Source organism: Nocardiopsis sp. MT53 (assembly GCF_019598965.1).
Taxonomy (GTDB): domain Bacteria; phylum Actinomycetota; class Actinomycetes; order Streptosporangiales; family Streptosporangiaceae; genus Nocardiopsis; species Nocardiopsis changdeensis.
In genome coordinates, this window is the sequence record NZ_CP080599.1 from 4,395,506 (window position 1) to 4,626,191 (window position 230,686).

Here is a 230,686-nt window from a genome sequence, read left to right on the forward strand (position 1 = left end):
TTGTTAACTGCGAGAACTCGCCGATAACTTCGGCAAATGGTATAGACCTCTTCGCTTTGCGGTGCCAGGATGGTCGCGAATCCACGAGCCGTTCGGAGCGCGGTCGGCATGGGTCGGTAACCGACCCCCGCACGTCCTCCGCTAGGCTCTTTGTGAACACCCGATGCGGCGTAACACCTGTTCACAGCCGTCCGTGCGGAGTACACCGCGGTCCGGACGCGAGCCGGTCGGCAATGCGCGGGTGTAAATGAAGTGCGATATATGAGGGGATTGGTTCCGTGACCATCCGTGTAGGCGTCAACGGCTTCGGCCGGATCGGCCGCAATTTCTGGCGTGCGGTCGCAGCGGGCGGCGGCGACATCGAAATCGTCGCGGTCAACGACCTCACCGACACCAAGACGCTCGCGCACCTGCTCAAGTACGACACCGTGCTCGGCACCCTCGCGGGCGACGTCGAGGTGGGCGAGGACTTCATCCGCGTCGGCGACAAGAACATCAAGGTCCTGGCCGAGCGCGACCCGGCCCTGCTGCCCTGGGGCGAGCTGAACGTCGACGTCGTCATCGAGTCGACCGGCCGCTTCACCAAGGCCGAGGACGCCAAGAAGCACCTGGCCGCCGGCGCCAAGAAGGTCATCATCTCCGCCCCGGCCAAGGGCGAGGACCTCACCGTCGTCATGGGCGTCAACGACGACAAGTACGACCCGGCCGCCCACCACGTCATCTCCAACGCCTCCTGCACCACCAACTGCGTGGCGCCGATGGCGAAGGTGCTGCTCGACGCCTTCGGCATCGAGCAGGGCCTGATGACCACGGTGCACGCGTACACCAACGACCAGGTCATCCTGGACTTCCCGCACTCGGACCTGCGCCGCGCCCGCGCCGCCGCGCAGAACATCATCCCGACCACGACCGGTGCCGCCAAGGCCACCGCCCTGGTCATCCCCGAGCTCAAGGGCAAGCTGGACGGCATGGCCATGCGCGTCCCGGTGCCGGACGGCTCGGTCACCGACCTCGTCGTCACCCTGACCCGCGAGGTCACCAAGGAAGAGGTCAACGCCGCGTTCAAGGCCGCCGCCGAGGGGCCGCTCAAGGACGTGCTGGTCTACACCGAGGACGCGATCGTCTCCTCCGACATCGTCGGCACCTCGCCCTCCTGCACCTTCGACTCCAGCCTGACCATGGCCTTCGGCAAGCAGGTCAAGATCGTCGGCTGGTACGACAACGAGTGGGGCTACTCCAACCGCCTGGTCGACCTGGCCAAGCTGGTCGGCTCCGGTCTGTAGGACGCCCCGGCCCCCGCGGCCTCCGGCGCGTGACACGGCACCCCTCCGCCCGCACTGCGCGCGGAGGGGTGCCGTCGTGAGCGCGCCCCTTTCCGGCCCCTGCGACCAGGGGCGGCAAGACCCGATATTCGTCACGAGGAGACCAGCATGCGGACGATCGACGACCTCGACGTCTCCGGCAAGCGCGTGTTCGTCCGGGCCGACCTGAACGTGCCCCTGGACGGCGAGCGGATCACCGACGACGGGCGCATCCGTGCGGCCCTGCCGACCATCGAAGCGCTCCGCGAGCGCGGCGCCCGCGTCATCGTCGCCGCCCACCTGGGCCGCCCCAAGGGCGCCCCGGACCCCCGCTACTCCCTGCGCCCGGTGGCGGCCCGCCTGGGCGAGCTGCTCGGCACCGAGGTGGCCTTCGCCGCCGACACCGCCGGCGAGTCCGCCCGCGCCGTCTGCGACGGGCTGGCCGACGGCGGGGTGGCGCTGCTGGAGAACGTGCGCTTCGAGCCCGGCGAGACCAGCAAGGACGACGCCGAGCGCGGAGAGCTGGCCGACCGGTTCGCGCAGCTCGCCGACCTGTACGTGGGCGACGCGTTCGGCGCGGTGCACCGCAGGCACGCCAGCGTGTACGACCTGCCCGGCAGGCTCCCGCACGCCGTCGGCGGCCTGGTCCTGACCGAGGTCGAGGTCCTCAAGAAGCTCACCACCGACCCGCAGCGCCCCTACGCCGTGGTCCTGGGCGGCTCCAAGGTCTCCGACAAGCTCGGCGTCATCGACAACCTGCTCGGCACCGCCGACCGCATCCTCATCGGCGGCGGCATGGTGTTCACCTTCCTGCGGGCCCAGGGCCACGAGGTCGGCACCAGCCTGCTGGAGGCCGACCAGCTCGACACCGTCCGGGGCTACCTGGAGCGGGCCGAGCGCGAGGGCGTGGAGATCGTCCTGCCGGTGGACGTGGTGGCCGCCGAGAAGTTCGCCGCCGACGCCGCGCACGCCGACGTGGACGTGGACGCCATCCCGGCCGACCGGATGGGCCTGGACATCGGCCCCCGCAGCCGCGCCCTGTTCGCGGAGAAGCTCGCCGACGCCAGGACCGTGTTCTGGAACGGCCCCATGGGCGTGTTCGAGATGGAGCCCTACGCCGGGGGCACCCGCGCCCTGGCCCAGGCCCTCATCGACTCCGACGCCTTCACCGTGGTCGGCGGCGGCGACTCGGCCGCGGCCGTGCGCGCCCTCGGCTTCGACGAGGCGGCCTTCGGCCACATCTCCACCGGCGGCGGTGCCAGCCTGGAGTACCTGGAGGGCAAGGACCTGCCCGGCATCGACGCCCTGCGCTGACGCGAACCCCCGAGACTTTCCGAGGAAGTGATCCGTATGACCCAGCGACTGCCGCTCATCGCGGGCAACTGGAAGATGAACAACAACCACCTGGAGGCCATCGCGCTCGTCCAGAAGCTGGCCTTCTCCCTGGAGGACAAGGACTACGAGGCCGCCGAGGTCGTCGTCCTGCCGCCGTTCACCGACATCCGCAGCGTGCAGACGCTGGTGGACGGCGACCGGCTGCGCATCGGGTACGGGGCCCAGGACATCTCCGCCCACGACAAGGGCGCCTACACCGGCGAGATCTCCGGCGCCATGCTGGCCAAGCTGGACTGCGCCTACGTCCTGGTGGGCCACTCCGAGCGCCGCGAGTACCACAACGAGGACGACGCGCTGGTCAACGCCAAGATCAAGGCCGCGTTCAAGAACGACATCGTGCCGCTGCTGTGCGTGGGCGAGGGCCTGGACGTGCGCAAGGCCGGCGGCCAGGTCGAGCACGTGCTGTCCCAGGTCGACGGCGCCCTCAAGGAGATCCCGGCCGAGCAGGCCGAGCGCCTCGTGATCGCCTATGAGCCGGTGTGGGCCATCGGCACCGGCGAGGTCGCCACCCCGGCCGACGCCCAGGAGGTGTGCTCGGCGATCCGCGGCCGCCTGGCCGAGCTGTACTCGGCCGACCTGGCCGACAAGGTGCGCGTGCTCTACGGCGGCTCGGTCAAGGGCGACAACGCCCCCGGCATCATGGCCGAGAAGGACGTGGACGGCGCCCTGGTGGGCGGCGCCTGCCTGAAGGCCGAGGAGTTCGTCAAGATCATCCGCTTCGCGGAGAACGGCTGACCCCTCCCGCCCCGTCCGCCATCGTCGCACTCCGTTGCGCAACGGTGACGGGCGGGGCGCCCGACGGGTCTCCAGGTCGGGCTACACTTCGCTGTGGGGTTCCTGCGTCCCTTGCCGTTTCCCCACCCGTGTCACTCAGGGCACGGTAAAATCCGAAATCGTCCCCGATCTCCTCCTCCCCCTGAACCGGGCCGGTGCCGCGACGGCACCGACGGGACGGGAGGGAAGCGGGGGATCGAGGTGTCCATCCCCCCGCTGCGGGGTCGAGCTACGGGTGAGCGTGTGATCCTCGGTCTGTCCATCTTCGTGATGCTTCTCAGCGTGCTGCTGGTCCTCCTCGTGCTGCTGCACAAGGGCAAGGGCGGCGGCCTCTCCGACATGTTCGGCGGCGGTGTCACCTCCTCGCTCGGTGGATCGTCGGTGGTCGAGCGCAACCTCGACCGGATGACCATCATCGTCGCCGTCCTCTGGATCATCGCCGGTGTCGTCCTCGGCCTGCTGATCAACCGGGGGATGTGACCCGCGACCCAGCGGGTGCTCACCCTCCACAGTCAAGCTCGCCAGAGTCGCCGGTGAGCGTGTTCGCCGAAGGAGTTTTTCGTGGGTAGTGGCAGTGCCATCCGTGGCAGCCGGGTCGGAGCCGGTCCCATGGGCGAGGCGGAGCGCGGCGAGGCCGCCCCGCGCATCCGGGTCCCGTTCTACTGTGCGAACCTGCACGAGGTCGTGCCCAGTTTCGCCAGTGAGGCGCTCGTCCCCGACGAGTGGGACTGCCCCCGCTGCGGGTTCCCCGCGGGCAAGGACAAGGCGAACCCCCCGTCGCCGCCGCGCACCGAGCCCTACAAGACCCACCTGGCGTACGTGAAGGAGCGGCGCAGCGCGGAGGAGGGCAAGCTCATCCTCGACGAGGCCCTGGCCAAGCTGCGCGCCGACCGCGCCGCGGTCGAGGCCCACATGCGCGCCGCCCGCAACTGACGCACACCCCCTTCGCTTCGAACCTGCCCGGGGCCCGTCGCCTGCGCGACGGGCCCCGTCGGCGTTCGCGCACGTCGTGGCAAAGGTGAGCGAAGCGTGGAATTTCCTCATTCTCGGGACTGGTGTGGTGCGTGGGACGTACAGTGAGCAGCGCAGACCCCTCGCAGCCCCCTCCCAAGGAGTTGGTGTCCATGTCCGCATGCCCTACCGGCGGGGACCACGACTGGATTCTCGGCGACGACCGCAAGTTCCAGTGCGCCAAGTGCGGTGCTCAGAGCGCCCGCAGGTTCTGAGCGGCGGGGCCCGGCTGGACGGTGCCGCGTCCGGCGAGCTCCCCCTTGCGGTCCGTGGCCCGCCAGGTCACCGGCTCGCCCAGCGCCTCGGCCACCCCCTTGGCCCAGCGCTCCAGGGGCTCGAACATCTCCGGGCCCTCCACCAGGACGGTGCGCCCCTGGTAGACCATCCCGTCCAGGGAGACGACCCGGCCACCGGCCCTCAGTTCGGTGTCGTACTCGCTCGCGCCCGGTCTCGTGTTGGGATTCATGGGTCGGACTCTAACGGCCCGCTCCCCTCCCCACCCGGGATTTCACCGTATCGTTCCGGACCGTTCGGTGCCGAACCGCCTATATAGCGGCAGAAGCGGGCATGTCGGACGCACCGAGTACGGCGGGGGAGGGGGACAATGGACCCATGGCTTCCCCCGACCCCTCGGACGTCCCTGTGACACGGGGCGTCCCCTCGGACCTGACCCATCCGCCCACCGGAGTCTCCCACCTGCGCAGATACGTCAGCCTGCGCGGACCCAACGCCCGCATGTGGATCGCCGTGGCCTACTTCTCGGCCACCCTGACCCTCGGCTTCCTCGTGGTCCTGGGCTCCACGTTCTGGCACGTGCTCAACGACGAGACGACGGTCGGGTCGGTGGCCCTGTGGGTCTCGGCGTCGCTGACGATGATGTTCATCGGCCCGGTGAGCAACGTGTTCGTGCTGCGCGGCCTGCCCCAGCGCATCACCCGGCAGGGGATCAGCGCCGACAGCGACGGCGTCACGGTGCTCCAGGAGCGCAAGTGGTGGTTCCCGGGCGAGGGCACCTTCATCGCCTGGCCCGAGATCCGGCGCATCCGCGAGGAGACCGTGGTGGCCCACCGGACCACCTACTTCATCGAGTTCTCGCTGGACACCCACCGCACCGACGCCGAACTGCCCTCCTGGGCCGAGAGCGCCGGCGCCCTGGGGCTGGAGGAGGACCCCGAGGCGGCCACCCAGTTCTACGTCCAGGTGCCCAAGGACCTGGAGGAGAAGATCCTGCGCATGATCGAGAACACGGCGCCCTTCCCCGGGATCGTCCAGCGCGTCCGCCCCAAGGCGGCCTAGGGGGTGCGGCCGCCGAGCCTGCGCGTCAGCTCGGCGGCCGCGTCGCGCACCCGGCCGGCCAGCGCCTGGGGGGTGACCGGGCGGGCGCTGGGCACGGTCAGGCTGATCGCCGCCGCGGGGCGCCCGTTGTGGTCCAGCGCCGCGGCGGCCACCGACACGAACCCCTCCGTCACCTGGCCGTCCTCGATGGACCAGCCCTGCCGCGCCTCCTCGGCCAGCACCCGGCGCAGCTCGGCGGGGTCGCCCGGGCCGCGCCCGGTGCGGTCGGTGAACGCCGCCGCCCCGGGGTACAGGGCGCGCACCTGGGCACGCGGCAGCAGCGCCAGCATGGCGCGCCCGGACGCGGTCAGGTGCGCGGGCAGGCGCACTCCCACCCCGGTGATCAGCGACGGCGCGTGCGGCGGCTGCTCCTTGAGCAGGTAGAGCGTGTCGGCGCCGTGCAGCACCCCCAGGTGCGAGGTGGCGCCGGTGGCCTCGGTGAGGCGCGCCAGCAGCGGCCGGGCCAGCCGTTCCATGCCGTCGTGGCGCAGGTAGGCCGAGCCGATCTCGAAGGCGGCCACGCCCAGCCCCCACCTCCGCTCCTCCGGCAGGTGGGTCACGAACCCCTCCTCGGCCATCGCCTCCAGCAGCTGGTAGACGCTGGAACGCGGGATGCCCAGCTCCGCGGCGGCCGCCGCCGCCGACACCGGCCCCGGGCGCGTCGCCAGGAACCGCAGGAGCCGCAGGGCGCGGGTCGCCGCCGGGACGATGCTCATGCCCCGAGTCTGCCACGGAATCCTGCATACGCATTGGCGCCATAGTGGCGCTGAAATAACTTCAATTTAGCTAAATTGAGGTTATGATGACTCCATGAGCGCTATCCAGATCAAAGACGTCCCCGATGAGGTCAGAGAGGCCTTGGCCGCGGAGGCCAAGAGGTCGGGCAAATCGCTCCAGGCGTACTTGCTCGCCCTCTTGGAGAAAGAGGCCCGCTTCGCACGCAACCGTGCGATCGTCGAGCAGACTCCGTTGCCCGGAGCCAAGCTGACCGTGGAGGAGATCGTCGCCGCGGTGCGCGAGGCCCGAGGAGACGGCACCCCCGAGTCCGGAAGTGAAGTGGCGTGATCGTTGTCGACACCTCGGCCCTCGTCGACCTCTACCTCGGAGTGTCCGGACACGGTTCCGGAGTCGCCCAAAGAGTCCTCGGCAGCGACCCGGAGTGGTACGCGCCGAGCCATCAGCCGGTGGAACTCCTGAGCTCGATGCGGGGGCTCGTGCTGGGACACAAGATCCCCCTGCCCGACGCGGAGGCCGCGCTCAAGCTCTACGGGATGCAGACCATCGGCTACGTCGAAGTGGTCGGGGCGATCGCCGAGCGCGTCTGGGAGCTGCGCAACAACGTCAGCGCCTATGACGCCGCCTACGCGGCGGTCGCCGAAGCGCTGGACTGCGCCCTGGTCACCGCGGACGCCCGACTCGCCGCGGCTCCGGGGCTGCGCTGTGAGGTGAGGGTGATCCGTTAGCCGGAGGCCGCCTGTCCGGTATCTCAGACACAATGGCCGTGTCGGGCCTGCGGCGGTGGTGGCGCGGGGTGTCGAATGGGGGCATGTCCACAGCAGTTGCTCCCGTCACCGTCGGCGGCGCCCCGCTCACCCCGGCCCAAGTCCTGGCCGTCGCCCGCCACGGCGCCCACGTCACCCTCACCGAGGAGGCCCGCAAGGCCGTCCGGCACGGCCGCGAGCGGGTCGAGGCCCTGGCCCGCGGCGAGGTCCCCGCGTACGGCGTCAGTACCGGGTTCGGCGCCCTGGCCACCCGCCACATCGCCCCCGACCTGCGGGCGCGGCTGCAGCGCTCGCTCATCCGCTCGCACGCCGCGGGCGCCGGCCCTGAGGTGGAGCGCGAGGTGGTGCGCGCGCTGATGCTGTTGCGCCTGCGCACGCTGGCCTCGGGCAACACCGGGGTCGAGGTGGCCACCGTCGAGACCCTGGCCGCCCTGCTCAACGCTGGGATCACCCCCGTCGTGCACGAGTACGGCAGCCTGGGCTGCTCCGGAGACCTGGCCCCGCTGTCGCACGTCGCGCTGGCCCTGATGGGGGAGGGCGACGTGCGCGACTCCGCCGGGGAGCTCAAGCCCGCCTTCACCGCCCTGCACGAGGCCGGGATCACGCCGGTGGAGCTGGGCGCCAAGGAGGGCCTGGCGCTCATCAACGGCACCGACGGCATGCTCGGCATGCTCGCTCTGGCCTGCACGGACCTGGAGCGGCTGCTCAAGGTCGCCGACATCACCGCCGCCATGAGCGTGGAGGCGCTGCTGGGCACCGACCGGGTGTTCGCCGACGACCTCCAGCGGATGCGCCCCCACCCCGGGCAGGCCGCCTCCGCCGCCAACCTGCGCGCCCTGCTCGCCGGCTCCCCGATCGTCGCCTCCCACCGCGGCCCCGACTGCAGCCGGGTCCAGGACGCCTACTCGCTGCGCTGCGCCCCCCAGGTGGCCGGCGCCGCCCGCGACACCCTGGCCCACGCGCTCACCGTCGCCGGCCGGGAGCTGGACAGCGTCATCGACAACCCGGTGGTGCTCGACGACGGCCGGGTGGAGTCCAACGGCAACTTCCACGGCGCGCCGGTGGCCTACGTGCTCGACTTCCTGGCCATCGCGGTCGCCGACGTGGCGTCCATCGCCGAGCGCCGCACCGACCGCATGCTCGACGTGTCCCGCTCGCACGGGCTGCCCGCCTTCCTGGCCGACGACCCCGGCGTCGACTCCGGCCACATGATCGCCCAGTACACCCAGGCCGCCATCGTCTCCGAGCTCAAGCGCCTGGCGGTGCCCGCCAGCGTCGACTCCATCCCGAGCTCGGCGATGCAGGAGGACCACGTGTCCATGGGCTGGTCGGCCGCCCGCAAGCTGCGCCGCGCCGTCGACGGCCTGACCGGCGTGCTGGCCGTCGAGCTGCTGACCGCCGCCCGCGCTCTGGACCTGCGCTCGCCACTGGAGCCGGGCCCGGCCACCGGCGCCGTCGTGCGCGCCCTGCGCGAGCACGTCCAGGGCCCCGGCCCCGACCGCTACCTGGCCCCCGAGATCGCCCGGGTCGGCGAACTCATCACCGACGGCTCGGTTCTCGCGGCCGCCGAATCCGTCACCCCGCTGCAGTGAGACCCCCAGGAGGACACGGCACCATGAGCACCCCGCGCACCGTCCGCGCCGCCCGCGGCACCACCCTGTCGGCCAAGGGCTGGCAGCAGGAGGCCGCCCTGCGCATGTTCCACAACAACCTCGACCCCGAGGTCGCCGAGCACCCCGAGGAGCTGGTGGTCTACGGCGGCACCGGCAAGGCCGCCCGCGACTGGCGCAGCTTCGACCGCATCACCGCGTCCCTGCGCGACCTGGAGGGCGACGAGACCCTGCTGGTGCAGTCCGGCCGCCCGGTCGGCATCATGCGCACCCACGAGTGGGCGCCCCGCGTCCTCATCGCCAACTCCAACCTGGTGGGCGACTGGGCGAACTGGCCCGAGTTCCGCCGCCTGGAGGCGCAGGGGCTGACCATGTACGGGCAGATGACCGCCGGTTCGTGGATCTACATCGGCACCCAGGGCATCCTCCAGGGCACCTACGAGACGTTCGCGGCGGTCGCCGCCAAGCGCTTCAACGGGACGCTGGCCGGCACCATCACCCTGACCGCCGGCCTGGGCGGCATGGGCGGCGCCCAGCCCCTCGCGGTGACCATGAACGACGGCGTGGCGATCGTGGTGGAGTGCGACTCCAGCCGCATCGACCGCCGCATCGAGCACCGCTACCTGGACGTGCGCGCCGACGGCCTGGACCACGCCCTGGAGCTGGCGACCGCCGCCCGCGACCAGCGCCGCCCGCTGTCCATCGGCGTCCTGGGCAACGCCGCCGAGGTGTTCCCGGAACTGCTCTCGCGCGGGGCGCCCATCGACATCGTCACCGACCAGACCTCCGCCCACGACCCGCTGGCCTACCTGCCCGCCGGGGTGGCGTTCGAGGACTGGAAGGGCCTGGCCGCCGCCAAGCCCGAGGAGTTCACGGTGCGGGCCCGCGAGTCGATGGCCGCGCACGTGGAGGCGATGGTCGGGTTCCTGGACGCGGGGGCGGAGGTGTTCGACTACGGCAACTCCATCCGCGACGAGGCCCGCCAGGGCGGGTTCACCCGGGCCTTCGACTTCCCCGGGTTCGTGCCCGCCTACATCCGGCCGCTGTTCTGCGAGGGCAAGGGGCCGTTCCGGTGGGCGGCGCTGTCGGGCGACCCCGCCGACATCGCCCGCACCGACCGCGCGATCCTGGACCTGTTCCCCGAGAACGAGCACCTGGGCCGGTGGATCCGCATGGCCGGCGAGCGGGTGGCGTTCCAGGGGCTCCCGGCCCGCATCTGCTGGCTGGGACAGGGCGAGCGGGCCGCCGCCGGACAGCGGTTCAACGAGCTCGTGGCGGCCGGGGAGATCACCGCCCCGCTGGCGATCGGCCGCGACCACCTGGACACCGGCTCGGTGGCCTCCCCCTACCGGGAGACCGAGGGCATGAAGGACGGCTCCGACGCCATCGCCGACTGGCCACTGCTGAACGCCCTGGTCAACACCTCCTCGGGCGCCTCCTGGGTGTCCATCCACCACGGCGGCGGCGTGGGCATGGGCCGCTCCCTGCACGCCGGCCAGGTCAGCGTCGCCGACGGCACCGAACTGGCCGCCGCCAAACTGGAGCGGGTGCTCACCAACGACCCGGCCATGGGCGTCATCCGCCACGTGGACGCCGGGTACGAGCAGGCCGAGCAGGTCGCCCGGGCCCACGGCATCCGCGTTCCGATGCGCGAGGGGGAGTAGGGTCCCGGTGGCGCAGCACGGCACCACCCCCGACGCGGGGGCGTTCGATCGGATGTGGGCGGACCTGGCCCCGGTGGGCCGGGACCCGGACGGCGGCTACCGCAGGTTCAGCTGGGAGGGCGCCGACACCGACGCCCGGGCCTGGTTCGTCCAGGAGGCGAAGGCCCGCGGACTGGACGTGCGGACCGACCGCAACGGCAACCTGTGGGCCTGGTGGGGCGCGCCGGGTCCGGGCGCCGTGGCCACCGGTTCGCACCTGGACTCGGTGCCCTCGGGCGGGGCCTTCGACGGCCCGCTGGGGGTGGTGAGCGCACTGGCGGCGGTGGACGAGCTGCGCCGGCGCGGGGTGCGCCCGGCGCGGCCGCTGGCCCTGGCGGTGTTCGTCGAGGAGGAGGGCGGCCGGTTCGGCGTCCCCTGCCTGGGCAGCCGGCTGAGCACCGGGGAGATCTCCCCGGAGCGGGCCCTGGGCCTGACCGACGCCGACGGGACGACCTGGGCGGCGGCGATGGAGCGGGCCGGGCTGGACCCGGCGGCCGCCGGCGCCGACCCCGCGACCCTGGGGCTGCTCGACGTGTTCGTGGAGCTGCACGTGGAGCAGGGCCGAGCACTGGAGGACACCCCGCACCCGGTGGGCGTGGGCTCCTCCATCTGGCCGCACGGCCGGTGGCGGCTGGACTTCACCGGCCGCGCCGACCACGCGGGGACCACCCGCCTGGAGGACCGCAGCGATCCCATGCTGCCGTTCGCGCACACCATTCTGGCCGCCCGCGAGATGGCGGCCGCACACGGCGCCCGCGCCACCGTCGCCAAGGCCCGGGTCGCCCCCAACGGCACCAACGCGATCCCGTCGCTGGTCAACGCCTGGCTGGACGCGCGGGCCGCCGACGAGGCCGCCCTGGAGGCGGTCGTGGCCGGGGTGCGCGGGGCCGCCGAGCGCGCCGCCCTGGAGCACGGGGTGGGGGTGGCGGTGACCGCCGAGTCCCGCACCCCGCTGGTGGCCTTCACCGAGGGCCTGCGCGACCGGCTCGGCGCGGTGCTCGCCGGGGACGGCCCGGCGGTGCCGGTGCTGCCCACCGGCGCCGGGCACGACGCCGGGGTGCTGGCCGCGCACGTCCCCACCGCGATGCTGTACGTGCGCAACCCCACCGGGGTGTCGCACTCCCCGCACGAGTGGGCGCGCCCGGACGACTGCCACGCCGGGGTGGCGGCCCTGGCCGACGTCCTGGCCGACCTGCTCACCGGAGAGGCGGTCCGATGAGCGCGCCGACCCGCCTGTGGTGCGAATGGGCCTGGACCGGCTCCGCCGACGGCGCCCCCGAACCGGGGGTGCTGCTGGAGGTCGCCGGCGGCCGGTTCACCGCGGTCACGGCCCGCACCGCGGCCCCCGCCGACGCCGAGGTGCTGCCCGGGGTGACCCTTCCGGGCCTGGCCGACGCGCACTCGCACGCCTTCCACCGGGCGCTGCGCGGGCGCACCCACGCCGACGGCGGCTCGTTCTGGACCTGGCGCGAGGTGATGTACCGGGTGGCCGACCGGCTCGACCCGGACACCTACCTGCGCCTGGCCCGCGCGGTCTACGCGGAGATGGCCCTGGCCGGGGTGACGTGCGTCGGCGAGTTCCACTACCTGCACCACGCCCCGGGCGGGGTCCGCTACACCGACCCCAACGAGATGGGGCGGGCGCTGGTGGCGGCCGCCGCCGACGCCGGGGTGCGGCTGACCCTGCTCGACGTCTGCTACCTGGCGGGCGGGCTGGAGCCGGACGGGACGTACCGGCCGCTGTCCGGGCCCCAGACGCGGTTCGGCGACGGCGACGCCGCCGGGTGGGCCGAGCGGGTCCGCTCGTTCGGGCCGCTGCCCGGCCACGCCCTGCTGGGCACGGCCGCCCACTCGGTGCGCGCGGTCCCGGCGCGGGAGCTGCCCGAGGTGGCGGCTGCCGCCGCGGGGATCGGCGGCCCGCTGCACGTCCACCTGTCGGAGCAGCCCGCCGAGAACGCGGCCTGCCTGGCCGCCCACGGCCGCACCCCCACCGCCGTGCTCGGCGACGCCGGGCTGCTGGGGGAGGGCACCAGCCTGGTGCACGCCACCCACCTCACCGACGGCGACGTCGCGGCGATCCGCGGGTCGCGCTCGGTGGTGTGCCTGTGCCCCACCACCGAACGGGACCTGGCCGACGGCCTGCCCCGCACCGGCGACCTGGACGCCCGCAGGCTGAGCCTGGGCAGCGACCAGCACGCCCGGATCGACATGTTCGAGGAGGCGCGCGCCGTGGAGCTGCACGAGCGGCTGCGCACCCACCGGCGGGGCACCCTGGGCGCGGGCGACCTGCTGCGCGCGGCCACCGCCCACGCCACCCTGGGCTGGGACGACGCGGGCGCGCTGGCCGCGGGGGCCCGCGCCGACCTGGTCAACGTGCCCCTGGAGGGGGTGCGGCTGGCCGGCGCGGACCCGGCGCGCGGGGTGGACGCGGTGGTGTTCGCCGCCGACGCCTCCGACGTGCGCAACGTGATGGCCGACGGGCGCTGGACCGTCCGCGACGGCGTCCACACCCGGATGCCCGACCTCGCCCGCGACCTCGACACGGTGATCAAGGAGATCCTCAAGTGACCGACGTGCCCGAGAGCATCCTCATCGACGACATCGCCACCCTGGTCACCAACGACCCCGGGCTGGGGGAGGGGGCGGTCGGCGTCATCGAGGACGCCGCCCTGGTCATCGAGGGCGGGACGGTGGCGTGGGCCGGTCCGCGCGGCCGGGCCCCGGCCGCCGACGCGCGGGTGGACGCCGCCGGGAGGTGCGTCCTCCCCGGCTTCGTGGACTCCCACTCCCACATCGTGTTCGCGGGCGACCGCAGCCGCGAGTTCGCCGCCCGGATGAGCGGGACCCCCTATTCCGCCGGGGGCATCCGCACCACCGTGGCGGCCACCCGGGCGGCCTCGGACGCCGAGCTGCTGGGGCGGGCGCGCGGCTTTGCCGCCGAGGCGCGCGCCCAGGGCACGACCACCCTGGAGGTCAAGTCCGGGTACGGGCTGACCGTCGCCGACGAGGCGCGGTCCCTGCGGGTGGCGGGGCGGGTGACCGACGAGGTCACCTTCCTGGGGGCGCACGTGGTGGCGCCCGAGTACGCCGACGACCCGCAGGGGTACGTGGACCTGGTCACCGGCCCGATGCTGGACGCGTGCGCCCCCCACGCGCGGTGGATCGACGTGTTCTGCGAGCGCGGCGCCTTCGACGAGGAGGCCTCGCGCCGGGTGCTGGCCGCCGGGATGGAGCGGGGGCTGCTGCCCCGTGTGCACGGCAACCAGCTGGGCGAGGGCCCCGGGGTCCGCCTGGCGGTGGAGGTGGGCGCGGCGTCGGTGGACCACTGCACCTACCTGTCCGCCGAGGACGTGGACGCGCTGGCGCAGGCGGGCGGGCGGCCCGAGCCGACCGTGGCGACCCTGCTGCCGGGGGTGGACTTCTCCACCCGGCAGAGCTACCCGGACGCGCGGGCGCTCATCGACGCGGGCGCGGTCGTGGCCCTGGCCAGCGACTGCAACCCGGGGTCGTGCTTCACCTCCAGCCTGGCGTTCTGCATCGCCGTCGCGGTCCGCGACATGGGGATGACCCCCGACGAGGCCGTGTGGGCGGCCACGGCGGGCGGGGCGCTGGCGCTGCGCCGCACCGACGTGGGCCGGCTGGCCCCGGGCGCCCGCGCCGACCTGGTGCTCCTGGACGCGCCCAACCACCTCTACCTGGCCTACCGGCCGGGCGTCCCCCTGGTCGCCGCGGTGTGGAAGGACGGCGTCCTGGCCCACGGCCGCCCCTGAGCCCCGTGCGGAGCGGCGGGGCGCAGAACTCAACGGGCGCCTAACGTCCCGGAAACCTGCGTCCCCCAACCTGGGATCACGTCGGTGCGCGTCCCGCCGCCGCGGGGACAGCGTCGTCCCCGCGGCGGCGGGAACATCTTCTCCAGGGGGCGCTGTGGGTCTGTGGCGCATCAGGACCGCGGTCGAGGACCGGCCCGGCGGTCTGGCCGGACTCGTCGGAGCCCTCGCGGAATGCGGCGGCGACATCGTGGGACTGTCCATCCACACCGACGTCTCGGGCGTGGTGGACGAGTTCGTGGCGGAGATCCCGGGCGACCCCGGGGCGGCGCTGCGCGCGCTCCAGGAGCACTGCCCGACCGGGACGGTGACGGCGGTTCCCGCCCACCGGCGCGAGGTCGGCGACGACGTGACCCGGGCCCTGCTGCTCACCGCGCGGCTGCGCGCCCACCCCAACCGGCTGCCCGAAGCACTGGCCGAGCTGCTGACGGCCGACGGGGCCGGCTGGACCAACCTGACCCGGGCCGAGGGCCCGGGCGGACCGGAGCCGGGCACCTCCCTGCTGGTGCCGGTCGGCCCGCTGCGCGGGGTGCTGGTGCGCCGCGCCTCCCGCCCCTTCACCTGGACCGAGTCCAGCCGCGCCGACGCCCTGGTGCGCTCGGTGATGCCCTCCGCCGGCCCGGTGCCCACCGACCGGATCGTCCGTACCGGAGAGGGCGTCCCGCTGTCGTTGCGCCAGGTGCGCGAGGCGGACGCGCCCGCCGTGGTGGACCTGCACCGCCGCTGCACCCCCGAGACGGTGCGCGGGCGCTACCTGGCGGGGCTGGCCGAGCCGACCCCGCAGATGCTCCGCGTGTTCTGCGACCCCGAACGCGGGCTGACGTTGGCGGTGCGGCCGCAGGGGGAGGAGGAGCCGGTGGCCCTGGGCCACCTCATGTACACCCTGGACCCGGGCGTCGGGGAGATCGCGTTCCTGGTGGAGGACGCCTGGCAGGGCCGCGGTGTGGGCACCGCGCTGGCCCGGGCGCTGACCGTCGTCGCCGCGGACTGGGGGCTGGCGGAGGTGCGGGCGGAGACCACCCTGTCCAACACCGCGATGCTGCGGATCATGAGCCGCTCCGGTGCCTCGGTGCGGGTGCAGGAGGGCTCCTACGTGCACGCGCGGCTCCCGGTCGCCGAAGCCCTGCAGTCCGGCCCCTCCGGGGAGCGGGAGGGCCGCCTGGCCCGCCTCATGGGCCGCGGCTGACCGTCCGCACGGGAACGGGGGCCGACGGCACCGGGGGTGTCGCCGACCCCCGTTCGTGCTCGACGCGTCGAGGCCGTCTCCTGGGGCACGGGAGCGCTCGTCCGTGGAGGAGTGCTCGGGTGCGCGGGCGGTCGCGGTCGGTGCCGGACCGGGCGCGGGTGTTACTCGCCGCTCTCGTCGGCCTCGGTGCCCGCGGTCTCGGCGGACTTCTTGGTGGCGCGGCGCTTCTTGACCGGGCGCGAGTAGTCGACCAGCGGCTCGAAGCGGGCCTCGTGCTCCTTGAAGCAGTCGGCGCAGGCGTCGACCTCGCGGACGGTGCCGTCCCAGGCGAACTGGATGACCTCAGTCGCCTCGACCTTCTCCTCGCGGACGGCGTGGGGATCGCAGTACTTGCGCGTGAAGACCTCGGTGACCACGGCGGGGATTTCCCTTCGGTATCGCGTTGAACAGTGCAGGACCCCCTGATCATACACCTGTACGAACGAAACGGCCGGATGTTCACCGGGTTCGCCGTGCAAGGGTTCGGGGTCGCCCCGAAGCCTAGCGAAGACCGGGGACCGTTGCGGCCCGACGGCTCCGGCGTGCCCGTGTTGAACAGGGCCTTCCCCGCTTCCGCGCACGTGTGATCCGGGTCGCGTGATGTGCGGCGATTTGGTGCCGACTGTAGTCGCGACTTCTTCTTCGTCCGTTCCTGAAACGGTGTCCGGTGATTTCCTCCAGTCGATTTGCGCATTTGATGAACACGGCGTGGAAACCGTGGCTAGGGTGTTGCCCGTACCGCTCGGAAATAGGGGGGCGCCCGCGGCGGGTGCGGGGGTTCGCACACGCCCGCCGCGGACGGCGCGCCGAGCGGTGGCGGGGCCGCGGGGGAGCGGTGCCCGGAAGAAGGTGAATTCAGGGGGAGGGCCGTGGTCGATTACATGGAGGGCGTCTACAGAAGGCGCGTGCCGGATCCCGGAGGGGAACTCCACGCGCCCCCGGGCAGGTCGGCGGCGGCGCGGCGGCGCGCACAGGCCGATATCGCCCACGCCTGCGAACGCATGTCCGTCGATCCGGGCTTCGTTCGGCTGCGAAGGAGATTCGCGATTCAGGCGGGCCTGCTGGTCGCCGCCTTCCTCGGCAGTTACATGTCCTATCTGCTGCTGTCGGCCTACGCGCGCGATTTCATGAGCATCCGGATCGCCGAATCCGTCAATGTCGCCCTGGTCATGGGAATAGGGCAGTTCCTGCTCACCTTCGTGCTCGCCTGGGCGTTCGGCCGTTTCTCGGAACGCGCGATCGACCCCCTGGCCGCACAGGTCCGGGACCGCGCCGCCGGCGGCGCCCGGCCGCACCCGGCCGCGCGGGACGGGGCGGACGGCGCGGCGGTGCGCCCATGACCGCGGCCGGCGCGTCCGGGATGATCGGTGCCGTCACGGGGGACGGCACCGCCCACCTCCTCGCCGCGCCCACCGCGCTGGACGGCCGGTTCGGCGCCGCGCACGCCTGGACCATCGGGCTGTGCGCCCTGTTCGTCCTGGTCACCCTGGCCATCACCATTCGGGCCCGGCGCACCACCAGGGGCGCCGTCGACTACTACGCGGGCGGGCGCGGCTTCTCCAGCACCCAGAACGGCCTGGCGCTCACCGGCGACTACCTGTCGGCCGCCTCGTTCCTGGGCATCGCCGGGATGATCTCCCTCCAGGGGTACGACGGGTTCCTGTACTCCATCGGCTTCCTGGTGGCCTGGCTGCTGGTACTGCCCATGGCCCAGCTGATGCGCAACACCGGCCGGTTCACCATGGCCGACCTGCCCGCGTTCCGGATGCGCCGGATGCGGGTGCGGCTGGCCTGCACGGTCTCCACCGTCATCGTGTGCGTGTTCTACCTGGTCGCCCAGATGGTCGGCGCCGGCGCGCTGGTGTCGGTCCTGCTCGGGCTGCACGACGGCGGCACCTTCCTGGGCGTGGACGCCGCTCAGGCCCGCACCGGCGCGATCGTGCTGGTCGGGGTGCTGATGATCGTCTACGTCATGTACGGCGGCATGAAGGCCGCCACCTGGCTCCAGATCATCAAGGCGGTCGTGCTGCTGGGCGCGACCGGGCTGCTCACCGTCCTGGTCCTGGCCATGTTCTCGTTCGACCCGCGCGCCCTGCTGGGCGCCGCCGCCGACGCCAGCGGCCACGGGCCGGCGTTCCTGGAGCCGGGGCTGGGCTTCGGCGTGGAGGTGCCGGGGGAGCCGGCGACCACCATGTTCAACAAGCTCGACCTGATCAGCCTGGGGCTGGCACTGGTGCTGGGCACGGTCGCCCTGCCGCACATCCTCATCCGCTTCTACACCGTGCCCGACGGGCGCTCGGCGCGCTCGTCGGTCAACCGCGCCATCCTCATGGTCGGGGCCTTCTACCTGATGACCCTCGCCCTGGGGTTCGGGGCGGCCGCCCTGGTGGGCTCCGAGCGCATCCTCGCCCTGGACCCCTCCGGCAACAGCGCGGTGCCGATGCTCGCCGAGGAGCTGGGGCGGCTCACCGCAGGGCCGGTCGGCGCCGCGGTGCTGCTCGCGCTGATCTCCGCGGTGGCGCTGGCCACCATCCTGGCGGTCATCGCCAGCCTCACCCTGGCCTCGTCCTCCTCCATCGCCCACGACCTGTTCGGGCACATCCTCATGTGGGGGCGCCCGCGCGAGTCGCAGGAGGTGGCGGTGGCCCGGTTCTCCGCGTGCCTGATCGGCGCGGTGGCCATCGCGCTGGCCGTGCAGGCCCAGGAGCAGAACGTGGCGTTCCTGGTGGGCCTGGCCTTCGCCATCGCGGCCGCGGCGAACCTCCCGGTCATCGTGCTCACCATGTTCTGGCGCCGGTTCAACACCAAGGGCGTGGAGTGGGGCATCTACGGCGGCCTGGCGTCCACCCTGCTGCTCATGCTGTTCTCGCCGGTGATGTCGGGCAAGACCGACCCGGCCACGGGGGAGAACCTGTCGGTGCTGCCGTCCTGGATCGACATCGGCTTCTTCCCCCTGGAGAACCCGGCGCTGATCGCGGTGCCCGTCGGGTTCGCCTGCGCGGTGGTGGGCAGCCTGCTCTCGCCCGAGCGCAACAGTGCCCGGTTCACCGAGCTGCGGGTGCGCTCCCTCACCGGCTGGGGCGCCGACCAGGAGTGACCGCGGGGGCGCCCGGGGCCGGGCCTGGGGAGGGGGTCAGGGGCGGCGCGCCCGCTCCAGGGCCCGGGCCAGGTCGGCCAGCAGGCCGGGGATCTCCGGTGCGGAGCGCGCCGCGGCGTCCCAGGCCCGGGTCGCCTGCTCCAGCCGGTCGGCCACGGTCGGCTCGTCGGCCCCCTCCCGGCGGATCCGGGCGTCCCGCCTGCGGAAGGAGGTGCGCGTCGCCCACAGGGCCGCCGCCACGAACGGCCTGTACAGGCCCCGGCCGCGCACGTCCAGGACGACCTTCACCGACCAGCGCCCCTCCGGGGTCGCCGCCGCTTCGATCCAGCCCTCCACCCGGGCCATGGCGTGTGTGGCGGTCAGGTGCGCCGGCGGCACCGGGCCGTCCTCCAGGGCGGCGTACCAGGCGTCCAGGTCCAGGTGCAGGGAGGCCGAGGCCGAGCGCAGCCGGGGGCCGCGCCCGGGCAGCCGGACGTCCAGGGTCCAGTCCACGGTGCCGGCCGCCCCGTCGTGGGACACCGAGCCCCAGGTCACCGGGGCGTCGCCGGTGCCGGCGGTGTCGGGCATGGCGTACTCGACGGAGGCGCGGCCCCAGGGGTCCCAGGAGGTGACGGTGACGCCGGTGCTGCTCCACCCCTTGTCCTCGTCGTCGCCGGGCTCGACGGGGACCCCGTCGGGGGAGAGCTCGGCGACCAGGTAGTGGGCGCGCTCCTGGAGGTGGCGGCCGGTCTGGAGCTGGAGCCCCGACCGGGCCGCCAGGGCCTCCAGCGCCTTCCGGCGCTCGGGGTCGGGCGAGCCGTCGCGCAGCTCCGCGACGGCGGCCTCCCGCCGGGCCAGCCGCCCGGCGCGCTCGCGCACGTCGACGAGCCCGAGTTCCCCGGCGCGCTCGACCAGCGGGGCGAGGTCCTCCTCGGCGGGCGGCAGCAGCCAGCCGCGGCCGTCGAACCGGCAGGCCGCGGCCACCTCGTACAGGCCCGCGACGATCCGGTCCACCGTTCCCCGGTCGGCGGGGGCGAGGTCGAACGTATGGCTCAGGCGGGTCACGGCGTCTCCGGGATTCGGTGCAACAGCGCGGCGTTCCCCAGGGTACGGGCCGGGGCGTCGGTACCGGTCGGCACAATGGCCCCATGGGTGTCTACGTGGTGTTGTTGCGCGGGGTCAATGTCGGTAAGCACAACCGGATCGCCATGGCCGACCTGCGGGGCCTGCTCGGCGACCTGGGCTACCGGGACGTCACCACCCACCTGCAGAGCGGGAACGCCGTGGTCGCCTCGGGGGACGAGGGGCCGGAGGCGGTGGCCGCGGCGGTGGGCGCGGGGCTGCGCGAGCGGTTCGGGCTGGAGGTGCCGGTGGTGGTGCGCACCGCGGAGGCGCTCGGCGCCGCGGTGGAGGCCAATCCGCTGGAGGTGGCCGACCCCTCCCGCTTCCTCGTCCTGTTCTGCTCGGGGACGCTGGACACCGCGGCGCTGTCCGCGCTGGACCCGGCGGAGTACCCGCGCGAGCGCCTCGCGGCGACCGCGACCGAGGCGTACACCGTCCACGAGGAGGGCCTGCGCTTCGCGCGGCTGCCCGACGTGGTGGCCCGGCACGCCGACGGGTTCGTCACCGGGCGCAACTGGCGGACGGTGCTCAGGCTCGCGGAGATGGCGCGCTCCTGACCCCTGCCGAAATACTTGTCCGAGAGAAAACATCTGTCCGAGAGAAGACCACGGCGCGTTCCCCGAATGGACGGTGGTACCGGTGCCGAGACGATGGACCGTGATCCTGCGCGACCGGGCCGACACGGCGCGCCCGATCCGTCCCGAGGACTGCCACGGCCTGCTCAACCGCTGGTGGCCCCACCCGCCGGAGGAACACGCGCTGGCCAAGCGGTGGGCGATGAACGGGTGGCCCGCCCCGCTGGGCGACCGGCTGTACCACTGGACGCTGACCTGGCTGGACGACGAGGTGCCGCCGCCCTCGGACCCCGAGGAGGCGGTGGGCCGGGTCCAGCGGATCGGCGACCACCTGCTCGAACCCCTGTCGGTGACCCGCACCTTCGACCGGCGCTACGGGGAGCTGCTGGCCGGTCCGCGGGGACCGCTGCCGGTCCGCTCGGCCGAGCTGCGCAGCCGCACCCCCGTGGTCACCGCCACCCGGGACTCCTCCGGTGAGCGGATCCCGCACGTGTGGCCGGGGCCGCGCCGGATCTTCGGGGCGGTCCACCGCTCCGGCGGAGGGATCGTCGGCGGCAGCGGGGCGATGGGCGCGGTCGCCCGGTTCGCGCCGCCCGCGCTGGCGGGGACCTGGCTGGAGTCGGCGTTCGAGGGGCTGGACCTGGTGCGCCGCCTCCCCGTGCCCGGTGAGGAGATCCGGCTGGCCGAGCACCATCAGGCCGAGGGCCGGACCGTCCTGGGCTGGCAGGGCGGGCTGCGCCTGGAGCTGACCGGCGGCGACCGGCGGCACGCCGAGGCCTTCACCGCCCTGCTGGAACTGGTGGAGCTGACCGGCGTGGGCAAGTACACGGCGCAGGGCTTCGGCTCGGTGCTGGTGGACACCGTGACCCCGGGCGCCCCGTCCTCCGCGGTGGTGGCCCAGAGGGCCCGCCGCGCCCCCCAGCGGCCGCCCTCCCGGCCCGGGCCGGGGCCGCTGGAGACACGTGCGGCGGTGGCCGGGCTGGAGGAGTTCGGAGGACTGCTCTTCGACTGAGGGGCTCGCGGCCGGGGGCGGTGGCGGGCGGCGTCCGCGGTGGACGGGCGCGCCGGAGGCGTTGTCGTGCACGCGCGGGGGGCGGGGCGCGGGAGGAGAGGGATGACCGGACCGGCGGGGCCGCCTGCGCGCGGGGTCGAAGGGCGCGGGGGCGGTGGATCTCGTCGCCGTGCGGCTCCCGGCGGGGTGGGGCCGGGGAACCGGTCCGGAACGGCTCCGGTCGGGGCGTTCCGGGGAGGGGGGACCGTGGGGTCCGCTGCCCGTCCGGGTCAGGAGGGGCGCCGGTCGGCGGCCCGCTCGCGCAGGGACCGGGCCAGGTCGCGCAGGTGCGGGACCAGCTCCTGCGGGGTGAGCGGGGCGGGCTCCGGAGGGGCGGTCGGAGCGGGCTCGTGCTGGGTGATCGTCTCTGATGTGTGCGGCGACACCGGGGAACCTCCGTACCGTGGGTGGTTCGTGCATGGAAACCCTCTCGGACAGACACGGGCGGGGGCCGCCCGGCCCCCTCGCCGGGTGGCCGGTTCGGGCCAATCCCCTTCCCGGGGATGCCTCGCCGCCCTTGGGCTGGTAAGGGTTGTGGGCCGTCGATGGGACCGGACCGTCCGAGAGTGGTGGACGGGTCCCGCCCGGCCCACGCCCTGCCCCCGCCCGGCCACGCGACGAGGAGTCTCGACACGGTGACCTCCGCCTCCGAGCAGCACCGGTCCGCCGCCGGCGTGCCCGCGCCCCCGGCACGGGGCGTGGTGGTCGGCGTGGACCTGCGCGGTATCCAGGCCTACGTGTACAGCGGGCGGCGCATCCTGGACGCGGTGGGACGGGCCGCCCTGGTCGCCGAACTCACCGACACCTCCGACCCGGTGCGGGGGATCGCCGGCCTGGTCCCCGACGACTGCACGGTGCTGCGCGACGCGGGCGGGGCGCTCACCGTGGTCCTGCCCGACGCGGCGGCGGCCCGGCGCTTCACCGCCCGCTACACCCGTGTGCTGCGCGAGCGCGCCGGCGACCTCACCCCCGTGGTGGCGCACGTCCCCTACGGCCCCTCCGCCCCCGGTGAGGGGTCGGCCCCGGCGCACGATGTGGACGAGGCCCTGGCCCTGCTGCCGGACCGGCTGCGGCGGGCCCGCGGGTACATGTCCACCCTGCACGACCCCGCGCACGGGTACGGGATCACCGCGGTGTGCGCGGTGGGCGGCGGCCCGGCCGAGGTGCTCGACCCCAGCCGCGCCCAGGACGACCGCCCCGGGGTCCCCGAACGGGTGAGCGCCGACGTGGCGCGCGCCCGGGGGATCGGCCGCCGCTGGCACCGCGCGCACAGCGCCGCCTGGGCCGCCGGGGCGGCCACCGCCACCGGGGCGCCGCGGCTGGCGCTGCCGATGGAGGTGGACCGGCTGGGCCGGGAGCCGGGCGGGGTCAGCCGGATCGCGGTGGTGCACCTGGACGTCAACGGGCTCGGCGCGATCCTGGGCGAGTACCGCGAGCGGGCGGGCGACCGGGACGTGCCCGGTTCCGGGGCCCTGGCGCAGCGGCGGCTGTCGCAGCGCATCGCGGACCTCACCGGGGCGCTGGCGCGGGTGCTGGTCCGCGCGGTGGCGGCGACGGTGCGCGCGGACCCGGGCCGGGAGCCGGTCATTCCGGGCGGGGCGCGTTCGATCGCCCTGGACCACGAGCCGTCGGGCCCGGTCCGGCTGCCGGTGCGGCCGATCGTGGTGGCCGGGGACGACCTGACCGTCCTGTGCGACGCGCGGCTGGCCCTGCCCCTGGTGCGGTACGCCCTGGAGTGGCTGGACGCGGACCCGGAGGGGATCGGCGACCCGGCCGACCCCCGCACCGCCCTGCACCGCACGCTGGTCGCCGCGCACGGCGACCGGCCCGGCGGCGGGCGCACCGCGGCCGGGTACGGCGGGCACCGCCACACCACGTTCGTGCCCACGGTGGGGGTGGGCGTCGCGGTGCAGCCGGTGGGCGCGCCCCTGTCCCTGGGGCACGACCTGTGCGAGGCGATGTGCGCCACCGCGAAGCGGCACCGGGTGGCGGCGATGGAGGACGGCGCCCCCGACGAGCACGTGGTGGCGTGGACGACCCGGGTGGACGGGGTGGACCGGGTGCTCGCCCGGTGGGAGGCGGCCCGGCGGGGCCCGGTGCGGCGCACCGGCCTGCCGCTGACCGGTACCGGGTTCACCGGTTTCCTGGACCGGTACCTGGACCCGGACGCCCCGGGGAGCCTGACCGCGGAGGGCGACTCCCGGCGGCGGGGCTGGCTGATCTCGTCGCTGGTGCCCCTGCTGGAGTCGGGCACCGACCCGGCCCCGGAGATCGCCCGGCGCGCCCGGGTGACCGGCGGGCCGGTGGACCTGCCCCGGGACTGGGAGCCCGCGGGCCTGCTCGACGCCGTGGAGATGATGGACCTGTACCTGGACCCGGGGCTGTCCCGGGCCCTGGACCCCCGCCTGTCGGCGGCCCGCGGCGGACCCGGGGGCGGTCCCCGGTGAGCGCCCCCGGGCGCGTCGTCGTGCGGCTGGCCTCGCCCGCGCTGTTCGTGGGGGCCAGCGCCGACGGCACCGGCGCCGACACCGACGTGGTCACCGACGACCACGGGCTGCCCTACCTGCCCCGCCACCGGCTGGCCGCGCGGCTGCGCGCGGGCGCCCGGCGCGCCCTGGCGGTGTCCCCGGGCCTGGAGGACGCGGTGGGCGAGGTGTTCGGCCGGGAGCGCTCACACGGCCGCGACCGCATGCTGCGGTTGGGGCACGCCGTCGCGGGGGACGCGGTGCGCACCGCGGTCGCCCGCGCGCTGGCGGGCCGGTCGGAGTCGGCGCGCGCGGTGCTGCGCCGCGCGGTGACCGACGCCCACACCGTGCTGGAGACCGGGATCGAGGTCGGCCCGCACGGTGCCGCCGAGCCGGGGCGGCTGCGCACCCACCGGGTGCTGCTGCCCGGCCTGGTCCTGACCTCGGAGCTGACCTGGGCCCGGGAGCCGGGGCCGGACCACTGGCGGCTGCTGGCCCGCGCCTGCCTGGCCACCACCGGGATCGGCCTCAAGGGCACCCGGGGGCGGGGCCGGGTCGACGTGCGCCTGGCCGGGGATCCGGACGAGGACCCGGACGCCCTCACCCTGCGGCTGGCCGCCCCGCCCGTGCGGGAGCCGCGGTGAGCGGGGTGAGCGGCTACCTGCCGCTGCGTTACGTCCTGGCGGACACCCTGGTGGTGCGCACCTCCTTCGACCCGCTGCGGATCGACTCCGAGCACGTCATCGGCGGGCGCGCCCAGCGCGGGATGCTCGCCGCGGCGCTGCGCAGGGCCGGGCTCGGGGAGGAGGAGCGGGCATGGGTCGCCGACGGCGGCGCCGTCCGGTTCGCCGCCGCCCACCCGCGGCTGGAGCCGGGGGCCGACCCGGACCTGCCGGGCCCGGGCCCGGCCCGGGCCGCCTACCCGCCGCCCGCCTACCTGTACACCCTGGGCAAGAACAGCGACACCATGGCGGACGTGTTCGCCGACGCCGACCCGGCCGTGCCCTACCGGGCGGTGCGCGACCCCATCACCCTGGACCGGTCGCTGCGGGCGCGGGTGCGCACCACCACCGAGCGCTACCTGGGGCGGGCGCGCACCGGCGACCCCGACCGGGGGGTGCCGTTCTTCACCACGGCCCTGGACTCGGGCCAGGTCTTCGAGGCGCGCTGGCAGCTGCTGGCAGACGACCCCGCCGGCCTGGAGGCGCTCGCCGAGCGCGTCATCGGGGTGCTGGACGCCGCGCGGGGCTCGCTCACCCTGGGGTCTGGCGGCACCCGCGCCCACGGCGGGGTGCGCGTGTCCCCGGTCGACCCGGACGCCCCGCTCTCCCCGGACCGGACCGCGCCGGCGGGGCGGCGCTCCTGGGCGGCGGGGGAGCCGGTCGACCTGCTGCTGCTGTCCCCGGCGCTGGTGGTGGGCGACCACGGCCAGTACGCCCCCGGCGCCCTGGTCGCGGAGGTCCGGGCGCTTCTGGCCCGGCACCTGCCGGGGGCCGGTGTGCGGGTGGTCGCCTCCCACGTGGAGTCGACCGTGGTCGGCGCCTACCACCGCGGCTACCGCGGGCCGATGGCCCAGAGGCGTGCGGCCGCCCCCGGCGCGGTGGTGCGGCTGGTGCTGGACCGCGCCCTGCCCGCCGCCCTGGTCCGGGCGATCGAGGCCGACCCGCTGGGCGACCGCGTGATCGACGGCCACGGCCAGTTCGTACTGCTGGACCCGCCCCCGCGGGGCCCGCTGCCGCCCGCTCCCGAGGCCGTGCCCCTGGCGGGGCGCCCCGCCGGGACCGTCGCCCTGCCCGACGGCGGCGCCGTCGCCGCCCACGGCCCCCTGGAGTGGGACGACCCGGGGCTGGCCGCCCTGTACGACGACCTGCTGTGGAACGCCGCGGCCGAACCGGTCCGCGACCACGCCCGGATGCTGGCCCGCCGGTCCGCCCGCCGGCTGGAACCGCTCACCCCCAGCCTGGTCGGGCGGCTGCGGGAGGCGGTCACCCACCCGCACCACGGCGCGGACGCCGCCCTGGACGCGCTGGCCGGGGTCCTGGCCGGGGAGCGTTCCGCGGGCGGGTCCCCCAAGACCCTGCACGACCGGGCCGTCCGGGCGCTGGCCCGGGCCCGGGTGGTGCCGCCCGGCAGCCCGCCGATCCCGGTGCGGGTGTGGCTGTCCGGGGTCGGCGGGGGAGGGGCCGCGGCCGATTGGTGGGAGGCCAACCGCCCCCGGCCCGCGCACAGCCCCGCCTACGCGGCCGCCATCGCCGCGGTGGACCTGTCCCTGGCCGACGGGCTGCCGCCGCGCGACGACCCCGCCGGGCTCTCTCCGCGCGCCCGCGCCTGGGAGCGCCGGAACGCCGCCCGGCTGTGCCTGGCGCTGGTGTCCTCCTGGCTGGCCGAGACCGCCCGGGTGCTGCGCACCCGCGACCCGGCCCACACCCAGGGGGGCCGCCGGTGAACACACCCGGACCCGGGGTGCTGTGGGAGGTCGCCGGACGCTGGTGCCTGCTCTCCGACACCCACATCGGCGCCGCCCAGGCGGTGCCCCGGCACGCCGCCCAGAGCGACGTGGACCTGTACCTGGACCGGGACCCGCGCACCGGCGCGCCCCGGCTGCGCGCCACCACCCTGGCCGGGCTGCTGCGCCACTCCCTGGCCGCCCGCACGGGCGGTCCGGGCCGGGCCGGCGAGCTGTTCGGGACCGCCGAGGACGACGGGACCGCTCCCCGGGCCAGCGCGCTGGAGGTCGACGACGCGTTCGCGCGCCTGCCGGAGGGGACGGGGGTGGCGGTGCGCACCGGGACCCGGGTGGACCCCGCCTCCGGGACGGTCCTGCCCGGCCTGCTGTGGCAGTGGGAGGTGCTCCCGGCGGGCACGGTGTTCGTCGTCCACCTGCGGCTGCGGGTTCCCGCGCCCGCGGACGAGGCCCGGCTGCTGACACTGCTGGCACTGGCCGCGGAGGGGGTCGGCGGCGCCGGCGCCCGGCTGGGCGGGCGCACCGGCCGCGGGCACGGGGCGGTGCGGGCCACCCACTGGGCGGCCCGCCGCCTGGACCTCGGGGACGAACACGACTGGTTCGCCCACCACGGCGTCTCCTGGCGGGAGCGGTGGCAGGCCGGCGAGGACGCCCTGGCCGACGCCCCCGCCGACCTGGCCGACACCCTGGGCCGGGAGCTGCGCGCCGCGGGCCGGACCGGGACGGCCGCCCACGTGGCGGCGCGGGTCGCCGCCCCCGACCGGCGCCGCCGGGCCGAGCTGCGGCTGACCCTGGCGGTGGGCGAGCGCGAGGACCCGCTGGCGCCGCCGCCGGACGCTCTGCGTCCGGGGCTGCTGTCGGTCGGGGACGTCCCCGCCGGAGACCGGCTCGGCGAGACGGACCGGGCCCACCGGTGGCGCCCGGTGGTCGAGGACCCCGACAAGGGCGAGGTGCGCATGGCCCCGGTGCTCGGCGACACTGCCTTGTTCGCGCTGGTCAAGCGGATCGCGGCGCGGACGGTGCGCGACGCCGCCCAGGCCTTGGGCGGAGCCGGTCCGCAGGACTGGTTCGGCCACTGGTGGGGCGCCGACACCCCGGGGCGGGACGCCGCCCCCCGCCCCTCCCGGGTGCGGCTGCGGGAGGTCCCGGTGATCACCGGCGGGGCGCCGGTGACGGCCACCCGGATGGCCGTGGACCCCCTGTTCGGGGACTCCGTGGACGGCCGCCTGTTCACCCACGACCTCCAGTGCGGGGGGACCGCCGAGGCGGTGTTCGACGTCGAGGACCCCGACGACGCGGTTCTGGGCCTGTGCGCGCTCGTCGTCCGCGACTTGGCCACGGTGCCCTTCGACACGCTGGGGGCGGGCTCGGGCGTGGGCCACGGCCGGGTGAGCGCGGTCGGCGCGGAGCTGGTGTCCTACGGTGAAGGGCCGCGGCGGCGCGTCGACCTGGTCGCGGCGGTGTTCGCCCCCGACGGCCCGGACGCGGAGGCCGTCCGGGAGTGGGTGGCCGCCCTGCGCCTCCTGGTCTCCGGTGACACCGGGCCCGAAGCGCCACGACGGGAAGGAGGACGGCCGTGACCGACGCCCCTGCGGGAGTGACCGTGCGCCGGCTGGGCACCGCGGAGATCGACGCGGTCTTCGACGACGTCTTCGTGCGGGGCGTCCGCTGCGGCCTGCTCGACACCGGTCCGCCCGGTCCCCCCGGCGACCCGGACGCGCCGCAGTGGCTGCTGGCCGAGCTGGGCGACGGCCGGATCACCGGGGTCTGCCCGCGGGACCGCTGGCACCGGTCGGACGGCCCCGGCACCGCCGACCTGTCGGCGGCGGCGCCGGCCGCGCCCGCCGACCGGGTCCGCGTTCTGGAGGTGCTGGTGTTCGCCGCCCACGCCCAGATCCGGATCGGGGAGGGCGGCCGGTCCGGGTGGATCTGCGCCGACGCGCCCGGAGAGGTCCCCCCGTGGCTGCGCCCGCGCGACCGCTCCTTCCTGCTCCAGGGCTGGACCGGGCCCGAACACGGCCGCTCCCCGGGCGAGGGGGTGCCGCTGACCGTGACCGCCGAGCCCTCCGGAGCGCGCGCGGTCCTGCCGGTCGTGTGGAGCGACTTCTCCGCGCGGGTGCGCCGTGTGCGCGGGGGGCGGGCCGTCGCCGAGGGGACCGGCAGCTGGCTGACCGTGCGCGAGTACTGGGCGCAGGACCCCGGGACCGGCACCGTGGGGGTGGCCTTCCACCGGTTGACCGGCCTGTCCACCGGGCCCAAGCCGACCGGCCCGGTGTTCGACCCGGGCACCGGCGACGAGCCTGTCGGGGAGGCGCCGTGGTGAACCCCCGCGACGTGGCCTCCCGCCTGGGCGGAGCCGAGCGTCCCCGCCCCGCCGAGCGGCCCCGACCCGCCGGGCGGGACGCCCCGGCGCGCGCCACCGCGCCCTACGGAGCGGTCCGCATGGCCGCCGAGCCCGTGCCCGCCGCCGACCTGCACGGCGGCTACGACACCGGGGACCTGCTGCGCAGCCACGACCGCACGGTGCGCGGCACCCACTCGGGGTGGATCGACCTGTCCCTGACGACCCTCACGCCCACCTTCGTGGGCCGCACCCCGGACCGGGGCGGGGTGAGCCGCTCCCTGCGGCTGCCGCACGGCGAGACCCCGCTGCCCGTGCTGCCGGGCTCGGGGCTGCGCGGCCTGGTCCGCAACACCCTGCGCATGCTCACCAGCGGGGAGACCGGGCCGGTCAACACGCCGATGCTGTTCTTCCGGGCGCCGGTGCGCATCGACCCGGCCTCGGCCGACAGCACGCTGTCGCCCCGCACCCGCTCGGTGATGGCGCTGCGCCACTCCCAGTACCGCAGGCGGCGGGCGGGCCTGCGCACCCGGCAGGGCTTCCTGTTCCACGAGCGCTCCCGCGACCGCTGGTACATCGTGGAGGTCCCGGCGGCCAGGCCCGGCGGGGAGCGCGGCCAGGCGCTGAAGGTGCCGTTCACGGTGCTGCGGGAGAGCCTCAAGCGGTGGGACTTCGGGGTGGACGACCTGCCGGACAACCCCCGGGGCGCCCCGTACGTGCCCACCGCCCACGAGCAGCACGGCCGGCTCCAGTACCGCTGGGTGTACGCCGTCCACCTGCCCGGCGAGCGGCGCGTCTCCGCGGTCGCCCCGACGGAGCAGGAGGCCCGCGCCCACCTGGCGGAGCACCGGATCGACGTCCGCGACCTGGGCCGGGGCGGGGTGGTCCCGGCCCTGGTGGTGCTCACCGGCGCGGCCGGGGGCGAGCGCCGCAACGCCTACCTGTTCCCCCGGCCCCCGGACCTGCGCACCGGCCGGCTGCGCGTCCCCGACGCCCTGGTGGAGATGTTCGAGTCGGCCGAGCAGATCACCGGGTACCAGCGGGCCGCGTTCCCCGACGGGCTCGGTACGGAGGAGGGCGACCCCGAGCGCGAGCGGGTCGGCGGCTCCGGCGGCGGCGGGCTGCCCCGCCGCGGTATGGAGCCGGTCTGGTTCGATGTGGACCCGCGGGGGTCGGTGGTGTCCTTCGGCCGTTCGGGCGGCTACCGGATCGCGGTCAGCGACGACGACCCGATCCGCCGGGCGGTGCCGGAGGCGCTGCTCAGCCCCCAGCACGGGGACGCCGACCGGGCCGACCGCGCGGGGCGGCCGGTGGACGTGGGCCGGGCCCTGTTCGGGGACGTGGACACGTTCGCGGGCGAGGCGTCCGCCTCCAAGGGGCGGGTGTTCTTCGGCAACGCCGTGTGCACCGACCCCGACCCGGACTACCCAGACGGGGCGGCCCTGCGGGTGCGGCTGCTCTCCCCCCAGCGCGGCTGCTTCGCCAACTACCTGCTCCAGGGGCCGGACGCGGCCGGGGGCAGGGCCGACGTCATCACGTGGGCGCACGAGGGGCAGGTGCGGCTCAACGGCTACAAGGCCTACCTGCACCGGCACCGCGAGGGCCTGGGCTCGCCGGTGCGCTACGACGAGGCCGCCCGCGAGGACCCGGGCCTGGAGGTGCTGCCGCCCGGGGGCGGCCACGGCCCGCCGCGGGACACCCAGCGCGACGTCGTCCCCCTCCGCGACGGCCTGGTGTTCCGGTCGCGGATCACCTTCACCAACCTCACCGACGGGGAGCTGGGCGCCCTGCTGCGGGCCCTGCTGCTGGACAACCCGGTGGACGGCGGCGACCCGGCCGATCCGGAGTACGCGCACAAGATCGGCATGGGCAAGTCGCTGGGGATGGGCAGCGTCCACCTGCGGCCGCGGCTGTACCTGGTGGACCGGCGGGCCCGGGCGCTGTCCCCGGACCCGGACGCCGGGGTGGAGCGCGCCGGCGCCGCCCGGGTGCGGGCGTTCCTGGACGCCTTCGACGGCGCGCTGGCGGCACGCCGGATCTCCGGGAGCGGCGACCCGTCCCGGTGGCGGGAGGTGGACCAGGCCGTGGACGTGCTGCTGGCCGCGCGCTGGCGGCACCGGCTGCCCTGGGAGGACACGGCGGTGATGCCGCTGCGCGCGTTCGCCGAGTACCCGGTCCTGCCCCCGTTGGTCGACCGTTACGCGGCGGCCGGCCTGCTCACCCCGTGATGACCTCGGTCAGCGCGTCGATGAGGTCGGCGCGCCGGTCGGGGTCGTCCTGGGCGTCCGCCCAGCGGGCGGGCACGCCCCGCCCCTCCTCCAGGATCGCGCACAGCAGGGTGTCCAGGGTGCCCTGGGGGTCGGCCTCCAGGGCGGCCCGCCGCTCCTGCGCGCGGGCGGACAGCTCCAGGGCGGTCCGCTCCAGCCACATCTTCTCCTCCTCGCTGAGCACCTCGCGGCGCTCGGGGTCGGCCCCGGCCGGGACGGCCGGGGCGTCCGGCACGGGTGCGTAGGGGGCGCTGCGGGCCCGGCCCCGGGCCTGCTGCACCAGGGCGAAGTGGGTGGGCATGTCAACCGCCATGCGCCCCAGGACCCCGGTGAGCCTGCGGGCCACGTCCTCGCCGCTCAGGGCCGGCAGGAGGCGGCGCAGCAGGAGGCGGCGCCGCTGGTCGGGGGTGCGCCCGGGGTCGGCGTCGCGGCCGGCGGCCAGTTCGGCGAGCTTGCGCAGGAGGTAGTCGCCGGTGGCGGTGGAGACCATCGGGGCCTCCTTGGGGCCGCCCAGCCCGCGGCCGTGCAGGTCGGCGACGGGCACGGCGCTGCCGTCCTCGGTGAAGGAGACGGTCTCGCCGGGGGAGATGTCCTCGGGCAGGTCGGCGGCGGGGTTGCCCCAGCCCGCGGTGAGCACGAGCATGGCCAGCGCCTCCTGGTCGACCACGTCGGCGGCCACGCGGGCCACGTCGCGGCGCTGGGCCCAGCGCCGGGGCCGCTCGGAGAACGCGCAGCGCACCCGCCCGTCGGCGGCGGGCTGGGGGTAGACGTGGCGCAGGTTCTTGTACGACCGGTCCCGGCGCACGTCGTCCAGGGCGTCGCGCAGCCGGTGCGCGGCGGTCCGGTCGACCGCCCCTCCGACGGGCGCCGCGCGCCGCATGCGCACGGCGATGACGCCGTCGGGGTCGCCGCCGTGGTCCGGGCACGGGCAGTGCTCGGCGCACAGGTCGACGTAGTCGCAGAACTGTTCGGCGTGGCCCGAGCAGCCCTGCGCGGTTCCGTCCGCGGAGCAGGGCCCGCACCCCAGGACGCGCGTGAAGACGCGCAGGAAGGCGGCGGAGCCGAACAGCTCCCAGGCGGAGCAGTGGTGCGTGCTCACGAACTCTTCTCCCCGGGTGTTCCGGGGCCGGGTCGCTTCCCCAGCCCTCCGGAGAAGCGTGTGCGAGTACGTGAGACCTCAGGTGGCACTCCCGAGTCAACGGGAGACCAACTAACAAACTAGGACTGAGGCGACCAACTGTCAATTATCGGCCCTGGTCCCTAAGGCATATAAAACAATAGAGAAGCCCATTAAACGGACACCAGAAACACAGGTCACTGGAGTCCCAGAGGCGGTCGGCGGTATGTCACTCCCGGCCCCCATCGTCCCTGTCCGAGAGACTGCGGTGAGCCCTCCGGAAGGGGCGGGCGCGGCCGCGGGGGACGCGCTGTGAGAGAGGAACGGAGGTCGCCGGATGCCGGTGCTCAACCTGACGCCGCATGTGGTGACAGTCGTGGACGACGAGGCGAAGGTCATCGGCACCTGGCCGGGCACGGACGACCCCGCCAGGGTCGAGGCCGAGCGGGTGCCCGTGGGCCACCTGGACGACTCCACCTGCCCGGGCCCGGTGCCGCTGATCGCCGAACGGCGCACCAGGGCCAATCTGCCCGAGCCGAAACCGGGCGTGTGGCTCATCGTCTCGTCCGTGGTCGGCTTCGCCCACCCCGAGCGCGACGACCTGTTGATCCCCTCCGACCTGGTCAGGGACAATAAGGGCGTGGTCACCGCCTGTCGTTCGTTCGTGGTCAGCGGACGGCGGCCGCGGAAACCGACCGTTTCGGCCACAAGAAAAGGGGTCGGCCGAATCGACGCAACGACAAAACGGACGTAACGGGTTCGAGTATCGCCTTCACCTACGGGATAGCGTTGACCCCCACGAAACGAACAACGCCCCCGTGTGGAGAAGGACGCCGTGGACACTCCCCGCGTCGCCGTCGTGCTGGTCGGCCGGAACCCCACCCCGGCACTGCTGTCCTCGCTCACCCTGCCGGCCGACCGGATCGTCCTGCTGAGCAGCGACGGCACCCGCGCCCTGGCCGAACGCACGGCCGCCGCCCTGGCCCGGCTCGCCCCCGACCGCACCGTGCGGGTGGAGGGGGTGGGCCCCGACCCGCACGACCCGGCCGGGGTCGCCGCCGCCCTGGAGCGGATCCACCGCGAACACGGCACCGCCCCCCGCCACCTCGACTACACCGGCGGCACCAAGGTCATGAGCGTGGCCGCCGCCCTGTACCGGGACGGCGGCGCGGCCGACCCGGAGGCCGCGGCGCCCCGCTGCCACTACCTCGACCCCGCCTCCGACCTGCTGCGCCCCGTCGACCCCGGCGACCCGCCGCTGCCGGTCTCCGACGACGGCATCGACCTGGGCGTCCTCGCCGGCGTCCACGGCGCGCGCTGGCTCTCCGACCGCGACCCCGCGACCGTGGGCACCGCCCTGCGCGGCGGCGCCCGCGCCCTGCGCGAGGCCTTCCCCGGCCTGCACCCCACGGAGGTGCGCGGGGTCGTCGGCGAGGCCGACGTGCTGCGCCACCTGCGGCGCATCACCAGGGGCAGGGAGGGGGTGGAGGTGCTGGGGCCGCGCCGGGTCGCCGACCCGCGCCATCCCGCCGACTCCATCGCCGACTTCGACGCCCTGGTCCGTTTCCGGCACCGGGTGCTGTGCGTGGAGGTCAAGAGCGGGGCGGAGGAAGTGGTCGCCCGCGCGGGGTGGACCGTCGCCAAGGCCCGGCGCGTGTTCGGCAACGTGGCCAAGGTGCTGTTCGTGCACACCGGGCCCGCCGTGCCCGGGCTGCGCGACCGCATCGCCGGGCACGGCCCCGCGCTGAGCTCCTCCCAGGTGCAGGTGTGGAGCCTGGACGACCTGCGCGCCCGCCTGACCGACGCGGAGACGCTGCGCAGGGTGTTCTTCCCCGGACAGGCGGCCGCGGCCCCGGCCGCCGCGGCACCGGCAGTCCCGGTGCGGGGCACGGAGCCCCCGGCACGGCCGGCGGTGCCCCCGGCGCCGCCCGCACCGGTGTGCGCGGTGACCGCCGCCTCCGCGGCCCCCATCCTGGTCACCGCGCTGGGCAGCAGCCGTCTGGGCCTGCTGTCGGCCGTGCACGTCCACCGGCCCGAACGGGCGCTGCTGCTCTCCTCCCGCCAGGGGGTGCGCGCGGGCGTGCGCGAGGCGGCGGCGCGCGCCCTGTACGCCGCCGAGCACCCCGGAGAGCCCGTCCCGGACGCGGACGGGCTGCGCGCCTCGGGCCACCGCGACCGCATCCGGTTCGCCGCCGACCCCGTGGACGGCTCCAGCGCCGGGGCCGTCGCCGACGCCGCGCACGCCTGGATCGCGGGGATGCGCGCCGAGGACCCCGGCCGGCCTGTGGTCGTGGACGTCACCACCGGCACCAAGGCGATGAGCCTGGGCCTGGCCCTGGCCGCCCGCCGCTCGGGGGCGTGCGTCGCCTGCCAGGTGGTGCGCGACCGCAAGGTCGTGTGCCTGACCCACGGCGGGGCCGCCGTACAGGGCCGGGCGGTGGTGGACTGGTCCCTGGTCCTGGACGGGTACGCCCCGCTGGCCGGGCCCCTGGCCGACGCGGTGTGCCCGCGGGGCGCCGCGCAGGTGGACGTCCCCCTGGTGGCGGCCGCCGCCGAGCACCTGGTCCGCGCGGCGAGCGGCCCGGTGGGGCTGTGGGTCGACCGCTCCCTGGCGGACCCGGAGACCGCCGACACGGCCCGGGAGCGCCCGGCACTGGTGCTCACCTTCGACGACCGGGCCCTGGGCCTGGCCGCCCCGGCCTGGAGCCGCCCCGTCCGGTCGGGCGCGGTCCGCAGGGTGAGCCGGGGCGCCTGGGCGCAGAGCGTCTCCGCGGCCACCGGCCACCTCAACCTGCGCTGCGACGTGGCCGGCAAGGTGATGGCGCTGACCCGGCCGGGCGGAGACGTGGGCCGGGCCGCCGAGCTGGTCGCCTGGATCACCCAGGAGGAGCCCGAGGAGGCCGGGGAGCACGGCGGGGGCGGCTGGGGTTTCGGAGATCCGCAGCGGCCGGTGCTGGTGGTCGCCGACCCCGCGGCGCCGCCCCGGCTGTGGGACACCGACGCCAGCACCATGTGAGGGGCGGCCGCCCGGGGCCGGACGTGGAGGAGACCCCGCCGTACGGCCGCTCCGCGCGACGGGGTCCCCCGGTCAGGGGCTCTCAGGGAAGGGGGCGGCGCGGGGAGGGCACCGCCGGGCGCCGGACGGGACCCGGCCCCGGGAGGGCCGGGCGCGTTTCGGAGGGCTCCCACAGGACCCCGGCGAAGAACACCGGCAGCCAGGTCCACAGCACCAGTGCCGCGAGCCAGGCCGCGGCGGTGGCGGCCGCGGGCGCGGAGACCGCGACGACCCCGCAGACCACCGGGACCAGGGCGCACGACCACGAGTACAGGACGGCACCACCCCGGCCGGTGGACCGCAGCCACCCCGAGCCGCCCAGCACCCCGCGGGTCAGGGCGATCGGCGCCGCCCACCCCAGGGCGACGCGCGCCGGCTCCTTCAGCGCCGGGAACGCCGCCTCGGTCGCCCCCGGCGACGGCGCCGCCATCGGGTCCACCGTCCACACCCCGCTCAGCAGCACGCACGCCCCGTACACCGCGACCGAGACCGAGGTGGAGCGCTGCGACGCCCGGCCGCGCAGCGCCCGGGCCAGCCCCACCGCGCCGCCGACGGCCAGGGCCCCGCAGACCAGCACGGCCAGTGCCTGCGTCCAGCTCCCGCCCGAGGAGACGAACGGGTTCGCGGGCGGTGCCGCGGCGCCCGGGCCGCCCCAGGACACCTGGGCCAGCGAGAAGAGCAGCTGCGCGGGCCCCGCGGCCATACCGCAGAGCAGCAGGGAACGGATGGTGTCCGGCTCCGGCCGGTCGTCGGCGCGCTCCGGCCGGACCGGGGTCCGTTGCGGATTCCGCGTGTTCGCGCCCATGACGGTGTCGCCCCCATCGGGAGAACGGTGTGGGAGTCGCCGGGGAGAGCCCCCGGCCTCGTCGACTGTGACCCCAGTCTCACACCCGCCACCGACAATCCGGGGACCGTCCACCGGGGATCCGAGCGGCGGAACACAGAAAATCCTGTGTACGGGGGCGCTAATGTCCCAGAAGGACACGCGTCCTCGCCGACCACACCCCTGCACACCCCCGGAGCGTCGATGACCACGCCCTCCACCGGCTTCCTCCCCCTCCTGGACGGAGACCCCGACCGCCTGGGCCCCTACCGCCTGGTGGGACGGCTCGGAGCGGGCGGCATGGGCACCGTCTACGCGGCCCTGACCCCCGACGGCACGCGGATCGCGGTCAAGACCCTGCACCGCCACTACACCGCCGACCCCGAGTTCCGCGACCGGTTCGCCCGGGAGGTGGACCTGCTCACCCGGGTCCGCTCCGCCTGCGCCGTCCGCGTCCTGGCCGCCGACACCACCGGGGCCCGGCCCTGGCTGGCCACCGAGTACGCGCCCGGCCCCACGCTGCGCGCGCACGTGGCCGCCCGCGGGCCGCTCGGCGGCGACACCCTGCTGGCGCTGGCAGCCGGGACCGCGGAGGCGCTGCACTCCATCCACTCCGCCGGGATCGTGCACCGCGACCTCAAGCCCGACAACGTGGTGCTGTCCCCCGAGGGGCCGCGCGTGCTGGACTTCGGCATCGCCCGCGCCCTGGACGAGACGGCGCTCACCCGCACCGGCGGCGTGGTGGGCACCCCCGGCTGGCTGGCCCCCGAGCAGTACGACGGGGCGGTGCCCGCGCCCGCCGCAGACATGTTCTCCTGGGGCGCGCTGATCGCCTACGCCGCCACCGGCCGCGAGCCCTTCGGCACCGGGCCCCTCGACACCCTGGTGCACCGCACCCGGCAGGAGGAGCCCGACCTGGCGGGGGTGCCGCCGCAGCTGCTGCCGCTGGTCCGCGGCGCCCTCGACCGCAGCCCGGGGGGCCGCCCCACCGCGGCCCAGGTGATGACCGCCCTGCTGCGCGGTCCGGGAGCGGGCGGTACGGGCGGGTTCGGCGGTACGGGCGGACCCGGCGGCCCCGGTCCGGGCGGGCCGGGGGACGGGGCCGGGGTGTTCGCTCCGGGGCCGGCCGGCCCCGGGCACGAGCAGGAGACCCTGGCGCGGCTGCTGGCCACCGGCTGGCGGATCGACACGCCCGTCGACCACACCCCGTGGGTCCCGCCCCGGCGCGGACGGCGCGTCTGGCCGCTGGCGGCCGCGGCCGCGGCGGTGCTGGTGCTCGTCGCCGGGCTGCTCACCGCGATCGTCCCCCCGCTGCGCCAGGCCACCTGGGGCGCCCTGGCCGCCGCGACCCCGCCGCGGACCGGGACGGGGGAGGGGACCGGGGAGGGGGCCGCCGCGGAACCGGTCCCGTGCGAGCCGGACGGAGAACGGCTGGCGGCCCAGGAGGCCGTGGCCACCTGGCGGCCGTTCTCCCCCGACACCATCACGGACGAGGAGTACGAGATGATGCTGGAGGCGGCCGACTCCCCGGACTCCCTCACCGCCACCGACTCCTCCGTCGAGGTGTGGCCGTTCGTCGCGCCCCTGGACCACGACACCGCCGACTTCGGCCTGGGCAACGGCGCCATCGACGGGTTCCCGGTGGCCACCGTGTGCTGGGTGTCGGCCGAGGCCGCCGCCGACGGGGTCGAGATCACCGCGAGGTTCACCTACCACCCGCACGTGGGCTCCTACACCGTCCACGCGGAGGACTTCATGGCCGTGGCGTCGCTGGATCCGGCCACCGACCCCGAGGGCCGCGACAAGGTCATCGTGCACGGCGGGGTCAACGAGGACTGGAGCGGTCCGGTCACCCCGGTCGCCACCCTGAGCCCCGACGAGCCCGTCCAGGAGGCCACCGTGCTCCTGCCCGGCGCCCCCGAGCGGGGCGGCATCGCCTACCGGCCCTCGGCGCTGTTCGGGGCGATGGTGCACGACGTCAGCGGCCACTGCTACGACGTCGAGGGCACCACCGGCTGGCGCGACGACGTCCACCAGGGCAACGAGGGCTTCGCGCTGTCCGACTACCGGCCCGAGCAGAGCATGCTCACCGACTGCCCCACCTGACCCGGCCCCCGCGGCGCCCCGCCGTCCGGGCGCCCCGGTCCTTCACCGGCCCGGGCATCCGGACGCGCCCGGCACCCGGGTACCTTCGTCGTCCGTAGCCGTCCCCCCGAGACCCCCGAGAATCCATGACACGACTCTTCACCCACGGGCCGGTCCCGCCGGACCTGGGCCCGCTCACCCCCGAGGACCCGCGGCGGCTCGGCCCCTACCGGGTCGCGGGCCTGCTGGGCGCGGGCGGCATGGGCGCCGTCTACGCCGCCGCCGACGAGGTCGGCCGCTGCGTCGCGGTCAAGGTGATCCACGCCCACTTCGCCACCGACCCCGTCTTCCGGGCCCGGTTCGCCCGCGAGGCCGACCTGATGCGCCGGGTCGGCGGGCTGTGCACGGTGGCGGTGCGCGACGCCGACACCGGCGCCGAGAGCCCGTGGATCGCCACCGACTACGTGCCCGGGCCCACGCTGGCCGCCCGGATCCGCGACCGCGGCCCCCTGGACGAGGGCGATCTGGCCGCCTTCGCCGCGGGGACGGCGGAGGCGCTGCACGCGATCCACGGGGCCCGGGTCGTGCACCGCGACCTCAAGCCCGGCAACGTGGTGCTGTCCCCCGACGGGCCGAGGGTGCTGGACTTCGGGATCGCCCGGGCGGTGGACGGCACCGCGGTCACCCGGACCGGGATGCTCATGGGCACCCCCGGGTGGACGGCGCCGGAGCTGCTGGAGGGGGCCGACCCGAGCCCCGCCTCGGACGTGTTCGCCTGGGGCGGCATGGTCGCCTACGCGGCCACCGGCCGCCCGCCGTTCGGCCGCGGCGACACCGCGGCCGTGCTGGAGCGCACCCGGAAGGAGCCGCCCGACCTGGCCGGGTTGCCCGGCTGGCTGCACGGGGTGGTGTCGGCCGCCCTGGCCAAGGACCCCGCCGCCCGGCCGAGCGCGCTGGCGGCGCTGCACGCGGTGGGCCGGGGCCGGTACGGGACCGACCCGACCCTGGTGGCGGCCGAGCCCACCGCCCTGGTCACCCGGCTGGTCGAGGGGGAGTGGTCGCCCGGGCGCGAACGGGCGACCGGACCCGGGCGCGGGCCCGGCCGCGGGCGTACCGGCCGCCGTTCGTGGTCGCCCTGGCCCACGCTCGCGGTCGCGGCCGCGGTGCTGCTGGCGGTCCCCGTGGCGGGGACGGCGGGGTACCGGCTGGGCGGCGCGCCCCCGGCGGCGGACGCCGCGCGGGCCGACCCGTCCGCCGCGGGTGCCGGGGAGGCGGGAGCCGCCCCGGACCCCTCCGGCGCCGCGGGCGGACAGGATCCCGACGCGGCCACCGCGCCGGTGCCCGACCCCGAGCCGTTCACCCAGGTCACCGCCGAGGACACGGCGGGGCTGGCGGCGGCGGTCGTCGGCGACTCCGCGTTCGTCTCCGAGGCCCTGGTGGTGACCCTGCGGGAGGCCGTCGCCGAGGACGGCGGGGTCCGCATCACGGGCCTGCGCACCCCCCGTTTCGCGGAGGGGCCGGTGGGGCCGATGAGCTCCACCCAGGTGGATCTGACCGCCGGGGCCCGGGGGAGCGAGATCGAGGGCGCCCTCTCCGGGCCGGGGGCCGACGACCTGGCCCCGGCCTCCGTCCCGGCCGTCTTCACGGCGTCGTTCCCCGGGGCCCCGGCGCGCGGCACGGTGGTCTTCCACCAGCGCTACACGTTCGCGCCGGGGGACTCCTACGCCGACCTGCGCCTGTGCTACGACACCGGGGCCGCGGACGGGACCGCGTTCACCGCCCCGGCCGAGGGAGAGGAGTGCCCCGCATGAGCCGGGTCCTGACCAGGTTCGCGTACCGGCTGTGGGCCCGTTCCACGGTCCTGCTGGTCGCCTCCGCGCTCGTCCTGGTGCTGGCCGCGGCGGGCGGGTACGCGGTGGCGGCGGTCGGCGCGGTGTTCACCGACCCGTCCGGCCCGCCGGACGCCGCGCCCTCCGGGGAGCCGGAGGAGGCGGTGCCGCCGCGGGTGGAGCCGGCCGACCCGGCCCTGGACGGGCTGAACGCGCTGGTGGTGCACGGAGACGACCGGATCGTCCTGCACGTCGGCGGCACGGGGGTGTTCGGGCTGGTCGTCACCGGTGCCGAGGCGGACGCCGACGGGGTCCGGGTCACCGGCACCGCCCGCTACCACCTCGGCGAGGGCGGCTACGGGCTGCGCCCGCACCAGTTCACCCTGGGCGGGACGGCGGCCGACGGGGAGGCCTCGGAACTGCCCGCGCTCACCGCGGACGCGCCCGCGGCGCCGTTCTCCCTGGTCTTCCCGGGAGCCGGACTGCCCGAGACGCTGGCGGTGTCGGCTCCGGAGGTCGCCACCGGCGGGATCGACGAGGCCATGCTCTGCCTGGCCGCCGACGGCGCCCCCCGGGCCGACGTGTTCGACTGCTGACCCTCACCCCGCCGACGGGGCGGCGGCGGGCGGGGCCGGGAGCGGCGTCCCGGCGCGGTAGCGGCCCGGGGACAGGCCGAACTCGCGCTTGAAGGCGTTGGCGAAGGCGAACTGCGAGGAGTAGCCCACCCGCGCGGCGATGGCGGAGATCGGATCGTCGTTCTCCTGGAGCATCCTCCCCGCCGTGGTCAGCCGCCACCAGGTGACGTACGCCAGCGGGGACAGACCCGCCAGCGCGGTGAACCGCTTGGCGAACGCCGCCCGCGACAGGCCCGCCCGCTCGCCCAGTCCGGCCACCGTCCACGGGTGGGCCGGGTCGCTGTGCACGGCCTGCACCGCCGCGTACACGGCGGGGTCGCGCATGACCCCCAGCCAGCCCCGGGCGGCCGCGCTCCGGTTCTCCTCGATGTAGGTGCGCAGGATGTACACCAGCAGCATCTCCAGCAGGGAGGGCACGATCGCGTCCCCGCCGGGTCGGGGGCGGTCCAGCTCCGCGCCCAGCAGCTCCACCGCCGCGCCCAGCTCCGTACGGGCCCCCACCCGCGCGGGCAGGTGGACCAGCCGGGGCAGTTCCGACAGCATCGGATGCGGCCGCGCCCCGCAGGTGTGGTACGAGCCGCCCAGGGTGACGCACGAGGGCCTCCCGCGCCCGTCCTCCCCGACCGCGGCCGACCCGAACCGCGGCCCGGCCCCCTGCGGTCCGCACACCAGCTCGGTCACGGGGGCGCCCGGGTCCGCGTCCCGGCCGTGGGGGAGGAGGTCGCACAGGTCCCGCACGGGCGAGGCGGACTCCTCCGCCAGCACGTGCCCCTGGCCGTTGGGCAGGAACACGATGTCGCCCACCCCCAGGTGGAGCGGCTCCCCGCCCTCCACGGACAGCACGCAGGAGCCCTGGAGGACCACCTGGAAGCCGACGCCGGAGACCTCCGGGAAGCGCATGCCCCAGGGCGAGTGCCATTCGACGCGGGCCGCGTTGGGGCGCCCGGTCCGTACGGTGCCGATCACGTCGCTGAGCACGTCCATGCCGCCATCGTATCCCCGGAGGATCCGGATGTGGACGATGGAGTATAGGAACAAGCTTTTCAGGCATGGGAAGTCTCGCCCGTGCTTCCTAGTGTTGGGTCCGAACCCCGAACACGAAGGAGTTTGGCCATGACCGCCGCACCCGTCACCGCCCCGACCCGTTCCTCCTGGCCGCCCCGCCTGGCGGCCGTCGCCGCCGTGGCCGTCGCCAACGCCCTGCTGGCCCTGGTCGCGCCCCTGCTGGGCGCGGACCTGGTGGTCGCCCCGCCGGGCCAGGACCCCGCGGCGGTCTCCGCCGGCGCCTTCGCGGTGTTCAGCGCGGGCTTCGGGCTCCTGGGCTGGGGCGTGCTGGCCCTGGGCGAGCGCCTCCTGGGGCGCCGGGGGCTGGTGGCCTGGACGGTGGCGGCGGTCCTGATCACGCTGCTGATGGTGGTGCCGCCGCTGTCCGCGGGGGGCACGGTCGCCACCACCGTCGTGCTGGAGCTGTCCCACCTGGTGGTCGCGGCCGGGGTGATCCCGGTCTTCTGGAAGTCCTCCCCGACCTCCTGAGCGGCCGTCACCCGACGCCCGGCAGGGGCCGGCGACCCCCGGTCGCCGGCCCCGCCCGTGCAGCGACGGTGCTGCACAGAGCCCCGACGCGGACGTCCGGCGGAGCACCCGCTCCCGGCGGGCCGGTGGTCGGCCTCGCGCGTGCCGCGCTCCACGGCGGTGCGGGCCGACCCCGGCGCGGACGTCCGGCGGAGCCCCCCGGCGTGGACGTCCGGTGGTGGTTCAGTCGGGGTCGGGGGACTCGCGGCGGGCCCGGCGCTCGGCCAGGTCGGCGCGGGCGGCCGCCCGGCGCAGGTGGCGGAGCACCGCGAGGGTGCTCAGGGTGAACACCACGGCGCCCAGCAGGAGGGGCAGGCGCAGGTCCAGCCGGGCCAGGAGGCCGCCGAGCAGGGCGCCCACGGGCACCATTCCCAGGCCGAGCATGCGGCGCACGCTCATCACCCGCCCCAACAGGCCCGACGGGACGATCTGCTGGACGATCCCGCCGGACAGCACCCCCGCCACGGCGCTCGCCCCGGCGAGCACCGCCCAGGCGGCGGCCCCGATCCACGGCGACCCGGTGGCGGCCGCGACCACCACGGCGCACACCGCCTGGAGCAGGTAGCCGCCCGTGACGGCGGCGAACCGGCCGACGCGGGCGGCGAGCCCGGCGGCCAACAGGGCCCCGGTCAGCGCCCCCACCGCGCCGACCGCCAGGAACACCCCGAACAGCGGCGCCGGCACCCCGAGGTGGTCGCGGACCACCAGCACGAGCACCGCCGCCTGGGCCCCCGCGGCCAGGTTCACCGCCGTGGAGAACACGACGAGCGCCCGCAGCGCCCGGTCGCCGTACACGAACCGCAGACCCTCGCCGATGTCGGCGCGCAGCGACCCGCGCCCGGCGGCCTCGCGCGCCTGCGCGGCGGGCCGCCGGGCGGCGGAGGGCAGCCCCATCAGGATCAGCGCTCCGAGCAGGTACGCGCCGGAGTTCACCGCCAGGGGCAGTGCCGCCGCCACCGCGAACAGGAACCCGGCCAGCGGAGCGCCCACGAAGTCCTGCGCGGTCTCCTGGGAGGCCGTCAGCCTCCCGTTGGCCCGGTCCACCGCCCCCGGCGCCAGGGCCGGGAGCATCGCGCGCCCCGACAGGTCGTAGACGATCTCGCAGCACATCACCGTGAACATCACGGCGTAGAGCCAGCCGACACCGGCCTGGTCCAGGGCGACGAGCGCGGCCAGGGCGGCCACGGCCCCCGCCCGGAGCAGGTTGGCGGCGACCATCGCCCGGCCGCGGTCGACCCGGTCCACCAGGGCGCCGCCCACCAGCCCGAACAGCAGCCAGGGCAGGTACCGGGCCGCCGTCAGCCCCGCCACGGCGAGGGGGTCGTCGGTCAGGGCCACGGCCAGCAGAGGGAGGGCGGTCAGCATGACCCCGTCGGCCAGGTTGCTCGCCAGGGAGCCGGCCCAGAAGCGGTGGAAGGCGGCACTCAGGCGGGGTGGGGCCTGGTCGGCGGGCACGGGGGCTCCTCGGCGGGTCTGCGGCGGGAGCCGGTGCGGGCGTCGGCCGGGCACCGGCCCCCGGGGGCGTGTGCTCAGCGGAGCATAGCCCGCCGACGGCCCCGGCGCCCCCCGCGGCCGGTTCCGGACACGACGGAGGGGGCCGGCCGCGCCGGCCCCCTCCGGGTACCCCTACAGACGGGCGGCGGCCGCCTCGTCGATCCAGAACACGGTCCTGTCGGTGCCGCGGGCCGCGGCGACCGGCGCCTCGTTCGGGTCGGCGCCGGAGAGGCCCAGGCGCACCGCCTCGGCCTTGGACTCGCCGGAGGCCAGGAGCCAGACCTGCCGCGAGCTGTTGATCGACGGCAGGGTCAGGGTGATCCGGGTCGGCGGCGGCTTGGGCGAGTCGTGCACCGGGGCCGTCGCCGCCTCGTCCTCGCCGATCTGCGGCAGGCCGGGGAACAGCGAGGCGATGTGCGCGTCCGGCCCCACGCCCAGCAGGCACACGTCGAAGGCCGGCACCGGGCCCTGGCCGCGGGCCGCCACCGCCAGCTCCCGGGAGTAGCGGGTCGCCGCGTGCGCCGCGTGGTCGCCGTCCATACCGTCGGCGGCGGGCATCGGGTGGACCTGCGTGGCCGGGATGTCGATCGCGTCGATCAGGGCCGCGCAGGCCTGCGTCTCGTTGCGGTCCGGGTGCCCGGCGGGCAGGAACCGCTCGTCGCCCCACCAGAGGTGCACGTGCGACCAGTCGATTCCGGACTCGGCCGCGTGGTCGCGGACGGCTTCGAGGGCGGCGATGCCGATCCCGCCCCCGGTCAGGACGAGGTGGAACGCGCGCCCGTCGGCCTCCGCGCGCACGATCTCGTCGACCAGCCGCAGCGCGACGTCCTCGGCGAGGGCCTTGGCGTCGGCGTGCCGGACGATCTGCGGTGTGCTCATACTGCGCTCCCCGTGGGCAGCGACCCCAGGTGGCGGGCCGCGGCCTCGTAGATCTCGTCGGCGTCCAGGCGGCGCAGCTCCTCGGCCAGGGCCTGGGCCGCGCCGCGCCGGGCCAGAGCCACCGTCTGGTCCGGCTGGCCGAAGCGCGACAGGGTGGCGGTGCGGCCGTCGGCCCGGGAGATCGCGATGTCCCCCTGGTCGGTGATCAACCGCACCTCGGTCAGCCCGGGCCCGTGCGAGGTCTCGCGCTCCACGGGCACCTCCAGCCGCTCCGAGAGCCACGCCGCCAGCAGTTCGGCGCTCGGGTAGTGCGACTCGGCCGTCACCTTGGCCGAGGTGACCCACCCGCACGGCTGGTCCATGGCGCTGGCCAGCAGCGAGCGCCACGGGGTCAGCCGGGTCCAGGTCAGGTCGGTGTCACCCGGACTGTAGTGGGACACCCGCTCCACGAGGTCCCGCAACGGGTCCGGGGCGCGCAAAGCGTCGGTGATCCTTCGTTGGGCCAGGCGGCCGACCGGGTCCTGCGACGGGTCGGCGGGGCCGGCGCCCGGCCACCACACGACCACGGGGGCGTCCGGCACCAGGAGCGGGGTGACCACCGAGTCGGGGTGCTCGCCCAGCGGACCGTAGAGCCGCAGCAGCAGCGCCTCACCGGGCCCGGCGGTGCCCGGGCGGCGGATCTCGGCGTCGATGGCGGGCTCGGCCTCCGGGTCGCGGCGGATCAGCGCGATCACCCGGGAGGGGTGTTCGAGCCCGGCCTCGGTGGCGGCCCGCACCGCGTCGTAGTGGTCGGCCTCGTCGGTGACGATGATCAGGGTGAGCACCATGTTCATCGCGCCGCCGCCGACGCTGAGCCGCTCGGACATGAGCGCCTCGGCGATCTGGGCGGTGGTGGTGCGCGGCAGGTAGAGGGTCATCGGTTCCTCCCGACGTGGTCGTTGCCGGTCACGGACGCCGCCACTGGCGGCCGTCGCGGGCGAGGAGGAGCTCGGCCGACTCCGGGCCCCAGGTGCCCGACCCGTACTGCTCGGGGCGGCCCTCCTTGGCCCAGAACTCCTCGACGGGGTCGAGGATCCGCCAGGACAGCTCCACCTCCTCCTGGCGCGGGAACAGCGGCGGGTCGCCGATGAGCACGTCCAGGATGAGCCGCTCGTACGCCTCCGGGCTGGCCTCGGTGAACGACTGGCCGTACGCGAAGTCCATGCTGACGTCGCGCACCTCCATGCTGGCGCCGGGCACCTTGGACCCGAAGCGCAGCGTCACGCCCTCGTCGGGCTGGATGCGCAGCACCAGGGCGTTCTGCCCCAGCTCGCTGATGTCGCTGCGCGGGAACAGCTGCTGGGGCGCGGCCTGGAACACCAGGGCCACCTCCGTGACCCGGCGCCCGAGCCGCTTGCCGGTGCGCAGGTAGAACGGCACCCCCGCCCAGCGGCGGGTGTTGACGGCCAGCTTCAGCGCCGCGTAGGTCTCGGTGACGGAGTCGGCGGGGATGCCGTCCTCCTCCAGGTAGCCGCGCACCGCCGCGCCGCCCTGCCAGCCGGTCGCGTACTGGCCGCGCGCGGTCCCGGTCTCCAGGTCCTCGGGCAGCGACACCGCCGCCAGCACCTTCTCCTTCTCGTTGCGGATGGCGTCGGCGTCGTAGGAGATGGGCTCCTCCATCGCCACCAGCGCCAGCAGCTGGAGCAGGTGGTTCTGGATGACGTCGCGCGCCGCGCCGATGCCGTCGTAGTAGCCCGCGCGGCCGCCCACGCCGATGTCCTCGGCCATGGTGATCTGCACGTGGTCGACGTACCCGCGGTTCCACAGGGGCTCGAACAGGGTGTTGGCGAACCGCAGCGCCAGGATGTTCTGGACGGTCTCCTTGCCCAGGTAGTGGTCGATGCGGAACACCGACGACGGCGGGAACACGTCGTCCACCACCGCGTTGAGCTCCTGGGCGCTGTGCAGGTCGTGGCCGAACGGCTTCTCGATGACCACCCGGCGCCAGGGGCGCACCCCCTCCGGGCCGGCCTCGGGGGGCTCGGCCAGCCCCGACCGCTTGAGCTGCTTGACCACGGTCGGGAACAGCTTGGGCGGCAGGGACAGGTAGAACGCGTAGTTGCCGCCGGTGCCGCGGGCGGCGTCCAGCTCGCGGACGGTGTCGGCGAGCCGGTCGAAGGCGTCGTCGTCGTCCAGTTCGCCCTGGACGAACCGGACGCCCTCGCTCAGCTGGCGCCATACGTCCTCGCGGAACGGGGTGCGCGCGTGCTCGCGCACCGCCTCGTAGGCCTGCACGGCGAAGTCCTGGTGCTCCCAGTCGCGGCGGGCGAAGCCGACCAGGCCGAAGCCCGGCGGCAGCATCCCGCGGTTGGCGAGGTCGTAGATGGCGGGAAGGAGTTTCTTGCGGGCCAGGTCGCCCGTGACGCCGAACAGCACCAGGACGCTGGGCCCGGCGATGCGCGGCAGTCTTCGGTCGAGGACGCTGCGGAGCGGGTTGGGCACCGCTCCCGGCATCACCGGTTCTTTCACGGTTCTCGCTCTTCCTGTCGAGAGTGGCCGGCGGGTTGTGACGCGTACCGCCCGCGCCCCGGCTCGGGGCGCGGGCGGGATGCCGTGGCCGTACGGGTCAGGCGGCCGACTCCAGCTTGGCGGAGAGCCCCTCCAGAAGGCTCTTCCAGGAGTCGATGAACTTGGTCACGCCCTCCTCCTCCAGGAGGCCGAACACCTCGGTGAGGTTCACACCGGCGTCCTCCAGGGCGGCGAAGTCGGCGCGGGCGCGGTCGTAGGTGCCCAGCACCGTGTTGCCGGTGACGTCGGCGTGGTCGGCGGTCGCGTCCAGGGTCGCCTGCGGCATCGTGTTGACGGTGCCGCGCGCCACCAGTTCGGTGACGTAGGCGGTGTCCGGGTAGGCGGGGTCCTTGACGCCGGTGGACGCCCACAGCGGTCGCTGCGGAGTGGCGCCCAGCGCCTCCAGGGCCTTCCACTCGGCGCTGGAGAAGACCTCCTCGTAGGCCTGGTAGGCCAGCCGGGCGTTGGCGATCGCGGCCCTGCCCAGCAGCGCCTCGGCCTCGTCGGTGCCGATGGCCTTGAGGCGCTTGTCGACCTCGCTGTCCACCCGGCTGACGAAGAAGGAGGCCACCGACTGGATACGGGTCAGGTCGTGGCCGTTGTCCCTGGCCAGCTCCAGGCCCTCCAGGAAGGCGTCCATCACCTGGCGGTAGCGGGCCAGGGAGAAGATCAGCGTGACGTTGACGCTGATGCCCAGCCCCAGCACGCGGGTGATGGCGGGCAGGCCCTCGGCGGTCGCCGGGATCTTGATCATCAGGTTGGGCCGGTCCACCAGCCACCACAGGGCCTTGGCCTCGGCGACCGTGCGCTCGGTGTCGCGGGCCAGGCGCGGGTCGACCTCCAGGGAGACCCGGCCGTCGACGCGGTCGGTGGCGTCGTAGACGGGGCGCAGGGTGTCGGCGGCCCAGCGGATGTCGTAGGCGGTCAGGAGGCGGACGGCCTCGTCCACGGCCACGCCGCGGCGGGCCAGTTCGGCCACCTGCTCGTCGTAGGCGTCGCCCTCGGCGAGGGCCTTGTCGAAGATGGTCGGGTTGGAGGTGACCCCGGTCACGTTGTGCGTGGACATCAGGGAGGCCAGGTTCCCGGTGCGCAGGCGTTCGCGGCTGATGTCGTCCAGCCACACGGAAACGCCCGCGTCGGCCAGGGCCTCAAGCGGCTTGCTCATGGTGTGTGCGCCTTTCCTCTCGCGGGGAGTGCGGGCCCCGCCGGACGGTTCCGGCGGGGCCCGCGACGTCAGCGTCCGGCCTTGGCGGCGCTGGTACGGACAGCGGCGACGACGGCCTCGGCGGTGATGCCGAACTTCTCGTACAGAGTCTGGTAAGGCGCGGAGGCCCCGAAGTGTTCCAGGGACACCGACTCGCCCGCGTCGCCGACGTAGGCGCGCCAGCCCAGGGCGATCCCGGCCTCCACGGACACGCGGGTGCGCACCGAGGACGGCAGGACCTCCTCGCGGTACTCCTCGCTCTGCTCCTCGAACCACTCCACGCACGGCATCGACACCACGCGGGTGGGGGTGCCGTCGGCCTCCAGCTCGGTGCGGGCGGCCAGGGCCAGCTGCACCTCGCTGCCGGTGGCGATGATGATCGCAGCGGGGGTGCCGCCGGTGGCCTCGGCGAGGATGTAGCCGCCCTTGGCGGCGCCCTCGGCCGGGGCGTACTCGGAGCGGTCCAGCACCGGCACGTTCTGGCGGGTCAGTGCCAGGCCCGCCGGGCGGTCGGAGGTCTCCAGGATGCGGCGCCAGACCACGGCGGTCTCGTTGGCGTCGGCCGGGCGGACCACGTCCAGGCCCGGGATGGCGCGCAGCGACCACAGGTGCTCGACCGGCTGGTGGGTGGGGCCGTCCTCGCCCAGGCCGATGGAGTCGTGCGTCCACACGTAGGTGACCGGCAGCTTCATGAGCGCGGCCAGGCGCACCGACGGGCGCATGTAGTCGCTGAACACCAGGAAGGTGCCGCCGTAGGGGCGGGTCGGGCCGTGCAGGGCGATGCCGTTGAGGATCGAGCCCATGCCGTGCTCGCGGACGCCGAAGTGCAGCACCCGGCCGTACGGGTTGCCCGGGAACATGCTGCTGGACCGGTCGAAGGGCAGGAACGAGGGCTCGCCCTTGGGCGTGGTGTTGTTGGACCCGGCCAGGTCGGCGGAGCCGCCCCACAGCTCGGGCAGCACCGGGGCGACCGCGCTCAGGACCGCGCCGCTGGCGCTGCGGGTGGCCACGCCCTTCTCGCTGGGCTCCCAGGTCGGCAGGGACTCCTCCCAGCCCTCCGGCAGCTTGCCGGACTGGAGCCGGTCGAAGAGCTCGCCGCGCTCGCCCGCGCCGCGCCGCCAGGCCTGGAAGTGGCCCTCCCACTCGGTGCGGGCGGTGCGGCCCCGGTCCAGAGCCTTGCGGGTGTGCTCGATGACGGCCTCGTCGACGTGGAACGGCTCGTCGGTCAGGCCGAGGATCTCCTTGGTGGCACTGATCTCGTCGGAGCCCATGGCCGCGCCGTGGATCGCGCCGGTGTTCTGCTTGTTGGGCGCGGGCCAGCCGATGACGGTCCGCAGGCGGATGAAGGTCGGGCGCTCGGTTTCGGCGTTGCCCCGCCGGATCGCCTCGAACAGGGCCGGCACGTCCTCGACGTACTCCCCGGTGGCGGTCCAGTCGACCTCCTCGACGTGCCAGCCGTAGGCGCGGTAGCGCTCGGCCACGTCCTCGGTGTGGGCGACGCGGGTGTCGTCCTCGATGGAGATCCGGTTGTCGTCCCAGATCAGGGTGAGGTTGCCCAGCTTCTGGGTGCCGGCCAGGGCGCTGGCCTCGTGGCTCACGCCCTCCTGCACGTCGCCGTCGGAGCAGATGGCGTAGACGTGGTGGTCGAAGGGGCTGGTGCCGGGACCGGCCTCGGGGTTGAACAGGCCGCGCTCGCGGCGGGTCGCCATGGCCATGCCGACGGCGTTGCCGACGCCCTGGCCGAGGGGGCCGGTGGTGGTCTCCACGCCGGGGGTGTGGCCGAACTCGGGGTGCCCCGGCGTGAGGCTGTCCCACTGGCGCAGCGACCGGAGGTCGTCCAGGCCCAGGCCGTAGCCGGCCAGGTAGAGCTGGATGTACAGGGTCAGGCTGGAGTGGCCGGCGGAGAGCACGAAGCGGTCGCGGCCCACCCACTCGGGGGCGGCCGGGTCGTGCCGCATGACCTTCTGGAACAGCAGGTAGGCGGCCGGGGCCAGGCTCATCGCGGTGCCGGGGTGTCCGTTACCCGACTTCTCTACGGCGTCCATCGCCAGGGCGCGGACCGTGTCGACGGCGCGGCGGTCGAGGTCCGACCACTCCAGGGCCTGCGGGGTGTGGGCGTTCACGGACTCTCGTTTCTCCTTCTCGGGCACGTCCCTCGGGCGCGGGCGTGCGGTCGGTGTCGCATCGGTCGCCGGCACCGTCGCCGGGCATTCCCGACGGCCCCCGCCGGAGCGGGGCGTCAGGGGGAGCGCGGGGGTGACGTGCGATTGTGCGCGGCCGCCGGACGGCGGATCCGGGGTCCCGGCGGGATGCGCCGGGGCGTGCGGGGCCGCTGACCGGTTCGGCCGACTTCGAGCCTATCGCCCGTAACCGGGGATGTCGTTGCCCGACACCGCACATCGCGGCCGGTGGGACGGCGGGGGAGGGGCGCGTGGCGAGTGGCGGGGCGCGGGGGCGTGTGCGACCCTGCTGTCACCCGGCGCCGCCGCGGAGCGCAGTGAGGGGCCGAAGGACCTGGGACTTTCGCATCCGAGGGGGCTGGTCATCGGGCTCTGCGAACAAGTACTACAGTATGTCGTTGACGGGGTTTCCGCCGATCCTGACGCTTTCGTCGGTCCGCCCGACCCCGCGTGGCGAGCAGTGTCGAAGACCCTAAGAGTTGTCGAGGTATCCGCGTGTCTGAAACCGAGCCGGTGCCCCCCGTGGGAACGCGAGCGAGCCGTCCGGCCGTGAGGACGCGGTGACCCATGGCCCTCGCTGACCCCGCGCCCCGCACCACGTCCGACGCCGCACCGGAGGCCCCCCGCAAGGCCTCCTTCGGCGAGTACGTGCGCGCCTACGTGGCGCTCTCCAAACCCCGCGTCATCGAGCTCCTGCTCATCACGACGATCCCGGTGATGTTCGTCGCCGCCGGCGGCGTCCCCCCGCTGTGGACCGCCGTGTACACGCTGCTGTTCGGCACCATGTCGGCGGCCAGCGCCAACGCGATGAACTGCTACATCGACCGCGACATCGACCGTGAGATGCGTCGCACCCGCCAGCGCCCCGGGGCGATGGCCGTGGTGACCCCGCGCGGCGCCCTCGTGTACGGCCTGGTCCTGGCGGTCGGCTCCACCGCGGGCTTCGCCCTGCTGGTGAACCTGCTGTCGGCGGCCCTGTCGGTCTTCGCGATCCTGTTCTACATCTTCGTGTACACCCTGCTGCTCAAGCGCCGCACCGCGCAGAACGTGGTGTGGGGCGGCATCGCCGGGTGCATGCCGGTCCTGATCGGCTGGTCGGCCGTCACCAACAGCCTGGACTGGGCGCCGTTCGTGCTCTTCCTGGTGGTGTTCTTCTGGACGCCGCCGCACACCTGGACGCTGGCCATGCGCTACCGGGAGGACTACGCGCAGGCCAAGGTCCCGATGCTGCCGGTGGTCGCGGGCGACCGCCGGGTGCTGCTGGAGTGCGTCCTGTACAGCTGGGCCACCGTGATCGTGTCGCTGGTCTTCTGGCCGGTGGCCGGGACCACCTGGTTCTACGGGGCCGTGGCGACCGTGCTCGGCCTGCTGCTGGTCTTCCAGGCCCACCGCCTGCTCCAGCGCTCCCGCGCCGGGGTGAGCGGGGCCAAGCTCAAGACCATGGGCTTCTTCCACCTCTCCAACGCCTACCTGGCGCTGCTGTTCGCGGCCGTGACGGTGGACCCGCTGATCGCCGGGCTGCTGGCCTGACCGGCCGGTGAGCACCTCCGCGGCGGCGGCGCCCTCCCGGGGCGCCGCCGCCGTCGCCTTTCCGGCGGCCTCCGGGGCTCCCCGGGAGGCGGGGGCCTCAGCGGAGCGGGCGCGCCTCGGCGAGGAAGCAGCCGAACACCACCGCGCGCACGTGGACCAGGGCCACCCCGGGGTCGGCGAACACCTCCGCCAGCAGCCCGTCGACCTCCCCGGCCCGCTCGACGGGCAGTTCCACCGTGACGCCCCCGCGGATGCGCCCCCGGGCGTCGTAGGCGCGCAGCACCCGGGGGGACCCGTGCAGCCCCACCGGGTAGCCGCCGCCTTCCGGCCCGCCGCACGGGTCCCCGTGGACGAAGACCGGCCCGACCTCGTCATAGGCGCCGGGGTCCACGCCCCGCTCCAGGGCCCAGGCCCGCAGCGGCGCGTAGGAGACGAGCATGATGCGCTCCCCGGCCCGGCTGCGGCGCAGGCAGCAGCGCAACGGGGCGCCGCCCTCGGGGTCGGCGAAGATCTCCCGGACACGGCCGGCGTCGTCGCCGACGCGCAGCCGCTCCAGGACGCCGGGCGCGATCGCCCGGATCTCGAATGACGGGGTCGTCCGGGTGGTCCGGGCCTTCGGCGGCGCGGCCACCGGGACGGTCGGGACAGTCGCGTTCATCGTGGTCATGGGTGGAGCATCCCCCGTCCGCGGCCCGGGCACCGGCGGTCATCGGACATCTCATTCGGGCGGGCCGCCATCCGCGAGGGTTCCCCCGGAGGCCGTACTCCTGTCACAGGAGCCCGCTATAACCTCAGGCATGTCCACGACTTCCCCACACGTCACGGAGCCGATCTGGACCGAGGGTCCCGACGGTTACTCCCTGGCCATCGAGGGCACGGCCCTCGCCTGCCGCAACGCCAAGGGCACACGGCTCAAGACGGTCCCCAAGAAGGTGCGCGAGTCCGAGCAGGCCCAGCGCCTGTCCGACGTGCTGCTGTGGCTGGAGCGCCACGAGCGCGACTGCGCGGCCCGCGTCGAGTCCTGGCTGCTGGGCTCCCTCCCCGTCCCGGCCGCCGTGCTGTCACGGGTATGGGCCGACCCCTCCTGGCAGGGCCTGCTCTCCGACCTGTTCGTCGCCCCCGAGGGCGGCGGCGAGGGCGGGTTCCTGCGCGGCGTCGACGACCGGGGGCGCATCGGCGTGCTCGACCTGGACGCTGAGAGCACCTGGCTGGACGCCGACCGGGTCGTCCCGCTGCACCCCGTCCTCATCGAGGACCTGGACGACGTGCGCGAGTTCGCCCTGGAACTGGGCATCACCCAGCGGCTGCCCCAGCTCACCCGCCAGATCCACCGCCTCCCCGACACCCTCGACGCCGACGCGACCCGGGTGGACGACTACGCGGGCGGGCGGTTCGAGCAGCTCCGCCACGCCGCCGGCCTGGCCCAGCGCCACGGCTTCCCCGTCCGCGGCGGCTACACCACCTGCCGCGTCGTCGAGGGCGGGCGGCCGGTGCAGGCCCGGTACTGGATCGGCTCCGACGCCCCCGACTGGGAGACCGAGACCGGCCCCCTGGTGTGGGTGGACGACGACGAGCGCGTCCTGAAGCTCACCGAGATCGGCCCCGTCGCCTGGTCCGAGGGCGTGCGGATGGCCGAGCTCGTCCACGCCGGCCGCAAGAACACCGAGGAGGAGAAGAAGTGACCACCCCCAGTGAAGCCCTCCTCGACGCCGCCCTGGCCCCCCTGGACGCCGCCGTCGACGGACACACCGACACCGTCTCCGCCCGGGTGTACACCCACACCGCCCTGGGCGACCGCGCGGTCGTGCGCCTGGTGCCCGACGCCCTGGCCCCCGCCGAGGACTCCGCCATGGACTTCCTCGGGTTCGCCGACGGCGGGCACTCCGAGCCCCTGGCCCTGACCCGCCCGCGCGGCCTGGGCTACCCCGAGTGGGCGCTCATCCACGACCCCGACCGGCGGGCGCAGGCGCTGGCCCTGGTCCGCCCGATGGAGAAGGCCGCCCGGCTGGCCGGGACCCGGCCCGGCCCCGCCGCCGACGAGTTCGCGCGCATCGCCGCCGAGGTGCCCATCCCGCACCTGCCCGCCTACTGGGAGCAGGCCGGGAGGGCTTTCCTGGCCGCGGGGAACGCCCGCACCGCCGCCGTCATGTTCGGCCGGGCCCGTGAGGCCGAGCAGGTGTACAGCCTGCCCGTGGACGAGGCCACCCGGCGCGAGTCGTTCCTGGAGTTCGCGTTCGCCGGGGCCCTCACCGTCAAGGCCCTGACCGCCCACGCCGCCGAGCTGTCCGGCCGGTACACCGCCGACCGGGCCTACACCGAGTTCCGCGAGCTGGCCGTGCGCCGCACCCTGGGCGGGCTGCCGCCGTGGACCGGCCTGCTCAAGCAGATGCGCTCCCTGGCCAAGGCCGCCGGGATCGACCAGGTGGAGCAGGAGCGGGAGCTGCTGCGGGAGCTGCTGGCCGTGCCCGCCACCTCCTCCGCCCCCGAGGGGTTCTGGAAGTCCGCCCGCGCCACCCTGGCGGCCCTGGGCCGGGATGACGCCGAGGTGGCCCGCGCCCTACTGGGCATGTTCGTCGACTCCAGCGGCTACGACGACACCGGCTTCCACGCCTGGTGGCTGGAGCTGCTGTCCGACGCCGGCTCCGTGGACCTGCTCGCCGACCCGGCCCAGGCCGTGCCCGGCGGTGCCGCCGGATGGCTGAGCCGCATGATCTCCCACACCCGCGGCTGGCGCTGGTCGCTGCCCGCCGGGTTCCTGGACCTGACCGCCCGCATCGCCGACCGGCTGCGCGCCGACGGGACCCCCGTCGACCTCACCCGCACCGCCGGGTACTACGCGGGGAACATCCCCGCCGACCTGCTCGACCTGTGCCTGGAGCTGGGCGTCCCGGTCACCGCGGACACCGACCAGCGCGGCCTGGACCTGGAGACCTGGGTCGACCACCCGCGCGGCGGCCCCCGCCGCGACCTGCGCTTCCTGCGGGCGGACCCCGCCTGGGAGCCGCTGGTGGGCCGGGCCGTCGCCGCCTACAGCGGCGGGTACGCCCGGGGGCACGGCGGCCGCCGGGTGCTGGAGGACCTCCTGCCCTACGAGTACCTGCACCCCTACATCGGGAAGCGGCTGGACGTCCTCACCGGAGCGCTGGGCGGCGGGCTCCTCCAGGTGGAGGAGGGCCTCCAGAGCCTGCGCAACGAGTGCGAGGGCGGGGTGTTCCGGGCCTTCCCCGAACACCTGGACCGGCTCGCCTCCCTCGACGTCGCCGACCTGCTGGCCGACACCCTCAACGCGGGGATCATCGACGAGTACGCCTGGCCCGCACTGGAGGAGGCCGCCCTCGAACTGGGCGCCCAGGCGGGCGGGGGCGCCCGGCTGGCGGGGACCGCCAGCTGGCCGTACTACACGCTCACCTCGCAGGAGCGGACCATCGCGGTGGGACCACAGGGCCGTGTCGCCGAGCACGTCCTGGACCTGCCCAAGGGCGCGCACGAGCCCATCGCGTTCTACGTCCAGGACCGGTTCCTGGTCGCGTACTCGCAGAACCACGACCGGTACGGCTACTGGTCCGACGCCCCCGGTGAACGGCTCTCCTTCGACTACTCGTCGGTGGTCAACAGCCACACCTCGGTGTCCCGCGGCAACGGGTGGCGCTACACCCTGCCCAGCGCCGCCCAGCTGACCGCGGACGGCGCCCGCATGAACGGCGAGCGCGCGCTGCGCGCCGGGGACCCCGACGGCCCCCGGGACCGGCACGTGCTCTCCGACGGCCGGACCTACTGGGCCGAGCGGGAGCTCGGGGACGGGCTGGTCGAGGTCGACCCCGCCACCGGGGCCCGGGGGCGCGTCAGCCTGCCGTCCTTCCTGGAGGACCTGCGGCTCGGGGCCGGCGAGTGGTTGCAGACGGGGCTGTCCAGCCTGGCGCCGCTGCCCGGGCCCGTCTCCGGCGGGCCGCTGGGAGAGGCCGCGGGAGCGGCCGGGTTCGCGGTGGTGCGGGGCGACGGCTCCTACCGCGTCGTCTCCACCGGCGGCGGCGAGCTCACGGTCCGGTCCGCCGGGGAGGGCCGGGGTCGGCCCCCGGCGGCGATCGGCCTGTTCACCGCGCCCGGCGGCGACACCCGCATGCTGGCCTCCGACAACGGCATCGCCCTCCTGGACTCCACGGGCGGCCAGATGTGGAACTGCCACACCGGCGGGGCCTGCGAGTGCACCGCCAAGTGGGGCACGCCGCACCTGCCGCCCCTGCAGTACTGGTACTTCATGGGTCCGCGCGACGCCGGGGCCTCGGCCCGCCTGCGCGCCGTGCGCGGCGCCGACCTCAAGGACCTGGTCGCCGCCGCCACCGCCGAGCACAGTGCCACCGCCGCGGCCCCGGTCCGCAACCGGCGGGTCGTCGGGGCGAACCCCTACCCGGCGCCGACGACCGTGTTCACCGTGGAGCAGAAGATGCCCCGCAGCCGGGAGGCGGCCCTGTCCGTCCTCTCCGGCGGCGACCGGAACCCCGACACGGGCGTGGCCGACGGGGTCGTGGGCCTGACCGTCGCCGCCGTCCGGCTCCGCCGCGACCTGGACGGGTACCTCGAGGCGATCCGGAAGGTCCGGGAGGTCGTCCCCTCCGGTCCCGAGCCCGAAGCGCTCGTCGGCGGGCTCTGCCGGTTCCTGCCGAACCTGCGGCATGTGGGCGGCGACGTGCGCGGCCACATCGAGGCCACCTCCCGCTTCCTGCGGGGGGAGACCGGCCCCGAGGCGCTGGCCGCGCGGCCGCCCGCCGGCATCGACTGGTCCGGGCTGCCCGGGGCGATCGGGCTGCTGGCCTGGTCCGCGGCCTCACCGCTGACCGGCGAGGAGGAGCGCGCCGCCCTGGTGGACTTCCTCGCCCGGTGGGCGGGCACCGTGTTCGCCGACCCCGCCGTCGAGCTCGACCTGGGGACCGCGGTCTCCGCGGACGAACGCGACCCCGTCGCGGTGGGCGCCGACGGCGGCCGCAGGGTCGGCCTCGCCCTGGTCCCCGACCTCTCCGGCCGACCCCGCGGCATGGAGGAGAAGCACGCCCAGTGGTTCGCCGAGGTCCGGACCGGGGACCCCCTCCCCCTGCCGGAGGGCCTGCGCGAGGTGGACCGCACCCGGACCGCCCCCGGCTGGGGCACCGCCGCGGCGATCACGGCGTTCCTGGCGGCCCTGGCCGAACACGGCCCGCTGACCTGGGACGAGGAGGCGGTCGAGGTGCTGGCCGAGCGCACCGGGCTGCCGCGGGAGGCCGCGACCCTGCTGCTGCACCAGCGCTTCAACGAGCTCGGGCTGCCCGCCGACCAGCGCAAGGCCATGGGGCTGACCGAGGCCCAGCTCTCGATCGGCGCCGAGGAACTCGCGGCGGGCAACGACCGCGACCTGTGGTGCGCGCTCTACCACGAAGCCCTGCCCGCCCCCGAGGAGACCGCCGGCCTGTGGTCCCCGGCGGGGGCGCGCGCCGCCGCCGAGCGGCTCGCGGACGCCTGGAACCGCCTCAGGGGCGCGCGCACGTCCCTGCCGCGGACCGTGCTGGACGCCCTCAACGCCCCCTGGCGCCCCGTCGGCACCACCACGGTGCGACTGCTGGCGGACCCCACCGGGCACCCCGCCCTGACCGAGGACGCGAGCAGTCACCTGGAGGTCGGGGAGAGGTACGGGCGCGTCGACGTCGCGCTCCGCCAGGAGCCCGAGCAGGCGGCGCGGCTGCACGACCTGCTCCGGGAGTTCGCCCTGCTGATCCCCTGGGCGTACGCCGAACTGCCCGCGGGCGACCCCGTCCGGGAGTCCGTCCCCGCGCTGCTCGAGGCGGTGCGCGCCCGCCTGGACGCCCCCGAACTGCTGCTGAGCGCGTTCACCACCTGGGGGGAGGACCACGACGGGCTGCTCGAACGGATCGGCGGCGAGGAGTGCCCGGTGCCCGGGAAGGCCGGGGCCTCGGCCCAGGCCCGCGACAACGGAACGGTGCTCGCCGTCCAGTCGCACTACTCGCTGCACCTGTTCTTCCGCCCGGCCCGGTTCGACGACGGGGTGGACGCCCGCACCCTGCGGGCCCTGATCGGCGGCGGCGAGTACACCGTGTACGGCCACAACCAGACCAGGATCGTGGACCTGCTGCGCAGCCCCGGGTACACGGCGATCGCCGAGCGCATCGCCGCCGGCTCCCTGCCCGCGGGCGCACGCGAGTACGACCCGGCGGCCTGTGCGCCGGAGCTGCTGACCGAGGCGGCCGCGACGCTCGGGCTGTCCGACGACGCGGCCCGGCTGTACCTCCAGCTGCTCGCGGTCCTGGAACCCACCGACAAGAAGGTCCGCGCCTTCAACGGGTGGACCCCCGCCCGGCACAAGAAGGCCCAGGCCGAGCTGCTCGAACACGGCCTGGTCATGACCGCCAAGCGCGCCCGCGCCGGCCGCACGGTCTTCCTGCCCGGAGCGTGGACCGACATCAAGTCGGGGGCCGACCTGCCCTTCGAGACCTGGAAGGCGCCGCTGTACGGTCTCGTCCGGGGCGAGCACGGTGTGTCGGGGCCGGTCCCCGGCCGCCACCTGCCCCCGCGCCCGGTCCCGGAGATCTTCGCCGAGGCGTGGCGGCGCACCCGTGAGGGCGACGCGCCGGCCCTGTGAGCCGCGCCCCGGCCCCGGCGCGACCCGCCGGGGCCGGGGCGCCCTCCGCCCCTCCCCTTCGACCCCCGAACCGCAGACCTTTGAGGAGCCCGTGGTGCCCGAGCCCGCCACCGATGTGCAGATCGAACCCGCCGAGCGCAGCCACGCCGGCGAACTGGCCTTCCTGGCCGCCCACGACACCGGGCCGCGCCCGCCCGGGTGGGCGCTCACGCCCCGTTCCGTGGTGACCTTCATCGCCGGCAGCGGCGGCGAGCGGCTGCGGCTGCCCGGACCCGTGGAGGGGCTGCCCGACGCGCTGGAGATCCCCGCCAAGTTCGTCGGCGACCGCTCCCTGGTCGAACGCTGCGTCGTCACCCTGGCCGGGGAGCGCGGGCTGCTCCTGGTCGGTGAACCCGGCACCGCCAAGTCCATGCTGTCGGAACTGCTGGCCGCCGCGGTCTGCGGCACCGGCGCGCTCACCGTGCAGGGCACCGCGGGCACCAGCGAGGAGCACCTGCGCTACGGCTGGAACTACGCGCTGCTGCTCGCCAAGGGCCCCGTCCCCGAGGCGCTGGCCCCCTCCCCGGTGCTCACCGCGATGCGCACCGGCCGCGTCGCCCGGGTCGAGGAGGTCACCCGCTGCCTGCCCGAGGTGCAGGACGCCCTGGTGTCGATCCTGTCCGACCGGCGCATGGCGGTCCCCGAACTGGGCGACGAGGGCACCTTCCACGCCCGGCCCGGGTTCAACGTCATCGCCACCGCCAACCTGCGCGACCGCGGGGTGTCGGAGATGAGCGCCGCCCTCAAGCGCCGGTTCAACTTCGAGGTGGTGCCGCCCATCGCGGACCCCGCCGCCGAGGTGGCGCTGGTGCGCGACCGGGCCGGGGCCGCCCTGGCCCACCACGGGCACTCGCTGCCCGTGGACGACGCCGTGCTGGAGGCGCTGGTCACCGCGTTCCGCGACCTGCGCTCGGGCACCTCGGCGGAGGGCTGGCCCGTGGAGCGGCCCACCACCGTGATGAGCACGGCGGAGGCGGTCGGCGTCACCACCTCCCTCGGGCTGCAGAGCGCCTACCTGGGCGTGACCGACCCGCTGTCGCTGCTGCCCGGCTACCTGCTGGGCGCCGTCCGCAAGGACGACCCGGAGGACCAGGGGCGGCTGCTCGCCTACTGGGACTCCACCATCCGCCACCGCGCGGAGAACGGCGCCCGCATGTGGCGCCGCCTGTACGAACTGCGCCACGTGCTGGGGGAGTGAGTTGACCACCTCCGCCGAGGCGCCCGGGGCCGTGCTGGAGGCACTGGCCGGGTGCGCCGACCCCTTCCTGGTGGGAGTGCGCCACCACTCGCCGGTGCTGGCCGCGGCGGTGCCCGCGCTGCTGGACGCCGCCGACCCCGACGCGCTGTTCGTCGAGCTGCCCTGGGAGGCCGGGCCGTGGCTGGAGTGGCTCGCCCACCCGGACACCGAGGCGCCCGTCGCCCTGGTGTTCGGCGCCGCCGACGGGGGCGGGCACGCCTTCTACCCGTTCGCGGACTTCTCCCCGGAGCTGGCCGCCCTGCGCTGGGCCCGTGACCGCGGCGTCCCGGTCCACGCCGTCGACCTGCCGGTCGCGGTGCCCGTCCCCGGGGAGGGGCCGGGCGCCGACACCGGGCTCTCGGGGGCGCTGCTGCGCGCCGCCGGGGTCGACGACGGCGAGGAACTGTGGGACCGCCTGGTGGAGTCCCGCTCCTACGGCGCCGACCCCGAGCGGGTCCGCAGGGCCGCGCTGGCCCTGGGCTGGGCCCACCGGGCCGCCGACCCCGGCGGCCCGGGCCCGCGCGACCGCGCCCGCGAGGCGTGGATGCGCCGCCGCATCGCGGAGGTGGGCGCCGCCCGCCCGGCCGCCGTCGTGGGCTCCTACCACGCCGCGGCCCTCCTGCCCGACCCCGCCCGGGACGCCCTGCGCCGCCTCCTCGCCGCCGGCTCCGCGGACCCCGGCGCCCCCTCCCCGTCCCCGGCGGCCGTGACGTCGGCCTCGCTGGAGGTGCCGGAGAGCCCCGTCGGGCTGCCCGACCCCGGAGAGGTGCCCCTCCCCGCGCCAGGGGAGCAGACCGCCGGTGTCGTCAGCGCCCTCATCCCCTACACCTTCGCCCTCCTGGACTCCAGGTCCGGCTACCCCGCCGGCATCCGCGACCCCGAGTGGCAGCAGGACGTGTACGCGGCGGGCGGTGCGCCCCGGCGGGTGGAGGAGGCCGCGATCCGCCGCCTGGCGGGGATCGGCGCCCGGCTGCGCGCCGCCGGCCACGTGTGCGGCGTCCCCGACACCACGGCCGCCTACCGCCTGGCGCGCGACCTCGCTGCTCTGCGCGGCCTGCCCGCGCCGGGCCGCCGGGAGCTGATCGAGGCGCTCACCACCGCGCTGGCCCAGGGCGAGCCGCTGGGGCGCGCCCGGGCCCTGGCCCGCGCCGCCCGCGGCGAGCTCATCGGCCTCCGCCGCGGCCGAGCGGCCCCGGACGCCCCCGCCTCCGGGCTCGGCGTGCACGTCGCAGCCCTGGTCGCCCGGCTGCGCCTGCCCGGCCCCGCCGACGACCGGCGCGAGCTGCGCCTGGACCCCGAGCGCTCCCCGCTGGACCGCGAGCGGCACATCGCCCTACAGCGCGCGTCCGCCGCGGGCGTCGCCTACGCCGACCCGGTGCGGGGCGCCGGCCCCACCACCGACGGCGAGACCCTGGGCCGCACCTGGGAGGCCCGCTGGACCCCCTCCACCGAGGCCACGCTGGAACTGGCCGCCTGCTACGGCACCACCCTGGAGCAGGCCGCCCGCGGCCGCATCGCCGCCCGGCTGCGCGAACACGAGGGCGACCTCACCCCCGGACTCGCCGGGGACCTGCTCACCCGGGCCGCCGAGTGCGCCCTGCCCGACCTGGTCACCGAACTGGGCGCCAGGATCCTCGACGAGGTGCTGCCCCGGGCCGGCCTGACCGACGCCGTCGCCCTGCACGACCGCGTCCAGCGGATCGCCGCCGGACGCGTCCCAGGCCTGCCCGAGGCCCCCGAGTCCCTGGTGCGGCTGGGCTCGCGGCTGGCCGAGGCCGCCATCGCCTCCGTGCCGGGGATGGCGGGGGCCACCGGCAGGGACGACGCCGTGTCCCTGCTGCGGGTGGTGCGGATGGTCCAGGACCAGGCCGCCCTGCCCGGCGCGGTCGGCCCCCACCGGCTGCTGTGGCAGCTGCGGGCGCTGCTCGCCGAGGGCGGTCCGCTGGCCCAGGGCGCGGCCTCGGCCGCCCTGCTCCTGCTCGAGGCCGCCGGGCCCGGCGAGACCGCCGCCCGCCTGGCCGGGTGGGCCGACGACGCCTCCGACGGCACGGCCCTGGCCCGCCGGCTCACCGGAGCCCTGGTGGTGGCCGCCCCGGTGCTGGAGGCCGACCCCGCGCTGCTGGACACCCTCACCGAACGCGTGGAGGGCTGGGACGACGCGGGCTTCCTCGCCCGCCTGCCCGCGCTGCGCGAGGGGTTCGACGCCCTGTCCACCGCGGCCCGCGGCCGTTTCCTGGACGCGGTCACCGAACGCCTGGGCGAGGTGGACACCGACCTTTCCGTGCCCGCGGCCCTGGCCGCCGCCCTGACCGACGCGGACGGTGTCGCCCGCGCCGCCGTGGGCGCCCTCCTCCCGGCCCTCCTCCCCGGCCTCGCCGCCGCGGAGCCCCCCGCCGCCGTGGCCCCGGACACCCTCCCGCGGGCGGGGACCGGTTCCGGATCGGGCGCCCCGGCCGCGGGGGCGGACGGCGCCCCCGGGGCCGGGACGGCCCCCGGGCCCCGCGCCATCGGCGCCGCCGACCGCTGGCGGCTCGTGCTCGGCCGCGAACCGCACGGCGGGGGCGCCCCCGCGCGGCGGGCGGGCCGCGCCCTGGACGAGCTCTACGGCCACGGCCACGGCGAGGGGTCCCAGGACCCCACCGGCGGCCGCGGCCGCTCCGTGCCCGCCGCCCGGGAGTGGTCCGACGAACTGGAGGCCCTCTTCGGGGCCACCGTGCGCGAGGAGGTCCTGGGCCGGGCGGCCGAACGCGGCCGCACCGACGTCCTCGACCACCTGGACCCCGACACCGTCACCCCCTCGGTCGACCTCCTCGAACAGGTCCTCTCCCTGGCCGGGGCCCTGCCCGAGGCGCGCCTGGCCCGGCTGCGGCCCCTGGTCAAGCGCATCACCGACCGGCTCACCGCCGAGCTCGCCCGCCGCCTGCGCCCCGCCCTGACCGGCCTGTCCGTGCCCCGGCCCACCCGCCGCCGGGGCGGCCGCCTGGACCTGGGCCGCACCGTCCGCGCCAATCTGCACACCGTCCGCCCCGGACCGGACGGGCCGCTGCTGCTCCCCGAACGGCCGGTGTTCGCCACCCGGGCCCGGCGCAGCGCCGACTGGCACGTGCACATCGTCGTGGACGTCTCCGGGTCCATGGAGCGCTCGACGATCCACGCCGCCCTGGTCGCCGCGATCCTGCACGGCCTGCCCGCGCTGAGCGTCTCCCTGACCGCGTTCTCCACCGAGGTCATCGACTTCACCGACCGGGTCCACGACCCCCTGGCCCTGCTGCTGGAGGTCTCGGTGGGCGGCGGTACCGACATCGGCGCGGCCCTGGCGCACACCCGCTCCGCGGTGCGCGTTCCCGGCCGCACCATCGTCGCCCTCATCACCGACTTCGAGGAGGGCGGGAGCCTCGGCCGCACCCTGGGCGAGGTCCGGGCCCTGGCCTCCAGCGGGGTCCACCTGCTGGGCCTGGCCGCCCTCGACCACGGCGGCGCGCCCGTGTACAACCGCGCGATCGCCTCCTCCTTCGCCGACGCCGGGATGCCGGTGGCGGCGCTGGGCCCGGAGGAGCTGGCGGCGTGGATCGGTGAGAAGGTGCGCGGTTGACCACCCTGGAAGGACCCACGATGACCGACCGGCCCCGGATCGCCCCCGAGCTGCTCGCCGCCCTGGTGGAGGCGGCGCCCGCACGGGTGCGCCGCAAGCTCGACGCCGCGCCCCGCGCCGCAGGGGAGTGGACCTGGACCCGCGGGGACGGGACGTGGACCGTCGCCGCGGGCGGCGAGACCGTCACCCTCACCGGCGCCGACCTCACCGACCCCGGCCAGGCCGTGTGCACCTGCCTGCTCTCCCCGCGCTGCCTGCACCTGCTGTCGGCGGTGTCCCTGCTCGACACCACGGCCGACGACGGACCCGCCGACCCCCCGGACGCCTCCGACGGGGAGCCCTCCGGGCCGCCCGCCGGCCACGACCCCCTGGCCGAACCCGTCGAGCCGGACGCCGCGGCCCGCGCCGCCGCCCGCGCGGCCTGGGACGCCGCGGCCCGCGCCCTGGCCCGCGGGGTGCGCGCCGCCGGGGCCTCCGGCCGCGCCGAACTGCTGCGCGCCTCCGCCCTGGCGCGCGCCGCCCGCCTGCCCCGCCTGTCCGCCGCCTGCGTCGCCGTGGCGGCCGGACCGCGCGACCACCCCACCCCCGACTTCGACCTGTCCGCCTACACCGCCTCCCTCGCCGCACTGCTCGACCTGGCCTGGCGGCTGGGCGGGGGACCCGAGGGGGAGCGTCCGACCCCCACCCGGGCCGACGTCGGGGTCGGCCGGCGCGCCTACACGGAGATCGGGTCGCTGCGCCTGTACGGCCTGGGCTGCGAGCGCGTCGTCACGGCCTCGGGGTACGCGGGCGTGGTCACCCACCTGGTGTCGGTCTCCGACGGAGCGCCCCGGACGTGGAGCGTCTCCGACATCGCGCCCGGAGGCCCCGAGCGGGCGGCCGCCGCGCACGGTGCCCGGGTCTCCTTCGGCGGGACCGCGCTGAGCCACCGGGACCTGGGGCGGGCCGCCCTCGTCGCGCAGCGCGTGGGCGCCAGCGCCGACGGCCGGCTCAGCGGGATGTCGGCCACCACGGCCGCCACCGCCGACGCCCCGCCCTGGGACGAGGGACCCCTCGCGGCGCTGTGGGAGCGCCCGGCGGCCGAGCAGATCGCGGACGCGCTGGCGGCCCTGGCCGCGCCTACCCGCCGCAGCGGCGCCGACCTGGTCTTCACCGAGTTCACCGTGGTCGGGCCGCACCCGGAGGGCGCCGAGGCGACCGCGGGCGGCCGCTCCCTCGTCCTGGCCGCCGACGGGGCCCGGGACCCGCTGCGCGCCCGCAACCTGGCCAGGCTCGCCCGGCAGCCGGGAACGGTGCTGCGGGTCATGGCCCGCCCGGTCCTGGAACGCCCGGGCCGCCTGGTGCCGATCACCGCCGACGGCCTGCCGGACCTGCCGCGGGCCCGCCGCGGCCGTGCCGACCTGTCGCTGGACACCCTGCGCTGGGCGGACCCGGAGCCGGCCCCGGACACGGTCCCGGCCGCGCCGGCGCCCCCGCCGCCCACCGCCTCCGACCCCGGGACGGCGGTGCTGGACCGCGTGCTGAGCCGCCTGGCCGAGGCCGGCCGGGAGGCCGTCCCCGCCGACCCCGGGACACGGTTGCGCGAGCGCCACCTGCGGACCGGCGCCGACCTGCTCACCGCGCTGGCGGCGGCCGCGCGCGAACGGGTGCGCACGGCGACGGGGGAGTCGGCGGCCCCGCCCCCGGACCGGCTCGCGCTGGCCTGGCTGGCCGCCTCGACCTACCTCACCGCGGTCCGCCACCGCCTGCACACCCTCGCCTGGGACCTGTGACCGGTGCCCGGCCCGGCGGCGCCGCCGGGCCGGGCCGGGGTCAGGGGCGGCGCCAGGCCAGCGCGGCGGCCCAGACGGCGGTGCCGGTCAGGACCAGCGCCAGGGGCACGTGCGCCTGGAGCGGGCCGTAGGTGCCCAGCGCCGCCTGGGGGAAGCCCAACAGCAGCGCCAGCCCGCTGACCAGCGCCAGCGTCCGGGGGACCCCGCCGCCCCGGCCCGCCGAGTTCCAGTACCAGAGCGCCGCCGCCAGCTGGAGCACCGCCATCGTGTGCACCCCGAACGCCCCGTAGTAGTGCAGCGGCAGGGCGGCCGCGTTGAACGTCACCAGCTGGCCCGCCGTCGCCCCCTCCCACAGGATCGCGGCCAGGTGGGCCAGGGCGGCGACGCGCACCGCCCACAGCGGTGCCGGTGTAGCGGTGGTCGTGGTGGTCCTGTCCATGGCGGGCCTCTTCGTCTGTGCTCGGTACGGCCGACCCGCCCATTGTCCCCCCGCGGGGCCCCGCGTCCCCGCCCGGAGACGACACGGACGCCACACGTCCCCGGCCGGGTCCGGCCGCTTCCCGGGCCGCGAATCCCGCTACGATCGGTGCCCATGTCCCGTCTCGACAGCAAGGCCGTGCTCCAGGGCCGCCGCTCCCGCCATTCGATCACCCTGATCCTGGGGATCACCGTCAGCCTCGTCTGCATGGCGGGCATGCTCGTCTACCTGTGGCTCCTGGCCCTGGCGGGCGGCGCGGCCGCGGGCATCGACGGCGCCACCGGGTTCGTCGTCGCGCTCGTCGCCGCGGTCATCCCGGCCGGGATCCTGGTCCCGCTCATCCTCATGCTCGACCGCCTGGAGCCCGAGCCCGGCTGGGTGCTCTTCTTCGCGTTCGTCTGGGGCGCGGGCGTGGCCGTGGTGGCGGCCCTGCTGCTCAACACCTGGGGGTTCGCGGCGATCACCGTCCCGCTGTTCGGGCAGGAGGTGGGTGACTTCCTGGGCACCTCGGCGGTGGCGCCCCTGGTCGAGGAGAGCGCCAAGGGCGTGGTGCTGCTGATCCTGCTGTGGCGGCGCCGCAACGAGATCGACACGTTCACCGACGGCGTCGTCTACGCGGGCATGGTGGCGACCGGGTTCGCCTTCACCGAGAACATCCTGTACTTCCTCAGCGCCTTCTTCGACGGGACCCTGGTCGCCACGTTCGCGATCCGCGGCATCGTCGCCCCGTTCGGGCACCCGCTCTACACCGCGATGATCGGCATCGGCGTCGCCTACGCGGCCATGCGGCCGGGCTTCCTGCGCCTGCTCGCGCCGGTCGCGGGCTGGGTGCTCGCGGTCCTGCTGCACGGCATGTGGAACGCCTCCACCTACTTCGGCTGGACCGGGCTGGGCCTGGCCTACCTCGTGCTGTTCGCCGTGCTGGTGGGGGTCCTGGCGCTGGCCGCCCACGACCGCCGCGGCCAGGTCCAGGCGATCGCCCACTACCTGCCGCCCTACATCCCCACCGGGCTGGTCACCCCGGCCGACATCTCCATGCTCAGCACCCTCAAGGGGCGCCGTCAGGCCCGCGAGTGGGCGGCGCGCAACGCGGGGTCCAAGGGCCGCGAGGCGATGCGCGAGTACCAGCTCGCGGCGACCGAGCTGGCGCTGCTGCACAAGAAGCTGGACGCGGGGCTGCGACGGGAGGACTGGAAGGTGCGCCGGGACGCGTTCCTGGCCCTCATGCACGTGTCCCGGGACGCGTTCCTGGGCCGCCTCCCCCAGCCGGTGGCGCCGGGCTGGGCGGAGCGGCCCACGGACTCGGGCTTCCTACGCCGCGCGGACTTCGCCCACGTCATCGCCCAGGCGCGGGCTCAGCAGGAGTACTCTCCCCGGCACGGTCGGTGAGGACGGCCGCCCCGTCCGCCGGGGTCAGGCGGGTGGTGGCGAAGTACAGCCGGGAGATCGCGATCCAGGTCAGCGCCGAGCCCAGCACGTGCAGGACGACCAGGCCCTCGGGCAGGGCCAGCGCGTACTGGACGTAGCCCACGACCCCCTGGCCGAGCACCACGGCGATCAGCAGCAGGGAGGCGGTCCTCGCGGGGCGGCCCGCCCCGGTGCGGAACGCCAGCACGGCGGCCAGGACGGCGCAGGCCAGGGTGAGCCAGGCCAGCGCCGAGTGGAGCTTGGTGACGGCCTCCAGCGCGAAGCCCCAGCGCGGCGCGGCGGCGTCGCCGCCGTGCGGGCCGGTGCCGGTGACCACGGTCCCGGCGATCAGCAGCAGGAAGCCGATGACGACCAGGCCGATGCTCAGGGTGTGCAGTATCGGGTTCACACAGACCCGCGGCGTGCCCTCGGGCTCGCGGGAGCGCACGTACAGCGCCACTGTGATGAAGACCATCACCATGGACAGCAGGAAGTGCGCGCCCACGGACGCGGGGTGCAGGTCGGTCCACACGGTGATGCCGCCGACCACGCCCTGGCCCAGGACGCCGAAGGGGACGATCGCGGCCAGGCGCACCAGGTCGCGGCGGCGCTGCGGGGCCCGCAGGAACGCCACGAACGTGATGACGGCCACCGCCAGCACGACGAAGGTCAGCGTCCGGTTGCCGAACTCGATGGCGGCGTTGAGCGCGGCGTGCCCGGTGTCGATCGGCACGAAGCTGTCGGGCGTGCACTTGGGCCACTCCGAGCAGCCCAGACCCGAGGAGGTCACGCGCACGGTCGCGCCGGTGACGGCGATGCCCGCGTTGGCGGCGATGTTGCCCAGCGACCACAGGCGCAGGGACTTCGCGGTGGGCTCCCAGATACTGCGGGCCAGCAGGACCAGGGCCAGCACGCCGGCGGCCGCGACGGCGATCTGCCATGCCCACAGGGGGACGCCGAGCAGGGCGATGTCCTCCGCCGCGAGCGGGGCGGGGGTGATCGCGGCGGACGCCGCGGAAGCCGGGGAATCAGACATACGACAGAGCGTAGTACACGGCTCCGGGAGTCGTGACGCGCCCCCGCCGACGTGTGCGACCTGCGCCTACGGCGACTGCTCGGCGGTTCCGGAGGAGGCGGAGGTGCGGGTGGAGCCCGCGCTGGCGAGGATGACGCAGCCCACCGCCAGCCACTGCCAGACGGTGAGCATCTCGCCCAGCAGGACCAGGCCGACCAGGGCGGCGGCGGCCGGCTGCAGGCTCATCAGCACGCCGAACACCCGCGGCGGCATCCGGCGCAGGGCGTTGAGCTCCAGGGTGTAGGGGACCACCGACGAGAGCACGCCCACCGCCAGGCCGAACAGCAGCACCCGCCAGTCCAGCAGCGCGGCCCCGCCCTGGGCGATGCCCGCCGGGGCCATCAGCAGCGCGCCCACCACGCCGGCGATCGCCAGCCCCGACGCCCCGTCGAACCGCCGGCCGGTGGCGGCGCTGAGCAGGATGTACCCGGCCCACGACACCGCGGCCAGCGCCGCGAACAGGATGCCGAGCGGGTCGAGGGAGCCCGACTCCAGGCCCAGGGCCGCCACGCCCAGCCCGGCCAGGCCCGCCCACAGCAGGTCGACGCGGCGGCGCGAGCCCAGAACCGCGATCGCCAGCGGGCCCAGGTACTCGATGGTCACCGCGATGCCCAGGGGGATGCGCGCGAACGCCTGGTAGATGAAGAAGTTCATCGTGGCCAGCGCCACGCCGTAGCCGATCACCACCAGCCAGTCGCCGCGCGTGTACGCCTTCCAGGCGGGGCGCACCACCAGGCCGAGCAGCACGGCGGCGGTCAGCAGCCGCAGCCAGACCACGGCGGCGGGCGGCAGCACCTCGAACAGGTTCTTGGCCACCCCGGCGCCGGTCTGCACCGAGACGATGCCGATGAGCACCAGCCAGACGGGCGGCACCGCGTCCGCCGCGGTGCGCAGGGAGAACGGTGCCTTCGGTGTGGTCGGGGTGCCCATGGTCATTCATCCTATGTTTTGTGACTCGTGCTCCGGGCGCCCGCCCTCCCGCGCGGCCGCCGCGCCGTCCGGGGCGCGGGCCGGGAAGACCGCCGCCCACAGCAGCAGCCCCCAGGCCACCAGGGACACCGACGGCTGGAGCAGCGTCATCACCAGCCCGTACACCGTCCGCTCCGCCTGGTCGGTGACGGCCTGCACCCCGATCCACAGGAACGGCAGCGCAGCCGCCAGCAGGTTCACCGCCAGCGCCGCCCAGACCGCCTTCGAGCGGCCCGGCCGCCGCCACAGCAGCAGGGCCCCGCCGACCACGAGCAGGAGCAGGGGCGGCCCGAGCAGGCGCACGGACATGAACCACGGGACTCCGAGGGCTTCCATGCGGGGACCCTACCGAGAACGCCCCGTGTTCCCCGATTCCAGGGGGAACACGAACGAAGGGAGCGAAACGGTATGACATGCTTCCTGGTGGACCGTACCCCGCCCACTGGAGCCCTGTTCCCCATGTCCCGATCCCGCCGCAGCGACGCCCCCCGAGCCGCAACGGAACGGTACATACCCCACTGGCCGGTGCTGGCCGGCGCCACCGCCCTGGTCCTCATCGCCGCCATCCTCGGCTACGTGGGCGGGCTGTTCGCCTCCGACAGCGCGCGCGCCGAGGAGGGGGTGATCGCCGTCTCGGGCGTCCTGGTCCAGCCCGCGGAGCCGGAGGAGTCCCCCGAGCCCTCTCCGGAGCCCTCCGAGGAGCCCACCCACCCCGCGGGCATCGACCCCGAGACCGTCTACGTCCTCCAGAACGTGCACGGCGGCCGCGTCCTGGACGTCGCCCAAGCCGCCACCGGCAACGGCGCCGCGGTCCACCTGTGGGACCGGCACGACCAGGCCAACCAGCAGTGGCGGTTCGCGCCGGTCGAGGGCGGGTTCTACGAGATCACGGGCGTGGGCAGCGGGAAGGTCCTGGAGGTCCCCGCCGACGCGGCCGCCCAGGCCGCGGCCACCCTGCTCACCAGCACCGGGGCGACCAACCAGCACTGGACCGTCGTCGACGCGGGCGGCGGCGTCGTCCGCCTGGTGAACCGGGCCACCGGCCAGGCCCTGGAGGGCCAGGGCGGCGCCCCGGACAACGGGACCCCCGTGGTCCAGGCCCCCGACGGCGGGCACGCCTTCCAGCAGTGGCGGCTCGTCCCCCTGGGCTGAGCACGGCCCCCCTCGCCGGTCAGGGCAGCAGCAGCTCGCGCACCGTCTTCCAGCAGGTCTCGTCGGCGGCGTTCAGCAGCCCCAGCACGTCCGGGCCCTGGTCGGGCCGGTAGGGCGTCCCGTCCGGCCGCCGCGACACCCCGCCCGCCTCGGCCAGCAGCAGCGCGCCGGGGGCGTGGTCCCAGGGCAGGGTCCGGTGGAACAGCAGGAAGTCCCGGGAGCCCTCGCACAGCAGCGGGTAGTCGACGGCGGAGCAGTGCGCGCCGCCGTCCACCCCGGCGAACCGCGGCACCGACGCCTCCACGTGCCGCCTGGCCTCCGGGGCCAGGAAGCGCGTGAGCACCGAACCGCGCAGCCGCCCGGGGTCGGTCGGCGCCGGATCGCGGCGCAGCCGCGTCCCGTCGCGCCAGGCGCCCGCCCCGCGTTCGGCGGCGTAGGCGCGGTCCCACTCGGGCTGCACGATCCACGCAGCGACGGTCTCCCCGCCGTGCACCAGGGCCGCCATCACCCCGTACTCGCGGCGGCCCTCGACGAAGTTGCGGGTCCCGTCCAGCGGGTCCACCAGCCACACCACCGGCTCGGTGCGCAGCGCCTCCACCAGCGAGGGGTCGGCGGCCACCGCCTCCTCGCCCACCACCGGGGCGTCCACCAGCCCCCGCAGCCGGGCCGTGATGACCCGCTCCGCCTCCTGATCGACGACGGTGACCAGCTCGCCGGGGCCCTTCTCCATGACCTCGCCCTCGGACAGCGAGCGGGCCCGGGGCAGGATCACCTCGCGGGCCGCATCGCGCAGGATTCCGGTCACCGCGTCCATGTCGATCATGCCCGCCATCCTAGGACCGGGCCCCGACACGCCTGGTAGCCTGGCCCCGTGTTCCACCCCCGTGCGTAGACCGACACCGGACCGCCGCGCCCTCCGCGCCCGCGGTCCCTCCGGTGTCCACGCACGTCCGCGGCGCCCGCGCGCCGCCGCCCCCTGAGGGAACACACCCATGTCCTCGCCCCACGGGGCCGACTCCTACCGTGCCGTCCTGCGCACGCCCGGAGCGGTCCGCTTCTTCGCGCCCGCCATGCTCGGGCGCCTGTCCTTCGGCCTGCTGGGCCTGGCCCTGGTCCTGTCCGTCACCGCCGCGGCCGACTCCTACGCGGTGGTCGGCGCGGCCACCGCCGCCTACGGCGCCTCCGCCACGGCCCTGGCGCCGGCCCGGGCCCGTCTCATCGACCGCCACGGCATGCCGCGCGCCCTGGTCCCGATGGCGTTCCTGGCCGCCGCCGGCCTGCTCGCCCTGGCGTTCCTGACCTGGCGGCCGGGCGCCCCCGCCTGGTCCCTGATCGCCCTGCCCGCGCTCATCGGAGTGGTGATCCCGCCGCTGGGGCCGGTCACCCGCACCCTGTGGAGCCGTCTCTTCCACGACCGCGACGGCCTGCGCCAGCGGGCCTACAGCCTGGACTCGGTCGTGGAGGAGGCGGTCTTCCTCGCCGGTCCGCTGCTGCTGGGCGCGCTGCTGCCGTTCGCGCCGCCCGCGGCCGGCCTGGCCGGGGCCGCGCTCCTGCTGGTGGCCGGGGCCGTCCCGCTGGCGGGCGCGCCCCTGGCACGGCGGCGGCCGCGGGAGGAGGGGGACCCGGCCCCGGACGGCGGCCCGCCGCCCTGGCGGGCCCTGCTGCCCGTGATGGCGACGGCGGCGGCGCTGGGCCTGACCCTGGGCGCGGCCGGGCTGGTGCACGTCGCCTTCGCCGAGCGCCACGGCGGCGCCGCGCTGCTGGTGTGGTTCGAGGCGGCCCAGACCGCGGGCGGGGTCGTCGGCGGCCTGGCCTACGGGGCCGTGCTGTGGCGGCGGGGGCCGCAGGCCCGTCTCGCCGGACTCGGACTGGGCGCCGGGGCGGCGACGCTCCTGGCCGCGACCGCGTCCGGGCCGCTCACGCTGTGCGCCGTGCTCTTCGCCGCGAGCGTCCTGGCCACCCCGGCGATCACCACCGCCTACCTGGCGGCCGACGCGGCGGCGGGGCCGGGGCGGGCGGTCCGGGCGGGCACGTGGGTCAACACCGCCTACAACGCCGGGGCGTCCGCGGGCGGCGCGGCGGCGGGAGTGCTCGTCTCCCTGGTCGCACCCGCCCAGGGCTACCTGGTCGCGGCCCTGCCCCTGGTGGCCGTGCCCCTGCTCGCGGCCGGGGCCGCGGTGCTCACTCCCAGCGGAAGAGGCGGGCGGCCAGCGCCCCGCCGACGACGGCCCACACCAGGAGGACCGCGAACGAGCCCGCCGAGGGAAGGGAGCCGTCCGCCAGCACCGCCCGCAGCCCCTCGCTCAGAGCGGTGATCGGCAGCGCCGAGGACACCGCCTCCAGCGGGCCGGGGAACGCGCTGACGGGGAAGAGCACCCCGCCCAGCCCCAGCAGCAGGATGTAGACCAGGTTGGCCCCGGCCAGCGTGGCCTCGGCCCGCAGCGTCCCGGCCATCAGCAGCGCCAGCGAGCTGAACGCGGCGGTCGCCAGCAGCACCAGGGCGGCCGCCGCGGCCGCGCCGCCGAACGACACCGCCGGGGCCCAGCCCAGCGCCAGCGCCACGGCGCACAGCACCGCGACCTGGATGACCTGCACGCCCAGCACGGCCAGCGTCTTGGCGGCCAGCAGCCCGAACCGGGACAGCGGGGTGGCGCCCAGCCGCTTGAGCACCCCGTACCGGCGCTCGAACCCGGTGCCGATGGCCAGCCCGGTGAACGACGTCGACATGATCGCCAGCGCCAGGACGCCCGGGGTGAGCGCGTCCACCCGGGGGCCCTCGCCGACGTCCAGGACGGAGGTGAGGCTGAAGCCGACCAGCAGCAGCACGGGGATGACCATGGTCAGCAGGAACTGCTCGCCGTGGCGCAGCATCACCCGCAGTTCCATCCCGGCCTGCGCGGCGACCATCCGCCACATCGGCGCGGCGCCGGGGGCGGGGGCGAACGGGGACGCGGCCCCGTCCGCCGGGCGCGCGGCGCCCGGCGCGGGCGCGGCGGTGCTGGAGATGTGCTCGCTCATGATTCGCGCAGTTCCCTGCCGGTGAGTTCGAGGAAGACGTCTTCGAGGGTACGCCGTCGCACGCGCAGGTCCTCGGCCAGGACGCCGGCGGACGCGCACCAGGCGGTCACCGTGGCGAGGAACTCCGGGCCCAGCGCCCCGGGGTCGTCGGTGCCGATCACGTACTCGCTCCGGCCGCCCGCGCCGCGCGCGGAGGAGATCCGGGTCCCGGCGGGCAGTGCCTCCCGCAGGGCGTCGGCGTCGACGGGGGTGTCGGTGGAGAAGCACACCTCGCGGCGGCCCCCGGCCAGTTCGGCGGGGGTGCCCTCGGCCACGACGGCACCGCGGTCGATGATGACCACGTGGTCGGCGAGGCGCTCGGCCTCCTCCATGTGGTGCGTGGTGAGGATGACGGCCACGCCCGCCTCGCGCAGTTCGGCGACCAGGTCCCAGGTGGCCATCCGCGCCTGGGGGTCCAGGCCCGCGGTGGGCTCGTCGAGGAAGACCAGTTCGGGGCGGCCGACCACGGCGCAGGCCAGCGACAGGCGCTGCTGCTGCCCGCCCGACAGGCGGCGGAACGGGGTGCGCGACACCGAGGTCAGGCCCAGCCGCTCCAGCAGCAGGTCCGGGGACACGGGGGAGGCGTGGAAGGAGGCCATCAGGCGCAGCCACTCGGCCGCGCGGGCCCCGGTGGGCACGCCGCCGGACTGGGGCATGACCCCGACGCGGGGCTTGAGCGCGTCGGCGTCGGAGACCGGGTCCAGGCCCAGCACCCGCACGCTTCCGCCGTCGGCGCGGCGGAAGCCCTCGCAGATCTCGATGGTGCTGGTCTTGCCCGCACCGTTGGGTCCGAGCAGGGCGGTCACCGCGCCCCGGCGCGTCCGGAAGGTGAGGCCGGAGACGGCGGTGGTGGCGCCGTAGCGCTTGACCAGGTCGACGACCTCGACGGCGGCTGTGTCCATGGGCCCAGAGTCTACGTGCGCCCGCGCGAGGCCCTTCACCGCCCCGCGCGCACGGGGGCGGCGCGGGGAGCGGCGGGGCGGCGGCGCGCCCCGGGGGAGGGGCGGACGGGGTGTCCGCATGGCGGGATGGCGGTCTCATTCGGCGAGACGATCGGTCGGAGGTGGGATGACCTGCGCTTTTCCCGGGGCGGCCCCGTTGTGGCGAACTCCCAGTTAGGCAAGCCTGACCTTGGTGACGAAGGGCATGAAAGCGGGTTTGCCACGACGGACTGATTTACGCCACACTGATGTTGTCAAAACCAGGAGCAGTCGTCGAGGGGAGGGATCGTCGTGCCCGACGCCGCCAACGTACCCCGCCCCCTGACCGGGCCCGAACGCGGGGCCGAGACCGGCACCCGCGCGCGCGTGGCCCGGCTCATCCTGGAGCAGGGGCCGATCACCGCCTCCGCCCTGGGCGAGCGGCTCGGCCTGACCCCGGCGGCCATCCGCCGCCACCTCGACAACCTGACCGGCGAGGGCATGGTCGAGGCACGCGACGCCCGGCCCCCGGGCGGCCGACGCGGCAGGGGGCGCCCCGCGCGCGTCTTCGCCATCACCGAGGCCGGTCGCGACGCCTTCGTCCACGCCTACGACGACCTCGCCACCAGCGCGCTCCGCTTCCTCGCGGAGACCGCCGGCCCCGAGGCCGTCGGGGAGTTCGCCCGCAGTCAGGTCGCCGACCTGGAGAGGCGCTACGAGCCGCTGCTCGACGCCGTTCCACCCGAACAGCGCGTCCGGCTGTTGGCCGAGGCCCTGTCCAACGACGGCTACGCCGCCACCGCCGGCCGGGCGCCGGCCCCCGGAGGCGGCGACCAGCTGTGCCAGCACCACTGCCCTGTCGCCCACGTCGCAGCCGAGTTCCCGCAACTCTGCGAGGCCGAGATCGAGGCCTTCGCGCGGCTTCTGGGCACCCCGGTGCGCAGGTTGGCCACCATCGCCCACGGCGACGGTGTGTGCACCACGCACGTCACCCCCAGGGGTGACGACGGGGCGGGCGGGGACGACCACGCCCCCGCGCCCACCAGCGCCCGCCGCACGGCGGGCGGAGGATTGCAACACCACTAGGACGTCTGAGTCCAGGAGGAGTCCGCGCATGACGTCTATCGCGCATCCCGAACTCGAAGGGATCGGTAACTATGAGTACGGCTGGGCCGACTCCGACCAGGCCGGTGCCTCGGCCCGCCGCGGTCTGAACGAAGAGGTCGTCCGCGACATCTCCGCCAAGAAGGACGAGCCGGAGTGGATGACCAGGCTCCGCCTCAAGTCGCTGAAGCTCTTCGACAAGAAGCCCATGCCCAACTGGGGCGCGGACCTGTCCAAGATCGACTTCGACAACATCAAGTACTTCGTGCGGTCCACGGAGAAGCAGGCCACCTCCTGGGAGGAGCTGCCCGAGGACATCAAGAACACCTACGACAAGCTGGGCATCCCCGAGGCGGAGAAGCAGCGCCTGGTCGCCGGTGTGGCCGCGCAGTACGAGTCCGAGGTCGTCTACCACCAGATCCGCGAGGACCTGGAGGAGCAGGGCGTCATCTTCCTGGACACCGACACCGCTCTGAAGGAGCACCCGGAGCTGTTCCAGGAGTACTTCGGCACGGTGATCCCGGCCGGCGACAACAAGTTCGCCGCGCTCAACACCGCCGTGTGGAGCGGCGGCTCCTTCATCTACGTGCCCAAGAACGTGCACGTGGAGATCCCGCTCCAGGCCTACTTCCGGATCAACACCGAGAACATGGGCCAGTTCGAGCGGACGCTGATCATCGTCGACGAGGGCGCCTACGTCCACTACGTCGAGGGCTGCACCGCGCCGATCTACAAGTCGGACTCGCTGCACTCCGCGGTCGTCGAGATCATCGTCAAGAAGAACGCCCGCTGCCGGTACACGACCATCCAGAACTGGTCGAACAACGTCTTCAACCTGGTCACCAAGCGCGCCATCGCCGAAGAGGGCGCGACCATGGAGTGGATCGACGGCAACATCGGCTCCCAGGTGACCATGAAGTACCCGGCCGTCTACCTGATGGGCGAGCACGCCAAGGGCGAGACCCTGTCCATCGCCTTCGCGGGCGAGGGCCAGCACCAGGACACCGGTTCCAAGATGGTGCACTGCGCGCCCAACACCTCCTCCACCATCATCTCCAAGTCGGTGGCCCGCGGCGGGGGCCGCGCCTCCTACCGGGGCCTGGTGCAGGTGCAGGAGGGCGCCCACAACGCCAAGTCCTCCGTCAAGTGCGACGCGCTGCTGATCGACACCATCAGCCGCTCGGACACCTACCCCTACAACGACCTGCGCGAGGACGACGCCGAGCTCGCGCACGAGGCGACCGTCTCCAAGGTCAGCGAGGACCAGCTCTTCTACCTGATGAGCCGGGGCATGGACGAGGACGAGGCCATGGCCATGATCGTGCGCGGGTTCGTCGAGCCCATCGCGCGCGAGCTGCCCATGGAGTACGCGCTGGAACTGAACCGGCTGATCGAGCTTCAGATGGAAGGAGCGGTTGGTTAAGTTGACCGGCCCGAGCATCGAACCCAAGGCCCACAGCCACGGCCTCGGGGACATCCCGTTCTCCAAGCTCGCGACCCACGGGTCCTTCGACGTGAACGACTTCCCCGTCCCCAACGGCCGCGAGGAGGAGTGGCGGTTCACCCCGCTGCGCCGCCTCAAGGGCCTGCACGACGGCAGCGCCGTCGCCGACGGCACCGACAAGGTCGACATCGACGCCCCCGAGGGCGTCACCGTCGAGACCGTCGGCCGTGACGACGCCCGTCTGGGCACCGCCGGCATGCCGGCCGACCGCGTCATCGCCCAGGCCTACTCGTCCTTCGAGCAGGCCACGGTGGTGACCGTCGCCCGCGGCGCCGCGCCGGACCGCCCGGTCACGATCAGGCGCGAGGCCCAGGGGGGCACCCGCTACGACCAGTTCGTCATCGACGTCCAGCCGCTGGCCGAGGCGATCGTCGTCCTGGAGCAGACCGGCACCGGCGTGCGCGCCGGCAGCGTGGACGTCCACGTCGGCGAGGGCGCCCGGCTGACCCTGGTCAGCCTCCAGGACTGGGACCGCGACGCCGTCGACGTCACCCAGCACAACGCCCAGGTCGAGAAGGACGCCACGTTCAAGTCGATCGTCGTCACGCTCGGCGGCGACCTGGTCCGGCTCTCCCCGAAGGTGGCCTACAAGGGGCGCGGCGGCAACGCCGAGCTGCACGGCCTGTACTTCACCGGCGACGACCAGCACCACGAGCACCGCTCGCTCATCGACCACAACATCTCCAACACGCGCTCGCGGGTGGAGTACAAGGGTGCGCTGAGCGGCAAGGGCGCCCACGGTGTGTGGATCGGCGACGTCATCATCGGCGAGGGCACCACCGGCACGGACTCCTACGAGCACAACCGCAACCTCCAGCTCACCGACGACACCCGCGTGGACTCGGTGCCGAACCTGGAGATCTTCACCGGTGAGGTGGAGGGCGCCGGCCACGCCGCCGCCAGCGGTCGCCTCGACGACATCCACCTGTTCTACCTGCGTTCGCGCGGCATCCCGGAGGACGAGGCGCGCCGCCTGGTCATCCGCGGCTACTTCCTGGAGCTCATCAACCGCATCCCGGTCGAGGAGCTCGCCGAGGAGATCATGGCCAAGGTCGAGCGGAAGCTGGCCGCGCATGAGTGACGCCGGTCGCTGGGTGAAGGTCGCCGAGCTCGCCGAGATCCCCGAGGAGGGGGTCCTCGGGGTCGAGACCGACGACGAGACGCCCATCGCACTGGTCCGGTCCGAGGGCGAGGTGTTCGCGCTGCGGGACGTGTGCTCGCACGCGGAGGTCCGCCTGTCCGAGGGCGAGGTCGAGGACGGCACCATCGAGTGCTGGCTGCACGGCTCCTGCTTCGACCTGCGCTCGGGGGCGCCGATCAACCCGCCCGCCACCCGGCCGGTCCCCACCTACGACGTGAAGATCGACGGCGACGACGTGCTCGTGTCGTTGGACGAGAAGAATTCCTGAGGCTGAAATGACGAAGTTCGAAATCCGCGGTCTGCGCGCCGACGTCCTGATCGGCGAGGACGAGCGCCGAGAGATCCTCAAGGGCGTCGACCTCACCATCAACTCCGGTGAGACCCACGCCATCATGGGCCCCAACGGCTCGGGCAAGTCCACTCTGGCCTACGCCATCGCCGGGCACCCGCGCTACGAGATCACCGACGGCGAGGTCCTCCTCGACGGCGAGAACATCCTCGACATGAGCGTGGACGAGCGCGCCCGCGCCGGCGTCTTCCTGGCCATGCAGTACCCGGTCGAGGTCCCGGGCGTGTCCATGTCCAACTTCCTGCGCAGCTCCGTCACCGCGGTGCGCGGCGAGGCCCCCAAGCTCCGCCAGTTCTCCAAGGAGCTGCAGGGCGCGATGAAGGACCTGTCCATCGACCCGGCGTTCGCCGCCCGCGGCGTCAACGAGGGCTTCTCCGGCGGCGAGAAGAAGCGCCACGAGATCCTCCAGCTGGAGCTGCTCAAGCCGAAGGTCGCGATCCTGGACGAGACCGACTCCGGCCTGGACGTCGACGCGCTCAAGGTCGTCTCCGAGGGCGTCAACCGCGCCAAGGAGAACAACGACCTGGGCGTCATGCTCATCACGCACTACACCCGGATCCTCAACTACGTGAAGCCGGACCACGTCCACGTCTTCGCCAACGGCCGCATCGCCGAGTCCGGCGGCTCCGAGCTGGCCGACACCCTGGAGGCCGAGGGCTACGAGCGTTTCGTGAAGGCGGGCGCATAACCCATGACCACGGTCCGCGAGTTCGGTGGGGCCCCAGGCCCGCTCGACGTCGCGGCGATCCGGAAGGATTTCCCGATCCTGTCCCGGACCGTCCGCGACGGGCGTCCGCTGGTGTACCTGGATTCCGGGGCGACCTCGCAGAAGCCCCGCCAGGTGCTGGACGCCGAGCGTGAGTTCTACGAACGCCACAACGCGGCGGTGCACCGCGGTGCGCACCAGCTCGCGGAGGAGGCGACCGACGCCTACGAGGCGGCGCGGGAGACCATCGCCCGCTTCATCGGCGCCGACGCCGGAGAGGTGGTGTTCACCAAGAACGCCACCGAGGCGGTCAACCTCGTCGCGTACGCGATGGGCAACGCCGCCACGGCGGACGAGGGCCTGCGCCGCTTCCAGGTGGGGCCCGGCGACGAGATCGTCGTGACCGAGATGGAGCACCACGCCAACCTGGTGCCCTGGCAGGAGCTGTGCCGTCGCACCGGGGCCACCCTCCGGTGGTTCCCGGTGACGGACCAGGGCCGGCTGGACCTCTCGGACCTCGACACCCTCGTCGGCGAGCGCACCAGGGTGGTCGCCTTCACGCACCAGTCCAACGTGCTGGGCACCGTCAACCCGGTGGCCGACATCGTCGCCCGGGCCCGCGAGGTGGGGGCCCTGACGGTGCTGGACGCCTGCCAGTCGGTGCCGCACATGCCGGTGGACGTGGCGGAGCTGGGTGTGGACTTCCTGGCCTTCTCCGGGCACAAGATGCTCGGGCCCAACGGCATCGGCGTCCTGTGGGGGCGCCGGGAGCTGCTGGAGGCCATGCCGCCGTTCATCACCGGCGGGTCCATGATCGGTGTGGTCCACATGGAGTACTCCACCTGGGCCGAGCCGCCGCAGCGGTTCGAGGCCGGGGTGCCGATGGCGCCGCAGGCGGTGGCCCTGGCCGCGGCCTGCGACTACCTGTCGGCCGTGGGCATGGACCGCATCGCCGCCCACGAGCACACGCTGGTGGAGTACGCGCTCAAGGCGCTCTCCGACGTCGAGGGGCTGCGCCTCATCGGCCCCGCGGACGCCGTGGACCGCGGCGGCGCGGTGTCCTTCGAGGTGGAGGGCATCCACCCGCACGACCTCGGGCAGGTGCTCGACGACCGCGGGGTGGAGGTCCGGGTGGGACACCACTGCGCCTGGCCGCTGCACCGCGCCCTGGGCGTGCACTCCACCACGCGCGCGTCGTTCTACCTCTACAACACCACGGAGGACGTGGACGCTCTCGTGGCGGCCGTCAGGGCCGCGCAGGAGTTCTTCGGAACCCGGGGCTAGGGCCCGCGTCCCGCGGACGGGTCCGGGCCCCGCAGACCCCGGACCCGCCCGCGGCGGAACGCAGGGCGGAAGAACGACGAGGAAGACCCGCACATGCAGCTGGACGCGATGTACCAGGAGATCATCCTGGACCACTACCGGAACCCGCACCACAAGGGGCTGCGGGATCCGCACAACGCCGAGGCGCACCACATCAACCCCACCTGCGGGGACGAGGTGACGCTCCGGGTGGCGCTGACCCCGGCGCAGGGGGACGGAACGCTGGACGACCGGGCACTGGTCAGCGACGTCTCCTACGAGGGCATGGGCTGTTCGATCAGCCAGGCCAGCACGTCGGTGCTGACCGACCTGCTGATCGGGCGCACGGTGGCCGAGGGGATGCGGACCCTGGAGGCCTTCAACGAGCTCATGCACTCCAAGGGCAAGGGCGAACCCGACGAGGAGGTCCTGGAGGACGCGGTCGCGTTCGCCGGGGTGTCCAAGTACCCGGCCCGGATCAAGTGCGCCCTCCTCGGATGGATGGCGTGGAAGGACGCGGTAGCGCAGTCCCTGGAGAAGGAAGGCGTCTGATGTCAGCGAGCGAGAACGAGACCACGACGACCGAGGCCGCACCGGCCGAGGTCCCGCTGTCCCCCGAGGCCGAGGCGCTCGTCGAGGAGATCGGTGAGGCCCTCAAGGACGTCATCGACCCCGAGCTCGGCGTCAACGTCGTCGACCTGGGGCTGCTGTACGGGGTGAACGCCGACGACTCGGTGATCACCCTGGACATGACCCTCACCAGCGCCGCCTGCCCGCTCACGGACGTGATCGAGGACCAGGCCACCAGCGCGCTGGAGGAGTTCGAGCGCGAGGTCAAGATCAACTGGGTCTGGATGCCGCCGTGGGGTCCGGACAAGATCACGGACGACGGGCGCGACCAGCTGCGCATGCTGGGCTTCAACGTCTGATCCGTCCGACGGCCGAACGGGCCGGGCACCCTCGCGGGGTGTCCGGCCCGTCGCCGTGTCAGCGGGCCTTCTGGGTGACGGCCACACAGGCCAGGACCACGAGGACGGTCGGCAGGGCGCCGGCGCCGGGCCGCTCGCCCAGGAGCAGCACCGCCCAGGTCAGGGTGAGCAGGGGCTGGACCAGCTGGATCTGCCCGGCCCGCGCGACGCCGATCAGGCCCATGCCCCGGTACCACGGGACGAACCCGCCGAACTGGCTGACCAGCGAGAGGTAGACCAGCCCGGCCACCGCCGAGGGGGTCGGCGCGGCCGGCTCCAGGACCAGGGCGGCGGCGGTGGCGGGCAGGCTGAGGGGCAGGGTGAGCACCAGGCCCCAGGCGATCACCCGCCAGCCGGGCATCGAGGCCGCCAGGCGGCCGCCTTCGGCGTACCCGTAGGCGCAGGCGAGCAGGGCGCCCGCCAGGAACAGGTCCCCGAGCCCGGGGGAGCCCCCGGTGCGGGCGAGGGTGAACCCGGCCACGGCCGCGGCGCCGACCCCGGCGGCGATCCAGAACGCGGGGGAGTGGCGGGTGCCGCCCAGGAGGGTGGCCAGGACGGCGGTGGTCACCGGGAGCAGGCCGACGACCACGGCGGCGTCGCCCGCGCCCGTGTTCCCCAGCGCCAGGGAGGTCAGCAGTGGGAAGCCCACCACACAGCCCGCGCCGACCGCCGCCAGCGCGGGCAGCTGCGCGCGGGTGGGCAGCGGCGCGCGGACGGCGGCCAGGCATCCGGCCGCGATCAGCCCGGCGACCGAGGCCCGCAGCACGGCGGTGGTCCACGGGCCGAAGCCCTCCAGGGCCAGGGCGGTGGAGGGGAGGGTGAAGGAGAAGGCGACCACTCCGAGGAGGGCCAGGACGGCGCCGTGCGGAACCGCTACCGAAGAACTGGTGGTAGCGCTATCGTGTGCTTTCATGAACAAGGGTAGCAATGGCCGGGATCTGACCGAGACCCTGCGTCGGGAGTTCGAGCGCTACGCTCCCGGGGAGCGGCTGCCCGCCAGCCGGACCCTGGTGGAGCGGCACGGGGTGGGGCCCGTGACCCTCTCCCGGGCGATGGCCCGCCTGGTCGCCGAGGGACTCGTGGTCACCCGCCCCGGCGCGGGCTCCTTCCGGGCCGGCGAGCCCGTGCGCCGGCCCGTGCGGGACACCTCCTGGCAGGAGGTCGCCCTGGACGCGGTGCCCGAGGCGGGCGGGGTCCCGCGCGGCCCGGACGACTCCGGGTTCCTCGCCACCCTCGCCCCCGCCCCGGCCGGCGTCGTCCCGCTGAACGGCGGCTACCCGCACGCCTCACTGCGGCCGGACCGGGAGCTGGCCGCCGCCGCGGCCCGGGCCGCCCGCCGCCCCGGCGTGTGGGGGAGCCCGCCGCTGGAGGGGGTGGCGGAGCTGCGCGACTGGTTCGCCCGGGAGATCGACGGGACCTCGCTGGACGCCTCGCACGTGCTGGTCACGGCGGGCGGGCAGAGCGCCCTGTCCACCGCGCTGCGGGCGCTGGCCCGGCCCGGGGCGCCGGTCCTGGTGGAGTCGCCGACCTACCCGGGCCTGCTGGCCATCGCCCGGTCCCTGGGCATGCGCCCGGTGCCGGTCCCGGTGGACCGGGACGGGGTGCGGGTGGAACTGCTGGTCGAGGCGTTCGCCGCCACCGGTGCCCGGGTGCTGGTGTGCCAGCCCCTGTTCCACAACCCGACGGGGGCGGTGCTGGCGCCCGAGCGCCGCGCCGGGGTGCTGCGCGCCGCCCGGGAGGCGGGCGCGTTCGTGGTGGAGGACGACTACGCCCGGCGGCTGGCGCACACCGACGCCCCGCCCCTGCCGCCGCCCCTGATCGCCGACGACCGGCACGGGACGGTGGTGCACGTCCACTCGCTGACCAAGGCGTCCTCGCCCGGGCTGCGGGTGGGCGCCCTGGCGGCGCGCGGGCCGGTGCTGCGCCGGCTGCGCGCCGTCCAGGTGGTGGAGTCCCTCTTCGTCCCCCGGGTCCTCCAGGAGACGGCCCTGGAGCTGGTGGGCTCCCCGGCCTGGGGGCGGCACCTGCGGGCGCTGGCCGAGGGGCTGACCCGGCGGCGCACGGCGGTGGCGGCCGCCCTGCTGGAGCGGGCGCCGGCGGTGGAGCAGGTGTTCCGGCCGGGCGGCTACCAGGTGTGGGCGCGCCTGCCCGACGGCACCGACGAGGACGCCGTCGCGGAGGCCGCGCAGCGGGCCGGTGTGAAGGCGGCGTCCGGCAGGCCGTTCTTCCCCGGGGAGCCGCCCGCGCCGTACCTGCGCCTGGCCTACGCCGGCACCTCGGGGCCGGAGGAGGCCGCCGAGGGGGCGGTCCGGCTGGCGGCGGCCCTGGACGCCGCCCGGGACCCGGCCTAGAAGGGGCGGCGGGCGCCGGCCGGGTCCGCCAGGGCGTGCACCTCGGCGGCGACCTCCTCGGGGCCCTCGACGGCGCGGCCGAAGGGCAGCCGGACGTCGTGGTCGCCGTCGGGGCCCTCGAAGCGCAGGGTCAGGCCGTAGCGGTCCACGCCCAGGGGGCGGGGCGGGACCGGGGGGACGTCCCCGGGGCAGGCCTCGGCCAGCGCGGCGAGCAGGTCCGGGTGGTCCTCCTCCAGGTGGCGCAGCCAGGGGCCCTCCCAGCGGCCCAGCGGGTCCGGCCGGGCCCGGAGGAACTCGTCGTTGCCGAGAAGGTGGCAGCCCTCGGCGTCGGAGTGCACCACCAGGTAGGGGTCCATGGCGACCATGGTGCGGCCGTGGCCGATGTCGAGCAGGCGCTCGTCGGGGTCGTCGCGGATCAGCCGCAGGGCCCGCATGCGCGCCGTCGCCTCGTCCAGCGCGGTGAGGGTGCCGCTGATCCACAGCAGCGAGCGCGTGGGGTCGCGCAGCGCCACCGCGCTGGTGTCCGTGAACTCGACGGTGGCCGCGGTGCGCCCGCGGGACATCTCGTCCAGCAGGTGGTGGCGGTCGGGGAGCAGCAGGCTCACCGTGCCGCCGGGGTGTACGTGGCAGGCCGGGTCGACGAGGTGGAGGGTGCCGCTCTGGGTCGTGACGGTGGCCGGGTTGGGCCGGGCCAGGACCGCTCTGGCGCGTTCGGCCGGGGAGGGGGCCAGGTGCCGGGAAGTATGCAGGGGAACCACCTCAACTATGCTTAGGTAAGGCTAACCTACAAGAATGGTGAGGCGGGGGGAAAGTCCCGGAGGGTAAAAAACCAGGCCCCCGGTCGGGGGACCGGGGGCCTGGGCGGTGGGGTTCTAGTGGGCGGCGAACAGGCCGGCGCGCAGCTCGCCCGCGATGTCGTTGTCGCCCCGTCGGGTGAGCAGCTCCACCAGGGACTGCGGATCGGTCGGGGCCCGCTCGTCGCTGTCGGTGATCCGGCGGGAGAGGATCTTGAGCGCCTCCTCGGTGGAGGACGGCGCCGTGTAGCCGCTCAGGTGCAGTGCCCGCGCGGTCGGCGAGTAGTTGCTCAGGTCGGTCGCCGGCAGCTTGCGCGCGTCCAGCCGGTCGCCCGACACGGTGATGAAGACGCGGTCGCCGGGCTGGGCGGCCTGGCGGCGCAGCAGCGGCCGCAGCGAGTCGAACGCGGGCTGGTCGCGCCAGACCAGGACCAGCAGGTCCGCGCCGGGCGCGGTCAGGCACAGGAGCCGTCCCGGCTGCAGGCCCAGGTGGGTGGCGTACCCGGCGGGCACCGCCACCGGGGCGCCGTTGAGGTGGTCGGCGGTGATGTCGATGCGGTGCCACCACCGGCCGTCGGGCGCCCGGAAGCAGCGGGCCGCCATGGCCGGGTCGCCCGGGACCGGCCGCGCCGGGGCGGCGGGCGGTGCCATCGGGGCCGGGGCGGGCGGCGGCTGCTCCGGCGGTGCGGGCATCCGCATGCCCGCGGGGGCCGCGAACGGCGCGGGCGCGGGGCGTACGGGCTCCGGCGCCGGGCCCGGGCCGTCGGGGCGGCGGCGGATCGGCAGCCCGTTCTCCGTGGTGGCCCCCGAGTCGTCCGCGGTGTGCCCGGGCTGGCCGCCGGGCGCCTCCATCGGGACCGACGGGTCCACGAGCACGCGCCCGTCCTGCAGGCTCACCCCGGGGGTGCTGAGCAGCCAGGCGCGCAGCTCCTGCTGGCGGATGCCGATCCGGCCCAGCCGGATGCCCGCCTCGGTCAGGCCCGGCCCGTCGGCCAGCAGCTCGCGGGTCTGCCAGCGCAGCCGGCCCGGGTCGTCGGCGATGAGCCAGCCGTTGTGCATGCGCCGGTCGGTGAACAGGGTGATGACCACCCGCCACAGCGGCGTGTTCAGGGTGGGCACCTCCACCGGGTGGTCGGGGTGGGCGTTGATCAGCCGGTCGATCGTGGTGGCCGTGCCCAGCTGCTCCGACAGGTCCCGCAGGTGCTTGGTGATGGGTGCGCCCTCGGGCGAGTTCAGCCAGCGCAGCAGCCGCTCCTCGACCTTGCGCTGGGCGGCGCGGATGTCGGTGACGTCCACGGCGATCTGCTCCGACAGCACCCGGATGCTGATGGGGTCGGTGGCGAACAGGCGCTCGGCGGCCACCGTCCGCTCCAGGTCGGGCCAGGAGCGGAACATCTCCTCGACCATGTCCACCAGGGGGTGCTCGCCCAGGGCCGGGGCGGCCGGGCGCTCCTCCTGCTCGGGGCGGTGCTTGGGCGGCCCGAAGCTGGGTCTGCGCAGGGTCCGCCCGGGACCCAGCAGCGAGCTGCGGAACTGCGAGCGCAGATCGCCCACGCCGTTCCCGGCCGAGACCTCGGCCTCCAGCGCCGCCCCCGGGATCATCGCGGCGGAGCTCACCATGGCCATCGGCACCGGCTCGTGCCCGCCGACGGCGACCGGCAGGGGGGCCTCCTGGTGCTCCTCGTCGCGCTGGGCGCGCAGCGCCCGCAGCGTGCGGATGGCCCGGGTGGCCGGGGTCTGCGGCGGAGTCGGGTCGCCTCCGACGCCCCCGGAGGCCGAGGCCTGGTCGGAGCCGGTGGCGGTGGTCAGGTAGTCCAGGGCGCTGCGCACGTGCTCGGGCGCGGTGTCGGGCAGCCAATGCGCGATGGTGCGCACCGCCTCCAGCATCAGCGCGGGCGAGGGGGCGGGGCCGCCGGGCAGGTCGCCGCAGGGCTGCAGGGCCCGCCAGGCCACGGTGCTCACCACGTCCATCACGCGGCAGTCGCCCAGGGGCCAGGAGCCGATCTCCTGGGGAGGGCTGGAGATGAGGTGGTCCCAGTCGCCGGCCGTCGACAGCACGGCGCTGCGCACCGGCTCGGCGAGGTCCTCGCAGTGCACTTCCTGGGAGCGCAGGTTCGGCAGGAACTCGGCCAGGGGCACGTGCGCCCACTGCTCCACGGCCAGGCGCGCGATCCCGTGCGCCAGCCAGGGCGGACCGGCGATCTCCAGGACCCTGGCGACCGGCAGCGAGTGCCACCAGCCGTCGATCAACCGGTCATGGTGGAGCAGTGGAGCCACGTCCGGCGACCTCGACCACCGCAGCGCGGGTGCGAGGTCGACGAGGCAGATCGGAGAGACGGCGTTCATCCGCTGGGGACCTCGACCTCCTGGTGTCTGCACGTGAATTGGGGAGGAACCGCACGGGCCTTCGGTTCGATGCACCACAGTACGCGCCCTTCACCCGCTGGGGGGACCCGTCCGGAGGACGGGCGGGGATGCCAGGGGTGGGCACGGCGGCCGGGGGACAGGGGTGCCGTGAGCACTTCTCGGAGATCGTACGTCCCTTGACGCCACATGGGTACCCCCAGGCCGTCCCGGTCCGGGCGGAGGGCGCCCCGGCGGCGGGCCGGCCGTCTCCCCGGTACGGGAACGGGGGCACATGCGACTGCAAGAATATGTGATCCACCTCATAAAGGACATTCGGCTCTTCCACCGGTGTGCGGCCGTTGTTGTTCACGGAGCCTTCACGCCTGCTCCCCGTTCCCGCAACGGGGGAGGACTACCGGAGACGGAGGATGCAGGCGCGCCCCACCAGCGCGTTCGGTGACCGGCACGCCTTCGTCGGTCCCGGGTATGCTGGATGGGCACTGTCCTCGCCCGAACGACCTTCGAGCCGGGTGGCCGCCCCGCGGCCGCAGGGGTCGACGGTGTTTCGGAGACGGGGGGCGACCCACCGCGACCCGTACCAGGATTCCGTACCCGCGCACCCTACGGCGCCCAGTCGGCGTGGGACGGTCGAGCCGGATGATTGGTTGACGTGACAGACCTTGAGATGAATCCCCCCGTGACCGCTCCCGCGCGCAGACCGGAGCCCATCCGGTCCTATGTGGCGATCGGTGACAGCATCACCGAGGGGATGGAGGACGACAGCGGTCCCGGCGGCCAGTACCGCGGTTTCGCGGACCGGCTCGCCGAGCACCTGGGCCAGGTGACCGCGGACTTCCGCTACGCCAACCTGGGTGTGCGCGGCCGCCGTATGAAGCACATCTTCGGCGAGCAGCTCGACCGGACCCTGGAGTGGAAACCCGACCTGGTCACCGTGCTGGCGGGCGGCAACGACGTGCTGCGCCCGGGCACCCACCTGGACGACCTGGCCGAGGAGTTCGAGCGGGGCATCCGCCGCCTGCGCGACGCGGGCATCCGCACCGTGATCCTGTCCGGTCACGACACCGGGTGGATCCCCGTGCTGCGCTACTACCGCGGCCGCATCGCCGTGTTCAGCATGCACATGCGCGCGATCGCCGAGCGCACCGGGACCGAGATCGTCGACATGTGGGCGCTCAACGCCCTCACCGACCCCCGGGCCTGGAGCGAGGACCGGCTCCACCTCAACGGCACCGGCCACCAGATCGTCGCGGCCCGCATCGCCGACCTGCTGGGCTTCCCGATGGGGCCGCGCGAGTCCTGGACCGACCCCTGGACCACCCCGCCCCGGCAGCTGCCCGCCATCCTGCGCCGCCGGGAGAACCGTCGCTGGGCCCGCCAGTACCTGGTGCCGTGGCTGCGCCGCCGGGCCATGGGCCGCTCCTCGGGCGACGGCCTGCTGCCCAAGCGCCCCGAGCTGGACTACCTCAACGACGAGGCGTCCCGCGAGCGTATCGCCCGCGCCATCGCCGAGGGCCGCTCCCCGCTGCCCCAGGTGGAGGAGGCCGCCGAGCAGCCGACCAACAGCCCGTCCGGCGTCAAGGGCCCCGAGCCCCTGCGCTGAACCCGGCCGCACGCGCCCCGCCCCGGACCCCGGTGCGGGGCGTCGCCGTTCCCGGGCCCGTCCGCGCCCCTGCCCCGGCTTCGGGCGGACCGGCGGGGTTCCGGAGGCCCGGAGGAGACGGCCGCGAGGAAGGGCCGCGGCCGCGGGCCGTCCGTCGAGGTCACCGACGCGGGACCGAAGGCCCCCGCTCCGGAAGGGCGCCGGGTGAGGCGGCGGTGCTTCGGCCGCCGGGCCCGTCCGCGGAGCGCGGGTCCGAAGGGAGACGGCTGCGAGGAAGGGCCGCGGCCGCGGGCCGTCCGTCGAGGGCACCGGGCGGGGCGGCGGTGCTTCGGTCGCCGGGCCCACGGGTCTGAAAGGAGACGGCCTAGCTGCGGGAGAGGGACTGGATGAGGTCGCTGATGTGGACCACGCCCAGGCACTGCCCGTAGGTGTTGACCACCACGAGGTCGTCGTAGACGCGTTCGGTGTCCTGGCCGGCGACGCGCAGCGCGGCGATCGCCGACATCCACGCCGGGACCGTGCGCGGCGACTCCGCCAGCCGGATCGCGGGGCGCTTGGCGTGCAGGGCGTGCCCGTAGCGCCCGGTCACCGACAGCAGGAACCGGGTCCGGTCGATCACGCCCACCGGGCGATCCCGGTGGTCGATGAGGATCGCGCTGTTGAGGGCCTTGTCGTCGGTGAAGGCCTCCAGGATCTGCTCGGCCGTGGTGTCGGCGTCGAACCCCACCGGCGGGACCATGAACTCGGTGACCCGCGGGCCCTCGTCCCCCGCCCGCTCCTGCCCGGCGGTCGGCTCCGGCACCGGGGTCACCCGCTCCCCGGGCCGCCAGGCGGCGTCGGCGAAGAACGGGCCGGTGCCCACCTTCACCCCGCAGCGGCGCAGCCGCACCACGTCCTCGGCGGTGTCCACCCCCGCGGCCATGGCGTACACCCCGCTGCCGCGGCCGATCCGGGCCAGGCCCTCCACCACGGTGGCGTGCCGCTGGTCGGCGGCCACACCCGAGACCACGCCCGGGTCGATCCGCATCAGGAACGGCGCCGCCTCGACGACCAGGTCCGGGCGCACCATCGCGGTGCCGAAACCGCACCGGAAGCCCGCGCTGCGCAGCCGCGCCACCCCCGACACGACGATCTTGCGGGGCAGGTCGGCCAGCTCGGCCCCGAGCATGAACGTGATGTCGCGGGGCCGCCGCCCGGCCCGGCGCAGCAGGCTGTCCACCAGGTCGACGAACCCATTGCGCGCCATCAGGGTCCGCGCGGGCAGCGGCAGCACCAGCGGGAGCAGGCTCTCGGTCCCGGCGGACTCGCGCACCAGGGACAGCAGCCACTCCGCGATGGCCTCCATCTCCTCCGGAGGCATCTCCAACGGCCCGGCCCCGGTCCCGGCGGGGGCGGGGGAGATGATCTCGACGGCCACGATGGCGCCCGAGTCCAGGTCGACGATCGGCTGGAAGCCGAACGGCGTCCGGTCCGGACGGGGTGCCGGTCCGGCCGCCCGGGGAGCTGTCACCGTGGGGGCCCGGTGCGAGTGCGCTGTGGTCACCTCTCCATGGTGACGACACGCCCTGCGTACCTGAAGGCGTTTTCGCGGCTGTTCAGCTCACCTTCACGGGCCGTTGGTCGGGTCCTCCCCCGACAAGGAGAAGGGCCCCGCCAGCGGGCGGGGCCCCGTGCGTCCGCGGACGCGGTGTCGCCGGGTCAGGCCCGGCGGAACACCAGCGCGACGTTGTGGCCGCCGAACCCGAAGGACTCGTTGATCGCGGCGACATCGCCGGAGGGCATGTCCCGGGGCTTGTCGCGGACGATGTCCACCGCCACCTCCGGGTCCAGCTCCTGGATGTTGATGGTCGGCGGGATGCGCCCGTCGTGCAGCGCCAGGATCGTGGCGATCGACTCCACCGCGCCCGCGCCGCCCAGCAGGTGGCCGGTCATGGACTTGGTGGAGGTCACCGCGACCCGGTCGGCGGCCGCACCCAGCGCGGCGCGGATGGCGCGGGTCTCGCCCACGTCGCCCGCCGGGGTGGAGGTGGCGTGCGCGTTGACGTGCACGATGTCCTCGGGGGCCAGGTCGGCGTCGGCCAGCGCCTGGGTGATGGCTCGGGACTGGCCGGCGCCCTCCGGGTCGGGCTGGACGATGTCGTAGGCGTCGTTGGTGTAGCCGACACCGGAGGCGTGCGCGTACACGCGGGCGCCGCGCTTGGCGGCGTGCTCGGCCGACTCCAGGATGACGATGCCCGCGCCCTCGCCCATGACGAAGCCGTCGCGGTCCTTGTCCCAGGGGCGCGACGCCGTCTGCGGGTCGTCGTTGCGGGTGGACAGGGCGCGCATCGACGCGAACGAGGCGATGTTGAGCGGGTGGATCGCGGCCTCGGTGCCGCCCGCGATGACGATGTCGGCGCGGCCGGCGCGGATCATGTCGACACCGTTGGCGATCGCCTCGGCGCTGGAGGCGCAGGCGCTGACCGGGACGTGCGAGCCGGCACGGGCGGTGTACTCCAGGCTGATGGCGGCGGCCGGGCTGTTGGGCATGAGCATGGGCACGGTGAACGGGGAGACCCGCCGCCAGCCCTTCTCACGGAAGGTGTCGTACTGCTCCAGGATGGTCAGGATGCCGCCGATGCCGCTGGAGACCACCACGCCCAGGCGCAGCGGGTCCACCTCCGGGGAGCCGGCGTCGGCCCAGGCCTCGCCGGCGGCGATGAGCGCGAACTGCTGTGTGCGGTCCAGGCGGCGCAGCCGGGGCTTGGGGAGTTTCTCCGAGGGTTCCTGCGCGATGCGCCCGGCGAAGTGCACCGGGAGGCTCTCGTGCCACTCCTCGGGCAGCGTGCTGATGCCGGAACGGCCGTCGAGGAGCGCGGACCATGTGGTCGCGACGTCCCCCCCGAGCGGGGTGGTGGCGCCGAGGCCGGTGACGACGACATCGGTCTTTGCCATGATCCGATCGCCCTTCGTGGGTCGGTCCCGGCTGCGGGGCCGGGCGTGGCGGATGACTGGGGTGGTCCGGCGGAGTGGGCCGGTCGGGTCGCCGGGCCGGGTCATCGGTCCCCGGCGACCCGGACGATCACTTCTGGATGAAGGTGACGACGTCCTGGACCGTCTTGAGGTCCTTGAGCTGCTCGTCGGGGATCTCCACGCCGAACTTGTCCTGGGCGGCGACGGCGATCTCCACCATGGACAGCGAGTCGATGTCGAGGTCGTCCACGAAGCTCTTCTCCGGGGTGACCTCGGAGGGGTCGGTGCCGACGATCTCCTCGATGATCTCGCCGAGGCCTTCCAGGATCTCCTGCTCGCTGAAAGTCTTCTGCTCGCTGGAAGCCATGTTCTTCTCCTTGCGTGTGTTCTGTGAACGGGGATGCGGTCCGGATCTTCGGCCGCGTGCCTCAGGGGATGCGGATCACCTGTGCGGCATAGACCAGCCCCGCGCCGAAGCCCAGGGTGAGGACGGTGCTCCCCGACGGGAGCTCCCCGCGTCCGATCATGCGCGACAGCGCGAGCGGGACGGACGCGGAGGAGGTGTTGCCAGCGGTGACGATATCGCGGGCCACGAGTGCCTGGGGCGCGCCCAGCTTCTTGGCGATCGACTCGACGATCCGCAGGTTGGCCTGGTGCGGGACGAAGGCGGTGAGCTCCTCGGGGGCCACCCCGGCGCGCTCCAGCGCCTCCAGCGCGGTCTTGTAGAGCTCGGTGGTGGTCCAGCGGAAGACCGCCTGGCCCTCCTGCCAGAGGTACTTGTGGTCGCGCAGGTGGATCTTGTCGGCGCGCTCGCCGGAGGAGCCCCACACCACCGGGCCGATGGCGTTGTCCTCCGAGGCGGAGACCACGGCCGCCCCGGCGCCGTCGGCGAAGATCACACAGGTGGAGCGGTCCTCCCAGTCCACCCAGTCGGAGAGCTTCTCCGAGCCGATGACCAGGACGTTGCGGGAGCTGCCGCCGCGCACCATGTCGGCGGCCACGCCCAGGGCGTAGCAGAACCCGGCGCAGGCGGCGTTGAGGTCGAACGCGCCGGGGGCGACGATGCCCAGCCGGGCGGCGACGGTCGCCGCGGTGTTGGGGATCTGGTCCTGCGGGGTGCAGGTGGCCACGATCACCAGGTCGATGTCCTCCGGGGACAGCCCGCCGGCGGCCAGGGCCTTGCCGCCCGCGGCCACGGCCATGCTCGCCACGGTGTCCTCGGGCCCGGCGATGCGCCGCTCCTTGATGCCGACGCGGCTCTGGATCCACTCGTCGCTGGTGTCGACCCGCTTCTCCAGGTCGGCGTTGGTGACCACCTGGGCCGGCTGGTACTCGCCGAAGGAGCGGATGGCCGCGCCGCCGGGGATGCTCGGGGTGGGGAACATGGGTCAGCCTTCCTGGTCGGTGCCCGCGGCGGAGGTCCCCGCGTGCTCCTTGATGAGGACGCCCGCGCGCTCGATGTCCTCGGGCGTCTTCACCGCGAGGAGGTCGATGCCGCGCAGGGCGCGCTTGGCCAGACCGGTGAGCGTGCCCGCGGGGGTCAGCTCGATGAGGGCGGTGACGCCCAGATCCGCCAGGGTCCCCGTGCAGGCGTCCCAGCGCACGGGGGAGGAGATCTGGGTGACCAGCCGGTCCAGGTACTCCTTGCCGCCCTCGACCACCGCGCCGTCGGCGTTGGACAGGATCGGCACCACCGGGTCGGAGGGCGACAGCAGGCCCGCGGCCGCGCGCACCCGCTCCACGGCCGGGGCCATGTGCTCGGTGTGGAAGGCGCCCGCCACCGACAGGGGGCGCAGCCGCGCCTTCTCCGGCGGGTTCTCGGCGAAGGCCGCCAGCTGCGCGGTGGTGCCCGCGGCGACGATCTGGCCCGAGCCGTTGTCGTTGGCCGGGGTGAGCCCCGCGGCGGCGATGGCCGCCAGCACCTGCTCGCGGTCGCCGCCCAGGACGGCGGTCATACCGGTCTCGGTGCGGGCGGCGGCGTCGGCCATGCCGCGGCCGCGCTCGGCGACCAGGGACAGGGCGTCCTTGGGGGAGAGCACACCGGCCACCGCGGCGGCGGTGAACTCGCCGACGCTGTGGCCGGCGACGGCGTCCACCAGGGAGGCCTCCGCCGGCAGGGCGGGGGAGGGCGAGGTCAGCGGGCTCAGGACCGCCGACGCCGCGACCAGGCCCGCGGCGACCAGCAGCGGCTGGGCGACGGCCGTGTCGCGGATCTCGTCGGCGTCCGCGGTGGTGCCGTAGCGCACCAGGTCGAGCCCGACGACCTCCGACCACGCGGAGAGCTGGGCGGCGACGCCGGGCAGCTCGAGCCACGGGGAGAGGAATCCGGGAACCTGGGCACCTTGGCCGGGAGCAACGATTACAAGCACGACATCCACCTTGCCCTGTAGGAGATCACCGGTTGGAGGGGGAGGCACACGAAGTTCCCTCGGGGGTGCTTGTGGGAACCCCACAAACCCGTGTTCGACGTGTGTCCACAAGCCCGCAGGCCGGTGAGAGGGGTCACCCTCCGACCGTACATCCCCGCAGCCCGGGGGCTCTCCCGCCGCCGTCCGGAGGGCTTCAGCCCCGGAGCGCCGGGGTGGACCGCAGCCCCCGGGGGCGGGGGATGCGAACCTAGAGGGGTGAACACCGATGAGAACGCCGGGACCGACGAGCAGGAGCGCGTCCGCGCCGAGACGGTCCGCCGCCTGGAGCGCTCCATGGGCGCCCTGGGCACCGCCGCCGTCGCCCGCATGGAGGAACGCCTCGGCTGGTTCCGCCGGATGTCGGCCCAGGACCGGTCCTGGGTGGGCCTGGTCGCCCAGTCCGGGGTGGCGGCGTTCGTCGACTGGTTCCGCAACCCCAGGCGCGGGCGCCCCGCCATCACCGTCGAGGTCTTCGGCACCGCTCCGCGGGAGCTGACCCGGTCGGTGTCCCTGCAGCAGACCGTCGACATGATCCGCGTCGTCATCGACGTCGTCGAGGGCCAGGTCGACGAGCTGGCCGCGCCCGGCGGCGCCCAGCAGCTGCGCGAGGCCGTGCTGCGCTACACGCGCGAGGTGGCGTTCAGCTCCGCCAAGGTCTACGCCCGTGCCGCCGAGGCCCGCGGGGCGTGGGACGCCCGGCTGGAGGCGCTCATCGTCGACGCCCTGCTGCACGGCGACCGGGAGGACGGGCTCCAGACCTGGGGGTCGGCACTGGGCTGGTCGCTCACGCCGGTGGTCACGGTGGCCGGCGAGATCGCCGAGGGCGACGACGCGACCAAGGTCCTGGACGACCTGCGCGCCGCCGCGCGCCGCCTGGGGCACGACGTCCTGGCCGGCACGCAGGGCCGCCGTGTGGTCGTGGTGGTGGGTGTGGGGGAGCGCTACCCGGCCGAGGACCTGCCCGGCGCCGCCGCCGAGCCGCTGACCGGGCTGTTCGGCCCGGGACCGGTGGTGGTCGGCCCGGTCGTGCCCGACCTGCGCTCGGCCGGGGCGTCGGCACGGGCCGCCGTCAGCGGGCTGCGGGCCGCGGTGGCCTGGCCGGACGCGCCGCGCCCGGTGTCGGCCGCCGACCTGCTGCCCGAACGGGCGTTCCAGGGGGACGCCGAGGCGCGCGCCCAGCTGGTCCGGGAGGTGTACCTGCCGCTGGCCGGGGCCGGGTCGCCGCTGCTGGACACCCTGTCGGTGTACCTGGAGCACGCGTCGTCGCTGGAGGCCACGGCCCGCATGCTGTTCGTCCACCCCAACACGGTGCGCTACCGGCTCAGCCGGATCGCCGAGCTGACCGGGCACACGCCCTCCGACGGGCGGGGCTCGTTCGTGCTGCGGGTCGCCGTCGCACTGGGACGACTCTCCGAGGCCGCCGACGGTTGACATGGGATGTGTCATTCATCCCTGATCGGCCGCGACCCTGTCGTCCGGGGAACCCGGGACGTAACCTGATCGTTAGTCCGCCATGCGTGCGCCCTTATCCGGGTTTCACCTGCGCCGGGTATGTCTATTACTGCCCGTGTGCGCCCGGGGACCGCATGAAAAGGGATAGCTTTGTAACGGTGAAGCGCGAGGTCCTCCCGGTCTGAGGGCACTCCCGGGCGGGGACCCGCGCACACCGTCGGGTCACGACGTTCTTGGGGGGTCAACGCTGTGGTCGAACGGCCGAGGAAGTGGTCCTGGACCGACAATCCTGTGACCGAGTTCGTGCTCCAACCGACGCAGGAGGGCGAGCTGCGCAGACGGGTGCTCTTCTGGCTGCCCGCACCGCTCCTCGCGGTCGGCCTGGTCGCCCTGTTCGTGGGCGGCTCGTTCTCGGCCGCGGGGTGGACGATCCTGCTGGCGACGAGTGTGGGCGTGGGCACGCTGCTGATGTCCCTCATCGTCCAGCTCACGCCGCTGCCCGAGGGCCTGGCCCCGCCGGTGTCCGCCCGCCGGGCGCTGCACCGGTTCCGCCAGTTCACCGGGCTGCGCATCGCGCTGGCCCTGTCCACGACGGCGATCGGCGCCGCCGCGGCGCTGGTGGGCGGCGGGCTGTACCCGCTGCTGGCGGCCCTGGCCCTGGCGCTGCCGCAGATGCTGCTGGCGATGCCCACCTTCTTCACCATCACCCGTGCCCGCCGCGCCATGGAGGCGTGGGGCACCACCGCCTACCTGTGGCACGCGCTCTCGCGTCCGGCCAAGGTCACCTGGCCGATCGCCACCCCGGCGTACCGGGCCTGGCGCTCCCGCCGGGCCGAGCGCTCCCGCGAGTCCATGCGGCAGAAGCTCGCCGAGCGGGCCTGGCGCAAGGCCGTCCGCGAGGAGACCGAGAACGCCGAGGAGCCGGAGGTGCGGGCCGCCAACGAGCGCACCGACCTGCTGCGCCCGGTGGTCCCGCCGACGGCCCCGTCGGCGGCCGGAGCGGACGAGCCCACCGAGGTCGTCCCGCACCTGGGCGCCGACACGGCCGGGGACGCCCCCCGGGACACCGCGGGTGACGGCGAGGAGCCCACCGCGGCCCTGCCGCACCTGACCGAGGTCGAGCCGACCGCGGTCCTCCCGCACCTGGGCGGGGACTCCGCCGCGGAGGACGGGGAGCCCGGCGCCGGGACCGAGGACGAGGCCGAGGAGAAGCGCGGGGCCTCCGGGCCGCGCGCCACCGTCAACCGGGCCGCCCGGCAGTTCATCGAACGCGGCAGCGGGGCCCTGGGCCTGGCCGTCCGCAAGACCCGCCGCGGCCACTCCGCCACCCGGCCCCACCCGCACAAGCCCTGACCCGTTCCGGAGCCGCCGCCCCGACCCCGCGGCCCGCTCCGGATCACGGTCCCGTCCCGCCTCCCGCCGCCCCGCCCCGCGGCAGCACCCCCGGCGCGGGCCAGCGCCCCCGGACCAGCCGCCACAGCCGGTTGCCGCTGTGGGCGGCGGGCAGCTCCGACCAGGGGCCGCGCGGGCGCAGGACCACCACCTGCCGCACCGCCCGCAGCAGGGAGTACAGGCGCAGCCGGTCGGCCAGCCGCGGGTGCGCGAACAGCTCCGGGTAGTGCAGGGCCAGCCCCTCCAGGAGTTCGGGCCGTTCCGGTCCCCCGGCGAGCGCCGCGGTGTCGGCCCGCTCCACCGGGGCCCGCAGCTCCAGGTCGGGCGGGCCCGCCCGGACCCGCTCCCAGCCCAGCAGTGTCAGCGCCCCCTCGTGCCACCACAGGTCCGCGGGGCGGGCGCAGCCGTGCACCGGGCCGTGCGCGGCCGGATCGTCCACCACCGGGGCCGCGTCGGCCAGGGCGGTGACCATGTCCCGTGCGGCCGCCAGCACGCCCCTGTCGACACCCGGCAGTTCCAGGGCGTGGTCCACCAGGGCCAGGCCCCGCTCCACCGGCAGCGGGACGGTGTCCGCGCCGACGGGCGGCGCCGGGCCGCCCGGGGAGGACTCCGGGCGGGCGGCGAGCGCCGCGGCGACCTCGGCCGGGGGCGACCAGGTGTGCAGGGCGCGCAGGGCGGCGGCGTACCCCCGAACCGCGGAGCGCCGTCGGACCGTGTCCAGGGACGGCCAGGCCTCGTGCAGCGGGCGGCCCGGCGGCCGCCGCGTCACCGAGTAGGCCAGCGGAGGGCCGCCGTCCGCCGCGCGGCCGTGGCCCAGCGGTTCCGGGTGGGGCACCTCCGCCGGCAGGTGTCGCAGGACCAGCGCCTCCCGGTCGGCCCGGCCGAGGTCACCGCCCCATGCCACCCGCAGGACGACCGGGCCGAGGAACAGGTCGTCGAACGCCCATACGTCCTGGGAGCCGCCGCCCAGCCGCCGCGGCGGGGCGTGGAAGGCGAAGCGCAGTCCGCCGGCCTCGGCGGCGCGCGCGAGCCGGTCGATCCGGTCGGTCCATGCGGGGGAGGGCGGGGGCACAGGGGGCCTCTCGTGGTCGAAAGCCCCGGGGCCGGGGCCGGGCCGGAAGCGCCGCGGGTCGCCCCCGGGTCACACGTCCACGGTGGAGTGCACCTCGGGCAGGGCGTCGGGCCCGCCCTGGACCACGTGGTACCAGCGGGCCTGCGCGGTGCGTCCCGCGAAGGACACCTCGCCGATGGTGTTGCCGAAGTAGAGCCCCGACGAAAGCCGCCAGCGCAGCGGCGAGGACGGCACCCGCGCCAGCCACGTCATGATCCGCCCCGCCAGGTGCACGGGCGCGCTCGCCGACAGCCGCGCCATCCGGCGGAAGTTCGACGGCAGCCGGTTGCACAGCGGGGAGGACACCAGCTGGAGGATCCTCGACCCGCCCTCCCCCACGCCCCGGTGCCGGGCCGGTGCGGTGTAGGAGAAGTGGACGTCGCCGCTGAGCAGCAGCACCGACGCCGGGGCCGGACCGCGCTCGCCGCGCGCCACCCGGCCCACGGTGTCCGCCAGCCGCTCGAACGAGTACCGGAAGGCCCCCCAGTGTTCGAGGTCCAGGGCCTGGCGCAGCCGCTCGGCGGGTCCGCGCAGCCACCCGCCCCAGGCGCCCGCGCACACCGCCTCGTTCCAGGACTCCAGGTGGTGCACCGCCGGGGGCAGCAGCACCGGGACCGTGGAGGCCACCACCACGTGGTCGGGCCCGCCGGTCAGGTGCTCGTCCAGCCAGGCGTGCCCCGAGGCCCCCAGGATGGACCGGGAGCCGTCCGACGGGTCGCCCTCGCCCAGGGCCCGGCCGCACCGGGTGTCCAGCATCAGCACCCGCACCCCGCCGATGTCGTGGCGGTGGCTCCACCGGTAGGACTCCGGCTCCTCGTACGCCCGCAGCGCGAACGCGTCCACCTCGTCCCCGGCGTCGACCCGGGCGGCGCGCACCTGCGCCCACAGCGGGTCCTTGTCCCTCTCCGCGGGGGAGAGGTTGCCCAGGTGCTGGTAGACCCAGTAGGCGCCCAGCCCCGACGTGATCCGGGTGCGCCACCAGGGACGGTCGTCCATCGTGCGCCGCCAGGCCGCCGAGGTGTTCCAGTCGTCGCGGATGTCGTGGTCGTCGAACACCATCAGGGCCGGCACCGTCGACAGCAGCCACCGCACCTGCGGGTCGCTCCACGCCTGCCGGTACAGCTCGGCGTACTCGTCGAAGTGGACGACCTCGTCCTCGGGACCGTCGCCGTCCTCCCCCCGGCGCCCGCGCAGGAACGCGCGCATCGGCTCCTGGACCTCGTCGGCGTACACCTGGTCGCCGATGAGCAGCATCACCAGGTTGCCCTCCACCGGCTCCGCGGCCAGCCGCCGGGCCGTCGCCCGCAGCAGGTCCGGCCCGTAGCGGACCACTCCCTCGGGGGTGTCGCCGGTGGGGGTGCGGCACGAGCCGTACAGCAGCCGGGTCGGGGCGTCCGGGTCGAGGGTGCGCAGCGTGCTCGGCGGGAACGCCGACCCCGGCTCCGGCCACACCCGCTCCTCGCCCAGGAAGACCTCGTAGGGCGTCGCGGAACCCGGTTCCAGGCCCGTGACCTCGCACACCGCGAAGTGGTGGCCGTGCACGGTGAACGTGTCCGCGACCGCCGTCACCCCGCCGTCCGCCACCACCCGGACCCGGCCGGGCGCGGACGTCTGCACCCACACGGTCGCGGTGGTCGTGCCGACATGCCGCAGTACGGGTCCCAGCGGTAAAGAGGCGGTCACCGTTCTCCCTCGTTTCGGGCGGGTTGGCACACGTAGTGGACGAGTATGGCCCCTCCCGGACCGTATCGCCATCCACAGGCCGAAAACGGGATGGTTGCACGACGGCCCCGCCTGCGCGAAGGTGGCGCTATGCGGACACAGATCCTGGAGTTGCACACCGGCGGATCGGAGAGCATCACCGACATCACCCGCCAGTGCGACGAGTTCGTCGCCGACCACGGAGGCGACGGCCTGCTCAACGTCTTCGTGCCGCACTCCACCGCGGGTGTGGCGATCATCGAACTCGGAGCGGGCTCCGACGACGACCTCCTGGCCAACCTCGACGACCTGCTCCCCGCCGACGACCGGTGGCGGCACGAGCACGGGACGCGGGGACACGGCAGGTCGCACGTGATGCCGGCCTACATCGCACCGCAGACCACCGTTCCGGTGTTCTCGGGCCGCCTCGGACTGGGAACATGGCAGTCCATCGCGGTGGTCGACCTCAACGTGGACAACCCCGACCGCACGGTCCGGCTGTCCTTCCTCTCCTCCGGGTGAGCCGAGGGGCCGGCCGTCGGCGGGAACACGTTGACGGACGGGCCCGCTAGCGTGTGAACTAGGCCATCAGCGATGGTCGCGGCACACGTGACGGGCGGGGGAAAGGCCCGGCATCGTTGTGACAACTGCTTCGTGCAGGCAAGATTGAGAAAAACCATCTGTGGAGGAGAACTTTCGTGAGCGCGACCGCGGGCCAGGCACAGAGCGAGCGTGGCTTGGCTGACCGACTCGGATTCAAGCCGGGTCAGGTGGTGCAGGAATTCGGCTTCGACGACGACGTCGACGAGGGCCTGCGCGCATCCATCGCCGAGCTCACCGGTGAGGAGCTGGTCGACGAGGATTACGACGGCGACGTCGATGCGGCGCTGCTGTGGTGGCGGTCCGACGAGGAGGGCGACCTGACCGACGTCCTCGTGGACGTGGTGACCACCATCGCGGACGGCGGCACGATCCTGGTCCTGACCCCCAAGGCGGGCCGTGAGCTGCACGTGTCGCCCAACGACGTCGCCGAGGCGGCCACCACCTCCGGTCTGTCCCAGACCAGCGCGGTGAGCGTCGGAGCGGACTGGTCGGGAACGCGCCTGGTCGTGCCCAAGCGGTGACGGACATCACCCGTACGGGGTGACGCATCCGGTGCCGCGCGTCCCGACCACGGGCGCGCGGCGCTGACGGACGCCCGCACACGACCGAACGAACGAGTAGATGACGGACATCGTTCCGGGGGCCGCCGCCCCCGACTTCACCCTCCAGGACCAGTACGGACGGGACACCGCGCTCTCCGCGCTGCGCGGTCGGCCGGTCCTGGCGGTGTTCTACCCGCTGGCGTTCTCCGGCGTGTGCTCCGGCGAGCTCGCCGAGCTGAGCGCCCGCCACGCCGAACTCGCCGAACTGGGCACGGTGCTGGCCATCTCGGTGGACTCGGTCTTCGCCCTGCGGACCTGGTCGGACCGGGAGGCGTTCCCGTTCGCGCTGCTGTCGGACTTCTGGCCGCACGGGGCCGTCGCCGACGCCTACGGCGTCCTCGACCACGGCCGGGGGACCGCCCGCCGCGCCACCTTCCTCATCGACGCCGCGGGCGTCGTCCGCTGGAGCACGCTCGTCCCGGTCTCCGAGCCCCGCGACACGGACGCCTACCTCGAACAGATGCGCGCCCTGGCATGAACCGGGGCGCCGAAAACGGCGCGCGGGCCGCCGTCCCGAAGCGGTATGATCGCCTGCGACGCAAGGGCGCGTAGCTCAGCTGGTCAGAGCAATTGCCTTACAAGCAATAGGTCAGGGGTTCGAGTCCCTTCGCGCCCACGCACTCAGGACGACCCTGCTCGGGGGCCTCTGGCCGCCTCGCCGGGTCGTCCTTCGTCTTTCCCGGGGGGGGAGACCCCCGAATCCCCCGAGGCACCCCCTCCGGCCGGGGCCGCGCGGATCGGTGAGGTGGGGGAGCGATCCCTTGCAACGCGAGGCCGTGCCTCGTGGGTCGTGGTCGTCTGCTCGGGGCCTCCGGCCGCCTCACGGGTCGTCTCGTCGCTTCTCCCGAGGGCCCGAACCCCCCAGGCACCCCCTGCGGTCGGGGCCGTGCGGATCGGCGGGGTGGGTAGCGATCCCTGACAACAGGGGGCCTTGCCCCGGGGTCGTGGTCGGCTGCTCGGGGGGCTTCGCCGCCGGGGCGGTCATGTTCCCAGCCATCCCCGCTCGCCGATCACCGACGCGCGGATCGAGTCGGCCGTGGCGACGACGAGGAGCCCCTGGCCCTCTTCGTTCGGGACCGTCATGACGACGTATCCGGCCGGGTCGACCGTGACCGTTGTGATCCCGGAACCCGACCGGATCTCGAGGCCCGCCCGGGCCTCGCCGGTGGTGAGATCGGCGACCTGGTAGGTGTAACCGCCGCCGTCGTGCGCCTCGGACACGGCGAATCCGAACTCGGAGCCCGCCGCGTACCCGGTGGCGGGGTCGAGGACGACGTTCGCGCTCCAGGCGTCCTCCGGCGCCCAGGAGGCCCACAGCATGTTGCTCTTCGGGACGATGCCGGTCAGCGGGTCGGGTTCGGGCTCGGGGCCGGGCAGCCGGGCCTCGTGGTTCGTCGCGCCGTCCATGGTCTCGGAGTACAGGAACAGGTCGGGTTCGGTGGCGGCGAGGTCCTCCTCCCAACGGCGGGCCACGGCCGGGGGCACGGGACCGGCCGCGTCGGAGCCGAGCGGTATGCCCAGGACAGTGCCGTCCCCGTCCTTCAGAGCTCATCTCATTTGGTGAGTCGGCGGTAGCAGATCAGCGTGCAGGCGATGCCGGCGAAGGCCAGGAAGTGGTCGGCCTTGCGCTCGTAGCGGCGGTGAAGTCGGCGGCATCCGGCCAGCCAGGCCATGGTGCGTTCCACCTGCCACCGGTGTCTGCCCAACCGCTGCGAGGACTCCACACCCCGGCGGGCCAGACGGTGCACGATCCCCCGGCGCCGGAGCCAGCGGCGCAGGTGGGCGTAGTCGTAGCCCTTGTCGCCGTGCAGCTTGCCCGGTCTGCGCCGCCGGGGTCCGCGACGGGAGCGGATCGGAGCGATCCCTTCCACCAGGGGCTGCAGCGCCTGGCTGTCGTGGGTGTTGGCCCCCGAGATAGCCATGGACAGGGGCAAACCCTGCCGGTCGGTGATCAGGTGGATCTTCGACCCCTTCTTGCCTCGGTCGACAGGATTCGGACCCGTCAGGTCCCCCCTTTGAGGGCCCGCATGTTCACCGAGTCGATCGCGCACCGCGACCAGTCCAGCTCGCCTTGGGAGCCGAGCTCGTCCAGGACCAGGCGGTGGAGCTTGGCCCACACCCGGGCCCGGGTCCACTCGGTGAAGCGCCGATGCGCGGTGGGCCCGGAGGGGCCGAACACCGGCGGGAGCTGAGCCCAGGTACAGCCGCTGGTGGCCACGAAGATGATCGCGGCCAGCACCTGCCGGTCACCGTGTCTGCGCCGCCCACCGCCCTGGGGGCGGGTGGGCGCCTCGGGCACCACCCGTTGGAACAGTTCCCACAGCTCGTCCGGCACCAGCCGTTCCACCATCGACACAGGAGCAGGCTACCGAGAAACCAAATGAGATGAGCTCTCAGTACGACCAGGCGCGACTCCGGGTCGTAGGCGTAGGAGGTGAGCGAGGCGACGCGGTCCTCGCCCAGGCCGCGGATCCGGTCGTCACGGGCGACGATGTCGCCGGTGGCGGCGTCGAGGATCACGAGCCCGTCGTCGGTGCGGACATAGGCGTGGTCCCCGCCGACCGCGAGGGCCTGGGCCCCGACCGAGGGATGGTCGTTGGACAGCATCGTGTCCCACAGCCGCTCCCCGGTGTCGAGGTCGAACGCGGTGGCCTGCACGCTGTACCCGATCGACCGGATCCGGAAGAGGTCGAGGCTGGGGAAGGTGTCGGTCTCGTACGCCACGACGGCGACCCGGCGCCCGTCGGCGGTCTGACCGGTGGCGATCGCGTTCGACGGACGTGTCAAGGCCGGACCGTGCGTCTTCTCGACGGTCGTGGCGACCACGGTGGCGAACAGCAGCGGGGCCAGGATCCACACGGCGGCGACCGGCCACCGGCGGCGCCCCTTCCCCTTCCCGGTCCCGGTGCCCGCCGTGCCGGCGGATGACGGCACGGTCGTCGCCCGTTCACGATCGCTCATCGCCGAACCTCCACGTTCCGAGGAAGGGGAACCCCCTCCGGGAGGGGCGGGCCCTCGCGGGGTTCCAGCCGCAACGCACCGGATCATCATGGGCGACGGCCGCGCGGGCCCGACGACCGGGGTGGCGGAAGACGCGCACGGAGGCGGTCCGCACGGCCGTCCCGCTGCGGGGGCACCCCGGCGGCTAGGCTGCCGGTATGCGGATGCTGCACCTGGGGCTGCGGGTCACCGACCCGGAGCGCTCGCTCGCCTTCTACACCGCGCTCGGGTACCTGGAGGTCGGCCGGGTGCCCGGGACGGAGTTCGGCGCCCTGACCATGCTCCGGCTGCCCGACGACCCGTTCGTCAGCCTCGAACTCGTGCACGACCCCGCCCGGCCGGTCCGGGACACCGGCTCCGTGAACCACCTCGTCGTGCAGGTGGAGGACCTGGACGCCGTCATCGCCCGCCTCGCCGCGAAGGGCGTGGCGGCCGAGCCGCCGACCGACCTGGGGCGGGGGATGCGGACCGCCTGGCTCACCGATCCCGACGGCCACCGGATCGAGCTGGTGCAGTGGCCGCCCGGCCATCCCGCCGGGATGACGGAGGCCGACTTCGCCTGAGCCGGGCGGCCCGGGGAGGGGGTCCCCGGGCCGCCCCGGGGTCAGTCGGTGACGGTCCAGGTGCCGCGGCGGTGGTTGCGGGCGTTGCCGTCGGGGTCGTAGCCCCCCTCGACGTTGCCCGCGATGTCCACCGCGAACCAGTGGACGGTGGTCGTCTCCTCCAGGGTCAGGGTCTCCAGCCCGCCGCGCACGCCCGTCAGGTTCAGCCGGGGGGAGTCGTAGTCCGGGCGGCTGCCGTCGAGCGTGTAGTAGATCTCCGCGGGTTCGTTGGTGTCGAAGGCGACCTCCACGGGCCCGGTGTGCGCGCCCGCGCGGGGGGAGGCGCTGGAGCGCGGCCTGTACCGGTCCCGCTGGTACTCCAGCGCCACGCCGAGCATGGCGTACAGGCCGTCGGCGTACTCCATGCCCTGGGCGTGGGCCTCGTCCCACGGCGGCTGGAAGCCCGCCTGGCCCAGCTCGAAGTTCCAGGCGAAGATCCCGTTCTCGTACCAGAGGTGGTCGCCGGAGTTGCCCGCCGCGGAGTACAGCACGTCGATGATCGGGCCGGTGCGGGCCGGGGTCACCACGGTGCCGCGGTGCTCCTTGATCGCGCCCAGGATGTCCGCCGACGACTCCCAGAAGTACGCCTCCTGCATCGCGGTCGGCCGGGGCGTGGGAACGCGCCCCTCGGCGATGTAGGCGCCCGGGGACCACATGAAGTAGTCGCCGGAGGAGTGGATGTTCATGGAGAAGTCGATGTTGTCGTGGGTGTCGACCAGCCACACCAGGTTCCGGTTCTCCGGCTGCGACAGCGGACCCAGCTCCCGGGGCCCGGCGAAGCTGCCACTGGTGCAGCTGAAGGAAGCCCCGGAGTAGCCGTCCCACAGGGTGTAGGCGCCGTAGTTGCGGTTGTTGTCCACACCCCACTGCGCGCCCTGCTCCACGGCCCACTGGTCGCGGGCCCCGTCGGTGGGGCAGTAGTTGGTCATGTTCTTGCGGTGCAGCGGCACGTCGTAGAAGGAGTAGTTCGCGCCGTCGGGGTTGAACGAGGGCATCAGGAAGATGTCCAGCTCGTCCACCAGTTCGGTGGTCGTGTCGTGGATGCCGTAGTTGCGCACCAGCCGCTCGGCGGTCTCGATGGTCACCAGCGGGGTCTGCCACTCGCGGGCGTGCTCCTGGGCGTAGCCCAGCACACCGGTCTTGGAGCCGTCCCGGGTTGCGCCGATGCGCAGCGCGTAGACCGGTGCCGGTTCGCGGGGGACGGCGTCCTCGGGGGCGCTGAGGAAGTCGTCGGCCCGCACGCGTTCGGCCCGCACGGTCCCGGCGCCGGCATCGCCCCGGTAGGTGAAGGCCCGGACCAGGTCGCCGGCCCCGGCGTTGATCGCCGCCACCGCCTCCGCCGCGGTCGTGGTGACCGCGCCGCCGCCGTCGTTGGCCAGGGAGACGGTGATCTCGTCCCCGTCCACGGCGACCGACAGCGCCGAGTCGGGGGCGGCGGGGTCGACCAGGTCCACGACGAGGTCGTTGCCGCCCTCGTGCCCGTAGGCGAGCGACTCCACGATGACGCCGCGGTCCGCGTTCCGGCCGTCGGCGCTCACCCCGAGGATCGCCTGCGCGTGGCGCCGGTAGCCGTTGGTGCGGTGGGGCAGCTCGATGACCTCGGCGATGTCCGGGTACTCCTCGGCGATCTGGTGGATCCGGTCGTAGAGTTCGCCCGGGGTCATGTAGGCGTTGAGGAAGTCGGTGTAGGGCAGCGGGTCGCCGGGCCCGCGGGGGTCGGGCAGCCATTCGGTGACCTCCGCGACGGCGGTGCCGCCGTGGGGTCCGGTCACCCGGATGCGGTCCGGCCGCTCCTGCACCTGGGCCTGGCCGCGGTGGTACATGTACACCCCGACGTCGACGAACCGGCCCAGCGTCTGGGTGCCGCCGTCGCCGAACTCGGTGCCCGGCCCGGCGTCGCGTTCCACGGTCAGCCGGAAGTCCTCGGCCTGCCCGAAGTCGGAGCGCACCTCCACGGACAGGAAGGCGCCGTTGCGGCCCTCGAAGTAGTCCGCCCGCAGGACCTCCAGCCGGTCGGTGGAGGACAGCGCGCGCGGGGTGTCGGCGGGTCCGTTCTCGGCCTGCAGCCGCTCGATGGCCTCCTCCCGCTCGTCGATGCGGTCCTGCGCGTCGGACTCGGTGTAGAGGACTTCGCCGAAGGTGAACCCGGCCTCCTCGTAGACCTCCGCGTCGAAGGGTCCGATCACGGTCTGGGCGACGAACCCGCCCCCGTCCGCCGGGTCCAGCCGGGCGATGTCGCCGCCCAGCTCCACGAGTCGGTCGAGGTCGTCGCGGCCGTCCAGGAGGACCTCCACCACCGACGGCCCGTCCAGCTGCGGAACCGCCGCGCCGGGTGCGGCCGACGCGGGCACCGCCGTCGGCAGCAGCAGCGCGGCGGCCGCCCCTGCGGCGAGCCCGGCGCGCCCCGCGCGCCTCGGCCCGCTCCATGTCCTGTGTCCCATGGTGTCCTTCTCGCTCGGCGCGGAGCGGGCGGATGGCCCGGTGTCCGCGGCAAGTGGCGCCACCGCCGTTCGGGCGGGGCGGACGGGCGCGACGGGATCGGCCGCGGGACCACGGGGACGGCACTCACACCGGAGGGGGTCGACGTGTTCGCAAACGGGGGAAGGGGGATGGGGGACATGGGGGAGGCGTCCGGGCGGACGGCGCGGCCACCGTGGTGCACCCGAATCGGCTGTCGCTCAGAGGCTTCCGCGACTCCGGGGGGACGTCAAGGACGGTAAGGCGAAAAATCCGCGGACGGCCTCGGGTCCGGCGGTCGGACGCCCCGCGCGGCTACAGCCACGCCCGCAGCCGCTCCGCGAGCCATCCGGGCCGCTGGAGCGGGATGCCGTGCCCGCACTCTCCGACGACGGCGAGGCCGCTGCCGGGGAGCGCCCCGTGGAGCACACGGGCGGAGTCCAGCATGAGCCCGCGCTCCCGCTCCCCCGCGAGCACCAGGGCCCGGCCGGGGAACCCCGCCCAGCCCGCGGGCACCGTGAAGCGGATGTTCTCGCCGACGGCCGCCGTCAGGGTCCGGCGCGAGATCCCCGCCGAGGTGCGGACGTAGTCCTCCATCAGGGACTCGGGGACGAACAGCTCCTTCGCCTGGAGGCGGGCGAACCACCTGCGGCGCGCGAGCCCCGCGGTCGCTCCGACCAGGCCCACCGTCAGCGCGGGGAACGGGGTGGGGACCGCCTGCGCGCTCACCACCACGGCCCGGTCGACGAGGTCGTCCCGGGACGCGGCCAGGAGCACCGCGAGCTGGGCGCCGAGGGAGAAGCCGACGACCGCCGCGGGGCCGTCCGGGTTCTCCCGCGCCAGGAGGCCGGCCAGTTCCCGTACCGTCCGATCGTGCGAACGGTACGGCTCGCCGGAGCTGCCGCCGTGCCCCGGGAGGTCGGGGACGATCAGGCGCAGCCCGTCCCCGAGCCGCTCCCGCAGCGGGTCCCACATCCACCCGGCGACGCCCCCGCCGTGCAGGAGCAGCACGGCCGGGGCTTCCGGCGGGCCGAACGTCCTCACGTACATCCTGGATCCTCCTCGAGAGCGGGCCGTTCCCGGCGCCCGTACGCTTGCCCGTACCGCTTGTCCGTACCGCCCGCCCGTTCCAACGGGAGGGGCCCGGCGGAGATCCCGCCGGGCCCCTCTCACACCCGGGTCAGCGCTTGAGGCCGTGCTCGATGGCCTCGATGATCCGCGGACGCAGCTCCGCCGCGCCGATGATCGCGTCCACCGAGCCCACCTCGACCGCGCGCTGGATGCTGTGCACCCGGTCGAACTCCGCGGCCACCTCGCCGAGCTTCTCGGCCCGCACCGAGGCGCGGACCTCGGCCAGGCTGGTGTTGAGCTCGGCGCGCTCGGCACCGCTGGTCTCGGCCACGCGGTTCTGCAGCTCCACCACGCGCGGGTCGCGCGCGGTGCGGTTGTCGACCTCGCCGGAGAACACCACGGCCGCCGCGGGGGCGCCGCCGAGCACCGAGGCGAACGAGCCCTCCAGGGCCAGCACCGTCATGTTCGGGTTCAGGGCCTTGGAGAACACCACGAACGCGCCGCCGTGGTAGCGGGAGATCACGCAGAACACGATCGGGCCGTCGAAGTTGACGATCGCCCGGCCGATCTCCGCGCCGTACTCCAGCTGCAGGGCCCGCATCGACTCCGGCGAGCCGTCGAACCCGGACAGGTTCGCCAGCACCACCAGCGGCCGGTTCCCCGACGCCGCGTTGATCGCCCGGGCGACCTTCTTGGACGACTTGGGGAACAGCGTGCCCGCGGTGTAGGTGTCCGGGCCGTCGGCCGGCGGGAAGCCGCGCCGCGGCACCGCCCGCGACTCGATGCCGACCAGGCAGACGGGCTGCCCGCCCAGGTGGGCGTCCTGCACCACCGCGGTGTCGGCGTCGGCCATGCCCGCCCAGCGCTCCAGCACCGGGTGGTCCAGGTCCGACAGGGCGCGCATCACCGTGCGGATGTCGAAGGGCTTCTTGCGGTCCGGGTTGTGCTCCGCGGAGAAGATCTCCCCGACCGTGGTGAAGTCGCTGCCCTCGACCCGGTGCGGGTAGACGGACACGTCGCGGTCGACGGGGTCCTCGGTCCGCGCCCGCCGCGGCCGGTCCTCGCCCGGGGCGACGTAGGTGTGCTCGTAGTGCGCCATCAGCACGTCGCGGGCGGCCGGCAGGTCCGGCGCCCAGTACTGCGCCTGGCCGTTGGGGCCCATGACCCGGTCGTGGCCGCCGATGCCGAAGTTGTCCTCGGCGGACACACCGCCGGAGAAGTCCAGCGACTGCTTGCCGGTGAGCACCATCGCCGAGTCCGGCGTCATCACCAGGATGCCCCGGGTGTGCATGAGCATCGTCGCCTCGGCGTTCCAGTACGGCTGGGCGCCGACGTTGATGCCCGCGACCACGATGTTGATCTCACCGCCGGCCTGGGTGAACTCGACGATGCGCCGGAGCGCGGCCGCCACCCAGTCCATGTTCTCGGTGCCCGAGGACATGGAGATCCGGGCGCCCGCGGACAGGGCGAACCACTCCAGCGGCACCCCCATCCGCTCGGCCAGGTCCAGCGCGGCGATCACCCGTGAGCACTCGGGCTCGGACAGGGCGCCCAGCGCCTTGGTCGGGTCGCCGAACAGCACCACCCGGGTGACGCCCTGCGGGTGCAGCGGGGTGGGGGTGGTGACGACACCGGCCACGAGCGCCGCGGTGTTGCCGCCCTTGGGGCGGTCCACCGGGACCAGGTTCCCCTCGGCGTCGAGGTCGTGCTCGACGAAGGTGCCCTCGGGGCCGGTGAGCATGCCGGTCAGCTCGTAGGGGTAGACGGTGCCGCGGCGGGCCGCGCGCAGCACCTTCTGGCGGTAGTCGTCCAGGACCGGCACCGGCTCGGTGGAGGGCCGGTCGATGTGCACCTGCGGACCCTGCGCGGGGTCGAGGGTGATCCGCACCGCGACCTCGGCCAGCTCGCCCGCGGCGTTGCGCTGGCGGGCCACGAACTGGACCTCCTCCAGCCCGGCGCCCTCGGTGGTGGGCAGGACGCGCTGCACCAGGGTGTCGAGCTCCTCCAGGTCGAGCTCGGCCGACGGCCAGACGTACATGAGGATGCGGTTGGTGTCGAACCGCTTGTGCTGGGGCCGCCGCGCCTGGACGTTGCGGATGGCCTCCAGGCAGCCGCTGAGGGTGTCCTCGACCGCGGGCAGCGCGATGAGCCTGCCGTCGGAGTCGCGCAGCGGGGTGAGGTCGCGGACCTGGCTCATCGCGATGAGCCGCTCGTCGGCCGGGTTGCTGCGGGCCACGGCCTGGAACAGGTAGATCTCCTCGTCGGCCGAGGGCAGCCGGGTGAGGTCGAACTCCTGGAGCCGCTGCAGCTGGAGCCGCCGGGCCAGCTGGGGGTGCAGGCCGCGGATCAGCCGGTCCTCGGCCAGGCCGCCGTCGGTCGGGCGGAACGTGAAGTGGTGGTGCATCACGGTGCCGCCCGCGCCGGCCACGGTGGTGGTGATGCGGCGCACGCCCGCCGGGAGCTCCCGGGCGGCCAGCAGTTCGCCCAGGCGCACGGCCATCGCGTCCACGTCCGGCTGGTCCTCCCAGCCGATGTACAGGTCGGCGACCAGGCCCCGCTCGGGCGCCCCGGCCGCGGCCTCGGCGACGGCCTCCAGCGCGGAGGGCAGGGCGGAGATGTCCACCGCGGTGGTGAACAGGCGGGTGGCGCCCCGCGGGTCGGCGTGGTCGGCGGTGACCGTACGGCAGCCCGCGGTCTCGCCGACCGAGACCGCGGACAGGCCGCGGTTGCCGTAGTAGCGGCGGGTCAGCACCTCCAGCAGCGGCGCGTGGTCGCGGCCCGGCCGCCCGATCCGCTGCCCGATGAGCCGGACCAGCGGCTCGGACCCGGCGACCATGGCCTGGATGCGCTCGGCGCGGTCCGGGGCGTCGGGGTCGCGGTCCAGGTGGCGCAGGTCGTCGCGGACCGCCGCGTACACCTTGGCGCGGTTGCGGCGCAGCAGCGGCTGGGTGAACCAGCGGAACACGACGCCGCGGGCCAGGTCGGACACGGCCGGGAAGCGGACCTGGGTGGCGGCCACCAGGTGCTCCAGCGTGAGCCCGAACCTCTCGGTGAGGGCCTGTGCGGGCACGTTCCCGGCCAGCCAGGCGCGCAGCAGGCCGGACACGGTCTCGACGTGCGCGGCCATCCGCTGCTGGGTGAGGAAGATCCGGAAGACCGCGTCCTCCAGCTCGGGGGTGCGGTCCAGGCCGGTGACGCCGTAGCGGGCCAGGACGGCGGTGAGGGTGGCCTCGAAGGCCGGGGTGACCGCGGAACGCTCCACGTCCAGGCTCTGCAGGTAGCCGTGGAACAGCTCGCGGGGGCTGTGCACCTGGGCGTCGCGCTCGGCGTCGGACGCCCCGGCGGGCCGGTTGCGGCTCAACTCGGACAGGTCGGCGAACAGCGCGACCAGCTCCAGCTCGCCCTCGGAGGGGCGGTCGCCCAGCTCGGCGCGGGCGGCCAGGTAGCCGGCCAGCGCCCGGTCGGCCTCGGCGCGGTCGAAGTCGTAGCCCAGCAGCGCGGCGCGCAGGTCCCGCAGCCCGCGCTCGGCGCGTTCGGCGGCGGTGGGGGCGACGGCCTCGGCGGGCAGGTCGATCTCCACGGCGTCGCCGGGGCCCTGCGCGGCGTCCTCGTCCCCGTCGGCCAGCGGCTCCAGGCGCATCAGCGCGGCGCCGGTCTCCACCTGGGCGCCCACGGACACCGGGCACTCGCGGACGCGGGCGCGGAACGGCGCGCGCAGCACCGTCTCCATCTTCATGCTCTCCAGCACCAGGATCGGGGCGCCCGCCTCGACCTCGTCGCCGACCGCCAGCGGGGTGGCGACCACCAGGGCGGGGGCGGGGGAGCGGACCACGCCGCCCTCGTCGAGGCTGATCCGGTGGGTGACGCCGTCGATCTCCACCAGGTGGACCGGGCCGTGCACGGCCGACACCATCCGGTACCGGTGGCCGTTGACCGTGATCCGGCCGCTGTACGCGTCGAAGCGCTCCACCGAGACGTCGGCGGGGTGGACCTCGCCGCCGCCGGAGACGCCGACGCGGAAGCGGTCCGGGCCGGTCCGGGCGACGTGCACCCGGTAGCCGACCCCGCGGAGCTTGAGGTCCAGGGGGCGGCCCGGGTCGTGCTGCACCTGCGGGCGGCCGCCGTGCGCCGTGGACAGCAGCCGGCGGCGGCTCACCTCCTCGGTGTCCAGGTAGGCCTCGATGGCGGCCGCCGCCAGGGCGACCGCGGAGTGCCGGTGGTCGACCAGGCGGCCCTGGGCGCGCACCCGGTCGATCCAGCCGGTGTCGGCGCTCGCGTCGATGACCTCGGGCTGGTCGAGGAGTTCGAGCACGAAGCCCTTGTTGGTGGCGCCGCCCTCGATGACGACGGTGGTCTCGGCCATCGCGCGGCGCAGCCGGGCCAGCGCCTGCTCGCGGTCGCTGCCGTAGGCGATGACCTTGGCGATCATCGAGTCGAAGTCGGCGGGGATCTCGTCGCCCTCCCGCACGCCGGTGTCCACGCGGATGCCGGGGCCGACGGGGAAGCGCAGGTGGGTGATGCGGCCGGGGGAGGGGGCGAAGTCGCGGTCGGGGTCCTCGGCGTTGAGGCGGGCCTCGACGGCGTGGCCCTCCTCGCGGGGCGGGGCGCCCTCGAGGCGGCCGCCGGAGGCCACGTGCAGCTGCAGCCGGACCAGGTCGGTGTCGGTGGTGACCTCGGTGATGGGGTGCTCGACCTGGAGGCGGGTGTTGACCTCCAGGAACGCGAACAGCTTCTCCCCGGGGTGGTACAGGAACTCCACGGTGCAGGCGCCGCGGTAGCCGACGGCGACGGCGAGCCGCTCGGCCGAGGCCTTGAGGTCGGCGATCTGGTCGGGGGCCAGGACGGGGGAGGCGGACTCCTCGATGATCTTCTGGTTGCGGCGCTGTACGGAGCAGTCGCGCACGCCCAGCGCCCAGGCGGTGCCCTGGCCGTCGGCGATGACCTGGACCTCGACGTGGCGGGCGCCGGTGACCAGGCGCTCCAGGAAGACGACACCGGAGCCGAACGCGCGCAGCGCCTCCTGGCCGGTGCGCTCGTAGGCCTCGGCCAGCTCCTCGCCGGAGGACACCTTGCGGATGCCGCGCCCGCCGCCGCCCGCGGTGGCCTTGAGCATCAGCGGGTAGCCGATCTCCTCGCCCGCGCGCAGCGCGTCCTCCAGGGTGGCGACCTCGCCGCGGCTCCACGGGGCGACCGGGACGCCGACCTCCTCGGCGATCAGCTTGGCGCCGATCTTGTCGCCCAGGCGGCGCATCGCGTCCGCGCTGGGGCCGATGAAGGTGACGCCGATCTTCTCGCACAGCTCGGCGAAGGCGGGGTCCTCGGCGACGAAGCCCCAGCCGACCCAGGCGGCGTCGGCGCCGGTCTCCACCAGCGCGCGCTCGAGGACGGCGTGGTCGAGGTAGGGGCGGGCCGCGGCCGACCCCAGGGAGTAGGCGATGTCGGCCTCGCGCACGAAGGTGGCGTTGCGGTCGGCGTCGGTGTAGAGGGCGACCGTTTCGATCCGTGCCCCCGTTTCGGCGGAAAGCTCCCGGACGGCGTGGATGAGCCGCATCGCGGCCTCTCCACGGTTGACGATGGCGACACGACCGAACACCGGCCGACCTCCCCGATTGTTTGACGACAGAAGGCGACCTCCGGGGTGTGGAGGCCGCCTTTCCTAGCTTGTGCATCTACTCTGCTGGATCGCTCACGGGCATGCGATATTCCGAATCACTCACAGCTGGGGCCGATCCTTGTGGGAACTCCACAAAAGGAACTCCGGTCCCTCTGCTCCACGTGACCGATTCCACCCGGGGGCGTGTCCCGTGCATCGAAGCGGGCGTACGGGCGTCCCGGTACGGACGGCGCCGGCCCGGACCGCCGGGCGCGCCGGCCTCAGGCCGGGACGCCCCCGCGTGCGGAGACCACCGCCCGCCCGCGTTCGGACTCGGGGAAGCGGGCGATCATCGCGCGCAGCTCCCCGGCGCCCACGTTCGCGCCGAAGGGCGGGGTGCCCGGCTCCAGGCGCACGCCCGCGGCCAGCGGGCCCGCCACCACCGGGTCGAACCCCAGCGCGTCCACGATGCCCGAGACCAGCTCGACGTCGGCCGGGTCGTCCCCGGCGACCGCGATCGCCCGGCGGCCGGGCGTCCCCGCGGGCGCCGCCCCGTCCTCCAGGTCGTGGTAGCCCATGTGGTTGAACGCCTTGACCACCCGGGACCCCGGCAGGAAGCCCTGGACGATCTCGCTGGAGGAGGTGCGCGGGTCCAACAGGTCCTCGCGGACCCCGTCCACCTCCCACCAGTAGTTCATCGCGTCGATGACCGGCTTGCCCGCCAGCGCTCCGGCCGGGACCGACCGGTACTTGCCCAGGGGCAGCGCCAGCACGGCCACGTCGGCCCGGCCGGCGGCCTCCTCCGCGGTCACCGCCTCGGCGCCCGGGGCCAGCACGGACACCGTCAGCGCGATTTCGGCGGGGTCGCCCGAACCGGCGATCAGCACCCGGTACCCGGCGGCCAGGGCCAGCCGGGCCAGCACCGTGCCGACCTTGCCCGCGCCCAGGACGCCCAGGACGGGGGCGCCCGTCCGCTCCGTCGTGCCCATGTTCTCCGCCTCTCAGCCTGCGAGGATGTCGCGGACCATCGGGATGACCCGGGTCCCGTACAGTTCGACCGCGCGCATGCGGTCCTTCGCCGGGGTGGACCCGGAGGAGTAGATCAGGTCGAACCGGCCCACGCCCAGGGCCCGGACGGCCGCCGCCACCTTGCGGGCCACGGTCTCGGGCGAGCCGACGTACATCGACCCGTGGGCGATCTCGGACTCGAACTCCTCCGGGCGCAGCGGCGGCCAGCCGCGCTGGGCGCCGATCCGGTCGCGGATGACCTTGTACCGCGGGTAGAAGATCTCCCTGGCCTGCTCGTCGGTGTCGGCGATGAACCCGGGCGAGTGCATCCCCACCGGGTGGGCGGGGGTGCCGAACTGCGCCGCGGCGCGCTCGTACAGCTCGGTGTAGGGCTTGAACCGGGTCGGGGACCCGCCGATGATGGCCAGCATCAGCGGCAGCCCGTGCCGCGCGGTGCGGATGACCGACTGCGGGGACCCGCCGACGCCGACCCAGGTGGGCAGCCTCCCGGACTCGGTCTTGGGGAACACGTCGGCGTTCTCCAGGGGCGCGCGGACGGTGCCGCTCCAGGTCACCGGCTTCTCGTCGAGCAGCTTGACGAAGAGGTCGAGCTTCTCCTCGAACAGCGCGTCGTAGTCGCGCAGGTCGTAGCCGAACAGCGGGAAGGACTCGGTGAACGAGCCGCGGCCCAGGATGACCTCGGCCCGCCCCTGCGACAGGGCGTCCACCGTGGCGAAGCGCTGGAAGACCCGCACCGGGTCGTCGGAGCTGAGCACGGTCACGCCGGAGCCGAGCCTGATCCGGGAGGTGCGCCCGGCGATCCCGGCCAGCACGGTCTCCGGTGTGGAGATGGCGTACTCGGGCCGGTGGTGCTCGCCCAGGGCGATCGCGTCGACGCCGATCTCGTCGGCCAGCACGGCCTCGTCGACGACCTGGCGGATGGCCGCCCCGTAGGAGAGCGGTTCCCCGTTGCCGTCCTCGGGGACGTCGCCGAAGGTGTCGAGTCCGAACAGCAGGTCAGACATGGTTCTCCTCCTCGGCGGGAGGCTTCGGCCCCCGGCCGCATGTTGATTGACGCGTCAATTATGCGATCATATGATTGACGTGTCAATAAGGAGGCCGTGGATGAGCGACGACACACCGGTGCGGCGGCGCAGGCGCCTGCCCACCCGCGAGGAGCTGCGTGACTGGCGCGTGTTCACCGAGACCTCGGACGCCCTGCGCGCCGAGCTGTCCGCGCGCCTGCAGAACGAGACGGGGCTCTCGCCGTCCGACTACCGGGTCCTGCTCGCCCTCTCCGAGGCCGAGGGCGGGCGGCTGCGCTCCTCGGAGCTGGCCGACGCCGTCGAGTGGGAGCGCAGCCGCCTGTCCCACCACCTCAAGCGCATGGAGCGGCGCGGGCTGATCCGCAGGGAGGACTGCGCCGTGGACAACCGGGGCGCCGAGATCGTCCTGGAGGAGGAGGGGGCGAGGGCCTTCCACGGTGCGACCGTCCCGCACCTGACCGCCGTCCGCGAGCTCTTCGTCGACGCCCTCACCCCGGAGCAGATCGCCGCCGCCGGGGAGATCGCCCGCGCCCTGCGCGCCCACCTGGACGCGCGCCCCGCCTGACCCGCTCTGCGGCCGGGCGGGAGGGCGTGTGCGCCAGGGCCGCCGCCTCCCCCGGGGCACGGGAGGCGGCGGGAACGCGTCCGCTCCCCGGGGCCGACGGCCCCGGGGAGCGGACGTTCCGGTTCAGCCCGCCGCCGCGACGGCCCCGCCGTAGAGTTTCCGCAGCGGAGCGGGGTCGGGTTCCACCACGTGGTCGGTGGTTCCGGTGTCCAGGAGCGCCTCCAGGTACTCCAGGCAGACGTGGTACCCGGTGGCGGTGCGCGCGGCCGCGTCGGGGTCGGGGCCGAGCCGGGTGGTGAACGTCAGCAGCGTCCCCCCGTCGGCCTCCGCCGCCTCCCACCGCAGGACGTCGCCGTCCCAGGTCCACTCGAACACCGACGGCGGATCCCACACCCGGATCTCGCCGCGCAGGGGGGCGTCGTCCTCCTCCCCGGCCCCCGCCGGCCAGAAGGGCAGCTCGATCGCGGCCCCCGCCCGGCGCTCGCCGACGATGTCGCAGGGCAGCCAGTGGGCGAGGTGCCCGGACTCGGTGATCGCCTCCCAGACCTTCGGGCGGCCGTGCGCGAACCCGCGCCGGAAGCGCAGCTCCCAGCCGTCGTCCGTCCGGCGCACGGCGGCGGCCCGCTCGTCGGTGTCCATTGCTTCCTCCCCGGTGTCGCGTGTTCTCGGAGCGCCTCGGTCCCTACCGCTCGAGCTGCTGGACCAGCCCGAGGAGGTGGCCCTCCGGGCTCTCGAAGTCGGACCAGGCCAGCGCGCCCTCGATCTCCTGGCGCTCGCCGGTCCCGATGCCCGCGTCCGCGAGGCGGCTCCGCTCGGCGTCCAGGTCCCCGACCCCGAGCAGGACCTTGGCCCCGGCCCGTTCGGCGCCCTCGTCGCCCGTGGTCAGCAGCAGGCTCACCCCGTCGCGCAGGTCGAACTCGACATCGGTGGGGGAGGGCTCGCCGGACGGACCGTGCCCCAGGACCCGGGTGTACCAGGCGGTGGCCGCCCGGAGGTCCCTGACCGGAAGGTTGATGATCACCAGGGCGGGCTTCAGGCCGTCGGCCATGGGTGCCTCGTTTCCGTTCGGTTCGTCGGGGGGCGGAGCCGGGCTCCGTATCTTCAAACTAACATTCTTCGTACATCCATTCGAAGGATTTCCGGGGAAACGGAGTGTCGCAGGCCGGGCCGGGCCGGAACCGGCGCCGCGGCCCCGCCCCGGTCCGGTTCAGGCGGCGGCGTCGAGGCGGGCGCGCTGGTCCTCGGTGAGTTCCAGGTCGAGGGCGCCCAGGCTCTCCTCCAGCTGCTCCACGGAGGAGGCGCCCACCAGCGGGATGACGGGCAGCTCGTGGCCGATCTGCCAGGCCAGGACCACCTGGTTGGGGGTGGCGCCGGTCTCGGCCGCGACCTCCCCCAGGACCGCGAGCCGGGCCGCGGTGCCCGGGTGGTCGTAGTCGCGGGGCAGCGGCTTGTCGGCGCGGGTGTAGGCACCGCTGAGCAGCGGGGTGTAGGCCACCAGGGTCAGCCCCGGCTCGGCCTCCAGGTAGGTGAGCAGGTCCGGGCCCGCGCCGCCGATGTTGCCGTACCGGCACAGCGGGTCGCCGATGTCGGTGCGCGGCCGCAGGTAGCTGTGCTGGTACTGGAGCACCTCGTAGCCGGGCAGGCCCGCGGCGGCGGCCAGGGCGCGGGCGCGCTCCACACGCCAGACGGAGTGGTTGCTCACCCCCAGCATCCCCACCGAGCCCTCCTTCACCAGCTCGGCGAAGCCCTCGACGGTCTCCTCCAGCGGCGTGCCCCGGTCCTCGATGTGCGCGTACAGCAGGTCGATCCGCTCCAGGCCCAGGCGCTCGCGGCTGGCCTCGGAGGATTCGCGGACGGTCCGGGCCGACAGCCCCTCGGCGTTGTCGGTGTAACCCGTCCCCGGGGCGAGCGGGCGGGCGCCGAGCTTGGTGGCGATGAAGAGCTCGTCGCCGACGCCGCGGCTGCGCCGCCAGCGGCCGATCACCTCCTCGCTCTGGCCGCCCTGGTCCCCGTTCTCCCAGAACGCGTAGTTGTTCGAGGTGTCCAGGAAGGTGCCGCCGGCCTCGGCGTAGCGGTCCAGGATGGCGAAGGACGTCTTCTCGTCGGTGCGCGTTCCCATGAGCATGGTGCCCAGGGCGAGGGCGCTCACCTCGCGCCGGGTGTCGGGGCCGGTGCCGATGGTGCGCTGACGCATGGGGGTTCCTCCCGTTCGCGGCCCGCTCTCCGCGGGTCCTGGAACAGGAGTCTGCGACCTGGAGCGCACTCCAGGTCAAGCCCCCGGGCCGATGTCACCCGGCGCGAGGAGGCGTCCGGTCCGCGCGCCTTCAGCGCTCGCGGCCGTGGGCGGCCACCGCCAGCGGGCAGAACACCGCCACCAGACCCGCGGACCAGGCCAGGGAGGCGGCGATCGACGACCCGGCCGGGGTGCCGGTGAGCAGCGCCCGGCAGGCGTCCATCACCCGGGTCACCGGGTTGACCTCCGCCCAGGCCCGCAGCCAGTCCGGCAGGGTGTCCACCGGCGCGGCCAGGCTGGTGCCCAGCAGCAGCGGCAGGAACGCGACGAACGCGATCGCCAGCACGGTCCCCTCGCCGCGCACCAGAACGCCCAGGAACACCGTCACCCAGCTCAGCGCGAACCCGAACCCCATGGCCAGCGCGGCCGCCGCCAGCGCCGAGCCGGCGTCGGTGGTGACCCGGAACCCCAGGAGGGCCCCGATCGCGAACAGCAGCGCCACCGCCAGCGCGTACCGCACCACGTCCGCCAGCACCGACCCCCACAGCGGGGCGGAGCGCCCGATGGGCAGGCTGCGGAACCGGTCGTACACGCCCTTGCGGCGGTCGACGTTGATGCTCACCCCGCTGGCGAGCATCCCCGACAGGCCCGCGCCCATCACCAGCACCCCGGGGAAGAGGTACTGGAGGTAGTCGCCGGTGGACCCGGACACCGAACCGCCGAAGAGGTACACGAACAGCACCATGAACAGCGACGGGGTGACGACCCCGTTGACGATGGCCCCCGGGTCGCGGACGGACCGGGCCAGGCCGCGACGGGCCAGCAGCAGGCTGTGCCGGACCAGGGCGCCGGGCCGCGGGGGTGCCGCGGCGGGCGGGGCCGCCGGAGGGACGGGCGAGGGGGAGAGGGAAGGGGTGTTCATGCGGCGGGCTCCTCGTCACGATGGCGGGCGTCCCCGGTCAGGGCGAAGAACACCTCGTCCAGGCTCGGCAGGTGCAGGGAGAACTCGATCACGGGCACGTTCCGGGCGCGCAGCCCCTCGGCCACCCGCCAGGCGGTGTCGGCGTCCTCCACGGGCGCCGACAGGGCGGTCCGCCCGGTCCGCTCGGGGGCGCGGCCGGTGACGGAGGCGAGGACCGCGGCGGCCGCGTCCATGTGGTCCGGGCCGCCCGGGCGCACGGACACCGCCTGGCCGCCCACCACGCGCTTGAGCTCGGCGGGCGTGCCCTGGGCGATCACCCGGCCGCGGTCGATGATGCGGATGTCGTCGGCCAGCGCGTCGGCCTCCTCCAGGTACTGCGTGGTCAGCAGCACCGTCGCCCCCTCGGCGGTGACCTCGCGGACCATCCGCCACAGCTCCTCGCGCCGCCCCGGGTCCAGCCCGGTGGTGGGCTCGTCCAGGAACACCACCCGCGGCCGGCCCACCAGGCTCGCGGCCAGGTCCAGCCGCCGCCGCATCCCGCCGGAGTAGCCGGAGACGGGCCGGTCGGCGTCCCCGGCCAGGCCGAACCGGTCCAGCAGTTCGGCGGCGCGGGCCCGGGCCGCGCCCCGGCGCAGGTCGAGCAGGCGGCCGATGAGCTCCAGGTTGCCCCGCCCGGTGAGCTCCTCGTCCACGGTGGCGCTCTGCCCGGCCAGGCCGATGAGCCGCCGCACCCGGGCGGCCTCGCGCACCACGTCGAACCCGCCCACGCGGGCGCTCCCCGCGTCCGGGCGGGCGAGGGTGGCCAGGATGCGCACGGCGGTGGTCTTGCCCGCGCCGTTGGGGCCGAGCACGGCCAGCACCGTGCCCGGGGCGGCGGACAGGTCCACGCCGTCCAGGGCGACGGTCTTCCCGAAGCGTTTGACCAGGCCCTCGGCCTGGAACGCGGGTTCCTCCACGGCTCCGCCTCCTTTCAGATGATGACAACATTCAGATGATGAGAGTATCCGAATGCCGCTGGCATCTCAACGTAGGATGGGTGGACGCCACCAGACACGGGGGAGGGGCATGGTCCGGCTCACGAGGGCGCAGCAGCAGGCCCGCAACCGCGCGCGGGTGCTGGCCGCCGCCGCGGAGGAGTTCGCCGAGAGGGGGTTCCACGACGCCAGGATCGACGGCATCGCCGCCCGGGCCGACCTCACGCGGGGGGCGGTGTACTCCAACTTCCCGGGCAAGCGCGCCCTGTACTTCTCGGTGCTGGCCGACGCCGCCGAACGCTCCGACCCCGCCCGCGACCCGTCCCGGCCCCCGGCGGACGCCCCCGGCCCCGCCGACCCGGCGGCCGCGCTGGGGGCCTTCGCCCGGGCCCGGCTCTCCCGCGTCCCGCTCACCGGCTCCGACGAGCCGCTGGGCACCGCGGCCGGGCTCACCCCGGAAGTGCTCTCCGACGCCCCGGTGCGCGGCCTCTTCGCGCAGCTGGTCAAAGTGGAGGCCGTCCTGCTCGCCCTGTCCCTGGAGGCCCTGGCCGGCGACGGCCGCCGCCGGGTCCGGCAGGCGCGGGCCGTCCTCACCGTGCTCCACGGCGCCGAGCGCACCGCCGCCGTCGCCCCGGGCACGGTGGACCCCTTCACCGTCATCCGGACCTGTGAGCACCTGGCGGGGCTGGACCTGGACGACCCCGAGCCGCCCCACCTGGCCCACATCGGCCCGGCCGAGCCCGCCGACGACCCCTGGGAGCCCCCGGAGGCGGTCGACCCGGCCACCGGCGAGCGGGTCGGGTTCGGTGCCGACGGCGTGGTGGCCGTCCTGGGGCCGGGCCGCCTGGAGGCCGTCGAGGACGCGCTGCGCGCCGCCGCCGACACCGACGCGGTCACCGCGGTCCTGGCCACCGACGACCCCGCCGAGCACGGGCCGCTGCTGCACGCCTTCCTGGCGGACCTGTACCGCCACCTGGCCGCGGCCTTCCCCGCCCGCGCCGTCCCCCGGGCACGGCTGGTCCTGGACGCCGCCGGCGCCGTGGCGGCCGCGGTCGGGGCGGCCGCGGCGGAGGACACCGAGGTGGCGGTGCGCGTCGGCGGCGGTCGGATCACCGCCCGCGCCGCGCGGCCGCGGGGCGGCCCACGCCGTGGCCGCCGCCCGCACCCCTGCTCGGCTCTTGACCGCCCGGGGCGGCGGCCCCGCCCGGGACCGCCGCCCCGGAGGCGCCGCTCACCCCCGCCCGGTGTCGCCGCCGAGGGCCCGCAGGACGCGGGCGCGTTCGGGGTCCACACCGCGGGCGCGCAGGCGGGCGGCCTCGGCGGGGGCGAACCCCGCCACCGCCCACGCGGCGACCTCGCCGCGCGGGACGCCCGCGTCCCACCACGCGCGCAGCAGCTCCACCGCGTCGGCACCGAGGGAGCGGGCCTCGGCGGCCGTGAACCCCAGCTCGCGCAGGATCAGCGCCCGTGCCGGGTCGATCCCGGCCCGGGCCCAGGGCACCGCTTCCGGCCCGGCCCAGCCGGTGTCGGCGAAGGGGCGCGCGGCGGCCGGACCGATCCCGGCGGCCAGCAGCGCCCCCATCGCCTCGGCGCCCCCGTCCTCGGGGGAGGGGGCCGGGGAACCGCGCAGCAGCCGGTGCAGCATCCGGCGCACCGCGCTCCGCGGGTGCGGGCGCTCGCCCGCCAGGTGCCGCTCGGCCGCCTCCGCGTGCGAGTACCCCAGCTCGTGCCAGCGCACCGCCTCCCGCGGCGCCATCCCGGCCCGCAGCAGGGGCCGCACCGTGTACGGGGTCAGCCCGGCGGTGCGCCAGGACAGGGCGGGGCCGGGCCGGTACACCCCCGCGGTCCGCCACCGGTCGGCGTCGGCCAGCGCGAACCCGGCGCCGATCCACCGCCGGGCCTCGCCCACCTCGTAGCCGCGCGCGGTCCACTCGTGCAGGTCCTCCGGCCGTTCCGGGCCGTCGGGGTCGGACAACGTCTCCACGGGATGTCCCCTCTCTTCTAGTCCGCGTCCCCGGGCAGCGGCACCACGTGCGCCCAGGCGGGCGGTTCCGGAGCCGCGCCCCCGGCGACCAGGCCGACGACCACCGGCATCCGGGGCGGCGTGTCCGGCCACGGCGTGTCCCCGTCCGTGAGCACCAGTACCAGGTCGGGGCGCAGGCCGGCGGCCGCGGCGATCCCCTCGCGCAGATCGGTGCCGCCCCCGCCGACCAGCCGCACCTCCTCCACCCGGCGCACCGTCTGCACCGGGTGGGCGTGCCGGTCGCAGCAGATCACCCGCAGCCGCCGGCGGCCGCAGGCGCGCTCCAGCACCCCGGCGACCTCCGACACCAGCCGCCGCAGCACCGCGTCGCCGACGCTGCCCGAGGTGTCCACCACGACCGCCACGTCGGGGACGGGCGCGGCCGTCGCGGGCAGCAGCACCCGGCCGTGCGGCCCCGGCGGCCCCTGCCTGCGCGCGGGCCTGCGGTAGGTGAAGTCCACCCGCCCCGCGCCGTGGTACACCCCGCGCCGCAGGACCGCCCCCAGCCGGGCCCGCCAGTCCACCGCGGGCCGCAGCCGCTCCCGCGCCCAGCGCTCCCAGCCGCCCGGGACGTCCGAGCGCGCGGCGGCCCGCGCGACGATGTCGCGGGCCAGCGCCGCTTCCAGCACCGCCCGTTCCACATCGGACAGGGCGCCGCCGCCGGCGAGCTCGTAGGACCGTGCCAGTCCGTCCGCCGAACGGCCGCAGTCCACCAGCGCGGCCACCGGCCGCCCGCCGCGCGCCTGTGCCTCGTCCAGCACCTCGATCTCCGACAGGTACTCCTCGGCCAGCCGCCCCGGGGGCAGGCCCAGGGCCCGGGGCGAGACCACGCCGGCGGGGGACTCCAGCCCGGCCGCCTCCAGGTCGTCGTTGACCTCGGCGTCGGCGGCCCGGTTCCACCACCGGGCCGCCGGACCGCCGGGGTCCGCGGCCCCCTCCGGGACGCGGTCGGCGTGGCGGCGCACCAGGTGCCCCACACCGTGCAGCAGCCACCACCCGAACTCCCGCACCGGCACGGCCAGCGCGGTGCCGGGGTCGATGTGGACCCGCCAGCCCGGGTCGGTCGGAAAGGCGCGGAAGTCGGGGTCGGGTACGGGCTCCCCGGTCTCCTCGTCCCGGCGCGGCTCCAGCACGACCGGGGTGAGCGAGAACAGGGCGTGGGCCAGGTAGGGCGCCTGGGCGGCCGCCCACAGGCGGGCCGCGGCGAACCGGTCGGCGGTCCGCGCCGCGTGGTCGTTCACGCCGCCTCCCCGGGCATGAGCCCGGCCGCGCGCAGCACCGGGGCCAGTTCCAGCAGCGCCGCGGGCGGGACCGCCCCCGCCGGCCGGCGGGCCGCCAGGTCGCGCGCGGCCGCGGCCGCCACGTCCGGCACGTTCCGGGAGACACGGGCGACCACCTCCCAGGCCCGCTCCCACGCGGGGGCGCCGCCGTCGGCCGCCACGTGGGCGACCAGGGCGCCCAGCAGGGCGTGCAGCCGGTCGGCCCGGTCCGGCAGCGGCAGGCCGGGGTCGGCCAGGAGGCTTTCGGGCGAGGGCAGGTCCAGGGTGCGCAGCCACGACAGCACCTCGAACCCGGCGGCCTCGCCCACCGCGCCCGTCACCAGGGCGGCCACCGCCGCCTCCACGTCCGGTGCCCCGGGGTTGGCCCGTCCGGCGGCCAGCGCCAGCGCGGCCGCCTCCCAGCTGCGCGGACTGGGCCACCCCCGGCCCGCGGCGGCCGGGTCGCCGGGAACGGCGAGCACCAGTTCGGGGCGCACCCGCAGGAACGCCCCCACCGCCGAGCGGGCCGCCGCGGCCTGCTCCGCGGACGGTGCCACCGCCTCCCCGGCGCCGGAGGCGGGGAACCCGTGCGCGAACCCCGCGGCGATCTCGGCGGCGGACACCTCCCGGTCCAGGTGGACCAGGCGGTTGGCCAGCGGGGCCGACAGCTCCCAGCCGTCGGCGGCCAGGCCGGGCGGGTTGGCCGCGGCCACGATCCGCACCCCGGCGGGCAGCACGAGGTCGCCGACGGTGCGCTCCAGCAGGACGCGCAGCATCGCGGCCTGCACGGCCGGCGGCGCGGTGGTCAGCTCGTCCAGGAAGAGCAGGCCCTCCCCGGCCGCGGCCAGCCGCTCGGCCCAGCGGGGCGGGGCGAACCGGGTGCCGCCCTCATGCACGACGGGAAGGCCGGAGAAGTCCCCCGGCTCGCGGACGGAGCCGACGACCACCTCCACGGGCAGGTCCAGCTCGCGCCCCAGGGCGAGCACGGACGCGGTCTTGCCGGTGCCGGGGGCGCCCCACAGCAGGACCGGCAGGTTCGCGCGCACGGCCAGGGCGAGCGCGGTGCGGGTGCGGGCGGTGTCCTTCACGGGGTCCTCCGGGGCCGGGTGCGGATGCGTGGCGGGGCCGCGGACGGCCCCGACATGAGTCAACCTAGGTTGACTTCTCGGGGAAGTCAACCCCAGTTGACTTCCGTTGGACGGCCGCGCCCCCGCTCACGGCTCCGGCGGCTGGATTGCGCGGTCTCCGAACCGGGGTAGCGTGGAGGACGGAGGCGTCCCCCGCGACGGGGCCTGCGCCCCAGCCCGTGAGGAGACGTTCAGTGACACGCACCGGTGCCGACGGGCCCCTGCTCAAGTGCTCGTTCTGCGGCAAGGACCAGAGTGAGGTCCGCAGGCTCATCGCGGGCCCCGGCCATATCTGCATCTGCGACGAGTGCGTCGGCCTGTGCAACGAGATCATGGAGGAGGAGGACGCCGTCCTCCCCGCCGAGGACTCCTGGGATGCGTTGCCCAAGCCGCGGGAGATCTACGAGTTCCTGGATTCGTATGTGATCGGGCAGGAGCAGGCGAAGAAGGCGTTGTCGGTGGCGGTCTACAACCACTACAAGCGGGTGCGCTCGGAGGGGGAGCGTCCGGGTGGTGAGGATGTGGAGATCGCGAAGTCGAACATCCTGCTGTTGGGTCCGACGGGGTCGGGCAAGACGTTGTTGGCGCAGACGCTGGCGCGGATTTTGAACGTGCCGTTCGCGATCGCCGATGCGACGGCGCTGACGGAGGCGGGGTATGTCGGTGAGGATGTGGAGAACATCCTGTTGAAGTTGATCCAGGCGGCCGATTACGACGTGAAGAAGGCCGAGACGGGGATCATCTACATCGACGAGGTGGACAAGGTCGCTCGGAAGAGTGAGAATCCGTCGATCACGCGGGATGTGTCGGGGGAGGGTGTGCAGCAGGCGTTGTTGAAGATCTTGGAGGGGACGACGGCGAGTGTGCCTCCGCAGGGTGGGCGGAAGCATCCTCATCAGGAGTTCATTCAGATCGATACGACGAATGTGCTGTTCATCTGTGGTGGGGCGTTTGCGGGGTTGGACAAGATCATCGAGTCGCGTACGGGGCGGCAGGGGATGGGGTTCAACGCGGTGTTGCGGTCGAAGGAGGAGTTGGCGGGGGGCGGTTTCGGTGAGGTGATGCCGGAGGACCTGTTGAAGTTCGGGATGATTCCGGAGTTCATCGGGCGGTTGCCGGTGATCACGAGTGTGCATGATCTGGATCGGGGGGCGTTGATCCGGATTCTGACGGAGCCGCGTAATGCGTTGGTGAAGCAGTATCAGCGGTTGTTCGAGTTGGACGGTGTGGGGTTGGAGTTCACGCCGGACGCGTTGGAGGCGATCGCGGAGCAGGGGATCATTCGGGGGACGGGTGCGCGTGGGTTGCGGGCGATCATCGAGGAGGTGTTGTTGTCGGTGATGTACGAGGTGCCGTCTCGTGAGGATGTGGGTCGGGTGATCATTTCGCGGGAGACGGTGATCGACAACGTGAATCCGACGATCGTGCCGCGGGCGCAGATCGAGCCCGAGCACCGCAAGAAGTCCGCCTGACACCTCGCCCCGCGCCCCGGACCGGGGACACGCGGGCCCGCCACCGCCCCTTCGCCGCGTTCGTGGTGTGAGATGGCGCAAGGGGGTGGTGGTGCGCATGGCTCTGACGGACCCGGAGGGCGAGTACCTGTTCGACGAGCTGGTCCGGTCGGTGCACGACCGGGGGCCGCTGGAGGTCCTGGAGGCGGTCGAGTCCTACGCCGCGGCCATCGGCCTGGGCCGGATCATCGTCTACGTGGTCGACATCCAGCAGCGCCTGCTGGTCCCGCTCACCGAGGGCGAGCCCCTCCCCGTGGACGGCACCACCGCGGGCAGCGCCTACCGCTCCGAGACCCTGCGCCTGGTCGAGGCCGAGGGCTGGCTGGAGCTGTGGCTGCCGCTGCGCGACGGCGTCGACCGCATGGGCGTCCTGTGCGTGTGCGCCCCCTTCCTGGACGAGCCCACCCTGCGCCGCTGCCAGACCCTGGCCTCCCTGCTGGGCCTGGTCATCACGTCCAAACGCGCCTACAGCGACACCTACGCCCGCCACACCCGCACCCGCCCGGTGCACCTGCGCACCGAGATGCTGCGCGCCTTCCTGCCGCCCCGCACCCTGGGCACCGCCCGCGGCATCTCCACCGCCGTCCTGGAACCCGCCTACGAGCTGGGCGGCGACGCCTTCGACCACTCCCTCACCAAGGACGTCCTGCACGTGGCCATCCTCGACGCGATGGGCCACGACCTCGCCTCCGGCCTGACCGCGTCCGTGGCCATGGCCGGCGCCCGCAGCGCCCGCCGCAACGGCGCGGGGCTGAGGGAGCTCACCGCCGAGGTGGAGGAGGCGCTCACCGCCTGGCTGCCCGAACGCTTCTGCACGGGCGTCTTCGCCACCCTGAACCTGGGCAACGGCCTGTTCTCGTGGGTCAACTGCGCCCACCCCGCCCCGCTGCTCATCCGCAAGGGGCGGCTGGCCCCGGGCGCCCTGGAACGCGACTCCGAGCTCCCCCTGGGGCTGGCCGAGATCGGCGCGGGCACCGCGCGCACCGTCCACGAGCTCCGGCTCGAACCGGGGGACCAGGTCCTGCTCTACACCGACGGGGTGACCGAGGCCCACGACGGGCAGGGCCGCATGTTCGGCCTGGAACGGTTCGCCGACTTCATCATCCGCGCCACCTCCGCCGAGGAGCCCGCCCCCGAGACACTGCGGCGGCTCATCCACGCCATCCACGACCACCAGCGCGGCAGCTTCACCGACGACGCCACCATCGTGCTGCTGGAGTGGACCCCCGACGGGCCCGGCGCGGACCGGACCCCGCAGGCGTGAGCCGCACGCTCACCACAGGGCCAGGACCCGGCTGGGCCCGCCGGAGGCGTCCGCGCCCGGCAGCACGCCGACGGTGAGCAGGGCGCCCGCGGGAGGCAGCCGGTCCAGGCCCCGCAGCGCCTCCAGGCCCCACCGGTCGGCGCGGCCCACCACCTCGTGGGCCTCGAACGCCGCGGACACGGCCGGGTCGGTGCTGAGCGTGTCCACCCCGGTGCCGACGATGCCCCGCCGGGAGATCAGGAAGTCGCAGGCCTCCGCCGAGAACCCGGGGAAGTGCCACGACCCGTCCCCGTCCGTACCGCGCACCGCGGCGTCGCCCCGTTCCCAGCGGGCGCTCCACCCCGAGTGCATGAGCACCGCGGCGCCGCGCGGGATCTCCCCGTGCGCGTGCTCGAACGCCAGCACGTCGTCCACCGTCACGGAGGTGTCGGGGTCCTCGGCGGCCCGGGCGGAGATGTCGATCACCGCGGCGGGCGCCACCAGTTCCTCGGGGCGGATGTCCGGCACCATCCTGCCCCCGCCGATCACGTGGCCGGGCGCGTCCAGGTGGGTGCCGGTGTGCTCGCCCAGTGTCCACCGCTGCACGTAGAACCCGAACTCGCCGTCGGGGGCGGGCCCGGAGACCGTCTCCCGGCGCGGCTTCTCGTCGTCCCACCCCGGCAGGGACGGGGTGATCACGTGGCTGAGGTCGGCGACGTGCCGGTACCCCCGCGGCCACGCGGGGGGCTCCGCCGGGGGCCGTCCCCCCGCGGAGGCGGTGGCGGCGGCGTCCCCGGCCGTCCGGGCCCGGACGGTCTCACCGGTTCCGTGCAGACACATGTGCCACCCCTCGCGCTCGCTCCACCGCGGTACGCCCGGCCCGCGGGCGCTGCCACCCTACCGGGCCGGGCGGGGGTTCGGCCGGGGGCGGGGCGGGGCAGGAAGCAGGGGCGAGGACCCCTGCGAACCCGGAGACGCCGATGCCCCAGACCCCCGCCGACCCCTGGTGGAAGTCCGCCGTCGTGTACCAGATCTACCCGAGCAGCTTCCAGGACGCGGACGGCGACGGCCTGGGCGACCTGCCCGGCGTCATCGACCGGCTCGACTACCTGCACACCCTCGGCGTGGACGTGGTGTGGCTGTCGCCGGTGTACCCCTCGCCCCTGGCCGACAACGGCTACGACATCAGCGACTACCTCGGCATCCACCCCCGGTTCGGGACCCTGGCCGACTGGGACCGGCTGCGCGACGGCCTGCACGAGCGCGGCATGCGGCTCGTCATGGACCTGGTCGTCAACCACACCAGCGACGAGCACCCCTGGTTCGCCGACTCCCGGGCGTCGCGGGACTCCCCCTACCGCGACTTCTACTTCTGGCGCCCGGGCCGCGGCGACGGCCCGCCCAACAACTGGGGCTCCGTCTTCTCCGGCCCGGCCTGGACCCGCGACGACGCCACCGGTGAGTACTTCCTGCACCTGTTCACCCGCAACCAGCCCGACCTGAACTGGGAGAACCCCAAGGTCCGCGAGCAGGTGCACGACATCGCCCGCTGGTGGCTGGACCGGGGCGCCGACGGGTTCCGGATGGACGTCGTCAACTTCGTGTCCAAGGCCCCCGGGCTGCCCGACGGCCCCGTGCCCCCCGGGAGCGGGTACGGCCTGTTCGCGGAGTACTCCATCAACGGGCCGCGACTGCACGAGTTCCTCGGCGAGCTGCGCGACGCCGCCTTCGCCGGGCGGGACGTGCTCACGGTGGGGGAGATGCCCGGGGTGAGCGTGGAGCAGGCCCGGGCGCACACCGATCCGGTGGACGGGGAGGTGTCCATGGTGTTCCAGTTCGAGCACGTGGACCTCGACCACGGGCCCGGCGGCAAGTTCGACCGGGTGCCGCTGGACCTGCGCCGCCTCAAGGGCTCCCTGGACCGCTGGCAGCTCGGGCTGGCCGACCGGGGGTGGAACAGCCTCTACCTGAACAACCACGACCAGCCCCGGGCGGTGTCCCGGTTCGGCGACGACGGCGAGCACCGGACGGCCTCGGCCAAGACCCTGGCCACCACGCTGCACATGATGAAGGGGACCCCGTACGTCTACCAGGGCGAGGAGCTGGGGATGGCCAACGCCGGCTTCTCCGACATCTCCGAGTACCGCGACGTGGAGACCCACAACCACTACCTCCACGCGATGGCCGCGGGGGCCGACGAGGCGCGGGTGATGGCGGGGATCGCCCGGATGAGCCGGGACAACGCGCGCACCCCGATGCAGTGGGACGCCTCGCCGAACGCCGGGTTCACCACCGGCACCCCGTGGATCGCGGTCAACCCCGACCACACGGAGGTCAACGCCGAGGCGGCGCTGGCCGACCCCGACTCGGTGTTCCACCACTACCGGCGGCTCATCGCGCTGCGCAAGGAGCACCCGGTGGTCGTCCACGGGGCCTACACCCCGCTGCTGCCCGAGCACCCGGCCCTGTACGCCTACACCCGAACGCTGGACGGCACGGTGCTGACGGTGCTCGCCAACTGGAGCGCGGACACGGTGGCGGTGGACGCCGCCCCGGCCGTCGCGGGCCCCCGTCCGGAGCTCCTGCTGGGCACACACCCGGCGGCGGAGGAGGGGGTGTTCGCGCCGCTGCGGCCCTGGGAGTCGCGCGTGCTCCTGTCGCGCTGAACCCGGCGTGCGCGCCGGTGACCTGCGGTGGCCGCCGTCCCGGTGATTTCAACTTTTTTGAAATGCGGGCCAGGTGAGGTTAGACTAACCTTCGTTTGCCGGGATCATCCCGCTTCGCCCCTTTGCGCCTCCCCCGGGTCTCCCGACCCGTGCGCAGCGGTCGCCTGCCCAAAGCGCGGCCGATCCTCACCGAGAAAGCACCTGTGCACATGGACTCCACCCTGCGCCGCGCCGGCGGCATCGGAATCGCGGCCCTGCTGACCCTGGGCCTCGCCGCCTGCGGGACCCCCGCCGAGGAGGAGGCCCCCGCCGCGGAATCGGCCGACGGCGCCTTCCCCGTCAGCATCGAGAGCGCCCTGGGCACCGCCGAGATCCCCGCCCAGCCCGAGCGGGTCGTCACCCTGGGCCAGGGCTCCGCGGAGACCGCCATCGCCCTGGGCACCGTCCCCGTCGGCATCGAGAGCTACGAGTGGGGCAGCGACGAGACCGGCTACCTCCCCTGGATCCACGAGGCCGTGACCGAGGCCGGAGCCGAGCCGCCCACCCAGTTCGCCGGGGCCGACGACATCGACTTCGAGGCCATCATCGAGCTGGAGCCCGACGTCATCCTCGCCCCCTGGTCCGGTGTCACCCAGGAGCAGTACGACGTCCTCACCGACATCGCCCCCACGGTCGCCTACCCCGACCTGCCCTGGAGCACCGACTGGGACCAGCAGATCGAGATCATCGGGCAGGCCCTGGGCAAGCCCGAGGAGGCCGGGGAGCTCATCGAGGGCATCGAGACGCAGTTCGAGGAGGCCGCCGCGGCCAACCCCGAGTTCGCGGACCTGACCTTCTCCTACGTGTACAACACCGGCCCCGGCACCCTCGGTGTCTTCCTGCCCGACGAGCAGCGCGTCGCCATGGTCCGCGGCCTGGGCCTGCAGGTCGACCCGGTCGTCGAGACCTTCCCCGAGACCGAGGGCACCGACTCCGCCGTCATCGGCCTGGAGAACGCCGACAAGCTCGCCGACAGCGACCTGGTCTTCACCTTCTACAGCAGCCCCGAGAACCGCGAGGAGATCGAGGCCCAGGAGCTGTACCAGGCGATCCCCGCCGTCGAACGCGGCTCCGTCGTCGCCCCCGAGGACCAGCCCTTCGTCACCGCCTCCTCCATCATCAACCCGCTCACCGTCCCCTGGACGCTGGAGCGCTACGTGCCCCTCATCGAAGAGGCCGCCGCGAACCTCGACGGCTGACACGCACCGGTAAGGCGATTGTGAGAACACGCACGACGCCGCCCCGGACCGGCCCCGCCCGCGCCGTGCTCATGCTCGGCGCGGGCGTCGCCGCGCTGGCCGGGGCGATCCTGCTCAGCCTCGTCGCGGGCGGCAAGCCCACACCGCTCCCCGACGTGTGGCGGGTGCTCACCGGTGATGCCGACCCCTACATCACCACCGTGGTGCACAGCCGCGTCCCCCGGACCGTCCTGGGCGTCCTGGTCGGCGCGGCCCTGGCCCTGGCGGGCACCCTCATGCAGGGCGTCACCCGCAACCCCCTGGCCGACCCCGGGCTGCTCGGCGTCAACGCCGGTGCGGCCGCCGCCGTGGTCACCGCCACCGCGCTGTTCGGACCGACCTCGGTCACCGGCACCGTGTGGTGGGCGCTGCCCGGAGCGCTGGCGGCGGGCCTGGCCGCCTACGCCGTCGGCAGCCGCGGCGGCGACGCGGGCCTGGTCCGCCTGGTCCTGGCCGGGGCCGTGGTCTCCGCCGTGCTCATGGCCTACGTCCAGGCGATCGCGCTGAGCATGCCCGACACCTTCGACAGCTACCGCTACTGGGTGGTGGGCTCCCTGGCCGGGCGCGGCTTCGACGTGATCGTCGCCGTGCTCCCGGTCGTCGGCGCCGGGGTACTGCTCGCCGTGCTCACCATGGGCGGCCTCAACGCCCTGGCCCTGGGCGAGGAGGCGGCCACCGCCACCGGGGCCAACACGGCCTGGACCCGCTCGGCCGGGCTGGTGGCGGGTGTGCTGCTCGCCGCCGGTGCCACCGCCGCGGCCGGGCCCATCGCGTTCGTCGGCCTGGCCGTCCCGCACGTGGTGCGGGCCCTGGTCGGCGTCGACTTCCGGCTCCAGGTGCCCTTCGCGCTCCTGGCCGGCCCGGTCCTGCTGCTGCTCGCCGACGTGGCGGGCCGCACCGTGATACGGCCCATCGAGCTCATGGTCGGTGTGGTCACCGCGTTCGTCGGCGCGCCCGTGCTGCTGTACGCGGTCCGGAAGATGCGGACGACCTCATGAACCGAACCCTCACCGGACCCGCCCCGCAGGCCCCGGCCGCCACCCGCCGCGACCCGGTGCTGCGCCTGGGCCGGGCCCTGGCCCTGCCCGTCCACCCCCGCTCCCTGCTGTGGGGGGTGCTGCTGGTGCTCGCGGTGCTCGCCGTCGCGGCCGCCACGCTCTCCCTGGGGCGGCTCGGCATCCCGCTGACCCGGATCCCCGCCGTGGTCGCCGGCGGGGGAGAGGGCGCCGAGGCGTTCGTGTTCGAGCGCCTGCGCGGCCCCCGGCTGACGGTCGCCCTGGGCACCGGCGCCGCGCTGGGCCTGTCCGGCGCGCTCTTCCAGTCGGTCACCCGCAACCCGCTGGGCAGCCCCGACGTCATCGGGCTCGGCGCGGGGGCCGGGGCGGGTGCGGCCTGCGCCGCCCTGCTGCTGCCCGGCACCATACCGATCCCGCTGGGCGCGCTGGCCGGGGCGGTCCTGGCGATGGCCCTCGTGGCGCTGAGCACCGGGACCGGGCTGCGCCACCCCGGGCGGCTCATCGTCGCCGGGATCGGCGTGGCCGCCATGGCCCAGGCCTTCACCCACTTCGTGGTGTCGGTCATGGCCCGGGACCAGGCGAACGTGCTGTCGGCCTACGTCAACGGCAGCCTGGGCGCCCGCGACTGGGGCCACGCCGCGACCATCTGGGGAGCGCTCCTGCTCGCGGTCCCGCTGCTGGTGTACCTGGCCGGCCCCGTGGCCGTCAACGAGATGGGCGACGAGCTCTCCGACGCCCTGGGCGCCTCCGCGGCCCGCACCCGCACCCTGGCCATCGGCCTGTCGGTGGTGCTGTCGGCGGCCGCCGTGGCGGTGGCCGGGCCGATCGCGTTCGTGGCGCTGACCGCGCCGCAGATCGCCCGCCGCCTCACCGGGGCGGCCGGGCCCCACCTGGTCCTGTCCGCGGTCACCGGCGCCCTCCTGCTGGCCGCCGCGGACCTGGGCGTCCAGCAGTCGCCCGTCGGCGACGGCCTGCCGGTCGGCCTCTTCACCATGGCCCTGGGCGGCGTCTACCTGGGCCACCTGCTCATCCGCGAATGGCGAAAGGGAGTCCTATGAGCCCGGTACTGTCCGCCGAGGACCTCACCCTGGGGTACGGGGCCGAGCCGGTCGTGCGCGGCCTGGACCTGAGCATCGCCGACGGCGAGTTCACGGTGATCGTCGGCCCCAACGGGTGCGGCAAATCCACCCTGCTCAAGGCCCTGGGGCGGATCAACAGGCCGGTCTCGGGCCGGGTGCTGCTGCACGGCACCGACATCCGCTCCCAGCGCGCCAAGGCGGTCGCCCGTCGGATGGCGATGCTGCCGCAGAGCCCCACCGCGCCCGAGGGCATCACGGTGCGCGGACTGGCCGCCCGCGGCCGGTTCCCGCACCACACGCTGCTGCGGCAGTGGAGCCCGGCCGACGACGAGGCGGTGGACCGCGCCCTGGAGCTGACCGGGCTCTCCGACCTCGCCGACACCCGGGTGGGCTCGCTCTCGGGCGGCCAGCGCCAGCGGGCGTGGGTGGCGATGGTCCTGGCCCAGGACACCGGGGTGCTGCTGCTGGACGAGCCGACCACCTACCTGGACATCGCCCACCAGTACGACCTGCTGGAGCTCTTCGCCGACCTGCACCGGCGCGGCCGCACCGTGGTCGCGGTGCTGCACGACCTGGCCCAGGCGGCGCGGTTCGCCACCCGCCTGGTGCTCATGGACCGGGGGAGCGTGGTCGCCGACGGCACGCCCGACGAGGTCATCACGGCCGACCGGGTGCGGGAGGTGTTCGGGCTGTCCTGCGACGTGGTGCCCGACCCGCGCACCCGGACCCCGCTGGTGATCCCGCACGAGCGGTCCTGACCACCCGTCCGGGGCGCCCGCGGCCCCCGGACACCGGCGCCGCCCGGCCGAGGAGGCCGAGGGCGGCGGCCGCCCGGCTGCGGTGCCTTGCGGGCATGCCGCCTTCCTTCGGGGGAGGGCGGGCCCGGACGCCGGTGGTGTTCGGCCGAGGAGGCCGAGGGCGGCGGCCGTCCGGCCATGGCGCCCCGTGGGGCGTGCCGTGTCCGTTCGGGGCGGGCAGGCCGCCCGGGCTACCCCTCCCGGGCGGCCTTGTACTCCTCCCACTGGGCGAGGAGCGCGTCGTGGTGGTCGTCGAGCCAGGTCATGTAGTCGTGCATGTTCCGCAGCCGGGCACGGGCGTGGGGCCTGAGCCCCGGCAGCCGCTCCAGGGCGTCGGCCGCCAGCGCCTTCTGCCGCTGGAGGTAGGCGCGCTCGTTGCGCAGGAACCCGCCCCAGACGTCCTCGTCCACGGTGACGCGGCGGGTCCGCTCGCCGGGTGTCTCGACCAGGTCCACGAACCCGGCCTTGCGCAGCCGGCGCACCGCCTCCGACACCGAGCCGCGGCTCACCCCGGCCCCCTCGGCGATCTGCTCGGCACTGACCGCCTCGTCGTCGGCGACCAGCAGGTAGCCCAGGATGCGCCCCTCCGAGCGGGGTCCGCCCTGGGCGTTCCAGTGGTCCGCGAAGCGTTGGACGAAATCGTCCCGGAACCCCTGCTCCGCCTGGTTCTCCCGCTCTTCCGGCATGGGCACGACCCTATCGGTCACCGCCCGGACCGCGGTCCCGGGGCGCGGTCCGCGCGCAGCGACTCCAGCATGGGCTCCAGCGCCTCCCACACCGCGTCCAGGTCGCCCGGGCCGCTGCGGTCGGCCAGCCACAGCGCGGCCTCGTTCATCGCCCCGGAGAGCAGGTGCGCCGCGGGCTCCACCGGCCGGGGCGGCAGGACCCCCGCCGCCACCAGGTCGGTCAGCGCCTCGGTGAGGTGGCGGGCCGAGTTGGCCTCGTCCATCTCCCGCCAGGCGCTCCAGCCCAGCACGGCCGGGCCGTCGACCAGCATGATCCGGCGGACGTCGGGCGCGGTCGCGGCGGCGAGGAAGGCCCGGCACCCGGCGGTGAGCCGGTCCCAGGGGTCGGGCTCGGCGTCGGCGGCGGTGGCGACGGCGGCGGCGACCTCCTCCTGGACCCCCTCCAGCACCGCCCGGAACAGCGCGGCCTTGCCGTCGAAGTGGTGGTAGAGCGCGCCCTTGGTCACCTTCGCCGCGGCCACGACACCGCTGAGACCGACCTCGGCGTAGCCGTGTTCGGCGAACAGGCGGCGGCCCTCGCGGAGCAGGGTGCGGCGGGTCTGTTCGCGCTGCCGGGCGCGGACCCCGGTGGCCTCGGGCATGGGGCGGTCCTCCGATCTTTGACATACCGACGGTACGCGAATAGTCTAGTTCGCATACCGCTGGTATGTGAAAGGAAGCGTCATGAAGCTGAACTCCTTCTATCCGGTCCTGGGCACCGCCCGCCTCCCCGAGTCCCGCGACTTCTACGTCACCTGGTTCGGCTTCGAGGAGACCTTCGCCGCCGACTGGTACGTCAGCCTGCGCCGGCCCGGCCCGCCCGAGGTCGAGCTGGCCCTGCTGGACCCCGCCCACCCCACCGTCCCCGAGGGCTTCCGGGAGCCCGCCCGCGGGATCCTGCTGAACTTCGAGGTGGCCGACGTCGACGCCGAGTGGGAGCGCCTGGTGGTGCGCGGCGGCCTGCGCCCCGAACTGGCGATCCGCACCGAGGAGTTCGGGCAGCGGCACTTCATCGTGGCCGACCCCGGCGGGATCCTCGTGGACGTCATCACCGAGGTCCCGCCCGGCGAGGAGTACGCCGCGAACTTCCTGGACCGCTGAGCCCGCCGCGCCGCCTACCCTGGTGTCACCCCACCCCCGTCCCACCCAGCGGAGGCGACACCATGGCCCTTACCCTGGAACAGGCCTCGGAGCTGGCCGCCCGCGCGCACGCCGGACAGGTCGACAAGGCCGGCCGCCCCTATGTGGAGCACGTCTACGCGGTCCGCGACCTGCTGGCCGCCCACGGCGAGCGCGCCCAGGTGGCCGGGGTCCTGCACGACGTGTTGGAGGACACCGACCTCACCGCCGACGACCTGCGCGCCCGCGGCTGCCCCGAGGAGGTCGTGCGCGCCGTGCTCGCGGTCAGCCGCCGCCCCGGCGAGACCTACGACGAGCTCATCGCCCGCGCCGCCGCCGACCCGCTGGGCCGCCTGGTCAAGCTGGCCGACAACGCGCACAACTCCGACGAGGCCCGGCTGGCGGCACTGCCCGCCGAGCAGTCGGAGCGGCTGCGCACCAGGTACGCGCGGGCCCGCGCCGTCCTAGAGGGCGCCGAGAGCCGGGGAACGCTGATCGTCCTGTACAGCCCGCGGCCGGACGAGTGCCGGACCTTCTACCAGGGGCTGGGCCTGCGTTTCGTCCGCGAGCGCCACGGCTCCGGCCCCGAGCACCACGCGGCGGTCCTGGCGGGCGGCCTGGTGCTGGAGCTGTACCCGGCCACGGGGGAGCGCGCCACCGGCGCGCTGCGCCTGGGGTTCGCGGTCCCGGCGCACCGCACCGACCCGGCCCTGGCCCCGGGCCGGTACACGTTCACCGACCCCGACGGGCGGGCGGTCGACGTGCGCGCGGAGTGATCCGGGCGGCCTCCGGTGCACGTGCATTGATACCAGCCGGTCGGTATGCTGGACCGGACGTACGAACGGGTGCGCCGCCGCCGACGGCGGCGGCGGGATGGGACGGGACATGGCGATGGCGCGGCGCACGGCCGAGGCGGGGACCGGACGCGGATCGGTGCCCGAGCGCCTGCTGGAGGCCGCGACCCGGCTGTTCGCCGAACGCGGCTACGAGGGCACCTCCGTCCAGGAGATCGTGGTCTCCGCCGGGGTCACCAAGGGCGCCATGTACCACTACTTCGGCTCCAAGGACGACCTGCTCTACGAGGTCTACGCCCGGGTGCTGCGCATGCAGACCGAGCACCTGGTGCGGATCTCCCGGCTCGACGCCCCGGTCGCCGAGCGCGTGCGCGCGGCCGCGGCCGACGTCATCGTCACCAGCGTCGCCAACCTCGACGACACCGTCATCTTCTTCCGCTCCATGCACCAGCTCAGCGAGGAGAAGCAGCGGGAGGTGCGCAGCGAGCGCCGCCGCTACCACGAGATCTTCCGCGACATGGTCCGGGAGGGCCAGGAGGAGGGAGTCTTCCGCGACGACGTCTCCGCCGACCTGGTGGTCAACTACTACTTCGGCTCGGTCCACCACCTGAGCACCTGGTACCACCCGGGCGGCGCGCTCACCGGCGAGGACGTGGGCCGCCACTTCGCCGACCTGCTCGTCGCGGGGCTGCGCCCGGAGAAGTAGCCCGGACACGGGCCGGGGCCGGGGGGAGTCCCCCCGGCCCCGGGCGGTGTTCCGCGGCCGGACGCGGCGGTCAGGCGTACTTGCGCAGCTCGGCGCGGCCCAGCGAGCGCAGGTGCACCTCGTCGGGCCCGTCCGCGAGCCGCAGCGAGCGCGCCCCGGCCAGCCACCCGGCCAGCGGCAGGTCCTGGCTCACCCCGGCGGCGCCGTGCGCCTGGACGGCCCGGTCCAGGATCCGCTCCACCGTGCGCGGGGTGGCGATCTTGATCGCCTGGATCTCGGTGTGCGCGCCCTTGTTGCCCACCGTGTCCATCAGCCAGGCCGTCTTGAGCACCAGCAGCCGCAGCTGCTCGATCTCCACCCGCGACTCGGCGATCCACTCGCGCACCACGCCCTGGGCGGCCAGCGGGCGCCCGAACGCGGTGCGCTCCAGCACCCGGCGGCAGGTCAGCTCCAGGGCCCGCTCGGCCATGCCGATCAGCCGCATGCAGTGGTGGATGCGGCCCGGCCCCAGGCGGGCCTGGGCGATCGCGAACCCCTCGCCCTCGCCACCGACGAGGTTCTCCGCCGGCACCCGCACGTCCTCGAAGACCACCTCGGCGTGCCCGCCGTGGTCGCCGTCGCTGTAGCCGTACACCGTCATGCCGCGCACGACCGTCAGCCCGGGGGTGTCGCGGGGGACCAGGATCATGCTCTGCTGGCGGTGCCGCTCGGCGTCCGGGTCGGTCTTGCCCATGACGATGAAGACCGCGCACTCGGGGTTGAGCGCGCCGGTGATGAACCACTTGCGCCCGTTGACGACGTACTCGTCGCCGTCGCGGACGATGCTCGTGCCGATGTTGGTGGCGTCGGAGGAGGCCACCGCGGGCTCGGTCATCGCGAACGCCGAGCGGATCTCGGCGTTCAGCAGCGGGTCCAGCCACCGCTTCTTCTGCTCGGGGGTGCCGAACATGGTCAGCACCTCCATGTTCCCGGTGTCGGGGGCGGCGCAGTTGAGCGCGATCGGGCCCAGCCGGGGGCTGCGCCCGGTGATCTCGGCCAGCGGCGCGTAGGCGAGGTTGCTCAGCCCGCCGTGCTCGGGGTGCCCGGCCAGGAAGAGGTTCCACAGGCCGCGTTCGCGCGCCTTCTCCTGGAGCACGCGCACCACCGGTGCGGTGGACCAGGGGTCCTCTCGCGCGGCCAGCTGCTCCTCCAGCACGGGCTCGGCCGGGTACACGTGCTCGTCCATGAAGGCGAGCAGCCGTTCGCGCAGCTCCTCGGTCTCCCCGTCGAAGGCGAAGTCCATCGTTCAGTCCTCCTTGAGCATGGAGTGGGCGGCGGCCACCAGGGGGGCGACCACCTCGCCGATCCGGTCGAAGCCGGCGCCCACGGTCAGTCCCTGCGTGTGGCGGAAGTGGATGCCCTCGGCGATCACCGCGAGCTTGAAGCAGCCGAAGGCCACGTACCAGCCCAGCCGGGACACGTCCCGGCCGGTGGAGCGCGCGTACAGCGCCACCAGCTCCTCGGCCGAGGGGTAGCCCTCCGCCGAGGTCGCCTGCGGCACCCCCGCGTCCACGGGGCGCTCCTGGTAGACGAGCATCAGGCCCAGGTCGACCAGCGGGTCGCCCAGGGTCGCCATCTCCCAGTCCAGGACGGCGGAGATGCCGCCCTCCCCGGTGACCAGCACGTTGTCGAGCCGGTAGTCGCCGTGCACGATCGCGGGGGCCGACTGCTCGGGCAGCGTCCGGGCCAGCTTCTCGTGCAGCTCGTCGATGCCGGGGATGTCGCGGCTGCGGGAGGCGTCCAGCTGCTTGCGCCAGCGCCGCACCTGCCGCTCCAGGAACCCCTCGGGGCGGCCGAAGTCGCCCAGGCCGATCTCCGCGGGGTCCACCGCGTGCAGGTCGCCCAGCGTGGTGATGAGCGCCTCGGCGACCGCGCGGGTCCCCTCGGGGCCCAGCGGGGCGATCTGGTCGCGGGTGCGCATCGGGGTCCCCGCCACGTGCTCCATGACGTAGAACGGGGCGCCCAGCACCCCGGTGTCCTCGCACAGCAGGTGGGTGCGCGGCACCGGGACGGCGGTGTCGCGCAGCGCCGTCATCACCCGGTACTCGCGCGCCATGTCGTGCGCGGTGGCGAGCACGTGGCCCAGCGGCGGGCGGCGCACCACCCAGGAGCCGGTGCCGTCGGTGACCAGGTAGGTGAGGTTGGACTTGCCGCCCGTGATCACCCGTCCCGTCAGCGGCCCGCCGACCAGCCCGGGCGCGGCCAGGTCCAGGTGCGCGCGCAGCCGCGTCAGGTCGAGCCCGGGCAGTTCCTCAGTCATGCGTTCCCTCGTTGTCGAACACCTTGGCCTGCAGCCGCCGCATCCCCGCCAGCCAGCGGTCGGGGTCGGCGGCGCGGCCCGCGTAGTAGTCGGCGACCTGCGGGTGGGGCAGGATCAGGAAGCGGCCGTCGGCCATCCCCTCCAGGACGGCGTCGGCGACCTCCTCGGGGGTGATCGCGTCCCCGGCCAGGATCGCCTTGCCCTGCGGCCCGCTCCCCTCCAGCAGGTCGGTGCGCACGCCCAGCGGGCACACGCACTGGACGGTGACGCCGCGGTCCCCGTAGGTCGCCGACATCCACTCGCCGAAGGAGAGGGCGGCGTGCTTGGTCACCGAGTACGGGGCGCTGCCCAGCATGGTGAGCAGGCCGGCCGCCGACACGGTGCCGATGAAGTGCCCGCGGCCGCGCTCCAGCCAGCCGGGCAGCAGCTCGCGTGCGGCGCGCACGTGTGCCATCACGTTGACCTGCCAGGCCAGGTCCCAGTCCGCCTCGGGGGCCTCGGGGCCGCCGCCGACGCCCACACCGGCGTTGGCGACGTACAGGTCGATGCCGCCCAGGTGGGCCGCGGCCTCGGCGATCAGGGAGGTGACCCCGGCCTCGCCGGCGGCGTCGCCGGGGACGGCCACCCCGCCGATCTCGGCGGCCACGGCGGAGGCGGCGTTCGCGTCGAGGTCGTTGACGACGACCCTCGCGCCGGCGGAGGCCAGCCGGCGGGCCAGGGCGGCGCCGATGCCGTTCCCGGCGCCGGTGACGACGGCGCCGATCCCGTTGAGGTCCATCACACGCCTCCGGTCAGGGTGAGGCCGCCGTCCAGGACGAGGGTGCGTCCGGTGACCCAGGAGGCGTCGTCGGAGAGCAGGAAGGCCACGGCGGCCGCGACGTCCCCGGGGTCGCCCAGGCGGTCCATGGGGTACTGGGCGGCGACCTTCTCCTCGCGGCCCTCGTAGAGGGCGGCGGCGAACCTGGTCTTGACGACGGCCGGGGCCACGCCGTTGACCCGCACCGAGGGGGCCAGCTCCACGGCGAGCTCCTCGGTGATGTGGATGAGCATGGCCTTGGTGGCACCGTAGAAGCCGATCCCCGGGGCGGGCTTGATCCCGGCGATGGAGGAGACGTTGACGATGGCGCCGCCGTGCTCGGCCATCCACGCCTTGTACGCCTTCTGCACCCAGGAGATCGCGGAGAGGGCGTTGACCTCGAAGATCTTGCGGGCGGCGTCGAGGTCGAGGTCGACCATGCGGCCGTACACCGGGTTGATGCCGGTGTTGTTGACGAACATGTCGACGCCGCCGAAGGCCTCCAGGGTGGCGGCGATGGCCGCGTCCTGGTGCTCGGGGTCGTCGGCGCGGCCCGCGACGCCGATGGCGTGCTCGGGGCCTCCCAGGGACTCGACGGCCTCCTGGAGGGGCTCGGGCTTGCGCGCGGTGATGCACACGCGGGCGCCGTCGTCGACGAGGCGCCGCGCGATGGCCAGGCCGATGCCGCGGCTGGCACCGGTGACGATGGCGGTTCGGCCGCCGAACCGGGAAGTCATCACATTCTCCTTAGACCGACTGGTCGGTATGCTCCTGTGGACTCTATGCCCACGGGAAGCGCGCCGCAAGGGGCGCGCGGGACGCGGGAACGGCACAATGGCCCCTGCGGTCCGCGCGGGACCGCGGCAGCGATACACGAAAGGCTCCCGCCATGGCGACCGAGGTGGCCGACGCCCCCGAGAACAAGCGCTACGAGATCCGTGTCGACGGCGAGGTGGCCGGCTTCGCCGAGTACATCCTCACCGACGGGCTCATCACCTTCACCCACACCGAGATCGACCCGGCCCACGAGGGCCGGGGACTGGGCGGGGCGCTGGTCCGCGGCGTCCTGGACGACGTGCGCGGCCGCGACCTGGACGTGCTCCCGCTGTGCCCGTTCGTCAAGGGGTGGATCCAGCGCCACCCCGACTACACGGACCTGGTGTACGGGGCCTCCGAGAGGTGAGCGCGGGGGCCCGTGTCCGGGGACGCGGGCCCCCACCGTTCCGGTGCGGTAATTCGGACATTTCATGATCTACGTTGTCAAGGTGTCGATTCCGGTCACCACGGTTCGCGGCGGCGCCGGATTCAGGCGGTGGGGTCGAGCAGGAGCTTGCCGATCGTGCCCCGCGAACGCAGCGCCTCGTGCGCTTCCCGGGCCTGCGCCAGCGGGTGGACCCCGCCGGTGACCGTCCTCAGGTCCCCGTCGGCCACCAGCGTGAACATCTCCGCCATCGCCTGGCCCATGACGTCCCCCGGCAGCATCCACACGTGCGGCAGCCACATCCCGGCCACCGTCGTGGAGAACCGCATCAGGTTGGGCAGCTTGACCGGGGAGGGGAGCTCTCGCGAGGCCATGCCGTAGAAGGCCAGCCGCCCGAACGGGGCCAGGGCGCGCACGCTCTCGTCGGTGACCCGGCCGCCCACCATGTCCAGCACGACGTCCACCCGGCGGCCGCCGTTGGCCTCGATCAGCGCCGCCGTCATGTCCGGGGCCGCGGAGTCCACGACGGCGTCCGCGCCCAGGTCCAGGGCCAGGTCGCGCTTGTCCGCGCTGCTCGCCACCGCGATCACCCGGCCCGCGCCGAACAACCGGGCCAGCTGCACGGCCAGGGTGCCCACCCCGCCCGCGGCGGCGTGCACCACCACGGACTCGCCGGGCTGCATACGGGCGCTCTTGCGCAGCAGGACCCAGGCGGTGGCGCCCTGGACGACGAGGGCCAAGGCGGCCTCGTCGGTGACGCCCTCGGGGATGTCGTAGGCCGTGTTCGGGTCGACCACGGCCTTCTCCGCGTAGCCGCCGCCGGTGGTCAGGGCGACGATCCGGCGGCCGTCGGCGGTGCGTCCGGCCACCTCCGAGCCCGGCACCATCGGGAGGGTAGCGGGCGCCAGATAGCTGTTCTCGGCCTGGTGGGTGTCCGCGTAGTTGATCCCGGCCCGGGTCACCTCGACCAGCAGCTCGCGCGGTCCCGGCTCGGGGTCGGGGAGTTCGGTGAGGGTGAGGACCTCGGGTCCGCCGAACTCCGTGATCTGAATGGCGCGCATGGCGGGTCTCCGTTCGTCCGTGTCATACCGACCGGGTGGTATGTTACCCGCCGGTCGCCCGGATGTCCTCCCCGGAGGCCGGGGGGCTTGCGCCAAGTTACCTAACGCTGTTAGGTGTGGTGTGGGCCACAGGAAGAGGGAAGAGGAGAGTGCGGCAGTGACCGAGAACATGGTGACGACGACCGGCGGCCGGGTCCGCGGCACGGCCTCGCCCCGCTCCGAGGACGGGACCGTCATCGTCCACCGGAGCATCCCCTACGCGGCCGCGCCCTTCGGCGAGCACCGGTTCGTCGCCCCCGCGCCCCCCGTTCCCTGGGACGGGGTCCGGGACTGCACCGCGTTCGGGCCGCCCGCCCCCCAGCGCCCCCACCTCGTCGGCGCGGCCGCCTGGTCGCCCGAGATGTCCGGCGACTGCCTCACCCTCAGCGTCTGGAGCTCCGCCCGGCCCGGCGACCGCGCCCCCGTCCTGGTGTGGATCCACGGCGGCGCCTACATCGTCGGCGCCTCCTCCGAACCCGCCTACGACGGCACCCGGCTGGCCGAGAGCGGCCTGGTCGTGGTCGGCGTCAACTACCGGGTCGGCTTCGAGGGCTTCGGCCACGTCCCCGGCCGCCCCGACAACCGCGGCCTGCTGGACCAGGCCGCCGCGCTGCGCTGGGTCCGCGACAACATCGAGGGCTTCGGCGGCGACCCCGGCAACGTCACCGTCGCCGGGGAGTCGGCCGGGGCCGGGTCGGTGGTGTGCCTGATGGCCTCACCCGGCGCGCGGGGCCTCTTCCGCCGCGCCGTCGCCCACAGCGTGCCCGGTGACACGCTCACCACCGCGACGGCCCGGTCCGTCGGCGAGCGCGTCGCCGCGGCCGCCGGGGTGCCGTACGAGGCCGAGAGCCTGGCCGCGCTGTCTCCGGAGAAGGTGCTGGACGCGGTCGACGCGGTCCTGGAGGCCGCGCCCTCCGCCGGCTTCAAGACCTTCACCTGCTTCGCGCCCGTGGTCGGCGGGCCGGAGCTGCCGGAGGAGCCGCTGGCCGCGGCCGCCGGCGGCGCGGGGGCCGGGGTCGACCTGCTCCTCGGGCACAACGCGCACGAGTTCCGGCTGTTCACCGAGCTCGGCGGAGAGACGCGGATCGACCGGGAGGAGGTCCTGCACCGGCTCGTGTCCAGGCTGGGGCTGCGCGGGGACGCCCTGGAGGTCTACCGGGCCGCCCACCCCGGCGCGCCCGTGCGCGAGCTGTTCAACGTGATCCAGGGGGACGCCCTGTTCTGCGAGTACACCGTCCGCTTCGCCGAGGAGCACGCCCGGGCCGGGGGCCGCGCGTTCCTCTTCCGGTTCGCCGCCGAGAGCACGGTGATGGACGGCCGCCTGGGCGCCTGCCACGCCCTGGACCTGCCGTTCGCGTTCGGCAACCTGGACGGCGACTTCGGGGCGTTCCTGTTCGAGGGCGGGCCGGGGGAGGAGCACCACGCCCTGTCGGCGCGGATGGTCGCCGCCTGGCGCGACTTCGCGGCCACCGGCGACCCGGGCTGGCCCGCCGTCACCGCCGGGGCCACGGCGGTCAAGGAGTGGAACACCCCCGACGCCCTGCACCCGGCGCCGGTCGCCCCGGCCCGCGAGGTGTGGGCGGACGTGGCCATCGTCCCCCGGTAGGCGTCCCGGACGCCCTCCCGTGCCGCAGGGGCCCGGAGGGGACGCCCTCAGGGGAGGCCGCGGCCGTGGACCCTCCGCCGCTCGGCGGAAGGGCGAGGACGTCGGCGCGGGGCCGAGGATCCCCGCCCCCGCCCCCGCCCCCGCCCCTGCCCCCGCCCCCGGACCGGGGGCGGGGGCGCGAACGCGCCCGCGGCGGAGGTCCGAAAGGCGCGGCCTAGCGGCCGAGCCCGGCGCGGCGCAGCGCGTCGGCCATCGCCCCCTGCGGGGCGGCCTGCTGCCCGCCGCGCCGCCGCCGCCCGCGTTGCCTCCGCGGCCGCCGCCCCGACTGCCGCCGCGGTCGCCGCGGCGCCGGTCGCCCTGGCCGCCGCCACCGCGCTCGTTCCGGTCCCCGCGGCGGTCCCGCCCGCCGCCCGCCGGGGCGTCGTCGGTGAGGCGCATGGTCAGCGAGATCCGCTTGCGCGGGATGTCGACGTCCTGCACCTTGACCTTGACGATGTCGCCGGGCTTGACGACCTCGCGCGGGTCCTGCACGAACCTGTCCGACATCGCCGACACGTGCACCAGGCCGTCCTGGTGGACGCCCACGTCGACGAACGCGCCGAACGCCGCCACGTTGGTGACCACGCCCTCCAGGACCATCCCCGGGGCCAGGTCGCCCAGCGTCTCCACGCCCTCCTTGAAGGTGGCGGTGGTGAACGCCGGACGCGGGTCGCGGCCGGGCTTGTCCAGCTCGGCGAGGATGTCGGTGACCGTCGGCAGGCCGAAGGTCTCGTCCACGAACTCCTGCGGGCGCACCTTGGTCAGCACGTCCTTGTTGCCGATGAGCGAGGGCAGGTCGACCCCGGTCCGGTCCAGGATGCGGCGCACCACCGGGTAGGCCTCGGGGTGCACGGCGGAGGCGTCCAGCGGGTCGTCGCCGCCGGGCACCCGCAGGAAGCCCGCGCACTGCTCGAACGCCTTGGGGCCCAGGCGCGGCACCGATTTGAGCTGCTCGCGGGTGCGGAAGGGGCCGTTGGCGTCGCGGTGGGAGACGATGTTGCGGGCCAGGGTGGAGGTGATGCCCGACACCCGGGTCAGCAGCGGCACGGAGGCGGTGTTGACGTCCACGCCGACGCCGTTCACGCAGTCCTCGACCACGGCGTCCAGGGAGCGCGACAGCTTGGCCTCGGCCAGGTCGTGCTGGTACTGGCCGACGCCGATCGACTTGGGATCGATCTTGACCAGCTCGGCCAGCGGGTCCTGCAGCCGGCGGGCGATGGAGGCGGCGCCGCGCAGCGACACGTCCAGGTCGGGCAGCTCCTCGGAGGCGTAGGCGGAGGCCGAGTACACCGAGGCGCCCGCCTCCGAGACCATCACCTTGGTCAGGGACAGCTCGGGGTGGCGCTTGAGCAGGTCGGCGGCCAGGCGGTCGGTCTCGCGGGAGGCGGTGCCGTTGCCGATGGCGACCAGGTCGACCCCGTGCGCTCTGCACAGCCGGGCCAGCCGTTCGATGGAGCCGTCCCAGTCGTGGCGGGGCGCGTGCGGGTAGACCGTGTCGGTGGCGACGACCTTGCCGGTGGGGTCGCAGACGGCGACCTTCACGCCGGTGCGCAGGCCCGGGTCCAGGCCCAGGGTGGCGCGGGTGCCGGCGGGGGCGGCCAGCAGCAGGTCGCGCAGGTTGGCGGCGAACACGTTCACGCCGTCGTCCTCGGCCCGCTGCCACAGGCGCATCCGGACGTCGATGTCGAGCCGGACCAGGATGCGGGTGCGCCAGGCCCAGCGGACGGTCTCCTGGAGCCAGCGGTCGGCGGGGCGGCCGCGGTCCACGATGCCGAAGTGGTGGGCGATGGCGTTCTCGTAGCTGCTCCGGGGAACGGTGCCGTCGGGGTTCTCGGCCGGGGCCTCCTCGGGCTCCAGGGAGAGGGTGAGGACCTCCTCCTTCTCGCCCCGGTACATGGCCAGGACCCGGTGGGAGGGCAGGGCGGTGAGGGGCTCGGAGAAGTCGAAGTAGTCGGAGAACTTGGCGCCGGACTCCTCCTTGCCCTCGCGGACGGCGGAGACCAGGCGGCCCTTCTCCCACAGGCGCTCGCGCAGCAGGCCGGTGAGGTCGGCGTCCTCGGCGAAGCGCTCCACGAGGATGGAGCGGGCGCCGTCGAGGGCGGCCTTGGTGTCGGCGACGCCCCTGTCGGCGTCGACGTAGGCGGCGGCGGTCTCCTGCGGGTCCAGGCCCGGGTCGCCGATCAGCGCCTCGGCCAGCGGTTCGAGCCCGGCCTCGCGGGCGATCTGGGCCTTGGTGCGGCGCTTGGGCTTGTAGGGGAGGTAGATGTCCTCCACGCGGGCCTTGGAGTCGGCCTCCAGGATGCTCCGCTCCAGGTCCTCGGTCAGCTTGCCCTGGGACCGGATCGACTCCAGGACGGCGGCCTTGCGTTCGTCGAGCTCCCGCAGGTAGCGCAGGCGCTCTTCCAGGGCGCGCAGCTGGGCGTCGTCCAGGGCGCCGGTGGCCTCCTTGCGGTAGCGGGCGATGAAGGGCACGGTCGACCCGCCGTCGAGGAGGTCGACGGCGGCCTTGACCTGGTGGGCGCCGACGCCGAGCTCCTCGGCGATGCGCTGGTCGATCGTGGGTGTCGCAGGGGTCGTCACTGGTGTGTGTCCACTCGTCGGGTGTTCGGTGCGGGCCCATTCTGCTGTCGCGGGCGGACATTGTCATTTCGGCCGCGCCCGACGTCGGCGCGGGCCGCCGGGCCCGGGAGCGGACGGTTCGGGACGAAGGCGGACGATGCGCGCGGCGGGGTCCGGGGCGGGAGCGGGGTGTCGAGGGGGCGGGGCGCCGGAGCCGGGCGGTCAGCCCTCTCCGCCGAGGTAGTCCGGGGCGTAGTACTCGTCCAGGGGGACCGGGCCGCGGTAGCCCTGGCACATGCACTGGCGGTAGGTGGAGCTCTGCGAGCCGGTCCAGCGGCCGGGGATGACCACCTGGGTCTGGCACTTCTTGGTCTGCTGGTCGTGGAAGACGAGGTGGTGGCCGCAGCCGCACAGGGGCTGGGGGGCGCGGTCGCCGGGGTTCAGGGCCCGGGCCTGCTCCTGTTTGCGCTGCTCGGCGACGGCCTCCCGGGCCTGGCGTCTCGTGACGACGCGGCCGACGACGAAGCCGCCCAGAGCGATCGCCGCACCGAACACCATGGAGAACGGATCCATTCGCCGCCACCCCTTCTCTCGCCCCGCGGCCCCGCGCGCGGGGCCCTCGTCCCATTGTGACCCATCGTCCTGTGGGACGACCGGGCCCCCGCGCGGGTTCCCCGGGAGGGTGTGTCGCCGTGACCACGGAGGGTGCTGCCAAGAAATATTTGCATACACAGCTTTGCAAAGAAATCTTTGGGATAGGTTCGCGGTATCCCCGAAAGGAGCCGCGATGACCTCCCCGCCCCCCGGGACCCCCGCCCGCGACGACCGCCTCGGCGGTGCCTTCCACCGCCTGCTGGCCGCCTCCGGGCTGACCAACCTCGGCGACGGCATGCTCGCCACCGCGCTGCCGCTGATCGCCGCGACCCTCACCCACGACCCGCTGGCCGTCGCCGGGCTGCTGGTCGTCCGGTTCCTGCCCTGGCTGCTGGTCGCCCCCTTCGCCGGGGTGCTGCTGGACCGGGTCGACCGCCTGCGCGCCATGGCGGCGGCCAACGCGGTCGCCGCCGCGGCCGTCGCGGTGCTGGCAGCGGTCGTCGCCTCGGGCCGCGTCGAGATGTGGGTCCTGTACGCGGTCCTGTTCGTGGTGATCACCTGTGAGACCGTCTCGGACCCGGCCGCCCGGATCAGCGTGGCCCGGCTGGTGCCGGGGCGGCTGCTGGACCGGGCCAACGGCAGGCAGGAGGGCATGCACCTGGTGGCCCAGGACTGCCTGGCCAAGCCGGTCGCCGGGCTGCTGTTCGCGGTCGCGGCCCTGCTGCCGGTGGCCGGGGTCGCCCTCTCCTACGCCCTGTGCGCCGTGCTCGTGTTCACCGTCGTCCGGCTGCTGCGCCGGCGCCCGGACCTCGACGGCGACGCGGCCGCGGACGGGCCGGCGGCCCCGGGGCCGGGGGCGGGGGTGCTGGCCTCCCTGCGCGAGGGGCTGGGCCACGCGTTCGGCGACCGCCTCATCCGCCGCATGATGTTCACCAACGCCGGGACCATGGCCGGCATCCAGATGGGCACCGCCGTGATGGTGCTGCACGTCCGGCAGGTGCTGGAGGTCCCGGCCGCCCTCTACGGCGTGTTCCTGGCGGCCGTCGCCGTCGGCGGGATCCTCGGGGCGATGGTGGCCGCCCGGCTGGTGCTCGCCGTGGGCCGCCGGACCGTGATGACGGCCGGCTACCTGGGCATGGGGCTGGGGCTGGCCGCCATGGCGTTCACCACCCACGCCGTTCCGGCCGCCGCGGCCTGGGCGCTGGTCGGCGTGTCCATGACCACCTCCAACATCGCCGGGTCGGTGTTCTTCCAGACCGTCGTCCCCGACCACCTGCGCGGCCGGGTGTCCGCGGCCTTCCGCACCGTCGGGTGGGGCACGGCCCCGGCGGGCGCGTTCGCCGGCGGGCTGCTGGGCCGGATCGACCTCGCGCTGCCCTACCTGGCCGGCGGCCTGCTCATGGTCGCCACGGTCCTGGTCTTCCGGCGCACCATCGCCGAGTGCGCCCGGCTGTGCGACGAGGCCGCCGCCCGCCTGGCCGGGGCCGACCGTTGAGGGGGCCGGTGCGGCACGCGTTCGACCGCTACGGTGAACCCATGCCCGACGCACCCCGGACCGACGACGAGGACGCCTTCCCCGAGGAGGGCGAGCAGCTGCAGGTGGACGCCAGCGCCCTGCGCGGCCTGGCCCACCCGCTGCGCGGACGCCTCCTGGAGGAGCTGACCCGCAACGGCCCCGCCACCGCCACCATCCTGGGCCGGCGCCTGGGGGAGAGCAGCGGCGCCACCAGCTACCACCTGCGCCAGCTGTCCCGGTTCGGGTTCATCGACGCCGCCCCCGGCCGCTCCGGGGGCCGGGAGCGGTGGTGGCGCATCCGGCCCGGCGGCTGGAACATGAAGGGCCACGAGTTCCTCGCCGACCCGCGCACCCGGGCGGCCGCCGAGGCGGTCCTGGGCCGCTACTACCACCAGCGCGAGGAGCACTTCCGGGACTGGCGGGAACTGGTGGGCGAACGGCCGGACGACCCGGACGTGCGCCGCTGGAAGGACGCGGCGACCGACTCCCTGTCGCACGCGCGGATGACGCCGGAGGAGGCACGGGAGTTCGCCGCGGCGCTGTACGGCTTCCTGCGCGACTACGGGCGCCGTTTCGAGGGTCGCACCCCCGGGGACCACCCCGACACCGAGAGCGTCGAGGTGCAGGTCAACATCTTCCCCGTGCTGCCGCCGCTGCGGGAGCGGCCGGAGCGGGACGGGGACTCCTAGGGCGTGTTCGGTGGATGCTTTCGAGCGTTTCGGCGCTTGCGTCGAATGCCGGGAGCGGCCGCGAGGCGATCTCTCGCAAGACGGCCGGCGCAGGTCAGCCCGGGTTCGGCTGTCCGAGCGCGGGCGGCGCGGCGAGAGGAGGCCTCGCGGCCGCGACCCGGAATGATCCGCCGAACACGCCCTAGCCGTCGCGGAGCTTCTTGAGGGTCGCCACGTCGGCGGCGTGCGGCCCGGCCGGGCCGGGGGTCTCGACCACGATCGGCACCCCCGCGCTCACCGGGTGGACGAACAGCTCCCCGAAGGCGTCGGCGCCGATGAACCCGGCCCCGATGTTCTCGTGCCGGTCCCTGTTGCTGCCGCACGGGGCCTTGGAGTCGTTGCCGTGGATCACCCGCAGCCGGTCGGCGCCCACCACCTCGCCGAACCGGTCCAGCGCGGTGCGCATCCCCTCCCGGGTGGAGATGTCGTGCCCGGCGGCGAACAGGTGGGCGGTGTCCAGGCACACGCCCGCGTTCGGGTGCCACTCCAGCGCCTCGAAGTAGGGCACCAGGTCGTCCACGGTCGCGCACAGCACCTGGCCCTGCCCGGCCATCGGCTCCAGCAGCACCGGCGGGACGTCCTCGCCCAGGCGCTCCAGCAGCGGCAGCAGCCGCTCCCGCATGCGGGCCAGCCCCGCCTCCCGGCCGCCCGACACCGCCGAGCCGGTGTGCACGACCACGCCCAGCGCCCCGATCGCGGCGGACCGGCGCAGCGCGTGCTCCAGGGAGGCCACCGACTTCTCGGCCACCTGCTCGTCGGGGGTGCCCGGGTTGATCAGGTAGGGCGCGTGGACGAACACCGGCAGCCCGGCGCCGGCCCGTTCGCGCATCCGCGCGTCCTGGGCCGGGTCGCCCCCGTTGGTCGCCCAGCCGCGCGGGTTGGACACGAACACCTGGACGGTCTCGGCGTCGATCTCGGCCGCGTAGGCCAGGCCCTTGTCGGCCATGCCGCCGGCGACCGGGACGTGTGCGCCGACCGGGGACGGGGGCCGCGGGGAGCGGGTGCGCTGCGTTGTACTCATGCTCCGACCAGCCTAGACCGTTTCCCGCGGCCCCCGTCCCGGACGAGCGGTGGCCCCGCTCACCTGCGGGGACGGGCGGTCACCGCAGCGGCCGGTGGGAGTGGACCAGGCCCCGCGGGTCGAGCCGCCCGCGCAGCCCGACCAGGCGGGCGTGGTCCGCGGGGGAGAAGGCGGTGCGGACGAGGCCGGGGTCCATCTCCCCGAAGGACAGGGTGAGCGAGCGCCCCAGGGTGCGGTCGGCCAGCGCCCGGGTGGTCGACGCGCGCAGGTCGGCCATGGCGGGCGTGTCCCGCGACCCGTCCAGGGTCAGCAGGGTCAGGGCGGCGGTGGCGCCGCGGTGGCCGACGGCGCCGGGGACCCGGGGCGGGCGGGACAGGGCGCCGCCCAGGTGGCGCAGCGACATGACGGACATGAAGGGGGCCTCCGCCGCCCGCACGGCGGCAGCGGCGGCGTCCTCCACCGGCAGGTCGTCCAGGAGCAGGCCCTCGCCGCGGAAGGCCGCCGGTTCGTCGGGGTCGGCGAACACCTCCTCCGAGCGGGTGTAGGGGAGGACCTCCGTGGTGTCCTCCAGCAGCGGACCGGCGGACCGCAGGGGTTCCACCAGGCGGGGGCCCGCGTCGACGGGGCCCGACCAGGAGACCGCCACCCGGGCCAGGTGGCGTCCCCGCAGGTGCGGGGGGAGTCCGGGCAGGTCGGGGTAGGCGATCAGGGACACCCCGGAGGTCATCTCCTCGGGCAGGTCCCGGGTCCAGTCCCACCAGGCGCCCAGGACCCGGGCGGGGTCCCCGCCCAGGTCGAAGAGCAGCCCGCCGCCGTACAGGCGCTCCACCGGGAACAGGTCGACCTCCATCGCGGTCACGATCCCCAGGTCCCCGCCCCCGCCGCGCAGGGCCCAGAAGAGCTCGGGGTCGGTGTCGGCGGTCACCGTCCGGGCCGTGCCGTCGGCCGTGACCAGGTCGACGCTGCGCACGTGGTCGGCGGCGAACCCGTACCGGCGGGCGAGCAGCCCCACGCCGCCGCCCAGGGTGTAGCCCACCGCGCCCACGGACGGGGCGCTGCCCGACAGCGGCGCCAGCCCGTGGGGCGCCGCGGCCCCGATCACCCGCCGCCAGGTGGCGCCCGCCCCGATCCGGGCGGTGCGGCGGGCGGGGTCCACCCGCACCCCGTCCATCCGGTGCGTGGCGACGAGCACCCCGTCCGCCAGGCCGGTGCCGCGGCCGTGTCCGGTGGCCTGGACGGCCACCGGGAGGCCGTGCCCGGCCGCCCACGCCACGGCCGCGCGCACGTCGTCGGCGCCGGCAGCCTCGACCACGGCGGCCGGCCGGTGGGGGTTCAGGAGCTGGACTCCGGTGCCCGCCCGTTCGTGGCCGGGCGATCCCGGGGCGTGCACGGCCCCCCTCACCCGGGCGGCCAGGCCGCGCGCCGCGGTGCCCACCGTGTTCGTCGTGTTCGTGGTGTTCGTCGCATCCGTCATGGAGCCCTCCGGAAGTCGTTCCCGTGCGGTCCCGGCCACCGTAGGAGCCCATGCGGCCACATCACGGCCGCAATGGACGGCATTCTGGAGGACATGAGCGAATCCGTCCGGGCGGGGCTGCCGCAACGGCTCCTGCGCCTGCTGTCCCTGCTCCAGGCCCGCCGAGAATGGAGCGGTGCCGACCTCGCCGACCGGCTCGGCGTCAGCGCCCGCACCCTGCGCCGCGACGTCGACCGGCTGCGCGGCCTCGACTACCGGGTCGAGGGGGTCCCCGGTGTCGCGGGCGGGTACCGGCTCGCCTCGGGGCACGGCCTGCCCCCGCTGCTGCTGGACGACGAGGAGGCCGTCTCCCTCGCGCTCGCGCTGGTCAGCGCCGACGGCGCCCGGGAGGGCGCGCTGAGCGCCCTGGCCAAACTGGAGAGGATCCTGCCCGCCCGGCTGCGCCCCCGCCTGGCGGCGGTCCGCGACAGCGCCTCCGCCGTGCCGGCCGGACGGGACGACACCGACCCGGCGACCCTGGGGCGGCTCGCCGCGCACTGCCGCGACCGGGTCGTCACCGCCTTCGCCTACCGGCCCCGGTCGGGGGAGCCCGGCGAGCGGCGGGTGGAGCCGCACCACCTGGTCTCGCACGGCGGCCACTGGTACCTCATCGCCCACGACCTGGACCGGGACGGCTGGCGGACCTTCCGGGTGGACCGCGTCGGGGGCGTCCGGGCCGCCCACGGCCGGTTCGCCCCCCGCGACCTGCCCGACCCGGCCGGCCACCTGCTCGGCGGGTTCGCCGAGGCGACCTACGCCCACACCGTGCACCTGGCCGTGGACCTGCCCGCGCGGGAGGTGCGCGGCCGCCTGTACGGGCCGTTCCCCGGGCGCATCGAACCCGACGGCGAGGACCGGTGCCGGGTCCGCGTCAGCGCCGACTCCCCGCACCTGGTCGTGCAGTACACCGCGGCCGTGCTGTGCCTGGACGCCCGGGTCACCGTGGAACAGGTCACCGCCGAGATCGCCGGGCACCTGCGCCGGGCCGGAGGGGCGCTACTCTCGTGCCCGTGAGCACGCAGAACGAACCCCCCGCGCTGGCCGACGTCACCGCCGCCTTCGAGGACGTCTACCCGACCTCCTGGGCCGCCTCCTGGGACCGGGTGGGACTGGTGGTGGGCGACCCCGCGGACCGGGTCGCCAGGGTCCTGTTCGCCGTCGACCCCGTCGAGGCCGTCGTCGACGAGGCGGTCACCTGGGGTGCGGACCTGATCGTCACCCATCACCCGCTCATGCTGCGGGGCGTGCACAGTGTCGCCGCCGACACCCCCAAGGGGCGTATCGTGCACCGGCTCATCCGCGCCGGGATCGCCCTGTACACCGCTCACACCAACGCCGACACCGCCGCCCCGGGGGTGTCCGACGCGCTGGCCCGCGCGGTCGGGCTCACCGGCCCGCTGCGCCCCCTGGAGCCCGACACCACCGACCCCGACGGCCGCCGCGGCATCGGCCGCGTCGGAGCCCTGGACGCCCCGATGACGCTGCGCGACTTCGCCGCCCGGGTCGCCGCGGGCCTGCCCGCCACCGCGCCCGGCGTCCGCGCCACCGGCGACCCCGACCGCATCGTCACCACCGTCGCGGTGTCGGGCGGCGCGGGGGACTCCCTGCTCGACGCCGCCCTCGCCGCCGGGGTCGACGCCTTCGTCACCTCCGACCTGCGCCACCACCCCGCCTCGGAGTTCGCCGAGCGGCCCGGCGCGCCCGCGCTCGTCGACACGCCCCACTTCGCGAGCGAGTGGCCGTGGTTGGCGGACGGGGCCGCGGCCCTGGCCGACTCCCTCGTTCGGCGCCTGGGCCCCGATGGGGCTAACGTGGAGGCCCGTGTGTCCACCACGGTGACGGACGCCTGGTCACAGGCGTTCCCGTCGGCCTGACATCCGCACGCCGCCGGGCATCCCGATCGAACTGCACGGTGTCATCGAACTGCACAGAGTTGAGAGCGCGGACGGCGTACCCGCCTTTTCCGACCACCCCAGGAGAAACAAGTGAAAGCCGAACCCGCCGCTCAGGCCAGACTGCTCGACCTCCAGGAACTGGACCTGGAGGTCCAGCGCCTGGACCACCGCGCCGCGACCCTGCCCGAGGTCGCCGAGGCGACCCGGCTCGCCGAGCTCGCCGACCGCCTCGACGGCGAGCTGATCGCCGCCCAGACCCGCCTGTCGGACGCCGAGCGCGCCCAGCGCAAGGCCGAGAGCGACGTCGACCAGGTGCGCGCCCGCGCCGCCCGCGACACCGAGCGCCTGGAGTCGGGGCGCATCACCAGCGGCAAGGAGCTGCAGAACCTCCAGTCCGAGATCGCCTCGCTGGGCCGCCGCCAGGGCGAGCTGGAGGAGGTCGTCCTGGAGGCGATGGAGCAGGTCGAGACCCTGTCGGCGGAGGTGGTCCGGCTGACGGCCGCGGCCGAGCAGGCCCGCGTCGACTACACGACGGTGGTCGCCCGCCGCGACACCGCCGTCGCCGGGATCGGGCTCGACCGGGCCCGCGTCGTCGAGAACCGGCAGCGGGTCTCCGGGGACGTCCCCGAAGCGCTGCTGTCCCTGTACGACAAGCTGCGCGTCCAGTACGGCGGCGTCGCGGCCGCACCGCTGCGCCACGGCCGCTGCGAGGGCTGCAAGCTGGTGCTGAGCCCGGCCGAGATCGGCGAGATCCGCGCCGCCGCCCCCGACGACGTGGTGCGCTGCGAGGAGTGCCGCCGCATCCTGGTCCGTGTTGCGGAGCCGGAGGCCCAGTGAGCACCGGGTGGGGTGCCCCCGACACCTCGCCGACCCGGTTGCTGCTGCTGCGCCACGGCCAGACCCCGCTGTCGGTGGAGCGCCGGTTCGCGGGCCGGGGCGACGTCCCGCTCACCGAGGCGGGGCGCGCCCAGGCCGCGGCGGCGGCCCGGCGGCTGGCCGGCCGCGGGGTCGACGCGATCGTCTCCTCGCCGCTGCTGCGGACCCGGAGCACCGCCGAGTACGCCGCCGAGGCCCTGGGACTCCCGGTCGAGGCCGACGACGGGTTCGTGGAGACCGACTTCGGCGCCTGGGAGGGGATGACCTTCGCCGAGGCGCGCGAGCACGACCCGGTGGCGGTCGACCGGTGGGTGTCCGACCCGCGGGCCGCCCCGCCCGGCGGCGAGGCCTTCGCCTCGGTGTCGCTGCGCGTCGGTGCGGCCCGCGACGCCCTGGTGGAGCGGTACCGGGGACGCACCGTCCTGGTCGTCACCCACGTCACCCCGATCAAGACGCTGGTCCAGCAGGCCCTGCTGGCGCCGGTGCAGGCCCTGTACCGGATGCACCTGGACACCGCGAGCCTCACCGAGGTGGACGTCTACGCCGACGGCCCCATGGTGATGCGCGCCTTCAACGACACCTCCCACCTGGCCTGAACCGCCGGTGGCCCGGGCCCGGGCCACCGGCGGTAGACTTCGTGGTCGAGGGGAGTCGGCCAGGCGGTCGCGGACCGCGCCGGGTGCGCGGATCCGAGGAAAGTCCGGACTCCACAGGGCAGGGTGGTCGGTAACACCGACCCGGGGCGACCCGCGGGACAGTGCCACAGAAAGCAGACCGCCACCGCTCGCGGTGGTAAGGGTGAAACGGTGGTGTAAGAGACCACCAGCGGCCGGAGCGATCCGGCCGGCTCGGTAAACCCCACCCGGAGCAAGGTCAAAAAGGGGATCCCCGGATCCCCGCGCGGATGTTCGAGGGCGGCCCGCCCGAGTCCGCGGGTAGACCGCACCGAGGTCGTCGGCAACGGCGATCCCAGATGGATGACCGCCCGGTCCGTTCGCGGACCGACAGAATCCGGCTTACCGGCCGACTCCCCTCCTTCCAACCTTCTGACCCGCGCCGCGCGGGCCGGACGTGTCCGCCCCGCCCCGCGGGCCCCGGCCGCCGGTGCGCACGGGGACAGGTGTGTACATCCCCGTGGTGATGGTCGACGAGCGGGGGCACCGATAGATTGGGCGGAGCGCTCCGCCACCGCGACCGCGGCGGCGGGCACCCGCGACCGCCGGGGCCGGTGGCCGCGGGCGACGGCGTCCACGGAATGGGTGACTCTTGTTCGACTCGACCCTCTTCTGGGTGGTCCTCTTCGGCCTGCCGTTCCTGGCGATCGTGGCGATCGTGCTGCTCGCCACCTACCAGGCCTCAGGGGTTCAGGAGGACGGGCGCGACGACGCGCCCGAGGACTCCTCCAGCGGCTGACCCGGGTCGTCCGCAGGGCGCGGCCGCGGCACCGGGTCGGCCACGTCGTGCACACCCTGGACCGGGGTGAACTCCCCGGTCGCGGCGTCCAGCAGGTGCACCCGGGCCGTCTCCAGGTCGTAGTACATCCCGGTCAGCTCCAGCTCCCCGGACTCCACCCGTTCGCGCACCAGGGGGTGCAGCATCAGGTGGGCGAGCTGCTGGCGGACGTTGGCCTGGGCCAGGCGGCGCAGCGCCTCCGCGGTGGGCAGCCCCGCCAGCTCCCCGGCGCGTTCGCCCGCCCGGACCAGGCCGGCGGAACCGTGGAAGAGCCAGCGGCGCATGTGCGAGGTGTCGGTGGAGTCGGGGTCCAGGTGGGCGCCCTCCAACAGCGCCTTCATCGCCCCGCAGTGGGAGTGCCCGCACACGACGATCGAGGGCACCCGCAGCAGCGCCACCGCGTACTCGACGGCGGCGCCCACCGAGTCGTCGCCGGGGCTGTCCGGGGGCGGCACCAGGTTGCCGACGTTGCGCACCGTGAACAGGTCGCCCGGGCCGCTGGCCGTGATGAGGTTGGGCACCACGCGCGAGTCGGCGCAGGTGATGAACAGGGCGGTGGGGTTCTGCCCGTGGGACAGCCGGCTCATCACCGACCGCATCCGGTCGGCGGTGCTGGCGTGGTACTCGCGCGCCCCCGCCGCGAGCAGCCCGAGCGGGTTCACCTCCTCGGGCCCGGCGCCGCCGCGCATCCCCCAGGGCGCCCACCAGCGGGCCAGCCCCCGCGGCGCGGTCTTGGCGGCCGGGGCCGACCGCAGGGTGCTGCGCTCGTACCAGCGTTCGTGCACCTCGTCGATGTCGACCGAGCCGCCGGTGCGCTCGTGGTCCACGCGCCAGGCGTGGATGGCCTCGAACGCCGCGTGGTCCATGAAGTCCACGTGCAGGTCCAGGTCCACGGCGGCGCCGGCCGGGACGGTGCGCAGCACGTGCGCGAGCCGGGGCACCCCCAGGAACGTCAGGGACCCGTGCACGGTGATGTGGACGCGGCCGCCGCGCTCCTCGGTGGTGACGGTGAGCCGGGTCAGGCGGCGCAGGGACACGACCATGGCCAGCGCGAACCCCAGGAACACCCCTTCCAGCAGCCCCAGCAGCACCACGCCGGACAGGGTCACCAGGTACACCCCGGCCTCGTGGTGGCGGCGCAGGTCGCGCAGGTGGGCCACGGAGACCATCTGCACGCCGATGAACACCAGCAGCGCCGCCAGCGCCGCCATCGGTATCAGCTCGACCACGTGCGCGAACAGGGCGACGAACACCAGGACCCACACCCCGTGCAGGATGGTGAACAGCGGGCTGTGCCCGCCCGCCCGCACGCCCGCGGTGCTGCGCACCATCCCCCCGGCGATGGGCAGCCCGCCCAGGGCCCCGCTGACGGCGTTGGCGGCGCCCTGGCCGCACAGCTCGCGGTTGAGCATCACCCGGCGGCCGCTGTGCAGCCGGTCCACGGCGATGGCGGAGAGCAGGGTCTCGACGCTGGCCACCATGGCGACGGTGACCACGGCGAGCATGACGCCGTTCCACTGGCCCGCGGCGGGGAGCGCGGGGCCGATCCAGCCCTGGGCGAGGGAGTCCGTGAGGGAGATCGTCTCGACCTCCCAGCGCCCCAGGGTGGCGATGAGCGTGGCGGCGCCGACCGCGACCAGCGCGGCCGGGACGAGGGCGGGCCGGAACCGCCCGAAGCCGGGCAGCCGGGCCCAGCAGAACATCACGGCGATGGTCACGACGCCGACCGCGACGGCCGGCGTGTGGTTGTGGACGATCTGGTCGGGCAGGTCGGTGAGGTTGGCCAGGGCCGAGCTCTGCGGTTCGCCGCCCAGGACGACGTGCAGCTGGGCCAGGGCGATGGTGATCCCGACACCGGCGAGCATGCCGTGGACGACCGCGGGGGAGACGGCCAGGGCCGCGCGGGCGATCCGGAAGGCGCCCAGGGCGAGCTGGACCAGCCCCGCCAGCAGAGTGATGAGGCAGGTGACCTGCCACCCGTACGTGGCGATGAGGTCGGCCACGATGATGGTCAGGCCGACGGAGGGGCCGCTGACCTGGACGGCGGAGCCGCCGACGAGGCCCGCGACGATGCCCCCGACGGCGGCGGCGATGATCCCGGCGGTGAGCGGCGCCCCGGCGGCGACGGCGATGCCGAGGGCCAGGGGGACGGCGACGAGGAAGACGACGAGGGAGGCGCCGACGTCGGCCGCGACCCCCCTGCGGTCGGGCCGTGGGGCGGGCTCCTGGTCGGCGGGCGGTGCGGGCGGTGTTCCCTGGGCGTCGTTGCGCAAGGCGGCTCCTGTTCTGTACGGGCGGACGATGCGTAGGCGCACGGGGACTTGAGGTGTCCGGACCGGGGGGCGCGCACGGCGTCCGGCCTTCGAGATGTCTCGAAGGGTGCCGTGTCAGTCACCAACTGTAGTCAATGGGAGTGGCTCTGTGTTACGGGCTGTTGTGGTTTCGGTAACCATTTTCCCGTGTTCACATGAGGCGGTCGCGAATCCGGACAGAACAAAAACCGAGGTGGCGGGCGTGAACCCGCCACCTCGGCGTTGTGAACCCCTGATCGTCCCCCGGCCCGCCCTCAGCGGGGGCCGGGCGCACCGGTCACGTTCGGTGCACGGTCACCGGAAGCGGCCGTCGCCGGGTCCCTCGTCGTAGCCCCGGTGCTCCTGCTCGCGGCGGTCGTAGGGCGGCGCCCCCCGGTAGGGGTCGGGCGTCCCGCCGCGGTGCCACTCCTCCAGCGGGAGGTAGCCGTCGTACTCCGGCTCCGCCTGCCGCGGCGGGTAGCCGCCGGGCATGCCGTCGTAGCCGTCGCCCGGCCGGCCGCCGAAAGAGGGGGCCGGGCCGGCGGGGGCGTGGCCCGCCCCCGGGCCGCCGAGCAGCGGGTCGGCGCCGGGGGTGCCGACCGGTGCGCCCGGCCCGAGGGGACCGCCGTACCCGCCGCCGTAGCCGGGTCCGCCGGAGGGCGCGTCGAACCGGTCGGGCCGCCCCACCGGGGCCGGGCCGCCGTACCCGGACGGCGTGACCGGTCCGGGGCCCTCTCCCGCGCCCCACAGCGGCTCACTGCCCGAGGGCCGTGCGTGCGTGCCGCTGTCGTAGGGCGACGTGCCGGTGTCGTAGGAGTGGGTTCCGGTGTCGTAGGCGGGGCCGGGGTAGGTGGGGCGGGTGTGGGCGCCGCTGTCGTACTCGGGTCGGCCGTGGGTGCCGGTGTCGTATTCGGGTCGGGTGTAGGACCCGGTGTCGTAGGCGGGGCGGGTGTGTTCGCCGGTCTCGTACTCGGGCCGCCGGGGCGCGCCGTAGTCCGGCCGTGCGTGCGTGCCGCTGTCGTAGGAGGACGTGCCGGTGTCGTAGGAGTGGGTTCCGGTGTCGTAGGCGGGGCCGGGGTAGGTGGGGCGGGTGTGGGCGCCGCTGTCGTACTCGGGTCGGCCGTGGGTGCCGGTGTCGTATTCGGGTCGGGTGTAGGACCCGGTGTCGTAGGCGGGGCGGGTGTGTTCGCCGGTCTCGTACTCGGGCCGCCGGGGCGCGCCGTAGTCCGATCGCGCGTGCGTGCCGCTGTCGTAGGCGGGGCGGTCCGGGAGGCCGTGCGCCCCCGGGCCCGCCAGCGGGTCGGGCCGCCCCGGAGCGGGGAGGCCGCCGCCCAGCGGGTCGCCGGACACGCCCGGGCCGGCGCCGTAGCCGCCCGCCGGGCGCTGGTGGGAGCCGGTGTCCAGGCTCGACCAGATCGGCGATCCCACGTCGGATCCGGAGGAGGGCGCGCGGTACCCGCCGCCCAGCGGGTCCGGGTCGTCGAGGCGCCCGCGGCCGCCCGTGCCGCCGTCGTAGGGGGACGGGGAGGACGGCGCCGGCGTGTAGGGCGCACCGCCCGGGGCCGCGCCGCCCGCCGACGGCGCGCCCAGCGGGTCGCGCGTCGGGCCGCCGGAGCCCAGGGGGTCGCCGAGCGGGTCGGTGCGGGGCGCGGTCAGCCGGTCGGCCAGGGACGGGGAGTCCGGGGACGGGGTGGTCCGCACGTTCCAGGAACTGGAGCTGAGGGGGTCGTCCTCCCGCGCCGCGGGCGCGGCGGGGGCGGACGGGGCGGGCTCGCGGACGGGCGGCGGCAGCTCGGCGCGCTCGGGGCGCGGCGGCAGGGCCCGTCCGTCGTCGGGCCCCGGGCGGCCGTCGTCGTTGCGGCCCAGGCTGGCCAGCACCGCGAGGTCGGCGGACGGGTCCGAGGCGCCGGTGGCGCGCGGCAGCACCGTGGTGGCCCCGGGGGCGCCGGCCGGTTCGTCCTCGTAGTCCTCGTAGTCGTCCTCGTACTCGTACTGCGTCACGCTGGGCGCCCGGTCGTCCCCGCGCCCGTCCCGCTCGTCCCGGTCGTCGCGGCCGCCCCGGTCCCCGCGTTCGTCGTCGTCGCCCAGGCTCGACCAGAAGCCGCCGTCCTCGTCGTCGTCCCAGTCGTCCTCGCGCTTGCCCCGCCGGGGTTTGGGCCTGGGGCGCCGCTCCGCCCGCCCGGCCGGGCGCTGCCCGCGGCCGCGCCCCCGCGGGGCGCCGCGTTCGTCGTCCCCGCCGTCCCCCGGGTCCGCGTCGCCCCCGCCGTCCTCGTCGTAGTCGTAGTCGTCCTCGTAGCCGTCGTCGCGCGATCCCAGGTTGAGCGCGCGCATGCCCAGCAGCAGGAGCAGCAGCACGGCCAGCACGACGACGATGGCGATGATGATGACGGTGAGGGTCATGGTTTTCGCATCTACCTTGGGGAGGTCGGCCGCGCGCCCGGATCCCTCCGGGACAGGCCCGGGTGGGGGCCGGTCGGAGCGGGGCGGCGACCGCCTGGGCCCGCGGAGGGGCGGCCTGCGGAGCGGGAGGGGTGCAGGCGACTCCTGTGCGGTCTCAGGTCAGCGTGCCGCGCGGCGAGTGGACGGATAACGGTCATCTGAAAAGGGGCGGGGGCATGCCCCACTGTATGCGCTGTCGCGCCCTGTGTGCAGAGGGCGATGGGAGCTTCCTCGGGGAATCCGGAAAAGACCGGCCATCCCGGGATACCTGTGGGCGACCCGGGACGGCGCGCACGGGGCGGCCCGGATCACTCCGTGCCGGTGACCAGCGACCCCCGTGCGAGCGCGCGGTCGGCGATCGCCTCCAGCGCCGAGGACAGCTCCGCGCCCTCGGGCAGGTCCAGCGGGGCGCTCAGCGCGTACACCGTGAACCGGAAGTTGTGCGGGTCGTCCTCCTCCGGGCACGGCGGCTGGTAGGCGGCCTCGCCCGTGCTGTTCAGCCCCTGGCGGGCGTCCGCGGGCACCGTGTTCTGCCGGAGTTCACCCGACTGCGGGTCCAGGTCGAAGAGCACCCAGAAGACCTCGGCGGCCTCGGGGTCGTCCACCACCACCGCGAGGGACTCCGTGTTCTCGGGCAGGCCCGACCAGCTCAGCGGCGGCGAGTACGACTCGCGCTCGCCGTCCTCGCCCGGCTCGGAGCCGACGCAGGTGAAGGAGTCGGGGAGCGGGCGGCCCTCCTGCATCATCGGGCTGACGACGTTGATGTCGTCGGGCACGTCCCCGTTCTGCCCGGGGGCGAACAGGCCGCAGCCGGTGGTCAGCGTCAACGCCGTCCCCGCCACCAGGGCGCCGGTGAGCGCGCCGGGGGAGGTGCGGGGCGCGCGCCGCGCCCCGGTCGTCCGGAGGGAAGGGAGGGCCGGGAACAATGTGGGACTCCTGCTGGACTCTGGAAAAGCGCGGAACGCCGTAGGGACGGGGCGCACCGCAGGACGGAAGCGGCCGCGGCGCGGCGTCCGGAACGGTCCCGGCGCCGGGCGCGGCGAGGGGCGTGCGCGAGCACCCGCACACGCTCCTCAGCGAACCTTACTGCGGACCCGAGCCGCCCGGGGCGACCCGTCGTGTCCGGCATCGCCCCTGTGGACGACGCCCCCCACCGCCCGCGGGGGGCCATGATGGAGGGGTGCGGTTCTCCATTCTCGGCCCCCTGCTGGTGCACGACGCCTCCGGGGAGCCCGTGACCATCGGCGGTGCCCGGTTGCGCACCCTCCTGGGCCTGCTGCTGCTCCGCCCCGGCCAGTGGGTTGCCGCCGACCACCTGCTCGAGTCCGTGTGGTCGGGCGCCCCGCCGGCCGGGGCGGCCAACGCCCTGCAGGCGCTGGTGTCCCGGCTGCGCCGGGCGCTGGCCGCCGGGGCGGCGGTGGAGGGCGGACCGGAGGGGTACCGGCTGGACGTGGCGCCGGACCGGGTCGACCTGTGCGTGTTCGAGGACCTGGTCCGCGCGGGCCGCGGCCACCGCGCGGCCGGCCGTCCCGGGCCCGCGCTCGCGGATTTGGACCGGGCGCTGGGGCTGTGGCGGGGCCCGGCCCTGGTGGACCTGACCGCCCAGGGGCTGGCCGAGGGCGTCGCCGCGCGCCTGGACCAGACGCACCTGACCGCCCGGGAGGAGCGGCTGGCGGCCCTGCTCGACCTGGGCCGCACCGCCGACGCGGTGGCCGAGGCGGGGGCCCTGGCCGGGATCGAGCCGCACCGGGAGCGGCCGGTGGAGCTGCTGCTGCGCGCCCTGGCGGCGGCCGGGCGCACCGCCGACGCGGTGGCGGCCTACGAGGGCTTCCGCGCCCGGCTGGCAGACGACGTGGGCCTGGACCCCTCCCCGCACCTGGAGGACGTCCACCTGCGCCTGCTCCGCGGGCAGCTGTCCGCCCCCGCGGCCCCCGACGGGCCCGGCGCCCCGGGGCCCTCCGACCGCTGGGGCTCCCCGGCCCCTACCGGGCGGGGACACCGCGCCGCGCCGGGCGCCGCCGACCCCGGTGCCCCTGGGAGCGGCGGCGGTGCCGGTCGCTCGGGGTCGGCCCCCTCCCGGGGCCTCTGGCCTCCCGCCTCCGCAGACGGTGGAGCCGCAGCGCCGGAGTCCACCGGCTCCGGTATCGGTTCCTCGGAGAGTGCCCCTTCCCGGGGGCTCCGGGCCCCCACCGGCGACGGTGGTGTCGGGCCGGAGGCCGCGGGCCTCGGCCCTGGCTCCTCGGAGAGTGCCCTCTCTCGGGGCCTCTGGGCCCCCGCAGGCGGCGGCGCCGGGACCGGCGGCGGCGCGGCGGGGGCGGTCGGAACACCGCTGCACCTGCCGGTGCCGCTCACCGGGTTCGTGCCGCGGGCCGAGGTCGGCATCACCGTCGACCTGCTCGCCCACGGCCGCCTGGTCACCCTGACCGGCCCGGGCGGGGCGGGCAAGACCCGGCTGGCCGTCGAGGGCGCCGCGGCCTTCGCCGCCGGGCACCCGGACCTGGCGTCCCGGGGCGCCTGGTTCGTCGAACTCGCCCCCCTCACCGACGGCGCCTCGCTGCCCGAGGCCCTCGCCGACACCCTGGGCCTGCGCGAGCACGCCCTCCTCCAGCCCCGCTCCGCTCCGCCCCCGCCGCCCGTCGAGCGCGTCGCCGCGTTCATCGCCGACCACCCCGTGCTCCTGGTCCTGGACAACTGCGAGCACCTCGTCGACGACGCCGCGCGCCTGGCCGCCCTGCTGCTGGAGCGGTGCCCGCGGCTGCGCGTGCTGGCCACCTCCCGCGAACCCCTGGGCACCCCCGGCGAGCACCTCCTGCCCGTCCCCTCCCTGCCCCTGCCGGCCGAGGACTCCCGCGCCTCCGAGGCCGCGGCAGCCCCCTCCGTCGTCCTGTTCGCCGAGCGCGCCCGCGCGGTCCGCCCCGGCTTCGCCGTCACCGACGACAACGCCCCCCACGTGGTGCGCATCGTCCGCGCCCTCGACGGCCTGCCGCTCGCCCTGGAGCTGGCGGCCGCCCGCCTGCGCGCGATGACCCCCGCCCAGCTCGCCGCCCGGCTCGACGACCGCTTCCGCCTGCTGGGGGGAGGCGTCCGCCACACGCCGCGGCACAGCACCCTGCGCGCGGTCGTCGACTGGAGCTGGGAGCTGCTGGACGAGGCCGAACGCCGCCTGCTGCGCCGCCTGTCGGTGTTCGCCGGGGGCACGGACCTGGAATCGGTGGAACACGTCTGCGCCGACCCCGGCACCCCCGGCACGGTCGCCGGCCGCGACGTGTGGACCGTCCTGTTCGCCCTGGTCGACAAGTCCCTGGCGGTCGCCGAGGAGCCGCGCCGCGCCGACGCCCCACCTCGCTACCGGCTGCTGGAGACCGTCCGCGCCTACGCCGCCGAGCGCCTTACCGGCGCCGGGGAGGACGCAGCGGTCCGCGACGCCCACGCCCACCGCGTCCGCGACCTGTGGAAGGAGGCCGACCGGCTGCTGCGCGGCCCCCGCCAGGCAGAGACGATCGCCCGGCTGCACGACGAGAACGACGGCTTCGCCGCGGCGGTGCGGTGGGCGGTGGAGCGCCGCGACGTCCACCTGGTCCTGGACCTCGTCGAGTACTCCCAGTGGTACTGGACCCTGAGCGACTCCTGGGAGCCGCTCGCCCGCTGGGCCGGCCAGGCCCTGGACATGATGGGCGACACCACACCCGAGGGGCGCGCCGTGGGCCGCGCCAGCTGCCTGTTCCACCGGGCGGCCGCCACCACGGACTCCCTCGACGACATCCAGGGGCACGTCCGGGCCATCGAGGAGGTGCTCGCGGAGGAGGGCCGCCTCCCGGAGGAGCACCCCCTGCTCGTCTACACCCTCATGTACCGGGCGATGACGGAGGACGGCCGGGGGGAGGCCCGGGACCGGATCGCCCGGGCCCTGGAGCGGCCCGACCCGTGGATGCGGGCCATGGTGCGCATGATGCTGTCCCTGGTCGACATGCTCCTGGGCCGCTTCCGGCCCTCCCTGGAGCAGGCGGAGGCGGCGCTGGCGGAGTTCCGCGCCCTCGGCGACGCCTGGGGGGTGTGCCAGGCCCTGGCCCAGGTGGTGGACGCGCACCGCTTCGACGACCTGGAACGCTGCGAGGACATGCTGCTGGAGGCGGTGGCCCTGGCCGAGGCCCAGGGGCTGGAGAGCATGGCGGCGGTGTTCCGGGTGCGCCGCGTCCAGGTCCTCATCTTCCGGGGGGAGACGGCGGCGGCCCGCGCGGAACTGGACCTGCTGGCGGCGCGGGGCCGCCCCGCCCAGCCGGAGCACGCGGTGCTGGTGCTGCTGGCCGAGGCCCAGTGGCAGCGCGAGGTGGGCGATCTCGTACGGGCCAGGGAGCTGGTGGAGCGGCTCGAGGCCACGGTGGAGACGCTCGGCGGGTTCGCGCCCGCCTACGTCGAGGTCGGGGCGTGCGCGCTGGCGGCGACCATCTCCTGGGACGAGGGCGACCCGGCCCGGGCCCGCCGGGAGGCGGCGAGGTCGTGGTGGGGCGTCATCGGCACCATGGGACCGATCCGGGCGGAGCTGCTCGAGGTCCTGGCGGCCGTGTCGGCGGAGGAGGAACCGCACCTGGCGGCCCGGCTGGTCGGGTGGGCGTGGGCGCTGCGCGGCGTCCCCGACGACACCGACCCGCACCTGGCGCACACCGTCGCGCGCCTCCGCGACAAGCTCGGCGCCCCGGAGTACGACCGCCTGGTCGAGGAGGCCGCGGCCCCGTCGCCGGACGAGGTGCTCACCGCCGCCTCCCGGTGGCTGGCGGAGGCCGTCCCGGAGGAGGCCCCGGCCGACCGCCGCTGAGCCCGGGCCCCGGCGGGCCGGGGGCGCCCCCGGCCCGAGCCGCGGGCGGGGGCGCCCCCGGACGTTGCTCCCGCCCGGGCACGCGCCCTCCGCCGTACCCGCGGCCCGGGGGCGCGGTTCAGGTGCGGCGCCGGTAGGCCCACACCGCGGGTGGGAAGAAGACCGCGGTGATGATCGCCGCCCACACCAGCGTCCAGGTCACCGGCCCGGCGACGTCGCCGCCGATCATCAGCCCGCGCATGGCGTCCACGATGTGCGTCACCGGGTTGTTCGCGGCGATCACCCGCAGCCAGGACGGCATGCTCTCCGGGTCGACGAACGCCGAACTGGCGAACGTCAGCGGGAACATCAGGATCATGCCGAACGCCTGCACCGCCATCGGCGTGCGCACGATCATGCCGACGAAGGCCGACATCCAGCACAGGGCGAACGCGAACAGCAGCACCAGCGCCCCGGCGGCGACCACGCCCACCAGGCCGCCCTCGGGCCGGAAGCCGATGAGCACGCCCACCAGCAGCACCATCACCACCGTGATCGCGTACCGCACCAGGTCGCCCAGGATCGCGCCGATCAGCGGGGCCGACCTCGCGATGGGCAGCGAGCGGAACCGGTCGAAGATCCCCTTCTCCACGTCCTGGCTCAGCGTGAACCCGGTGCCCAGCGTCGCGAAAATAACCGACTGCGCCACGATGCCGGGCATCAGGAAGTCCCGGTAGGCCTGCCAGTCGCCCATGAGCGCCTGTCCGAAGACGAAGACGAACAGGGTCACGAACATGACCGGCTGGAGGATGAGCCCGAAGACCTCCTCGGGGTTGGCCTTGATCTTCAGGATGCTGCGCCAGGCCAGCTGGAGCCCGTTGCGGACGGTGGTCAGCGGCGTGATGTGCCGGGGAACGCGGGGCGCGTCCCCGGTCCGCGCCGACGGCTCCCGTGTCGTCACGGCGCTCATGCGGGCACCTCCTCGGTGTCGCTCTCGGCGGTGCGCCCGGTCAGGGCCAGGAACACCTCGTCAAGGCTGGGTTTGCGCAGGGACAGCTCGGCGACGGCGACCCCCTGCTCGTCCAGGCGGCGCACCACCTCGGGCAGCACGCCCGCGTCGGTGACGGGCACGCTGGCCACCAGGCCGTCCTGGGTGACCGGGGTGCTGGTGACCGCCTCGATGATCTTGGTGGCCAGCGGCAGCCGGCCGGACTCGACGGTGCGCAGCTCCAGGACCTGGCCGCCGGTCCGGTTCTTCAGCTCCTCCGGGGTGCCCCGGCTGATGACCCGGCCGTGGTCGAGCACCAGCAGGTCGTCGGCGAGCCGGTCGGCCTCCTCCAGGTACTGCGTGGTGAGCAGGACGGTGACCCCGTCGCCCACCAGGTCGCGGACCACGTCCCACAGGTCGTTGCGGCTGCGCGGGTCCAGGCCGGTCGTCGGCTCGTCCAGGTACAGCAGGGCCGGCCGGCCGACCAGGCTGGCGGCCAGGTCCAGGCGGCGGCGCATGCCGCCCGAGTAGGTCTTGGCGGGGCGGCCGCCCGCGTCGGACAGCGCGAACCGCTCCAGCAGCTCGTCCGCCCGGGTCCGGGCGCCGGCCCGGTCGAAGCCCAGCAGCCGGGCGATCAGCACCAGGTTCTGCACGCCGGTCAGCTCTTCGTCGACGGCGGCGTACTGGCCGGTGAGGCCGATCAGCCGGCGGACCTCGTGCGGCTCGCGCACCACGTCGAACCCGGAGACCTCGGCGTGGCCGGCGTCCGGCTGCAGCAGGGTGGCCAGGATGCGCACCGTCGTGGTCTTGCCGGAGCCGTTCGGGCCCAGGACACCCAGCACGGCCCCCGTCCTGGCGGTCAGGTCCACCCCGTCCAGGGCGCGTTTGCCCTTGAACTCTTTGACCAGGCCCTCCGCGCGTATGGCGTCTGTCATCCCACTCCTCCGTTCGCACGTTCGATGACCAGTCTCGTCGGCGGTTCTGACAGAACGCTGACATGCGGGATCGCACCGCCCACACCCCGCTGACACCGCCGTCCCGGGACCGCTGACACGCAGGGGATCGCGGCGCCGGGGCGGCCCTAGACTCGAGTCCGTGAACGACACCCCGACCGACGCCCCACTGGATCCCTCCCCGCCGGAGGCGGAGCCCGCGACCGGACTGCGGCCGCCGGAGCGCAGGGTGAGCAGGCGCGCGATCGGCGTGTGGACGGTGCGCCTGCTCCTGGGCGGCCTGTTCCTCACGGCACTGCTGAGCGCGGGCGCGTGGGCGCTGACCTCCCTCGGATGGAGCTGGCCGCCCGTGTGGGTGCGCGAGTACGCCCCGTTCGTACCCGTCGTCTACGGTGTGTACGCCCTGTTCCGGGTGGCGGTGGTGCCCTCCTGGCGGTACCGGGTGCACCGCTGGGAGGTGACCGAAGACGTCATCTACACGCGCTCGGGGTGGGTGAGCCGGAGCTGGCAGCTGGTGCCGGTGAGCCGCCTGCAGACGGTCGACCACACCCAGGGGTGGCTGGAACGCCTCTTCTCCGTGGCGACCCTGGAGGTGCAGACGGCCTCCTACGCGGGTTCGTCGACCATCGAGGGGCTGGACGCCGACGAGGCGCGCGGGCTGAGCGAGGAGCTGGCCGTGCGCGCCGGGACCCTGCGGGACGATGCCACATGACCGACGGCACCGGTGACGACGACCGGACGACCCCGCCCACCCCCGCGCCCTCGTACCCGGACGCGCCCGTTCCCACGGATGCCCGCGCCCCGGAAGACGCCGCCGAAGAGCCGCTCGTGTCCGACGACGCCTCCGGTTCCGGGGACGCCCCTGGGATGGGAGACGAAGCCGAGGCCGCCGAGGGATTTGTGCGGCCGGGGGCGGAGGGGGCCGAAGGGACACCCGTGCCCCCTGCGGTGACCCGCGCTGACAGCGGTGCCACGCACCTAGGGGCCGACGTGCCCGGGGATGTGCCCGGTTCCACGGAGGTTCATGGGGCTGGAGGCGCGGCTGGGGCAGTCGAGGCGGCCAGGGAGCCTGGGGAGGCGCCCGTGCCTTCTGTGACGCCCGGTCCCGGGGATGCCGCTGGGGCGGGGGACACGGTCGAGGGTGCCGAAGCGCTTGTGCACCCGGGGGCGGATGTGCCCGGGGGTGTGCCCGGTTCCATGGAGGTTCGTGGGGCTGGAGGCGTGGCTGGGGCACCCGGCCCCGGGGATGTTGCTGGGGTGGGGGACGCGGTCGAGGGTGTCGAGGGGGTCGTGCCGCCGGGGGCGGACGGGCTCGGGGTGGAGCGGGCGCGCCGCCTGAGCGCCCGGACCATGGTCGTGGGGCCCGTCAACCAGCTGCGCAGCCTGCTGCTGCCCATCGTCGCGGGCCTGGTCGTGGGCGGGTTCAACCCGTGGGTGCTGGGCGCGACCGGCGCGGGCGTGGTCGCCCTGCTCGTCGGCGGCTTCGTCACCTGGCGGACCACGCGCTACGAGGTGGCCGGGGACCACCTGGAGATCCGCAAGGGCCTGCTGAGCCGGTCCCGGCGTACCATCCCGCTGGAGCGCATCCGGGGCGTGGACGTCACCAGCACGCTCCTGCACCGGATCCTGGGCGTGGCGGTGGTGCGCATCGAGGCGGCGGCCGGGGCCGTCGGCGGCAGCGAGGACGGCAAGCTCGACGCCGTGGACACCGCCGAGGCCGAGCGGCTGCGCCGGGTCCTGCTGCACCGCAAGGCGGTGCTGGTCGGCCGGACCGAAGCGGCCGACGCGGCCCCCGCCGGGGACGGGCAGAGCCCGGCCCCCGGCGACGACGGGCCGGCCGCCGACGAGGGGACCGTCCACTTCGCCATCCCCCGCTCCTGGTACCTGTACGGGGCACTGAGCCTGGGCTACCTGCTCACCCCCTTCGCGGTGCTGTCCGCCCTGTTCGGCGCGGTCCAGCAGACCGCGGGGGAGTGGGCCACGGACGCGTTCATCGACTGGGTGCAGGCCTCCGACCGCAACGGCCTGCTGACGGCGGCCGTCGCGGCCGCCGTGGTGATCGTGTTCCTCATGCCGGTGTTCGCGGTGGTCTCCTACGCCCTCACCCACTGGGGGTTCACCCTGCGCGAGCGCGACGGCTCCCTGGTGGCCGAGCGCGGCCTGTTCACCCGGCGCAGCGTCACCCTGGAGAAGCGGCGCATCCGCGGGTACGAGCTGCTGGACAACCCCCTGGAGCGCCTGCGGGGCGCGGTGCGCCTGCGCGCGATCGTCACCGGTCTGGGCGACACGGCCGGGCGCTCGGTGCTGCTGCCGATCGGCCCGCGGGACCGGGTCGAGGAGGTCGTGGACCACGCCCTGGGCCGCTACACCGGAACGCTGCGCCGCCACCCCCGGGCCGCCCTGGGCCGCCGCCTGCTGCGCTCGGTGGGCCCGCCCGCCCTGGCACTGGCCCTGGCGGCCGCGTTCGCCCCCGCCTGGGTCGTCGCCGTGGCCCTGGTCCTCACGGTCGCCGCGGTGCCCCTGGGCGTGGACCGCTACCGCTCCCTGGGCCACGGGCACGACGGGGAGCGGGTGAGCGTCCGCTCGGGTTCGCTGTCCCGGTCCCAGGCCACGGTGGAGCGGTCGGCGGTGATCGGCTGGACCTGGAGGCAGACCCTGTTCCAGCGCCGCCCCGGCCTGGCCGACCTCCAGGTGACCGTGGGCGCGGGCGCCGGGGGCTACACCGCCACCGACGCCTCCTTCGAGGAGTCGGTGGGCTTCGCCGCCGGGATCACCCCGGACATGGTCCGACCCTTCCTGGCCGGCCCGCGCCCCTGACCGGGCCGGGCCGTGTCAGCCCGCGTCCAGGACGTGCGGCTCGGGCCGTTCGGCCCAGGACGGCCAGCCGGGGTCGCCGTCGCGGACGAAGTCCACCCAGGCCCGGTGCGTCCGCTCGGCCAGCTCGGCGGGGGCGTCCGGGCCGGTCAGCGCCAGGGCCCCGGGGGTGCCCAGCCGGTCGAACACGAACGGCAGCTCCATGCAGTGCGCCGCGCCCAGGTCCGCGACCGGGCTGCGCCAGGCGAACCCGAACACGTGCGTGGCGGCGCCCCGCGCGGCGCGGGCCCGCGCCACCCGCCGCGCGGGCCGCTCCAGCAGCACCTCGCCGACGAGCGCCCCCGCCAGCATCCCGGTGCTCATCCCGGGGCGGCGCGAGCGCAGCCTGCGCAGCGTCGCCGGGCCCACCCCGAACCGCAGCGAGCCCAGGGCCAGCAGCGGCCACCCCAGGGCACGGTCGGCGCCGCCGGGGGCCAGCCACAGCCGGTGCTCCTCCAGGGTGGTGCCGATGAGCAGGTCCAGGTGGTCGGCGGCGCCCGCGCGCAACGCGTCGTAGGGGGCGCGCGGTACCAGGTCGCCGTCCACGGCCAGGGAGAACGCGGGGCCGCCCGCGAGCGGGTTCCCCGCCGCCATCGCCCGGTGCTGGGCGGCGACGAGGTCCTCGGGCCCCACCCCGGCGAAGGCGTCCCGGGTGGCGGGGATCCCCAGGTCCTGCGCGATGAGCCGGGTGATCCGCCCGGCCCGGTCGGGGGTGGCGGCGCTCAGCGGCCCGCTCTGGACGATCGCCCGCCGCACCAGCCGCCCGGCCTCGGGGTGCGCGATCAGCGCGGCGGTGGTGCCCGCTCCTGCGGACTGCCCGGCGACGGTGATGCGCCCGGGGTCGCCGCCGAACGCGGCGATCTCCCGCCGCACCCAGCGCAGCGCGGCCAGCTGGTCGGCCAGCCCCAGGTTGAGCGGGGCGTCCTCCAGGACGGAGAACCCCTCCGAGCCCAGCCGGTAGTTGGCGGACACGAACACGATCCCGTCGCGCGCGAAGGCGGTCCCGTCGTAAGCGCTCAGGGAGTTGGCCCCGCGCACCAGCGCCCCGCCGTGGAACCACAGCAGCACCGGCAGCGAACCGGGTTCGGCGCCCCGCGGCGCCCACACGTTGACGTGCAGGCAGTCGTCCCCCCAGGCGTCCACCGACGGCAGGATCTCCCCGACGGCGCCCTCGTAGGGCGCCTGCGGGGCGCCGGGCCCGTACGCGGTGGCGTCGCGCACCCCCTCCCAGGGGGTGACCGGGGCGGGCGCCGAGAAGCGGTGCTCCCCGACGGGCGGTGCCGCGTAGGGGACGCCCAGGTGGCGGACGATCCCCCCGTCGGCGGTGCCGCGCAGCGCCCCGGCTCCGACGTGCGCGGTGGGTCCGTCCGTCATGGCTGGTCTCCTCGGGGGAAGGCGTGGTGCAGGGTGATCGTACGCTCCCCGGCGGGGAACCGGTCCACGCGGCCCGAGGGGTGCGAGAACTCCACCGGCACGGGGGAGTCCACCCGGGCCCGCCCGTTCTCCACGGCGACCTCCACGAACCCGTGCGGGGTGGGCACCCGTCCGGCGATCCTCTCCAGCCGGCCCGGCCGCGGCGCCACCCGCACCGACGCGTACCCCGGCTCGGCGGGCGACACCCCGAGCGTGTGCACGACCAGGTCGCGGGCGGGCGTCGCCGACCACCCGTGCGCGAACGACCCGCCCTCCCAGCACTCGCGCAGCGCGCTCGGGCCGCTCTCCAGCAGGACCGCCCAGTCCCGGTACAGGTCCACCAGGGCGTCGGCCGCGCCCAGTTCGGCCAGCGCGTCGTGCACGACGTAGCGGAAGAACGGCTGGGCGCCGACCACCCGCGCCTCGGTGTCCCAGTCGGGCGCCTCCCGCAGGTGCACGGGGGTGCCGTCGTAGGCGCCGCGCTCGTCGACCCCGTGGTCGGCCAGCGGGCTGCGGGTGAACATCGCGTCCCGGTCCAGCAGCAGGTCCCGCACGCGGTCCCGCCGCCGCGGCGGCACCAGGCGCGCGCACACCGCGGCCGCGGCCGTGTGCTCGCTGACCCCGCGCCCGGGGCCCGCGGGGCCCAGGGTGTCGCGGTAGGCGCCGCGCTCCTCGTCCCAGAACGCCTCGAACCCCTCGGCCAGGCGCGCGTGGGCGTCCCGCGCCCACAGGGCCCGCCCGGGGTCTCCCGACCAGGCGGCCATCTCGGCGAAGTCCGCGAGGGCCCGGCCCCACAGGGCGTTGAGCGCGGCCGAGCACCCGGCCACCTGGACGGGGGACCAGTCGATCAGCACCCATCCGGGCACGTCGTGCAGCAGGCCGTCCGGGCGCGCGTGCCGCGCGAACCAGCGCAGCACCCCCTCGGCGGTGCCGAGCAGCTCCGCGACCGCCTCCCGGTCGCCGGTGTACCGGTACAGCAGGTGCACCGACCGGATCCAGTGCAGCGCCCAGTCGGGGATGGGCGGCACCCCGTCGCGGGCGAAGTCGCCGGCGACGACCATGGGGAGCATGCCGTCGGGGCGCGCCCGGGCGAGCAGCCGGGGGTTCCACACGGCCAGCGACCAGTCGGGCGAGGTCGCCAGGTCCACCGCCTGGTGCACGACGGCGTCGCCGACCCAGGCGCGCGACTCCCGGGTGGGGCAGTCGAGGTAGGCGTCCTGCGCCGTGAGGTCGACGGTGCGCAGCGCCACCGCGAACAGGTGCTCCAGGAAGGGGTCGGAGCACTCGAACCCGGCCCCCGCGGGGCGCGGGCGCAGGGCCTCGCGGACGGCCACCGCCACCTCCACGTCGGGGCCGTCCACGGACAGCACCAGGTACCGGCCGCCGGAGGGGTCCGAGGCGGTGAACCGGGTGCGGCCGTTCCGGGTGCGGATCCGGAACGGCGCGGCCGAGCCGAGGGCCACCGGTGTGACGGCCTCCACCAGGGCGCCGGTGACCGTGCGGCCCGCGGGCCCGTCCAGGGTCAGCCGGGTGCGCCCGGACACGATCCGGCCCAGGTCGAACACGGCCAGCGCCCGCCCCCCGGGCCGGTCGGGGCCGGCCGGGGTCCCGTCCTCCAGTACGGCCGCGTCGGCCGCCAGCGCGGTGTGCACGTCGGGGTCGGCGCCGGGGGGCAGCGCGTACCACAGGGGCGGCCCGACCGGGGCGTGCCGGGTGACCGCCGGGGGCGGCAGCGGATGGGGCAGGAGCACCCCGTACGGGTGCCCGCCCGGCCGGGTGCGCCCGCGCGGACCGGTGACGGCGTGCGCGGCCTGCACCGTCGCCGGGGCCCAGCCGGTGTCGTCGAACCCGGCCCCGGTCCACCCCGGGTCCAGCAGGCGCGCGTCGAACGCCTCGGGGATCTGGGAGTTCAGCAGCCCCATGGGGCGGCACCGCTCCCAGGCGTCGCCCTCCCGGACCCGCCAGTGGGGGCCGCTGGCCGCCGCCACGGAGCCGTCCACCTCCACCTCCGCCACCAGCGAGCCGCCGCCCTGGGTGAACGTGGGCGGGGTCGGCTCCCACCACGGCGTCGGATGGCCGTAGAACCGGGCCGCCACGGCCAGCACGTTCTCCCCCTCCACCAGCGCGCCGGCCAGGTCGTGGACGGAGTAGTACAGGGTGCCGGGCCCGTGGCGGACGGGGCCGTCGCCGACCTCCACCCCGTTCAGGTAGGCGGTGTAGCGCGAGTCCGCCGTGATGAACAGGCGTGCCCCGCGTACGGGTCCGGCCACGCGGAAGACGGTCCGGAACAGGACCCGGTGGTCGAACCGGTCGGGGTCGTGCCTCCCGAACGGGTTGTCGGGGCCCGGCGGGGCCAGCGCGGGCCGGTCCGACCAGATCCATTCCCCGGTCCAGGCCCGGGGCTCGGCGCGGAAGCCGGGAGGGGCGGCCCCGGTCGGTGCGGCGGCGGGTGCGTGCACGGCGTTCTCCTCTCGTGTCGGTGCGTCGGACGCCCGGGGGTTCACGGCGTCCCGTTCGCGGCGCGGTCCGCGGACAGGGACCGGCGCCGGGCCAGCGCGCTCATCGCCTCCACGGCCATGGCGCGGTCGACGGGGTAGGCCAGCAGCACCAGGCCGCCCAACAGCAGCAGGCCCCCGGGCAGCAGCGACTGGGTCAGGTGCAGGCCGCTCAGTGCCGCCTCGGTCTGCTCCCGGCCGGCCCGGTACCCGGAGAAGGCCAGGGAGTAGGCCGTCAGCGCGCCGCCGATGCCGCCCCCGGCCTTGGCCGCGAACGACGACAGCGAGGCCAGGGCCGCCTCGGCCCGAAAGCCCGTGCGCCACTCGGTGACGTCGGTCAGTTCGGCCACCAGCACGTAGTTCAGCGCCACCGCTCCGCCCGCGCCCAGGCCCGCCACCGCGAACCCCGCCAGGTAGTAGGCCCCGGGCATCCCCGGGGCCAGGGCGATCGTGGCGAACCCGCCGACGGCCACGGCGGCGCTCGCGAGGTAGCCGTTGCGGGGGCCCAGCCGGCCGGCCAGGACCGGGCCCGCGATGCTGCCCGCCATCATCGGCCCGATCATCACCACGGCCGCCGCGCTCACCAGCGCCGCCGAGCCCGCGTAGTAGGTGAAGAAGAACGGCATGCAGGCGAGCATCGCGGCGCTGGCCGCCGACACCGCCACCTTGGCGACGAGCAGCAGCGGCACCGCGCGTCCGGTGAGGAACATCCGGCCGAGGTCGCGCGGCCCGTACCGCTCCTCCCGCACCGGCCGCACGCGTTCGCGCACCCCGGCGGCCGACACCGCCATGAGCAGGGCCGAGCCCGCCGCCACGAGCACCGCGAACGAGCCCCACCCGGCGGTGCCGCCGCCCAGGGCGTTCACGGCCGGCAGCACGGCTGCGGTGACCGCCCCGGCCCCGAACAGGTAGGTCAGCCCCTTGATCCCGGCCAGGCGGGCGCGGTCGCGCGGCACGTCGGTCATGGCGGGGAGCAGGGCGTTGAGGGGCACGTCCATGAAGTCGAACGCCAGTCCCCACACCAGGTAGGCGACCCACACCGCGACCAGCGGGTCCGGGGCCAGCGCGGGGGCCAGGAACAGAGCCGCGAAGCTCGCGGCGGCCAGCAGCGACCCGACCAGCAGGTACGGGCGGAACCGGCCGTAGCGGGTGGCGGGCAGGTGGTCCACGACGTAGCCCATGACCGGGTCGGTGGCGGCGTCCACGAGCCGGGCCACCAGCAGCAGCGTGCCGACCGCGGCCGGGGCCAGCCCGACGCCGTCGGTCAGGTACAGCAGCAGGAACGAGCCGATCACCGTGCTCGGCACGATGTCGCCCAGGTTCCCGGCCAGGTAGCTGGCGCGCTCGGCCAGGGAGGTCGACCCGGGGGCGCCGGGCGCGGGGGTGGTGGCCATGGGACCGCCTTTGGGAGAAGGGACACGGCGGAGGCCGGTTCGTGACGCGCACGGGACCCGCCCGTGCCCTAGGCTCGGGCGCGGCCGGCGTCGACGGCCTCCACCACCACATTCGTCCCGTTCGGGGGTCCGGTGGAAGTGGACAGGGACCAGGAAGGGGAGGCGAGGGATTGTGACCCGTCACAAATCCGGGGGCGTGCCGATGATCGGCGGGCGCCCGGCGCACACCTGGATCGCCCCCGGCGACCCCGCGCTGGTCGACGAGGTCATCGCGTCCTTCACCGCCACCAACCCCGACCACCACGGCGACGGGGCGCGGTCCCTCGCCCCCGACATCCGCTGGGTGGTCGAGCACAACCTGCGCCTGTGCGTCTCCGTGCTGCGCCGTGCCGACGGGGAGGCCGGGGACACCCTCGGCCCCGACGACGCCGAACTGCTGGCCGCCTCGGCGGCCCGCCGCGCGGCCGAGGGCGCGAGCCTGGAGTCCCTGCTGGACGCCTACCACCGGGGCTTCTCCGCCGTCTGGGACCGTCTGCACACCCGGGCCGGCCCCGGCGATCTCGACGCGCTCGCCCGGGTGGCCGCCCTGTTCATCGCCCACCTGGGCCGGATCACCACCGTGGTCGCCCGCGGCTACCTGGACGAGCGCGAGCACATCTCGGGCGATGAGCAGGGCGCCCGCTTCGCCCTCTACTCGGCCCTGGTCTCGGGCGCCGACCCCGGCACGGCCGCCCGCCGGGCCGGGGTGCCGCTGCCCGACTCCTACCTGGTGCTGAGCCTGTCCCCGACGGCTCCCCCGGCACAGGAGCGGGGGGTGAGCGAGGAGGTGGCGCGCCGCCGCCGGGCCCACCGCCTGCGGCGGGAGCTGGAGGCCTACGCAGACGGCCCGGTGCTGGCCCTGCTGGGCGGGGGCGGCGGGACGGCGCTGGTGCCGCTGCCCGCCGACGCGGACGGCGCCCCCGGGGCGGCGGAACTGGTCGCCCGGCTGGGCGGGGCCGCGGGGGCGCCGGTCACCGCGGGCGGGGCGGTCGGCCCGCCGGAACGGGTGCCCGACCTGCTGGCGCTGGCCGACGAGCTGCAGTCCCTGGCCCGCGCGCTGGACCGGCCCGCGGGGCTGTACATGCTCGACGACCTGCTGTTCGAGTACCAGGCGACCCGGCCGGGCGCGGCCCGCGCCCTGCTGGCGGCGCTGCTGGACCCCCTGGCCGGGCACCCGGACCTGTACCGGACCCTGGAGGAGTACCTGGGGTCGGACGGGGACCGGCGGGGGACCGCGGCGCGGCTGCACGTCCACCCCAACACCGTGGACTACCGCCTGGGGCGCGCGGCCGCGCTGCTGGGCCTGGACCTGTCCCGGGAGTCCCACCGGTCGCTGGCGGCCATGGCCCTGGCGGCCCGCCGCGTGGACGCGTCCCGCTGACACGCGGAACGGGGGCGTCCGCCGCGGCGGACGCCCCCGTGGGAAGCGGTGCGGGACCCCGGAGGGTCAGTCGTCCTTCTTGGCCCCGAACATGATCTCGTCCCAGGACGGCACCGAGGCGCGGCGCCCGCGCCCCTTGCGCTTGGGCGCGGGCCGGTCCCCGCCCGCCGCGGCGGCCGGGAGCGGCGCCGAGGGCGTGGCCGGGGACGGGTCGGCGGCCCGGCGCGGGGTCCCGGTGTCGTTGAGGTCGATGGTGGCCCGGCAGCCGGCGCGGCGCGGGCTGGCTCAGGGGCGCCGCGGGCGGCACCTGGTCGGCGGCGGCCGACCAGGCCGGGCGCTCCCGGCGGTCGGGCCGCTCCTCCGCAGCGGGCGCGGCGCGCGGCCGCTCGGCCGGGAGCGGTTCGGGGCGCGGCTCGGGACGGGACGGCTCCGGGCGCGCGACCGGCGCGGCGGCCGGACCGCCGTACGGCTCGCCCTCCTCCTCGAACACCGGGGAGGCAGGCCGGGCGGGCCCGTCGGCCGGGGCCGTGTGCGGGGCGCGCGGCCCGGTGTCCGGGCGCCCGTGCCCGGGGTACTCCTCGCGCCCGTGCCCCGCGGGCTCCTCGTAGCGGGGGGCGGTGCGCTCCCCGTACCCGTCCCGGCGGACGGTCTCCTCGCGGCCCTCGCGGTCCTCGTGCTCGTCGCGGTACGCGGGGCGCCCGGTCCGCTCCGGGGCCCGTACGCCCGCCTCGGCTTCGCGGTAGGCCGGGCGCCCGTCCTGCTCGGCCTCCCGGTACGCCGGCCGCCCGTCGTGCTCGGACGCGCGCTCGAACCGCTCCGCGTCCCGGGTCGCGGGCCGCTGCGGCCGTGCGGGCGGGGCGTCGTACCCGCGGTGCCCGCGCGGCTCCTCGGTCCACCGGTTCGCCGGCTCCTCGCGCCGCTCGCCGGTCCGCCGGCCCGCGCCGTCCTCCTCGCCGCGCGGCACGGACGGCCGCAGCGGGTCGTCCAGCGGGCCGTCGGCGCGCCGCGCTCCGCCGACCCGTTCGGGGGCGGGGCGCACGGAGGGGCGCGGCGCCTCGGACTCGGAGCGCCGGGGGGCGAAAGGGGTCACGTTCGCGGTGGGGGAGGGAGCGGGCTCCGACGAGGAGAACCGGGCGGCCTCCTCGTCGGCGGGGGTGACGGTGTTGTGTCTGGGCTCGTACAGCCAGTGGGCGACGCGCTCCTCGCCGCCGTCGAGGAAGACGAGCTTGAGCTGCCAGGTGCGGTCCTCGCGCTTCCAGGAGTCCCACACCGCGTCGCCGGTCTCCAGCTGGTGGGCCCCGATCCGGCGGGTGACCAGCTCCTCCAGGTTCCCCGCGGGCGCGGCCTCGCCGGCGATGCGCACCGCGGCGCGCTGGGCCTGCTGCGCGATGTACTCCCGTTCCTGGAGGACCGGGCCCTCGAACCAGCGCACCCGTTCGATGGGGATGCCGGAGATCTCGGAGATGGCTTCCGCGGTCTCGCCGGACCGGATGCGGGCCTGGATTTCCTTGGGGCGCAACGGATTCTCCACTTCGATCTCGTACTGGCCGAGCCGGGAGAACTGGCCGCGTACTGCGGCGCGGAGGCGGTCGTCGACAGGGAGCATGAAACGGGTTCCACGGCCGGTGCTGGCCAGCACCAGATAGGTGCCGTCCTCACTCACGGCCACGAGGCGAAGCTCGTGCATCGCCCTCCCTTTCGCGTCCCGTCGAGGACAGGTCCTGGGACCGACCCCCGCGTTCTCCAAGTCTGGTCGGCCGACAACGGTTCGGCCACTACCGCGCCCGGCGCGCCCGAACATGTGTGCCCGCCTCCCGATCCGCGACGCGTATCGCCACGGTGGGAGCGCCCCGGGCCGTCCCCGGGGTCCTCACGGTCGCTTCCTTTGCCAATCTTGGCACGCTGACCCTTCCACGACCGGGAGCTGTCACGGGCGAATGTCGCGGTTCCCGTGCGAAGGCTCCGCCGTGATGGTATCCCGCGCCCCCCGAATCGCCCCAGGTCCGGGAAAAACTCCGATCTCGGTCGCTTCGTCGGGGAGGGGGATCCTCTCGGACGCAACTCGACACGCCGATGGGTGCCGAAGAGTGATGCATCTTCATTGATGGCGTTATCGGAACCCTGCCGCCCTTAGTCTGAGTTATCCGTACATGAGTCGTATGTGAACTTTGGGGCGTCTGGGGCCACATGCCCGACACACGCCCATCCCGGAGCGCGGCGCGCCGTCTCGCGCGCCCTCCGGACGGGACGGAGCACGAAGGGGGACGGCCGCATGGGGAGGGCCGAGCACCGTGGGGAACGGGACGCGGAAGAAGGTGAGGAGGCCGGGAAGAAGCGCATCGACCTGAGCCTGTCCCAGGTCGTCGGGGCGGGCGTGGCCACCCTCGCCGCCGCCACCGCCGCCTCCTACCTCAACGTCTACGGGACGGTCGTCGGGGCGGCCGTCATGGCCACCCTGAGCACGGTGGTCAGCCCCTTCCTCCAGGACTGGTTCTCGCGCGGGGGCGACCAGGCGCGGCAGTTCGCCGAGAAGGCCGTCGGCCACACCGAGCCGGCGGGAACAGGTTCTCGCCGCGCCGGCTCCCACCCCCTGGACCCGCCGGGCACCGGCCCGGTGCCCGGGGTGCCGCCGACAGGGCCGATCCCCGGCCTGCCGGAGGAGCCCGACGCCACCCGCACCATGGCCCTGCCCGTGCGGGGGACCGACGCCACGGTGCGCATGCCCGTCGTCCCCGGCATCCCCGGGCACCCGGAGGACCCCTACGGCGCCCGGGAACAGGAGGAGCAGGAGCCGGCCCGGCGCGGATGGCGCGCCTACGCGGTGCCCGCCGCCGTCGTGTTCGGCCTGGTGATGCTCGTCATCCTGCTGTTCGAGCTGTTCACCGGGCGCTCCCTGACCGCGTGGACGCAGGGGCAGGACGAGCACACCTCGCCCACGCTGCTCGGCGGCGGCAGCTCCGCGCCCCGGGTCCCGGAGGACGAGGGGACCGGTGACGCACCCGCAGGCCAGGAGGACCGGGGGCAGGACGGGCAGGACGGCACGGGGGAGCAGTCCCGGGACCCCGCGGAGGGGTCCTCCACCCCCGACCCCACCGCCCCGGCCACCGAGCCGCCCACGGATGGCGGCGACGGGGGCACCGACCCTGTCGACCCGGGCGACGGCGCCACCACCGACCCGGGGGACGGCCAGACCGACCCCGGCGCCGGGGGCGGGGGACCGGGCACCGGCGGTACCCAGGAACCGGGCGGCACGGGGGGCACGGGCGGAACCGGTTCCCTCGGCGGCTCGGGCGGGACCGGGGACGCCGTCCCCGAGGCCCCCGCGGGCTGACCCGGACACCGCTGCGGGCCCCGTCGCCGACGGGGCCCGCAGCGGCGCCGGAACCCGGTCCGGTCCGCGCCGGTCAGCCGAAGACGCGGTCCAGGTAGTCGTTGCCGAACCGCCGCAGCGGGTCCACCCGGTCGCGCACCGCCAGGGCGTCGCCCAGGCGCGGGTACACCGCCTCCAGGTAGGAGCGGTCGCGGGTGTGCATCTTGCCCCAGTGGGGCCGGCCGCCCACCGAGGTGAACACCGCCTCCAGGTCGGCGAAGTACGCCTCGTACGGCGTCCCCTTGTACATGTGCACCGCCACGTAGGCGCTGTCGCGCCCGTAGGCCGTCGACAGCCACACGTCGTCGGCCGGGGCGAACCGCACCTCCACCGGGAAGCTCACCCGGTGGTCGCCCGCGTCCACGATCCGGCGCGCCTCGCGCAGCACGTCCACCAGGTGCTCGGCGGGGATCGCGTACTCCATCTCCACGAACCGCACGTCCCGCACGGACGTGAACACCTTGTGCGACACGTCGGTGTAGGAGCGGGCGGACAGCGCCCGCGAGCTGACCTGGTTCACGGCCGGGACCGCGCCGGGGAAGCGGCGGCACACCCGGTTGACGCCCTCGAACAGGGTGTTGGACAGGAAGTCGTCGTCCAGCCACTCCTTGAACCGCGACAGCGGCCGCGCCGGACCGTCGGTGATGTTGTTGCGCTTGGTGTTGGTGTTGCCGGTGTGGGGGAACCAGTAGAACTCGAAGTGGTCGTTGCCGGCCCGCAGCTCCGGCAGCCGCTCCAGCACCTCGTCCAGGGGCATGGGCTCCTCCCGCGCGTGCAGCAGGAACGCCGGGCGCACCGCCATCGTCAGCGCCGTCACCACGCCGAACGCGCCCAGGCCCACCCGGGCGGCGTGGAACAGCTCGGGCTCGCGCTCCGCCGAGCACTCCACCACGGAGCCGTCGGCGAGCACGATCTCCAGGCCGACCACCTGGCTCGCCAGCCCGCCCGCGTCCCGGCCGGTGCCGTGCGTGCCGGTCTGCACCGCTCCGGCCACCGTCTGCACCGCGATGTCGCCCATGTTGGCGAGCGCCACCCCGTGCGCCGCCAGTGCGTCGTTGAAGTCGCACAGGGGCAGCCCGGCCTCGACCGTGGCGGTGCCCGCGGCCGGATCGACCGAGCGCACCCCCGTCAGCGAGGTGGGGGAGAGCAGGAGCCCGTCGGTGACGGCCACGTCGGTGAAGGAGTGCCCCGACCCGACCATGCGGACCCGCAGGCCCTCCTGCGCGGCGGAGGCCACGGCCGCCGCGACCTCGGCGGTGCTGTTGGGGGAGGCCGTCCGCTTGGGACGGGCCCGGTAGGTGTCCGCCCATGTGTGCCACAACACATCTGTCATGCCAGGGGACATTACTCGCCGGTCACTTGTCTGGCCAGGGGGAGAACGGGCCGAAAGGTCCTGGTCGGGGGAGTCCGACGCCACAGGCCCGCTGACCGGGGGGTGAGGCCCAGGGGTCCGGAGGAGCTGGTTTCATGAAGTGCATGAGGCCTTACGACGCGTTTCTGCTGATCTCCTTCGGCGGCCCGGAGGGCGAGGACGAGGTCATCCCGTTCCTGGAGAACGTCACGCGCGGACGCAACATCCCGCGTGAGCGGCTCGCGGAGGTCGGTGAGCACTACTTCCTCTTCGGAGGGGTGAGCCCGATCAACCAACAGTGCCGCGACCTCCTCGCCGCCGTCACCGACGGGTTCGCCGCCGACGGCATCGACCTGCCGATCTACTGGGGCAACCGGTTCTGGGCCCCGATGCTCGCCGACACCCTGGAGCGGATGCGGGACGACGGGGTGCGGCGCGTACTGGCGCTGCCCACCTCCGCCTACTGCAACTGGTCGAGCCGCACCGCCTACCTGGAGGACATCGACCGCGCCCGCGCCGCACTGGGCGAGGACGCACCCGAGGTCGACCTCATCCGCCCCTTCTACGACCACCCCGGGTTCGTCGAGCCGCTGGTCGAGCACACCCGCGCCGCCCTGGACGCGCTGCCCGCACAGCAGCGCGAGGGCGCCCACCTGCTGTTCTCCGCGCACTCCATCCCCACCAAGATGGCCGAGGAGAGCGGCGGCCCCGAGCTGGGCTTCGGCCCCGAGGGCGCCTACGGCTCCCAGCTCGCGAAGGTGGCCCGCCTGGTCGTGGACCGCCTCGACCGCGAGTACCCCTTCGAGGTCGTCTACCAGAGCCGCAGCGGCCCTCCCAGCCAGCCCTGGCTGGAGCCCGACGTCAACGACCGCATGGAGGAGCTCGCCCGCGAGGGGGTGCCCGCCGTCGTCGTCGTCCCGCACGGGTTCGTCTCCGACCACATGGAGGTCAAGTTCGACCTCGACGTGGAGGCCCGGCAGACCGCCGAGAAGCTGGGCATCGGGTACGAGCGCGCGCTCAGCCCCGGCACCCACCCGGCGTTCGTCGCCATGGTCTCGGACCTGGTCCGCGAGTACACCGAGGGCCGCGAACCGCAGCGCCTGAGCACGGTGCCCCGGTGCGCGGGCTGCCACTGCCGCGACTGACCCCCGGGGGCCCCGGACGCCACACGGGGCCCCTCCGTAAACGCTGCTGACACCGGATGCGGATAAGGTGCGGGGAAGATCACGAATCCTCCCCTCTCAGGAGTAACTGCCTTGGTCCGTTCCTGGTACGAACTGCCGGAATACGTCCGACTGAAGCGGGTCAACGGGCTGCGCCTGTCCCCCGACGGAACCCGTCTGGTCGCCCCCGTCAGCGGTATCGCACCCGATGCCAAGACCTTCCACAGCGCCCTGTGGGAGATCGACGTCCGCCCCGAGGCCGAGGGCGGGACCGCCCCGCACCGCCTCACCCGCAGCGCCAAGGGCGAGAGCTCGGCGGGCTTCCTGCCCGACGGCTCGGTCCTGTTCACCAGCGCCCGACCCGACCCCGACGCCGAACCGGAGGAGAAGCCCAAGGCCGCCCTGTGGCTGCTGCCGGCCGGAGGCGGCGAGGCCCGCCGCGTGGCCTCCCGGCCCGGCGGCATCGGCGCCTTCACCATCGCCCGGGACGCGGGCCTGATCGCCTTCGCCTCGGCGACCCTGCCCGGGAGCCAGGACGGGGAGGACGAGGCGGAGGCGCGCAAGGCCCGTGCGGACGCGGGTGTCACCGCGATCCTGCACGAGTCCCTCCCCGTCCGTTACTGGGACCACGACCTGGGGCCCGACCACCCGCGCTACTTCGCCGCGACCCCGCCCGCAGGGCCCGAGGACGGCCTCGGCGAGCCCCGCGACCTCACCCCGGACGCGGGCAAGGCCCTGATCAACGCCCAGGGCTCCCTCACCCCGGACGGCACGGCCCTCATCACCACGTGGGACGTGCCCGTCGGCAAGGGAGGACACCGCAGCGTCCTGGTCTCCGTCGACACCGCCACCGGCGAGCGCACCAGCCTCCTCAGCCGGGAGGGGTACGACCTGGGCTCCCCGCTGGTCTCCCCGGACGGCCGCCGCGTCGCCTACTCGCTCGGCTTCGAGGGCGACTACGACGGCGAGCCCCGCGACTACCAGCTGTGGGTACTGGACCGCGAGACCGGCGAGACCTCCCCGGTCCACCCGGGCCTGGAGCTGTGGGCCCGGGACTTCGCCTGGTCGGCCGACTCCGGGTCGCTGTTCATCGCCGCCGACGAGAACGGCCGCCGCCCGGTCTTCCGCGCCGACCTGGGCTCGGGCGAGGTGGTCCGCATCACCGGCGACGACGGCGCCTACAGCGAGCTCAACCCGTCCCCGGACGGCCGGTACGTGTACGCGCTGCGCGACGCCTGGGACGCCCCGCCCGCGCCGGTGCGCCTGGACGCCGCCGCCGTCGACGGCGGGCCCGCGTACCTGCGCACGCCGGGCTCGGAGCTCACCATGCCGGGCACCCTCACCGAGATCGAGACGACCGCCGACGACGGCACCCGGATCCGCTCCTGGCTGGTCCTGCCCGAGGAGGCGTCCGCCGACGCCCCGGCCCCGCTGGTGCTGTGGGTGCACGGCGGCCCGTACATGAGCTTCAACGGCTGGTCGTGGCGGTGGAACCCGTGGATCCTCGCGGCCCGCGGCTACGCCGTCCTGCTCCCGGACCCGGCCCTGTCCACCGGGTACGGCCAGGACATGCTGCGCCGCGCCTGGGGCAAGTGGGGGCCGCGCGTGTTCGCGGACGTCATGGCGATCACCGACGCCGCCGAGGCCCGCGAGGACATCGACGCCGAGCGCACCGCCATGATGGGCGGCTCCTTCGGCGGCTACATGGCCAACTGGATCGCGGGGCACACCGACCGCTTCAAGGCCATCGTCTCCCACGCCTCCCTGTGGGGCCTGGACGGCTTCAACGCCACCACCGACTACCCGCCGGTGTGGGAGCACGAGTTCGGCACCCCGCTGGAGCAGCCGGAGCGCTACCTGCTCAACTCGCCGCACCTGCACGCGCCGAACATCACCACGCCGATGCTGGTGATCCACGGGGACAAGGACTACCGCGTCCCCATCGGCGAGGGGCTGCGCCTGTGGCGCGACCTCCAGCTGTACGGGGTGGAGTCCAAGTTCCTGTACTTCCCGGACGAGAACCACTGGATCCTCACGCCGGGCAACGCGCAGGTCTGGTACGAGACGGTCTTCGCGTTCCTCGACCACCACGTCCACGGCAAGGAATGGGCCAGGCCCGAGCACCTCTGACCGACCCCCGGGCGGCCGGCCCACCCCGGCCGCCCGGCCCCTCAGGGGCGCCAGACGTACCGCACGTCGGGTTCGCGCTCCTCGTTGCGCGATCCGTCGGTCTCCTCCGCGGCCGTGAAGCCGTGCCTCTCGTAGAAGCGCCGCGCGGGCCCGTTGACCCGGAACGTCCACAGCTCCAGGCCCCCGGGGCGGCGCCGCTGCGCCAGGCGCACCAGCCGGTCGCCCAGGCCCCGGCCCCGCCACTCGGGGTCCAGGTAGAGCTGGTCCAGCGCGTCGCCGTCCAGGACCAGGAGCCCCACGACCCGCTCGTCCGCGGTGCAGACCCAGCACTCCCGCCCGGGCACCACCACCTGCGCGAACCAGGCGCGTACCGCGTCGTCCCCGTGCGCGCGGCGCACCGTGGGCAGGGCCGCGGCGAAGGAGCGCAGCCACACCCCCGCCATGGCCTCCGCGTCGGCGGCCCCCGCACGCCTCAGCACCACCCCGCCGCTCATACCGCGCTCCGAGCGGTGCCGGGAGCGCCGAGCACGAAGGACAGCCCCTCGGCGGAGCGCAGGCGGGCCACGCCGTCCTCCCGCACGACCGAGCCGCCCCGTTCGCGGGCGGGGCCGGCCAGGGCCGCGGGGTCCCGATCGGCGAGCACGAGTTCCCAGGCGGGCGCGGCGTCCCCGCGCGCGATCGACGCCCCGCGCGGCACCCCGCCCAGGACGCGGGTGTAGAAGTCCGCCGCCCGCTCCGGCTCGGCGCAGGTGAGCAGCATGTTCCGGGGCCGGGTCCACCCCCGGAAGGAGCGTCCCTCCCACAGGGACACCGCCGCGCCCACGGGGTCCACCAGCGTGGCCACGCGCCCCAGGCCGCCCGCGTCGAACGGCTCGACGACCACCCGCGCCCCCGCGGCCTCGGCCGCCGCCGTGCGCCCGTCGGCGTCGTCGACCGCCACGTAGTAGGCGACGTGGGCGGGCAGGCCCGGCGGGTACGGCGGCCGGGACAGGTCGCTCACACCGCCGATCCGCACCCCCTCCGCGTACACCGACGTCGCCCGGCGGGGGTCCTCCCGGGCCACGGCGCACTCCCAGCCGAGCAGGGCCGCGAGGAACCCCGCCGTCGCCCCGACGTCGTGCGTCTTGAGATCCATCCAGCAGAACATCGCGGTCCCGTCCCCTCGGTCGTCCGGACCGTCCTACCGACGGCGGCGGCGCCGGGGCAACCGGTTTTCCGCGGCCCCCGGGACCGCCCGCACGCGGCGTTCGGCGGAGTCCGCCCGGGCGGCGTAGAGTGCGGACCGACCCACATCCGAATGCGGAGAGCGGAGCAGTGACCGGTATCCACACCACACCCGACCCGAGGGCCCTGCGCGACCTGGCCGTGCGGGTGGCGACCGAGGCGGGCGGGCTCGCGGCCGAGGGGCAGGCGGGAGTCACCGTGCTCGACACCAAGTCGAGCCCCACCGACGTCGTCACGAAGATGGACCGGGCCACCGAGGAGCTCATCCGCTCCCGGCTGCTGGCGGTCCGCCCCGACGACGCGATCCTGGGCGAGGAGGGCGGTGAGGCGGGCGGCGACGGCGGCAGCGGGGTGCGCTGGGTGGTCGACCCCATCGACGGCACCGTCAACTACCTGTACGGACAGCCCGACTGGGGCGTGGCCATCGCCGCCGAGGTCGACGGCGTGGTGGTCGCGGCCGCGGTGAACGTGCCGCGGCGCGGCGAGCTGTACGAGGCCGTGCTGGGCGAGGGCTCGCGGTGCAACGGCGAACCGCTCCAGGCCCCGCCGGCGGTCCCCCTGGAACAGGCGCTGGTGGCCACCGGCTTCGGCTACTTCCCCGAGCGCCGCGTGCAGCAGGCACGCGTGCTGGTGGAGGTCGTCCCGCACATCCGCGACATCCGCCGCGGCGGCTCGGCCGCCGTCGACCTCACCGGGCTGGCGGCGGGGCGGGCCAACGCGTTCTACGAGCGCGGACTGAACCCGTGGGACTGGGCCGCGCCCGGCCTGATCGCCTCGGAGGCGGGGATCCGGGTGGGCGGCCTGCACGGCGGCCCGCCCGCCAACGACCTGGTCATCGCGGCGCGCCCGGAGCTGTACGACGCCCTGGACGCCCTGCTGGCGCCGCTGGGCGCCGACCGCGACTGACGGCGAACGCGCGCGGGGGCGCGGCGGAACGGGTGTTCCGCCGCGCCCCCGTCGACCCGACGGGCCGCGTCCCGGTCCGGGGGGATCCGGGCGTCGGCTCAGGCGCAGTCGATGCCGTTGCGAGCCGCGATGCGGTACAGGTCCTCGAGCTCCGACGTGTGGGTGTCGATGAGGAACTCGTCGCCGACGGCCTGCGCCGACTGGAGCGCACCGCGGGTCTCGTTGATACGGACCTTGATCTCCGCGAAGAACTCGCCCATTGCACCTCTTCCAGGGGTAGGACCGGAGGACTCCCGCACTCCGGTCGCGATCGGTGTCGCGCACGTCGCCGTGCGTGCGCAATGTGATGTGGTCACGTCCCTGTGACATGCGAACACGTCGCGGCCCGGCCTCCCGGCCCGGTTCCGCGCGTGCCACTTACGTCTACCGCACTGTGACCCACGTCAAACCACCGGCCCCCGCGCGTGATGTTTCCGTGACCGGACCCGCGGCCGCGGGGTCCTTCCGCAGGATGGAAAAGCCCCTGTGGGCAGGGGTGGAGCCAGGCGTCCCGCGGCGGCCGCCGCGCACGGCCGGGCCGCTCTCCCGGCCGCCCGCGCCACGTGTCCCATGACACATCCGCGGGTAAAGCCCGGGGCTTACTTGTTTCTTATTCTTGATGTGTCAGATTCGAGATGTGCGGGGTTACGTCGCCGTCGGCGGTTGGGGGATTCGCCGACGGCGACGCCCCGCGCACAAAGGGGGTCGCGAGACTCCCGGCCCAGCGCCCGTCCCGGCGCGGGGTGAGGACGAGGTCCGGTTCGCGCCGACGGCGCGGCGGGTTTACCGTCTCCTTACCCCCGCCGTGAGAGAACGGTTGACGCGGCCGGGACCGAGAACGCCGCTGCCGGTGTGTTGGGGGATGCGCCGGCAGCGGCCCCTTTTTCCCAGGTACCGAAGAGGACTTGACGTTGCGTGTACTCGTGGTCGAAGACGAGCGTGTCCTGGCCGACGCCGTCGCGGTGGGCCTGCGCCGCGAGGCCATGGCCGTGGACGTGGTCTATGACGGCGACACCGCCCTGGAGCACACCGCGGTCAACGACTACGACGTGGTCGTCCTGGACCGCGACCTGCCCGGCACCCACGGCGACGACGTCGCCCGCACCCTGGTCGGCGAGAGCTACAACGGGCGCATCCTGATGCTCACCGCCTCCGACACCGTCCAGGCCAAGGTCGAGGGCCTGCGCCTGGGCGCCGACGACTACCTGGCCAAGCCCTTCCACTTCCCCGAGCTGGTGGCCCGCGTGCAGGCGCTGGCCCGGCGCTCCACCCCGCCGCTGCCCCCGGTCCTGGAGCGGCACGGCATCACCCTCGACCCGGCCAACCACCGCGTCCACCGGGAGGGGCGCGAGATCGCCCTGACCCCCAAGGAGTTCGCGGTGCTCCAGGTCCTCATGCGCGCCCAGGGCACCGTGGTCAGCGCCGAGGGCCTGCTGGAGAAGGCCTGGGACGAGAACGCCGACCCCTTCACCAACGTCGTGCGCGTCACCGTCATGACCCTGCGCAAGAAGCTCGGCGCGCCCCCGGTCATCCAGACCGTGCCCGGCGCGGGGTACCGGCTGTGAGACCCTCCGGCCCGGACGGAGGCAGGTCCGTCGGGGCGCGGCCCGCGGGCGCCGACCCCAACGGCGGCGTGGAGCCCACCCGCCCGGGGGACACCGGCACCTGGCGCCGCCTGGGCGCGGCCGACCCGGCCCGTGCGGGGGCCGAGCGCTCGGCCGCCTCCGAGCGGGTCCACCGGTTCGCCGACAACCTCAGCCTGCGCGCCCGGCTCACCCTCATCTACGGGATGCTGTTCTTCGCCGCGGGCTCGGTGCTGGTCCTGGTCAACTACCTGATCGTGGCGGTCCTGCTCAACGCCCTGCTCAGCGAGGACAGCGCGGCCGAGCTGGCGGCGCACGGGTACCTCATCGAGGAGGTCCTCACCCACGTCACCCGGTTCTCGCTGCTCGCGCTGCTCCTGGTGGGGCTGCTCGCGGTGGCCCTGGGGTACGCGGTCGCGGGCCGGGCCCTGTCCCCGTTGCAGAAGATCACCCGCATCGCGCGCCGGCTCTCCGAACGCGACCTGCACGAGCGCATCGCCCTGTCCGGCCCCGACGACGAGATCCGCGAGCTGGCCGACACCTTCGACGGCATGCTCGAACGCCTGGACCGCGCCTTCGACGGCCAGCGCAGGTTCGTCGCCAACGCCTCCCACGAGCTGCGCACGCCCCTGGCGATCAACCGCACCCTGCTGGAGGTGGCGCTCAGCGCCCCGGACGTCTCCCCGGACCTGAAGTCCGTCGGCCGCACCCTGCTGGAGACCAACGCCCGCCACGAGCGCCTCATCGACGGCCTGCTCTTCCTCGCCAAGAGCGACCGCGAGCTGGAGGTGCGCGCCCGCGTCGACCTGGGGGAGGTGGCCGGCACGGTGCTCAGCCAGTTCGCCTCGGAGGTCGCCGACTCCGGGCTGGGGCTGCGCAAGGACCTGCGCCCGGCGGTGGTCGTCGGCGACCCGGTCCTGCTGGAGCGCCTGGTCGCCAACCTGGTGGAGAACGCCCTCAAGTACAACGTCCCCGACGGCGAGATCACCGTCCGCAGCGGCCTGTACGAGGGGCTCCCGGCCGTGCAGGTGGAGAACTCCGGCAAGGTGATCCCCGCCTACGAGATCGAGGGCCTCTTCGAACCGTTCCGCCGCGGCTCGGGCGACCGGGTGGGCTCGGGCCGCAGCGCCGGGCTGGGCCTGTCCATCGTCCGCTCGGTGGTGCGCGCCCACGAGGGCGTGGTCACCGCGTGGCCGCGCTCGGGCGGCGGACTGGTGATCACCGTCTGCCTTCCCGTCCCGTCGGGCGAGACGCCCGAGCGGCGCTGAACCGGGCCCTTTCGACCCGCCGAACATATCGCCCGGGGCCCGGTAAATAGGGCCCAAGCTGCGTCACGCCACGCTTCGTGGTATCTATACGTGTCCGAAGACACGCCCATCCGGGTCACGTGCGCCGACCTCGGGTGGGTATGCTGCCTCGGGCGTGGACACGGAGGGAATCCCTCCTGACGTGGGCATGTCTTCGGTTTTCGCCCGCGGTGAGGGAGTGATCCGCGCTTTGTCCGGGGTGGGCGAAACGGCTTTTCCAGGTCTACGGGACACCCGATACCGGGTAGTACTCCAGGGGAAACCGGCTCGAAAGCGGCGACTCTATCTGGCCGCCTTCGGACACGGTCCCGCAAAAAGTGCTACCGACCTGTGAGCGGTGGCCCGGGAGGGGGCACGGTTCACCGGTGATCGGGAAACTCATCGGCCGAACCGGGCACAACCGAGGTCTCTCAAGCGTTACTACCCGCGCGACGAGGCACTGAACGAGGGGGATGGAGTTAGCAGAGATGGCCACCGACTACGACAGCCCGCGCAAGACTGACGAGGACATCAACGAGGACAGCCTTCAGGAGCTGCAGGCTCGGCGCGTGGACAAGGGCACCGGCACGATCGACATCGACCCCGACGAGGTCGCGGAGGGCATGGAACTGCCCGGTGCCGACCTGTCGGGCGAGGAACTCGCCGTCCGGGTGCTGCCGCGTCAGGCCGACGAGTTCACCTGCTCGCGCTGCTTCCTGGTGCACCACCGCAGCCAGCTCGCCGAGCAGCGGGCCGGGCAGCTGGTCTGCAAGGAATGCGCCTGACAGGTCGGGACGGACGAGGCGCCGTCCCGTCCACGGGCGTCCGGCGCGCCCTCCCCTGACGGGCGCGCACGCACGGGGAGCCGGACCGACGACGGTGGACGGCCGACCGCACGGATCACACGGTGCGGTGGGCCGCCCACCGTCGTCCTTTCCCGGGGGAGGGTCAGGCCTCCAGGACCTCGGGGGCCGTACGCTGCAGGCCCTTGCGGGCGGTGCGCACGGCCAGGACACGGGCCACCTCGACGCCGACGCCGGCGACGACCGCCCAGCCCAGGGCGCGGCCCAGGCTCACGTCCGGGGATTCCAGGTCCGTGGGCGGCTCCTCGCCGGTCGCACGGGTCCACGCGAAGGTCAGCGCCTTGCGCATGACGAACTCGGCCGCGAACCCGGCCACGAAGCCCAACAGGACCGGGGTGACCTCACCGCCGTCCTTCTTAGCCATGAATCGTTCACCGTTCTTGTCGAGTGCACGGGCACGGGCGGAGGACCGCCCGCCACCCCATGGTCTACCGCAACGATCCTTTCACGCGAGCGGCCCCCGCCGGGGGAGCACCCCGGCCCCGGAACGGGATACCCCAGGGGGGTGGCCGGAGCGTGACGCACCAGGGCGTACCGTGCCGTGAAACCAGGAGCGATCACGCTCCGGAGCGCACTACCATTGCCCCATGACCAACCGCTCTCATTCCTTCCGCATGCCCGACAAGCCTTCGCTGGACGGTATCGAGGCGAAGTGGGTCGACGTATGGGATGAGTCCGGCGTCTACCACTTCGACCGCACGGCCGAACGCGAGGACGTCTACTCCATCGACACCCCGCCGCCCACGGTCTCGGGGTCGCTGCACATCGGCCACGTCTTCTCGTACACGCACACCGACACCGTCGCGCGCTTCCAGCGCATGAACGGCAAGGCCGTCTTCTACCCCATGGGCTGGGACGACAACGGCCTGCCCACCGAGCGGCGGGTCCAGAACTACTACGGCGTCCGCTGCGACCCGTCGGTCGCCTACGACCCGGAGTTCGAGCCCCCGGCCAAGCCCGACCCCAAGCGGCAGATCCCCGTCTCCCGCCGCAACTTCATCGAGCTGTGCGACCGGCTCACGGCCGAGGACGAGAAGGTCTTCGAGTCGATCTGGCGGCGCCTGGGCCTGAGCGTCGACTGGCGCCACACCTACGCGACCATCGACGACAACTCCCGGGCCGCCGCCCAGCGCGCCTTCCTGCGCAACCTCGCCCGCGGCGAGGCCTACATGGCCGAGGCGCCCACCCTGTGGGACGTCACCTTCCGCACCGCGGTCGCCCAGGCCGAGCTGGAGGACCGCGAGCGGCCCAGCGCCTACCACAAGGTCGCCTTCCACCGGCCCGACGGCGCCCCGGTCCACATCGAGACCACCCGCCCCGAGCTGCTCGCGGCCTGCGTCGCCCTGGTCGCCCACCCCGACGACGAGCGGTACCAGGACCTCTTCGGCACCACCGTCACCACGCCGGTCTTCGGCGTGGAGGTCCCCGTCAAGGCGCACCGGCTCGCCGACCCCGAGAAGGGGTCCGGCATCGCCATGATCTGCACCTTCGGCGACACCACCGACGTCACCTGGTGGCGCGAGCTCCAGCTGGAGACCCGGCCCGTCATCGGCTGGGACGGGCGCATCCTCGCCGACCCGCCCGCGGGCCTGGAGTCCGGCGCCGCCCGCGAGGCCTACGACCGCCTGGTCGGCGCCACCGTCCACACCGCCCGCGAGCGCGTCGTCGAGATGCTGCGCGAGAGCGGCGACCTGGTCGGCGACCCCAAGCCCATCACCCACCCGGTCAAGTTCTACGAGAAGGGCGACAAGCCCCTCGAGATCGTCACCACCCGCCAGTGGTACATCCGCAACGGCGGCCGCGACGAGGACCTGCGCCGACGGCTCGTCGAGCGGGGCCGTCAGCTCACCTGGCACCCCGAGCACATGCGCTCCCGCTACGAGAACTGGGTCGAGGGCCTCAACGGCGACTGGCTGATCAGCCGCCAGCGCTTCTTCGGCGTCCCCTTCCCGGTCTGGTATCCGCTGGACGCGGACGGCAACCCGCGCTACGACGAGCCCCTCCTGCCCACCGAGCGGCAGCTGCCCGTCGACCCCAGCTCCGAGGCGCCCGCCGGGTACACCGAGGACCAGCGCGGCCGGCCGAACGGGTTCACCGGCGACCCCGACGTGATGGACACCTGGGCCACCTCGTCGCTGTCGCCGCAGATCGCCTCCGGCTGGGAGCGCGACGAGGACCTGTTCCGCCGCGTCTTCCCGATGGACTACCGCCCCCAGGGCCAGGACATCATCCGGACCTGGCTGTTCTCCACGGTCGTGCGCGCCCACTTCGAGAACGACACGCTGCCCTGGCACACCACCGGCATCTCCGGCTGGATCCTGGACCCGGACCGCAAGAAGATGTCCAAGTCCAAGGGCAACGTCGTCACCCCGCTGGCGCTGCTGGAGAAGTACAGCTCCGACGCGGTCCGGTACTGGGCGGCCAGCGGCCGCCTGGGCACCGACACCGCCATGGACGAGGGGCAGATGAAGGTCGGCCGCCGGCTGGCCATCAAGATCCTCAACGCCAGCAAGTTCGTCATGTCCGTCGCGGGCGAGGGCGCGGTCGCCGACCCGGCGAGCGTCACCGAGCCCCTGGACCGCGCGATGCTCGCCACCCTGGCCGAGGTCGTGGAGGACGCCACCGCGGCGTTCACCGCCTACGACCACACCCGGGCCCTGGAGCGCACCGAGCGGTTCTTCTGGGACTTCTGCGACGACTACCTGGAGCTGGTCAAGGCCCGCGCCTACGACACCGGGTCCGCCGAGGGCGCGTCCGCGCGCTCCGCGCTGCTCATCGCCCTGGGCGCCCTGCACAAGCTCTTCGCCCCCTTCGTCCCCTTCGTGGCCGAAGAGGTCTGGAGCTGGTGGCAGGAGGGCTCGCTGCACGCCCAGTCCTGGCCGGACGCCGCCGAGTACCGGGCCGCGGCCGCCGACGGCGACCCCGTCGTCCTGACCGCCACCGCCGAGGTCCTGCGGGCCGTCCGCAAGGCCAAGTCCGAGGCCAAGCTGTCCATGCGGGCCGAGGTCGAGCGGGTCCGGGTCACCGGCAAGCGCGTCGAGGCCGCCCGGGCCGCGGCCGCCGACATCGCCGCCGCCGGCCGGGCCTCCGGGATCGACTTCCAGCCCACCGACGACGCCGAGCTGACCGTCGAGGTCACCCTCCCCGAGACAACCGGGGAGCCCGAGGCGTAACACCCGCTCGCCGGCGCCCCCGCGCCGCTGGGGGTGCCGGGCGGGGCGGTAAGGCCGCGGTTCCGGGCCGTCCGTCGGGGCCCTCCGCCATTCGGCGGGCGGTGACCGTGGTGCGGGACCGAGGGGTCCCGCCGCCGGGGGCGCCGGGCGGGGTGGCGGAGCCGCGGGCCGTCCGTGAGGGCGGTGGCGGCCGGGCCGGGGCTCGGCGGAGGTCGGAAGGACACGGTGTGCGTCGTCGCGGCCGGGGCGGGAACCGCCCCGGCCGCGACGCGTTCCCGGCGGCGGCGGTCCCGCCGGAGCGGGACGGAAGGCGCCCGGGGGCGCCGTCGAACGCCGGGGCAGCGCCCCGGGGGCGATAGGCTCGGCGAATGTGAGTAGCGCATCCCCGGAGGGCGGCCGGATCCCGATCACGGTCCACCGCCTCGACCCCGGCCTTCCCCTGCCCGAGTACGCGCATCCCCAGGATGCGGGAGCCGACCTGTACACCGCCGTGGACGTCGTCCTCGCGCCCGGGGAGCGGGCCACCGTCCCCACCGGCCTGGCCATCGCCCTGCCGGACGGGTACGCGGCCTTCGTGCACCCCCGGTCGGGTCTGGCGGCGCGCTGCGGTCTCACGATCGTCAACGCCCCGGGCACCGTGGACGCCGGGTACCGGGGCGAGATCAAGGTGACCCTGCTCAACACCGACTCCGCGGACCCCGTGAAACTCACCCGGGGCGACCGGATCGCGCAGTTGGTGGTCCAGCGCGTGGAGCGGGCCGTGTTCGTCGAGGCGGACACGCTGCCCGGATCGGCGCGCGGAGCGGGCGGTTTCGGTTCGACCGGGGGCAGCGCCGCACTGCGGTGACGTACGTCCCCGACCCGGTGCGACCCCGGGACCAACGGAGAACGAAGAGGTGAGGGCGTGTTTGGACGCCGCCGCAAGAAGCGGAAAGAAGAGGACGGCAGAGCCGGTGCTCCCCGTCAGGGCGCGGCCGGTGCCGTCTCCTTCGACAACGAGGTGCACCCCGGGGCCGCGGCGGATCCCGGCGGCGAACCCGTCAAGGAGGCCGACCGGTACCGGTCCAACGGGCCGTGGGACGCCGCCGAGGAGGCGCCCGAGCTGAAGCGCATGGACCTGGGCGGGATCCGGGTGCCCCAGGAGCAGGGCACCGAGATCCAGGTCAACGTGGCCCAGGACGCCCAGGGCAAGCAGAAGGCCATCGGCGTGACCCTGGTGCGCGGCAAGAGCGCCGTCCAGGTGCAGGCCTTCGCGGCCCCCAAGTCGTCCGGCCTGTGGGACGAGATGCGCGAGGAGCTGCGCGAGCAGGTCCAGAAGCAGGGCGGCAAGGTCGAGGACCACGACGGCACCTTCGGCCCCGAGCTCAAGGCCCTGGTCCCGGTGCCCGGCCGGACCACCGAGGACGGCCGCCAGCTGGCCCAGCGGGTCCGGTTCATCGGCGTGGACGGGCCGCGCTGGGTGCTGCGCGGTGTGATCCGCGGTGAGGGCGCCGCCAAGCCGGAGGTGATGGCCGAGGTGGAGAAGCTGTTCTCCGACGTCGTCGTGGCGCGCGGCGACCAGCCCGTCCCGCCCGGAGAGCTGCTGCCGATCACCGTGCCCAAGCAGGTCCAGGAGCAGATGGCCAAGGTCGCCCAGGCGCGCGCCGCCCAGCAGGCCCAGGCCCGCCGGGCCAACGGGCAGGGTACGCCGGGGACCACGCCCAACGGGACGCGGCCCGACGCCCCGGGCGCCTCGCCCAACGGCTCCGGACAGGCCTGACGGACACCGCGGAACCGCCCCGGAGCCCCGGCTCCGGGGCGTTCCCGTGTCCGGGGCGGCGCCGCCGTAGGGTGGGGCCATGACGAACGACAGCGCACCCGTGCCCCTGCCGGAGGACTGGACCCGGGCCTTGGCCGTGGTCGCCCACCCCGACGACCTGGAATTCGGCTGCTCCTCGGCGATCGCCCGCTGGACCCGCCAGGGCAAGGAGGTCACCGAACTCATGGTCACCCGCGGGGAGGCGGGCATCGACAGCCTGGCGCCCCGGGAGTGCGCCCCGCTGAGGATGGCCGAGCAGCGCGCCTCGGCGGCCGTGGTGGGGGCCGATGTGGAGTTCCTCGACTTCCCCGACGGCCTGCTGGAGTACGGGCTCCCGCTGCGCCGCGCCCTGGCCGAGGCGATCCGCCGGCACCGGCCCGAGGTGATCGTCTCGATCAACTTCCGCGAGCACTTCGCCGGGGGGAGCGGCTTCAACCACGCCGACCACCGGGTGCTGGGCCCCGCCCTGCTCGACGCCGTCCGCGACGCCGCCAACCGGTGGGTCTTCACCGAGCAGCTCACCGACGGGCTGGAGCCCTGGTCCGGGGTGCGGTTCGTCGCCTTCGGCGCCTCGCCGAGGGCCGCCCACTTCGTCGAACTGGGCGAGGACGACCTGGCGGCCGGGGTGGCCTCCCTGGACGCCCACGAGGTCTACCTCGCCAACCTGGACGGTTTCGACCAGAAGTCGTTCCTACCGCAGGCCGCCGCGATGGCGGGGGAGTGGGCGGGAGTGCCGCTCGCCACCGGGTTCGAGGTGTTCGAGGCCTGAGGCGGGTCCGGCCCGCGCCGTGCGGGCCGGACCGCGTTCACAGGGTGGGGTCGGGCGTCCGCGCCGGCCCGGGGTCCTCGGGGTCGGTGATCCGGCCCAGGAAGAGCGCGGCGGAACCGCGGCGCAGGACGAACGCGAACGGCCGGTCCACGTGGAACTCCCGGGGCCGCTGCGGCATCGCCCCCAGGACCATCATCACGGCGGTCGCCGCGGCCCCCTCCGCGCCGACCTCGTCCACGTTGAGCACCGCCCGGTGGATGATCGCGTCCACCTGGAACGGGTCGCCGGTGATCCCGCTCAGATCGCCGCCGGGGCCGCCCGCGACGGCCGCCAGGCCGGGCAGCAGCGGCAGCAGCTCGAAACCGCTCTCCACCCGGAAGCGCGGCAGGGTGACCTCCACCCGTTCCGGGCGGCGTGCCTCCAGCAGCGCCCGGTACGTTCCGGCGGTCAGCACCGGGGCCGCGACGGCGCCGTCACCGGACAGGACGATGTCCAGGTGCAGCCCGTGGTGCCCGGACAGGGTGAGCATGCGCAGCCCCGCGGCCTCCGCCACCGGGAAGTGCTCCGTCTGTCGCATGGTGGGCACCCGCCGGTCGCCGCCGGGGGTGTGGAACACCCGCTCCGCGGTGTTCTCCGGGTCGAACGGGGAGATCCACACCAGCCGCGCCCACAGGGCGTTGAGCAGCACGGACCGGGTTCCCGCCGTGACGGACCCGGCCGGGAGCAGGTCGGGGATCATCCCCCGGGTGGTCTCGGCGACGGAGGCGTTGATCTCCTGGCGCACCTTCTCCGGCGCGCCGGCGAAGTCCGCGTGGCGCACCGCCGAGGAGGGGCGCTCGGCCAGCGCCGCGGCGAACCCGGGCAGGACGGCCTGCCCGGCCCGCACGTACAGGTCGTTCACCGACACCAGCTCCAGCGGCGGGACCTCCTGTCCGGGAGGGGTCCACCCGTCCGGCGGGCCTTCGCCGGGGGCCTCGGCCGACACCGCCGCGTCCAGGGCGGCGGTGTGCGTTCCCAGGGAGCCGCCGGCCCCCGCCAGCAGGCGGGTCAGCGCCGCGAGCACCTCCCCGGAGGCCCCGGCGGCGAGCAGGGAGAGCGCCGTGGCCGCCGAGTGCGGGGACCACACGTGCGAGGCGGCCGGTTCGGCCAGGGAGTCCTCCAGGGACAGCGCGAAACGGAGGTGGTCGGGGTCGAGCTCTGGTGTCATGGCGGGCCTTCTCGTGGGGAGGGACGGGATCGGGCGGCGGGCGGGGTCAGGCGGCGGGTCCGGGGTCGACGGGGTCGGTGACCCGGCCCATGAAGAGGATCGAGGCGCCGCGGCGCAGGGCGAACACGAAGGGCCGGTCCACGGTGAACTCCACCGGCCGGGAGGGCAGGCCCGCGCGCATCATGATCACGCCGGTGGCGGCGGCCCCCTCGGCGCCCTTCTCGTCCACGCGCAGCACGGCCTGGTGCAGGATCTCGCTCACCGCCAGCGGCTCGGGGCTGATGGCGTCGAACCGCGCCCGGCCGCCGACCATCTCCTCCACGCCCAGCCGCGTCAGGGGGCCCAGCAGGGACACGCTGGTGCGCACGGTGAACCGGGGCAGGGCCAGCTTCGTCATCGTCGGGGCCTGGGCCCGGTACAGGGCGGACAGCAGCTCCGGGGCCAGCGGCGGCGGTGTGGGGGCGGCGGTGTCGGGCAGCAGCACGTCCAGGTACAGGCCGTGCCCCCCGGCGAGGCTGACCAGGCTCCACCCGTGCGCGCGGGCCAGCGGCAGCCTGGCGGTGCGGTGCATGGTGGCCACCGGTCTGCTCCCGCCCGGCGCCCGGAACGGCACGGGCTTGGTACGGGAGGGCTTGAACGACTCCTGCCAGACCATCTTCACCCACAGGGCGTTGACCAGCAGCAGGCGGACGTCGGGGGGCGGCAGCCCCGGTGGCAGCAGCTGGTCGATGAGGCCGCGGGTCACCTGGGCGACCCGGCCGTTGATGTACCGGCGCACCCCCTCGGTGTCGCCCCGGAAGTCGACGTTGGCGATCTCCGCGCCGCCCCGGGCGCGCACGTGGTCCACGAACGTCCGGCGCAGCGGTAGGTCCCGGGGGACGTACAGGCCGTTGAGCACGGCCAGGTCCAGGCCCGGCTCGGGGGCCACCGAGGAGTCCAGGTCGAGCAGCTGCCCGGCGAAGTCGCGGCCGATCAGGGAGACGATCTGGGCCAGGGTCCGGTGGGACGAACCCGAGGCCAGCAGGGCCAGGACGGTGCCGACCGAGTGGGGCGACCACACGTGGGAGGTGCCGGGATGGATCAGTTCCCGGTCCATGGCGGCGGCGAACTCCAGGTGGTCCCTCCGGGGGAGGGGGATGGGCGACATCGGGCTCCTCGGATCGGTGGTTCTCCGGGGCCAGCGTACGGAGTGCCGACGCCGCAGGCCAGGGCCGCCCGTCCGGGCCGGGCGGAGGGGCCGTCCCCCGGCCGGTGAGAAATCGGTGAGAAGCCCCGCGGACCAACCGCCGCTCACACGGACGAACCGGCCGATAGCCGCCCGGCCGGGGCCGGGGGAGCGGACGGGCGTCGCGTAGTCTGGGGCATCATGACCGTGCGTCCCCCGCCCGGGGACGGTACCGACGACGCGGAGCGGACCGGGAGCAGATGACTGAGCAGCAGCGCGCCGATGGGGACACCGGACGGGAGCCCGAGGAGCAGCGGCCCCCGGCGGTGACCGAGGAGACGGTCGAGGCGCTGGTCCGCTCCCAGCTGGCCAAGGCGCTGGGCGGCAAGCGGGGGATGGTCGAGGCGGCCGTCCCGACCCTGACCTTCACCGTCTCCTACATCATCGGCTCGGACCTGCGCCTGTCGATCGGCCTGGGAGTGGTCGCGGCCCTGCTGCTGGGCGTGCTGCGGCTGGTCCAGCGCTCCTCGGTGCAGTACGTCGTCACCAGCCTGTTCGGCATCGGCATCGCCGCGGTCTTCGCGATGCGCAGCGGCAACGCCGCCGACGCCTTCCTGCCCGGCATCATCTACAACGCCGTCTACGCGCTGGTGCTGAGCCTGTCGGTGCTGGTGCGCTGGCCCGCCATCGGCCTGATGATCGGCCCGTTCATCGGGCACAAGGAGGACTTCACCTCCTGGCGCGAGAACCCCGCGGTGGTCTCGCTGGCGTCCAAGCTCACCTGGCTGCTGGTCCTGCCCTGCGTCCTGCGCGTGGTCGTGCAGTACCCCCTGTGGGCGGCCGCCACCTACGGCGGGGCGAACACGTTCGCGGCGCTGGGCCTGTCCAAGGTCGCCATGGGCTGGCCGCTCCAGGTCGCGGCGTTCGCCGCGATGGTGTGGGTGCTCGCCCGCGGCCGCACCCCGCTGTCCGGGCGGCCCGCCGACCGGGACTGACCGGGCCGGGTCGACACGGGCACGGGCCCTGGCCGACACGGGCACAGGGGCGCGCCCGGCGGGCGCGCCCCGGCTCAGGTCCCGGACCCCTCGCCCGCCGGGTCCAGGAGCTCCTCCAGCGGTCCCAGCGAATCGGGCTCGGCCAGGAACACCACGGTGTCGCCCACCGACAGCACCCGCTCGGGCTCGGGCGCGCGCACCCCGCCCGGGCCCACCACCGCGACCAGCGCCACGCCCTCGGGCAGCACCGCGGCCAGCTCGCTCTCGGACCGCCCCGCGAACGGGCTGCGCGCGTGCAGCACCGACTCGGCGATCTCCGCGCCCGGCAGCGGCGGCAGGGCGTCCTCGTCGAAGGACTCCTCCTGCGGGTCGTCCTCCACCAGGTCCGCGATCAGCCGCGGCGGCGACACCGCCAGGTCCACCCCCCACGAGTCGTTGAACAGCCACTCGTTGACGGGGTCGTTGATCCGGGCGATCACCCGGCCCACCCCGAACTCGGTCTTGGCCAGCAGGGACACGACCAGGTTCACCTTGTCGTCGCTGCTGGCCGCGACCACCACGTCGAAGTCGCCCAGCCGGGCGTCCTCCAGTGTGGACAGCTCGCAGGCGTCCGCCAGCAGCCACTCCACCTGCGGCAGGTCGTCCACCCCGATCGCCCGGGTGTCCCGGTCGATGAGCAGGACGTCGTGCCCGTTGCCCGCCAGCTCCGTGGCGATGGAGCGCCCCACGCTCCCGGCACCCGCGATCGCGACGCGCATCGCTACACCTCCCCGTCGCCGTGCAGCCGCGCTGCCAGGCCGTCCAGGTCCCGGGTGTCGGCCACGGCGTGCAGCACGTCGCCCTCCTCCAGGACCACCTCCGCGCCGGCCAGTACGATCCGTCCGCTGCGGGCCAGGTACACCACCCGCAGAGGCGCCCTCCGCTCCACCTCGGCGACCGGCCGCCCCGCCCACCCGTCGGGCAGGGCGACCTCGGTCATCGCCAGCGTCCCCGAGGCGTCCTGCCACTCCGGGCCCGCGGTCAGGCGGTCGTCCCCCGGCACCATCCGGCGCAGGATCGCGTCCGCCGTCCACCGCACCGTCGCCACGGTGGGGATGCCCAGCCGCTGGTACACCTCCGCGCGGCGCGGGTCGTAGATCCGCGCCACCACGTGCTCCACCCCGAACGTCTCGCGCGCCACCCGGGCCGCGATGATGTTGGAGTTGTCCCCGTTGCTCACCGCGGCGAACGCCCGGGCCCGGTCGATACCGGCGGCCAACAGCACCTCCCGGTCGTGCCCGAGCCCCCGGACCGCGTGCTTGGCGGTGTCCCCGCGCAGTCTCCGGAACGCCTCGGGGTCCTGGTCGATCACCGCCACCGTGTGCCCCAGGTCCACCAGTGTGTGCGCCAGCGTGGACCCCACGCGGCCGCACCCCATGATCACGATGTGCACCTCGCCCGCACTCCCGTCGAAACAGCGCCTCCCGGGCCCGGGGGTCGCCCGTGCCCTCTCAGTGACACCTTGGCACATCGGGCCACCGTCCCGTGCGCTCGGGCCGACACCGGCGGGGCCGGCCGGGCCCCGCGCGCCCGGCGTGACCGGATCCGGCCCGCGGTGGCGGTAGATTGGGGCGGTCGGTGGCCGTGCGCGCAGGTCACCCGCGGGACGTGCGCCGACGCGCACCCCGGGGCGCCCCGCAGCGCTCCGCCTCAGCCCCCTCCCGCGACGGGCGACGCCCCGTGGACGCAGCCGCACCACATCCGCGATCCCCGGAGGAACTCCGCCATGACCCGTGCCGGTACCGAGTTCGAGCTGACCGTCGACGACGTCGCCCACGGCGGGTGGTGCGTGGGCCGGCACAACGGGCAGGTGGTGTTCGTCCGCCACGCCCTGCCCGGCGAGCGGGTGCGGGTGCGGGTCACCGAACGCACCAGCAACCTGCTGCGCGCCGAGGCGGTCGAGGTCCTCACCGCCTCCCCCGACCGCGTCGAGGCCCCCTGCCGGTTCGCCGGCCCGGGTGCCTGCGGCGGCTGCGACTGGCAGCACGCCACCCCCGGGGCCCAGCGCCTGCTCAAGGCCCGGGTGGTCGCCGACCAGCTGCGCCGGATCGCCGGGATCGACCGCGAGGTCGTCGTCGAGGAGCTGCCCGGCACCCCCGACAACCTGGGCTGGCGCACCCGGGTGCGGTTCGCGGTGGACGCCGACGGCGTCCCCGGCCTGCGCCGCCACCGCTCCCACGACATCGAGCCGGTGGACCGCTGCCTCATCGCCCACCCCGGCGTCACCGAGCTGGGCGTCACCGAGCTGCCCTGGCCGGGTGTGCGCGAGGTCGAGGCCGTGGCCGCCGCCGAGCGCGCCGACCGGGCGGTCGTGGTCACCCCCACCGGGGCCAAGCTGGGAACCCTGCCCGAGCTGAAGGCGTCCAGCGCCGTGCTGCGCCGCTTCAAGGGCGGGCGCGTCCAGCAGGTGCGCGGCCGCCGCGGGGTGCGCGAGATCGTCGGCGAACGCGAGTTCCGGGTGGGCGCGGGCGGCTTCTGGCAGGTCCACCCGGCCGCCGCCCGGGTGTTCACCGAGGCGATCCTGGCCGCGCTGGCCCCCAAGCCGGGGGAGACCGCGCTGGACCTGTACTGCGGCGCCGGGCTGTTCACCGCCGCCCTGGCCGAGGCCGTCGGCCCCGAGGGGCGCGCCCTGGGCGTGGAGAGCGGCGCCGAGTCGGTGCGCGACGCCCGGTACAACCTGCGCGACCTGGAGCAGGCGCGCATCGAGCAGCACGACGTGGCCGCGCAGATGCGCGAGTGGGCCGACGTGCGCGCCGACGTGGTCGCCCTGGACCCGCCCCGCGCGGGGGCCGGCGCCGAGGTGGTCCGCTCCATCGCCGGGACCCGGCCGCGGGCGGTGGCCTACCTGTCGTGCGACCCGGCCACCCTGGCCCGCGACCTCGCCGAGTTCGACCGGTCCGGGTACCGGCTGGTCGACCTCCGGGCCTTCGACGCCTTCCCGATGACCCACCACGTCGAGTGCCTGGCGGTGCTGGAGCCGGTCAACCCGGCCCGCCGCCACCGCGAGGCCCGCGAGCAGTGACCGCGGCCGGGGGCGGGACCGCGCGGTCCCGCCCCCGGACGTTCCGGCGCGGGCGCCGGAGGACGGGTGTCACAGGTCGGCGCACTGCCCCGAGGCGGAGCCGGCGACCGCGTTGTCCGCCCCGAAGTCCCCGACCGCCGGGGTGTTCCCCGAGCAGGACAGGGAGCCGCGGACCTCGTTGCCCGCCAGGACCGGGCCGTAGCCCTCCGCGCCGCCGGTCCAGGTGTCGGACGGGACCTGGGTGTTGCCGGTGAGCGACACCGAGCCCGTCAGCACGGAGCCCAGGACGGCCACCTCGTTCGAGGTGCGTGTGACGGACACCGAACCGCGCACCTCCGTGCCGGTGAGCCGCACGGTGTGCGCCCCCGAGGAGGCCAGCCCGCCGCGCAGGGTGCCGCCGGAGACCACCAGAGAGGCGCCCGAGGCGACGGTGACCCGGCCCCGCACGTCGGCGCCGTCGAGGCAGACCACGCCCTCCTCGACCCGCAGGCCGCCGGTGACGGTGCCGGTCACCGTTTCGGTGCACTCCAGGTCGGCGCCGGGCACGACGGTGGCCCGGAAGGACTCCGGCTCACCGATGTTCCCGGCCGCGTCGATCGCCCGGTGCTCCACCTCGTGCGTGCCCCAGCCGGGCTCGTGGCCGTCCACCTCGAACACCGCCATGGACAGGCCGCCGCTGCCCAGGCTGCCGTAGACCAGGTCGTCGACGTTGGTGCCGTCGGGGGTGAACAGGAACGGCGCCCGCGAGTCCGAGGGCCAGCCGTAGTAGTGGTGCCAGCCGTCGCCGTCCACGCGGAACTCGCCGACCACGTGCCCCTCGACGTCGTCCTGGGGGGACAGGCGCATGGAGAACTCGTTGAAGTACAGGTGGTGCTCCTGCCCCGGCACCCGGGCCGCGGGGGCGGACAGCTCGCGCGGCGCGGTCGGGTCGGCGGCGTCCACCGTCCAGGTGAGGGTCTCGGAGTCCCCTCCGGGGTCGGCCGGGTCGGTGACCGTCGCCGACAGCACCCGGGTCCCCGGCGCCGGGTCGAGCGCGCCCAGGTCCAGGGTGCGGCCGTCGGCCGAGGTGGACACGGGCTCGCCGTCCAGCGTCCAGGACACCTGCGGTACCCGGTCGGTGGGGTGGGTGGTCTCCACGTACACGACCTCGTCGGCGCCGACGGCGCGTCCGGTGTCGCGGAACCGGGTGAAGTCGGCGCCGGGGTCGTCGGGCTCCAGGGCCTCGCCGACCGTCCACTCCAGGGTCCGCGTCATCGCGGAGGAGGCGCGGATCTCGGGGTCGCGCACGAACTCCGTGGGGTCCTGGATCCGCAGGCCGACCTCGGCCCCGGCGGGCAGGTCGAGCCCGGCCAGCTCCAGGGCGCGCGCCCCGGCGGCCTCCTCCAGCTCCTCGCCGTCGACCGACCAGGTGTACTCCAGCTCGTGGTACGCGGGGTGCGGGCCCTCGGCCCACAGCACGTCCTGCGGGCCGACCTCGCCCTCGGGGGTGGACGTCACCGGCAGGGTCCGCTGGTCGCGCAGCCCGGAGATGCGGTGCGTCATCACCTCCCGGCCGACCTGGTCGAAGTAGTAGCCCAGGGTCTTGAGCATCGAATGGCGGCTGGGCCGCCACACGCCCTCGGAGTAGTACAGGCCGCCCTCGTTGCCGCCGGGGTCGGCGGCCCCGATCACGCCCCCGGACTCGCTCTCCTCGCCGAGCCAGCGCCACCACTTGGCCTCGGCCGCGGTCATCTCCTCGGCGGTCATCAGCGTGTGGTGCACCGAGGAGGGCTCGCGGCCGGGGTAGCGGCCCAGGCTGGTGTCGCGGAAGTAGTACGGGTACTCGTCCTGGAGCTGTCCCAGCGAATGCGCCAGCTCGTGCGGGCTGATCAGCGCCGAGAGCGCGTTGCCCGAGGACGCGGTGGCGGTGCGCCCGCCGCGTCCGCCGTAGGTGGTGCTGTTGGCCAGCGCCAGGATCTGCCGGTTGTCCGCGGTGACCCCGGGCACGAGGTCGGCGGCGGTGTTCGCCGCGGCCTCGTCCACGGTGAGCAGGCGCTCCAGCGAGGTGTCGTCGCAGCCGTTGAAGAAGCCCATGCCCAGGGCGGTGTCGCGGGTCCCGCCGTCCAGTGCGGGGTCGCAGTCGACGCCGGACTCGGCCGAGGGCGTCTCCACGGCGTAGACGTTGAAGTAGTTGCGGTAGGAGCGGAACGGCTCGATGCTCCACTGGACGTTCAGGTGCGCGGCCAGCTGCTCGCGGAACAGGGGCATCTCCTCCGCGGTGTAGCCGTCGCCGAGGATGACGAGGTTGAACCGTTCGGAGGGGTCGCCGGTCACCTGGATCGGGACGACGGTGCCGTCCTCGGCGAGCGGGGAGGCCTGGGCGGGGGCGGGGACCGCGATCGCCGCGGCCAGCAGGGGGAGTACGGCGAGTCGGGCGGCTCGGGCCGCCGGGGTACTGCGCAAGGGGAGGGCCCTTCCGGGTCGGGGGAGCGGGGGTGCCCGGCAGCGTACTGACGTCCGCACCGGCCGATCCAGAGGTAGGACCATAGGTGGTTCGATAACCCCACGACCCCGGCGGGGTCGGGGGGTAGTCTCGGCGGCGAGAGGGAGGACGCACATGACCGGACGGATGCGGGTCCCCGGACCCGACCACCCCATCACCATCGAGCCCACCGGCGCGCGCGTGGTCGCGCGGGTCGGCGGCCGGGTCGTCGCCGACACCGCGGCCGCGCTGACGCTGAGGGAGGCCTCCTACCCGCCGGTGCAGTACATCCCGCTGGCCGACGTGGACCCCGCGCTGCTGAGCCCCACCCCGACCACCACCTACTGCCCCTATAAGGGCACCGCCACCTACCGCACCCTCACGGTCGACGGGGTGGAGCTGGCCGACGCCCTGTGGGTCTACGAGGAGCCCTACCCGGCGGTCGCGCGGATCGCCGGCCACGCCGCCTTCTACCCGGACAAGGTCGACGTCACCGTCGGGGACCGATCCGGCGGGGACTGATCCGGGCACCCGGACGGCGGGTTGCCCCGCCGTCCGGGTGCCGAGGGTGGGCCGGGTGTCAGGGGCGGCGCGGGGACGGGGCGCGCAGCACCGCCAGGCCCAGCACCAGGACGGCCAGGCCGGTCCAGGAGGCCGGGGCCAGGCGCTCGTGCAGCACCAGGACGCCCAGCAGCGCCGCCACCGCCGGCTCTGCCAGGGTCAGCGTGGTGGCCACCACCGCCGGGGTGTGCCGCAGCCCCTGCCCGAACAGCCGGTAGGCGAGGAACACGGTGAACACCGCCAGGTACAGGGCGACCGCCGCGCCGCTCCCGGTGGCCAGCCAGCCCGCGCCCAGGGCGGCGACCACCGGCAGCGCCAGCAGCCCGCCGCCCAGGAACAGGGCGCCCATCACCGCGGACGACCCGTGGCCGCGCCGGATGAGGCGTTCGGCGATGAGGGCGTACGCGGAGTAGGAGAACCCGGCCGCCAGCGCGGCGAGCACGCCCAGCGGGCGCACCGGGTCGGCGCCCCCGCCCTCCGAGCCCAGGACCAGCACCGCGCAGCCGGCCACGGCCGCGGCGGTGGCGACGGTCCAGCGCGGGTCGGGCCGCCGCCGGTCGGCCCACCAGGCGAGCAGCCCGGAGAACACCGGCGAGGAGCCCAGGGTGATCACGGTGGCGACCGCCACCCCGGCCTCGGACACGGCCGGGTAGAACGTCAGCGGGTATCCGGCCACCGCCACCGCGCCCAGGGCCAGCGTGCGGCGGGTGGACCGGTCTCCGCCGGCGATGAGCGCCCAGGCGCCCCGGCCGGTCAGGAACAGCAGGAACCCGCCCAGGACGAGCCCGGCTGAGCCCACCGCGGCGGCGGGCGCGTGGGAGGCGCCCAGGGTGGCGGCGGTACCGGTGGTGCCCCACAGGACGGCCGCGGCCAGGATCGGCAGCGGGCCCCGGAGCAGGGTGAGGGCGGGGGTCGGTGAAGAAAGATCGTGCGACACGGTCGTGTTTCTCTCCGTCATCGTGCGTCTGGGGACGTCCGGTGCGGGCGCACGACGGCGGCCGACCGCGGTGCGGTCGGGACTCGCTCAGCTCGGGAGTGCGGTGCGCCCGGTCAGGCGCACGGGGGTGGCAGCACGACGTGCCAGTGCGTGTTCTTCACGGGGGGCAGCCTAGTACACCTCCGGTCATCGGACTCCTTCCGGGGCGGTGTCCGGGACGCTAGTCTCGCCGGATGACCACCACCTGGAACCCCGGAGCCGCGGGCGTTCTGCGCCTGCCCTCGGGCCGCCTGGTCCGGGGCCGCCCGCTCGCCCGGCCCCTGCCGGAGGGCCCCGTGCCCGACCTGGGCGTGTACCTCTTCCACAAGGCCCCGCCGCCGGTCCCCTGGGAGTCCCGCTGGGTGCGCTGGCCCGACTTCCGGCTGCCCGCCGACCCCGCGGCCCTGACCCGGGAGCTCGCCGGGGCCCTGGAGCGCGCCGCCGACGAGCGGGTGGAGTTCGCCTGCCTGGGCGGTCGCGGCCGCACCGGGACCGCCCTGGCCTGCCTGGCCGTCCTCGACGGGGTCCCGGCCGCCGACGCCGTCGCCTACGTGCGCGAGCACTACTCCCCGCACGCCGTCGAGACCCGCCGCCAGAAGCGCTTCGTCGAGTCCTACGGCTCCTCCGACGGGGGCCGGGTGTCCCGGTCGCCGTGGCCGTGGGAACGGTGGCGGGCCAGGTAGACCGCGGCCGCGCCGCCGCCGACCGCCAGCACGCCGGCGGTGACCAGCCCGGCCAGGGCCGCGCCGGTGATCGGCAGGCCCCCCGGGCCGGAGCCCCCGTCGTCGGCCGCCGGGGCGGAGGTCGGGGTGGGGGCGTCCGTCCCGGGGCCGGTGCCCTCGTCGGGGGCGTCGGCGCCGGGGGTCCCGCCCTCCGGGGAGGGGCTCGCGGCGTCCTGGTCAGGGGACGCCTCCTCCCGAGGTGACGCCTCCTCCGACGGGTCCCCGCCGCCCCGCTCCCCGGAGGCCGGGGCGTCCTCGGCCCCGCCGTCGGTGGGGCACTCCACCGACACGGCCCCCATCGTCAGGTCGAAGAGCTCGGCGCCGTCGACGGTCGCCGTGACGCCGGTGTACATCCGGCCCTCGCCGGTGTCCCCCTCGGCCGGGGCGTGGTCGGTCACCGTCACCTCGGCGGTCCTCCCGTCGGCCAGTTCGACCTCGGCGGAGGCCTCGCCGCCGGACGGGGTGAGCGCGGTCCCGAACACCGTGACGACCCGTTCGGGGTCCGGTCCGCTCTCCCACTCCAGGTTCCCGGAGAAGTCGCAGGTGATCGAGTTGCGCAGCGGCCCGACCTCGACCGCGGGCGTGTCGGTGCCGGACAGGGTCAGGGTGAGCCCGCCCAGCTCGGCCACGGCCTCGGCCCGGCCCCCGTCCCGCGCCGTGGTGTTGACCGTCGCCTCGGCGGGCCCCACCACCGACACCGGTTCGAGCAGCCCGCTCGGGTCGCTGGCGGTGTCGGCTGCGAGCCGTTCCCCGCCGACCTCGGAGCTGACATAGACGGTGCCCCACAGCCCCTCGGCGCCGCCCGCATCGGGTGCCACGGACAGGCCGACCAGGGTGGCGCCCGCCGTCGCCGGGAACACCGGCGCGGCGAGGGCGGGTACGGCCGCCGCCGGGGCAGCGGCGACGCCCAGGGCGATCGCGCAGGAGACGGTACGGCGAAGACTCAACGGGTGCCCACCTCGCGAAGGAGCCGGCGCGCGGCCGGGAAGCCAGGGATGATCGCGAGTCTAGGCATCGGCGGGCAAAGCGACGGGAAAGGGCGCACCCGCCCGGGGAACGGTGTCCCCCGGGTCCGCGGGGCGCCGGCCGGTCAGCCGCCTACGGGGCACAGCGGGGCGTGCAGGTTCCAGGGCTCGTACAGGTTGGGCTCCACGTCGGAGAACACGGTGTTCCACTCGGCGGTCTCGGCGGGCCGGTCCTGCTCCTGGGCGATGGGGATCTCCAGCAGCGCGGCCAGCTCCAGGGTGTCCATCTCCCCGGAGGAGATCCGCTCCCAGTGCTCCTCCAGCAGCGCGCGCATCCGCTCCGGGGGCACCGAGACGACCCGCCGCCCCAGGACCAGGTCGGCGGGGGAGGGGGCCAGGTCGGTCAGGGTGATCGCCATCGTGTCGATCCGCAGGTAGAGGTCGTCGGGGCGGTGGGAGGCGACGGCGCGGTCCACGACCCAGGCGACCACGACGGTCCGGGCCTGCCCGGTGCCCCGGCAGTCGTCCAGCCCGTAGGGGGAGGGCGGGTCGATCGACATCCCGAGCGTCTTGCGGGCGAACGACGAGTACAGGTACGACTGCCACGGCTGTATCTCCGGGTCCATGTACTCGTGGACGGTCACCGCCGGCCTGGGGACGCCGAACTCGCGGGTGTACCAGCCGGCGTCCTGCCACACCACCGGGGCGTCGGCCCGCGCCTCCTCGGGCAGCTCGTCCAGGACCGGCTCCAGGGTGTCGTGCCAGGAGGCGACCCAGGAGTCGTAGCCGGGCAGCGGGCAGTAGGTGATTCCCTCGACCTCCCGGCAGGGCCAGGGGCCCTCCACCCCGTACACCTCGTCGTCGGCGTACCCCTGCGGGTCCTGCATCCCGTCGCGCCACACCGTCGCGTTGCCGTGGACGGCCACTCCCAGGGCCCCGGCCGCCAGCAGGGCCGCGGTGACCGACGTGGCGACCACGACCCGGACGCGGTGCCGGGCGCCCAGTGTCAGCACCACCAGCGCGGCCGTCAGCAGGCAGGTGTAGGCCAGCGAGTAGAGGGTCACCAGGGAAAGGGACACCGAGAAGCCGGGGAAGGGGCTGACGACCTGCTGGAGGGCCATGGTCGCGCGCGACACGGCGCTGTTGAGCCGCTCCGAGAGCAGGATGCCGTTGTAGACCAGGTACAGCGGCAGGCAGAGGGAGAGGAGGACCAGCGGCAGGTACGACCGGGTCCACAGGACCAGGAGCAGCGCCCCGAACGGTCCGGCGGCCGTCACCAGGAAGGGCACCGGGAGCGCGAGCGGGCTCATGATCCCGGCGGGCGGCAGGGGTTCGGCGGCCGTCCACAGCCACAGCCCCAGCCCGGCCAGGACCGCCCACAGCAGGAGCACGGCGGACAGCGCCAGGGACATGAGCCTGCCGGTGCGGCCCAGCGGGGTCGCGGAGACGACCGGGTGGCGGGCCTCGCGCACGGCGGAGGGGGTCACGGCGCCGAACCCGATCGCGGCGATGAACAGGGACGACGTGGACATGTCGCCGTACCAGGAGTCCACCGACTGGCCGGGGTGGGAGCCCGACCACACGAAGTACGCGAGGAACAGCGCCGAGGCGGGCAGCAGGAACGGCCCGCGCAGCAGCCGCGCGGCGTTGAACAGGGTCAGCCGGACGAAGGTGGCGGTGCGCCTCACCGCGCGGCCCCGGCGGGCTCGGTCCCCGACACGCCGACGAGCAGCAGGTAGGCGTCCTCCAGGGTGGGCTCCACCGCGCCGAAGGCCTCCCCGGGCGGCAGCGGCGAACCCGGGGTCAGGACCCGGTGGCGCCCGTCGGGCAGCCGCCAGGAGGTCAGGCCGCTGCCCGGGTCGCCGGGACCCTCCCACACGTGCCCGCGGGCGCGGTCCAGCAGGGCGCCGGGGGCGCCGTCGAAGACGACCCGCCCCCTGTCCAGGCACACGATGTGCCCGCACAGCGCGGCCACGTCCTCGATCTGGTGGGTGGACAGCACGACGGTGCTGTCCACGGCCAGGCGGGACACCAGGTTGCGGAACCGGATGCGCTGCTCGGGGTCCAGCCCCACCGTCGGCTCGTCCAGCAGCAGCAGGTCGGGGTCGCCCATCAGGGCCGAGGCCAGGGCCAGGCGCTGGCGCATGCCGCCCGACAGGCGGCGCACCCGGCTGTGCCGCCGGTCGTACAGCCCGACCTGGCGCAGCACCCGGCGCACCTCGTCGTGCCGGGCCCGGCGGCCGCCCAGCTCCTTGAGCACGGCCATGTAGTCGAGCAGGGCGAACGCGGTGAAGTGCGGGTAGAAGTCGGGGTTCTGCGGCAGGTAGCCCAGCCGCCGCCGGATGTCGGTGCGCTCGGGCGCCCGGGTCGGGTCCAGGCCGAGCAGGCACACCTCCCCGGAGCCGGCGTCCAGGTCGGTGGCCAGGCAGCGCATCAGGGTGGTCTTGCCGGCGCCGTTGCGGCCCAGCAGGCCGGTCACCCCCGGGCCCAGGTCCAGGTCCACCCCGTCCAGGGCGGTCCGGGTGCCGTACCTGCGGGTCACCCCGCGCAGGACCACCCGGCGGTCGGGGACCGCGGTCATGCCATCCTCACCCGGAGCAGCAGCAGGCCGACCAGGGCGGCCAGGGCCGCGCCCCAGCACGCCTGGGCCTGGGGGGCGAACACCCCGACGGGGACCGTCTGCCCGGACAGGGACACCAGGCCCAGGACCGCCAGCCACAGGACGCCCACGATCCCCGAGGCCGCGCTCAGGTGGATCCAGTGGCCCAGCAGGAGCGAGCCCGCGACCAAGGTCAGGGAGGGCAGCAGCCAGAAGACCGCGTCCCAGGCGGTGGTGGTGTGCGGCAGCATCAGCGCCGCGCCGGTGCACAGCAGCAGGGCCGGGACCAGGACCGCGCAGGTGCGCAGGAACAGCAGCCGCTGCCCGGCCATGGGCGTGACCGAGGCCAGGGTGTGCGCGGGGTCGACCCCGCGCCCGTAGGCCAGGGCCACGCCGACCAGCGGGACCACCGGCGCCAGGAAGAAGAACATCAGCGAGCCGCGCGGCAGCAGGTGCGCTGCCAGCAGGGCGGCCCCCAGGACCACCACGGTGGAGACGAGCCAGGCCTGGTAGAGCCGCGGGGTGGCGGCGAGGAGTTTCGCGGTCTCCGCGCGCAGACCGACGGAGGCCAGCAGGGTCTCGACCGGGCCGCGCCGGGGCCGGTCGACGACGTCGCGCAGCGACGCCCAGCTGTCGGCCAGCCACGACTCGTCCGCGGGCAGCAGGGACCGGCAGGGCGCGCAGTGCATCAGATGGGCCTCCACCGACATCGCGGTGATCTCGTCGCTTCTCCGGGCCGCGTAGTCGTGGGCCTGGGCCGGGGTCAGGTGCCAACCGCTCATGACGTCAATGCCTCCCGCAGGCGCGCCTTGGCGCGCATCACCCGTGTCTTCACGGTGCCTTCGGGGATCTGGAGAATCTGTGCGGCCTCGCGCACCGTGAGCCCGTCCAGCACGGTGGCCTGTATGGCGGCCCGCAGCTCGGGGGACAGGGTGTGCAGGGCCGCGCCCAGGGGTCCGTGCTCGATGTTGAGCAGCACGGTGTCCTCGGCCGAGGCGTCCCCGATGGTCTCGTAGGGCTCGGCCTCGATGTCGGAGATCCACCGGTTGGCCCGCCGGCGCAGCTGCGAGATGAGCTGGCGGATGGCGATGGTCCACAACCAGGCCCCGGCGTCGGTGTCGCCGGGGCGGGGGGTGAAGGAGCCCGCGTTCCTCCACACGGCCAGGAAGGTCTCCTGGAGCGCGGCGTCGACCTGGTCGGGGTCGGAACAGCGGTAGTTCAGACGCGCCCGCAGCCAGGGCGCGTGCCTGCGGTGCAGGATCTCCAGGGCCTCGGCCTCGCCCGCCGCGACGGCGGTCAGCAGCACCGGGTCGGTGCTCTCGGGGCCGTAGGAGGGTGCGCGGCGGTGCGCGCGTCGGAACAGCTTCACGGTCGGTCTATCGCTCGGGGCCCGAAGGGCGGTTCATCGGTGTGCGGCCTTTTCGAAGCTACCCGCGCGCCGGGGGGAGATCGCCCCCGCGGGTGGGCGAAAATGGGGTTTATGCGCCTGAGGATCTTCCTTGAGCCCCAGCAGGGGGCCACATACGAGGACCAGCTCGCCGTGGCCAAGGCCACCGAGGAGCTCGGGTTCGACGCACTTTTTCGCTCGGACCATTACCTGCACATGGGGGAGGGCACCAGCGGCCTGCCCGGGCCGACCGACGCCTGGATCACCCTGGCGGGTCTGGCCCGGGAGACGTCGCGCATCCGGCTGGGCACGCTGATGACGGCGGCGACCTTCCGCTACCCGGGGCCGCTGGCGATCGCGGTCGCGCAGGTGGACCGGATGAGCGGCGGCCGGGTGGAGTTCGGGTTCGGCGCGGGCTGGTACGAGGAGGAGCACGCCGCGTACGGCATCCCCTTCCCGACCACGGCCCGGGAGCGCTTCGACCGCTACGAGGAACAGCTCGACATCATCACCGGCCTGTGGTCCACGCCGGTCGGCGGCACGTTCCGCTACGAGGGCAAGTACTACCGGCTGGCGGAGGGGCCCGCGCTGCCCAAGCCGGAGCAGAGCCCGCGCCCGCCGGTGCTCATCGGCGGTACCGGCCTGCGCCGCACCCCGCGGCTGGCTGCGACGTTCGCCGACGAGTACAACGTGCCGTTCTCGTCGGTGGCCGACACCGGGGCCGCGTTCGACCGGACGCGGGCGGCCGCGGCGGCGGTGGGCCGCACCGGCGGGATCGTCTACTCGGCGGCGCAGGTGCTGTGCGTGGGCCGCGACGAGGCCGAGATCGCCCGCCGGGCGGAGCGCATCGGCCGCCGGGTGGACGAGCTGCGGCTGAACGGCCTGGCCGGGACGCCCGCCGAGGTGGTCGACAAGATCGGCCGGTTCGCGGAGCTGGGCGCCGAGCGCATGTACCTCCAGCTGCTGGACATGGCGGACCTGGAGCACCTGGAGCTGGTGGCCGCCGAGGTGGCCCGGCAGCTGGACTGAGGACGCGCGAAGCGCCGGCGGGGTTCTGGAGGCCCGGAGGAGAGGTCCGAGGAACGAGGGTGCCGACGTAGGGGCGAAGGTCCCCGCCCTCGAAGGGCGCTGGGCACGGAACGAAGCGAAGCGGAGGTTCGGAACAACACGGGGCCGCGGCCCGGGGCGCGGAGCCCCCGCGATAACTTGATATCGAGATATAAGTGGGATAGCTTGATGTCAAGATAAAAGAGGGTTCCCCCCGACCCGGGCCGGGCCCGGGAGTGTGACGTCGACCTCTCGGCGTCCCCGGCCCCGAGTATCACGGGCGTCCGCGCGCAGCGGACCGCCTGGCCTGTGGCGAGTGGTGTCGTCGCAGGTCATGGCCGCTTCCGAGAGGTCGGATACGGTCGGAGGGCATCCCCGCGGCCCTCCGTCCACCCGGCGACCGGTTAGGGCGGCCTCAGTGGGTCCCGCATCCACCCGATGGGGCAGGATGCCAGGGACAAAGTGGCGAGATCAGGAGGCAGACACCGTGTCCGCGAACAGCTTCGGCGCCCGTGACACGTTGCGCGTTGGCGACGAGTCGTACGAGATCTTCCGGTTGGACGCCGTGGAGGGCTCCAACCGACTTCCCTACAGCCTGAAGGTCCTCCTGGAGAACCTTCTGCGCACCGAGGACGGCGCGAACGTCACCGCCGACCACATCCGCGCCCTGGGCGGCTGGGACGCCAAGGCCCAGCCCAGCCAGGAGATCCAGTTCACCCCCGCCCGGGTGATCATGCAGGACTTCACCGGCGTCCCCTGCGTCGTCGACCTCGCCACCATGCGCGAGGCCGTCCGCGACATGGGCGGCGACCCGGACAAGATCAACCCGCTCGCCCCCGCCGAGCTGGTGATCGACCACTCCGTGATCGTCGACCTCTTCGGCCGCCCCGACGCCTTCGAGCGCAACGTCGAGATCGAGTACGAGCGCAACCAGGAGCGCTACAAGTTCCTGCGCTGGGGCCAGACCGCGTTCGACGAGTTCAAGGTCGTCCCGCCCGGCACCGGCATCGTGCACCAGGCCAACATCGAGCACCTGGCCCGCGTCACCATGAGCCGCAACGGCCAGGCCTACCCCGACACCTGCGTCGGCACCGACTCGCACACCACCATGCAGAACGGCCTGGGCATCCTGGGCTGGGGCGTCGGCGGCATCGAGGCCGAGGCCGCCATGCTCGGCCAGCCGATCTCCATGCTCATCCCGCGCGTGGTCGGCTTCAAGCTCACCGGCCAGCTCAAGCCGGGCACCACCGCCACCGACCTGGTGCTCACCATCACCGAGCTGCTGCGTCAGCACGGTGTGGTCGGCAAGTTCGTCGAGTTCTACGGCGAGGGCGTCACCTCCGTGCCGCTGGCCAACCGCGCCACCATCGGCAACATGAGCCCCGAGTTCGGCTCCACCGCCGCGATCTTCCCGATCGACGACGAGACCATCCGCTACATGCGCCTGACCGGCCGCTCCGAGCAGCAGGTCGCCCTGACCGAGGCCTACGCCAAGGCCAACGGCTTCTGGCACGACCCGGCCAACGAGCCCGAGTTCTCCGAGTACCTGGAGCTCGACCTGGGCGACGTCGTCCCGTCGATCGCCGGCCCCAAGCGCCCGCAGGACCGCATCGTCCTGGCCCAGGCCAAGCAGACCTGGCGCCACGACGTCCGCAACTACGTCGAGGACGGCGTCGACGAGGCCGTCGAGGAGTCCTTCCCGGCCTCCGACGCCCCCGCGCAGACCGCCAACGGCGCGCGCCCGCACAAGCCCGTCAAGGTCACCATGGCCGACGGCACCGAGACCGAGATCGACCACGGCGCCGTCGTGATCGCCGCGATCACCTCCTGCACCAACACCTCCAACCCCTCGGTCATGCTGGGCGCCGCCCTGCTGGCCAAGAAGGCGGTGGAGAAGGGCCTGTCCCGCAAGCCGTGGGTCAAGACCTCCATGGCCCCGGGCTCCAAGGTCGTCACCGACTACTACGAGCGCTCCGGCCTGACCCCGTACCTGGACAAGCTGGGCTTCAACCTGGTCGGCTACGGCTGCACCACCTGCATCGGCAACTCCGGCCCGCTGCCGGAGGAGATCTCCAAGGCCGTCCAGGACAACGACCTGGCCGTCACCGCGGTGCTGTCCGGCAACCGCAACTTCGAGGGCCGGATCAACCCGGACGTCAAGATGAACTACCTGGCCTCGCCGCCGCTGGTGGTCGCCTACGCCCTGGCCGGGTCCCTGGACGTGGACATCACCACCGAGCCCCTGGGCATCGGCAAGGACGGCGAGCCGGTCTACCTGGCCGACATCTGGCCGACCGCCGAGGAGATCCAGGAGGTCATGGACTCCGCGATCGCCGCCGACATGTACGAGGCCGCCTACGCGGACGTCTTCGCCGGCGACGAGCGCTGGCGCTCGCTGCCCACCCCGACCGGCAACACCTTCGAGTGGGAGGGCGAGTCGACCTACGTCCGCAAGCCCCCGTACTTCGAGGGCATGGCGCAGGAGCCGTCCCCGGTCACCGACATCACCGGCGCCCGCGTCCTGGCCAAGCTGGGCGACTCGGTCACCACCGACCACATCTCCCCGGCCGGCGCCATCAAGCCGGGCACCCCGGCGGCCGAGTACCTCAAGGCCCACGGTGTGGAGCGCCGCGACTTCAACTCCTACGGTTCCCGCCGCGGCAACCACGAGGTGATGATCCGCGGTACGTTCGCCAACATCCGCCTGCGCAACCAGATCGCGCCGGGCACCGAGGGCGGCTACACCCGCGACTTCACCCAGCCCGACGCCCCGGTGTCGTTCATCTACGACGCCGCGCAGAACTACGCGGCGCAGGGCACCCCGCTGGTCGTCCTGGGCGGCAAGGAGTACGGCTCCGGCTCGTCCCGCGACTGGGCCGCCAAGGGCACCAGCCTGCTGGGCGTGCGCGCCGTCATCACCGAGTCCTACGAGCGCATCCACCGCTCCAACCTCATCGGCATGGGCGTCCTGCCCCTGCAGTTCCCCGAGGGCCAGAGCGCCGACTCCCTCGGCCTGACCGGCGAGGAGACCTTCTCCATCACCGGCGTGACCGAGCTGAACGAGGGCCGCATCCCCGCGACGGTGAAGGTGAGCACCGACACCGGCGTCGAGTTCGACGCCGTGGTGCGCATCGACACCCCCGGTGAGGCGGACTACTACCGCAACGGCGGCATCCTGCAGTACGTGCTGCGCCAGCTGATCGCCGGGTAGCCATCCGGACTCCGCTGCCGCGCCCGACCGGCGCGGCGCGCGGTTCACGGGGCCTCCGCCGTCCGACCGACGGCGGAGGCCCCCTCCGTGTTCACGGGGAGTTCCCGGGGAGGGACCGCCCCGGGTGCGACGGCCGCCGAAGAAGCAGGTGGAACCGGGTCGAAGGCGCCCGCAGCGGGGTACTATGCTCTGCCCATGCCCAACCCTCACCGTGCCCGCGGCCCGCTCCGCGCCCTGCTCCTCACGGTGGCCCCGGCCCTGCTGCTCCTGACCGCCCCCGCCCCCGGCGGCGCCGACACGGTGGACGGCGCCGACACCCCGGCGGTCGCCCCCCAGGCGACCTACGCCGAACACTTCGCCGGACTGCTCGCCGCCGAGCCCGAGGGCTCCGCGGTCGTGGTGGACGGCGCGATCGGCGGCCCGGTCCCGCCCGAGGAGATGGAACGCGGGATCCACGAGGCCTTCGCGCCCCTCGGAGTGCCCTACCACGTCGTGGTCACACCCTTCCTGGGCGCCGGCAGCGACGCCGGGATGGACGGGATCATGCCCGCCGTGCACGACCGGCTCGGCACCGACGGCGTCTACGCCGTCCTCCCGGCCTCGGGCGGGGTCACCGAACTGCGCGTCTACGGGGCCGACCTGTCGGTGGACGGCGGCCGGGACGCCGTCTACGACGCCGAGCTCTACGACGTCCCCGCCCACGAGGTGGCCCGGGTCCTGGTCGCCGGGCTGACCGGCGCCGAGCCCCCGGCGGAGTACGCCGAGGCGGAGGCCGGAGCGGGGGAGGGCTTCCTCGCCGAGTTCCGCGACGACACCGACCCCACCCGTTTCAACGGCCCCGAGAACCTCGGCTTCCTGGTGGGCACGGTAGCCGGCGCCCTGCTGTGCTGCGCCGGGTGGGTCACCTGGCGCGCCGGCCGGCGCGGCCACCGGTTCCTGCCCGTCGCGGCCGTGCTGGCGGCGGCCTCGGCGACCGGCCTCCTCGTCGCCACCACCTACACCTACACGGTGAACGCCCCCGTGGGCGGGCACGAGGTCCCCGACCCCGAGGAGCTGGTCCGGCTGGAGCCGCCGTACGTGGTCTCCACCGGCCGGGTCGATCACATCGCCGCCGCCCTGGCGGAGGACCCGCTCTACGTCGACCCGATCATGCCGCTGAGCCGCGAGGGCCTGGAGGACGCCCCCGGCCTGCTCGCCGGCTCGCCCGTCCCCGTCTTCGCGGCGGTGGTCCCGCTGCACCACGAGGACGAGTCCGAGGGGGACCCCGACATCCTGGCCGCGGCGCTGGCCTCCGTCGCCCGCGAGGACGGCGTCTACATCGTCGTCGGCTCCGGCAACGGCGTCCCCGAGCTCGGGGCGGCCGCCCGCGGGCTGGAGATCGACGCCTACGAGCTGTGGTCCCCCCTGGCCTACGACGAGTCGCAGACCCCGGCCGCCGCCCTGGAAGCCGCGGTGGCCGCCGTGTCGGAGATGGAGTTCACCCCCGGCGACGGGTACCGGCCGATGTTCGCCGACGACGAGGTGAACCTGCCCGGGCCCCGCGCGGAACGCTACTGGTCGGGCGGGTTCTTCGGCGGCCTGCTGCTGGTGGGCCCCTTCGCGGCCGCCGCCGTGGTCGGCGCCTACTACCTCTCCGTCTTCCTGTTCCGGCTCTCCCGGGGGCGGGTCCGGGGCGTCCCCCTCAACGACCGCGTCCTGCGGCGCCTGGCCGTGGAGGAGACCGACCGGGTGCGGGCGCTGGTGGAGGGGGAGCCCGGCCGGATCCCCGCCGAGTTCATGCCCCAGGCCGAGGCCGCCCTCATGGTCATGGGCCGCGACCCGCAGGGGCTCGACCTGCTCGGGGCCGCGGTGCTGTCGCGCCGGGTGCTGGCGGCGGTGGCCGACCCCGGCGCGGACACCACGCCCTGCGCCGTCGATCCACTGCACCCCTTCGCCGCCGAAAGGGTTCAGTCCCGGCTCCTGGGCGGCCGGGCCCCCCTGTGCGAGGAGTGCGCGCGGCTCGGCGACGCCGCCCGGGCCGGGCACGTCCTGCGGCTGCGCACCGATGGCACGGTCCGCTCCTACCGGGCGAAACCGGAGGACCCGTGGATCCGTCATTCCTTCGGGGCGCACCTGCCCCGCCGCCTGGTCGACCTGCTGCTCGAGGAGAACCGTGTCCACTGACCCCCGCACCCCCGCACGCCGGCGGGCCCGCGTGACGGTCGCGGCCCTGGCCCTGCCCGCGGTCCTGTCCGCGGCCCTGGCCGGCGCACCGGCCCTGGCGGACACCGCGCCTCCGGCCGACACCGCGTCCCCGGCCGGAACCGCGCCTCCGGCCGACACCGCGTCCCCGACGGCGGGGGAGACCGCGGCGGAGGAGACCGCCAGCCCGGCCCAGGTGATCGCCGACGCCCTGGCCGAGTCGCCCGTCTACGTCGACTCCTCCTACGAGGGCGCCTACTCGGCCGAGGCCCGCGAGCGCGTCGTGACGGTGCTCGAACAGCACGACCTGGACCTGTACGTCATCGTCGTCCCGCTGGTCGAGGGCGACGAGTGGAGCGGGGAGGGCGAGGCGCTGGCCTCGGCCGTGCACGACCGGATGGGCGGCGGCGAGCGCCACTTCCTGGTCTACGACCGCCGCGGCGACCTGGAGGGCCACGACCTGGGCTCGGCCCCGGACGACTGGTCCCAGCCCGCCTTCTACGGCGCCCTGGCCGCGAGCTACAAGACCATGGACGGGCAGAAGACCCTGCCGACCCTCGTGGAGGCCGCGGTCGAGGCCGCCCTGTCCGACGACCCCGAGGCCGCCTACGAGACGGCGCAGCAGGCCTACTACGACCGGACGGGCCAGCCCCCGAGCGGGGCGCTCATGCCCGCGCGGTGGTGGAACCCCTGGGTCATCGGCGCGCTGGTGCTCGCCCTGCTGGCCGGGATCGGCGTCCCGCTGTACCGGCGCCTGGACCGGTCCCGCCCCGGCGGGCTGCTGCGCCGCCGCCCGGCGGCGCCGATCGCCCAGCACGCGGCGTTCGACAACGCCGACCGCGCCCAGCTGGAGTCGCTGGTCGAACGCGGCGAGCGCGACCTCATCGAACTGGGGGAGCGGCTCAGCGGGGACGCCGGGGTGGCCCCGCAGAACCTGTCCCGGGCCCTGGACGCCCGCGACGCCGCCGCCCGCGTCCACGACCGGATGGCCCGGGAGGGCGCCACACTGGCCGACGCGGTCGGCGTGCTCGTCCTGCTGGACCTGGCCGAGGACGCGCTGGCCGGACTGCGCACCCCGCGCCGCCCCTGCTACGCCAACCCGCTGCACGGCAACGACACCCGGCAGACCCAGTGGCGCGAGTTCGGCGGCCTGCGCACCATCCGCGTGCCGCTGTGCCCCGAGTGCGCCCGCGCCGTGCGCGACCGGCTGCGGCCCACCGTGCTGCCCGCCGAGCACGAGGGCCGCTCGGTCCCCTACTACGAGGTGCCCGCCGAGCACAGCGTGTGGGCGGCCACCGGCTACGGGACGCTCACCGACGACCTGGTCGAGCGGGTCCTGAGCGGCGGGCACCGGGCGGCCCGCTGACCGCCGCGGGGGCACGGACCGGGGGCGGGCCGGGCGGCCGCCGTTGCGACGGGGGAGGTGTTCCGTCGTAAGGTGGTCCTGGAGAAGCGGTCGATTCGGGCGGGGCGGAACCCCCCTCGCCCCTCGCCCCTCGGCCCCGGGCCGTCGCCGCACCGCGATGACCGCACGCGCGCGTCACCGATGCCCCTGCCCCGCGCATCACGCCGACGGCCCCGCCCCGTCACCCCGGCGCACCGCCGCCGACCCGTGAGACCCGTGAAAGGCAAGACCTTGGACGACCCCGCAGAGGCATCCGCCCCGCGTACCGTGGGCGGCTACCGCCTGGTGCGTTCGCTCGGACGCGGCGGTTTCGGTGAGGTGTTCCTCGGAGAGGCCGGGGACGGGAGCCGGGCCGCGGTGAAGGTGCTGCACGCCTCCTGGTCCGGTGACGCGGACATGCGCCGCCGGTTCGCGGCGGAGGTGGAGCAGGCGCGGCGGGTGAGCGGTTTCTGTATCGCGGCGATCCTGGACGCGGATCCGGAGGCGGAGCAGCCGTGGATCGCCACCGAGTTCATCGACGGCCCCACCCTCCAGAGGGCGGTCGCCGAGGAGGGGCCGCGCCGCGGGATGGAGCTGCAGCGGTTGGCGGTCAACACCGCCACGGCGCTGGCCGCGATCCACGCGGCGGGGGTGGTCCACCGCGACCTGAAGCCGGACAACATCATGCTGGCGGCGGACGGGCCGCGGGTGATCGACTTCGGCATCGCCCGCGCGGTCGAGACCACCTCGGTGACCGCCAGCGGGGTCGTGGGCACCATCGGGTACATGGCGCCCGAGCAGTTGGAGGGCGCCCGGCTCACCTCGGCCGTGGACGTGTTCTCCTGGGGCGCGGTCATGGTCTACGCCGCCACCGGGCGCGAGGCCTTCCAGGCGCCGACCCAGGCGTCGCGCATCGCCCGCATCCTCAGCGGCGGCCCCGACCTGGAGGACATCGCCGAACCCCTGCGGAGCGTGGTCGAGCGCTGCCTGGACAAGGACCCGGACCGGCGCCCGGACGCCTCCTCCCTGCTCAACCTGCTCATCGCGGGCCCCCAGGGCGGGGGCCCGGCCCCGGGCGTCGCCGTGCACCCGGCGCCGGTGCCCGTCTCCGGCGTGGATCCCACGCGGGTGGCCCCGGCGCATGGCGTCGACCCCACGCGGGTCGCTCCGGTCCACGGTGTGGATCCCACGCGGGTGGTCCCGTCCCACGGTGTGGATCCCACGCGGGTCGCTCCGGCGCACGGTGTGGATCCCACGCGGGTGGCCCCGCCCCATGGCGTGGATCCCACGCGGGTGGCCCCGCCGCACGGCGTCGACCCCACCCGCTCCTACACCGGCCTGGCCCCGGCCGGGCCCGCCGCGCCCGCGGCCGCCGGGACGGCCACCCCACCGCCGGGACCGGTGTCCGCCCCGCGGCCCGGCCCCGGGAACACCGGCGCCTCCGGGTACCACACCGGTGTCGGCGGAGTCCCCCCGTACCACTTCGCCGGCATCCGCTTCACCGACCCCGGTGCCCTGGCCGAGGCCATGCAGGGCAACTGGGCGGCGGCCGTCCGCGTGTTCGGCGACGCCACCGAGCGCGCCGCCCTGGGCGCCTGGCTCATGGACGACCTCGGCGACACCCTCGTCGACCGCTCCCTGTTCCGCCGCCACGCCGACGACGCCAACCTGGCCCTGGCCTCCTTCATCGCCCAGACCCGCCCCGACCTGCCGCCGGTCTTCCGCGGCCGCGGCGCCACCATGACCGACCTCGGCGGGCTGTTCTCCGACCCGCGACCCGTCATCACCGGGGCGCCGATGTCCAACGAGATGGCCCTGCTGGCCCGCCCCGAGGTGCTGCGGACCATGGGCCTGCACCACGCTCCCGACCCGGCGGCGCACCAGCGCCTGGCCGACTCCCTCGACGCCGCCGAGCACGCCGGGAACACCTTCCACCAGGAGCTGTCCGGCCGGCTCGCCGGGTGGCGGTCGGCGAGCCCCAACGTGAACCCGGCGCTCATCCTCACCTTCCTGCTGCACCCCGAGCTGATGGTCCCGCCCCACGACGGCGGCGACTCCGGGGTGGGGGAGTGGATCGACATCCTCTGGCGCCGGGTGGACGCCTCCCCCGGCCCGGCCGGGGTGGGGCACGCCGCGGCGATCTACGGCGCCGTCCCCACCCTCCAGGCGCTCTCCCGCCAGCGCCGCTACTGGGAGGAGCGCTACACCAAGGTCGCCACGGAGCACGAGTCGCTGCACGGCAAGGTCGTGCAGCAGCAGCGCTACTTCCAGATCCGCCGCTACTGCAACTACGCGCTCTTCGGATTCCCGATCGGGATCGTCATCGGCATGTCCGGCCAGGCCGAGTGGCTGGGCGACCTGCTGGTGACGCTGTCGGTCCTGGCCCTGGCCGCCTCGGTCGTGCTCTCGGTGGTCCTGCGCGTCGGCTACGGCGACGTGGTGCGCCGCGGGCAGCGGGTGATGGAGCTGAACAACGCCGCGGCCCAGCTACCCGAGCTGACCTCGGGCGTGGAGCGCATCCGCGCCGACCTGGTCCACGCGCGCCGCATCACCGGGGGCTGACCGGACGCCCCCGACCCCCCGACGGCAGACCAGGAAGGTACGGCGTGCACGAGACCTGGGAGACGGACGGTTCCACCGTGGGCGGCTACCGCCTGGTGCGTTCGCTCGGACGCGGCGGTTTCGGTGAGGTGTTCCTCGGAGAGGCCGGGGACGGGAGCCGGGCCGCGGTGAAGGTGCTGCACGCCTCCTGGGCGGGCGACGCCGAGATGCGCCGCCGGTTCGCGGCGGAGGTGGAGCAGGCGCGGCGGGTGAGCGGTTTCTGCATCGCGGCGATCCTGGACGCCGACCCCGGGGCGGAGCAGCCGTGGATCGCCACCGAGTTCATCGACGGCCCCACCCTCCAGCGCGCGGTCGCCCAGGACGGGCCGCGCCGCGGGGCGGAGCTGCAGCGGCTGGCGGTCAACACCGCCACGGCGCTGGCCGCGATCCACGCCGCCGGTGTGGTGCACCGGGACCTGAAGCCGGAGAACATCATGCTGGCGGCGGACGGGCCGCGGGTGATCGACTTCGGCATCGCCCGCGCGGTGGAGGCGACCTCGGTGACCGCCAGCGGCATCATCGGGACCGTCGGGTACATGGCCCCGGAGCAGTTGGAGGGCGCCCGCCTCACCTCGGCCGTGGACGTGTTCTCCTGGGGCGCGGTCATGGTCCATGCGGCGACGGGGCGCGAGGCGTTCCCCGGCCCCACCCGGGCCTCCCGCATCGCGCGGGTCCTGTCGGGCGAGCCCGACCTGGACGGCGTGCCCGAGGAGCTGCTCGGGACGGTGCGGACCTGCCTGGACAGGGACCCCCGCCGCCGCCCGGACGCGCGCACCCTGGTGGACCACCTCATCACCGGCGCGCCCCTGGTGGCGGTGCCCGAGCCCACGGTGGTCGACCCGGGGGAGGGGCCCCTGCCGCCCACCCTGGCCTACACCGCGGCGGCCCCGGCGCCCGCTCCGGTCCCGTACACCCCGCCGCCCCCGGGGGAGGCGCCGCCGTACCACTTCGCGGGCGTCCGGTACACCCGGCCCGGCGACCTGGCCGCCGCGATGCAGGAGCAGTGGGCGCAGGCGGCGGCGGTCTTCGAGGACCCGGACGCCAGGGCGGCCCTGGGCACCTGGATCACGGACGACCTGCGGGACACGACCGTGGACCGCGCGCTGTTCCGCACCCGGCGGACCGACGCCGACCTGGCCGTGGCGACCTTCGTGGCCCAGACCCGCCCGGACCTGCCCCCGCGCTTCCGCGGCCACGACGTCTCACCCGACACCCTGCGGTCCTTCTTCGCCGCCGCGCCGTCCGCCGCGCCCGCGGAGGCCGGCGGCCTGGCCCGTCCGGGGATACTGCGCCAGCTGTCGCTGCACCACGGCGAGGCGGCGCGCGGCTTGGCCGCGCCGGCCGCCGAACTGGAGGCGGCGGGGCGCGCCGCCGCCGCGTTCGGGGAGGAACTGGCCGAACAGCTCGACGGCTGGAAGGACGGGCGGCACGCGGCAGCGGACCCGGCCCTGCTGCTGGCGTTCGTGCTCGACCCCGGGCGCGTGCGCCGCCCGGCCGCGCCCCCGGGCACCGCGGCCGCGCAGTGGATCGACGCGCTGTGGAAGCGGGTGGACGCCTCCGAGGGGGCGGCGCGGGCCGGGTGCGCGGCCGTGGTCCACAGCGCGCTGCCCCTGATCGACGGGCTGGTCCGGCGGTGGGAGGAACCGGAGCGGCGCGGGGCGCAGCGGGAACAGGAGCTGCGCACCCTCCGGGGCGACCTGGCGTTCTACGACAAGACGGCCACCCGCCTGGTCTGGCTGGGCGGGACGGCGCTCGCCTGCCTGGTGCTCGCCTTCGTGGTGCTGCCGGGGATGACGGAGGGGAGCGGCTCCGGATGGGCCGGTTTCGTCGGGCTCTGCCTCATGGTCGGCCTGCTCTCCCCCCTGTTCGTGCTGTTCGCCCACATCCAGGCCCGCGTCCGCGTCGGGAACGGCGAGCGGCGCCGAAGGCTCCGGCAACGGCTGCGGGGGCTGGAGGAGGACCAGGCCGCCCTGGTGCGGGAACTGCACACCATGCGCGCCGACCTGGAGAAGGCCAGGGCGCTGGCCGCGGCCCCGCCCCGGCGGTGAGGGGCGCTCAGTCCTCGGCTTCCCAGGGGCGGGGGGCGTCCGGCGCGGCCAGGGCCGACAGGCGGGCGACGACGGCGGCGCGCGCCAGCCTGTAGGGACGCTCCAGGTCGTCCTCCAGCAGGGAGTCGGAGTTGGCGGTCTCCAGGAACGAGGCCAGCTCGAACACCAGCAGCTCCACGTCGGTGCCGGCGGACAGCTCGCCCAGCTGCACGGCGTCGGCGGCGCTGCGGGTGAGCAGGTCGCGCCACTCGCGGCGGGTCGCCACCAGGGCGTCGCGCACCCGGCCGGGACGCGACTCGAACTCGGCGTTGACGGTGTAGAAGAAGCAGCCGCCCGGGAACACCCGCCCCTGCGAGTAGACGGCCCAGTTCTCGAACAGGCGCCACAGGCGGGACAGCCCGGGCCGGACCTCCAGGGCTCCGTCCACCACGTGGTCGGCGAAGATGCGGCGACCGGCGCGGATCGCGGCCAGCTGGAGCTCCTCCTTGGAGCCGAAGTGGGCGAACACCCCGCTCTTGCTGACCTGGAGCTCCTTGGCCAGGCGGCCCAGGGAGAGCCCCTCCAGCCCCTCCACCGAGGCGATGTCCACCGCGCGGCGCAGCACGGCGCGCCGGGTCTGGTCGCCCCGCTGTACGCGGCCGTCGGTCCGGGTCGTCATGCGCACCTCCCGCACCACCCCCGCCGGGTGGCCCTCGTCCGAACGACAGGTCGGTCGTCAGGACACCATAGCCGCTACTTGACGCCGGACCTCTCGCAAACAAATAATACGATCGTTCGTATAGTTTGTGAAGAAGGAGACCCATGGGCGCGTTCGAACCGCTTCCCCTGCTCGGTGCCGCCGTCAACGCGCTGGCGCTGCCCGCCCCGCGCCTGGCCGGGGCGCTGTCCAGACGGCTGTGGGCCTCCCCGCCCCCGCCCCGGGCCGTCCCCGACCGGGACCGGGACCTGCACGAGGCGGCCGACACCGCGACGGTCCGCGTCGGCCGCTGGGACGTGGTCACCTACGCCTGGGGCGACACCGCCCGCCCGGTGCTGCTCGTCCACGGCTGGCGCTCGCGCGCCGCACGCTTCGCCCCCCTCGTCCGCCGCCTGGTCGACCTCGGCTACGGCCCGGTGTCCTGGGACGCCCCCGGCCACGGGGCGACCGGCGGACCGGTGGGCACCATCCTCGACGCGCTGCGGATCCAGCGCCTCCTCCAGGAGCGGTACGGCCGCTTCCACGCCGTCGTCGCCCACTCCATGGGAGCGCCCTTCGCCGTCCACGCCCTGCGCGAGGGCGTCGAGGCCGACCGGGCGGTCCTCCTCGCCGGGGTGTCGGACTTCGGCTTCCTCCTCACCGCGTTCACCGACGCCCTGGGCATGGGACCCCGCGCCCTGGCCGCCCTGCGCGCGGACGTGGAGCGCCACTACTTCGACGCCGACCCGACGGTGTGGGAGCGCTTCTCCACCACCCACCGGATCGCCACCCTGGAGCAGCCGTTCCTCCTGCTGCACGACGACACCGACGAGGTCGTGCCCTTCGCGCACTCCCTGCGCACCCTCGAACACCTCGGCGGGCGGGGGCGGATGATCGCCACCACCGGTTTGGGCCACAGCGGGGCCCTCTTCGAGCGGGAGCACCTGGACGCCATCACCTCCTTCGTCCAAGGCGCCGACCTGCCCGTGCCCGCCCCCGGGGACAGGACCGGCACCGCATGACCCCCGGCGAACCCGAGAAGGAGACCACCGTGACCACCGCCCCCCACCCGATCGACCTGGAGGTCCTGGCCGTCACCGCGCCGCGCGTGGCCGGCCGGCGGGCCCTGCGCCTGTGGACCGACCCGGGCGACACCTCCGCGGTCGACCGCGACCGCGACGTGCACGAACGCGCCCGCGTCGACCACCTCGGCCACCGGGGGTGGCGGGTCGCCGCCTACACGTGGGGCGAGGGCGCGCGCCCCGTCCTGCTGGTCCACGGCTGGGGATCGCGCGCCGCCCGCCTCGCCCCGCTGGTGCGCGCCCTCACCGCCCGCGGGCACACCGTCGTCTCCTGGGACGCCCCCGGGCACGGCGCCACCGGCGGCCCCGCCGGGACCGTCCTGGACGCGCTGGCCGTCGCACGCCTGCTCCAGGAGCGGCACGGCGACTTCGCGGCCGTGATCGGCCACTCCCTGGGCGCGCTGTTCGCCACCCACCTGGTGCGCGAGGGGATCCGGACCGACCGGCTGGCCCTGCTGTCGGCGATGGCCGACTTCGAGGGCACCGTCGACGGCTTCGTGGCCGCCCACGGCTGGGGCCCGCGGGTGAACCGGGCACTGCGCCGCGCCATCGAGGACGACCTCTTCGACGGGGACCGGGACCTGTGGAAGCGCTACGCCACCGTCCGCGACGCCGACGCCCTGGACGTGCCGGTGCTGCTGTTCCACGACGTCGACGACCCGCTGATCCCCCACGCCGAGTCCGTGCGGATCCTCGCCGCCATGGGGGCGGGGGCCCGGATGGTCGGCACGGTCGGCCTCGGGCACAACCGCATCCTGGCCGACCCCGACGTGCTGGAGCGGCTCACCGCGTTCGTCGCCCCGGTCAGGGCCGAGGTGTGGTGAGGTCCGTCCCCCGCGTGTTGCCGACGACGGCGCCGGCGTGCTCGCGGGGGCGCTCGGCCGCGTAGAACACCGCCTCCTGATCGGCCCAGACCCGCCGGAAGGGGGCGTACAGCCCGGCGTCCCCGCGCGCGTCCAGCCGTTGGGCGCGCACCGCGTCGGGCGCGTCCACCCACACCGACAGATCCACATGGGGGCGCACGACCCGCGCGCCGGAGCCGCACCCCTCCACCACCAGGACCCCGCCCGCCGCCACCGGACCCGGCAGCGAGTACTCCTCCCGGGAGAACCGGCCGCGCGCCCAGTCGTAGCGCCGCCAGCGCGCCGCGCTCCCGCGGGCCAGCGGCTCCAGCACCCACTCCACCAGCAGTTCCGGGGCTTGCGCGAGCCCGTGCCACCCCGGGTACAGGTCGTCCATCGGCAGCACGGCGACCGCGGTGCCCCGTGCCGCCAGCGCCGCGCGCAGCCGCTCCGCCACCGTGCTCTTGCCCGACCCGGAGCGCCCCTCCACGGTGACGACGCGCACGCGCCCGCGGTCCCCGGGGACGGCCGCGGCCAGCCGGTCGTCCCAGCCGGCCCGGTCGGTCTCCACATACAGAGCGGTCACGTTCGGACCCTAACGTGCGCGGGTGGGCGGTTTCCGCTTGCGTTCAATCCTTGTAGCATTCGACACGGAAGGCACGGTCGGACCGTGCCGCGACCGACCGGAAGGGACGCCCGGTGACCGACACCGCAGTGACGCCGGGGTCCCAGTCCGCCCTCCGGCAGGCCAACGAGCAGCGGGTCGTGGACGTCCTGCGCCGCGAGGGCACCCGCACCCAGGCCGAGCTGGCCCGGGCCACCGGCCTGTCCGCCGCGAGCGTCTCCAACATCGTGCGCGGCCTGCGCGCCGCGGGCACGGTCGCGGTCCACGACACCTCCTCCAACGGCCGCCGGGCCCGCGCGGTCACCCTGGTGCGCCCGCCGGGGACGGTGGTGGCGGTCGACTTCGCCCCCGAGCGGGTCACGGTCGCCGTCGGCGACAGCGAGGGCAACATGCTGGCCCGCGAGGAGATCGACTACGACGTGGCCGCCGACCCCGACCGCGGGGTGCGCCGGGCCTCATGGCTGGCCGAGACCACCCTGCTGCGGGCCCGCATCGACCTGTCCACGGTGGGCTCGGTGGTGGCGTCGGTGCCGGGGCCGATCGACCCGCACGGCGGCGAGGTCGGCGGCATCTCCTGCCTGCCCCGCTGGGCGGGCTTCCGGCCCGCCGAGGCGCTGGGCGAGCGGCTGGGCGTCCCGGTCATCGCGGAGAACGACGCCAACCTCGCGGTCCTGGCCGAGCTCCACCGGGGCGCGGGCCAGGGCGCCGAGCACCTCATCCACCTGGTCATCGGCGACGGGGTGGGCGCGGGCATCATCGTCTCGGGCGGGCTGTTCCGCGGGGCGGGCGGCACCGCGGGCGAGGTCGGGCACATCGCGCTGGACCCGCGCGGCCAGGTGTGCCGCTGCGGCAACCGGGGGTGCCTGGAGACGTTCGTGGGGGCCGGGTACCTGCTGGACATGCTGCCGCAGAACACCTATGTCTCCCACGGCCCCGGACCGGCGGCGGTGGAGGACCTGGTGGGCGCCGCCCGCTCGGGCGACCCGGGGTGCCGGCGCATCCTCGCGGAGGCCGGCACGGCGCTGGGCCAGGGCGTGGCGATCATGGCCAACCTGTTCAACCCCGACCGGGTGATCGTCGGCGGCGACCTGGCCGAGGCAGGCGAGCTGTTGCTCGACCCGATGCGGCGGGCCATGGAACTGGGGGCGCTGGGCAGCGCCCTGTCCCGGCTGGAGCTGCTGCCCAGCGCGCTGGGACGCGACGCCTCCCTGTACGGGGCCCTGCGCATGGCGGCGCAGAGCATCCACTGAACCACGCAGGGTGTCCGCGGGCCCCTTCTTGGCCTTCCCTTGGTGAAGCTTTGTGTTGCCCGTACGTGGTCGTCCGTGTTCCTTCCGCGCATGCTGGAGGGACGCCCTTCTTCGCGAATGCGCCCTGACCTGCGGTTTCTTTGATTTTAACTGCTGAACGCAAAGTCCGTGATGTTTCGGTTATGTGTTCAGGAGTTGACGACAAGCCTGCGGAG

General features: G+C 75.0%; 186 protein-coding genes, 1 tRNA gene, 1 other RNA gene and 4 pseudogenes. 106 read left to right on the plus strand and 86 right to left on the minus strand.

All coding sequences use genetic code 11. From position 1 onward, the window contains the following. Positions 1-278 precede the first annotated feature (278 nt). The 5 genes from gap (at position 279) to K1J57_RS19620 (ending at position 4,403) form a co-directional block, all read left to right on the plus strand. Positions 279-1,283 carry a type I glyceraldehyde-3-phosphate dehydrogenase gene (gene gap, locus K1J57_RS19600; protein ID WP_220560017.1) on the plus strand — a complete coding sequence of 335 codons (1,005 nt, stop codon included), beginning with the start codon at positions 279-281 and terminating at the stop codon, positions 1,281-1,283. Positions 1,284-1,430: 147 nt separating this feature from the next. After that, a complete protein-coding gene (gene pgk / locus K1J57_RS19605) occupies positions 1,431-2,615 on the plus strand; it encodes a phosphoglycerate kinase (RefSeq protein WP_220560018.1) in 1,185 nt (394 codons plus the stop codon). 36 nt (positions 2,616-2,651) lie between these two features. Continuing rightward, a complete protein-coding gene (gene tpiA, locus K1J57_RS19610; protein WP_220560019.1) occupies positions 2,652-3,431 on the plus strand; it encodes a triose-phosphate isomerase in 780 nt (259 codons plus the stop codon). Positions 3,432-3,713: 282 nt separating this feature from the next. Next, the gene (gene secG, locus K1J57_RS19615) at positions 3,714-3,950 is read left to right on the plus strand and encodes a preprotein translocase subunit SecG (RefSeq protein WP_220560020.1); all 237 of its coding nucleotides are present in this window, start codon (positions 3,714-3,716) and stop codon (positions 3,948-3,950) included. A gap of 129 nt (positions 3,951-4,079) precedes the next feature. Beyond that, entirely contained in the window at positions 4,080-4,403 is a 324-nt protein-coding gene (locus K1J57_RS19620) for an RNA polymerase-binding protein RbpA (protein ID WP_245833406.1), read from the plus strand. A gap of 271 nt (positions 4,404-4,674) precedes the next feature. Here K1J57_RS19620 and K1J57_RS19625 read toward each other — a convergent pair whose 3' ends face one another. After that, positions 4,675-4,947: a hypothetical protein gene (locus tag K1J57_RS19625; RefSeq protein ID WP_220560021.1), complete on the minus strand. Its 273-nt coding sequence runs from the start codon at positions 4,945-4,947 to the stop codon at positions 4,675-4,677. A 146-nt stretch (positions 4,948-5,093) separates the two neighbouring features. Here K1J57_RS19625 and K1J57_RS19630 point away from each other — a divergent pair, with 146 nt between their 5' ends. Further along, on the plus strand, positions 5,094-5,777 hold the full coding sequence (locus K1J57_RS19630; protein WP_220560022.1) for a hypothetical protein: 684 nt from the start codon (positions 5,094-5,096) through the stop codon (positions 5,775-5,777). Here K1J57_RS19630 and K1J57_RS19635 read toward each other — a convergent pair. Beyond that, positions 5,774-6,532 (minus strand): IclR family transcriptional regulator, encoded by a 759-nt coding sequence (locus K1J57_RS19635; RefSeq protein ID WP_220560023.1) that lies wholly within the window; start codon positions 6,530-6,532, stop codon positions 5,774-5,776. The genes K1J57_RS19630 and K1J57_RS19635 overlap by 4 nt on opposite strands. A gap of 94 nt (positions 6,533-6,626) precedes the next feature. Here K1J57_RS19635 and K1J57_RS19640 point away from each other — a divergent pair, with 94 nt between their 5' ends. The 8 genes from K1J57_RS19640 (at position 6,627) to K1J57_RS19675 (ending at position 15,644) form a co-directional block, all read left to right on the plus strand. After that, positions 6,627-6,881, plus strand: coding sequence for a hypothetical protein (locus K1J57_RS19640; RefSeq protein ID WP_220560024.1), 255 nt, complete (start codon positions 6,627-6,629; stop codon positions 6,879-6,881). Beyond that, positions 6,878-7,279 carry a type II toxin-antitoxin system VapC family toxin gene (locus K1J57_RS19645; protein WP_220560025.1) on the plus strand — a complete coding sequence of 134 codons (402 nt, stop codon included), beginning with the start codon at positions 6,878-6,880 and terminating at the stop codon, positions 7,277-7,279. Before K1J57_RS19640 ends, K1J57_RS19645 begins: the two co-directional genes overlap by 4 nt. 83 nt (positions 7,280-7,362) lie before the next feature. Further along, positions 7,363-8,910 (plus strand): histidine ammonia-lyase, encoded by a 1,548-nt coding sequence (hutH, locus tag K1J57_RS19650; protein ID WP_220560026.1) that lies wholly within the window; start codon positions 7,363-7,365, stop codon positions 8,908-8,910. A 23-nt stretch (positions 8,911-8,933) separates the two neighbouring features. Continuing rightward, entirely contained in the window at positions 8,934-10,592 is a 1,659-nt protein-coding gene (gene hutU / locus K1J57_RS19655) for a urocanate hydratase (protein WP_220560027.1), read from the plus strand. Positions 10,593-10,644: 52 nt separating this feature from the next. Further along, a complete protein-coding gene (locus K1J57_RS19660) occupies positions 10,645-11,850 on the plus strand; it encodes an allantoate amidohydrolase (RefSeq protein WP_220565657.1) in 1,206 nt (401 codons plus the stop codon). Further along, a complete protein-coding gene (locus K1J57_RS19665) occupies positions 11,847-13,199 on the plus strand; it encodes a formimidoylglutamate deiminase (RefSeq protein WP_220560028.1) in 1,353 nt (450 codons plus the stop codon). Before K1J57_RS19660 ends, K1J57_RS19665 begins: the two co-directional genes overlap by 4 nt. Then, positions 13,196-14,401, plus strand: coding sequence for an imidazolonepropionase (hutI, locus tag K1J57_RS19670; RefSeq protein ID WP_220560029.1), 1,206 nt, complete (start codon positions 13,196-13,198; stop codon positions 14,399-14,401). The genes K1J57_RS19665 and hutI overlap by 4 nt, the downstream gene beginning before the upstream one ends. A gap of 154 nt (positions 14,402-14,555) precedes the next feature. Then, complete coding sequence (locus K1J57_RS19675; protein WP_220560030.1) at positions 14,556-15,644, plus strand: GNAT family N-acetyltransferase; 1,089 nt, start codon at positions 14,556-14,558, stop codon at positions 15,642-15,644. 161 nt (positions 15,645-15,805) lie between these two features. Here the strand turns inward: K1J57_RS19675 and K1J57_RS19680 are convergent, their stop codons facing one another. Next, entirely contained in the window at positions 15,806-16,060 is a 255-nt protein-coding gene (locus K1J57_RS19680; RefSeq protein WP_220560031.1) for a hypothetical protein, read from the minus strand. A 492-nt stretch (positions 16,061-16,552) separates the two neighbouring features. On the opposite strand from K1J57_RS19680, the gene K1J57_RS19685 reads away from it, so the two are divergent. Together K1J57_RS19685 and K1J57_RS19690 are read left to right on the plus strand one after the other, a co-directional pair. Then, positions 16,553-17,023: a DUF485 domain-containing protein gene (locus K1J57_RS19685; RefSeq protein ID WP_255646437.1), complete on the plus strand. Its 471-nt coding sequence runs from the start codon at positions 16,553-16,555 to the stop codon at positions 17,021-17,023. A gap of 20 nt (positions 17,024-17,043) precedes the next feature. Continuing rightward, positions 17,044-18,780 (plus strand): cation acetate symporter, encoded by a 1,737-nt coding sequence (locus tag K1J57_RS19690; protein ID WP_370634685.1) that lies wholly within the window; start codon positions 17,044-17,046, stop codon positions 18,778-18,780. Between the two features lie 36 nt (positions 18,781-18,816). On the opposite strand, the gene K1J57_RS19695 is transcribed toward K1J57_RS19690, so the two are convergent. Next, entirely contained in the window at positions 18,817-19,824 is a 1,008-nt protein-coding gene (locus K1J57_RS19695; RefSeq protein ID WP_220560034.1) for a hypothetical protein, read from the minus strand. A gap of 83 nt (positions 19,825-19,907) precedes the next feature. On the opposite strand from K1J57_RS19695, the gene K1J57_RS19700 reads away from it, so the two are divergent. Together K1J57_RS19700 and cas6 are read left to right on the plus strand one after the other, a co-directional pair. After that, entirely contained in the window at positions 19,908-20,438 is a 531-nt protein-coding gene (locus tag K1J57_RS19700) for a DUF1697 domain-containing protein (protein ID WP_220560035.1), read from the plus strand. 73 nt (positions 20,439-20,511) lie between these two features. Then, positions 20,512-21,468 carry a CRISPR system precrRNA processing endoribonuclease RAMP protein Cas6 gene (cas6, locus tag K1J57_RS19705; protein ID WP_220560036.1) on the plus strand — a complete coding sequence of 319 codons (957 nt, stop codon included), beginning with the start codon at positions 20,512-20,514 and terminating at the stop codon, positions 21,466-21,468. A gap of 269 nt (positions 21,469-21,737) precedes the next feature. Here the strand turns inward: cas6 and K1J57_RS19710 are convergent, their stop codons facing one another. Then, on the minus strand, positions 21,738-21,893 hold the full coding sequence (locus K1J57_RS19710; protein ID WP_220560037.1) for a hypothetical protein: 156 nt from the start codon (positions 21,891-21,893) through the stop codon (positions 21,738-21,740). A 249-nt stretch (positions 21,894-22,142) separates the two neighbouring features. Between K1J57_RS19710 and K1J57_RS19715 the strand changes: the two genes are divergently transcribed. The 6 genes from K1J57_RS19715 (at position 22,143) to K1J57_RS19740 (ending at position 31,005) form a co-directional block, all read left to right on the plus strand. Then, on the plus strand, positions 22,143-23,954 hold the full coding sequence (locus K1J57_RS19715) for a hypothetical protein (RefSeq protein WP_255646438.1): 1,812 nt from the start codon (positions 22,143-22,145) through the stop codon (positions 23,952-23,954). Continuing rightward, positions 23,951-24,616 carry a hypothetical protein gene (locus K1J57_RS19720; RefSeq protein WP_220560038.1) on the plus strand — a complete coding sequence of 222 codons (666 nt, stop codon included), beginning with the start codon at positions 23,951-23,953 and terminating at the stop codon, positions 24,614-24,616. The genes K1J57_RS19715 and K1J57_RS19720 overlap by 4 nt, the downstream gene beginning before the upstream one ends. Beyond that, on the plus strand, positions 24,613-26,418 hold the full coding sequence (locus K1J57_RS19725; protein WP_220560039.1) for a hypothetical protein: 1,806 nt from the start codon (positions 24,613-24,615) through the stop codon (positions 26,416-26,418). Before K1J57_RS19720 ends, K1J57_RS19725 begins: the two co-directional genes overlap by 4 nt. Next, positions 26,415-28,016: an RAMP superfamily CRISPR-associated protein gene (locus K1J57_RS19730; RefSeq protein ID WP_220560040.1), complete on the plus strand. Its 1,602-nt coding sequence runs from the start codon at positions 26,415-26,417 to the stop codon at positions 28,014-28,016. Before K1J57_RS19725 ends, K1J57_RS19730 begins: the two co-directional genes overlap by 4 nt. Next, the gene (locus K1J57_RS19735; RefSeq protein ID WP_220560041.1) at positions 28,013-28,759 is read left to right on the plus strand and encodes a hypothetical protein; all 747 of its coding nucleotides are present in this window, start codon (positions 28,013-28,015) and stop codon (positions 28,757-28,759) included. The genes K1J57_RS19730 and K1J57_RS19735 overlap by 4 nt, the downstream gene beginning before the upstream one ends. 119 nt (positions 28,760-28,878) lie before the next feature. Further along, on the plus strand, positions 28,879-31,005 hold the full coding sequence (locus K1J57_RS19740; protein ID WP_220565660.1) for a TIGR03986 family CRISPR-associated RAMP protein: 2,127 nt from the start codon (positions 28,879-28,881) through the stop codon (positions 31,003-31,005). Here K1J57_RS19740 and K1J57_RS19745 read toward each other — a convergent pair. Beyond that, positions 30,995-32,143, minus strand: a complete 1,149-nt coding sequence (locus tag K1J57_RS19745) for a hypothetical protein (protein ID WP_220560043.1) — start codon at positions 32,141-32,143, stop codon at positions 30,995-30,997. The genes K1J57_RS19740 and K1J57_RS19745 overlap by 11 nt on opposite strands. A gap of 355 nt (positions 32,144-32,498) precedes the next feature. On the opposite strand from K1J57_RS19745, the gene K1J57_RS19750 reads away from it, so the two are divergent. Both K1J57_RS19750 and K1J57_RS19755 read left to right on the plus strand, forming a co-directional pair. Continuing rightward, positions 32,499-32,915: a hypothetical protein gene (locus K1J57_RS19750; RefSeq protein ID WP_255646439.1), complete on the plus strand. Its 417-nt coding sequence runs from the start codon at positions 32,499-32,501 to the stop codon at positions 32,913-32,915. An 81-nt stretch (positions 32,916-32,996) separates the two neighbouring features. Beyond that, complete coding sequence (locus K1J57_RS19755; RefSeq protein ID WP_220560044.1) at positions 32,997-35,177, plus strand: CRISPR-associated protein; 2,181 nt, start codon at positions 32,997-32,999, stop codon at positions 35,175-35,177. An 82-nt stretch (positions 35,178-35,259) separates the two neighbouring features. Here the strand turns inward: K1J57_RS19755 and K1J57_RS19760 are convergent, their stop codons facing one another. Then, the gene (locus K1J57_RS19760) at positions 35,260-36,021 is read right to left on the minus strand and encodes a hypothetical protein (RefSeq protein ID WP_220560045.1); all 762 of its coding nucleotides are present in this window, start codon (positions 36,019-36,021) and stop codon (positions 35,260-35,262) included. A 222-nt stretch (positions 36,022-36,243) separates the two neighbouring features. Between K1J57_RS19760 and K1J57_RS19765 the strand changes: the two genes are divergently transcribed. The 3 genes from K1J57_RS19765 to K1J57_RS19775 all read left to right on the plus strand — a co-directional run bounded on the left by K1J57_RS19765 (position 36,244) and on the right by K1J57_RS19775 (position 40,549). Then, positions 36,244-38,145, plus strand: coding sequence for a serine/threonine-protein kinase (locus K1J57_RS19765; protein WP_220560046.1), 1,902 nt, complete (start codon positions 36,244-36,246; stop codon positions 38,143-38,145). A 125-nt stretch (positions 38,146-38,270) separates the two neighbouring features. Then, a complete protein-coding gene (locus K1J57_RS19770; RefSeq protein WP_220560047.1) occupies positions 38,271-39,935 on the plus strand; it encodes a serine/threonine-protein kinase in 1,665 nt (554 codons plus the stop codon). Continuing rightward, complete coding sequence (locus tag K1J57_RS19775) at positions 39,932-40,549, plus strand: hypothetical protein (RefSeq protein ID WP_220560048.1); 618 nt, start codon at positions 39,932-39,934, stop codon at positions 40,547-40,549. Before K1J57_RS19770 ends, K1J57_RS19775 begins: the two co-directional genes overlap by 4 nt. Positions 40,550-40,552: 3 nt before the next feature. Here the strand turns inward: K1J57_RS19775 and K1J57_RS19780 are convergent, their stop codons facing one another. Further along, positions 40,553-41,572 carry an AraC family transcriptional regulator gene (locus tag K1J57_RS19780; RefSeq protein WP_220560049.1) on the minus strand — a complete coding sequence of 340 codons (1,020 nt, stop codon included), beginning with the start codon at positions 41,570-41,572 and terminating at the stop codon, positions 40,553-40,555. A gap of 129 nt (positions 41,573-41,701) precedes the next feature. On the opposite strand from K1J57_RS19780, the gene K1J57_RS19785 reads away from it, so the two are divergent. Continuing rightward, entirely contained in the window at positions 41,702-42,121 is a 420-nt protein-coding gene (locus K1J57_RS19785) for a DUF6069 family protein (RefSeq protein WP_220560050.1), read from the plus strand. 222 nt (positions 42,122-42,343) lie between these two features. Here the strand turns inward: K1J57_RS19785 and K1J57_RS19790 are convergent, their stop codons facing one another. The 6 genes from K1J57_RS19790 to tkt form a co-directional block, all read right to left on the minus strand. Next, on the minus strand, positions 42,344-43,615 hold the full coding sequence (locus K1J57_RS19790; RefSeq protein ID WP_220560051.1) for an MFS transporter: 1,272 nt from the start codon (positions 43,613-43,615) through the stop codon (positions 42,344-42,346). 171 nt (positions 43,616-43,786) lie between these two features. After that, the gene (pgl, locus tag K1J57_RS19795; protein WP_220560053.1) at positions 43,787-44,533 is read right to left on the minus strand and encodes a 6-phosphogluconolactonase; all 747 of its coding nucleotides are present in this window, start codon (positions 44,531-44,533) and stop codon (positions 43,787-43,789) included. After that, the gene (locus K1J57_RS19800) at positions 44,530-45,450 is read right to left on the minus strand and encodes a glucose-6-phosphate dehydrogenase assembly protein OpcA (RefSeq protein ID WP_220560054.1); all 921 of its coding nucleotides are present in this window, start codon (positions 45,448-45,450) and stop codon (positions 44,530-44,532) included. The genes pgl and K1J57_RS19800 overlap by 4 nt, the downstream gene beginning before the upstream one ends. Before the next feature lie 28 nt (positions 45,451-45,478). Then, positions 45,479-47,026, minus strand: coding sequence for a glucose-6-phosphate dehydrogenase (gene zwf, locus K1J57_RS19805; protein WP_220565661.1), 1,548 nt, complete (start codon positions 47,024-47,026; stop codon positions 45,479-45,481). 112 nt (positions 47,027-47,138) lie between these two features. Further along, positions 47,139-48,245 (minus strand): transaldolase, encoded by a 1,107-nt coding sequence (gene tal, locus K1J57_RS19810; protein WP_220560055.1) that lies wholly within the window; start codon positions 48,243-48,245, stop codon positions 47,139-47,141. A gap of 68 nt (positions 48,246-48,313) precedes the next feature. Next, entirely contained in the window at positions 48,314-50,407 is a 2,094-nt protein-coding gene (gene tkt / locus K1J57_RS19815) for a transketolase (protein ID WP_220560056.1), read from the minus strand. Between the two features lie 624 nt (positions 50,408-51,031). Here tkt and K1J57_RS19820 point away from each other — a divergent pair. After that, a complete protein-coding gene (locus K1J57_RS19820; RefSeq protein ID WP_220560057.1) occupies positions 51,032-51,994 on the plus strand; it encodes a heme o synthase in 963 nt (320 codons plus the stop codon). A 97-nt stretch (positions 51,995-52,091) separates the two neighbouring features. On the opposite strand, the gene K1J57_RS19825 is transcribed toward K1J57_RS19820, so the two are convergent. After that, positions 52,092-52,661, minus strand: coding sequence for a DUF1203 domain-containing protein (locus tag K1J57_RS19825; protein ID WP_220560058.1), 570 nt, complete (start codon positions 52,659-52,661; stop codon positions 52,092-52,094). Between the two features lie 130 nt (positions 52,662-52,791). On the opposite strand from K1J57_RS19825, the gene K1J57_RS19830 reads away from it, so the two are divergent. From K1J57_RS19830 to K1J57_RS19850, 5 genes are all read left to right on the plus strand, one after another. Continuing rightward, on the plus strand, positions 52,792-53,676 hold the full coding sequence (locus K1J57_RS19830) for a DUF4132 domain-containing protein (RefSeq protein WP_220560059.1): 885 nt from the start codon (positions 52,792-52,794) through the stop codon (positions 53,674-53,676). Further along, entirely contained in the window at positions 53,673-58,619 is a 4,947-nt protein-coding gene (locus tag K1J57_RS19835) for a hypothetical protein (RefSeq protein WP_220560060.1), read from the plus strand. The genes K1J57_RS19830 and K1J57_RS19835 overlap by 4 nt, the downstream gene beginning before the upstream one ends. A gap of 94 nt (positions 58,620-58,713) precedes the next feature. After that, complete coding sequence (locus tag K1J57_RS19840; protein ID WP_220560062.1) at positions 58,714-59,856, plus strand: AAA family ATPase; 1,143 nt, start codon at positions 58,714-58,716, stop codon at positions 59,854-59,856. A 1-nt stretch (position 59,857) separates the two neighbouring features. Then, positions 59,858-63,487 (plus strand): DUF5682 family protein, encoded by a 3,630-nt coding sequence (locus K1J57_RS19845; protein WP_220560065.1) that lies wholly within the window; start codon positions 59,858-59,860, stop codon positions 63,485-63,487. Beyond that, positions 63,484-65,259, plus strand: a complete 1,776-nt coding sequence (locus tag K1J57_RS19850; RefSeq protein WP_255646440.1) for a hypothetical protein — start codon at positions 63,484-63,486, stop codon at positions 65,257-65,259. Before K1J57_RS19845 ends, K1J57_RS19850 begins: the two co-directional genes overlap by 4 nt. Positions 65,260-65,299: 40 nt before the next feature. Here the strand turns inward: K1J57_RS19850 and K1J57_RS19855 are convergent, their stop codons facing one another. Further along, positions 65,300-65,698 (minus strand): hypothetical protein, encoded by a 399-nt coding sequence (locus tag K1J57_RS19855; RefSeq protein WP_220560066.1) that lies wholly within the window; start codon positions 65,696-65,698, stop codon positions 65,300-65,302. Between the two features lie 153 nt (positions 65,699-65,851). On the opposite strand from K1J57_RS19855, the gene K1J57_RS19860 reads away from it, so the two are divergent. Further along, positions 65,852-67,126 carry a PrsW family intramembrane metalloprotease gene (locus K1J57_RS19860; RefSeq protein WP_220560069.1) on the plus strand — a complete coding sequence of 425 codons (1,275 nt, stop codon included), beginning with the start codon at positions 65,852-65,854 and terminating at the stop codon, positions 67,124-67,126. Here the strand turns inward: K1J57_RS19860 and K1J57_RS19865 are convergent. The 3 genes from K1J57_RS19865 to K1J57_RS19875 all read right to left on the minus strand — a co-directional run bounded on the left by K1J57_RS19865 (position 67,074) and on the right by K1J57_RS19875 (position 69,524). Then, positions 67,074-68,180 (minus strand): heme A synthase, encoded by a 1,107-nt coding sequence (locus K1J57_RS19865; protein ID WP_220560070.1) that lies wholly within the window; start codon positions 68,178-68,180, stop codon positions 67,074-67,076. The two genes, K1J57_RS19860 and K1J57_RS19865, sit on opposite strands and share 53 nt — an antisense overlap. A gap of 66 nt (positions 68,181-68,246) precedes the next feature. After that, a complete protein-coding gene (locus tag K1J57_RS19870) occupies positions 68,247-69,149 on the minus strand; it encodes a DMT family transporter (protein WP_220565663.1) in 903 nt (300 codons plus the stop codon). 6 nt (positions 69,150-69,155) lie between these two features. Next, positions 69,156-69,524 carry a hypothetical protein gene (locus tag K1J57_RS19875; protein WP_220560071.1) on the minus strand — a complete coding sequence of 123 codons (369 nt, stop codon included), beginning with the start codon at positions 69,522-69,524 and terminating at the stop codon, positions 69,156-69,158. Positions 69,525-69,647: 123 nt separating this feature from the next. Here K1J57_RS19875 and K1J57_RS19880 point away from each other — a divergent pair, with 123 nt between their 5' ends. Further along, the gene (locus K1J57_RS19880; RefSeq protein ID WP_220560072.1) at positions 69,648-70,340 is read left to right on the plus strand and encodes an RICIN domain-containing protein; all 693 of its coding nucleotides are present in this window, start codon (positions 69,648-69,650) and stop codon (positions 70,338-70,340) included. 19 nt (positions 70,341-70,359) lie between these two features. On the opposite strand, the gene K1J57_RS19885 is transcribed toward K1J57_RS19880, so the two are convergent. Then, positions 70,360-71,163, minus strand: a complete 804-nt coding sequence (locus K1J57_RS19885) for an inositol monophosphatase family protein (protein WP_220560073.1) — start codon at positions 71,161-71,163, stop codon at positions 70,360-70,362. A 247-nt stretch (positions 71,164-71,410) separates the two neighbouring features. On the opposite strand from K1J57_RS19885, the pseudogene K1J57_RS34170 reads away from it, so the two are divergent. Then, a pseudogene (locus K1J57_RS34170) lies at positions 71,411-72,352 on the plus strand (MFS transporter); the annotation flags it as partial. Between the two features lie 169 nt (positions 72,353-72,521). On the opposite strand, the gene K1J57_RS19890 reads toward K1J57_RS34170, so the two are convergent. Then, the gene (locus K1J57_RS19890) at positions 72,522-73,358 is read right to left on the minus strand and encodes an ABC transporter permease (RefSeq protein WP_220560074.1); all 837 of its coding nucleotides are present in this window, start codon (positions 73,356-73,358) and stop codon (positions 72,522-72,524) included. After that, positions 73,355-74,299, minus strand: coding sequence for an ABC transporter ATP-binding protein (locus tag K1J57_RS19895; protein WP_220560075.1), 945 nt, complete (start codon positions 74,297-74,299; stop codon positions 73,355-73,357). The genes K1J57_RS19890 and K1J57_RS19895 overlap by 4 nt, the downstream gene beginning before the upstream one ends. A 330-nt stretch (positions 74,300-74,629) precedes the next feature. Here K1J57_RS19895 and K1J57_RS19900 point away from each other — a divergent pair, with 330 nt between their 5' ends. The 8 genes from K1J57_RS19900 (at position 74,630) to K1J57_RS19935 (ending at position 81,352) form a co-directional block, all read left to right on the plus strand. Beyond that, on the plus strand, positions 74,630-75,403 hold the full coding sequence (locus K1J57_RS19900; protein WP_220560076.1) for a metalloregulator ArsR/SmtB family transcription factor: 774 nt from the start codon (positions 74,630-74,632) through the stop codon (positions 75,401-75,403). Between the two features lie 28 nt (positions 75,404-75,431). Then, on the plus strand, positions 75,432-76,844 hold the full coding sequence (sufB, locus tag K1J57_RS19905) for a Fe-S cluster assembly protein SufB (protein ID WP_220560078.1): 1,413 nt from the start codon (positions 75,432-75,434) through the stop codon (positions 76,842-76,844). A gap of 1 nt (position 76,845) precedes the next feature. After that, entirely contained in the window at positions 76,846-78,006 is a 1,161-nt protein-coding gene (sufD, locus tag K1J57_RS19910; protein ID WP_220560079.1) for a Fe-S cluster assembly protein SufD, read from the plus strand. Then, complete coding sequence (locus K1J57_RS19915) at positions 77,999-78,334, plus strand: non-heme iron oxygenase ferredoxin subunit (RefSeq protein WP_220560080.1); 336 nt, start codon at positions 77,999-78,001, stop codon at positions 78,332-78,334. Before sufD ends, K1J57_RS19915 begins: the two co-directional genes overlap by 8 nt. A 7-nt stretch (positions 78,335-78,341) precedes the next feature. After that, positions 78,342-79,103: a Fe-S cluster assembly ATPase SufC gene (gene sufC, locus K1J57_RS19920; protein WP_220560081.1), complete on the plus strand. Its 762-nt coding sequence runs from the start codon at positions 78,342-78,344 to the stop codon at positions 79,101-79,103. A gap of 3 nt (positions 79,104-79,106) precedes the next feature. After that, the gene (locus K1J57_RS19925) at positions 79,107-80,405 is read left to right on the plus strand and encodes a cysteine desulfurase (RefSeq protein ID WP_220560082.1); all 1,299 of its coding nucleotides are present in this window, start codon (positions 79,107-79,109) and stop codon (positions 80,403-80,405) included. A 93-nt stretch (positions 80,406-80,498) separates the two neighbouring features. After that, positions 80,499-80,975, plus strand: coding sequence for a Fe-S cluster assembly sulfur transfer protein SufU (gene sufU / locus K1J57_RS19930; RefSeq protein WP_220560083.1), 477 nt, complete (start codon positions 80,499-80,501; stop codon positions 80,973-80,975). After that, positions 80,975-81,352 (plus strand): metal-sulfur cluster assembly factor, encoded by a 378-nt coding sequence (locus K1J57_RS19935; protein WP_220560084.1) that lies wholly within the window; start codon positions 80,975-80,977, stop codon positions 81,350-81,352. The genes sufU and K1J57_RS19935 overlap by 1 nt, the downstream gene beginning before the upstream one ends. Before the next feature lie 58 nt (positions 81,353-81,410). Here K1J57_RS19935 and K1J57_RS19940 read toward each other — a convergent pair whose 3' ends face one another. Beyond that, complete coding sequence (locus K1J57_RS19940) at positions 81,411-82,304, minus strand: DMT family transporter (RefSeq protein ID WP_220560085.1); 894 nt, start codon at positions 82,302-82,304, stop codon at positions 81,411-81,413. On the opposite strand from K1J57_RS19940, the gene K1J57_RS19945 reads away from it, so the two are divergent. Then, the gene (locus tag K1J57_RS19945; RefSeq protein ID WP_220560086.1) at positions 82,303-83,742 is read left to right on the plus strand and encodes a PLP-dependent aminotransferase family protein; all 1,440 of its coding nucleotides are present in this window, start codon (positions 82,303-82,305) and stop codon (positions 83,740-83,742) included. The genes K1J57_RS19940 and K1J57_RS19945 overlap by 2 nt on opposite strands. Here the strand turns inward: K1J57_RS19945 and K1J57_RS19950 are convergent. Together K1J57_RS19950 and K1J57_RS19955 are read right to left on the minus strand one after the other, a co-directional pair. Further along, the gene (locus tag K1J57_RS19950) at positions 83,739-84,500 is read right to left on the minus strand and encodes a DUF2470 domain-containing protein (RefSeq protein ID WP_370634462.1); all 762 of its coding nucleotides are present in this window, start codon (positions 84,498-84,500) and stop codon (positions 83,739-83,741) included. The genes K1J57_RS19945 and K1J57_RS19950 overlap by 4 nt on opposite strands. 114 nt (positions 84,501-84,614) lie before the next feature. Continuing rightward, a complete protein-coding gene (locus K1J57_RS19955; protein WP_220560087.1) occupies positions 84,615-86,882 on the minus strand; it encodes a hypothetical protein in 2,268 nt (755 codons plus the stop codon). 739 nt (positions 86,883-87,621) lie between these two features. Here K1J57_RS19955 and K1J57_RS19960 point away from each other — a divergent pair. Further along, complete coding sequence (locus tag K1J57_RS19960; protein WP_255647208.1) at positions 87,622-88,503, plus strand: SGNH/GDSL hydrolase family protein; 882 nt, start codon at positions 87,622-87,624, stop codon at positions 88,501-88,503. Positions 88,504-88,867: 364 nt separating this feature from the next. Here K1J57_RS19960 and K1J57_RS19965 read toward each other — a convergent pair whose 3' ends face one another. From K1J57_RS19965 to K1J57_RS19985, 5 genes are all read right to left on the minus strand, one after another. Continuing rightward, positions 88,868-90,013, minus strand: coding sequence for an EAL domain-containing protein (locus K1J57_RS19965; protein WP_255647209.1), 1,146 nt, complete (start codon positions 90,011-90,013; stop codon positions 88,868-88,870). A 188-nt stretch (positions 90,014-90,201) separates the two neighbouring features. Then, positions 90,202-91,437 carry a beta-ketoacyl-ACP synthase II gene (gene fabF / locus K1J57_RS19970; protein ID WP_220560091.1) on the minus strand — a complete coding sequence of 412 codons (1,236 nt, stop codon included), beginning with the start codon at positions 91,435-91,437 and terminating at the stop codon, positions 90,202-90,204. A 127-nt stretch (positions 91,438-91,564) separates the two neighbouring features. After that, positions 91,565-91,822: an acyl carrier protein gene (locus K1J57_RS19975; protein WP_220560092.1), complete on the minus strand. Its 258-nt coding sequence runs from the start codon at positions 91,820-91,822 to the stop codon at positions 91,565-91,567. 61 nt (positions 91,823-91,883) lie between these two features. Then, on the minus strand, positions 91,884-92,840 hold the full coding sequence (locus K1J57_RS19980; protein WP_220560093.1) for a beta-ketoacyl-ACP synthase III: 957 nt from the start codon (positions 92,838-92,840) through the stop codon (positions 91,884-91,886). A gap of 3 nt (positions 92,841-92,843) precedes the next feature. Beyond that, positions 92,844-93,824, minus strand: a complete 981-nt coding sequence (locus K1J57_RS19985; protein WP_220560094.1) for an ACP S-malonyltransferase — start codon at positions 93,822-93,824, stop codon at positions 92,844-92,846. Between the two features lie 255 nt (positions 93,825-94,079). Here K1J57_RS19985 and K1J57_RS19990 point away from each other — a divergent pair, with 255 nt between their 5' ends. Together K1J57_RS19990 and K1J57_RS19995 are read left to right on the plus strand one after the other, a co-directional pair. Continuing rightward, a complete protein-coding gene (locus K1J57_RS19990; RefSeq protein WP_220560095.1) occupies positions 94,080-95,294 on the plus strand; it encodes a CdaR family transcriptional regulator in 1,215 nt (404 codons plus the stop codon). Positions 95,295-95,606: 312 nt separating this feature from the next. Further along, positions 95,607-96,668 (plus strand): hypothetical protein, encoded by a 1,062-nt coding sequence (locus tag K1J57_RS19995; RefSeq protein WP_220560096.1) that lies wholly within the window; start codon positions 95,607-95,609, stop codon positions 96,666-96,668. 43 nt (positions 96,669-96,711) lie between these two features. On the opposite strand, the gene K1J57_RS20000 is transcribed toward K1J57_RS19995, so the two are convergent. Both K1J57_RS20000 and K1J57_RS20005 read right to left on the minus strand, forming a co-directional pair. Continuing rightward, entirely contained in the window at positions 96,712-97,779 is a 1,068-nt protein-coding gene (locus K1J57_RS20000; protein ID WP_220560097.1) for a phosphotransferase family protein, read from the minus strand. Between the two features lie 69 nt (positions 97,780-97,848). Then, a complete protein-coding gene (locus K1J57_RS20005; protein WP_255646441.1) occupies positions 97,849-99,501 on the minus strand; it encodes an alkaline phosphatase D family protein in 1,653 nt (550 codons plus the stop codon). A gap of 129 nt (positions 99,502-99,630) precedes the next feature. On the opposite strand from K1J57_RS20005, the gene K1J57_RS20010 reads away from it, so the two are divergent. The 4 genes from K1J57_RS20010 to K1J57_RS20025 all read left to right on the plus strand — a co-directional run bounded on the left by K1J57_RS20010 (position 99,631) and on the right by K1J57_RS20025 (position 101,340). After that, positions 99,631-100,041 carry a secondary thiamine-phosphate synthase enzyme YjbQ gene (locus K1J57_RS20010; protein WP_220560100.1) on the plus strand — a complete coding sequence of 137 codons (411 nt, stop codon included), beginning with the start codon at positions 99,631-99,633 and terminating at the stop codon, positions 100,039-100,041. A 176-nt stretch (positions 100,042-100,217) separates the two neighbouring features. Further along, on the plus strand, positions 100,218-100,643 hold the full coding sequence (locus K1J57_RS20015; RefSeq protein ID WP_220560101.1) for a DUF3052 domain-containing protein: 426 nt from the start codon (positions 100,218-100,220) through the stop codon (positions 100,641-100,643). Between the two features lie 100 nt (positions 100,644-100,743). Further along, complete coding sequence (locus K1J57_RS20020; protein WP_220560102.1) at positions 100,744-101,202, plus strand: redoxin domain-containing protein; 459 nt, start codon at positions 100,744-100,746, stop codon at positions 101,200-101,202. A 64-nt stretch (positions 101,203-101,266) separates the two neighbouring features. Beyond that, a tRNA-Val gene (locus tag K1J57_RS20025) sits at positions 101,267-101,340 on the plus strand. Positions 101,341-101,705: 365 nt separating this feature from the next. Here K1J57_RS20025 and K1J57_RS20030 read toward each other — a convergent pair. From K1J57_RS20030 to K1J57_RS34175, 3 genes and pseudogenes are all read right to left on the minus strand, one after another. Then, positions 101,706-102,197: a hypothetical protein gene (locus K1J57_RS20030; RefSeq protein ID WP_220560103.1), complete on the minus strand. Its 492-nt coding sequence runs from the start codon at positions 102,195-102,197 to the stop codon at positions 101,706-101,708. A gap of 80 nt (positions 102,198-102,277) precedes the next feature. Then, positions 102,278-103,074 (minus strand): IS5 family transposase gene (locus K1J57_RS20035; RefSeq protein WP_255647210.1). Its coding sequence is split into 2 segments (ribosomal slippage): positions 102,278-102,738 and positions 102,738-103,074, totalling 798 coding nucleotides; the frame shifts between segments, so codons are not numbered across the junction. A gap of 104 nt (positions 103,075-103,178) precedes the next feature. Then, positions 103,179-103,775: pseudogene (locus K1J57_RS34175) on the minus strand (PA2928 family protein); the annotation flags it as partial. Between the two features lie 107 nt (positions 103,776-103,882). Here K1J57_RS34175 and K1J57_RS20045 point away from each other — a divergent pair. Then, positions 103,883-104,287 (plus strand): VOC family protein, encoded by a 405-nt coding sequence (locus K1J57_RS20045; protein ID WP_220560105.1) that lies wholly within the window; start codon positions 103,883-103,885, stop codon positions 104,285-104,287. A gap of 41 nt (positions 104,288-104,328) precedes the next feature. On the opposite strand, the gene K1J57_RS20050 is transcribed toward K1J57_RS20045, so the two are convergent. The 5 genes from K1J57_RS20050 to K1J57_RS20070 form a co-directional block, all read right to left on the minus strand. Continuing rightward, positions 104,329-106,767, minus strand: a complete 2,439-nt coding sequence (locus tag K1J57_RS20050) for a M14 family metallopeptidase (RefSeq protein WP_220560106.1) — start codon at positions 106,765-106,767, stop codon at positions 104,329-104,331. 331 nt (positions 106,768-107,098) lie between these two features. Continuing rightward, positions 107,099-107,833 (minus strand): alpha/beta fold hydrolase, encoded by a 735-nt coding sequence (locus K1J57_RS20055; RefSeq protein ID WP_220560108.1) that lies wholly within the window; start codon positions 107,831-107,833, stop codon positions 107,099-107,101. Between the two features lie 130 nt (positions 107,834-107,963). After that, positions 107,964-113,447: a carboxyl transferase domain-containing protein gene (locus K1J57_RS20060; protein WP_220560110.1), complete on the minus strand. Its 5,484-nt coding sequence runs from the start codon at positions 113,445-113,447 to the stop codon at positions 107,964-107,966. 281 nt (positions 113,448-113,728) lie between these two features. Continuing rightward, the gene (locus K1J57_RS20065) at positions 113,729-114,436 is read right to left on the minus strand and encodes an NADPH-dependent F420 reductase (protein ID WP_220560111.1); all 708 of its coding nucleotides are present in this window, start codon (positions 114,434-114,436) and stop codon (positions 113,729-113,731) included. Between the two features lie 12 nt (positions 114,437-114,448). Next, positions 114,449-115,480, minus strand: a complete 1,032-nt coding sequence (locus K1J57_RS20070; RefSeq protein ID WP_220560112.1) for an LLM class flavin-dependent oxidoreductase — start codon at positions 115,478-115,480, stop codon at positions 114,449-114,451. Positions 115,481-115,580: 100 nt separating this feature from the next. Between K1J57_RS20070 and K1J57_RS20075 the strand changes: the two genes are divergently transcribed. Then, entirely contained in the window at positions 115,581-116,066 is a 486-nt protein-coding gene (locus K1J57_RS20075; protein WP_220560113.1) for a MarR family winged helix-turn-helix transcriptional regulator, read from the plus strand. A 123-nt stretch (positions 116,067-116,189) separates the two neighbouring features. Here K1J57_RS20075 and K1J57_RS20080 read toward each other — a convergent pair whose 3' ends face one another. The 5 genes from K1J57_RS20080 to K1J57_RS20100 form a co-directional block, all read right to left on the minus strand. After that, entirely contained in the window at positions 116,190-116,705 is a 516-nt protein-coding gene (locus K1J57_RS20080) for an SRPBCC domain-containing protein (protein WP_220560114.1), read from the minus strand. Between the two features lie 43 nt (positions 116,706-116,748). Then, on the minus strand, positions 116,749-117,114 hold the full coding sequence (locus K1J57_RS20085; RefSeq protein ID WP_220560115.1) for a VOC family protein: 366 nt from the start codon (positions 117,112-117,114) through the stop codon (positions 116,749-116,751). A 159-nt stretch (positions 117,115-117,273) separates the two neighbouring features. Beyond that, positions 117,274-118,260: an aldo/keto reductase gene (locus tag K1J57_RS20090; protein WP_220560116.1), complete on the minus strand. Its 987-nt coding sequence runs from the start codon at positions 118,258-118,260 to the stop codon at positions 117,274-117,276. Positions 118,261-118,390: 130 nt separating this feature from the next. After that, on the minus strand, positions 118,391-119,221 hold the full coding sequence (locus tag K1J57_RS20095; protein ID WP_220560117.1) for an ABC transporter permease: 831 nt from the start codon (positions 119,219-119,221) through the stop codon (positions 118,391-118,393). Next, positions 119,218-120,177 carry an ATP-binding cassette domain-containing protein gene (locus K1J57_RS20100; protein ID WP_220560118.1) on the minus strand — a complete coding sequence of 320 codons (960 nt, stop codon included), beginning with the start codon at positions 120,175-120,177 and terminating at the stop codon, positions 119,218-119,220. The genes K1J57_RS20095 and K1J57_RS20100 overlap by 4 nt, the downstream gene beginning before the upstream one ends. Positions 120,178-120,286: 109 nt before the next feature. On the opposite strand from K1J57_RS20100, the gene K1J57_RS34180 reads away from it, so the two are divergent. Further along, positions 120,287-122,200, plus strand: coding sequence for a TetR/AcrR family transcriptional regulator (locus tag K1J57_RS34180; RefSeq protein WP_370634464.1), 1,914 nt, complete (start codon positions 120,287-120,289; stop codon positions 122,198-122,200). Here K1J57_RS34180 and K1J57_RS20110 read toward each other — a convergent pair. Both K1J57_RS20110 and K1J57_RS20115 read right to left on the minus strand, forming a co-directional pair. Then, positions 122,197-123,459, minus strand: a complete 1,263-nt coding sequence (locus K1J57_RS20110; RefSeq protein ID WP_220560120.1) for a VWA-like domain-containing protein — start codon at positions 123,457-123,459, stop codon at positions 122,197-122,199. The genes K1J57_RS34180 and K1J57_RS20110 overlap by 4 nt on opposite strands. Next, complete coding sequence (locus tag K1J57_RS20115) at positions 123,456-124,565, minus strand: ATP-binding protein (RefSeq protein ID WP_220560121.1); 1,110 nt, start codon at positions 124,563-124,565, stop codon at positions 123,456-123,458. Before K1J57_RS20115 ends, K1J57_RS20110 begins: the two co-directional genes overlap by 4 nt. 233 nt (positions 124,566-124,798) lie before the next feature. Between K1J57_RS20115 and clpX the strand changes: the two genes are divergently transcribed. Then, complete coding sequence (gene clpX, locus K1J57_RS20120; protein ID WP_220560122.1) at positions 124,799-126,076, plus strand: ATP-dependent Clp protease ATP-binding subunit ClpX; 1,278 nt, start codon at positions 124,799-124,801, stop codon at positions 126,074-126,076. Positions 126,077-126,173: 97 nt separating this feature from the next. Continuing rightward, a complete protein-coding gene (locus K1J57_RS20125) occupies positions 126,174-127,379 on the plus strand; it encodes a PP2C family protein-serine/threonine phosphatase (protein ID WP_220560123.1) in 1,206 nt (401 codons plus the stop codon). 9 nt (positions 127,380-127,388) lie between these two features. On the opposite strand, the gene K1J57_RS20130 is transcribed toward K1J57_RS20125, so the two are convergent. Beyond that, positions 127,389-128,198 (minus strand): cyclase family protein, encoded by an 810-nt coding sequence (locus K1J57_RS20130; protein ID WP_220560124.1) that lies wholly within the window; start codon positions 128,196-128,198, stop codon positions 127,389-127,391. Positions 128,199-128,338: 140 nt separating this feature from the next. Between K1J57_RS20130 and K1J57_RS20135 the strand changes: the two genes are divergently transcribed. From K1J57_RS20135 to K1J57_RS20155, 5 genes are all read left to right on the plus strand, one after another. After that, positions 128,339-130,024 (plus strand): alpha-glucosidase, encoded by a 1,686-nt coding sequence (locus K1J57_RS20135; RefSeq protein ID WP_220560125.1) that lies wholly within the window; start codon positions 128,339-128,341, stop codon positions 130,022-130,024. 209 nt (positions 130,025-130,233) lie between these two features. Next, the gene (locus K1J57_RS20140; protein ID WP_220560126.1) at positions 130,234-131,262 is read left to right on the plus strand and encodes an iron-siderophore ABC transporter substrate-binding protein; all 1,029 of its coding nucleotides are present in this window, start codon (positions 130,234-130,236) and stop codon (positions 131,260-131,262) included. A gap of 71 nt (positions 131,263-131,333) precedes the next feature. After that, positions 131,334-132,299 (plus strand): iron ABC transporter permease, encoded by a 966-nt coding sequence (locus K1J57_RS20145; protein WP_220565667.1) that lies wholly within the window; start codon positions 131,334-131,336, stop codon positions 132,297-132,299. Beyond that, complete coding sequence (locus K1J57_RS20150; RefSeq protein ID WP_220560127.1) at positions 132,296-133,375, plus strand: iron chelate uptake ABC transporter family permease subunit; 1,080 nt, start codon at positions 132,296-132,298, stop codon at positions 133,373-133,375. The genes K1J57_RS20145 and K1J57_RS20150 overlap by 4 nt, the downstream gene beginning before the upstream one ends. Next, the gene (locus tag K1J57_RS20155) at positions 133,372-134,154 is read left to right on the plus strand and encodes an ABC transporter ATP-binding protein (RefSeq protein WP_220560129.1); all 783 of its coding nucleotides are present in this window, start codon (positions 133,372-133,374) and stop codon (positions 134,152-134,154) included. The genes K1J57_RS20150 and K1J57_RS20155 overlap by 4 nt, the downstream gene beginning before the upstream one ends. Positions 134,155-134,384: 230 nt before the next feature. Here K1J57_RS20155 and K1J57_RS20160 read toward each other — a convergent pair whose 3' ends face one another. Both K1J57_RS20160 and K1J57_RS20165 read right to left on the minus strand, forming a co-directional pair. After that, entirely contained in the window at positions 134,385-134,879 is a 495-nt protein-coding gene (locus K1J57_RS20160; protein WP_220560130.1) for a GbsR/MarR family transcriptional regulator, read from the minus strand. Between the two features lie 17 nt (positions 134,880-134,896). Further along, complete coding sequence (locus K1J57_RS20165) at positions 134,897-135,520, minus strand: TetR/AcrR family transcriptional regulator (protein WP_220560131.1); 624 nt, start codon at positions 135,518-135,520, stop codon at positions 134,897-134,899. A gap of 82 nt (positions 135,521-135,602) precedes the next feature. Between K1J57_RS20165 and K1J57_RS20170 the strand changes: the two genes are divergently transcribed. The 3 genes from K1J57_RS20170 (at position 135,603) to K1J57_RS20180 (ending at position 137,537) form a co-directional block, all read left to right on the plus strand. Further along, positions 135,603-136,019: a VOC family protein gene (locus tag K1J57_RS20170; protein WP_220560132.1), complete on the plus strand. Its 417-nt coding sequence runs from the start codon at positions 135,603-135,605 to the stop codon at positions 136,017-136,019. Positions 136,020-136,081: 62 nt separating this feature from the next. Next, positions 136,082-136,813 (plus strand): HD domain-containing protein, encoded by a 732-nt coding sequence (locus K1J57_RS34185; RefSeq protein ID WP_220560133.1) that lies wholly within the window; start codon positions 136,082-136,084, stop codon positions 136,811-136,813. 109 nt (positions 136,814-136,922) lie between these two features. Further along, positions 136,923-137,537 (plus strand): TetR/AcrR family transcriptional regulator, encoded by a 615-nt coding sequence (locus tag K1J57_RS20180; RefSeq protein ID WP_220560134.1) that lies wholly within the window; start codon positions 136,923-136,925, stop codon positions 137,535-137,537. A 70-nt stretch (positions 137,538-137,607) separates the two neighbouring features. Here the strand turns inward: K1J57_RS20180 and K1J57_RS20185 are convergent, their stop codons facing one another. Genes K1J57_RS20185 through K1J57_RS20200 form a run of 4 tightly spaced genes read right to left on the minus strand, consistent with a single transcriptional unit; the run spans position 137,608 to position 141,369 of the window. Further along, positions 137,608-138,819 carry an acyl-CoA dehydrogenase family protein gene (locus K1J57_RS20185; RefSeq protein WP_220560135.1) on the minus strand — a complete coding sequence of 404 codons (1,212 nt, stop codon included), beginning with the start codon at positions 138,817-138,819 and terminating at the stop codon, positions 137,608-137,610. Positions 138,820-138,822: 3 nt separating this feature from the next. Further along, positions 138,823-139,836: a phosphotransferase family protein gene (locus K1J57_RS20190; protein WP_220560136.1), complete on the minus strand. Its 1,014-nt coding sequence runs from the start codon at positions 139,834-139,836 to the stop codon at positions 138,823-138,825. Next, complete coding sequence (locus K1J57_RS20195; RefSeq protein ID WP_220560138.1) at positions 139,829-140,614, minus strand: SDR family oxidoreductase; 786 nt, start codon at positions 140,612-140,614, stop codon at positions 139,829-139,831. The genes K1J57_RS20190 and K1J57_RS20195 overlap by 8 nt, the downstream gene beginning before the upstream one ends. After that, the gene (locus tag K1J57_RS20200) at positions 140,614-141,369 is read right to left on the minus strand and encodes an SDR family oxidoreductase (RefSeq protein ID WP_220560139.1); all 756 of its coding nucleotides are present in this window, start codon (positions 141,367-141,369) and stop codon (positions 140,614-140,616) included. The genes K1J57_RS20195 and K1J57_RS20200 overlap by 1 nt, the downstream gene beginning before the upstream one ends. Before the next feature lie 152 nt (positions 141,370-141,521). On the opposite strand from K1J57_RS20200, the gene K1J57_RS20205 reads away from it, so the two are divergent. Then, the gene (locus K1J57_RS20205) at positions 141,522-141,815 is read left to right on the plus strand and encodes a GNAT family N-acetyltransferase (RefSeq protein ID WP_220560140.1); all 294 of its coding nucleotides are present in this window, start codon (positions 141,522-141,524) and stop codon (positions 141,813-141,815) included. Positions 141,816-141,937: 122 nt separating this feature from the next. Here the strand turns inward: K1J57_RS20205 and K1J57_RS20210 are convergent, their stop codons facing one another. Then, a complete protein-coding gene (locus K1J57_RS20210) occupies positions 141,938-142,894 on the minus strand; it encodes an NADPH:quinone oxidoreductase family protein (protein WP_220560141.1) in 957 nt (318 codons plus the stop codon). A gap of 169 nt (positions 142,895-143,063) precedes the next feature. Here K1J57_RS20210 and K1J57_RS20215 point away from each other — a divergent pair, with 169 nt between their 5' ends. Further along, positions 143,064-144,539 carry a carboxylesterase/lipase family protein gene (locus K1J57_RS20215; protein WP_220565668.1) on the plus strand — a complete coding sequence of 492 codons (1,476 nt, stop codon included), beginning with the start codon at positions 143,064-143,066 and terminating at the stop codon, positions 144,537-144,539. A 214-nt stretch (positions 144,540-144,753) separates the two neighbouring features. On the opposite strand, the pseudogene K1J57_RS20220 reads toward K1J57_RS20215, so the two are convergent. Next, positions 144,754-147,158: pseudogene (locus K1J57_RS20220) on the minus strand (Tex family protein). Positions 147,159-147,359: 201 nt separating this feature from the next. Then, a complete protein-coding gene (locus K1J57_RS20225) occupies positions 147,360-147,710 on the minus strand; it encodes a hypothetical protein (RefSeq protein WP_220560142.1) in 351 nt (116 codons plus the stop codon). Positions 147,711-147,924: 214 nt separating this feature from the next. Between K1J57_RS20225 and K1J57_RS20230 the strand changes: the two genes are divergently transcribed. Together K1J57_RS20230 and K1J57_RS20235 are read left to right on the plus strand one after the other, a co-directional pair. Continuing rightward, positions 147,925-149,226: an MFS transporter gene (locus tag K1J57_RS20230; RefSeq protein WP_220560143.1), complete on the plus strand. Its 1,302-nt coding sequence runs from the start codon at positions 147,925-147,927 to the stop codon at positions 149,224-149,226. A 41-nt stretch (positions 149,227-149,267) separates the two neighbouring features. Further along, positions 149,268-149,936: a helix-turn-helix transcriptional regulator gene (locus K1J57_RS20235; RefSeq protein ID WP_220560145.1), complete on the plus strand. Its 669-nt coding sequence runs from the start codon at positions 149,268-149,270 to the stop codon at positions 149,934-149,936. A gap of 181 nt (positions 149,937-150,117) precedes the next feature. Here K1J57_RS20235 and K1J57_RS20240 read toward each other — a convergent pair whose 3' ends face one another. Both K1J57_RS20240 and K1J57_RS20245 read right to left on the minus strand, forming a co-directional pair. Then, the gene (locus K1J57_RS20240; RefSeq protein ID WP_220560146.1) at positions 150,118-150,996 is read right to left on the minus strand and encodes a deoxyribonuclease IV; all 879 of its coding nucleotides are present in this window, start codon (positions 150,994-150,996) and stop codon (positions 150,118-150,120) included. Between the two features lie 79 nt (positions 150,997-151,075). Then, entirely contained in the window at positions 151,076-152,470 is a 1,395-nt protein-coding gene (locus tag K1J57_RS20245; RefSeq protein WP_220560147.1) for an FAD-binding oxidoreductase, read from the minus strand. Between the two features lie 93 nt (positions 152,471-152,563). Between K1J57_RS20245 and K1J57_RS20250 the strand changes: the two genes are divergently transcribed. The 6 genes from K1J57_RS20250 to K1J57_RS20275 all read left to right on the plus strand — a co-directional run bounded on the left by K1J57_RS20250 (position 152,564) and on the right by K1J57_RS20275 (position 156,693). Then, entirely contained in the window at positions 152,564-153,523 is a 960-nt protein-coding gene (locus K1J57_RS20250; RefSeq protein WP_255646442.1) for a YafY family protein, read from the plus strand. Beyond that, positions 153,514-154,383 (plus strand): Nif3-like dinuclear metal center hexameric protein, encoded by an 870-nt coding sequence (locus K1J57_RS20255; RefSeq protein ID WP_220560149.1) that lies wholly within the window; start codon positions 153,514-153,516, stop codon positions 154,381-154,383. Before K1J57_RS20250 ends, K1J57_RS20255 begins: the two co-directional genes overlap by 10 nt. 111 nt (positions 154,384-154,494) lie before the next feature. Continuing rightward, positions 154,495-155,241, plus strand: a complete 747-nt coding sequence (locus K1J57_RS20260) for a zinc ribbon domain-containing protein (protein WP_220560150.1) — start codon at positions 154,495-154,497, stop codon at positions 155,239-155,241. Beyond that, positions 155,238-155,876 (plus strand): histidine phosphatase family protein, encoded by a 639-nt coding sequence (locus K1J57_RS20265; RefSeq protein WP_220560151.1) that lies wholly within the window; start codon positions 155,238-155,240, stop codon positions 155,874-155,876. Before K1J57_RS20260 ends, K1J57_RS20265 begins: the two co-directional genes overlap by 4 nt. A 51-nt stretch (positions 155,877-155,927) precedes the next feature. Next, positions 155,928-156,315, plus strand: an RNA gene (rnpB, locus tag K1J57_RS20270) — RNase P RNA component class A. 231 nt (positions 156,316-156,546) lie between these two features. Then, entirely contained in the window at positions 156,547-156,693 is a 147-nt protein-coding gene (locus K1J57_RS20275) for a hypothetical protein (RefSeq protein WP_220560152.1), read from the plus strand. Here the strand turns inward: K1J57_RS20275 and K1J57_RS20280 are convergent. From K1J57_RS20280 to K1J57_RS20290, 3 genes are all read right to left on the minus strand, one after another. Continuing rightward, positions 156,645-159,005, minus strand: a complete 2,361-nt coding sequence (locus K1J57_RS20280) for a bifunctional SulP family inorganic anion transporter/carbonic anhydrase (RefSeq protein ID WP_220560153.1) — start codon at positions 159,003-159,005, stop codon at positions 156,645-156,647. The genes K1J57_RS20275 and K1J57_RS20280 overlap by 49 nt on opposite strands. 333 nt (positions 159,006-159,338) lie before the next feature. Further along, positions 159,339-161,423 carry a hypothetical protein gene (locus tag K1J57_RS20285; protein ID WP_220560154.1) on the minus strand — a complete coding sequence of 695 codons (2,085 nt, stop codon included), beginning with the start codon at positions 161,421-161,423 and terminating at the stop codon, positions 159,339-159,341. A gap of 347 nt (positions 161,424-161,770) precedes the next feature. Beyond that, the gene (locus tag K1J57_RS20290; protein WP_220560155.1) at positions 161,771-162,388 is read right to left on the minus strand and encodes a YbhB/YbcL family Raf kinase inhibitor-like protein; all 618 of its coding nucleotides are present in this window, start codon (positions 162,386-162,388) and stop codon (positions 161,771-161,773) included. A 254-nt stretch (positions 162,389-162,642) separates the two neighbouring features. On the opposite strand from K1J57_RS20290, the gene K1J57_RS33560 reads away from it, so the two are divergent. Further along, on the plus strand, positions 162,643-166,275 hold the full coding sequence (locus K1J57_RS33560; protein WP_255646443.1) for a BTAD domain-containing putative transcriptional regulator: 3,633 nt from the start codon (positions 162,643-162,645) through the stop codon (positions 166,273-166,275). A 118-nt stretch (positions 166,276-166,393) separates the two neighbouring features. On the opposite strand, the gene K1J57_RS20300 is transcribed toward K1J57_RS33560, so the two are convergent. Both K1J57_RS20300 and K1J57_RS20305 read right to left on the minus strand, forming a co-directional pair. After that, positions 166,394-167,224, minus strand: coding sequence for an ABC transporter permease (locus K1J57_RS20300; RefSeq protein WP_220560156.1), 831 nt, complete (start codon positions 167,222-167,224; stop codon positions 166,394-166,396). Then, a complete protein-coding gene (locus K1J57_RS20305; protein ID WP_220560157.1) occupies positions 167,221-168,177 on the minus strand; it encodes an ATP-binding cassette domain-containing protein in 957 nt (318 codons plus the stop codon). Before K1J57_RS20305 ends, K1J57_RS20300 begins: the two co-directional genes overlap by 4 nt. A 160-nt stretch (positions 168,178-168,337) precedes the next feature. Here K1J57_RS20305 and K1J57_RS20310 point away from each other — a divergent pair, with 160 nt between their 5' ends. Then, positions 168,338-168,907, plus strand: coding sequence for a PH domain-containing protein (locus K1J57_RS20310; protein WP_220560158.1), 570 nt, complete (start codon positions 168,338-168,340; stop codon positions 168,905-168,907). Between the two features lie 638 nt (positions 168,908-169,545). Beyond that, positions 169,546-171,012, plus strand: a complete 1,467-nt coding sequence (locus K1J57_RS20315; protein ID WP_220565669.1) for a PH domain-containing protein — start codon at positions 169,546-169,548, stop codon at positions 171,010-171,012. A 15-nt stretch (positions 171,013-171,027) separates the two neighbouring features. On the opposite strand, the gene K1J57_RS20320 is transcribed toward K1J57_RS20315, so the two are convergent. From K1J57_RS20320 to K1J57_RS20330, 3 genes are read right to left on the minus strand one after another with little or no spacing between them, the layout of a single operon-like run. Then, positions 171,028-172,422: a carboxylesterase/lipase family protein gene (locus K1J57_RS20320; protein WP_220560160.1), complete on the minus strand. Its 1,395-nt coding sequence runs from the start codon at positions 172,420-172,422 to the stop codon at positions 171,028-171,030. After that, the gene (locus K1J57_RS20325) at positions 172,419-174,920 is read right to left on the minus strand and encodes an alpha-L-rhamnosidase N-terminal domain-containing protein (RefSeq protein WP_220560161.1); all 2,502 of its coding nucleotides are present in this window, start codon (positions 174,918-174,920) and stop codon (positions 172,419-172,421) included. The genes K1J57_RS20320 and K1J57_RS20325 overlap by 4 nt, the downstream gene beginning before the upstream one ends. A gap of 41 nt (positions 174,921-174,961) precedes the next feature. Continuing rightward, positions 174,962-176,350, minus strand: coding sequence for an MFS transporter (locus tag K1J57_RS20330; protein WP_220560162.1), 1,389 nt, complete (start codon positions 176,348-176,350; stop codon positions 174,962-174,964). Between the two features lie 172 nt (positions 176,351-176,522). On the opposite strand from K1J57_RS20330, the gene K1J57_RS20335 reads away from it, so the two are divergent. Next, complete coding sequence (locus tag K1J57_RS20335; protein ID WP_220560163.1) at positions 176,523-177,770, plus strand: CdaR family transcriptional regulator; 1,248 nt, start codon at positions 176,523-176,525, stop codon at positions 177,768-177,770. A gap of 751 nt (positions 177,771-178,521) precedes the next feature. Here K1J57_RS20335 and sepH read toward each other — a convergent pair. Further along, positions 178,522-179,571: pseudogene (gene sepH / locus K1J57_RS34190) on the minus strand (septation protein SepH); the annotation flags it as partial. A 471-nt stretch (positions 179,572-180,042) separates the two neighbouring features. Here sepH and K1J57_RS20345 point away from each other — a divergent pair. Continuing rightward, positions 180,043-181,101, plus strand: a complete 1,059-nt coding sequence (locus tag K1J57_RS20345; RefSeq protein WP_220560164.1) for a hypothetical protein — start codon at positions 180,043-180,045, stop codon at positions 181,099-181,101. 73 nt (positions 181,102-181,174) lie between these two features. Here K1J57_RS20345 and K1J57_RS20350 read toward each other — a convergent pair whose 3' ends face one another. Continuing rightward, positions 181,175-182,473 (minus strand): D-arabinono-1,4-lactone oxidase, encoded by a 1,299-nt coding sequence (locus K1J57_RS20350; RefSeq protein ID WP_220560165.1) that lies wholly within the window; start codon positions 182,471-182,473, stop codon positions 181,175-181,177. Between the two features lie 143 nt (positions 182,474-182,616). Between K1J57_RS20350 and K1J57_RS20355 the strand changes: the two genes are divergently transcribed. Continuing rightward, positions 182,617-183,636 (plus strand): ferrochelatase, encoded by a 1,020-nt coding sequence (locus K1J57_RS20355; RefSeq protein WP_220560166.1) that lies wholly within the window; start codon positions 182,617-182,619, stop codon positions 183,634-183,636. A gap of 111 nt (positions 183,637-183,747) precedes the next feature. Then, positions 183,748-185,784, plus strand: coding sequence for a S9 family peptidase (locus K1J57_RS20360; protein WP_220560167.1), 2,037 nt, complete (start codon positions 183,748-183,750; stop codon positions 185,782-185,784). A gap of 41 nt (positions 185,785-185,825) precedes the next feature. Here the strand turns inward: K1J57_RS20360 and K1J57_RS20365 are convergent, their stop codons facing one another. Together K1J57_RS20365 and K1J57_RS20370 are read right to left on the minus strand one after the other, a co-directional pair. Continuing rightward, a complete protein-coding gene (locus tag K1J57_RS20365) occupies positions 185,826-186,278 on the minus strand; it encodes a GNAT family N-acetyltransferase (RefSeq protein WP_220560169.1) in 453 nt (150 codons plus the stop codon). After that, complete coding sequence (locus tag K1J57_RS20370) at positions 186,275-186,919, minus strand: VOC family protein (protein ID WP_220560170.1); 645 nt, start codon at positions 186,917-186,919, stop codon at positions 186,275-186,277. Before K1J57_RS20370 ends, K1J57_RS20365 begins: the two co-directional genes overlap by 4 nt. A 179-nt stretch (positions 186,920-187,098) precedes the next feature. Between K1J57_RS20370 and K1J57_RS20375 the strand changes: the two genes are divergently transcribed. Continuing rightward, entirely contained in the window at positions 187,099-187,914 is an 816-nt protein-coding gene (locus K1J57_RS20375) for an inositol monophosphatase family protein (protein WP_220560171.1), read from the plus strand. 98 nt (positions 187,915-188,012) lie between these two features. Here the strand turns inward: K1J57_RS20375 and K1J57_RS20380 are convergent, their stop codons facing one another. Next, the gene (locus K1J57_RS20380; protein ID WP_220560172.1) at positions 188,013-188,174 is read right to left on the minus strand and encodes a hypothetical protein; all 162 of its coding nucleotides are present in this window, start codon (positions 188,172-188,174) and stop codon (positions 188,013-188,015) included. A gap of 690 nt (positions 188,175-188,864) precedes the next feature. Between K1J57_RS20380 and K1J57_RS20385 the strand changes: the two genes are divergently transcribed. The 3 genes from K1J57_RS20385 to K1J57_RS20395 all read left to right on the plus strand — a co-directional run bounded on the left by K1J57_RS20385 (position 188,865) and on the right by K1J57_RS20395 (position 191,607). Further along, on the plus strand, positions 188,865-189,518 hold the full coding sequence (locus K1J57_RS20385) for a response regulator transcription factor (protein WP_220565670.1): 654 nt from the start codon (positions 188,865-188,867) through the stop codon (positions 189,516-189,518). Between the two features lie 68 nt (positions 189,519-189,586). Then, positions 189,587-190,804 carry a cell wall metabolism sensor histidine kinase WalK gene (locus tag K1J57_RS20390; RefSeq protein WP_220565671.1) on the plus strand — a complete coding sequence of 406 codons (1,218 nt, stop codon included), beginning with the start codon at positions 189,587-189,589 and terminating at the stop codon, positions 190,802-190,804. 506 nt (positions 190,805-191,310) lie between these two features. Beyond that, complete coding sequence (locus tag K1J57_RS20395) at positions 191,311-191,607, plus strand: DUF4193 domain-containing protein (RefSeq protein WP_220565672.1); 297 nt, start codon at positions 191,311-191,313, stop codon at positions 191,605-191,607. A gap of 163 nt (positions 191,608-191,770) precedes the next feature. Here K1J57_RS20395 and K1J57_RS20400 read toward each other — a convergent pair whose 3' ends face one another. Continuing rightward, positions 191,771-192,049, minus strand: a complete 279-nt coding sequence (locus K1J57_RS20400; protein WP_220560173.1) for a DUF4235 domain-containing protein — start codon at positions 192,047-192,049, stop codon at positions 191,771-191,773. 223 nt (positions 192,050-192,272) lie between these two features. On the opposite strand from K1J57_RS20400, the gene valS reads away from it, so the two are divergent. From valS to K1J57_RS20420, 4 genes are all read left to right on the plus strand, one after another. Further along, positions 192,273-194,858 carry a valine--tRNA ligase gene (gene valS / locus K1J57_RS20405; RefSeq protein WP_220560174.1) on the plus strand — a complete coding sequence of 862 codons (2,586 nt, stop codon included), beginning with the start codon at positions 192,273-192,275 and terminating at the stop codon, positions 194,856-194,858. A 370-nt stretch (positions 194,859-195,228) separates the two neighbouring features. After that, positions 195,229-195,705 (plus strand): dUTP diphosphatase, encoded by a 477-nt coding sequence (dut, locus tag K1J57_RS20410; protein ID WP_220560175.1) that lies wholly within the window; start codon positions 195,229-195,231, stop codon positions 195,703-195,705. A gap of 57 nt (positions 195,706-195,762) precedes the next feature. Then, a complete protein-coding gene (locus K1J57_RS20415; RefSeq protein ID WP_220560176.1) occupies positions 195,763-196,617 on the plus strand; it encodes a DUF3710 domain-containing protein in 855 nt (284 codons plus the stop codon). A gap of 79 nt (positions 196,618-196,696) precedes the next feature. Continuing rightward, entirely contained in the window at positions 196,697-197,425 is a 729-nt protein-coding gene (locus tag K1J57_RS20420; protein ID WP_220560177.1) for a PIG-L deacetylase family protein, read from the plus strand. 37 nt (positions 197,426-197,462) lie between these two features. On the opposite strand, the gene K1J57_RS20425 is transcribed toward K1J57_RS20420, so the two are convergent. After that, on the minus strand, positions 197,463-198,632 hold the full coding sequence (locus tag K1J57_RS20425; RefSeq protein WP_220560178.1) for a serpin family protein: 1,170 nt from the start codon (positions 198,630-198,632) through the stop codon (positions 197,463-197,465). Between the two features lie 46 nt (positions 198,633-198,678). Then, positions 198,679-199,779, minus strand: coding sequence for a serpin family protein (locus K1J57_RS20430; protein ID WP_255646445.1), 1,101 nt, complete (start codon positions 199,777-199,779; stop codon positions 198,679-198,681). Positions 199,780-200,057: 278 nt separating this feature from the next. Between K1J57_RS20430 and K1J57_RS20435 the strand changes: the two genes are divergently transcribed. Continuing rightward, positions 200,058-200,792, plus strand: a complete 735-nt coding sequence (locus K1J57_RS20435) for a DUF3159 domain-containing protein (RefSeq protein WP_220560179.1) — start codon at positions 200,058-200,060, stop codon at positions 200,790-200,792. 74 nt (positions 200,793-200,866) lie between these two features. Here the strand turns inward: K1J57_RS20435 and K1J57_RS20440 are convergent, their stop codons facing one another. Next, the gene (locus K1J57_RS20440) at positions 200,867-201,550 is read right to left on the minus strand and encodes a TrkA family potassium uptake protein (protein WP_220560180.1); all 684 of its coding nucleotides are present in this window, start codon (positions 201,548-201,550) and stop codon (positions 200,867-200,869) included. A gap of 2 nt (positions 201,551-201,552) precedes the next feature. Continuing rightward, on the minus strand, positions 201,553-202,224 hold the full coding sequence (locus K1J57_RS20445; RefSeq protein ID WP_220560181.1) for a TrkA family potassium uptake protein: 672 nt from the start codon (positions 202,222-202,224) through the stop codon (positions 201,553-201,555). Between the two features lie 333 nt (positions 202,225-202,557). On the opposite strand from K1J57_RS20445, the gene K1J57_RS20450 reads away from it, so the two are divergent. Further along, positions 202,558-203,853 (plus strand): class I SAM-dependent RNA methyltransferase, encoded by a 1,296-nt coding sequence (locus K1J57_RS20450; protein WP_220560183.1) that lies wholly within the window; start codon positions 202,558-202,560, stop codon positions 203,851-203,853. A gap of 69 nt (positions 203,854-203,922) precedes the next feature. Here K1J57_RS20450 and K1J57_RS20455 read toward each other — a convergent pair whose 3' ends face one another. Next, positions 203,923-206,295, minus strand: coding sequence for a M64 family metallopeptidase (locus tag K1J57_RS20455; RefSeq protein WP_255646446.1), 2,373 nt, complete (start codon positions 206,293-206,295; stop codon positions 203,923-203,925). Between the two features lie 154 nt (positions 206,296-206,449). Between K1J57_RS20455 and K1J57_RS20460 the strand changes: the two genes are divergently transcribed. Further along, positions 206,450-206,836, plus strand: a complete 387-nt coding sequence (locus tag K1J57_RS20460; protein WP_220560186.1) for a DUF427 domain-containing protein — start codon at positions 206,450-206,452, stop codon at positions 206,834-206,836. Between the two features lie 58 nt (positions 206,837-206,894). Here K1J57_RS20460 and K1J57_RS20465 read toward each other — a convergent pair whose 3' ends face one another. Then, on the minus strand, positions 206,895-207,833 hold the full coding sequence (locus K1J57_RS20465) for a DMT family transporter (RefSeq protein WP_220560187.1): 939 nt from the start codon (positions 207,831-207,833) through the stop codon (positions 206,895-206,897). A 212-nt stretch (positions 207,834-208,045) separates the two neighbouring features. Between K1J57_RS20465 and K1J57_RS20470 the strand changes: the two genes are divergently transcribed. Further along, the gene (locus K1J57_RS20470; protein ID WP_220560188.1) at positions 208,046-208,534 is read left to right on the plus strand and encodes a protein phosphatase; all 489 of its coding nucleotides are present in this window, start codon (positions 208,046-208,048) and stop codon (positions 208,532-208,534) included. Here K1J57_RS20470 and K1J57_RS20475 read toward each other — a convergent pair. The 5 genes from K1J57_RS20475 to K1J57_RS20495 all read right to left on the minus strand — a co-directional run bounded on the left by K1J57_RS20475 (position 208,465) and on the right by K1J57_RS20495 (position 213,506). Continuing rightward, the gene (locus tag K1J57_RS20475; protein WP_220560189.1) at positions 208,465-209,520 is read right to left on the minus strand and encodes a hypothetical protein; all 1,056 of its coding nucleotides are present in this window, start codon (positions 209,518-209,520) and stop codon (positions 208,465-208,467) included. The two genes, K1J57_RS20470 and K1J57_RS20475, sit on opposite strands and share 70 nt — an antisense overlap. Positions 209,521-209,663: 143 nt before the next feature. Continuing rightward, positions 209,664-211,226, minus strand: a complete 1,563-nt coding sequence (locus tag K1J57_RS20480) for a hypothetical protein (RefSeq protein ID WP_220560190.1) — start codon at positions 211,224-211,226, stop codon at positions 209,664-209,666. Further along, on the minus strand, positions 211,223-212,119 hold the full coding sequence (locus tag K1J57_RS20485; RefSeq protein WP_220560191.1) for an ATP-binding cassette domain-containing protein: 897 nt from the start codon (positions 212,117-212,119) through the stop codon (positions 211,223-211,225). Before K1J57_RS20485 ends, K1J57_RS20480 begins: the two co-directional genes overlap by 4 nt. Further along, entirely contained in the window at positions 212,116-212,919 is an 804-nt protein-coding gene (locus K1J57_RS20490) for a zf-HC2 domain-containing protein (protein WP_220560192.1), read from the minus strand. The genes K1J57_RS20485 and K1J57_RS20490 overlap by 4 nt, the downstream gene beginning before the upstream one ends. Further along, positions 212,916-213,506 carry an RNA polymerase sigma factor gene (locus K1J57_RS20495; RefSeq protein ID WP_220560194.1) on the minus strand — a complete coding sequence of 197 codons (591 nt, stop codon included), beginning with the start codon at positions 213,504-213,506 and terminating at the stop codon, positions 212,916-212,918. The genes K1J57_RS20490 and K1J57_RS20495 overlap by 4 nt, the downstream gene beginning before the upstream one ends. Positions 213,507-213,617: 111 nt before the next feature. On the opposite strand from K1J57_RS20495, the gene K1J57_RS20500 reads away from it, so the two are divergent. The 6 genes from K1J57_RS20500 to K1J57_RS20525 all read left to right on the plus strand — a co-directional run bounded on the left by K1J57_RS20500 (position 213,618) and on the right by K1J57_RS20525 (position 225,996). After that, entirely contained in the window at positions 213,618-214,553 is a 936-nt protein-coding gene (locus K1J57_RS20500; RefSeq protein WP_220560195.1) for an LLM class F420-dependent oxidoreductase, read from the plus strand. A 505-nt stretch (positions 214,554-215,058) separates the two neighbouring features. After that, a complete protein-coding gene (gene acnA, locus K1J57_RS20505) occupies positions 215,059-217,782 on the plus strand; it encodes an aconitate hydratase AcnA (RefSeq protein WP_277615506.1) in 2,724 nt (907 codons plus the stop codon). Between the two features lie 195 nt (positions 217,783-217,977). Next, positions 217,978-219,945 (plus strand): hypothetical protein, encoded by a 1,968-nt coding sequence (locus K1J57_RS20510; RefSeq protein ID WP_220560197.1) that lies wholly within the window; start codon positions 217,978-217,980, stop codon positions 219,943-219,945. Then, entirely contained in the window at positions 219,935-221,329 is a 1,395-nt protein-coding gene (locus tag K1J57_RS20515; protein ID WP_255646448.1) for a hypothetical protein, read from the plus strand. The genes K1J57_RS20510 and K1J57_RS20515 overlap by 11 nt, the downstream gene beginning before the upstream one ends. A gap of 270 nt (positions 221,330-221,599) precedes the next feature. Next, positions 221,600-223,909, plus strand: a complete 2,310-nt coding sequence (locus K1J57_RS34015; protein ID WP_220560198.1) for a serine/threonine-protein kinase — start codon at positions 221,600-221,602, stop codon at positions 223,907-223,909. A gap of 44 nt (positions 223,910-223,953) precedes the next feature. Next, positions 223,954-225,996 (plus strand): serine/threonine-protein kinase, encoded by a 2,043-nt coding sequence (locus K1J57_RS20525; protein ID WP_255646449.1) that lies wholly within the window; start codon positions 223,954-223,956, stop codon positions 225,994-225,996. 7 nt (positions 225,997-226,003) lie between these two features. Here the strand turns inward: K1J57_RS20525 and K1J57_RS20530 are convergent, their stop codons facing one another. Further along, positions 226,004-226,654: a TetR/AcrR family transcriptional regulator gene (locus K1J57_RS20530; RefSeq protein ID WP_220560199.1), complete on the minus strand. Its 651-nt coding sequence runs from the start codon at positions 226,652-226,654 to the stop codon at positions 226,004-226,006. 143 nt (positions 226,655-226,797) lie between these two features. On the opposite strand from K1J57_RS20530, the gene K1J57_RS20535 reads away from it, so the two are divergent. Continuing rightward, the gene (locus tag K1J57_RS20535) at positions 226,798-227,694 is read left to right on the plus strand and encodes an alpha/beta hydrolase (protein WP_220560201.1); all 897 of its coding nucleotides are present in this window, start codon (positions 226,798-226,800) and stop codon (positions 227,692-227,694) included. Continuing rightward, entirely contained in the window at positions 227,691-228,578 is an 888-nt protein-coding gene (locus K1J57_RS20540; RefSeq protein ID WP_220560204.1) for an alpha/beta hydrolase, read from the plus strand. Before K1J57_RS20535 ends, K1J57_RS20540 begins: the two co-directional genes overlap by 4 nt. Here the strand turns inward: K1J57_RS20540 and K1J57_RS20545 are convergent. Next, positions 228,559-229,182: an AAA family ATPase gene (locus tag K1J57_RS20545; RefSeq protein WP_370634467.1), complete on the minus strand. Its 624-nt coding sequence runs from the start codon at positions 229,180-229,182 to the stop codon at positions 228,559-228,561. The genes K1J57_RS20540 and K1J57_RS20545 overlap by 20 nt on opposite strands. A 113-nt stretch (positions 229,183-229,295) precedes the next feature. On the opposite strand from K1J57_RS20545, the gene K1J57_RS20550 reads away from it, so the two are divergent. Beyond that, entirely contained in the window at positions 229,296-230,471 is a 1,176-nt protein-coding gene (locus K1J57_RS20550; RefSeq protein WP_220560205.1) for an ROK family transcriptional regulator, read from the plus strand. Positions 230,472-230,686: the final 215 nt, after the last annotated feature.

What these genes read in the sequence shown, in the direction of transcription:
- K1J57_RS19630 (WP_220560022.1), top strand. Translation starts at nt 5,094, where the DNA reads ATGGCTTCCCCCGACCCCTCGGACGTCCCTGTGACACGGGGCGTCCCC.
- K1J57_RS20125 (WP_220560123.1), top strand. Translation starts at nt 126,174, where the DNA reads ATGGCTCTGACGGACCCGGAGGGCGAGTACCTGTTCGACGAGCTGGTC.
- K1J57_RS20055 (WP_220560108.1), bottom strand. Translation starts at nt 107,833, where the DNA reads ATGTACGTGAGGACGTTCGGCCCGCCGGAAGCCCCGGCCGTGCTGCTC.
- K1J57_RS19855 (WP_220560066.1), bottom strand. Translation starts at nt 65,698, where the DNA reads ATGGACAGGACCACCACGACCACCGCTACACCGGCACCGCTGTGGGCG.
- sufU (WP_220560083.1), top strand. Translation starts at nt 80,499, where the DNA reads ATGCAGCTGGACGCGATGTACCAGGAGATCATCCTGGACCACTACCGG.
- K1J57_RS20080 (WP_220560114.1), bottom strand. Translation starts at nt 116,705, where the DNA reads ATGGACACCGACGAGCGGGCCGCCGCCGTGCGCCGGACGGACGACGGC.
- K1J57_RS19620 (WP_245833406.1), top strand. Translation starts at nt 4,080, where the DNA reads ATGGGCGAGGCGGAGCGCGGCGAGGCCGCCCCGCGCATCCGGGTCCCG.
- K1J57_RS20230 (WP_220560143.1), top strand. Translation starts at nt 147,925, where the DNA reads ATGACCTCCCCGCCCCCCGGGACCCCCGCCCGCGACGACCGCCTCGGC.
- K1J57_RS20135 (WP_220560125.1), top strand. Translation starts at nt 128,339, where the DNA reads ATGCCCCAGACCCCCGCCGACCCCTGGTGGAAGTCCGCCGTCGTGTAC.
- K1J57_RS20155 (WP_220560129.1), top strand. Translation starts at nt 133,372, where the DNA reads ATGAGCCCGGTACTGTCCGCCGAGGACCTCACCCTGGGGTACGGGGCC.
- K1J57_RS19700 (WP_220560035.1), top strand. Translation starts at nt 19,908, where the DNA reads ATGGGTGTCTACGTGGTGTTGTTGCGCGGGGTCAATGTCGGTAAGCAC.
- K1J57_RS20215 (WP_220565668.1), top strand. Translation starts at nt 143,064, where the DNA reads ATGGTGACGACGACCGGCGGCCGGGTCCGCGGCACGGCCTCGCCCCGC.
- K1J57_RS20200 (WP_220560139.1), bottom strand. Translation starts at nt 141,369, where the DNA reads ATGACTTCCCGGTTCGGCGGCCGAACCGCCATCGTCACCGGTGCCAGC.
- K1J57_RS20540 (WP_220560204.1), top strand. Translation starts at nt 227,691, where the DNA reads ATGACCCCCGGCGAACCCGAGAAGGAGACCACCGTGACCACCGCCCCC.
- K1J57_RS20370 (WP_220560170.1), bottom strand. Translation starts at nt 186,919, where the DNA reads ATGGATCTCAAGACGCACGACGTCGGGGCGACGGCGGGGTTCCTCGCG.
- K1J57_RS19760 (WP_220560045.1), bottom strand. Translation starts at nt 36,021, where the DNA reads ATGGGCGCGAACACGCGGAATCCGCAACGGACCCCGGTCCGGCCGGAG.
- K1J57_RS19865 (WP_220560070.1), bottom strand. Translation starts at nt 68,180, where the DNA reads ATGTCTGATTCCCCGGCTTCCGCGGCGTCCGCCGCGATCACCCCCGCC.
- K1J57_RS19895 (WP_220560075.1), bottom strand. Translation starts at nt 74,299, where the DNA reads ATGGACACAGCCGCCGTCGAGGTCGTCGACCTGGTCAAGCGCTACGGC.
- K1J57_RS19820 (WP_220560057.1), top strand. Translation starts at nt 51,032, where the DNA reads ATGGCCCTCGCTGACCCCGCGCCCCGCACCACGTCCGACGCCGCACCG.
- K1J57_RS19915 (WP_220560080.1), top strand. Translation starts at nt 77,999, where the DNA reads ATGAGTGACGCCGGTCGCTGGGTGAAGGTCGCCGAGCTCGCCGAGATC.
- pgl (WP_220560053.1), bottom strand. Translation starts at nt 44,533, where the DNA reads ATGAGCACACCGCAGATCGTCCGGCACGCCGACGCCAAGGCCCTCGCC.
- K1J57_RS20305 (WP_220560157.1), bottom strand. Translation starts at nt 168,177, where the DNA reads ATGACAGACGCCATACGCGCGGAGGGCCTGGTCAAAGAGTTCAAGGGC.
- K1J57_RS19825 (WP_220560058.1), bottom strand. Translation starts at nt 52,661, where the DNA reads ATGACCACGATGAACGCGACTGTCCCGACCGTCCCGGTGGCCGCGCCG.
- K1J57_RS20485 (WP_220560191.1), bottom strand. Translation starts at nt 212,119, where the DNA reads ATGACCGCGGTCCCCGACCGCCGGGTGGTCCTGCGCGGGGTGACCCGC.
- K1J57_RS20095 (WP_220560117.1), bottom strand. Translation starts at nt 119,221, where the DNA reads ATGAACACCCCTTCCCTCTCCCCCTCGCCCGTCCCTCCGGCGGCCCCG.
- K1J57_RS20195 (WP_220560138.1), bottom strand. Translation starts at nt 140,614, where the DNA reads ATGGACCTCAACGGGATCGGCGCCGTCGTCACCGGCGCCGGGAACGGC.
- K1J57_RS19750 (WP_255646439.1), top strand. Translation starts at nt 32,499, where the DNA reads ATGCCGGTGCTCAACCTGACGCCGCATGTGGTGACAGTCGTGGACGAC.
- K1J57_RS20450 (WP_220560183.1), top strand. Translation starts at nt 202,558, where the DNA reads ATGACCCGTGCCGGTACCGAGTTCGAGCTGACCGTCGACGACGTCGCC.
- K1J57_RS20145 (WP_220565667.1), top strand. Translation starts at nt 131,334, where the DNA reads ATGCTCGGCGCGGGCGTCGCCGCGCTGGCCGGGGCGATCCTGCTCAGC.
- K1J57_RS19800 (WP_220560054.1), bottom strand. Translation starts at nt 45,450, where the DNA reads ATGACCCTCTACCTGCCGCGCACCACCACCGCCCAGATCGCCGAGGCG.
- K1J57_RS20350 (WP_220560165.1), bottom strand. Translation starts at nt 182,473, where the DNA reads ATGACAGATGTGTTGTGGCACACATGGGCGGACACCTACCGGGCCCGT.
- K1J57_RS20185 (WP_220560135.1), bottom strand. Translation starts at nt 138,819, where the DNA reads ATGGACTTCGCCTTCGACGGGGAGACCGAGGAGCTGCGCGAACGGCTG.
- K1J57_RS19830 (WP_220560059.1), top strand. Translation starts at nt 52,792, where the DNA reads ATGTCCACGACTTCCCCACACGTCACGGAGCCGATCTGGACCGAGGGT.
- K1J57_RS20465 (WP_220560187.1), bottom strand. Translation starts at nt 207,833, where the DNA reads ATGACGGAGAGAAACACGACCGTGTCGCACGATCTTTCTTCACCGACC.
- hutH (WP_220560026.1), top strand. Translation starts at nt 7,363, where the DNA reads ATGTCCACAGCAGTTGCTCCCGTCACCGTCGGCGGCGCCCCGCTCACC.
- K1J57_RS20020 (WP_220560102.1), top strand. Translation starts at nt 100,744, where the DNA reads ATGACGGACATCGTTCCGGGGGCCGCCGCCCCCGACTTCACCCTCCAG.
- K1J57_RS19935 (WP_220560084.1), top strand. Translation starts at nt 80,975, where the DNA reads ATGTCAGCGAGCGAGAACGAGACCACGACGACCGAGGCCGCACCGGCC.
- K1J57_RS20425 (WP_220560178.1), bottom strand. Translation starts at nt 198,632, where the DNA reads ATGACACCAGAGCTCGACCCCGACCACCTCCGTTTCGCGCTGTCCCTG.
- K1J57_RS19955 (WP_220560087.1), bottom strand. Translation starts at nt 86,882, where the DNA reads ATGAACGCCGTCTCTCCGATCTGCCTCGTCGACCTCGCACCCGCGCTG.
- sufB (WP_220560078.1), top strand. Translation starts at nt 75,432, where the DNA reads ATGACGTCTATCGCGCATCCCGAACTCGAAGGGATCGGTAACTATGAG.
- K1J57_RS20330 (WP_220560162.1), bottom strand. Translation starts at nt 176,350, where the DNA reads ATGGCCACCACCCCCGCGCCCGGCGCCCCCGGGTCGACCTCCCTGGCC.
- pgk (WP_220560018.1), top strand. Translation starts at nt 1,431, where the DNA reads ATGCGGACGATCGACGACCTCGACGTCTCCGGCAAGCGCGTGTTCGTC.
- zwf (WP_220565661.1), bottom strand. Translation starts at nt 47,026, where the DNA reads ATGCCGGGAGCGGTGCCCAACCCGCTCCGCAGCGTCCTCGACCGAAGA.
- K1J57_RS19770 (WP_220560047.1), top strand. Translation starts at nt 38,271, where the DNA reads ATGACACGACTCTTCACCCACGGGCCGGTCCCGCCGGACCTGGGCCCG.
- K1J57_RS34180 (WP_370634464.1), top strand. Translation starts at nt 120,287, where the DNA reads ATGGTCCGGCTCACGAGGGCGCAGCAGCAGGCCCGCAACCGCGCGCGG.
- K1J57_RS20075 (WP_220560113.1), top strand. Translation starts at nt 115,581, where the DNA reads ATGAGCGACGACACACCGGTGCGGCGGCGCAGGCGCCTGCCCACCCGC.
- K1J57_RS20440 (WP_220560180.1), bottom strand. Translation starts at nt 201,550, where the DNA reads ATGCGCGTCGCGATCGCGGGTGCCGGGAGCGTGGGGCGCTCCATCGCC.
- K1J57_RS20170 (WP_220560132.1), top strand. Translation starts at nt 135,603, where the DNA reads ATGAAGCTGAACTCCTTCTATCCGGTCCTGGGCACCGCCCGCCTCCCC.
- K1J57_RS20250 (WP_255646442.1), top strand. Translation starts at nt 152,564, where the DNA reads ATGAGCGAATCCGTCCGGGCGGGGCTGCCGCAACGGCTCCTGCGCCTG.
- K1J57_RS20235 (WP_220560145.1), top strand. Translation starts at nt 149,268, where the DNA reads ATGCCCGACGCACCCCGGACCGACGACGAGGACGCCTTCCCCGAGGAG.
- K1J57_RS20300 (WP_220560156.1), bottom strand. Translation starts at nt 167,224, where the DNA reads ATGAGCGCCGTGACGACACGGGAGCCGTCGGCGCGGACCGGGGACGCG.
- K1J57_RS19635 (WP_220560023.1), bottom strand. Translation starts at nt 6,532, where the DNA reads ATGAGCATCGTCCCGGCGGCGACCCGCGCCCTGCGGCTCCTGCGGTTC.
- K1J57_RS19870 (WP_220565663.1), bottom strand. Translation starts at nt 69,149, where the DNA reads ATGGGCACCCCGACCACACCGAAGGCACCGTTCTCCCTGCGCACCGCG.
- K1J57_RS20190 (WP_220560136.1), bottom strand. Translation starts at nt 139,836, where the DNA reads ATGACTGAGGAACTGCCCGGGCTCGACCTGACGCGGCTGCGCGCGCAC.
- K1J57_RS20400 (WP_220560173.1), bottom strand. Translation starts at nt 192,049, where the DNA reads ATGGCTAAGAAGGACGGCGGTGAGGTCACCCCGGTCCTGTTGGGCTTC.
- K1J57_RS34185 (WP_220560133.1), top strand. Translation starts at nt 136,082, where the DNA reads ATGGCCCTTACCCTGGAACAGGCCTCGGAGCTGGCCGCCCGCGCGCAC.
- K1J57_RS20435 (WP_220560179.1), top strand. Translation starts at nt 200,058, where the DNA reads ATGACTGAGCAGCAGCGCGCCGATGGGGACACCGGACGGGAGCCCGAG.
- K1J57_RS20240 (WP_220560146.1), bottom strand. Translation starts at nt 150,996, where the DNA reads ATGAGTACAACGCAGCGCACCCGCTCCCCGCGGCCCCCGTCCCCGGTC.
- K1J57_RS19665 (WP_220560028.1), top strand. Translation starts at nt 11,847, where the DNA reads ATGAGCGCGCCGACCCGCCTGTGGTGCGAATGGGCCTGGACCGGCTCC.
- K1J57_RS19975 (WP_220560092.1), bottom strand. Translation starts at nt 91,822, where the DNA reads ATGGCTTCCAGCGAGCAGAAGACTTTCAGCGAGCAGGAGATCCTGGAA.
- K1J57_RS20315 (WP_220565669.1), top strand. Translation starts at nt 169,546, where the DNA reads ATGGTCGTGGGGCCCGTCAACCAGCTGCGCAGCCTGCTGCTGCCCATC.
- K1J57_RS19925 (WP_220560082.1), top strand. Translation starts at nt 79,107, where the DNA reads ATGACCACGGTCCGCGAGTTCGGTGGGGCCCCAGGCCCGCTCGACGTC.
- K1J57_RS20320 (WP_220560160.1), bottom strand. Translation starts at nt 172,422, where the DNA reads ATGACGGACGGACCCACCGCGCACGTCGGAGCCGGGGCGCTGCGCGGC.
- K1J57_RS20535 (WP_220560201.1), top strand. Translation starts at nt 226,798, where the DNA reads ATGGGCGCGTTCGAACCGCTTCCCCTGCTCGGTGCCGCCGTCAACGCG.
- K1J57_RS20210 (WP_220560141.1), bottom strand. Translation starts at nt 142,894, where the DNA reads ATGCGCGCCATTCAGATCACGGAGTTCGGCGGACCCGAGGTCCTCACC.
- K1J57_RS20140 (WP_220560126.1), top strand. Translation starts at nt 130,234, where the DNA reads ATGGACTCCACCCTGCGCCGCGCCGGCGGCATCGGAATCGCGGCCCTG.
- K1J57_RS20530 (WP_220560199.1), bottom strand. Translation starts at nt 226,654, where the DNA reads ATGACGACCCGGACCGACGGCCGCGTACAGCGGGGCGACCAGACCCGG.
- K1J57_RS20150 (WP_220560127.1), top strand. Translation starts at nt 132,296, where the DNA reads ATGAACCGAACCCTCACCGGACCCGCCCCGCAGGCCCCGGCCGCCACC.
- tal (WP_220560055.1), bottom strand. Translation starts at nt 48,245, where the DNA reads ATGAGCAAGCCGCTTGAGGCCCTGGCCGACGCGGGCGTTTCCGTGTGG.
- K1J57_RS20070 (WP_220560112.1), bottom strand. Translation starts at nt 115,480, where the DNA reads ATGTCTGACCTGCTGTTCGGACTCGACACCTTCGGCGACGTCCCCGAG.
- K1J57_RS19785 (WP_220560050.1), top strand. Translation starts at nt 41,702, where the DNA reads ATGACCGCCGCACCCGTCACCGCCCCGACCCGTTCCTCCTGGCCGCCC.
- K1J57_RS20510 (WP_220560197.1), top strand. Translation starts at nt 217,978, where the DNA reads ATGCCCAACCCTCACCGTGCCCGCGGCCCGCTCCGCGCCCTGCTCCTC.
- tpiA (WP_220560019.1), top strand. Translation starts at nt 2,652, where the DNA reads ATGACCCAGCGACTGCCGCTCATCGCGGGCAACTGGAAGATGAACAAC.
- K1J57_RS20395 (WP_220565672.1), top strand. Translation starts at nt 191,311, where the DNA reads ATGGCCACCGACTACGACAGCCCGCGCAAGACTGACGAGGACATCAAC.
- K1J57_RS20380 (WP_220560172.1), bottom strand. Translation starts at nt 188,174, where the DNA reads ATGGGCGAGTTCTTCGCGGAGATCAAGGTCCGTATCAACGAGACCCGC.
- K1J57_RS19660 (WP_220565657.1), top strand. Translation starts at nt 10,645, where the DNA reads ATGTGGGCGGACCTGGCCCCGGTGGGCCGGGACCCGGACGGCGGCTAC.
- K1J57_RS20180 (WP_220560134.1), top strand. Translation starts at nt 136,923, where the DNA reads ATGGCGATGGCGCGGCGCACGGCCGAGGCGGGGACCGGACGCGGATCG.
- K1J57_RS20165 (WP_220560131.1), bottom strand. Translation starts at nt 135,520, where the DNA reads ATGCCCGAGGCCACCGGGGTCCGCGCCCGGCAGCGCGAACAGACCCGC.
- K1J57_RS19980 (WP_220560093.1), bottom strand. Translation starts at nt 92,840, where the DNA reads ATGTTCCCCACCCCGAGCATCCCCGGCGGCGCGGCCATCCGCTCCTTC.
- K1J57_RS20050 (WP_220560106.1), bottom strand. Translation starts at nt 106,767, where the DNA reads ATGGGACACAGGACATGGAGCGGGCCGAGGCGCGCGGGGCGCGCCGGG.
- K1J57_RS20085 (WP_220560115.1), bottom strand. Translation starts at nt 117,114, where the DNA reads ATGGCCGACGGCCTGAAGCCCGCCCTGGTGATCATCAACCTTCCGGTC.
- hutU (WP_220560027.1), top strand. Translation starts at nt 8,934, where the DNA reads ATGAGCACCCCGCGCACCGTCCGCGCCGCCCGCGGCACCACCCTGTCG.
- K1J57_RS20365 (WP_220560169.1), bottom strand. Translation starts at nt 186,278, where the DNA reads ATGAGCGGCGGGGTGGTGCTGAGGCGTGCGGGGGCCGCCGACGCGGAG.
- K1J57_RS20430 (WP_255646445.1), bottom strand. Translation starts at nt 199,779, where the DNA reads ATGTCGCCCATCCCCCTCCCCCGGAGGGACCACCTGGAGTTCGCCGCC.
- K1J57_RS19765 (WP_220560046.1), top strand. Translation starts at nt 36,244, where the DNA reads ATGACCACGCCCTCCACCGGCTTCCTCCCCCTCCTGGACGGAGACCCC.
- K1J57_RS20130 (WP_220560124.1), bottom strand. Translation starts at nt 128,198, where the DNA reads ATGTGTCTGCACGGAACCGGTGAGACCGTCCGGGCCCGGACGGCCGGG.
- K1J57_RS19875 (WP_220560071.1), bottom strand. Translation starts at nt 69,524, where the DNA reads ATGGAAGCCCTCGGAGTCCCGTGGTTCATGTCCGTGCGCCTGCTCGGG.
- K1J57_RS19625 (WP_220560021.1), bottom strand. Translation starts at nt 4,947, where the DNA reads ATGAATCCCAACACGAGACCGGGCGCGAGCGAGTACGACACCGAACTG.
- K1J57_RS20355 (WP_220560166.1), top strand. Translation starts at nt 182,617, where the DNA reads ATGAGGCCTTACGACGCGTTTCTGCTGATCTCCTTCGGCGGCCCGGAG.
- fabF (WP_220560091.1), bottom strand. Translation starts at nt 91,437, where the DNA reads ATGGCAAAGACCGATGTCGTCGTCACCGGCCTCGGCGCCACCACCCCG.
- K1J57_RS19690 (WP_370634685.1), top strand. Translation starts at nt 17,044, where the DNA reads ATGATCGGTGCCGTCACGGGGGACGGCACCGCCCACCTCCTCGCCGCG.
- K1J57_RS19885 (WP_220560073.1), bottom strand. Translation starts at nt 71,163, where the DNA reads ATGATCGACATGGACGCGGTGACCGGAATCCTGCGCGATGCGGCCCGC.
- K1J57_RS19940 (WP_220560085.1), bottom strand. Translation starts at nt 82,304, where the DNA reads ATGAAAGCACACGATAGCGCTACCACCAGTTCTTCGGTAGCGGTTCCG.
- K1J57_RS20045 (WP_220560105.1), top strand. Translation starts at nt 103,883, where the DNA reads ATGCGGATGCTGCACCTGGGGCTGCGGGTCACCGACCCGGAGCGCTCG.
- K1J57_RS19775 (WP_220560048.1), top strand. Translation starts at nt 39,932, where the DNA reads ATGAGCCGGGTCCTGACCAGGTTCGCGTACCGGCTGTGGGCCCGTTCC.
- K1J57_RS19890 (WP_220560074.1), bottom strand. Translation starts at nt 73,358, where the DNA reads ATGAGCGAGCACATCTCCAGCACCGCCGCGCCCGCGCCGGGCGCCGCG.
- K1J57_RS19945 (WP_220560086.1), top strand. Translation starts at nt 82,303, where the DNA reads ATGAACAAGGGTAGCAATGGCCGGGATCTGACCGAGACCCTGCGTCGG.
- K1J57_RS19640 (WP_220560024.1), top strand. Translation starts at nt 6,627, where the DNA reads ATGAGCGCTATCCAGATCAAAGACGTCCCCGATGAGGTCAGAGAGGCC.
- K1J57_RS20205 (WP_220560140.1), top strand. Translation starts at nt 141,522, where the DNA reads ATGGCGACCGAGGTGGCCGACGCCCCCGAGAACAAGCGCTACGAGATC.
- K1J57_RS20285 (WP_220560154.1), bottom strand. Translation starts at nt 161,423, where the DNA reads ATGACCCTCACCGTCATCATCATCGCCATCGTCGTCGTGCTGGCCGTG.
- K1J57_RS20160 (WP_220560130.1), bottom strand. Translation starts at nt 134,879, where the DNA reads ATGCCGGAAGAGCGGGAGAACCAGGCGGAGCAGGGGTTCCGGGACGAT.
- K1J57_RS20065 (WP_220560111.1), bottom strand. Translation starts at nt 114,436, where the DNA reads ATGGGCACGACGGAGCGGACGGGCGCCCCCGTCCTGGGCGTCCTGGGC.
- K1J57_RS20490 (WP_220560192.1), bottom strand. Translation starts at nt 212,919, where the DNA reads ATGAGCGGTTGGCACCTGACCCCGGCCCAGGCCCACGACTACGCGGCC.
- K1J57_RS20090 (WP_220560116.1), bottom strand. Translation starts at nt 118,260, where the DNA reads ATGCGTCAGCGCACCATCGGCACCGGCCCCGACACCCGGCGCGAGGTG.
- K1J57_RS20345 (WP_220560164.1), top strand. Translation starts at nt 180,043, where the DNA reads ATGGGGAGGGCCGAGCACCGTGGGGAACGGGACGCGGAAGAAGGTGAG.
- K1J57_RS20420 (WP_220560177.1), top strand. Translation starts at nt 196,697, where the DNA reads ATGACGAACGACAGCGCACCCGTGCCCCTGCCGGAGGACTGGACCCGG.
- K1J57_RS20500 (WP_220560195.1), top strand. Translation starts at nt 213,618, where the DNA reads ATGCGCCTGAGGATCTTCCTTGAGCCCCAGCAGGGGGCCACATACGAG.
- sufC (WP_220560081.1), top strand. Translation starts at nt 78,342, where the DNA reads ATGACGAAGTTCGAAATCCGCGGTCTGCGCGCCGACGTCCTGATCGGC.
- K1J57_RS19780 (WP_220560049.1), bottom strand. Translation starts at nt 41,572, where the DNA reads ATGGACGTGCTCAGCGACGTGATCGGCACCGTACGGACCGGGCGCCCC.
- K1J57_RS19740 (WP_220565660.1), top strand. Translation starts at nt 28,879, where the DNA reads ATGGCCGCCGAGCCCGTGCCCGCCGCCGACCTGCACGGCGGCTACGAC.
- K1J57_RS20225 (WP_220560142.1), bottom strand. Translation starts at nt 147,710, where the DNA reads ATGGATCCGTTCTCCATGGTGTTCGGTGCGGCGATCGCTCTGGGCGGC.
- K1J57_RS20470 (WP_220560188.1), top strand. Translation starts at nt 208,046, where the DNA reads ATGACCACCACCTGGAACCCCGGAGCCGCGGGCGTTCTGCGCCTGCCC.
- K1J57_RS20245 (WP_220560147.1), bottom strand. Translation starts at nt 152,470, where the DNA reads ATGACGGATGCGACGAACACCACGAACACGACGAACACGGTGGGCACC.
- K1J57_RS19880 (WP_220560072.1), top strand. Translation starts at nt 69,648, where the DNA reads ATGTCCCGATCCCGCCGCAGCGACGCCCCCCGAGCCGCAACGGAACGG.
- K1J57_RS20460 (WP_220560186.1), top strand. Translation starts at nt 206,450, where the DNA reads ATGACCGGACGGATGCGGGTCCCCGGACCCGACCACCCCATCACCATC.
- K1J57_RS20010 (WP_220560100.1), top strand. Translation starts at nt 99,631, where the DNA reads ATGCGGACACAGATCCTGGAGTTGCACACCGGCGGATCGGAGAGCATC.
- K1J57_RS19860 (WP_220560069.1), top strand. Translation starts at nt 65,852, where the DNA reads ATGTCCCGTCTCGACAGCAAGGCCGTGCTCCAGGGCCGCCGCTCCCGC.
- valS (WP_220560174.1), top strand. Translation starts at nt 192,273, where the DNA reads ATGACCAACCGCTCTCATTCCTTCCGCATGCCCGACAAGCCTTCGCTG.